The organism is Chitinophaga varians, assembly GCF_014529945.1.
In the GTDB taxonomy this organism is placed as follows: Bacteria; Bacteroidota; Bacteroidia; order Chitinophagales; family Chitinophagaceae; genus Chitinophaga; species Chitinophaga varians.
The window spans coordinates 288,358-519,043 of record NZ_JACVFB010000003.1 but is presented as its reverse complement, the minus strand read 5'-3'; the positions used below and the strand labels follow the sequence as shown (position 1 = coordinate 519,043).

At 50.8% G+C, this 230,686-nt stretch carries 186 protein-coding genes (1 of these 186 cut by a window edge); 106 read left to right on the top strand and 80 right to left on the bottom strand.

Annotation, left to right across the window (positions count from 1 at the left end; all coding sequences use genetic code 11):
• Positions 1-159 precede the first annotated feature (159 nt).
• The 15 genes from ICL55_RS16475 (at position 160) to ICL55_RS16405 (ending at position 12,227) form a co-directional block, all read left to right on the top strand.
• The gene (locus ICL55_RS16475; protein ID WP_188099198.1) at positions 160-429 is read left to right on the top strand and encodes a hypothetical protein; all 270 of its coding nucleotides are present in this window, start codon (positions 160-162) and stop codon (positions 427-429) included.
• Positions 430-615: 186 nt separating this feature from the next.
• The gene (gene ureA, locus ICL55_RS16470; protein WP_188099196.1) at positions 616-918 is read left to right on the top strand and encodes an urease subunit gamma; all 303 of its coding nucleotides are present in this window, start codon (positions 616-618) and stop codon (positions 916-918) included.
• Positions 919-936: 18 nt separating this feature from the next.
• Positions 937-1,311: an urease subunit beta gene (ureB, locus tag ICL55_RS16465; RefSeq protein ID WP_188099194.1), complete on the top strand. Its 375-nt coding sequence runs from the start codon at positions 937-939 to the stop codon at positions 1,309-1,311.
• Positions 1,308-3,029 carry an urease subunit alpha gene (gene ureC, locus ICL55_RS16460; RefSeq protein ID WP_188099192.1) on the top strand — a complete coding sequence of 574 codons (1,722 nt, stop codon included), beginning with the start codon at positions 1,308-1,310 and terminating at the stop codon, positions 3,027-3,029. Before ureB ends, ureC begins: the two co-directional genes overlap by 4 nt.
• Before the next feature lie 12 nt (positions 3,030-3,041).
• Complete coding sequence (ureE, locus tag ICL55_RS16455) at positions 3,042-3,554, top strand: urease accessory protein UreE (protein WP_188099190.1); 513 nt, start codon at positions 3,042-3,044, stop codon at positions 3,552-3,554.
• Entirely contained in the window at positions 3,535-4,248 is a 714-nt protein-coding gene (locus tag ICL55_RS16450) for an urease accessory protein UreF (protein WP_246496401.1), read from the top strand. Before ureE ends, ICL55_RS16450 begins: the two co-directional genes overlap by 20 nt.
• Positions 4,249-4,268: 20 nt before the next feature.
• Complete coding sequence (ureG, locus tag ICL55_RS16445; protein ID WP_188099188.1) at positions 4,269-4,907, top strand: urease accessory protein UreG; 639 nt, start codon at positions 4,269-4,271, stop codon at positions 4,905-4,907.
• 77 nt (positions 4,908-4,984) lie between these two features.
• Positions 4,985-5,806: an urease accessory protein UreD gene (locus ICL55_RS16440; protein ID WP_188099186.1), complete on the top strand. Its 822-nt coding sequence runs from the start codon at positions 4,985-4,987 to the stop codon at positions 5,804-5,806.
• A complete protein-coding gene (locus tag ICL55_RS16435; protein ID WP_188099183.1) occupies positions 5,803-6,504 on the top strand; it encodes a hypothetical protein in 702 nt (233 codons plus the stop codon). Before ICL55_RS16440 ends, ICL55_RS16435 begins: the two co-directional genes overlap by 4 nt.
• 51 nt (positions 6,505-6,555) lie before the next feature.
• A complete protein-coding gene (locus ICL55_RS16430) occupies positions 6,556-7,425 on the top strand; it encodes an urea transporter (RefSeq protein WP_343067803.1) in 870 nt (289 codons plus the stop codon).
• A gap of 3 nt (positions 7,426-7,428) precedes the next feature.
• A complete protein-coding gene (locus tag ICL55_RS16425) occupies positions 7,429-9,447 on the top strand; it encodes a TonB-dependent receptor (protein ID WP_188099179.1) in 2,019 nt (672 codons plus the stop codon).
• 164 nt (positions 9,448-9,611) lie between these two features.
• A complete protein-coding gene (locus tag ICL55_RS16420) occupies positions 9,612-10,301 on the top strand; it encodes an NUDIX hydrolase (RefSeq protein ID WP_188099176.1) in 690 nt (229 codons plus the stop codon).
• Positions 10,298-10,933 carry a DUF4291 domain-containing protein gene (locus tag ICL55_RS16415; RefSeq protein ID WP_188099174.1) on the top strand — a complete coding sequence of 212 codons (636 nt, stop codon included), beginning with the start codon at positions 10,298-10,300 and terminating at the stop codon, positions 10,931-10,933. Before ICL55_RS16420 ends, ICL55_RS16415 begins: the two co-directional genes overlap by 4 nt.
• An 11-nt stretch (positions 10,934-10,944) precedes the next feature.
• Positions 10,945-11,490, top strand: a complete 546-nt coding sequence (locus tag ICL55_RS16410; RefSeq protein ID WP_188099171.1) for a 2OG-Fe(II) oxygenase — start codon at positions 10,945-10,947, stop codon at positions 11,488-11,490.
• Positions 11,491-11,498: 8 nt separating this feature from the next.
• Positions 11,499-12,227 (top strand): metallophosphoesterase family protein, encoded by a 729-nt coding sequence (locus ICL55_RS16405; RefSeq protein ID WP_188099168.1) that lies wholly within the window; start codon positions 11,499-11,501, stop codon positions 12,225-12,227.
• Between the two features lie 55 nt (positions 12,228-12,282).
• Here ICL55_RS16405 and ICL55_RS16400 read toward each other — a convergent pair whose 3' ends face one another.
• On the bottom strand, positions 12,283-13,086 hold the full coding sequence (locus tag ICL55_RS16400) for a hypothetical protein (protein WP_188099165.1): 804 nt from the start codon (positions 13,084-13,086) through the stop codon (positions 12,283-12,285).
• An 11-nt stretch (positions 13,087-13,097) separates the two neighbouring features.
• Here ICL55_RS16400 and ICL55_RS16395 point away from each other — a divergent pair, with 11 nt between their 5' ends.
• Positions 13,098-13,280 (top strand): hypothetical protein, encoded by a 183-nt coding sequence (locus tag ICL55_RS16395; RefSeq protein WP_188099163.1) that lies wholly within the window; start codon positions 13,098-13,100, stop codon positions 13,278-13,280.
• A 21-nt stretch (positions 13,281-13,301) separates the two neighbouring features.
• On the opposite strand, the gene ICL55_RS16390 is transcribed toward ICL55_RS16395, so the two are convergent.
• The 5 genes from ICL55_RS16390 to ICL55_RS16370 form a co-directional block, all read right to left on the bottom strand.
• Positions 13,302-15,863 (bottom strand): outer membrane beta-barrel protein, encoded by a 2,562-nt coding sequence (locus ICL55_RS16390; RefSeq protein ID WP_188099161.1) that lies wholly within the window; start codon positions 15,861-15,863, stop codon positions 13,302-13,304.
• 121 nt (positions 15,864-15,984) lie between these two features.
• Positions 15,985-16,692: a LytR/AlgR family response regulator transcription factor gene (locus tag ICL55_RS16385; RefSeq protein WP_188099159.1), complete on the bottom strand. Its 708-nt coding sequence runs from the start codon at positions 16,690-16,692 to the stop codon at positions 15,985-15,987.
• A 22-nt stretch (positions 16,693-16,714) separates the two neighbouring features.
• Complete coding sequence (locus ICL55_RS16380) at positions 16,715-17,758, bottom strand: sensor histidine kinase (protein ID WP_188099157.1); 1,044 nt, start codon at positions 17,756-17,758, stop codon at positions 16,715-16,717.
• A gap of 212 nt (positions 17,759-17,970) precedes the next feature.
• The gene (locus ICL55_RS16375; RefSeq protein WP_188099155.1) at positions 17,971-19,278 is read right to left on the bottom strand and encodes an ABC1 kinase family protein; all 1,308 of its coding nucleotides are present in this window, start codon (positions 19,276-19,278) and stop codon (positions 17,971-17,973) included.
• Positions 19,279-19,283: 5 nt separating this feature from the next.
• On the bottom strand, positions 19,284-19,910 hold the full coding sequence (locus tag ICL55_RS16370; protein WP_188099153.1) for a TetR/AcrR family transcriptional regulator: 627 nt from the start codon (positions 19,908-19,910) through the stop codon (positions 19,284-19,286).
• A 619-nt stretch (positions 19,911-20,529) separates the two neighbouring features.
• Between ICL55_RS16370 and ICL55_RS16365 the strand changes: the two genes are divergently transcribed.
• Positions 20,530-21,930, top strand: coding sequence for an RtcB family protein (locus ICL55_RS16365; RefSeq protein WP_246496399.1), 1,401 nt, complete (start codon positions 20,530-20,532; stop codon positions 21,928-21,930).
• A gap of 118 nt (positions 21,931-22,048) precedes the next feature.
• Positions 22,049-23,140, top strand: a complete 1,092-nt coding sequence (locus tag ICL55_RS16360; protein ID WP_188099149.1) for an acyltransferase family protein — start codon at positions 22,049-22,051, stop codon at positions 23,138-23,140.
• A gap of 55 nt (positions 23,141-23,195) precedes the next feature.
• On the opposite strand, the gene ICL55_RS16355 is transcribed toward ICL55_RS16360, so the two are convergent.
• Both ICL55_RS16355 and ICL55_RS16350 read right to left on the bottom strand, forming a co-directional pair.
• Positions 23,196-24,398, bottom strand: coding sequence for an MFS transporter (locus ICL55_RS16355; protein WP_188099147.1), 1,203 nt, complete (start codon positions 24,396-24,398; stop codon positions 23,196-23,198).
• Between the two features lie 387 nt (positions 24,399-24,785).
• Positions 24,786-25,682 carry a cyclase family protein gene (locus tag ICL55_RS16350; RefSeq protein WP_188099145.1) on the bottom strand — a complete coding sequence of 299 codons (897 nt, stop codon included), beginning with the start codon at positions 25,680-25,682 and terminating at the stop codon, positions 24,786-24,788.
• A gap of 53 nt (positions 25,683-25,735) precedes the next feature.
• Between ICL55_RS16350 and ICL55_RS16345 the strand changes: the two genes are divergently transcribed.
• The gene (locus ICL55_RS16345; RefSeq protein WP_188099143.1) at positions 25,736-27,049 is read left to right on the top strand and encodes a polymer-forming cytoskeletal protein; all 1,314 of its coding nucleotides are present in this window, start codon (positions 25,736-25,738) and stop codon (positions 27,047-27,049) included.
• Here ICL55_RS16345 and ICL55_RS16340 read toward each other — a convergent pair.
• Complete coding sequence (locus tag ICL55_RS16340) at positions 27,033-28,034, bottom strand: quinone oxidoreductase family protein (RefSeq protein WP_188099141.1); 1,002 nt, start codon at positions 28,032-28,034, stop codon at positions 27,033-27,035. The two genes, ICL55_RS16345 and ICL55_RS16340, sit on opposite strands and share 17 nt — an antisense overlap.
• A 91-nt stretch (positions 28,035-28,125) precedes the next feature.
• Here ICL55_RS16340 and ICL55_RS16335 point away from each other — a divergent pair, with 91 nt between their 5' ends.
• Positions 28,126-28,470: a winged helix-turn-helix transcriptional regulator gene (locus tag ICL55_RS16335; RefSeq protein ID WP_188099139.1), complete on the top strand. Its 345-nt coding sequence runs from the start codon at positions 28,126-28,128 to the stop codon at positions 28,468-28,470.
• Here ICL55_RS16335 and ICL55_RS16330 read toward each other — a convergent pair.
• Positions 28,467-29,144 carry a Crp/Fnr family transcriptional regulator gene (locus ICL55_RS16330; RefSeq protein WP_188099137.1) on the bottom strand — a complete coding sequence of 226 codons (678 nt, stop codon included), beginning with the start codon at positions 29,142-29,144 and terminating at the stop codon, positions 28,467-28,469. The genes ICL55_RS16335 and ICL55_RS16330 overlap by 4 nt on opposite strands.
• A 110-nt stretch (positions 29,145-29,254) precedes the next feature.
• Between ICL55_RS16330 and ICL55_RS16325 the strand changes: the two genes are divergently transcribed.
• Both ICL55_RS16325 and ICL55_RS16320 read left to right on the top strand, forming a co-directional pair.
• A complete protein-coding gene (locus ICL55_RS16325; protein ID WP_188099134.1) occupies positions 29,255-31,051 on the top strand; it encodes a chloride channel protein in 1,797 nt (598 codons plus the stop codon).
• Between the two features lie 57 nt (positions 31,052-31,108).
• Positions 31,109-32,125, top strand: a complete 1,017-nt coding sequence (locus tag ICL55_RS16320) for an MBL fold metallo-hydrolase (RefSeq protein WP_246496397.1) — start codon at positions 31,109-31,111, stop codon at positions 32,123-32,125.
• 52 nt (positions 32,126-32,177) lie between these two features.
• Here the strand turns inward: ICL55_RS16320 and ICL55_RS16315 are convergent, their stop codons facing one another.
• Entirely contained in the window at positions 32,178-33,011 is an 834-nt protein-coding gene (locus ICL55_RS16315) for a class I SAM-dependent methyltransferase (RefSeq protein ID WP_188099132.1), read from the bottom strand.
• Between the two features lie 187 nt (positions 33,012-33,198).
• On the opposite strand from ICL55_RS16315, the gene acnA reads away from it, so the two are divergent.
• Positions 33,199-35,925 carry an aconitate hydratase AcnA gene (acnA, locus tag ICL55_RS16310; RefSeq protein ID WP_188099131.1) on the top strand — a complete coding sequence of 909 codons (2,727 nt, stop codon included), beginning with the start codon at positions 33,199-33,201 and terminating at the stop codon, positions 35,923-35,925.
• Between the two features lie 164 nt (positions 35,926-36,089).
• Here the strand turns inward: acnA and ICL55_RS16305 are convergent, their stop codons facing one another.
• The 3 genes from ICL55_RS16305 to ICL55_RS16295 form a co-directional block, all read right to left on the bottom strand.
• Positions 36,090-38,327: a monovalent cation:proton antiporter family protein gene (locus ICL55_RS16305; RefSeq protein WP_188099129.1), complete on the bottom strand. Its 2,238-nt coding sequence runs from the start codon at positions 38,325-38,327 to the stop codon at positions 36,090-36,092.
• A 262-nt stretch (positions 38,328-38,589) separates the two neighbouring features.
• Positions 38,590-39,363: a response regulator transcription factor gene (locus ICL55_RS16300; RefSeq protein ID WP_188099126.1), complete on the bottom strand. Its 774-nt coding sequence runs from the start codon at positions 39,361-39,363 to the stop codon at positions 38,590-38,592.
• The gene (locus ICL55_RS16295) at positions 39,345-42,509 is read right to left on the bottom strand and encodes a ligand-binding sensor domain-containing protein (RefSeq protein ID WP_188099124.1); all 3,165 of its coding nucleotides are present in this window, start codon (positions 42,507-42,509) and stop codon (positions 39,345-39,347) included. Before ICL55_RS16295 ends, ICL55_RS16300 begins: the two co-directional genes overlap by 19 nt.
• 187 nt (positions 42,510-42,696) lie before the next feature.
• On the opposite strand from ICL55_RS16295, the gene ICL55_RS16290 reads away from it, so the two are divergent.
• From ICL55_RS16290 to ICL55_RS16265, 6 genes are all read left to right on the top strand, one after another.
• On the top strand, positions 42,697-43,719 hold the full coding sequence (locus tag ICL55_RS16290) for a glycoside hydrolase family 43 protein (RefSeq protein ID WP_246496395.1): 1,023 nt from the start codon (positions 42,697-42,699) through the stop codon (positions 43,717-43,719).
• A gap of 119 nt (positions 43,720-43,838) precedes the next feature.
• On the top strand, positions 43,839-45,686 hold the full coding sequence (locus ICL55_RS16285; RefSeq protein WP_188099122.1) for a glycoside hydrolase family 2 protein: 1,848 nt from the start codon (positions 43,839-43,841) through the stop codon (positions 45,684-45,686).
• 3 nt (positions 45,687-45,689) lie between these two features.
• Positions 45,690-47,726 carry a beta-L-arabinofuranosidase domain-containing protein gene (locus tag ICL55_RS16280; protein WP_188099120.1) on the top strand — a complete coding sequence of 679 codons (2,037 nt, stop codon included), beginning with the start codon at positions 45,690-45,692 and terminating at the stop codon, positions 47,724-47,726.
• 112 nt (positions 47,727-47,838) lie between these two features.
• On the top strand, positions 47,839-50,979 hold the full coding sequence (locus ICL55_RS16275) for a SusC/RagA family TonB-linked outer membrane protein (RefSeq protein ID WP_188099118.1): 3,141 nt from the start codon (positions 47,839-47,841) through the stop codon (positions 50,977-50,979).
• A gap of 10 nt (positions 50,980-50,989) precedes the next feature.
• Positions 50,990-52,861: a RagB/SusD family nutrient uptake outer membrane protein gene (locus ICL55_RS16270; RefSeq protein WP_188099116.1), complete on the top strand. Its 1,872-nt coding sequence runs from the start codon at positions 50,990-50,992 to the stop codon at positions 52,859-52,861.
• Between the two features lie 12 nt (positions 52,862-52,873).
• Positions 52,874-53,563 (top strand): DUF3823 domain-containing protein, encoded by a 690-nt coding sequence (locus tag ICL55_RS16265; protein WP_188099114.1) that lies wholly within the window; start codon positions 52,874-52,876, stop codon positions 53,561-53,563.
• A gap of 82 nt (positions 53,564-53,645) precedes the next feature.
• On the opposite strand, the gene ICL55_RS16260 is transcribed toward ICL55_RS16265, so the two are convergent.
• Together ICL55_RS16260 and ICL55_RS16255 are read right to left on the bottom strand one after the other, a co-directional pair.
• Entirely contained in the window at positions 53,646-54,425 is a 780-nt protein-coding gene (locus ICL55_RS16260) for an alpha/beta hydrolase (protein WP_188099112.1), read from the bottom strand.
• A 94-nt stretch (positions 54,426-54,519) separates the two neighbouring features.
• On the bottom strand, positions 54,520-55,377 hold the full coding sequence (locus ICL55_RS16255; RefSeq protein WP_188099110.1) for a helix-turn-helix domain-containing protein: 858 nt from the start codon (positions 55,375-55,377) through the stop codon (positions 54,520-54,522).
• Between the two features lie 214 nt (positions 55,378-55,591).
• On the opposite strand from ICL55_RS16255, the gene ICL55_RS16250 reads away from it, so the two are divergent.
• From ICL55_RS16250 to ICL55_RS16230, 5 genes are all read left to right on the top strand, one after another.
• A complete protein-coding gene (locus ICL55_RS16250; protein WP_188099108.1) occupies positions 55,592-56,413 on the top strand; it encodes an alpha/beta fold hydrolase in 822 nt (273 codons plus the stop codon).
• 163 nt (positions 56,414-56,576) lie between these two features.
• Positions 56,577-57,299 carry a pirin family protein gene (locus ICL55_RS16245; RefSeq protein ID WP_188099105.1) on the top strand — a complete coding sequence of 241 codons (723 nt, stop codon included), beginning with the start codon at positions 56,577-56,579 and terminating at the stop codon, positions 57,297-57,299.
• Positions 57,300-57,310: 11 nt separating this feature from the next.
• On the top strand, positions 57,311-57,628 hold the full coding sequence (locus ICL55_RS16240; protein WP_188099103.1) for a response regulator: 318 nt from the start codon (positions 57,311-57,313) through the stop codon (positions 57,626-57,628).
• Positions 57,629-57,638: 10 nt separating this feature from the next.
• Positions 57,639-58,571, top strand: a complete 933-nt coding sequence (locus ICL55_RS16235) for a ring-cleaving dioxygenase (RefSeq protein ID WP_188099101.1) — start codon at positions 57,639-57,641, stop codon at positions 58,569-58,571.
• Positions 58,572-58,578: 7 nt separating this feature from the next.
• Positions 58,579-59,196: an alpha/beta hydrolase gene (locus ICL55_RS16230; RefSeq protein WP_188099099.1), complete on the top strand. Its 618-nt coding sequence runs from the start codon at positions 58,579-58,581 to the stop codon at positions 59,194-59,196.
• A 3-nt stretch (positions 59,197-59,199) separates the two neighbouring features.
• Here the strand turns inward: ICL55_RS16230 and ICL55_RS16225 are convergent, their stop codons facing one another.
• Complete coding sequence (locus ICL55_RS16225) at positions 59,200-59,781, bottom strand: Crp/Fnr family transcriptional regulator (protein WP_188099097.1); 582 nt, start codon at positions 59,779-59,781, stop codon at positions 59,200-59,202.
• Between the two features lie 185 nt (positions 59,782-59,966).
• On the opposite strand from ICL55_RS16225, the gene ICL55_RS16220 reads away from it, so the two are divergent.
• Positions 59,967-61,580, top strand: a complete 1,614-nt coding sequence (locus ICL55_RS16220; RefSeq protein ID WP_223151476.1) for a sigma 54-interacting transcriptional regulator — start codon at positions 59,967-59,969, stop codon at positions 61,578-61,580.
• Here ICL55_RS16220 and ICL55_RS16215 read toward each other — a convergent pair.
• From ICL55_RS16215 to ICL55_RS16150, 14 genes are all read right to left on the bottom strand, one after another.
• Positions 61,577-62,212 (bottom strand): TMEM175 family protein, encoded by a 636-nt coding sequence (locus ICL55_RS16215; protein WP_188099094.1) that lies wholly within the window; start codon positions 62,210-62,212, stop codon positions 61,577-61,579. The two genes, ICL55_RS16220 and ICL55_RS16215, sit on opposite strands and share 4 nt — an antisense overlap.
• An 8-nt stretch (positions 62,213-62,220) precedes the next feature.
• Positions 62,221-63,588 (bottom strand): sigma-54-dependent transcriptional regulator, encoded by a 1,368-nt coding sequence (locus ICL55_RS16210; protein WP_188099092.1) that lies wholly within the window; start codon positions 63,586-63,588, stop codon positions 62,221-62,223.
• Positions 63,589-63,592: 4 nt separating this feature from the next.
• Entirely contained in the window at positions 63,593-65,851 is a 2,259-nt protein-coding gene (locus tag ICL55_RS16205; protein WP_188099090.1) for a tetratricopeptide repeat-containing sensor histidine kinase, read from the bottom strand.
• A 3-nt stretch (positions 65,852-65,854) separates the two neighbouring features.
• Complete coding sequence (locus ICL55_RS16200) at positions 65,855-66,547, bottom strand: YoaK family protein (protein ID WP_188099088.1); 693 nt, start codon at positions 66,545-66,547, stop codon at positions 65,855-65,857.
• 26 nt (positions 66,548-66,573) lie between these two features.
• On the bottom strand, positions 66,574-67,047 hold the full coding sequence (locus ICL55_RS16195; RefSeq protein WP_188099086.1) for a Dps family protein: 474 nt from the start codon (positions 67,045-67,047) through the stop codon (positions 66,574-66,576).
• 11 nt (positions 67,048-67,058) lie between these two features.
• The gene (locus ICL55_RS16190; RefSeq protein WP_188099084.1) at positions 67,059-67,490 is read right to left on the bottom strand and encodes a DoxX family protein; all 432 of its coding nucleotides are present in this window, start codon (positions 67,488-67,490) and stop codon (positions 67,059-67,061) included.
• Between the two features lie 9 nt (positions 67,491-67,499).
• A complete protein-coding gene (locus ICL55_RS16185; protein ID WP_188099082.1) occupies positions 67,500-69,374 on the bottom strand; it encodes an amidohydrolase in 1,875 nt (624 codons plus the stop codon).
• 11 nt (positions 69,375-69,385) lie between these two features.
• Positions 69,386-70,135: a M17 family peptidase N-terminal domain-containing protein gene (locus ICL55_RS16180; protein ID WP_223151475.1), complete on the bottom strand. Its 750-nt coding sequence runs from the start codon at positions 70,133-70,135 to the stop codon at positions 69,386-69,388.
• Positions 70,136-70,154: 19 nt separating this feature from the next.
• The gene (locus tag ICL55_RS16175; RefSeq protein WP_223151474.1) at positions 70,155-71,546 is read right to left on the bottom strand and encodes an alginate export family protein; all 1,392 of its coding nucleotides are present in this window, start codon (positions 71,544-71,546) and stop codon (positions 70,155-70,157) included.
• A 25-nt stretch (positions 71,547-71,571) separates the two neighbouring features.
• Positions 71,572-72,204, bottom strand: coding sequence for a hydrolase (locus ICL55_RS16170; protein ID WP_188099080.1), 633 nt, complete (start codon positions 72,202-72,204; stop codon positions 71,572-71,574).
• A 197-nt stretch (positions 72,205-72,401) separates the two neighbouring features.
• Positions 72,402-73,115 (bottom strand): alpha/beta hydrolase, encoded by a 714-nt coding sequence (locus ICL55_RS16165; RefSeq protein ID WP_188099078.1) that lies wholly within the window; start codon positions 73,113-73,115, stop codon positions 72,402-72,404.
• Between the two features lie 180 nt (positions 73,116-73,295).
• Positions 73,296-73,832, bottom strand: coding sequence for a dihydrofolate reductase family protein (locus tag ICL55_RS16160; protein ID WP_188099076.1), 537 nt, complete (start codon positions 73,830-73,832; stop codon positions 73,296-73,298).
• A gap of 193 nt (positions 73,833-74,025) precedes the next feature.
• On the bottom strand, positions 74,026-74,847 hold the full coding sequence (locus ICL55_RS35575; RefSeq protein ID WP_188099074.1) for a helix-turn-helix domain-containing protein: 822 nt from the start codon (positions 74,845-74,847) through the stop codon (positions 74,026-74,028).
• Positions 74,844-75,890 (bottom strand): SGNH/GDSL hydrolase family protein, encoded by a 1,047-nt coding sequence (locus ICL55_RS16150; protein ID WP_223151472.1) that lies wholly within the window; start codon positions 75,888-75,890, stop codon positions 74,844-74,846. The genes ICL55_RS35575 and ICL55_RS16150 overlap by 4 nt, the downstream gene beginning before the upstream one ends.
• A gap of 90 nt (positions 75,891-75,980) precedes the next feature.
• Here ICL55_RS16150 and ICL55_RS16145 point away from each other — a divergent pair, with 90 nt between their 5' ends.
• The 3 genes from ICL55_RS16145 to ICL55_RS16135 all read left to right on the top strand — a co-directional run bounded on the left by ICL55_RS16145 (position 75,981) and on the right by ICL55_RS16135 (position 79,570).
• A complete protein-coding gene (locus ICL55_RS16145; RefSeq protein WP_188099070.1) occupies positions 75,981-76,910 on the top strand; it encodes a YihY/virulence factor BrkB family protein in 930 nt (309 codons plus the stop codon).
• Between the two features lie 102 nt (positions 76,911-77,012).
• Positions 77,013-78,392 carry an MFS transporter gene (locus ICL55_RS16140; protein WP_188099068.1) on the top strand — a complete coding sequence of 460 codons (1,380 nt, stop codon included), beginning with the start codon at positions 77,013-77,015 and terminating at the stop codon, positions 78,390-78,392.
• On the top strand, positions 78,392-79,570 hold the full coding sequence (locus tag ICL55_RS16135; protein WP_188099066.1) for an AGE family epimerase/isomerase: 1,179 nt from the start codon (positions 78,392-78,394) through the stop codon (positions 79,568-79,570). The genes ICL55_RS16140 and ICL55_RS16135 overlap by 1 nt, the downstream gene beginning before the upstream one ends.
• Positions 79,571-79,701: 131 nt before the next feature.
• On the opposite strand, the gene ICL55_RS16130 is transcribed toward ICL55_RS16135, so the two are convergent.
• Positions 79,702-81,798: a chondroitinase-B domain-containing protein gene (locus ICL55_RS16130; RefSeq protein WP_188099064.1), complete on the bottom strand. Its 2,097-nt coding sequence runs from the start codon at positions 81,796-81,798 to the stop codon at positions 79,702-79,704.
• Between the two features lie 198 nt (positions 81,799-81,996).
• Between ICL55_RS16130 and rpiA the strand changes: the two genes are divergently transcribed.
• Together rpiA and ICL55_RS16120 are read left to right on the top strand one after the other, a co-directional pair.
• Positions 81,997-82,692: a ribose 5-phosphate isomerase A gene (rpiA, locus tag ICL55_RS16125; protein ID WP_188099062.1), complete on the top strand. Its 696-nt coding sequence runs from the start codon at positions 81,997-81,999 to the stop codon at positions 82,690-82,692.
• 24 nt (positions 82,693-82,716) lie between these two features.
• Positions 82,717-83,259, top strand: coding sequence for a TetR/AcrR family transcriptional regulator (locus ICL55_RS16120; RefSeq protein ID WP_188099060.1), 543 nt, complete (start codon positions 82,717-82,719; stop codon positions 83,257-83,259).
• Here the strand turns inward: ICL55_RS16120 and ICL55_RS16115 are convergent.
• Both ICL55_RS16115 and ICL55_RS16110 read right to left on the bottom strand, forming a co-directional pair.
• The gene (locus ICL55_RS16115; RefSeq protein WP_188099058.1) at positions 83,256-84,140 is read right to left on the bottom strand and encodes a DUF6999 family protein; all 885 of its coding nucleotides are present in this window, start codon (positions 84,138-84,140) and stop codon (positions 83,256-83,258) included. The two genes, ICL55_RS16120 and ICL55_RS16115, sit on opposite strands and share 4 nt — an antisense overlap.
• 20 nt (positions 84,141-84,160) lie before the next feature.
• Positions 84,161-86,047, bottom strand: a complete 1,887-nt coding sequence (locus ICL55_RS16110; RefSeq protein ID WP_188099056.1) for a beta-ketoacyl-ACP synthase III — start codon at positions 86,045-86,047, stop codon at positions 84,161-84,163.
• A gap of 688 nt (positions 86,048-86,735) precedes the next feature.
• Between ICL55_RS16110 and ICL55_RS16105 the strand changes: the two genes are divergently transcribed.
• The 6 genes from ICL55_RS16105 to ICL55_RS16080 all read left to right on the top strand — a co-directional run bounded on the left by ICL55_RS16105 (position 86,736) and on the right by ICL55_RS16080 (position 92,998).
• A complete protein-coding gene (locus ICL55_RS16105; RefSeq protein WP_188099054.1) occupies positions 86,736-87,179 on the top strand; it encodes a nuclear transport factor 2 family protein in 444 nt (147 codons plus the stop codon).
• Positions 87,180-87,246: 67 nt separating this feature from the next.
• Positions 87,247-88,194: an MBL fold metallo-hydrolase gene (locus ICL55_RS16100; protein ID WP_223151471.1), complete on the top strand. Its 948-nt coding sequence runs from the start codon at positions 87,247-87,249 to the stop codon at positions 88,192-88,194.
• Between the two features lie 12 nt (positions 88,195-88,206).
• On the top strand, positions 88,207-90,240 hold the full coding sequence (gene ligD, locus ICL55_RS16095) for a DNA ligase D (RefSeq protein WP_246496393.1): 2,034 nt from the start codon (positions 88,207-88,209) through the stop codon (positions 90,238-90,240).
• Positions 90,241-90,284: 44 nt separating this feature from the next.
• A complete protein-coding gene (locus ICL55_RS16090; protein WP_188099052.1) occupies positions 90,285-91,160 on the top strand; it encodes a carbohydrate kinase family protein in 876 nt (291 codons plus the stop codon).
• Positions 91,161-91,178: 18 nt separating this feature from the next.
• Entirely contained in the window at positions 91,179-92,081 is a 903-nt protein-coding gene (locus tag ICL55_RS16085; protein WP_188099050.1) for a helix-turn-helix domain-containing protein, read from the top strand.
• Between the two features lie 83 nt (positions 92,082-92,164).
• A complete protein-coding gene (locus ICL55_RS16080; RefSeq protein ID WP_188099048.1) occupies positions 92,165-92,998 on the top strand; it encodes an oxidoreductase in 834 nt (277 codons plus the stop codon).
• 47 nt (positions 92,999-93,045) lie between these two features.
• Here ICL55_RS16080 and ICL55_RS16075 read toward each other — a convergent pair whose 3' ends face one another.
• Positions 93,046-95,121 (bottom strand): type IA DNA topoisomerase, encoded by a 2,076-nt coding sequence (locus ICL55_RS16075; protein ID WP_188099046.1) that lies wholly within the window; start codon positions 95,119-95,121, stop codon positions 93,046-93,048.
• A 207-nt stretch (positions 95,122-95,328) separates the two neighbouring features.
• Here ICL55_RS16075 and ICL55_RS16070 point away from each other — a divergent pair, with 207 nt between their 5' ends.
• Both ICL55_RS16070 and ICL55_RS16065 read left to right on the top strand, forming a co-directional pair.
• Positions 95,329-95,916, top strand: coding sequence for a TIGR04282 family arsenosugar biosynthesis glycosyltransferase (locus ICL55_RS16070; protein WP_188099044.1), 588 nt, complete (start codon positions 95,329-95,331; stop codon positions 95,914-95,916).
• A 94-nt stretch (positions 95,917-96,010) separates the two neighbouring features.
• Entirely contained in the window at positions 96,011-96,496 is a 486-nt protein-coding gene (locus tag ICL55_RS16065) for a hypothetical protein (RefSeq protein WP_188099042.1), read from the top strand.
• Positions 96,497-96,504: 8 nt separating this feature from the next.
• On the opposite strand, the gene ICL55_RS16060 is transcribed toward ICL55_RS16065, so the two are convergent.
• The 5 genes from ICL55_RS16060 to ICL55_RS16040 all read right to left on the bottom strand — a co-directional run bounded on the left by ICL55_RS16060 (position 96,505) and on the right by ICL55_RS16040 (position 102,743).
• Complete coding sequence (locus tag ICL55_RS16060) at positions 96,505-97,758, bottom strand: GNAT family N-acetyltransferase (RefSeq protein WP_188099040.1); 1,254 nt, start codon at positions 97,756-97,758, stop codon at positions 96,505-96,507.
• Between the two features lie 149 nt (positions 97,759-97,907).
• The gene (locus ICL55_RS16055) at positions 97,908-98,276 is read right to left on the bottom strand and encodes a hypothetical protein (RefSeq protein ID WP_188099037.1); all 369 of its coding nucleotides are present in this window, start codon (positions 98,274-98,276) and stop codon (positions 97,908-97,910) included.
• Position 98,277: 1 nt separating this feature from the next.
• On the bottom strand, positions 98,278-100,917 hold the full coding sequence (locus tag ICL55_RS16050) for a glycoside hydrolase family 2 protein (protein ID WP_188099035.1): 2,640 nt from the start codon (positions 100,915-100,917) through the stop codon (positions 98,278-98,280).
• A gap of 118 nt (positions 100,918-101,035) precedes the next feature.
• Positions 101,036-102,151 carry a FecR family protein gene (locus ICL55_RS16045; RefSeq protein WP_188099033.1) on the bottom strand — a complete coding sequence of 372 codons (1,116 nt, stop codon included), beginning with the start codon at positions 102,149-102,151 and terminating at the stop codon, positions 101,036-101,038.
• Between the two features lie 46 nt (positions 102,152-102,197).
• Positions 102,198-102,743: an RNA polymerase sigma-70 factor gene (locus tag ICL55_RS16040; protein ID WP_188099030.1), complete on the bottom strand. Its 546-nt coding sequence runs from the start codon at positions 102,741-102,743 to the stop codon at positions 102,198-102,200.
• A 416-nt stretch (positions 102,744-103,159) separates the two neighbouring features.
• Between ICL55_RS16040 and ICL55_RS16035 the strand changes: the two genes are divergently transcribed.
• The 9 genes from ICL55_RS16035 (at position 103,160) to ICL55_RS15995 (ending at position 109,812) form a co-directional block, all read left to right on the top strand.
• The gene (locus ICL55_RS16035) at positions 103,160-103,525 is read left to right on the top strand and encodes a hypothetical protein (RefSeq protein WP_188099028.1); all 366 of its coding nucleotides are present in this window, start codon (positions 103,160-103,162) and stop codon (positions 103,523-103,525) included.
• 63 nt (positions 103,526-103,588) lie between these two features.
• Positions 103,589-104,719 (top strand): NAD(P)/FAD-dependent oxidoreductase, encoded by a 1,131-nt coding sequence (locus tag ICL55_RS16030; RefSeq protein WP_246496391.1) that lies wholly within the window; start codon positions 103,589-103,591, stop codon positions 104,717-104,719.
• 69 nt (positions 104,720-104,788) lie between these two features.
• Complete coding sequence (locus tag ICL55_RS16025) at positions 104,789-105,493, top strand: methyltransferase domain-containing protein (protein ID WP_188099023.1); 705 nt, start codon at positions 104,789-104,791, stop codon at positions 105,491-105,493.
• Positions 105,490-106,542: a type III polyketide synthase gene (locus tag ICL55_RS16020; protein WP_188099021.1), complete on the top strand. Its 1,053-nt coding sequence runs from the start codon at positions 105,490-105,492 to the stop codon at positions 106,540-106,542. Before ICL55_RS16025 ends, ICL55_RS16020 begins: the two co-directional genes overlap by 4 nt.
• The gene (locus ICL55_RS16015) at positions 106,536-107,327 is read left to right on the top strand and encodes an SDR family oxidoreductase (protein WP_188099019.1); all 792 of its coding nucleotides are present in this window, start codon (positions 106,536-106,538) and stop codon (positions 107,325-107,327) included. Before ICL55_RS16020 ends, ICL55_RS16015 begins: the two co-directional genes overlap by 7 nt.
• Before the next feature lie 8 nt (positions 107,328-107,335).
• On the top strand, positions 107,336-107,776 hold the full coding sequence (locus ICL55_RS16010) for a 3-hydroxyacyl-ACP dehydratase FabZ family protein (protein WP_188099017.1): 441 nt from the start codon (positions 107,336-107,338) through the stop codon (positions 107,774-107,776).
• Between the two features lie 17 nt (positions 107,777-107,793).
• The gene (locus tag ICL55_RS16005; protein ID WP_188099015.1) at positions 107,794-109,065 is read left to right on the top strand and encodes a beta-ketoacyl-[acyl-carrier-protein] synthase family protein; all 1,272 of its coding nucleotides are present in this window, start codon (positions 107,794-107,796) and stop codon (positions 109,063-109,065) included.
• Between the two features lie 4 nt (positions 109,066-109,069).
• Positions 109,070-109,324, top strand: coding sequence for an acyl carrier protein (locus ICL55_RS16000; RefSeq protein ID WP_188099013.1), 255 nt, complete (start codon positions 109,070-109,072; stop codon positions 109,322-109,324).
• Complete coding sequence (locus ICL55_RS15995; RefSeq protein ID WP_188099011.1) at positions 109,321-109,812, top strand: 4'-phosphopantetheinyl transferase family protein; 492 nt, start codon at positions 109,321-109,323, stop codon at positions 109,810-109,812. The genes ICL55_RS16000 and ICL55_RS15995 overlap by 4 nt, the downstream gene beginning before the upstream one ends.
• Before the next feature lie 41 nt (positions 109,813-109,853).
• On the opposite strand, the gene ICL55_RS15990 is transcribed toward ICL55_RS15995, so the two are convergent.
• Both ICL55_RS15990 and ICL55_RS15985 read right to left on the bottom strand, forming a co-directional pair.
• Positions 109,854-110,150, bottom strand: coding sequence for a helix-turn-helix domain-containing protein (locus ICL55_RS15990; protein WP_188099009.1), 297 nt, complete (start codon positions 110,148-110,150; stop codon positions 109,854-109,856).
• Positions 110,151-110,293: 143 nt separating this feature from the next.
• Complete coding sequence (locus tag ICL55_RS15985) at positions 110,294-111,034, bottom strand: hypothetical protein (RefSeq protein ID WP_188099007.1); 741 nt, start codon at positions 111,032-111,034, stop codon at positions 110,294-110,296.
• Positions 111,035-111,314: 280 nt separating this feature from the next.
• On the opposite strand from ICL55_RS15985, the gene ICL55_RS15980 reads away from it, so the two are divergent.
• Genes ICL55_RS15980 through ICL55_RS15970 form a run of 3 tightly spaced genes read left to right on the top strand, consistent with a single transcriptional unit; the run spans position 111,315 to position 114,285 of the window.
• The gene (locus ICL55_RS15980) at positions 111,315-111,959 is read left to right on the top strand and encodes a PIG-L deacetylase family protein (RefSeq protein WP_188099005.1); all 645 of its coding nucleotides are present in this window, start codon (positions 111,315-111,317) and stop codon (positions 111,957-111,959) included.
• A complete protein-coding gene (locus ICL55_RS15975; RefSeq protein WP_188099003.1) occupies positions 111,956-113,098 on the top strand; it encodes a glycosyltransferase family 4 protein in 1,143 nt (380 codons plus the stop codon). Before ICL55_RS15980 ends, ICL55_RS15975 begins: the two co-directional genes overlap by 4 nt.
• Entirely contained in the window at positions 113,095-114,285 is a 1,191-nt protein-coding gene (locus ICL55_RS15970) for a glycoside hydrolase 100 family protein (protein WP_188099001.1), read from the top strand. The genes ICL55_RS15975 and ICL55_RS15970 overlap by 4 nt, the downstream gene beginning before the upstream one ends.
• A gap of 2 nt (positions 114,286-114,287) precedes the next feature.
• On the opposite strand, the gene ICL55_RS15965 is transcribed toward ICL55_RS15970, so the two are convergent.
• Genes ICL55_RS15965 through ICL55_RS15955 form a run of 3 tightly spaced genes read right to left on the bottom strand, consistent with a single transcriptional unit; the run spans position 114,288 to position 116,403 of the window.
• Positions 114,288-115,538, bottom strand: coding sequence for a serine aminopeptidase domain-containing protein (locus tag ICL55_RS15965; protein WP_188098999.1), 1,251 nt, complete (start codon positions 115,536-115,538; stop codon positions 114,288-114,290).
• 15 nt (positions 115,539-115,553) lie between these two features.
• Entirely contained in the window at positions 115,554-116,108 is a 555-nt protein-coding gene (locus ICL55_RS15960; protein ID WP_188098997.1) for a hypothetical protein, read from the bottom strand.
• 10 nt (positions 116,109-116,118) lie between these two features.
• A complete protein-coding gene (locus ICL55_RS15955) occupies positions 116,119-116,403 on the bottom strand; it encodes a DUF2089 domain-containing protein (protein WP_188098994.1) in 285 nt (94 codons plus the stop codon).
• A 146-nt stretch (positions 116,404-116,549) separates the two neighbouring features.
• On the opposite strand from ICL55_RS15955, the gene ICL55_RS15950 reads away from it, so the two are divergent.
• Together ICL55_RS15950 and ICL55_RS15945 are read left to right on the top strand one after the other, a co-directional pair.
• A complete protein-coding gene (locus ICL55_RS15950) occupies positions 116,550-117,581 on the top strand; it encodes a cyclic nucleotide-binding domain-containing protein (RefSeq protein WP_188098992.1) in 1,032 nt (343 codons plus the stop codon).
• A gap of 100 nt (positions 117,582-117,681) precedes the next feature.
• Positions 117,682-120,906: a S41 family peptidase gene (locus ICL55_RS15945; RefSeq protein ID WP_188098989.1), complete on the top strand. Its 3,225-nt coding sequence runs from the start codon at positions 117,682-117,684 to the stop codon at positions 120,904-120,906.
• Between the two features lie 56 nt (positions 120,907-120,962).
• On the opposite strand, the gene aspA is transcribed toward ICL55_RS15945, so the two are convergent.
• Positions 120,963-122,381 carry an aspartate ammonia-lyase gene (gene aspA / locus ICL55_RS15940; RefSeq protein ID WP_188098987.1) on the bottom strand — a complete coding sequence of 473 codons (1,419 nt, stop codon included), beginning with the start codon at positions 122,379-122,381 and terminating at the stop codon, positions 120,963-120,965.
• A gap of 161 nt (positions 122,382-122,542) precedes the next feature.
• Between aspA and tkt the strand changes: the two genes are divergently transcribed.
• The 3 genes from tkt (at position 122,543) to ICL55_RS15925 (ending at position 126,173) form a co-directional block, all read left to right on the top strand.
• A complete protein-coding gene (tkt, locus tag ICL55_RS15935) occupies positions 122,543-124,573 on the top strand; it encodes a transketolase (RefSeq protein WP_188098984.1) in 2,031 nt (676 codons plus the stop codon).
• Positions 124,551-125,297 (top strand): HAD-IIB family hydrolase, encoded by a 747-nt coding sequence (locus ICL55_RS15930; protein ID WP_188098981.1) that lies wholly within the window; start codon positions 124,551-124,553, stop codon positions 125,295-125,297. Before tkt ends, ICL55_RS15930 begins: the two co-directional genes overlap by 23 nt.
• A 99-nt stretch (positions 125,298-125,396) precedes the next feature.
• Positions 125,397-126,173: a porin family protein gene (locus ICL55_RS15925; RefSeq protein ID WP_188098978.1), complete on the top strand. Its 777-nt coding sequence runs from the start codon at positions 125,397-125,399 to the stop codon at positions 126,171-126,173.
• Between the two features lie 4 nt (positions 126,174-126,177).
• Here ICL55_RS15925 and ICL55_RS15920 read toward each other — a convergent pair whose 3' ends face one another.
• Entirely contained in the window at positions 126,178-126,483 is a 306-nt protein-coding gene (locus ICL55_RS15920) for a hypothetical protein (RefSeq protein ID WP_188098975.1), read from the bottom strand.
• 170 nt (positions 126,484-126,653) lie between these two features.
• Between ICL55_RS15920 and ICL55_RS15915 the strand changes: the two genes are divergently transcribed.
• Positions 126,654-129,038, top strand: coding sequence for a glycoside hydrolase family 95 protein (locus tag ICL55_RS15915; protein WP_188098972.1), 2,385 nt, complete (start codon positions 126,654-126,656; stop codon positions 129,036-129,038).
• A gap of 72 nt (positions 129,039-129,110) precedes the next feature.
• Here ICL55_RS15915 and ICL55_RS15910 read toward each other — a convergent pair whose 3' ends face one another.
• From ICL55_RS15910 to ICL55_RS15900, 3 genes are all read right to left on the bottom strand, one after another.
• Positions 129,111-130,262, bottom strand: a complete 1,152-nt coding sequence (locus ICL55_RS15910; protein WP_188098970.1) for an efflux RND transporter periplasmic adaptor subunit — start codon at positions 130,260-130,262, stop codon at positions 129,111-129,113.
• Between the two features lies 1 nt (position 130,263).
• A complete protein-coding gene (locus ICL55_RS15905) occupies positions 130,264-134,628 on the bottom strand; it encodes a CusA/CzcA family heavy metal efflux RND transporter (protein ID WP_188098967.1) in 4,365 nt (1,454 codons plus the stop codon).
• Positions 134,629-134,819: 191 nt separating this feature from the next.
• Positions 134,820-135,218, bottom strand: coding sequence for a hypothetical protein (locus ICL55_RS15900; RefSeq protein WP_188098965.1), 399 nt, complete (start codon positions 135,216-135,218; stop codon positions 134,820-134,822).
• A gap of 134 nt (positions 135,219-135,352) precedes the next feature.
• Between ICL55_RS15900 and ICL55_RS15895 the strand changes: the two genes are divergently transcribed.
• Entirely contained in the window at positions 135,353-136,042 is a 690-nt protein-coding gene (locus tag ICL55_RS15895; protein WP_188098962.1) for a VIT1/CCC1 transporter family protein, read from the top strand.
• Positions 136,043-136,044: 2 nt separating this feature from the next.
• Here ICL55_RS15895 and ICL55_RS15890 read toward each other — a convergent pair whose 3' ends face one another.
• Positions 136,045-137,550, bottom strand: coding sequence for an ADP-ribosylglycohydrolase family protein (locus ICL55_RS15890; protein ID WP_188098960.1), 1,506 nt, complete (start codon positions 137,548-137,550; stop codon positions 136,045-136,047).
• Positions 137,551-137,714: 164 nt separating this feature from the next.
• Between ICL55_RS15890 and zwf the strand changes: the two genes are divergently transcribed.
• The gene (gene zwf, locus ICL55_RS15885) at positions 137,715-139,235 is read left to right on the top strand and encodes a glucose-6-phosphate dehydrogenase (protein WP_188098958.1); all 1,521 of its coding nucleotides are present in this window, start codon (positions 137,715-137,717) and stop codon (positions 139,233-139,235) included.
• Positions 139,236-139,239: 4 nt separating this feature from the next.
• Here the strand turns inward: zwf and ICL55_RS15880 are convergent, their stop codons facing one another.
• Entirely contained in the window at positions 139,240-140,298 is a 1,059-nt protein-coding gene (locus ICL55_RS15880) for a serine hydrolase domain-containing protein (protein WP_188098956.1), read from the bottom strand.
• A 249-nt stretch (positions 140,299-140,547) separates the two neighbouring features.
• Here ICL55_RS15880 and ICL55_RS15875 point away from each other — a divergent pair, with 249 nt between their 5' ends.
• Together ICL55_RS15875 and ICL55_RS15870 are read left to right on the top strand one after the other, a co-directional pair.
• The gene (locus tag ICL55_RS15875; RefSeq protein ID WP_188098954.1) at positions 140,548-141,708 is read left to right on the top strand and encodes a peroxiredoxin family protein; all 1,161 of its coding nucleotides are present in this window, start codon (positions 140,548-140,550) and stop codon (positions 141,706-141,708) included.
• Positions 141,709-141,931: 223 nt separating this feature from the next.
• Positions 141,932-144,082 carry an Ig-like domain-containing protein gene (locus tag ICL55_RS15870; protein WP_188098952.1) on the top strand — a complete coding sequence of 717 codons (2,151 nt, stop codon included), beginning with the start codon at positions 141,932-141,934 and terminating at the stop codon, positions 144,080-144,082.
• A gap of 72 nt (positions 144,083-144,154) precedes the next feature.
• Here ICL55_RS15870 and ICL55_RS15865 read toward each other — a convergent pair whose 3' ends face one another.
• Together ICL55_RS15865 and ICL55_RS15860 are read right to left on the bottom strand one after the other, a co-directional pair.
• Complete coding sequence (locus ICL55_RS15865; RefSeq protein ID WP_188098950.1) at positions 144,155-145,000, bottom strand: heparin lyase I family protein; 846 nt, start codon at positions 144,998-145,000, stop codon at positions 144,155-144,157.
• A 157-nt stretch (positions 145,001-145,157) separates the two neighbouring features.
• Positions 145,158-146,765, bottom strand: a complete 1,608-nt coding sequence (locus tag ICL55_RS15860; protein ID WP_188098947.1) for a hypothetical protein — start codon at positions 146,763-146,765, stop codon at positions 145,158-145,160.
• A gap of 103 nt (positions 146,766-146,868) precedes the next feature.
• Here ICL55_RS15860 and uvrA point away from each other — a divergent pair, with 103 nt between their 5' ends.
• Entirely contained in the window at positions 146,869-149,397 is a 2,529-nt protein-coding gene (gene uvrA, locus ICL55_RS15855) for an excinuclease ABC subunit UvrA (RefSeq protein WP_188098945.1), read from the top strand.
• 59 nt (positions 149,398-149,456) lie between these two features.
• Complete coding sequence (locus ICL55_RS15850; protein WP_188098943.1) at positions 149,457-150,770, top strand: sulfatase-like hydrolase/transferase; 1,314 nt, start codon at positions 149,457-149,459, stop codon at positions 150,768-150,770.
• Between the two features lie 51 nt (positions 150,771-150,821).
• On the opposite strand, the gene ICL55_RS15845 is transcribed toward ICL55_RS15850, so the two are convergent.
• Complete coding sequence (locus ICL55_RS15845) at positions 150,822-151,484, bottom strand: Crp/Fnr family transcriptional regulator (protein ID WP_188098941.1); 663 nt, start codon at positions 151,482-151,484, stop codon at positions 150,822-150,824.
• A 55-nt stretch (positions 151,485-151,539) separates the two neighbouring features.
• On the opposite strand from ICL55_RS15845, the gene ICL55_RS15840 reads away from it, so the two are divergent.
• Positions 151,540-152,232 (top strand): HAD family hydrolase, encoded by a 693-nt coding sequence (locus ICL55_RS15840; RefSeq protein WP_188098938.1) that lies wholly within the window; start codon positions 151,540-151,542, stop codon positions 152,230-152,232.
• Positions 152,229-152,852, top strand: coding sequence for a chloramphenicol acetyltransferase (locus tag ICL55_RS15835; protein ID WP_188098936.1), 624 nt, complete (start codon positions 152,229-152,231; stop codon positions 152,850-152,852). Before ICL55_RS15840 ends, ICL55_RS15835 begins: the two co-directional genes overlap by 4 nt.
• Before the next feature lie 89 nt (positions 152,853-152,941).
• Here ICL55_RS15835 and ICL55_RS15830 read toward each other — a convergent pair whose 3' ends face one another.
• Entirely contained in the window at positions 152,942-153,322 is a 381-nt protein-coding gene (locus ICL55_RS15830) for a VOC family protein (protein WP_188098934.1), read from the bottom strand.
• A 1,128-nt stretch (positions 153,323-154,450) separates the two neighbouring features.
• On the opposite strand from ICL55_RS15830, the gene ICL55_RS15825 reads away from it, so the two are divergent.
• On the top strand, positions 154,451-157,399 hold the full coding sequence (locus ICL55_RS15825; protein WP_188098932.1) for an endopygalactorunase: 2,949 nt from the start codon (positions 154,451-154,453) through the stop codon (positions 157,397-157,399).
• Positions 157,400-157,404: 5 nt separating this feature from the next.
• Here ICL55_RS15825 and ICL55_RS15820 read toward each other — a convergent pair whose 3' ends face one another.
• Positions 157,405-157,788: a hypothetical protein gene (locus ICL55_RS15820; RefSeq protein ID WP_188098929.1), complete on the bottom strand. Its 384-nt coding sequence runs from the start codon at positions 157,786-157,788 to the stop codon at positions 157,405-157,407.
• Between the two features lie 129 nt (positions 157,789-157,917).
• Here ICL55_RS15820 and ICL55_RS15815 point away from each other — a divergent pair, with 129 nt between their 5' ends.
• Positions 157,918-159,687: an ATP-binding response regulator gene (locus ICL55_RS15815; RefSeq protein ID WP_188098927.1), complete on the top strand. Its 1,770-nt coding sequence runs from the start codon at positions 157,918-157,920 to the stop codon at positions 159,685-159,687.
• 21 nt (positions 159,688-159,708) lie between these two features.
• Here ICL55_RS15815 and ICL55_RS15810 read toward each other — a convergent pair whose 3' ends face one another.
• Positions 159,709-160,701 carry a terpene synthase family protein gene (locus ICL55_RS15810; protein WP_188098925.1) on the bottom strand — a complete coding sequence of 331 codons (993 nt, stop codon included), beginning with the start codon at positions 160,699-160,701 and terminating at the stop codon, positions 159,709-159,711.
• A gap of 411 nt (positions 160,702-161,112) precedes the next feature.
• Between ICL55_RS15810 and cas6 the strand changes: the two genes are divergently transcribed.
• Together cas6 and ICL55_RS35425 are read left to right on the top strand one after the other, a co-directional pair.
• On the top strand, positions 161,113-161,913 hold the full coding sequence (gene cas6 / locus ICL55_RS15805; protein ID WP_188098923.1) for a CRISPR-associated endoribonuclease Cas6: 801 nt from the start codon (positions 161,113-161,115) through the stop codon (positions 161,911-161,913).
• Between the two features lie 687 nt (positions 161,914-162,600).
• The gene (locus ICL55_RS35425; protein ID WP_281392547.1) at positions 162,601-162,729 is read left to right on the top strand and encodes a hypothetical protein; all 129 of its coding nucleotides are present in this window, start codon (positions 162,601-162,603) and stop codon (positions 162,727-162,729) included.
• Positions 162,730-162,780: 51 nt separating this feature from the next.
• Here ICL55_RS35425 and ICL55_RS15800 read toward each other — a convergent pair whose 3' ends face one another.
• Entirely contained in the window at positions 162,781-165,597 is a 2,817-nt protein-coding gene (locus ICL55_RS15800) for an FAD-binding and (Fe-S)-binding domain-containing protein (protein WP_188098921.1), read from the bottom strand.
• Between the two features lie 107 nt (positions 165,598-165,704).
• Here ICL55_RS15800 and ICL55_RS15795 point away from each other — a divergent pair, with 107 nt between their 5' ends.
• The 8 genes from ICL55_RS15795 to ICL55_RS15760 all read left to right on the top strand — a co-directional run bounded on the left by ICL55_RS15795 (position 165,705) and on the right by ICL55_RS15760 (position 175,145).
• Positions 165,705-167,927 carry an outer membrane beta-barrel protein gene (locus ICL55_RS15795; RefSeq protein ID WP_188098918.1) on the top strand — a complete coding sequence of 741 codons (2,223 nt, stop codon included), beginning with the start codon at positions 165,705-165,707 and terminating at the stop codon, positions 167,925-167,927.
• Positions 167,928-168,320: 393 nt separating this feature from the next.
• Positions 168,321-168,932 (top strand): TetR/AcrR family transcriptional regulator, encoded by a 612-nt coding sequence (locus ICL55_RS15790; protein WP_188098916.1) that lies wholly within the window; start codon positions 168,321-168,323, stop codon positions 168,930-168,932.
• A gap of 66 nt (positions 168,933-168,998) precedes the next feature.
• On the top strand, positions 168,999-170,270 hold the full coding sequence (locus tag ICL55_RS15785; RefSeq protein ID WP_246496389.1) for a TolC family protein: 1,272 nt from the start codon (positions 168,999-169,001) through the stop codon (positions 170,268-170,270).
• A 16-nt stretch (positions 170,271-170,286) separates the two neighbouring features.
• A complete protein-coding gene (locus ICL55_RS15780; RefSeq protein ID WP_188098914.1) occupies positions 170,287-171,234 on the top strand; it encodes an HlyD family secretion protein in 948 nt (315 codons plus the stop codon).
• A gap of 1 nt (position 171,235) precedes the next feature.
• Positions 171,236-172,171 (top strand): ABC transporter ATP-binding protein, encoded by a 936-nt coding sequence (locus ICL55_RS15775; RefSeq protein WP_188098912.1) that lies wholly within the window; start codon positions 171,236-171,238, stop codon positions 172,169-172,171.
• Entirely contained in the window at positions 172,168-172,914 is a 747-nt protein-coding gene (locus ICL55_RS15770; protein WP_188098910.1) for an ABC transporter ATP-binding protein, read from the top strand. The genes ICL55_RS15775 and ICL55_RS15770 overlap by 4 nt, the downstream gene beginning before the upstream one ends.
• Before the next feature lie 9 nt (positions 172,915-172,923).
• A complete protein-coding gene (locus ICL55_RS15765; protein WP_188098908.1) occupies positions 172,924-174,030 on the top strand; it encodes an ABC transporter permease in 1,107 nt (368 codons plus the stop codon).
• Positions 174,027-175,145: an ABC transporter permease gene (locus ICL55_RS15760; protein WP_188098906.1), complete on the top strand. Its 1,119-nt coding sequence runs from the start codon at positions 174,027-174,029 to the stop codon at positions 175,143-175,145. Before ICL55_RS15765 ends, ICL55_RS15760 begins: the two co-directional genes overlap by 4 nt.
• Here ICL55_RS15760 and ICL55_RS15755 read toward each other — a convergent pair.
• Together ICL55_RS15755 and ICL55_RS15750 are read right to left on the bottom strand one after the other, a co-directional pair.
• A complete protein-coding gene (locus ICL55_RS15755) occupies positions 175,142-175,405 on the bottom strand; it encodes an Ada metal-binding domain-containing protein (protein ID WP_188098904.1) in 264 nt (87 codons plus the stop codon). The genes ICL55_RS15760 and ICL55_RS15755 overlap by 4 nt on opposite strands.
• A 6-nt stretch (positions 175,406-175,411) precedes the next feature.
• Positions 175,412-176,125 carry a 2OG-Fe(II) oxygenase gene (locus ICL55_RS15750; RefSeq protein ID WP_188098902.1) on the bottom strand — a complete coding sequence of 238 codons (714 nt, stop codon included), beginning with the start codon at positions 176,123-176,125 and terminating at the stop codon, positions 175,412-175,414.
• A 187-nt stretch (positions 176,126-176,312) separates the two neighbouring features.
• On the opposite strand from ICL55_RS15750, the gene ICL55_RS15745 reads away from it, so the two are divergent.
• Genes ICL55_RS15745 through ICL55_RS15735 form a run of 3 tightly spaced genes read left to right on the top strand, consistent with a single transcriptional unit; the run spans position 176,313 to position 178,694 of the window.
• Positions 176,313-177,308 (top strand): c-type cytochrome, encoded by a 996-nt coding sequence (locus ICL55_RS15745; protein WP_188098900.1) that lies wholly within the window; start codon positions 176,313-176,315, stop codon positions 177,306-177,308.
• Between the two features lie 10 nt (positions 177,309-177,318).
• Positions 177,319-177,780 carry a DsrE family protein gene (locus ICL55_RS15740; RefSeq protein ID WP_188098898.1) on the top strand — a complete coding sequence of 154 codons (462 nt, stop codon included), beginning with the start codon at positions 177,319-177,321 and terminating at the stop codon, positions 177,778-177,780.
• A gap of 5 nt (positions 177,781-177,785) precedes the next feature.
• The gene (locus ICL55_RS15735; protein WP_188098896.1) at positions 177,786-178,694 is read left to right on the top strand and encodes a molybdate ABC transporter substrate-binding protein; all 909 of its coding nucleotides are present in this window, start codon (positions 177,786-177,788) and stop codon (positions 178,692-178,694) included.
• 80 nt (positions 178,695-178,774) lie between these two features.
• On the opposite strand, the gene ICL55_RS15730 is transcribed toward ICL55_RS15735, so the two are convergent.
• Positions 178,775-179,533 carry a class I SAM-dependent methyltransferase gene (locus ICL55_RS15730; RefSeq protein ID WP_188098894.1) on the bottom strand — a complete coding sequence of 253 codons (759 nt, stop codon included), beginning with the start codon at positions 179,531-179,533 and terminating at the stop codon, positions 178,775-178,777.
• Between the two features lie 62 nt (positions 179,534-179,595).
• The gene (locus ICL55_RS15725) at positions 179,596-180,471 is read right to left on the bottom strand and encodes an NAD(P)-dependent oxidoreductase (protein ID WP_188098892.1); all 876 of its coding nucleotides are present in this window, start codon (positions 180,469-180,471) and stop codon (positions 179,596-179,598) included.
• Between the two features lie 381 nt (positions 180,472-180,852).
• Between ICL55_RS15725 and ICL55_RS15720 the strand changes: the two genes are divergently transcribed.
• From ICL55_RS15720 to ICL55_RS15710, 3 genes are read left to right on the top strand one after another with little or no spacing between them, the layout of a single operon-like run.
• Positions 180,853-183,222 carry a TonB-dependent receptor gene (locus ICL55_RS15720; RefSeq protein WP_188098890.1) on the top strand — a complete coding sequence of 790 codons (2,370 nt, stop codon included), beginning with the start codon at positions 180,853-180,855 and terminating at the stop codon, positions 183,220-183,222.
• 26 nt (positions 183,223-183,248) lie between these two features.
• Positions 183,249-184,490: a DUF4374 domain-containing protein gene (locus ICL55_RS15715; protein ID WP_223151470.1), complete on the top strand. Its 1,242-nt coding sequence runs from the start codon at positions 183,249-183,251 to the stop codon at positions 184,488-184,490.
• Between the two features lie 9 nt (positions 184,491-184,499).
• Positions 184,500-185,666 carry a PepSY-associated TM helix domain-containing protein gene (locus ICL55_RS15710; protein WP_188098888.1) on the top strand — a complete coding sequence of 389 codons (1,167 nt, stop codon included), beginning with the start codon at positions 184,500-184,502 and terminating at the stop codon, positions 185,664-185,666.
• 169 nt (positions 185,667-185,835) lie between these two features.
• On the opposite strand, the gene ICL55_RS15705 is transcribed toward ICL55_RS15710, so the two are convergent.
• The 7 genes from ICL55_RS15705 to ICL55_RS15675 form a co-directional block, all read right to left on the bottom strand.
• Positions 185,836-186,960, bottom strand: a complete 1,125-nt coding sequence (locus ICL55_RS15705) for a DUF4855 domain-containing protein (RefSeq protein WP_188098886.1) — start codon at positions 186,958-186,960, stop codon at positions 185,836-185,838.
• Positions 186,961-187,014: 54 nt separating this feature from the next.
• Positions 187,015-187,692, bottom strand: a complete 678-nt coding sequence (locus tag ICL55_RS15700; RefSeq protein ID WP_188098884.1) for a DUF4998 domain-containing protein — start codon at positions 187,690-187,692, stop codon at positions 187,015-187,017.
• 18 nt (positions 187,693-187,710) lie between these two features.
• Entirely contained in the window at positions 187,711-188,916 is a 1,206-nt protein-coding gene (locus tag ICL55_RS15695; protein ID WP_188098882.1) for a DUF5000 domain-containing lipoprotein, read from the bottom strand.
• Between the two features lie 33 nt (positions 188,917-188,949).
• Positions 188,950-190,875, bottom strand: a complete 1,926-nt coding sequence (locus ICL55_RS15690) for a RagB/SusD family nutrient uptake outer membrane protein (RefSeq protein ID WP_188098880.1) — start codon at positions 190,873-190,875, stop codon at positions 188,950-188,952.
• A 17-nt stretch (positions 190,876-190,892) separates the two neighbouring features.
• Positions 190,893-194,303: a SusC/RagA family TonB-linked outer membrane protein gene (locus ICL55_RS15685; protein ID WP_246496386.1), complete on the bottom strand. Its 3,411-nt coding sequence runs from the start codon at positions 194,301-194,303 to the stop codon at positions 190,893-190,895.
• A 243-nt stretch (positions 194,304-194,546) separates the two neighbouring features.
• Positions 194,547-195,704, bottom strand: coding sequence for a FecR domain-containing protein (locus ICL55_RS15680; protein ID WP_188098875.1), 1,158 nt, complete (start codon positions 195,702-195,704; stop codon positions 194,547-194,549).
• Between the two features lie 185 nt (positions 195,705-195,889).
• The gene (locus ICL55_RS15675; RefSeq protein ID WP_188098873.1) at positions 195,890-196,489 is read right to left on the bottom strand and encodes an RNA polymerase sigma factor; all 600 of its coding nucleotides are present in this window, start codon (positions 196,487-196,489) and stop codon (positions 195,890-195,892) included.
• A gap of 151 nt (positions 196,490-196,640) precedes the next feature.
• Between ICL55_RS15675 and ICL55_RS15670 the strand changes: the two genes are divergently transcribed.
• Together ICL55_RS15670 and ICL55_RS15665 are read left to right on the top strand one after the other, a co-directional pair.
• Positions 196,641-197,801 (top strand): SGNH/GDSL hydrolase family protein, encoded by a 1,161-nt coding sequence (locus ICL55_RS15670; RefSeq protein ID WP_188098871.1) that lies wholly within the window; start codon positions 196,641-196,643, stop codon positions 197,799-197,801.
• 36 nt (positions 197,802-197,837) lie between these two features.
• Entirely contained in the window at positions 197,838-198,392 is a 555-nt protein-coding gene (locus tag ICL55_RS15665) for a sugar O-acetyltransferase (RefSeq protein ID WP_188098869.1), read from the top strand.
• Positions 198,393-198,462: 70 nt separating this feature from the next.
• Here ICL55_RS15665 and ICL55_RS15660 read toward each other — a convergent pair whose 3' ends face one another.
• The 6 genes from ICL55_RS15660 to ICL55_RS15635 all read right to left on the bottom strand — a co-directional run bounded on the left by ICL55_RS15660 (position 198,463) and on the right by ICL55_RS15635 (position 205,738).
• The gene (locus ICL55_RS15660; protein WP_188098867.1) at positions 198,463-199,275 is read right to left on the bottom strand and encodes a hypothetical protein; all 813 of its coding nucleotides are present in this window, start codon (positions 199,273-199,275) and stop codon (positions 198,463-198,465) included.
• A gap of 102 nt (positions 199,276-199,377) precedes the next feature.
• On the bottom strand, positions 199,378-200,190 hold the full coding sequence (locus ICL55_RS15655) for a hypothetical protein (RefSeq protein WP_188098865.1): 813 nt from the start codon (positions 200,188-200,190) through the stop codon (positions 199,378-199,380).
• 225 nt (positions 200,191-200,415) lie between these two features.
• On the bottom strand, positions 200,416-202,644 hold the full coding sequence (locus ICL55_RS15650) for a CocE/NonD family hydrolase (RefSeq protein WP_223151469.1): 2,229 nt from the start codon (positions 202,642-202,644) through the stop codon (positions 200,416-200,418).
• Between the two features lie 34 nt (positions 202,645-202,678).
• Positions 202,679-203,398, bottom strand: a complete 720-nt coding sequence (locus tag ICL55_RS15645) for a LytR/AlgR family response regulator transcription factor (protein WP_188098863.1) — start codon at positions 203,396-203,398, stop codon at positions 202,679-202,681.
• Between the two features lie 19 nt (positions 203,399-203,417).
• The gene (locus tag ICL55_RS15640; protein WP_188098861.1) at positions 203,418-204,464 is read right to left on the bottom strand and encodes a sensor histidine kinase; all 1,047 of its coding nucleotides are present in this window, start codon (positions 204,462-204,464) and stop codon (positions 203,418-203,420) included.
• Between the two features lie 74 nt (positions 204,465-204,538).
• Positions 204,539-205,738: a glycosyltransferase 87 family protein gene (locus ICL55_RS15635; protein WP_188098859.1), complete on the bottom strand. Its 1,200-nt coding sequence runs from the start codon at positions 205,736-205,738 to the stop codon at positions 204,539-204,541.
• A 213-nt stretch (positions 205,739-205,951) separates the two neighbouring features.
• Here ICL55_RS15635 and ICL55_RS15630 point away from each other — a divergent pair, with 213 nt between their 5' ends.
• The 12 genes from ICL55_RS15630 to eco all read left to right on the top strand — a co-directional run bounded on the left by ICL55_RS15630 (position 205,952) and on the right by eco (position 224,021).
• Entirely contained in the window at positions 205,952-206,521 is a 570-nt protein-coding gene (locus ICL55_RS15630) for an RNA polymerase sigma factor (RefSeq protein WP_188098857.1), read from the top strand.
• Positions 206,522-206,630: 109 nt separating this feature from the next.
• Complete coding sequence (locus tag ICL55_RS15625; RefSeq protein ID WP_188098855.1) at positions 206,631-207,596, top strand: FecR family protein; 966 nt, start codon at positions 206,631-206,633, stop codon at positions 207,594-207,596.
• A gap of 89 nt (positions 207,597-207,685) precedes the next feature.
• Positions 207,686-211,165 (top strand): TonB-dependent receptor domain-containing protein, encoded by a 3,480-nt coding sequence (locus tag ICL55_RS15620; protein WP_188098853.1) that lies wholly within the window; start codon positions 207,686-207,688, stop codon positions 211,163-211,165.
• 31 nt (positions 211,166-211,196) lie between these two features.
• Positions 211,197-212,912 carry a DUF4397 domain-containing protein gene (locus ICL55_RS15615; protein ID WP_188098851.1) on the top strand — a complete coding sequence of 572 codons (1,716 nt, stop codon included), beginning with the start codon at positions 211,197-211,199 and terminating at the stop codon, positions 212,910-212,912.
• Between the two features lies 1 nt (position 212,913).
• The gene (locus tag ICL55_RS15610; RefSeq protein ID WP_188098849.1) at positions 212,914-214,086 is read left to right on the top strand and encodes a hypothetical protein; all 1,173 of its coding nucleotides are present in this window, start codon (positions 212,914-212,916) and stop codon (positions 214,084-214,086) included.
• Positions 214,087-214,106: 20 nt separating this feature from the next.
• A complete protein-coding gene (locus ICL55_RS15605; protein ID WP_188098847.1) occupies positions 214,107-215,189 on the top strand; it encodes a fasciclin domain-containing protein in 1,083 nt (360 codons plus the stop codon).
• A gap of 27 nt (positions 215,190-215,216) precedes the next feature.
• Positions 215,217-216,443: a fasciclin domain-containing protein gene (locus tag ICL55_RS15600; RefSeq protein ID WP_188098845.1), complete on the top strand. Its 1,227-nt coding sequence runs from the start codon at positions 215,217-215,219 to the stop codon at positions 216,441-216,443.
• A gap of 28 nt (positions 216,444-216,471) precedes the next feature.
• Positions 216,472-217,449 carry a fasciclin domain-containing protein gene (locus tag ICL55_RS15595; RefSeq protein WP_188098843.1) on the top strand — a complete coding sequence of 326 codons (978 nt, stop codon included), beginning with the start codon at positions 216,472-216,474 and terminating at the stop codon, positions 217,447-217,449.
• 17 nt (positions 217,450-217,466) lie between these two features.
• On the top strand, positions 217,467-220,739 hold the full coding sequence (locus ICL55_RS15590; RefSeq protein WP_188098841.1) for a TonB-dependent receptor: 3,273 nt from the start codon (positions 217,467-217,469) through the stop codon (positions 220,737-220,739).
• Between the two features lie 11 nt (positions 220,740-220,750).
• Positions 220,751-222,931: an IPT/TIG domain-containing protein gene (locus ICL55_RS15585; protein WP_188098839.1), complete on the top strand. Its 2,181-nt coding sequence runs from the start codon at positions 220,751-220,753 to the stop codon at positions 222,929-222,931.
• Between the two features lie 374 nt (positions 222,932-223,305).
• Positions 223,306-223,503 carry a helix-turn-helix domain-containing protein gene (locus tag ICL55_RS15580; RefSeq protein WP_281392542.1) on the top strand — a complete coding sequence of 66 codons (198 nt, stop codon included), beginning with the start codon at positions 223,306-223,308 and terminating at the stop codon, positions 223,501-223,503.
• A 56-nt stretch (positions 223,504-223,559) separates the two neighbouring features.
• Positions 223,560-224,021 (top strand): serine protease inhibitor ecotin, encoded by a 462-nt coding sequence (gene eco / locus ICL55_RS15575; protein ID WP_188098837.1) that lies wholly within the window; start codon positions 223,560-223,562, stop codon positions 224,019-224,021.
• A gap of 103 nt (positions 224,022-224,124) precedes the next feature.
• On the opposite strand, the gene ICL55_RS15570 is transcribed toward eco, so the two are convergent.
• The 4 genes in view from ICL55_RS15570 to ICL55_RS15555 are tightly spaced (at most 19 nt apart) and all read right to left on the bottom strand, a layout consistent with a single transcriptional unit that may run on beyond the window.
• Positions 224,125-225,882, bottom strand: coding sequence for a family 43 glycosylhydrolase (locus ICL55_RS15570; protein ID WP_188098835.1), 1,758 nt, complete (start codon positions 225,880-225,882; stop codon positions 224,125-224,127).
• A gap of 6 nt (positions 225,883-225,888) precedes the next feature.
• Complete coding sequence (locus ICL55_RS15565; protein WP_188098834.1) at positions 225,889-227,232, bottom strand: glucoamylase family protein; 1,344 nt, start codon at positions 227,230-227,232, stop codon at positions 225,889-225,891.
• Between the two features lie 19 nt (positions 227,233-227,251).
• A complete protein-coding gene (locus tag ICL55_RS15560; RefSeq protein WP_223151467.1) occupies positions 227,252-228,736 on the bottom strand; it encodes a RagB/SusD family nutrient uptake outer membrane protein in 1,485 nt (494 codons plus the stop codon).
• Positions 228,737-228,753: 17 nt separating this feature from the next.
• On the bottom strand, positions 228,754-230,686 hold the 3' portion of the coding sequence (locus ICL55_RS15555) for a TonB-dependent receptor (RefSeq protein ID WP_188098830.1). The gene runs 1,361 nt beyond the window's last position; 1,933 of the gene's 3,294 nt are visible here — the last part of the coding sequence; its start codon lies beyond the right edge, outside the window — the gene reads right to left on this strand; the stop codon is at positions 228,754-228,756.

Sequence of the window (230,686 nt, the reverse complement as noted above, 5' to 3'; positions counted from 1 at the left end):
CATCTACCTTGCAACCAGTAAATGAAAGCCATCTCTAGGTACATATTATTACTGTTTTTCCTGATTGGGTTTACTTTCACAGGCCACAACAAAACTCCTTTATTGTCTGCCAGGGCCGGTCACCAATCCAATGAAGCGGGAAAAAATTGTTCGGATACCTTGTTGTCAACAAAAGACTGTCTCGATTTTTTGCAGCTGTTTTCTTTTGTGAATGACGAGACTTCCGACGATGAGAGCGATGTATTTCATTCCTCCCGTTTTCAACGTTTTACCACACTTTTTGCCGCTTATTACCAGGCGTTGTTCCTGACTACAGATAGTACCGTATTGACTGGCCAATGCCGTTTAGTGCATCCGGACAGCGCGGTGAAGCGGGTTCCCCGTTTTATACTGTTCCATACCCTTATTATTCCTTCTCATCAGGCATAATCTGCCACCTTTCTTTTTTCTTTTATTGATTTAAATGGCGCCGGTGTTGCCGGAAATGTGCGCCATACGGGCTTACAAATGCCGTAAATTAATATATGAAAAAGAGTTAGAATATTCTTATTTTTTCTTCTGTCAACTAAAATTTCTACTGAAAAACCTGAATTTAGTTATATTAAAATTAATTATATGCATTTAACACCGCGAGAAACGGAAAAGCTGTTGCTTCATCTGGCTGGGGAACTGGCTGCCAAACGCAAAGCACGTGGACTGAAACTCAATTACCCGGAAGCGATAGCGCTCATCAGCAGCGAACTGCTGGAAGCCGCACGGGATGGCAGATCAGTGGCTGAGCTGATGCAGTACGGCGCTACCATCCTCACCCGGGAAGATGTCATGGAAGGCATTCCCGAAATGATCCATGATGTACAGATAGAAGCCACCTTTCCCGATGGCACTAAACTCGTCACCGTTCACCATCCTATCCGCTAACCGTTAAAACCATTCAACATGATACCCGGAGAGTATTTTCTCGCCAACGGCGATATCCACTGCAACGAAGGCCGTCAAACCGTCACCATCAAAGTGATCAATACCGCCGACAGACCGGTGCAGATAGGTTCCCATTACCATTTCTTTGAAGTAAACCGTCAGATGAGCTTCGACAGAGCCCTGGCTTTCGGTAAAAGACTCAATATCCCCGCCGGCACCGCCGTACGTTTTGAGCCCGGAGAAGAAAAAGAAGTACAGCTGGTGGAACTGGGCGGCGCCCGCCGTGCCTTCGGCCTCAACCAGCTCGTTAACGGCGATACCGCCCTCGAATCCAGCAAGGAAAAAGCAATGGCCAAACTCGCAGCCTCCAACTTCAAAAACAAGCAATCATGAGCCTGATCATCAACAGAGAACAATATGTGAATATGTACGGTCCCACCACAGGCGACAAAGTTCGTTTAGGCGACACCGATATTATCATCGAAATAGAAAAAGACTTTAACCACTACGGTGATGAAAGTAAATTCGGCGGCGGCAAAACCGTTCGCGACGGCATGGCCCAATCCAGCACTGCTACCCGCGATCAGGGCGTACTGGACATGGTGATCACCAACGTGGTGCTGATCGACCACTGGGGCATCGTGAAAGGTGACCTCGGCATCAAAGACGGCAAAATCGTAGGTTTCGGTCAGGCCGGCAATCCTGACACCATGGACGGTGTAGAACGTAATATGGTGATCGGCGCTTCCACCGAAGTACACGGCGGCAACGGCCTCATTGCCACGGCCGGCGGTATCGACACGCACATTCACTTCATCAGCCCGCAACAGATAGAAACGGCGCTGTTCAGCGGCATCACCACCATGATCGGCGGCGGTACCGGTCCGGCTGACGGCACCAACGCCACCACCGTTACCCCCGGTAAATGGTACATCGCCAAAATGCTGCAGTCGGCCGACGACTTCCCGATGAACCTCGGCTTCTTCGGTAAAGGCAACTGCGCCACTGAAGCACCTATCGCTGAACAGGTGGAAGCCGGCGCCCTCGGCGTGAAAATACACGAAGACTGGGGCGCTACGCCTGCGGTAATTGACGCGGCGCTCAACGTAGCGGATAAATATGATGTGCAGGTAGCGATCCATACAGACACGCTCAACGAAGCAGGCTTCCTGGAAGACACCATCAACGCCATTAACGGCCGCGTGATCCACACCTTCCACACAGAAGGCGCCGGCGGCGGTCACGCACCCGATATCATCAAAGCGGCGATGTATCCCAATGTGCTCCCGGCTTCTACCAACCCTACCCGGCCTTATACCGTGAACACCATCGATGAACACCTCGATATGCTGATGGTATGCCACCACCTGAGCAAAAGCATCCCGGAAGACGTCGCCTTCGCCGACTCCCGTATCCGCCCGGAAACCATCGCCGCAGAAGATATCCTGCATGATATGGGCGTGTTCAGCATCATGAGCTCCGACTCACAGGCGATGGGACGTGTAGGCGAGGTCGTTACCCGCACCTGGCAAACCGCCGATAAAATGAAGAAACAACGCGGCTTCCTCGATGAAGATGCTACCGCGCAAAGCGACAACTTCCGCGCTAAACGTTACGTGGCTAAGTACACGATCAACCCGGCCATCGCACATGGCATCGATGAGTATGTAGGTTCCGTGGAACCCGGCAAGATCGCTGATATCGTGCTGTGGAAACCAGCCCTCTTCGGCGCTAAGCCGGAAATGATCATCAAAGGCGGTATGATCATCGCCGCTAAAATGGGCGATCCTAATGCATCCATTCCGACACCCCAACCGGTGATCCTGCGCACGATGTTCGGCGCTCACGGTCGCGCTATGCATCAGACCTGCGCCACCTTTGTATCTAAAGCATCCCTCGAAAAAGGTATCGTGGAAGAATATGGTCTGCAAAAAATGGTGCTGCCCGTATCCGGTTGCCGCAACATCTCCAAAAGAGATCTGATTCACAACGATAAAACACCGGAGATCACTGTCAACCCTGAAAACTACGAAGTAAGGGTAGATGGCGTGCATATCACCTGTGAACCGGTGGATACCGTGCCTTTAGCACAGCGGTACTTCCTGTTCTAAAAACAGTACATCATGATTATTGATAAAATCATCGGCAATACCGGCACCACCTCCCTGGAAGGCCGTACCACAGACCCTTTGCTGCTGGAGTGGTTTGAAACCACCAAACGCATTCAGCGTAAACACACGCAGGGGGGCATGGAGATAGCTATCCGTTTCCTGAAAGAAGGACAACGCCTGCGTATCGGCGATATCCTCTATATGGACGACAGCCGGGCGGTAGTGATAGATATTATTCCCAGCGACGCGATCGTGGTCACCCCACGGTCGCTGCCGGAAATGGGCAGCGTATGTTATGAGATCGGCAACAAACACCTGCCTGTTTTCATTCAGGACGATCAGGTGCTGCTGCCCTTTGAAGAGCCTATCTACCGCTGGCTGCTGGCAGCCGGGTATCAGACCGAAAAAGCACATACCAAACTAACCAACCTGCTGAATGCCAACGTGCAACCACATTCGCATGGCAGCAGCGGCGGCAGTTCCCTTTTCTCAAAAATTATGAGCCTTGCAGCAAAAGAACGATAACATCATGGCAGCCAACTTCCTGGGCAGCCTGCTGCACCTCAGCGATCCCACGCTGCCGATCGGCGGTTACTCCCATTCCAATGGGCTGGAAACCTACGTGCAAGCGGGCGTGGTAAACAATGTATCATCTGCGGAGATGTTTGTGCAACATATGCTCACCAACAATCTGCAATACAACGATGCGGCGTTCGTATGCCTCGCTTACCGCGCTGCGGCCGCTGATGATCTGACGGCATTGCTGGCACTGGATGAAGAGGCATCGGCACTCAAAATGCCGAGAGAGATACGGCAGGCCAGCCAGAAGTTAGGCGTGCGACTGATGAAAATATTCAGCCGGCAGCAGCGCTATACGCTGGCGCAGCAATACGAGGCGGCGACCGTCGCTAAAAAAGCGGAAGGCCACTACAGCATCGCCTACGGACTATATGCCTGCCTGATGGGCGTGCCGCTACCGGAAGCGTTGTATGCTTTTTATTACAACGCAGCCGTGGGGATGGTCACCAATGCCGTGAAGCTGGTGCCGCTGGGACAGCTGGACGGGCAGGACGTATTGTTTCGTATGCAGCCAGTCATCCAGTCTCTGGTAAACACCACCCTGGAGCTGGACCGTGACCTGGTAGGCGTGTGTAACATCGGCTTCGATATCCGCTGTATGCAGCATGAGCAGCTGTATTCCAGACTTTATATGTCTTAATTAACAAACAAATAATTACCATGAGCGATAGAAAATATGTGAAAATAGGGGTGGCCGGCCCGGTAGGTTCCGGTAAAACCGCGCTGATAGAACGGTTGTCCCGCGCACTGATGAACACCTACGACATGGGTGTGATCACCAACGATATTTATACCAAAGAAGATGCTGAATTCCTCACTAAAAACAGCCTGCTTCCCAAAGAACGCATCATCGGCGTGGAAACCGGCGGTTGCCCGCACACGGCCATCCGTGAAGATGCCAGCATGAACCTCGAAGCAGTGGATGAAATGGCGGCACGCTTCCCCAATATTGAACTGATCCTGATCGAAAGCGGTGGTGATAACCTCTCTGCTACATTCAGTCCCGATCTGGCAGATGTGACCATCTTCGTGATAGACGTAGCAGAAGGAGATAAGATACCCCGTAAAGGCGGTCCCGGTATCACCCGCTCCGACCTGTTGGTGATCAACAAAATAGACCTCGCACCTTATGTGCATGCAGACCTCGGCGTGATGGAGCGGGATGCCCGCAAAATGCGTGCAGGCAAACCGTTTGTATTTACCAACCTGATGTCATTGCAGGGGCTGGACACCGTGATTGGCTGGATTAAAAAATATGCCCTGCTGGAGGACACAGTAGAACCAGCATTGGTCAGGTAATTACAAAATCAATTACGAATTACGAATGGAGGATTCCCTGGTAATCGTAATTCGTAATGCGCAATTCGTAATTCAATATGAATAGACTTAGCTTAATAAGCGGATACAAAAACGGGCGTTCCTGGCTGAAAGACAGCTATTGCACACGGCCTTTCAAATTGGCCAATGTGGGCATCTACCGGCAGGACCCGGCTTTGTATCTGATGGTGATGAGTTCTTCGCCGGGCATTCTCGACGGAGACCATTACGACATCGATATCCGCACGGAATCGCACAGCAGGCTGCAATTGCAGTCGCAGTCCTATCAGCGGCTGTTTAATATGAAAAACGGTGCGCAGCAGCAACAACGTATCCACATGGAAGGGCAGAGCGTATTCAGCTATGTGCAGCATCCGGTGGTGCCGCATGAAAATGCGGTCTTTAAATCGCATACCATAGCGCATCTGGAAGATGACTGCCAGTTTACTTTCGGGGAGATCATCACCTGTGGCCGCAAACATTCCGGTGAAGTGTTCCGTTTTTCCCGACTGCACAACATCACCGAAATATATCACCGCGGGAAACTCATCCTGAAAGATAATCTGCTGCTGCAGCCGCAGCTGCTGCCGATGCAGGCCATCGGTCAGATGGAAGGATATACACACCAGGCGACATTGCTGCATATCAATACCGGTACGGCCGATATGGAAACGCAGCTGACAGCGTTGCGGCAGATGCTGGAAGAAGAGCAGGGTATTATAGGCGGTGTGTCGCTGCCGGATGCCCGTTGCCTCGTGGTACGTATACTGGGCAATGGCGGAGAGCAGCTGTACGACTGCCTGCGGAAAATGCAGCGGTATTACTGGCAACATACCGGCAATAACACTGTCAATGAAACAATTAAAACAGCTATCGCATGAATATAGGATTAACAACGCTGGTGGTATCTGCGGTAACGATCAGTTGTCTGCATACCGCCACCGGCCCGGACCATTACCTGCCGTTCATTGTGCTGTCCCGTTCCAAAAAGTGGACGATGTCTAAAACGGTGTTCTGGACGGTGCTTTGCGGCTTTGGACATATTCTCAGTTCCGTTGTTATCGGGTTGATAGGCGTATTGCTTGGCTGGCAGCTGTCGAAGCTGACCTGGTTCCAGGATGTCAGAGGTAATATGTCCGGCTGGTGCCTGCTGGGCTTTGGCGTGGTGTATTTATTATGGGGACTGCGCCAGGCTTATCTGAACAAGCCTCACAAACATTTTGACGTATATGAAGGTGGTGATATCTATGTGTATGAACATCGGCATGGAGATATCGTTTATCCGCAAAACCGCGTAAAGGTAACGCCCTGGATATTGTTCGCCATTTTTGTGATGGGGCCCAGTGAGCCGCTGGTGCCACTATTGTTCTATTCCGGTTCACATCGTTCTTCGCTGGAAGTAGTCGTGTTGATCAGCGTTTTCACGATCACGACCGTACTCACCATGCTGGCCATGGTGCTGATTGGCTGCTATGGTTATTCTTTTCTGAAAACAGATAAGCTCGAAAGATATGTACACGCCATCGGCGGCGCTGTAGTCACCATGTGTGGCATCGGCATGGTGTTTCTCGGGTGGTAAAAAATTAATTGTAACTAATCTTGTTCCTCGTTATCATCTAAACAAATAAAAGTGACACAACGGAAACCACTTATCCTCCCTCTCCTGAGGGGGGTAGGGCAAATCATGCTCCAAAACAACGCCTGGACAGGTGCGCTTTTTCTGGCAGGAATCTTCTATGACTCAGTCGTGATGGGTATTGCCGCTGTTGTGGCGGTTGTTACCGGCACGCTGACGGCTACACTGCTCCGTTACAACGAAGCCGATATTGAAGCCGGTTTGTATGGCTTCAGTGCCACATTGGTAGGCGTAGCGCTGACTTTCTACTTCAATCCTGTTCCGCTGGTGTGGCTGGCTGTGGTGCTGGGCGCAGCAGCAGCCACATGGCTACAGCATCAGCTCATTCGTCGTGGCTGGCCGGGATTTACGTTCCCTTTCATTCTCGTAACGTGGATATTGTTGTACCTGTTCCATCATGTATATACGCCGGGAGCCGCTGCCGCTGTGGCCAGCACCATGCCGGTAAGTGACGATTTTACCACGGCGACCAACGGTTTTGGAGAGGTGATTTTTCAGGGTAGCGTGATAGCCGGCATTATCTTTTTTATTGCCGTATTTATCAGTTCACCGATCGCCGCGCTGTATGGCGTATGTGCTTCCCTGTTAGGGGCCTTCATTTCGCTGGAATTCGCAGAGCCGGCCACTGATATCCATATGGGATTGTTCAGCTTCAACGCGGTGCTATGCGCCATCGCTTTTGCCGGCAATAAGCCCCGCGATGGTATCTGGGTATTGTTTTCCGTCGTGCTCTCTGTATTGTTGGATGTGGGGATGCTGCAGCAGCATATGGCTGTGTTAACCTTCCCATTTGTAGCCGCGTGCTGGATTACACTGGGCTTGCAGTATCTCCTGCAAAAGATAGGGATCAAAATAAAAGACTAACAGATGAAAAAAGTAGTATTCGCGATGGGACTGCTGCCTGTATGGCAACAGCTGCTGGCACAGCAACCAACAGACAGCGCTCATACGCAGCTGAAACAGATCGTTGTAAGTGCGCCCCGCATCGAAATAGCGATGATGCACGTTGACCTGAAGAAGATACCTGTGAATACCGCGCAGGACCTGCTTCGCAAAGTACCGGGATTGTTTATCTCACAACATGCCGGCGGAGGAAAGGCTGAACAGATCTTCCTTCGTGGTTTTGATTGTGATCATGGCACAGATGTTAATATTTCTGCTGATGGGATACCGGTGAATATTGTATCCCACGCGCATGGACAGGGCTATTCCGATCTGCACTTTCTCATACCGGAAACGGTGGAGAGTATTGACTTTGGGAAGGGTGCTTATTATCCCGAAAAAGGCGATTTTAACACAGCCGGTTATGTGAATTTTGCTACCTATGATCATCTGGACAACAGTATGATCAAAGTAGAAGGCGGATCTTTTAATACCATGCGACTGGCGGGTGTTTTTAACCTGCTGGCAGATAAAAGCGCGGCTAAACGTAACGCCTATGTTGCCACAGAGTATAACTATACCAATGGTCCGTTTGACGTGCAACAGCAGTTCAGCCGCTTTAACCTGTTTGGCAAATACAATCAGTGGCTGAATGACAAGGACTATATTTCCTTTCAGGCTTCCACGTTTACTTCCGGCTGGAACGCATCTGGTCAGATTCCGGAACGGGCAGTGGCAGAAGGACTGATCAGCCGCTGGGGCTCCATCGATCCAACGGAGGGTGGCAACACTTCCCGCACCAATGCCGCACTGACATACCGGCATCAGGCCAGCGCTGATGAATCGTGGCAGAGCTTTTTCTTTTATAGCCGTTACCAGTTCAACCTGTATTCCAACTTTACCTTTTTCCTGAAAGACCCTGTACATGGTGATGAGATACAGCAGAAAGATGACCGCAGCATCTACGGGTTTGAGCAACAGTATACACATGATTATACGATCGGCAACAGCCGGTTGACATGGCAATCCGGCGCCGGGCTGCGTCTCGATGATATCCAGGACCTTGAGCTGAATCATGTTTACCGCCGGGACACGTTGCTGAACAGGCTGGCCTGGGGCAGCGGCCGTGAAACTAACCTGGATGCCTATACGGGGCTCACCTGGCATACAGGTCACTGGCGGATCAATCCTGCTGTGCGGGTAGATCATTTTATTTTCAACTATCAGGATAAACTGAAGCCTGCCAATGGCGATCCGGGCGTGACCGCCACCCGGGTGAGCCCTAAGCTGAATTTTTCTTATTCCACCGGCAGTATAGCGCAGTGGTACCTGAAAACGGGTATGGGCTTTCATTCCAATGATATGCGGGTAGTAATGCAGCAGCACGGGAAGGATATCCTGCCCTTTTCTGCCGGCGCGGACCTGGGCGTGGTGCTGAAGCCAGTGCCTAACCTGTTGATACAGCCGGCGCTCTGGTACCTGTACCTGCAACAGGAATTTGTGTATGTAGGAGATGAAGCAGTGGTGGAGCCTTCCGGCAAAACACGGCGTTTAGGCGTGGACGTCAGTGTGCGGTACCAACCCGTGAAGTGGCTTTATCTCGACGCGGACGTGAACTACGCCCATGCAAGAGAGATCGGGCAGCCTAAAGGGGCCAACTATATTCCGCTGGCGCCGGTGCTGACCAGTACGGGCGGTATCGGTGTGAACCTCCCCATAGGCTTCTCTGCCAACCTGCGTTACCGTTATATGAAAGACCGGCCGGCGAATGAAGCCAACAGCCTGGTGGCCCAGGGGTATTTCGTGAACGATCTGATGCTGGCGTATACACATCGTCAGTTCCAGTTTACCGTACAGGCACAGAACCTGTTTAACGTCAACTGGAATGAGGCGCAGTTTGAAACAGAAACCCGTTTACAACATGAAACGGAATCTGTAACGGACATGTGTTTCACGCCCGGCACCCCGTTTTACCTCAAAGCAGGTGTTGCAATAAGATTTTAACCCTTTCTGTTGAGAATAGTTGTGCTTTTCAAAACATCCTGAATAATAGCTTAACCCCGGGCTCCAGCCCGGGGTTTTTTGTGTCCGGCCCTGAAAGATCTCCCCCAGTTTTTTGCCATCTCGCAAAAATTCATTTACTTCACGTTAAAATGACGCAAACGGGTATGGCGAAATTATTTCATGAATACAAAAATCCATCACTGGCGGTAGACCTTGTGATATTCGGCTATCACGATAATACACTTTCCGTGTTGTTACTCAACAGGAAGGAAGAGCCTTTTAAGGACTGCTGGACATTGCCCGGCGGCTTCCTGCAGATGGAGGAAACATTTCTGGGCACCTGTTACCGTATCCTGAAAACGAAGACAGGTATGGACGACGTGTTCCTGGAGCAATTGTATTCATTCGATAACCCCGGCAGAGACCCGCGTGGCCGCGTTATTGCCGTGGGGTATTATGCCCTTATCAATCCTGCCCGGTTCAATATCATCGCCGGTAGCATGGCCAATGATGTGAAGTGGTTTGATGTGCATAAGCTGCCGAAGCTCGGCTTTGATCACCACGATATTTTCCAGCTGGCGCTGCAGCGCCTGAAGTCGAAGATCCTGTATGATCCCGTGGGCTTTGAGCTGCTGGATGAATTGTTCACCATCACGGAGCTGCATGAGTTGTACGAATGTATTCTGGAAACTACCATCGACCGCCGCAATTTCCGCCGCAAAATTTTGGACGCTGAGTACGTGATCAATACCGGCACCAAAAGAGAGGGACTACAGAACCGTCACCCCGAGTTATATAAATTCAATAAAAAACTGAAAAAGAACAGTTTTCAGATCAATGTTAATGTCTCATGAAACTAAAGACCGTTTCCTGGAAAAAGTTGCAGGAAACTTTACCGTCCTCCGGTAAACAACTGATTGCCCAACAGACGGAAGATACACTGGTAGTGTATCAGGCCTTCAGGCCCGCTATCGCCAACTACGCCGTTGAACACCAGGCTTTCGGTGGTAATGCCTATAGTTACGACCGTATGTCGTGGATAAAACCCAATTTCCTGTGGATGATGTACCGTTGTGGCTGGGCGGCAAAGGAAGGACAGGAGCGGGTATTGGCGATCCATCTCCCTAAAACATTTTTTGAGAAAGTATTATCACAGGCGGTACCGTCTTCTTACAAACCCGGGCTTTTCCCGGAAATGGATGCCTGGCAGGCCGCGCTACAATCCAGCGATGTACGCCTGCAATGGGACCCCGACCATGGCCCCAACGATAATAAGCTGGAGAGAAGGGCCATCCAGCTGGGGCTGCGCGGCAGCATCCTAAAGGAATTTGGCCTGCGGCAGATCGTCGCCATGGAAGATATCACCGACTTTGTAAAGGAGCAGCACCGTGTATTACAGCGGGACCCGATGGCACTGCTGGTGCCGGAAGAAAGCGTATATCCGTTGGAAGATACTGTTATCCGCAATACCATTGATTTACGTTAAACCAATATGTCATGGAAAAACAGGTCATTACCCCGGAAATTTTTATATTGAAGAATTTTCTTACCGCTGAGGAATGCGGAGAACTGATAGCCCGTAGCGAGGCCATGGGCTATGAAGAAGCCACGGTAGACGTAGGCGGTGGGCAGCAGCGAATGATCAAAGGCGTGCGGAATAACGAAAGGGTGTTGCATAAAGATGCAGCTTATGCTACCTTTATATGGGAAAAGTTGCGTCCCTACGCCCCGGAAGGCACCGACGGCCGCACGGCCTGCGGCCTCAATGAGCTGTTCCGTTTCTACAAATATAGTCCGGGACAGCGCTTCAAAATGCATAAGGACGGCAGTTTCGTGCGGAACCGTTTTGAGGCCAGCCAGTACACCTTCCTGATTTATCTCAACGAAGGTTATACCGGTGGCAGCACCATTTTCAAAACAGGAGAGGAGGTGTTGCCGGAAACAGGGATGGCGCTTATTTTTTATCATCCGTTGCTGCATGAAGGTACGCTGCTGACAGCGGGTACCAAGTATGTGCTACGGTCGGACATTATGTATAAATAAAAGGAATCATGCCTGCCACATACGTTATTGGCGATATTCACGGCGCCCTGAAAGCACTGAAACAGTTGCTGGAAAGGATAGGGCCGGAAAAGGACGACCGGTTTATTTTTCTGGGAGATTATGTAGATGGCTGGTCTGAGTCTGCTGAACTGATCCAGTTCCTGATGGAACTGGCTGCACAGTATGCCTGTATCTTTATCAAAGGCAACCACGATGCCTGGTGTGAGATGTGGCTGGCCGGCGAACCGCCGGTGCCCAGCTGGTTGCAGCATGGCGGCAGGGCTACGGTGGCCAGCTACCATAAACTGTCCGACAAAGACAAACTGCATCACCTGGCTTTCTTTAACCGCATGCTGAATTTTTATGAAGAAAACGACCGGCTGTTTATCCATGCGGGTTTTGCTTCCATGCATGGTCCCGCCTACGAACGTTTTGAGGGCATGTGTTACTGGGACCGGACGTTGTGGGAGCTGGCGCTGTCGATGGATAGAAAGCTGAAAAAGAATGCGGTTAATTACCCCAAACGGTTACTGCTATACGAGGAAATATTTATCGGTCATACGCCTACGCTGAATTACGACGAAGAAATGCCCATGCATCGGGTGAACGTGTATAACGTGGATACCGGTGCAGCCTTTACCGGCAAGCTTTCAGCAATGAACATCGATACGAAGGAAGTGTGGCAGAGCGATCCTGCCTATCTGTTATACCCCGACGAAAAAGGCCGGAATCCATGATGATCCCGGCCCCACTTAAACCCTAACTGATTAAACCCTAACTGAACCTGAACCACTAGTATTCTGAAATAGGATAATTATTGCAATGCCCGTCACCATAGTTGATGCGGCTGAATTTACCCTCCGGCGTTTTGTTGAGCGTTATCCCGGATACCGGCAGGTATTGGCTTTCACCGTAACAAGACCATTTAAGCACCAGCGGATTCATGGCATTCACATCTACCGACATTAACCCCAGGTCCTGGATGGATAAATGATAGTAGGCGTCCTGTACTTCCAGCACATTGTCCAGATCATCATCCGGCGTTTGCTCACCTGCTTTCCATACGATGTCGCGATAGGCGTCGAAATTGATAAACCAGCTGCCTTCTTTTTTTAATGTACCATTGGTAATAACCAGATTACGCACCTTCCGGGCATTGCTGTAGCCGAAATTATAATTGCCCGCTACTTTTACGCCGTTCACCATGTAATTATTGAGCTGGATCATCAGGGCGCCGTTGGCCTCGTTGTAATCCAGTACCAGTTGTCCCTGACGGATATATTTGTCTGTGCAGGTTTTTGAGGGATGGAAGGAGAGGGTGATTTTACGATGGCCTTCGGGAGTGAGGCCGGTGGTAACATCGGCACAGGCGAGGCATTGGCTGCCATTCGGATATCCGTTGAGGTTACTCAGTACTTTTAATGCGATGTAATCCAGTTCATTGATGGCCGCCTCTACTTTCACGAGGGCTTTGCCATAAGCATCCAGCTTACTGGTTTTATCGTTGCCCTCCGGTGGTATGGGATGGGGGGTATCTCTTTTCCTGCAGGAGAGCAGCAGGCATAATATGAACAGATAGAAAATAGTCCTTTGCATATGGGGTTTTTATGATGACAGCAAAGGTAGAGAAGAGAGCAGGGTTTGGGATCGGTAGTAATATCGGAAGAAAAAAATCAGGGAAAACACGTAGTTACTTGGATATTTTGATATTTGGTCATTTAGATATTTTGTTTAAGGATAATAAGCTTCCGGTAGAGGAACAATTATCCTTAAACAAAATATCTAAATGACCCAATAATCAAATAACCCAATTACTGTACCACTTCCTGCATGCCTTGCATGCCGCCGGCCATGTTCTTACGTTTGAACAGGGTCATATCTACTTTACCGAAGCGGTAAGCGAAGTTGAGGCGGATCATCTGCGGGTCACGGAGACGGTTGTAGTATTGTGTGAAGTAAATGCTTTCAGAGTACTGGTCCATTTTGCGGCTTCTGAAGATATCGCTGACGCTCAGCGTTACGGAAGCAGCATTGTTTTTCAGGAAGCTCTTCTTGATAGCAGCATCTACTGCGTAGAAAGAGGCAATATAACCCTGTGAAGCGTTCTGTGACTGCTGCATAGAAGGGCCATCCTGTCGGCCTTTGTTGTCATTGACAGGCAGGTTGGATTTAGACTGGTACAAACCGGTCAGCTGTATTTCAAAATTGAGCGGCAGCTTGAAGGTGTTGTTCAGTTTGCCGAACCAGGCCCACCGGGCATCTTGTGAAGGTTGTCCGGTATTGTCGGTGTTGATCTTTGAATTATAGATATTGACGTTGGCAGACAACGACCACCACTTGTTGATGGTGTTCATAGACGTCAGTTCCGCACCCATCGCGTAGCTGGAATTGGCGTTGATGTAAGTGTTGACCAGCAGCTCGGCGCCATTGGCAGGATCGGTTTCCTTGGTGAGGAAGCGGGTGATCAGGCCGTTGGTATGCTTGTAGTACACGGTACCCATGAAGGTGTTATTACCTTTGAACGTTTTGAGGTAAGACAATTCCAGGGAGTTGGTGAACTCAGGCACCAGACCGGGATTACCTTTGGTGATGTTCAGTTTATCGGTAGAATCGGTAAACGGAATCAGCTGGAAGAAATTCGGTCTGTTGATGCGACGGGTATAGCTCACCTGTACTTCCTGCTCATGTTTCAGCTTTTGGCTGAGGAAGATGGATGGGAACAGGCTCACCGGATAACTATTTTTGAAGGTTTGTTTTACGTTGATCAGTTCGCCGTTGTACTCAGAGCTTTCTGCACGCAGGCCCGCTTTATAGCTGAAGTTTTTGATGGTGTGCGAAATGCTGGCGTATGCTGCATACACGTTGTCCGTGTTTTTGAAATGGTTGGACGCACCGGGGATCAGTTTGTATTCATTGGACGGGTGGTCGAACATAAAGTTGTCGAAATTCGTTTCGGTACGGCGGCTGGACATACGCAGACCTGTTTCCAGTTTCAGCGTTTTGGTGAAAGGTCTTACATAGTCTGTCTGGACCGTGATGAAAGAGATTTTACCATTACCAAGTATGCGTTGCATATCAGTGCGGTTGATGGCACTGCCGGCGCCGTTGGCGTAGAAATCGGTGACATAGTCAGCGTTGTTTTTGCTTTTGCCGCCGAAGTAGTTCGCATCTACGGTCAGTTCTTCACCTTCGCGGGGGAACAGGTGTTTCATGCCCAGTACCAACCCATTTGCGTCGAAAGCCATTTTGGAATGGGAGTTACGTTCGCTGAACATGTGGGTGATCTGGTCTTTTCCCCTGATGGTATCGGTGTTGATGCCGATGTTTTCCTCAGGTTTGAATTCACCGTGCACTTTGATACCAGAGATGGAGAGAGTAGTACGGTTGGTGGCAAACCAGTCTACGCCCACTTTTCCGAAGGCAAAGCCACCATTTTGGCGGTTGGCATTGGATTGGAGGATGTGGGTGTTGGGATTGTCGCCAAAGTTGAGGCGGTCCGTATTACCGTTGGTACGGCTTTTCATCTGGTTGCCCATAGCACTGGCGGAGAAGTTGATCTTGCCCTGGCGTACGTTGAAGTCTGCGCCCGCGTTGAGTGCGCCGCGTTTGTCCACACCGGCACGGAGGTTACCGTTGTAGCCGGTTTTGCGGTTTTTCTTCAGCACGATGTTGAGGATACCAGCGTTACCGCCGGAGGCATCGTATTTCGCGGAAGGGTTGGTGATCACTTCCACGCTTTCGATCGCGTCGGCAGGGATCTGTTCCAGGGTGAGGGTTGTGGGACGGCCGTCGATGAACAGCTGTGGTGAGCTGTTACGCAGGGTTACGTTACCATCTATGTCTACGTTAACAGAAGGTACGTTTTTCATCACGTCGAGGGCAGTACCGCCGGCGCTCGTGATATTTTTTTCCACGTTGAACACCTTTTTGTCGCCATCCATCTGCATAATAGGTTTAGAACCGGTGACGGTCACGCCCTGCAGCTGTGTGGTGCTGGATGCCATTTTGATGTTACCGAGGTCTTTATCGATCGGAGGAAACACCACAGGCTGGGTGTGGGTTTTGTAGCCGGTGCCGGATGCCTGTAGTTTGAGTGGTCCTCTGAGTGGCAGTTCGTCGAGGCTGAACTCACCATTGGCCTGGGTGAGCACACCTTTTACGAGCACGTCTTTCATCTTTTTGGTGGCCGTGTCCATACGGCCCTGCAGGATGATAACGGACGCATAACCCACAGGTTTGCCGTCGGCGTCAATTAACTTACCATATATATGTCCGATGTTACCCGGACCCTGACCTTTACCTGCCATGCCACCTGGAGGCATTTTTCCGCCCGGGGCCTGGGCGTGTGCTTGTGTCAGGAATAGCACGAACATGAAAAACAAGTAGATTTTTCGCATTTTATTAAAATTCTGAGTGTACAAAAGTAGAATTGCCAAATCGATTTTTCTGGCAAATGAGATGAGTGGTCGAAATCCTGATACAAAACCCGGTTTATCAGGGTTGATTTTTTCCGGCGATAGCATAAAGGGCGTCGCGGTAGGTATCGCCTACGGGTAGCTCGGTATCCTGTAAAAACACGCTGTTCTTCCGGATAGCCGTGATAGCGGCCACGGAAATGATGTATGATTTGTGGATACGGATAAACCGGGCCGGTGGCAGCTGTTCTTCCAGGCTCTTGATGCTCATGCGGGTGATGACCGGTTTGGTGGTGCTTTTCAGGTGGATTTTCACATAATCCTTTAGGCCTTCTATCCAGATAATATCAGAGAAAACAACTTTAAACAGGCTGTAATCCACATTAACGAAAAAGAAATCAGCCTGGTCCCGGGCGGCTTTGCCGGCGCTTCTGAGCTGATGGAGTTCGTTGGCTTTGTTGCAGGCTTTGACGAAACGTTCCAGCGACACTGGTTTTACCAGATAGTCGGTCACGTCGAGGTTGAACCCTTCCAGGGCATATTTCTCATAGGCAGTGATCAGTATTACGAGGGGTTTGCTGGCCATGGATTGCAGGAATTGCAGGCCGGTAAGGCCCGGCATCTGAATGTCGAGGAACATCAGGTCCACCTGTTGCGTCCGCAACACTTCCATGGCTTCAAAAGCGTTGTTACATTTAGCTACCAGTTGCAGATAAGGCACCATGCTGATGTTGTCTTCCAGCAAATCGAGCGCCAGCGGTTCGTCATCAATGGCAATACATCTCATGAAATATCGTTGATTTTGGCATTTAATGCAGGTCAAGCTGCAATGTTACGTAAAACCAGTCATCTTTGGAATTGATCTGCAGCACGTAATTATTTCCGTAAAGCAGGTTGAGCCGACGTTTCACGTTGACCAGCCCTATTCCGCTGGTTTTGTCTTTCACCTCTTCAGAAGAGGTGTTGTATTTATTCCTGACTGCAAAAAAGAGTTTATCGGCCGTGGTAAACAGGTTAATATCGATCTGTGCGTGCATAATGAAGCCGGTACCGTGTTTGAAGGCGTTTTCCACAAATGGTATCAGCAACATAGGTTCTATCTCGTAGTGATTATTAGGCACATTCATTTCCACATTGATCTCCACATTTTTGCCAAAACGCTGCCGCTGCAGGTCGATGTAACTTTGCAGATATTCCACCTCACGCTGAAGTGGCATTTTCTCTTCATCTGCTTCATAGAGCATATACCGCATCAGGGACGACAGCTTAATGAGAGAGGGTTCCAGCAGGTCAGATTTTTTACGTGCCAGCGACACCATATTATTCAGCACATTGAACATGAAGTGTGGGCTCACCTGTGAACGTAATAATGACAGCTCCGTTTTCAGGTTCTCATTTTCCCGGGCGCTGACTTTCCGGTCCATTAATATCCGTTCCCGGACCATCTGAAACGCAGTACTGGCCGATAAGATAAAGAGGAAAGCGAAAACAGTGAAAAGAATCAGCGGTTTCAGGTCTACCACGGCTTTTCCGAGATAAAGCCGCTCAAAGGCATACCGCATCTCGCAAAAAAACATAAAGGCCAGCAGCAAGGCAGCGGTGTATTCCATGGTCCGCTTTTGCTGCACCAGCTTGGGGATCAGATAAAACGCATTGGTATAGAAAAAGATGATCTGCGTGATATAAAATACCAGCAGAAAATAGAACCACGAGGACCGCTCAGCCATCTCTGCCGGAGAAACAGGTTTCTCATAGGTAGGACGTAGCAGGAAAGGGAGCGAGTACAACAATGTCCACACCAGCGCATGCGTCGCAACAATTGCCCATTTGCGGTTATACCATTCTTTTGCCATGCCGCAATTTAGGGATTAATGGCGATGCCACAGGATAACTTGCGACCAACAGCCATAATCCCACGATGTAGGGTTCACGCAAAGGCGCTAAGCAGCAAAGGCGCAAAGATGATATAGGCGAGCAGAGAAAGCAAAGGAGCGAAGATCACATTGATCTTCGCTCCTTTGCTTTCTCATAATTCTTAAAAACTTATTCTTTGCGTCTTTGCTGCTTAGCGCCTTTGCGTGAACCCAGCCGTGGTGATATTCGCTTTCAGCTCACTTAAGATGGAATACAGCCCGAAATAAGTACGGTTAATATAAAGACTATGCCGGGACCCTCTGGCTACTTTGGACTCCCTGACTTCCCTCATGTTATAAAGTTCGTCCATATAAGCATAGATCTCATTGAAATAGGCTTCATTGCCAAAGTCAAAATGATCTACCGTAAACGGAAGCGTGAGCAGGTCAATCATATGCTGGAAGAGCCCGGAGAAGAACTCCACCTCTTTGGGCGTATCGCTGGGATGGATCATTTCCAGATTGGTATATATTTCATGACGGCGTTGTTCATCTTTCAGCACTTCTTTGTCTGTCAGCAGGAAATAATTGTAATAGAAATCTTCCGGGATTTCTTTCACACAACCAAAATCGAAGATGCCCACGGTACCATCTGGCCGCATCAGGAAGTTACCGGGGTGTGGATCGGCATGTACCTGTTTGAGGTGATGCACCTGGAATTGATAGAAATCCCAGAGTGCCTGTCCTATTTTATTACGGGCATCCTGGGAAGGGTTGCTTTGCAGGAATTCTTTCAGATGTTGCCCGTCGAGCCAGTCCATGGTAATGATCCTTTCGGATGACAGTTCCGGATAATACTGCGGAAATAACAGATGAGGAATATGGGCACATTCACGGGAGAGTGCCATAGAGCGGGTCAGCTCCAGTTTATAATCTGTTTCTTCCAGCAGTTTACTTTCTATCTCCTGGAAATATTTGTCCATGTCTACTTCGTTCATGCCTACAATGCGGATCGCAAAGGGTTTCACGATGCGGAGGTCTGATTTTACGCTGTTGGCGACGCCGGGGTATTGTATTTTAACGGCCAGCGCTTTCCCATCTTTCCAGGCTTTGTGTACCTGGCCGATGGAGGCGGCGTTGGAGGCACGCATCTCAAATTTATCGTATAGCTGAGCGGGTGATTTGCCCAGTGTTTTCACAAACGTATTGACTACCAGCGGTCCGGAGAGTGGCGGCGCGCTGTATTGCGACATGGCGAATTTCTCCGTATAGGCTTTGGGCAGCATGCCTTTGTCCATACTGAGCATCTGGGCCACTTTCAGGGCACTGCCTTTCAGGCTGCTGAGAGTTTCGTAGATATCGGCGGCATTATCCTGGTGGAGCGTCTCTTTGGTAAGAGACGGGTCCACCAGTTTGCGGGTATAATGTTTAATATAATTGGTCCCTACTTTCAGTCCGGTGGTAACGAATTTTCCCGCCCTTTCCACTTTGGAGGTGGGAATATTGGATTGTTCTTTCATAAAGCCTATTTCCGCGTGAAGATGAATTTGCCAAAGTCGAGCAGCGAATCCAGGGTATTGGATTTTATCAGCTGGAAGCTGAGGTTGACTGCTTTTTCGATGGCGGCATCTGTCATTTCAAAATTGGCGCTGGTGTCATTCAGCCAGTATTTCAGTACGAAAAGGGCCTGTACCCAGAAGCCATGCACATATTGATCAGAAATGTATTTTCTTTCCCTGATTTCGTTGGAAGAGTAGCCTTCCTTAATCAGCTCCCTCACATATGCATAGAATGCACGTTTGAAGGTTTCCAGTTTATTGCGGTAAAGGTCTGGCAGCCTGAATTGCTCCCTTTGTTGCAGGAAGTAGCTGCGATCGTCCTTCAGTTTCTGTACCCAGAGAAAATAAAAGGCCAGCAGTTTTTCCTGTGCGGAATATTGCTGGTAGGTTTCGTCGTCGTGCAGCTGCACGAGGGTATCTTCGAAGACAGCCAGCCAGATATCTTTTTCAATGGCTTCCAGCGAAGCATAATTTTCGTAAAAAGAGCTTTCGCTGATGTCGAGCTGTTTGCAAAGGCTATATACAGAAACAGGTGCTTTACCGTTTTCCAGCCAGTAGATTTTGTAAGCGTTACGGATGAGTTGTTTGTCCATGTGCAAGGATTTACTATTGTTGTAATACCCCGCCCGGAGCGGCCCGGAGGTTATCATGTACGGGGAAAACCACTGTATACAAATTTACGCTTTAAGCGATTATCAACCTTAACTTTAACACCACCTTTGCATTTAGGCATTGGGTTATTTTTTCATTTAGTTATTGGATTTACGGATTTTGGAATTTTTTGATTTTGGAATTTTGGAATTTGTGATGAAGATCAACCTGGTATAGTATAACATGATCTTCGATTTATCTAAATCCCAAAATCAAAAAATTCCAAAATCCGTAAATCCAATAACTAAATGATTTAAATGATAAAATGTTAAAATATGCTATCTTTGCGGCGTTATTCGTTTTTCTCAGCTGTTAAAACGAACTACCCATGACAGAACATCTCCACATATCGCCCCTTGCAATTGTCGCCTAACAGGCGGCCTTACCGGTTATTTCCTGCTTTTTTAACATGGTATTGAATGCTAATGGTATGCCCTTTCAGGTCATATAGGCATGATTCCTTTGTTGCCACGCACAGCGTATTTTCGTCTGCTGCAATGGCTTTGCAGTGAGGTAGCCGTAAATAATAACCCAATATCAAAATATCTAAATAATTACGTTTTGTCTGGTATAAAAACGAAAGAACTGAGTAAAATCGGTTATACCGATGACCGGGCCAGGAGCCTGGTGATCAATATTATGGCGCGGCATTTTAAACATCATGATAAAGCCGCCATTATACAGCTGTTGACAGATATTAAAGATCGTCCGGCTGATTTTTTACAGGATGAAGTGCTGGGAAAGATAGCGGCTATTTTCGCTGACCAGCCGAAGGAGCGTCATTTTCAGGCGTTTGACCTGCTTGCCACAACAGGGCCGTTGAAGGTTTACGGTGGCAAAGAGATAGAACAGGCTGCCCGTCAACAGATGGACATGGCCATGTCGTTGCCGGTCACGGTACAGGGCGCGTTGATGCCTGATGCGCACATGGGCTACGGCCTTCCGGTAGGCGGCGTACTGGCTACCGAACAGGCGGTGATCCCTTACGCGGTAGGCGTGGATATCGGCTGCCGCATGGCGCTCACCCTGTTCGACGAAGGGGAGAGTTTCCTGAAGCGCTACAGTTATCAGTTGAAAGTGGCCATGAAAGAATACACCCATTTCGGAATGGAAGGCGGCCTGGAATTCCGCCAGGAGCATGCGGTACTGGACAGGCCTGAATTCCGCGATACCGCGCTGCTCAAAGGCTTGCATGGCAAGGCGGTGCGGCAGCTGGGATCATCCGGCAGCGGCAACCACTTCGTGGAGTTTGGGCTGCTGACGCTGGAGGAGAACAACTCGTTGTCATTACCGCCGAAGCAGTACCTCGCGTTGTTGTCGCACTCCGGCAGCCGCGGTTTAGGCGCTGCTATCGCTCAGCACTATACGAAAATAGCGATGGATACCTGCAAACTGCCGCGTTCCGCGCAGCAGCTGGCATGGCTGGACATGAACAGTGAAGCGGGGCAGGAGTATTGGCTGAGCATGAACCTGGCGGGCGATTACGCCCGTGCCTGCCATCAGCAGATCCATCGCCATCTGGCGAAGGCGGCCGGACTGAAAAGTCTGGCTACCATCGAAAACCACCACAATTTTGCGTGGGAGGAAACGCTGACGGATACACGGAAAGTGATCATTCATCGCAAAGGTGCTACCCCGGCGCATGCCGGCGAGCTGGGCATTATCCCTGGCAGCATGACCACGCCTGCCTATCTGGTGCGCGGCAAAGGGGTGGAGCAGGCGCTTTACTCCGCTGCGCACGGCGCCGGCAGAGCAATGAGCCGCTCTAAGGCCCGCGAGAAAATGACCGTATCGGCGCTGAATAAAATGGTGGCCAATGCAGGCGTGACCCTGATTGGCGGCAGTGTAGAGGAAAATCCGCTCGCCTATAAGGATATCGAACGGGTGATGGACGCACAGCATGAGCTGGTGAGTGTGGAAGGGCGTTTTATGCCTGTTATTGTGCGGATGAATAAAGAATAGCCGCTGACGTTAGGTCGGTGGAACGGGTCAGGGGCAGCATACCCTGACCCGTTCTTTTTCCCGGGGTACTGGTAAATATGAGAAAGAATATTTATTTTAATGGACTTATTGTCAACCTATGACCCAACGACTACAATCCCTCGATATGATGAGGGGAGTCATCATGCTTCTACTGGCAGCGGAAAGCGCACATCTGTACTGGTCACTTGACAGTCTGCCCTCCGACGGTTTATGGCATACGTTTATGCAACAGTTTTTCCATCATCCATGGAACGGGCTACGGGCGTGGGATCTGGTGCAGCCGGCTTTTATGACCATAGCCGGCACAGCCATGTATTTATCTTGGAAGGCCAAATCGGAAAAGGGTATCAGCTGGCAACAAAATTTTAAGCATATTGCGTGGCGTTGCGGGAAATTATTTATATTCGGTACTGCATTACATTGCGTATATGCGGGCAGGTTAGTCTGGGAGTTGTGGAATGTGCTCACGCAGTTGTCCGTAACCACGATCATTGCATATCTGATTATTCGCCGTTCTGTAGTATTTCAGCTGGTGGTCAGCCTGTTGCTGCTCCTTGCCACTGATAGTATGTATCGTTTTATTCTTTTACCTGGATTCGAGGATGCTTTTACACAAGGGCACAATTTCGGTGCCTACCTGGATACGGTCCTGATGGGAAAAATTAACCCGGATGGATGGGTCGCGGTTAATTGTATCCCTACGGCAGCCCACACCATTTGGGGGGTACTGGCAGGGAAACTGTTGACAGGTCCTAAAACACCGTTACAGAAGACGGGTGTATTGGCAATAGCCGGTGTGGTAGGACTGGTGGCTGGTTTTGGGCTGGACGCGGCGGGTATAACGCCGATCATTAAACGAATCAGCACCGCTTCTTTTGTGCTGGCATCCGGTGGCTGGGTAATGCTTATCATGGCATTGTTCTACTGGCTGGCCGACGTGCGGGGATATGTGCGTTACGCCTGGGTAGCTACTGTAGCGGGTATGAACGCCATCTTCATCTACCTGTTTTTTGAAACGGTCGGCGCCCAGTGGTTGAATCCCACCACAGGTGTTTTTGTAAAAGGGTTTACCTCTATGCTGGGCATGCCGGAAGAATACAGGGAAATCCTGTCTGCCCTCACGGTACTGGCATTGGAGTGGGGCCTGTGCTACTGGCTGTACAAGCGAAAGATATTTTTCAAATTATAAAGAGATCACCAACGATATAAAAAGATCGTAAAACGAATAGCTATCTGAGAAACCCCTATGAATCAGCCCCGGTATCGGTTACCGGGGCTTCTTTTTGGCTTTCGGGGAGACCCCTCACCATTAATATGATCAGCAACCCAAATAACGCGATGAGGCTAAAAGAAACCCTAAGATGGGTGGCCTGTGCTACAATGCCCACCAGTGGCGGCACTACCAGAAATCCCAGGTAACCAATGGTAGAAATGGAGGCCAGCGTCTGTCCACTGTTGGCATCACGGGATTTACCAGCGAGACTAAACACCAGCGGCACCACACACGAAACACCCAGTCCGGTGCAAACAAAGCCGATAGCGGTGATCACCGGATGTGGGAGGAAAATGGTCAGCACAAGGCCGCTCAAAATCAGCCATCCACTGTAAGACAGCATGTTTTTGATGCCCATCTCCGCCACGAGGCGGTCGCCCACAAAACGGCCGAGGGTCATAGCGGCCATGTATATCATGAAGGATGCGGTAGCTGCGGTGGCGGTACCACCGGCCACCTTATGGAAATAGATGCCGCTCCAGTCATACATGGTGTTTTCAGTGGCCATGCAGGCGAAACAGATAAAGGAAAAACGGAGGAGCGACTTACCGGGCAACGAAAACGCCGGTTTTTTTACGGGATCGGGCACCGGTTGATCAGGATAGGCACGTGGCCCGTAGTACAGCGTAAAGGCCAACAGCAGCACACTCACCATCAGCATATGCCATGAGGGGGCCACCTGCAGGGATACCATCAGGTAACCGATACCGGCGCCGGTGGAACCGGCGATACTCCAGATACCATGGAAGGTGGTCATGATGGATTTGGGATACATATGCTGCACCTGCACGGCCTGCGTATTCGTAGAGAGATTGAGCAGATTGCGGGACGAACCGAAACAGAACAGTGTAAGCGCCAGTTGCCATACGCTGGTGGTGAAACCCGGAAAGCTCAGCACCACGTTGAAAAACAGCGCCCCCATCACCATGATTTTACGGCTGCTGAAACTGCCCAGCAGTTTACCGGTAACGGGCATGGTCAACATCAGCCCGATGGGCAATGCCAGCAGCACCAGTCCCAGCTGCGCTTCGTTGAGGTGAAGCTGCTGTTGTACAGCAGGTATCCTGGATGCCCAGGTGGAATAACCCAGACCGGAGATAAAAAAGAAAACGGAAACGGCTGTCCGGTATTGTCGCGCGTTGGCTTCGCTAGCTTGCGGTATCTCTATGAACATCTGTGATCGTACACATCTCTTTGAAGAGCTATGAGGAATGTAAAATTAGATAAATCCGGGAGATGTTGGATGAATTCTGCGATATCCCGGAACGATAAAACGATAAAACCATAAAACCCAGGGCTCACGCCCTGGGCTACGTTGTTGTTCAGGCTTTTTTTTCGTCGGATATCTTTATAAATCTATGTATCCCCGAATTTCAAATGGTGAATCGCAGAACCTTCCGTCATACCGAAATTCATTCAGATGCTTCCACATAGAAGCAAACATCCCTATCCATAAAACATCATCGCTGTAAAGGAATTTGAATAACATCGTAGCCCAGGGCGTGAGCCCTGGGTTTATGAATTCAATGCGGGCAATCGCATCATCGATTTAACCGCCCCGTTATTCAATTGATTTTTTCAATTTCGCCATGGCGCGTACGGGGAACGTCCCTACGCCTTTGAATTTTGGTGGTACGGCGCTGAAGGTGAAACCTTGCTCCGGCAATAGTTCCAGGTGGCAGAGATGTTCTACGATGAGTATTTCGGCGCCCAGGAGGGTAGTGTGTACGGGTCTGCTGCGGCCTTGGGTATTGTCGATGTTGTGGGAGTCGATGCCGACCAGCTTCACGTCACAGTCGCGCAGGTATTCGGCTGCCTCGGCGGTGAGGTAGGGATGGTTTTCGTAGTAGGCGGGCGTGTTCCAGTGGGTGGCCCAGCCGGTGTGTACGAGGACGGCGCGATGGCGTATCTCGTGGTTACGCAGCCTGTCGGCGGTAACGGCGAGGCCCTGTTCGTGAGGCACGCGGATGACGATGGCTTCCAGGTCGACGAAACGTTCCAGTGGCATTTCCGACATGTCTTTTCCATCAGCGAAGCGGTGGAAGGGGCAGTCGATGTAAGTACCGGTATTGGTGACCATTTCTATTTTTCCGATCTGGAAGGTGGTATCGCCGTCATACAGGGCGGCGGAGGCTTCGCGGCTGAGGAAATCGCAGACTACGGGGGCAGGCAGCCCTTTATAGGTGACGAGCCCGTGTTCGATCGCGTGGCTCAGGTCTACGAGGTAGTTGGGGGCGTCGGAGCTGACTGGTTTTCGTTTATGCGGTTCCGTAAGGATTTCCTTGTTGAGGATACGGGTTTCGCCTACCATCAGCAGGCGCATGTCTGCTACGATATAGTCTGCCAGTTCTTTGTCGGAGATGTCGTCGCCGGCGATATCCAGCCGGAAATCTTCTCCTTTGATACCGCCGCCGTTGGTGAAGCGGATATCAAAATCAAATTTTACTCTTTTGTTCATCGGTTGATAATTTTCCCGTTTTGAGACGTTTATAAATGTACGATATTAGCACCATGCTTAGAGAATTTCAGATACTCACTGCTGAAGAGGCATTGAACCAGCATCAGATACAGATAAAAGTCCTTGAAAGTGAAGAAGCTTTTATGGATATGATTGGAACAGATGGTTATTTCTATGTGCATAAAGGTGATCTGCATTTGCCGGGCGACCTGATCATTGATATGGACCGACTGGATAATATGCCGGATGGCCGGCCTCCGCTGGGATTTGCCGTCATCGGTAACCTGACGGTGGATGGCGGTGTCCTCAACGAAACGGGCGATTATGGCTCGGTGTTGTATGTAGCCGGCAATCTCACCTGCCGCAATCTTATGGTGGGCGGCGCGCCCACCCGCGTGGAAGGCGATGTCCGTGTGGAAGAAGTGATCATGCTGCATTATAACCATGGCTGGATGAAGTGTGATGGCACTTTCATCGCTCCCATTATGATCGTGGACGACTATCACATCATGCCTTTCCGTAAAGAGATCAGCCAGTTTTATTATAATGACCGCGATGCTGAAAGCCCCGAAGCCAATGAATGCGGTGAGTCTGAAGACGGTGATCCGGTAATTTCGGAGAACCTGCGTGCGTTGCTCAACAATCCCCTGACGACTGATTTCGAGGAAATACGCCGCGATCTTGCAGCAGGGGAGAGTGTGATCGCGCCGGTGCAAAGAACGCTTGAATACTGGCGCAACAAAGTACGCCGCAACTACCAAGACCTGAAACGGGTGCCGATGGAAATGCGTACTGCCAATCTGTGCGACGAAGCGATGGCTTACAGTGTGGCAGCGCTGCAATATTTCCCGCCGGGCGCTATTACGCCGGAACTGGCCGCAGTTGCGGCGGAGCGGGATGGCAAAGCGTTGCGTTACCTGCCGCCGGAGCTGATCACCCGGGAGTTGTGTTACCTCGCGGCCAAACACGGCGCCATTCTGAAGTATGATATTCCGGAGCGGTTCTACGAGCATGCGCTGTTGTGTAATGTGATCAAAGTGTCTGACTGGCAGATGGAACATGTGCCCATCGTTTTTATGACGGAAGATATGTTGGTGTTGTACGTGAAGGCCGGTCGCGGTGCGTGGCTGGACAGGTACTGTCAGCAATCCGGCGTGTCCAAACAGAAAGTGCTGGAGCGCGTCATGGCTGATGATATCAAATACCTCGAAAATATTTTCAACTGGCATCTGTCAGCCGCTACCTATGCGTATGCGCGGCAGCGTTATGATAAGCCGGAATACGCAGAGGCGTGGAACGCTTTCAACGAACGTTTTGCCCGGAAAATATCCCGGCTGAATGGGAACCCGTCTACTCCATCGTCATGACGAGTTTGCGGCCATAGGTCTGGTTGTTTTCCATCATGCTATGTGCCTGCCGCACGGTGTCTTCACTGAAGCGGCCCACTACCTGCACCGCAGGCGGGGTGATGGCGCCATTATCGAGCAGGGCGGCCAGTTTCCGCAGGTTTTGGCCGTACCATGACAGTTGATTGGCCACGGCATAGGCATAGTTGGAGATGTTGAGCACATGTGCGCCTTTGTCGAACAACAGTTCCCGGGTGCGGGACGTTCCAAGAAAAGTGATGTCTGCATACCCTTTGTTAAGCCCTATTACCTCCGCTGCCGTTTCGGAGACGCTTCCTCCCACAATATCTACCGCCCAGTCGAAATGCCGTTGTCCGGTGGCCTCCAGCAATCTTTGTGTCAGGTTGGGCTGCCGGTAGTCCAGTATGTGTGCGGCCGGAAGGCCCAGTGTTTCCAGTGCGGCCCTGCTTTGTTCGTTGCCGGCAACGGTGAACAACTGATGGACGCCATGTGTTTTCAGCAGTTTGATCAGGAAGCTGCCTACAGCGCCGGCGCCGCCGGTGAGGAAAAGCAGCTCTTCCGGTTGGGCATGTATCCGCTTAAAGGTTTGCCAGGCGGTGAGCCCGGCCGACGGGATAGCCGTGGCCGTAGTAAAAGGCAATGCTGCCGGCAACGGCGCCACCATGTGGTAATTGAGCGCGATATGCGTAGCATAGGTGCCGTTAGATCCTTTGCTGCCGGCCGCAGCGATCACTTTATCCCCCGGAAGAAAGCCGGTTGTCTGTGCGCCTGCTGCCACCACTATGCCGGCCAGTTCCCGTCCCAGCACCGGAGAATGCATATGCTGACTTTCGCGGCGGCCCTGCCGCATCTGATAATCAATCGGATTAAAAGCAGCTGCTTTAATTTCGATCAGTAATTCATTTTCCTTATAAACGGGAGTAGGTAGTGCTGTTTGCCGGAACTGACCTACGTCTCCAAATCCGTTTAATACAATTGCCTGCATGTCCTTAATTTTGGGTAAAGCTAAGGGGCTGGGTCATGGTGACCAATAACCGGGATAATTGAGCGTTACTCACAAAAAAATGAGTGGTATTATGATTAAAGAAACATCCTCCAATGCAGCTAACCGGGAATTTCTGCGCAGTGTGTGCCGTATCACCGGGGCGCTGGAAATCCTTTCAGGTCGCTGGAAAGCGCTGGTGCTGATTCATATTTCAGAAGGGAAGAATCGTTTCAGTTTATTGAAACAGGTACTGCCGCCGGTGTCTGACCAGGTGCTGGGACGGCAGCTGCGGGAGCTGGAAGCAGAAGGATTGCTTACCAAGACCATCATCCCTGAAGTACCGGTGCGGGTGGATTACAGCCTCACGGATAAGGGAGCTGCGGTATTGCCTATTCTGGATGAGTTGGCGGAGTGGTATGATAAACGGGCGGACTAGGAGGCAGCTGTTAGCAGCTGTTGTAATTTTTTTTCCTGTAAAATAGTGATGGATTTCCCCTCCGCTTCAATCAGCCGTTGTTGGATAAAATCCTGTAGGATACGATAGATCGTTTCGTAGGTGGTGCCGGCGAGCGAAGCAAGGTCCTGCCGGTTGATCGTAAATTGTTTGTGCCCATATACCCGGCTTATTTCCAGCAGCGCATCTGCCAGTCTGCTTTTCACGTCCATGTGCACCAGGTTGCGCATTTTCTTTTCTGCCTCCTGTAATTCCGCGGCATAAAACTGCATGAGCCGGTAGGTGAGGGCGGGGTTTACTTTGAGAGAGGCTTCAAAAAAAGTATTGTCCACATAACAGAAAGTACCGTCTTCCAGGGCCGTGGCAGATACCGGATAGAGGCGTTGTTCGCTGCCAAAGCCGCGATGACCGAGAATGTCGCCTTTCTTTGCCAGCCGGATGATGAGTTCTTTTTCCGGTCCCCATTGTTTATGCACTTTCACTTTCCCTTCATATAAAAAATAGATGCCGGTGGCCGGATCTCCTTCGCGGAACAGTATTTCCCCCTTTTTAAACGACTGATGCTGCCGGTGGGCGGCCACCGCAGCCAACCATTCCGGAATAGCATGCTGGCATAAGAAACATGTCTTCAGATCGCAGGCCCTGTTTTTCTTCATGGTTGCAATAGTAATACTTTTTCGATGTTTTTAAAGAAAAAATGCTGTTTAATATGATTTGAATCATATTTTTGTGGTGATTTTTATTTCTGGTTATCATTTTTCATTTCATGGATCATATAAACAGGCCTGAAAAGGCCGGAAAAGTATCGAGAAGAGTATTTTACCTGAGCATGCAGGCTTTGCTCAACGCCATCCTGGTAGGCTTTGTGGCCAAGGGGCTGGTATTGCTGATCAGCCTGATCACCAATCTGTCGTTTTATGGTGAGTTTTCATTTGAAGAGAGGGGCCCGGCAGGCCATCATCTGGGCTGGGTGGTGATATTGGTGCCTGTTATGGGTAGCCTTATTGTGGGCGTCATGGCGCGTTTTGGCAGCAAAGCGATCCGTGGGCATGGTATTCCGGAGGCGATGGAGAACATCATTTTGAATGAAAGCCGGATACCGCCGGTGATCACCTTATTAAAACCGCTGTCAGCCGCTATTTCCATTGGTACGGGTGGCCCTTTTGGTGCGGAAGGCCCTATCATCGCTACCGGGGGCGCCATGGGATCGTTTACCGGCCAGGTGATCCATATTTCTGCTGCGGAGCGGAAAGTATTGCTGGCAGCGGGCGCTTGCGCCGGCATGTCTGCCATCTTCGGTAGTCCGCTGGCAGCTATTCTGCTGGCGATAGAGCTGCTGCTGTTTGAGTTTTCTCCCCGTTCGGTGATTCCGGTGGCTTTATCCTGTATCGCCGGCGCGGGCATGCATCTGTTGTTGTTTGGCAACGATCCGGTATTTGCGATGCCGCCTGTTCCGGTGGTATCGGACATGGCGCTGGTGACTTATGTGCTCATGGGCGCCGCCATTGGCCTAGTGGCCGCGCTGGTGTCCCGTTCTGTGTATTGGGTAGAGGATATGTTTGAGCATTTGCCTGTCCACTGGATGTGGTGGCCGGCGATGGGTGCTGTGGCCGTGGGGGTGATTGGTTATTTCGCGCCGCATACCATGGGGGTGGGGTATGATAATATCAAGACGTTGCTAACGGGAGATGTGACGGTAACACTGATGTTGTCCCTTTGTGTGTTGAAATATCTGTCGTGGGTGATCTCGCTGGGCAGCGGTACTTCCGGTGGTACGCTGGCGCCGTTGTTCACCATTGGCGGTGCTTTTGGCGCGCTGATGGGAGTAATCGTGCTACAGCTCTTTCCGGGCAGTGGCATTAATCTGGCTACGGCCGCATTGATCGGTATGGCGGCCATGTTTGCCGGTGCGTCGCGCGCATTGCTGACAGCGATTGTATTTGCGCTGGAAACGACCGGCCAGCCGCATGGACTGCTGCCGTTGATCGGCGCATGTACCACGGCTTACTTTGTCTCTTTCTTTTTGATGAAAGGCTCTATCATGACGGAGAAGATCCGCCGCCGGGGCGTTCATGCGCCGGAAGAATATATCCCCGATGTGATGCAGCAGATCAACGCTGCGATGGTAGCGGTGCAGCCGGAGATGATGGTGAAAGATACCTTCACCGTAGGACAGGTGAACATCCTGCTGGATAATCACGCTTATTATCAACAGCACTTGCTGGTGACCGATACAGATGGCCGTTTTGCCGGGTATCTCGACCGGCAGCAGTTGCTGGCGGCCAACGAAAATACGCTGATCACCCAACTGGTATCGCGTACAGCGCCGTTCCTGTTGCCCGGCGATGATATCAACATGGTGGCGCAGATGCTGGAGAAATATCAGCTGAGCGTATTGGCGGTGATAGAAGACAACCGGCTGAAGGGCATGGTGACAGCCGCGGCGATCATGCATACTTACAGTGAAAGACAACTGGCGTCCGCGAGATATCATTCTGCCTTCTTCGGCAATACCCGCCTGTTGCGGCTGATGGCACGCGGAAAACGCCTGCTTGTGAGATAACCGGCGCTCGTTTTTCATGTGCCTAAATATGGTACTTTTGCTGCGGAATTTACCACCATGCAGCAGAAACCATTGACTACCAGGGAGCGGATTTTACAATCCCGGAACTTTAAAAACGGAACGTTCCATAACCTGGCGCCTACTCCCATGAAATCGGAGGACATATCTTATTTCGGTATGCTAAAGCAGGCGTTTCGCCGGCCGGCCACTGTCCGTCCATCTAAGCCGCTGCCGGCTGTGAAAGTGCCGTTGGGGGCGGTGGCTGGCTTCAAGCCGGTCATCACCTGGTTTGGACATTCTTCTTACCTGATACAGATCAACGGCCTGAACATATTGGTAGATCCGGTCTTCAGCGGTCAGGCCTCACCGATGCCGTTTACCATCAAGGCATTCCCCGGCAGTAACGGCTATACCGCTGCTGATATGCCACCGATCGACATCCTGATCGTCACCCATAATCATTATGATCATCTCGATAAAAAAACGATCGCAGCCCTGCTGCCTTCCACCAAAGCAGTGTATACCGCGCTGGGCGTAGGGAAAGACCTGATGGCCTGTGGTAGCCCTGCCGATGGTAAAATTACAGAGATGGATTGGTGGGATACCATACATTTATCCGATGAGCTGTCACTAACGGCAACGCCTGCACGTCATTTTTCCGGTCGCGGCCTGAAAAGAGGCGGCAGCCTGTGGACTTCGTTCGTGTTTCACCTGTATGGATATACGTTGTTTCTGGGTGGAGATTCCGGTTATGGTGATCATTTTCGGGAGATAGGAAAAATACACGGGCCTTTTGACCTGGCTATCCTGGAATGCGGCCAGTATGATGATGCGTGGCCTTATATTCACATGACACCGGAAGAGGTGGTACAGGCAGCCATTGACCTGGACGCCAAGGTGCTGATGCCGGTACACTGGGCAAAGTTCGCATTAGCGAATCATCCGTGGAACGAGCCACCGGCAAGGGTAACGGCCGCCGCTGCGGTAGAAGGGCTGGCAGTCACCACCCCGATGATCGGTGAACAGGTGATCGTAGGAGAGAGTTATCCACATCTGCAATGGTGGCATCTCTGAACATTTAGTCATCTAATCATCTAATCATTTAGTCATTTAGTCATTGGGTTATTTATAAATTGAAGATGGCCATTTCCAGGATACCATGATCAGGCTGGTGAAAAAGACGATTTTCACCCATCAGCTTTTTCTCTATTTCGTGGAGTGGTTCTATTCTCTCCAGCCGGCCCATACGTGCCACCAGTTCCCGGATCTGTTGACGAGTGTTGCTATTATAAGTGGTATTAACGTAGCTTTCCAATACATTTAGCGCATTACGGTAGTAGACAAGATAACTGTCCGGTATTTCAGATCGCGCCAGCAGAAAATCGAAAATACACTGATGATGCTGTTGTGGGGTCATCAACAACTGCATGATTTGCACCCATTCTTCATTGCTCATATAAGGAAGCATACCTTCAAAGATAATGATGGCCGGCTCTTCGGCCACATATCCGTGTTGTTTCAACATTACCTCCAACTGCTTTAGATTATGCAGATCGCATTGCAGGAAATATAGCGGTCCTGTTATATGTAATATTTCTTCATAGATTTTTTTCTTCTCTTCGATATACCCGTTGTCTACTTCCAGTATACGGCTGATCCGGCCGGGATAGTGCTCCAACAGGTACAATGATAGCGGGTCCAGTCCTGCGCCCAGCAGCAGCACCTGTTGAACAGGAAATTGTTCCATACGGTGACGTATCGCTTCCCGGACGGCCCATTTACGGTAATAGAAGGTCTCTGCAGCCGGTGGATAGGAGCGGCTGAAATCACGGAAAAAACGGCTGGTTTCAGTGAAGTCAATTGCATCGATATAAGCTAGTTCCAGCGGACTGTCATAAACCTTGACCGCCAGTTCCAGCACTAGTCTGGAAGTATCCGGAACTTTTAACTTATGGGTCATCAGAATTGGTTATTTTTAATGAATATAAGGCTTACGTGCGCATTGAAGATGCAGTTAGAACAATTACGAATTACGGATGACGAATGGAGGGCTTACTATCAGGACGGTTACCAATTAAGCTCTCTATAAGCAGATCCTTCATTCGTCATCCGTCATTCGTCATTCGTAAATGATAAAAATATAGCATATGAAGGAACGCATAGCATCTCTCAGCAAACTGGAAAAGGACGGCAGGCAGATATCCCGTTTACCTTTCTCCATCAGGATCTTACTGGAAAACGTATTGCGTAACCACGACAATTTCGCTATCACCGATGAACATGTGGAAACGCTGGTCAACTGGCAGCCTACACCGCCTGACAAGGAAATTCCTTTTAAGCCGGCGCGTGTGCTGATGCAGGATTTTACCGGTGTGGCGGCCGTAGTGGATATTGCCTCGATCCGGGCGGAAGTCATCCGCAGAGGAAAAGACGGCGCTAAAATCAATCCGGCCATCCCGGTAGACCTGGTGGTGGACCACTCCGTACAGGTTGATTTTTTCGCTACAGACTACGCTTACACGAAAAATGTGGCTTACGAGTATGAGCGTAACAAAGAGCGGTATCAGCTGCTTAAATGGGCGCAACAGGCTTTCGATAATTTTACGGTCGTGCCACCAGGTATGGGCATCTGCCATCAGGTGAACCTGGAGTACCTGGCACATGGCGTGATCTCCCGCGATGGATGGATATTCCCCGATTCGCTCGTGGGCACCGACTCACATACCCCTATGGTGAATGGTATCGGCGTATTGGGCTGGGGCGTAGGTGGTATCGAAGCAGAAGCGGCCATCCTCGGGCAACCGATTTATTTCTCCTGTCCGCAGGTAATAGGCCTGAAACTAACGGGACAACTGAGTGAGGGCGTTACCGCTACGGATATGGTGTTAGCCATCACGCAGCTACTGCGCAAATATGGGGTGGTCGATAAATTTGTGGAAGTATTTGGCGATGGGCTGGACCATCTCTCGGTACCCGACAGGGCCACTATCTCCAATATGTCGCCGGAATTTGGTTGTACAGTGACCTATTTCCCTATCGATGAACAAACATTGCAATACATGCGGCGCACGAATCGCGCGGAAGAAGTGGTGGCCCATGTGGAACACTATTGCAAGGAAAATATGTTGTGGCGTCATGGTAATGAAAATATCACCTATTCTGACGTGATAGAGCTGGACCTCACCAGGGTACAGTCGGCCGTGGCCGGCCCTAAGCGGCCACAGGACCGGATTTTGGTGAAAGATCTGCATTCGGAGTTTGAGTCGCTGCTGAACAAAGAGTTCAAAAGGATGTACACGCCGGAAGGCAAACGTCGCGATACTGCCTGGCTGTATGAAGGCGGTTCCGGTACGGCCTTTACCTACGAGATTCAGAAGCATACCGAAGAAGTGGCGGTGGAAGTGGATTATCTGAAGTCGGTGCGCATCAAACTAAAAAATGAAGAATATGTACTGAGTGATGGTGCGATTGCTATTGCTGCCATCACCAGCTGTACCAATACCTCCAATCCAAGTGTGATGATCGGAGCGGGGCTGGTAGCCAAAAAAGCGATCAGCCGCGGCCTGTACGTGAAGCCATGGGTGAAAACCAGTCTGGCCCCGGGGTCCCGCGTAGTGACCGAATACCTGAAACGTTCCGGTTTGCTTTATGAACTGGAAGCGTTGCGTTTCCATGTGGTGGGATATGGTTGTACTTCGTGTATTGGTAACAGTGGCCCTTTGCCGCCACATATCGCGGAGGCGGTAGACAAAGGCAGTCTGATTGTAGCCTCCGTGTTGTCGGGCAACCGTAACTTTGAAGCACGTGTACATCCGCAGGTGAAGATGAACTTCCTGGCATCGCCGCTGCTGGTAGTGGCATATGCCATCACCGGCCGTGTAGATGTGGACCTGCTCAATGATCCGCTGGGTTATGATCCTAATGGCGAGCCGGTGTTCCTGCGGGACATATGGCCTACACAGGATGAAATCAACGAAGCCGTTGCCGGCGCGGTGAAACAGGAAGACTTCAGAAATACCTATTCGGTGATCTTTGAAGGCGATGACCAGTGGAAAGGATTGCTGGCGCCTACCGGTCAGGATTACCATTGGAGCAACGATTCTACCTATATCAAAGAAGCGCCTTTTTTCTACAATCTGCCAGACACGCCGTCTGCCGCGGAAGATATTGTTGATGCGCGTGTGCTGCTGATGCTGGGTGATTCCGTAACCACCGATCATATCTCACCTGCCGGTTCCTTCAAAGCGGACACCCCTGCCGGTAAATACCTGCTCGACAGAGGCATCGATCCCAAGATGTTCAACTCTTACGGTTCCCGCAGAGGTAATCATGAAGTGATGATCAGGGGAACGTTTGCCAACGTGCGTATCAAAAATGCGTTGTCGCCCAAAGAAGGCGGCTTCACCACCCTGATGCCACAGGGCATGGTGTTACCGGTATACGATGCGGCCATGCAATATGCCGCTGCGAAGGTGCCGTTGATCATCCTCGCCGGAAAAGAGTATGGCAGCGGTTCTTCGCGCGACTGGGCCGCCAAGGGCGCTAATCTGCTGGGCGTGAAAGCGGTGATAGCGGAAAGTTACGAACGTATCCATCGCAGTAATCTCGTGGGTATGGGCGTGCTGCCGCTGGAATATGTGAACGGCGAAACTGCCGCGTCGCTGGGCCTTTTCGGTACAGAGACCTATTCCATCAACGGCATCGCGGAAGACCTGACGCCCGGAAAAATTGTAACGGTAACGGCTACACCGGCGAGTGGACCGGCGGTTGTTTTCCAGGCTAAATGCCGCCTGAATGCTGCTATTGAAATAGAGTACTATAAAAACGGTGGTATCCTGCAATATGTGCTGAGAGCGTTTCTGAAGAAGGCATAGTGCTCGCTGGCTCTCGCAAAGGCGCAAAGCAGCAAAGAGCGCAAAGACAATATAAGAGAGCAGAGAAAGCAAAGGGGCGAAGATCAGATTTGATCTTCGCCCCTTTGCTTTCTTATTCTCAAAAAAAATCTTTGCGCTCTTTGCTGCTTTGCACCTTTGCGAGACTATTTCTTGACGAGTTCCGATATCTTCTTTCGATCGCCCACCAGCCATACTACATCTTCCCATTCAAAAGCCATATCGGAGGGCGGGTTCAGGATACGTTCGCTGCCGCGCGCAATACCTACTACCAGCGCATTGGTTCTTTCTCTGATGCCGGAGCTGCGGATGGTCTGTCCTTTCAGGCCATTGTGTTCGTCTACCACGATGCTGGTAAGGCCTACATTGTCATCTGCCATGTCGTCGCTCCTTTCCACCACGAGCGTGTTCACCACGCGGTTAAATTCTTCCAGCTGCGCTTCCGTGCCGATGGCCACGATCACATCATGGGGGAACAGCTTTTCCTGCCGGGTAGGCGCATAAATGGTGATATTACCTCTTTTGATAGCGCCTACGTTGATACCGTATTTCTCCCGCAGCTGGAGGTCTACCAGGGGCGTGTCGATCAGGGACGACCATGGATTGATTTCTATCTCAGACACCTGTGCATCCCAGGGGAGCAGGTCGGCAGCCGGTGTTTTCTTTGCTGCGGCATCTGCTTCCTCGCGGGCGTTGAGGTTGGAGAGGAAGCGGTGTTCAATGCGGCTGTAATATTTCTGTAGCTGTTGCCGTAATGCCAGCAGTACCACTGCCATTACGATCGAGGTGCCCAGTAACGCCTGCCAGAAGGGAAAGAACTGATTGAGCAGGAACCCTACCAGTAGCACGGCCACCACGTTGCGGATCACTTCCACTACCACGAGCGGACCGCGGTTATATTTGGAATCGAGCCAGAGCGCCTTGTAAGCGCTGCCCTGTACTTTTTTGATGGTGAGCGCGGAAATAAACGGGGCCATCATGGCGATGGCCAGTACAACGGCTATCAGCTTCGCCAGCAACTGGTTTTCCACGTATTTCGCAATGAAAGGTCCTACATAGTAAGTGTTGAGCAGAATGATGGCGATCAGTACCACGCTGTTGAGGATGATGACTTTCAGGTAAGCGTTGAGCACAATGCGCCAGTCGCTTTCCGCCTGAAGGGTTTGTGAGCTGGCAGAGTAGCGGTTGAGCGCCAGCAGCCATTTCTCCGGGATGATCTTCGACAGCCAGTTGTACATGGGCGTAGAGAAACGGATCATGTACGGCGTGGTAAACGTGGTGACCGCGGAAACGCCCACTGCCACCGGGAAGAGGAACTCGCTGGTCACACCGAGGGTGACGCCCAGCGTGGCGATGATAAAGGCAAACTCGCCTACCTGTGCCATACTCATGCCTACCTGCACGGCCTCTTTCAAGGGCCGGCCAGACAAGAGCGCGCCTACACCAGTGCTGATGAATTTGCCGAAAATAGTCAGCAAGGTAATCCACAGTACCGGCCAGCGATATTCGATGATCATCTCGGGGTTGATCAACATCCCCACGGATACAAAGAAAATAGCGCCGAACAGGTCTTTTACCGGCTGTATGAGATGTTCTACTTTTTCGGAAGAAGTGGTTTCCGCGATGATGGAGCCCATGATAAAGGCGCCCAGCTCTGCGGAGAAACCTACCTGTGTGGCCAGTATCACCATACCCAGGCAGAGTGCAATGCTGAGGATGAGCAGCGTTTCGCTGTTCATATATTTCTCCATTTTTTTCAGGAAAGTGGGTAGCAGGAAGATGCCTGCCAGGAACCATACCGCCAGGAAAAACAGGAGTTTGGCGATGGTGAACAACATCTGGGAGCCTTCAAACTGCTTGCTCACCGCCATGGTAGAAAGCAATACCATCAACAGGATCACCACAATATCTTCTATCACCAGCACCCCAAATACAATTTTGGTAAATGGTTTTTTCTTGATGCCCAGTTCTTCAAAAGCACGGATAATGATCGTGGTGGACGAGCTGGCGAGCAAACCGCCCAGGAACAGGCTGTCCATCGTGCTCCAGCCCATCAGTTGACCGGTGAAATACCCGGCCACAGTGATAAAGGCAATCTCTGTAAAGGCGGTAATCGCCGCCGTGCCTCCTACACGCATCAGCTTTTTAAAACTGAATTCCAGGCCGAGGGAAAATAACAAAAAGATAACGCCTATCTCAGACCATATCTTCACGCTCTCCCCGTCGCTGATGGAGGGAAAAAGGTGAAAATTAGGGCCCACGATGAAGCCGGCGATGATATAACCCAATACCATGGGCTGTTTCAGTCGCCTGAATAATAAAGTAATAATACCGGCCGCTCCAAGAATCAATGCCAGGTCAATAATCAATTTCGGTAGATGCATACAGTAAAAATCGATTTATAGATTGCGTAATGTACGGTTATGTCAGCGCGTATAAACGTGCCGGCATAATGTGTTAAAGCCAATTGTTGAATCGCTGAACTTCGCTAATATATTATTTTTTCAGGGGGTTGACAAGTGAAATGTTAAAGGGGAGATACAGGGTGGATGATAGTTAGGGGGTGATCTTTAAAAGATCAAAAATTGTCAGATTTTAAGGAGATAATCGAAAATATTCCTATTATCTCCTTGAAATCTGACAATATTATCGTTTCCCCAGATACTCCGAAGGCAGCATGCCAAACTGTTTCTGAAAATTGCGGCTGAAATTATTCAACGACGCAAAACCGGTCATTTCTGCGGCTTCGTTGACTTTATAATACCCGCTGTCGAGCAATGTGGCGGCTTTTTTCAGGCGGGTGAGGTTGATCAGTTCATGCGGGGTGAGGTCGGAGATGACCTTTATTTTACGGTACAGGGTAGGGCGACTCATATTCATTTTGTCGGCGAGTACCTCCACATCGAGGTTTACATCGGTGAGGTGTTGGAGGATGATCTCGTGCAGCTTGTCGAGGAAGGCTTCATCGGCGCGGGAGATGGCCATGCTGCGGATAGGTACGGCCGGTTCGGCGGCGAAGTGCTCACGTACCTTTTGCCGGTTGCGCAGCAGGCTGGCGATCTGGGCTTCGAGATGGGCAGGGGAAAAAGGTTTTTCGATATAGGCGTCAGCGCCCAGTTCGAGGCCTTCGATTTTGGCTTGCAGGGTGTTGCGGGCGGTGAGCAGTATCACGGGGATATGGCTGTATTCCACAGCGGATTTTATCTGGCGGCATAGTTCAAATCCGTCCATTTCCGGCATCATCACATCGCTGATGACCAGCTGGATGGCGCTGTCATGCAGTATCCGCAAGGCGGTGACGCCGTCTTTTGCGGTAACGATGTGGTATTTGTCCTGCAGGTCGTCAGCGATGAAATCAAGGATTTCCTGATTATCGTCTACCAGCAGCAGCTGTGGCCGGGTTATGAGATGCTTTTCCATTTGCTGAGATTAAATTCTATTTCCTGGTGTATAGGTAATGTCAGTACGAACAGGTTACGGCGATCGTCTGTGTATTGCAGTTCCAGCGTACCCTGATGCAGCTGTGCGAGCGACCGCGCGATGGACAGGCCCAGGCCCGTGCCCGGCTGATTGTCGGCGCCTTTGCCACGGAAAAAAGGTTCAAATATTTTCTCCTTCATCTCGGCGGGGATGAGGGTGCCATCGTTTTGAATACGCACGGTAAAATGGGTTGCCTCCGGGCCGACCGGCAGCAGTTCAATCAACACCTCGCTGACAGCGTATTTGATAGCATTGCTGACGAGGTTGCTGATGATTTTGTGAAACGCTTCCCTGTCGATGTAAGCAAAGAAATCATGTACGGGAAGGGTTATACGAAATTGCAGCTCTTTCTGTTCAGCGGCGGGAATGAACTGCAGGTGTATCTCTTGTAGCAGCGCCGCAATACCTGCTTTCACGAAATTGAGTTTGTAACCGTTGATTTCCGTACGACGGAAATCGAGCAGTTGATTGGTGAGATCGAGCAGACGGTTGGTGTTGCGTTCCATGATCTGCAGGTTTTTCTGTACCTGCGGCACTTCTCCGGAGCGTTGTATCACCTTTTCCATCGGGCCTTTGATGAGGGTCAGCGGTGTGCGTATCTCATGGGCGATATGCGTGAAGAATTCAATTTTAGCCTGATACAGTTCTTTTTCTTTTTCATGTTCCAGCAGCTCCATGCGGCGCTGCTGCTGCTGGCGATTGCGCTGCCGGTAGTGCCGGATGATAAACCAGGTAAGGCTGCACAGGCTCACGATATAGAGCGCATAAGCGGGATAGCTGGCCCAGAAAGGCGGTAGTATCCGGATGGTCAGCTGCCGTGGCGCGGTGGTCCACTGGCCGCTGTTATTGGCAGCTTTCACCAGGAAATGATAGGTGCCGGGCGCCAGTTTGGTGAAAACAGCTTTGCGGTTCGTTTCCAGGTAAGTCCAGTCTTTATCCAGCCCTTCCATCTTGTAGGCGTACGGTGTCATTTCGGGGGCACTGAAACGCAGCGCGGCAAAATCGATGCTGAAAGATGACTGGTCATAGGCGAGTGTAATCGTATCGGTGTAGTTGACGGCTTTCGGTAATGCAGGGCTGCCGGGCAGCAGGGGTTTGTTGTATACCTGAAAACCGGTGAGGTACACCGGCGGCATATAGCTGTCGGCAGGCAGACTGGCGGGATGGAAGCGTATCATCCCTTTTACGCTGCCGAAGTACATGGTGCCGCAACTGTCTTTATAGGCAGAGTTGTAGTTAAACTGATCGTTGAGCAGCCCGTTCGCTTTCGTATATACTTTGATGTTACCGGTGGGAGGATGGAGCCGGGCCAGCCCTTTGGAAGTCGTGATCCACAGATCGTGCTGGTCATCTTCCAACAGATTATAAGTCATATTGCTCAATAACCCGTTGTGGGTAGTATACCGTACAAAGCGGCTGGTGGCTTTGTCCAGCCGACACAGGCCTCCTTCGGTGGCGAACCACAGCTGATGACGGCTGTCTTCAAAGATATGGTCCACGCGGTTGTTAGGCAGACTGGTACTGTCGGTGTGGCTATAGCGGTATACGCCTTTCCGGCCGGTGCGGGGATGGAAGTGATGAAGTCCGTCGCGTGTAGTGCCCGCCCAGTAAGTGCCTTCGCTGTCCTGATACACGCAGGTGTAGAAAAAATAATCCGGCAATTCTTTGATAAGGGCAAAGCCGTCACGGTCAGGAAGGTAGCGGTAAAGCCCGCGCGAGGTACAGAACAGGATATCGCCTTTGCGGTCCTGCGTGATGCTGTAGATGAAATTGCTGCGCAGGTCGTAGGGACCGTTGCCGGCAGCATAGTGGCGAATGAATTTACCGTTGCGTACATCCATGAGATCGAGGCCGTGCTCGAAAGTGCCTATCCATAGCGTGTCTCCGGTAACGAAGAGGCCATGCAGGTTGGTGTGTGACAGTCCACCGCCGCCTGGCAGGGGTCTGATGCGGGTGATGTTACCGCTGCGTGTGTCCATGCTGTTTAGTCCGCCGTCTTCGGTGCCTATCCACAGCCGGCCATAGCGGTCGGCGCAAATTTCCCGCACTGCATTGCCGCCAAGGGCGTTTTCGCCGGTACGGGGAAAGAACTTTTCAAAAGCGGTATACGAGGCGGTGAAGTAATTGACCCCGCCGAAGTAGGTGCCTGCCCAGATACCGTTTTCGCGGTCGCGGTACAGCGTGTATACGGCGTTGTCGGAGATAGAGTAGGGGTCGTTGTATTTTTTTCGCAGGTTGATGTAACTGTTATCAGACGGATGGTAGATGTAGATACCACTCTCGGAGGCTATCCAGTATTCATCGGGGCCGCGGCGCAGAAAATCGCGTACATACGTGCCCGTGCCTTCTTCGGTGTGGGTGAGCAGGTCCTGATAGGTATGCAGCCGGGTATTGAACAGTTTGAGGCCCTGCGTGGTGGTGCCTATGAGCATCGTATCGGGGCCGGTGGCGGTCATCCGGGTAATCCAGGTGGACGTAGTTGGCGGCGAGTGGTCGAACAGGGGATAGGCCGTAAACCGGTCTGTTTGTTTGTCATACCTGGCTATTTGCCCTTCGGGCGATGTCAGCCAGATGTTACCATCCGTGGCCCTGCACAGATTGCTGGCCTGTGGATAATGCGCCGGGGCCGTCAGATCGCCGGTGCGGGGATGGTAGCGGTATAGTTTCAGGTCGTCGCTGAACCAGATATTGCCGTCGAGGTCTTTGTCGATGGCGAGGATAATGCCGGGTTGTGCTTTGATGGAAGTGAATTGTTCCGTAGCGGGGTTATAGGCGTACAATCCTTTGTCAGTGCCCACGTACAATAGCCCGTCATTGTCCTCCCATATCACCGAGATATAATTGCCGCCGATACTGCCAGGCTGCTGCGGGTCGTGGCGGAATACGCGGAACGTATAGCCGTCGAACCGGTTAAGCCCGTCCTTGGTGCCAAACCACATGAATCCCTGCCTGTCCTGCCAGGAGCAGATCACAGCATTGTTCGACAGCCCGTTCTCTACCTGATAATGTATAAAGTTCACAGACTGGCCCGGTGCCTGGAAGCCGGCAAGCAGCAATAGGAAAATGACAATACAACGCAACGGCAAAGAATCTAAGGTTTTTATAAAGATAATAATATCCATTCCGATTGAGGAATCAAGGTCTGCCTTCAAAAAATGAGACGATTTGTAAAAAGATTGAGACGAAAAGGCGTACTATCAAGCCGGGTATTCTTTTTCTTTGGAAAATAGTTTAAGTGTTTTTTGTACGCTTAAATCAATCAAAATCTATGTTATGAAAGGCGGATACCTGTTGCCCTTATATCTTTTACTGACGATGGCCGGCTTTTGTCAGCCAATAAAGCCGGACACAGCCGCAACCTTTACCAATCCGTTGCTGCCAAGTGGCCCCGATCCCTGGGTGATACAGGACAAGGGCGTGTATTACTACATGGCCACAACGGGGCATAACATTACTCTCCGTAAAACAAAGGCGATGTCGGCCTTAGCGGCCGCACCTGCCACCGTGGTATGGACACCGCCGGCCCAAGGCCCCGATGCGCGCGACATATGGGCGCCGGAGCTGCATCGCCTCGATGGTAAATGGTACCTTTATTACACCGCAGGGTCTTCTGACAGCATACATCCGCAACATACGTTCGTATTGGAGAACACAGCATCAGACCCAACTACTGGCACCTGGGTCAGCAAAGGACAGGTCCGCGATACTGCCGCCGACTACTTCGCCATCGACGGCACCATCTTTTCGTATAAGGGACAACGTTATTTTATCTGGAGCGGGCATAATGGGAAAGACAATGTGCAACGACTTTACATCGCACGCATGAAAAATCCGTGGACGCTGGCTTCCGGCCGCGTGGAAATTGCTGCGCCCCGGTATCCCTGGGAGAAAAACGGTATTAATGAAGGCCCGGAAATACTGGTCAACAAACAACAGGACGTATTCCTCGTATTCTCCGTGTGCGGCTGCTGGACCGACGACTACGCCCTCGGCCTGATGCGCCTTAAAAAGAATGCGGACCCGATGGTAGCGGCCAACTGGACCAAAATGCCGGAACCCATTCTCAAAGGCAAACCGGAAAACGGTGCTTTCGCTCCCGGCCATAATGGCTTCTTTAAATCGGCCAACGGCAAAGAAGACTGGATCATCTATCACGCTAACTCCCGCGCGGGACAAGGCTGCGGTGGTCAGCGCAATCCCCGGATGCAGCGCCTCACCTGGGACAGCAACGGGCTGCCGGTGATCGGTGAGCCGGTGAAAGCAGGTGAGCCACAACGTAAGCCCGCCGGCGAATAAAAAAATCAATGACGAATTACAAATGATGGATTACACATGCGAGGCTGTTTCTTCATCGGTAATTCATCATTGACATCGTAATTCGTATTCTGTCATCTGTAATTTTTTAAAAGTAAATCATGATTAGAAACAGCTTTTTAGTACTGGCTTTATCCCTCGGATTAATGTCCACGGCCTATGCGCAACAACCACAGTGGAAAATTGCAGGAGAAAAAATCACCTCTCCCTGGAGTGAAAAAGTGAACCCTGCGGAGGTATTGCCGGAATACCCGCGTCCGCAGCTGGTGCGTGGCAACTGGAAAAATCTCAACGGGTTATGGCAATATGCGGTACGTGAAAAAAATGCTGCCACGCCCACTTCCTGGGACGGAAAAATTCTCGTGCCATTTGCCATCGAGTCCGGCTTGTCCGGTGTTGGTCGTACAGTGGGCAAAGACAGTCTGCTGTGGTATCATACCAGCATTACGCTGCCAGCTACTATGAAAGGCAAAAAAGTACTGCTGCATTTCGGTGCGGTAGATTGGCGTACGACCGTATACGTTAACGGTAAAGAAGCGGGTAGCCATGAAGGCGGCTTCGATCCGTTCTCCTTCGATATCACTTCCCTCCTGAAAAAAGGAGCACAGGAAATCACCATCAGCGTGTGGGACCCTACCGACGAAGGCCCGCAGCCCAGAGGTAAACAGGTGAGGCAACCTAACGGTATCTGGTATACGCCGGTTACCGGTATCTGGCAAACCGTATGGGTGGAAGGCGTGTCCGATGCGTATATCGCCGGTACTACACAGACGCCGGATATCGATCGCGCGGAACTGACCGTGAACGCAGATATCCCCGGCCGTCAACCCGGCGATGTGGTGAAAGTAACCGCGTGGGACGGTAATACACAGGTGGCCGCCGGTGATCTGGAAGCACAACCCGTACAACTGAAGATCCCCTCTCCTAAGTTATGGTCTCCCGAATCTCCTTTTCTGTACGATCTCCGTTTTACCATTACCCGCAAAGGAAAGGTGATCGACGAAGTAAAGAGTTACTTCGCCATGCGTAAGTCTTCTATCGGAAAAGATAACAATGGTGTGCAACGTATGTTGCTCAACAACCGCTTCGTGTTTCAGTTTGGTCCGCTGGACCAGGGCTGGTGGCCTGACGGATTGTATACCGCGCCTACGGATGAAGCGCTGTTGTATGACATCGCACAAACCAAAGCCATGGGCTTTAATATGATCCGCAAACACATCAAGGTAGAACCGGCCAGATGGTACTACTACTGTGATAAACTGGGCATGCTGGTATGGCAGGATATGCCCAGCGGTGACCTCGGCAACGGCTGGGAAATGCGCCCCGGCATCATTGACAGGGCTACCGATAAAAAACGCTCGGCTGAATCTGAAGCCTACTACCGCAAAGAATGGAATGCGATCATCAATACCCTGTATAATTTCCCCTCCATCATCGTATGGACCCCGTTCAACGAAGCATGGGGACAGTTTAAGACCATGGACATCGCCGGATGGACTATACAGAAAGACCCGTCACGCCTCGTGAATACCGCCAGTGGTGGTAACTTCTACCCGATAGGGCCCATCATCGACCTGCACAATTATCCGGAACCGGCCATGCCGGATCCTGCGGTTTATGGCGACAAGCGCGCGATCGTGCTGGGAGAATATGGCGGCCTGGGACTGCCCGTGGAAGGGCATGTATGGCAACAGAAAGATAACTGGGGATACCAGACTTTCAAAAATGCCGACGACATGTTTAAACGTTATTCCACCTTCACTGACAGGCTGGAGGAGTTGATCAGACTGGGACTGTCGGCAGCGGTATACACCCAGACCACCGACGTGGAAGTGGAGATCAACGGTCTGATGACCTACGATCGCAAGGTACAGAAAGTACCGGCGGAGAAACTAAAAGCTGTTAGCCAGAAACTTTATAACCCTGCGTTGGTAACGCTCAAACCCTGATATATGCGCTTCTATTCCACGTTGTTCGCACTCACATCCATTATAGTTGGCTTTACACCGGCGAATGCTCATCATTCGCCGGTTCCTCCTGCTTTTAAAACACCGGCATATCAGGAATTACCGTTAGGTGCTGTGAAACCCCGCGGCTGGCTGCTGCATCAGTTGCAGATCATGCGTGATGGCAGCAGCGGCCATCTTGATGAAGTCCACAACAAAATAAAAAACGATAACGGCTGGCTGGGCGGGAAAGGTGATGGTTGGGAAGAGACGCCCTACTGGCTGGATGGCGCGGTACCGTTGGCTTATCTGCTGGATGATGCCGCGTTGAAACAAAAAGTGCTACGATATATTAACTGGACGCTGGATCACCAGCGTCCATCTGGTTATTTTGGCCCCCTCACCAAAGCGGAACGCGAAAAAAATATAGCCATCACCGTGAATAACCCCGAAGCAGGGGAAGACTGGTGGCCCAAAATGGTGATGCTGAAAGTACTGCAACAATACTATACCGCCACTGGCGACCGTCGCGTGGTCCCTTTCCTGAAAAAATATTTTCAATACCAGTTGCAGGTGCTGAAGAAATGCCCCCTCGGGCAATGGACCGAATGGGCCACTTCCCGCGGCGCAGACAATGCGCTGGTGGTACAATGGCTGTATCAGCAAACGAAAGACCCGTCCCTGTTGGAACTGGCGGCGCTGATACAGCGGCAGAGTTATCCGTGGACCACCTGGCTTGGTAACCGCAACTGGGTGATAGACGCTGCTACACAGCAGGACGACCACCAGTGGATGCACCGCCACGGCGTCAACGTGGGCATGGGGCTGAAAGACCCGGCCGTCAATTATCAGCGTACCGGCGACCGGCAATACCTCGATTCCCTGCACACCGGCTTCCACGACCTGATGACCCTGCATGGCCTGCCCATGGGCATTTTCTCGGCTGATGAAGATCTTCACGGCAACGCCCCTACGCAGGGCACTGAGTTGTGCGCCATCGTAGAATCCATGTTCTCCCTGGAAGAAATCATCGGTATCACCGGAGACGTCCGCTACATGGACGCCCTGGAACGCATGACCTTTAACGCACTCCCCGCACAAACAACAGACGACTATAACAATAAGCAATACTTCCAGATCGCCAATCAGGTGCAGGTAAAAAAAGGAGTGTTTAACTTCTCCCTGCCTTTTGAAAGAGGAATGAATAACGTGTACGGTCTGCGCAGTGGTTACACCTGTTGCACCTCCAATATGCATCAGGGATGGACCAAATTCGCCTCACACCTGTGGTATGGCGCGCCGGACCATGGTTTGGCAGCATTAAGCTACAGCCCCAATGAAGTCACCGCCAAAGTAGGCAAACAACAACAGACGGTTACTATCAGAGAAGAAACCGCCTACCCATTCGATGACCAGGTCAGCTTTACCTTCCAGACTTCCGGTACGGTGGAATTTCCGCTACAGCTGCGTATCCCTTCATGGTGCCGCGAAGCGGTGATCACGCTCAACGGCCAGCCGCTGCGCCGCGAGAAAGGCGGACAGATCATCACGCTGCAACGGCCGTGGAAAAACAGCGACCAGCTGGTACTGCAATTACCCATGGAGGTAACCGTATCCGCCTGGGGGCGTAACTCCCGCGCGGTGGAAAGAGGCCCGCTCGTATATGCGTTGAAGTTAAAAGAGCGTTGGGAGAAAGGGGTGGATGAGCAGGAGGGAGAATATTTCAGCATATTCCCGGAAGGTCCGTGGAACTTTGGGCTCTTGGAGAAAGCGGTGAAAGCACCTGCCCAGCACTTTACCGTTCACCGCGACAAGCCTGTCTCCAATGATTTCGTCTGGAACCTGGCGTATGCGCCGGTGAGCATTACCACTTCCGCTAAAAGAATACCAGCCTGGCAGCTGGTGGATGATGTGGCGCCGCAGCCTGTCACCACCCGAGAGGGCACTTACAAAGGTCAGACCGCCGTCGAAGAAGAAACCATCACCCTTGTGCCTTACGGATGTACCAAAGTAAGAGTCGTAGCATTTCCCGTAGTCAGATAGGATATAGACACCAGTATTTTTTACATGTGATGACAAAACCAAAACTTAACTAACAGCCACCCGTCGGGAAGGCCCGGGGTGGGAAACCAAAATCACCCAAACAACACTCGTTATGAAAACACCATTACCATTTCCGGGCTTTGCCCGGAACCTACCCCTTATTGCCTTTTGGTTATTACTGTTGACAGGCATTCCGGTACTCGCGGCGGATATCCCCGTCACCGGTAAAGTCACGGACGAAAAAGGCAGTCCGTTGCCCGGTGTCAGCGTGAGTGTGAAAGGCACCGCCAAAGGCGCCTCCACCAACGACCTCGGCGCCTTTTCCCTCAATGTGCCCGATGAACATGCCATACTCGTTTTTAGCTATGTAGGCTATCAGCGAAAAGAATTACCCGTTACGCCCGGCAAACCCATGATCGTGCAGCTGGAACCGGATAATAAAGGTCTCGGAGAAGTGATCGTGGTGGGCTACGGCACCCAACGTAAAGAGTCGGTGACCGGCGCGGTGTCCGCCATTACGGCCAAAGACATTGAGCGGGTACACGGCTCTACTGTCAGCGCTACACTGGCAGGCAAAATCCCCGGCGTGAGCTTCCGTATGCCCGACGGCAGGCCCGGCGCTTCTGCCAATATCCAAATCCGCAACATGGGCAACCCGCTGTATGTGATCGACGGAATTCAAAAAGATGCCGGTCAGTTTAATAATATTTCCCCTAACGACATTGAAAGCATCACTGTGCTCAAAGACGCTTCCGCAGCCATTTACGGCGTACGTGCAGCCAATGGCGTAGTGGTGGTGACGACCAAGCGTGGTCGCATGGGCAGCGGCAACCTGATTAACGTAGACGGATACACGGGATGGCAAAGTTGGTCACGCTTCCCCAAAACAGTAGGTGCTTATGAATGGATGCTGGGTAAGGCCGATGCAGAAATGAACCGTGAAAACCCCGGCACACAAATTACCCCGGCAGAGCTGGAGAAATGGAAAGCCGGTACGGAGAAAGGGTATCAGAGCTTCGACTGGTACGACTTCATTATCAAAAAGAACGCACCGCAGCAGTCTATCAACGTGAACGCCACCGGTGGTTCTGAAAACATCAACTACTATCTATCCGTTACCCGGCTCGATCAGAAATCTGTACTGGGCCGTGAGTTTGATTTTAACCGTACTAACATCCAGAGCAATGTGGATGCCCGTATCGCCAAACGCCTCAAAGTAGGCGTGCAGATCAATGGCCGTATAGAAGAACGGGACAACCCCGGTGTGCCGGGTGGCGACGACTACTGGGCGCCGCGGTTTGCGCTGTTCCGCAACCGCCCCACAGAGCGGCCCTACGCCAACGACAACCCGGCCTATCCCAATGACATCGGCCATAATACCGAAAACTGGGCCGTGCAGTCCAAAGCCATTTCCGGCTATTGGACGGAGACCTGGCGCGTATTGCAGACCAACCTGAACGCAGAATACAATACGCCCCTCAAGGGACTTACACTCAAAGGCATGTACTCCTACTACTTCGCTGACCGGCAGATGGATGGTCATGAGTACACCTATGACACTTACACCTTTTATCCGCAAGACAGTACCTACCGTCGCACAGGCGGTAGCTCCAATCCATGGCGGGAAAGAGGTACCCGTAAGATACTGGAACAGGTAACACAGGGACAGGCGAACTACGCCAACACTTTCGGCAGACATAGCATTGGCGCCACATTCGTGGCAGAACGTATTGTTCGCCGGGAGATAGATGTATGGCTGCACGCCGTTCCCAAAAATAATGTGCTGCCCCTGATACAGTTTGCCGATATGGACACTTATAACGATAACGATGATACGCAGGCAAGGATCGGTTATATCGGTCGCCTTAACTATAGTTTTGCAGATAAATACTTTCTGGAAGTGGCCGGCAGAAGCGATGCTTCCTGGAAGTTCGCGCCAGACCGGCGCTGGGGCTTCTTCCCTTCTGTATCCGCCGGCTGGCGTATCACAGAGGAAAATTTTTTCCGCAACCTCCTCGGGCGCAACAGCATCCTCACAGACCTGAAAATACGCGCTTCTTACGGTGAGCTGGGTGATGATGATATCGGCATCGGCGCTTATGATTATATGTCGGGCTACAAGTACAACGTCTCCAAAGTAATCCTCGATGGCCAGGTGGTGGTGGGTTCCGCTGACAAGGGCGTGCCGAACAACCGCCTGTCATGGTTTGTGTCCCGCATCACAGACATTGGTATTGACTACTCCCTGTGGAATGGTAAAGTGACCGGTGCGGTGGATTACTTCTACCGCAAGCGTACCGGCTTACGCGGCCCTAAGTATGATATCCTTGTGCCCAGCGAAATAGGCTATGCGCTGCCGGAAGAAAATGTGAACAGCGATGCACAGGTTGGTGGAGAGATATCTGCGGCTTATAACGGAAAAGTAGGGCAGGTGCAATTGATAGTAGGCGGTAATTTTTCGTATTCCCGTGGCCGTTTCCTGCAATCTTATAAGCCACTGTGGGGAAACTCGCTAGACCATTATATGAATTCACAGGAGAACCGCTGGAGCAATATTTACTGGGGATTTGAGGCAATAGGCCAGTTTAAATCACAGGAGGAAATCAACCACTATCCGGTAAACATCGACGGAAAAGGGAATAAGACCTTATTACCCGGTGATCTGATTTATAAAGATACCAATGGTGATGGTATGATCAATGGTGCCGACATGCGTCCGATCGGTTATCAGACTACCGGTAATCCCACCATCGGCATCGGCTTTAATCTCGGCGTGCGCTGGAAAGGGATCGATTTCTCGGCTGACTTCTCCGGAGGCTCTTTGTATTCTTTCTCGCAAAACTGGGAAATGCGCTGGCCTTATCAGAACAACGGCAACCTGCTGAAACAATTCTATGAAGACCGCTGGCACCGGCAAGATCCGTTTGATGTGAACAGCCAATGGATTCCCGGCAAGTACCCGGCATTACGTTTTAACGATGGCGGTCACAGTAACTACAACAAACCGTCTACCTTTTGGCTGACCAATGTACATTATATCCGTCTGCGGACCATGGAACTGGGATACACGCTGCCACAGCCGTGGCTGGACAGAGTAAAGCTGAAGAAAGTCCGGTTGTATGTCAATACCTACAACCTGTTCTCCATTGACAATGTGAGCCAGCTGGGCATTGAACCGGAAATCGCCGATGAGAACGGACTACAGTATCCACAGAACAAATTTATCAACGTTGGTTTCAATCTCACTTTCTAAAAGCTATTTTATGAGAACATATGGTTTTTATATACTGTTGATGTTGACCTTATTCGGGTGTGTGAAAAGTAATGACGATTTCCTGAACCGCGCGCCCAGCAATATCCTGCTGGACGAGCAGGTGTGGAAGGACGAGGTGCTGGTATTGTCCGTGATCGCGAATTTGTACGACCGGTATCCGGATTATCAGACTATCGAGAACTGGTCAGAGTTTGCCGCTTTTGATGAAGCGTTTGCTTCTGAGTCCGGACAATACGGCCGGCATAAGAACCAGCAATACAGCTATGGCGCCTGGGGCTTCTGGGACTACGGTTATATCCGGGAGCTGAACCTGTTCATCGAAAAATGTGGTAAAGCCAATCAGCTGAAGCCGGAGACCAGGGAGCGTTTCCTGGCAGAAGCCCGTTATCTGCGTGCGAATGTATATTTCGAACTGGTGAAACGTATGGGCGGTGTGCCGCTGGTGCTGGAGCCGCTGACATATGATTACAAAGGAGACCCGGGTGCGTTGCAACGCCCCCGTCAGAAAGAATCAGAGATCTATGATTTTGTGATAAAGGAGATGGATGCTGTTATGCCGGCCCTGCCCGATGACGCTAATATTAAAAGCAGGGCTACTAAAGGACTGGTGCTCGCCACCAAAGCACGTGCTGCGCTCTATGCCGCGTCTATAGCCAAATATGGCGCCACTACTCCGCAGGTGTCATTGCCTGGTGGCGAGGTAGGTATTCCTGCATCTATGGCAGACGGATATTACAAAGCCGCGCTGGCGGCAGCCCAACAACTGATCAACAGCGGCAGGTACGCGTTGTACAATAAAAAGCCGGATAATCTTTCAGAGAACTTCGCAGCGTTGTTTTATGACAAAGGCGGCAACTCCGAAGTCATTTTCGTCAAGGATTTTAAGTTGCAGAGTGGCAAAGTAGAGGAATGGACGCTGGTCAATCAGCCGCGCTCCCTCGCAGAGGAGCAGCAGGGCGGCCGGTTAAATCCCTCGCTGAACCTGGTACAGTCTTTTGAAAAGCTGGACAACACTTTTGCGCCGTATGCCACCAATGCCGCTGGCGGTGATTACATCTACTACGATAAACCGGAAGATATGTTCGCGGGTCGCGATGCTCGTTTGGCCGGCACCGTTATCCTTCCCGGTACGGAATTCAAAAGCAGGAAAGTCGATATCTGGGCCGGGTATATCCTCAAAGATGGCAGTATTGTTACAGCCAATAACTTCGGCGGACAAGCCGTGGTGGGTGGCAATCGTATACAGGTAGTGGGTTTCGACGGGCCGATCGATAACCTGGAGTTTAGCGCGCAGACAGGTTTCTATGTGCGTAAATACCAGGACCCTGCTGTGGGCTCCGGCCGCATTGGTACCAAGAGCGAAGTATGGTGGGTACGTTACCGTTATGCAGAAGTGCTGCTCAACGCGGCAGAAGCGGCTTTTGAGCTGGGCGATAAAAACACTGCGGCCGGTTATCTGAACCAGGTACGCGCCCGTGCGGGCCTTACCACTCCACTTGCGGCCGGTGAGGTTACTTTTGATCGCATCGTTCATGAGAGGAAAGTGGAACTGGCATTTGAAGGTCATCAGCTATGGGACATGAAACGCTGGCGCCTCGCGCATGTGGTATGGGACGGCCTGGCTGCCGACTTAACGACCCACCCGGAAAGCGCCCGGTCTGCCAGCACCCGCGTCTTTGGGCTGTTGCCTTACCGCATCTACAGCCCCGGCACCCCACAGGACGGTAAATGGGTGTTCAAAAAAGTAATTCCCAGTAATGTTACCAGTGCGCATCAGTTCAGGCTGGGCAATTATTATTCGTTTATCGGGGATGATATCCGGAACAACAATCCGTTGGTGATCAAAAATCCTAACCAGTAAAAATCCATTCACATGAGAAACAGCTTATTTATCATCATTATATTACTGGCCGCTTCCTGCAAAAAGGATAACTATGCGGCACCTGGTACCAGCTTCAAAGGCCGCATTACCTATCAGGGAGAAGCTGTGAATGTAAGCCACGGGGAAGTATTTTTTGAACTGTGGGAATCCGGATGGGGAAAACGTACCCCCATCAACGTTGCTGTGGCGCAGGACGGCTCTTTTTCTTCGTTGCTGTTTGACGGTACCTATCAGTTGGTACTGCCCAAAGGGCAGGGGCCTTACCTTACGCTGCCGGATGCTGCCAGCCACACCGATACTACCCTGCTACAACTGAAAGGCGACCGTAACATGGATATAGAAGTGTTACCTTATTATATGATCAGGAATGCGAAGGTGAGTGCTAATGGCCGCCAGGTAGCGGTTACCTGTAAACTGGAGAAGATCATCACCGACGCCCGCGCCAAAAACGTAGAGCGGATCATGTTATACGTCAACAGAACGCAGTTTGTAGACGGTATCAATAACATCGCCACGCAGAGCATGAATGGTGGCGATATTCAGGACCCGGGCAATATTGCGTTGCAGGTAAATGTGCCGGCCGTCAATCCGGTGCAGGCATCGGTGTTTGTTCGGGTAGGGGTGAAAATAGAAGGGGTGGAGGATATGATTTTCTCGCCGGTTATCGAACAAAAATTATAATAGACAGGGAACGACGATCAACAAAAAGAAAAACCGGGAAAATTTTTCCCGGTTTTCTTTTTATGGAAAATGTTGTCAGGGGTTATTTGCCCGATACTGCTTTCGCAGCTTCGATAATGACGTTGGCTACTTTTTGTGGCTGTGAAATATATACAGCATGGCTGCCTTTTATCTCAGTGACTTTCGTGTTGGAGCGCTTGTACATATTCCGTTGAATGTCGGGGTTGATGCTTTTGTCTTCGGTGGCTATGATACCGAAGGCCGGTTTGTGTCTCCAGGCGGCATCGGTAACAGGGGACACGAAACATTTACCATAAAACGCGCCCTGTGATGCATACATGAATGCAGCTTCTTCCTTGCTTACATCGCCGCAGAAACCCGCGTGGAATTTTGCTTTGTCATAGTAAACGATGCCTTTGTCATCTGCAGGCAACACGCCGTTTTCGGGAGCAGGAGGAGCAGTCTGGAACCATTTAAGGGCTGTTTCATTGTTGTCGGGCTGGAAGGCCGCAATGTATACCAGTCCGGCTACTTTGGGGTGATTGCCCGCTTCTGTGATAACGACGCCGCCCCATGAGTGGCCGGCGAGAATGGCTGGCCCGTCCTGTGCGTCCAGCGCCAGTTTGGTAGCGGTTACATCATCTTCGAGGGAGGTCAGCGGGTTTTGCACCACGGTGACATGGTACCCCTGTTTGGTCAGCGCTTCGTACACGCCTTTGTAGCCGGAGCCGTCAGCGAATGCGCCGTGTACCAGCACAACATTCTTTATGACCTGCGCACTGGCGGCAGTGAAAGTGAAAAGGGCGAGGGTGAGGGCCAGGATAGTACCTTTCAGGGTGTGGAGGAGTGTTTGCTTTTTCATATTTATAGTGTTGAAGTGTTTGTTTGAATCAACGATACAAAGATGCGACGAAAAGCAGGCCTGCCTGATGAGCACATTACCCGGTCTGTTGTAATTATTTCCCTTTTTCGGAAATCCCCTTGCTTCTGAAGTCAGAAGGTGACGTGCCGGTGTTCTTTTTGAAGAAATTGGAGAAATACGCTACGTCTTCAAATCCCAGCTCAAAAGTGATGTGTTTAACCGACTTGTCTGTGTAGGCCAGTAATCTCCTGGCTTCTACCACAATTCTGTCCTGAATGATCTGTGATGGGGTTTTCTGGTTATATAACGCAAAGAGGTTCGATAGTGTTTTGGGTGACTTGCACAATAGCCCTGCGTAAAAGCTAACGGAGTGTTCTGTTTTGAAGTTGGCTTCTACCAGCAGATTGAATTTCCGTATAATATGGAACCGCTCGTCTGGCAGCTTTTTGGAAGGTACATATCCGGATTTAGCGAGGCTGGTCACATAAATGATGAGGCGCTTTAATAATACCAGCAACATTTCATTCTGGATATGGTCTGAAGTGTTGAACTCTTCTATAAATACATCAGAGAGCAATTGCAGCTTTTGCTGTGCATGATCGGTCAGCTTTACAATGAGATGGTCGGTGCTGCTGAAGAGAAACCCCACGCAGCTTACCTCGCTATCGTGGTCGATGATACAATAGAATTCCCGGTTGAATTGCCACGCCACAATGCTTTCGGCATGTTCAAAACTGAAGGACTGATTGAACAGCAGTGTCAATAAAGTATTGGAAGGAAATTCATATTCCGTGCCGTCGATGGTGACAGTCTGGCTTTGCCCCGGGTTCCAGGCGATGGTGAAATATTTATTGAACCGGTCTTTGGTAAATACCTGTCTGTCGAAACCGGCTTCATTTTTAAAAAGGAGCAGTTCCCCGCCGGTATTGTCTTCTTTTAGTTTGAGCTTCATCTGGGATATTTAGCGATAAAATTACACATATCAGCTGTATCAATAATATACGTATAATTTCTATTATCTGCTGAATATTAAACTAGATTAAGATGGATTCTTAAGCTAGGTTATTGGGGGTAGGGTATTAGGTGAACGATTTTTGTGGTGCAATTATAAATGTTTTCCTGCTTTAAAAAACGCTCCTATTCATTAAACATCAAAACCTAAAGACATGAACAAGATTACAGTAAAAGACGGCACTGAGATTTATTACAAAGATTGGGGAACTGGTCAACCGCTGGTGTTCCACCATGGCTGGCCACTGTCAAGTGATGACTGGGATGCCCAGATGATTTTTTTCCTGAATCAGGGATTCCGGGTGATCGCTTTTGATCGCAGAGGTCACGGCAGGTCTAGTCAGACAGCTATCGGACATGATATGGATACCTATGCATCTGACGTAGCAGAGCTGGTTAAAGCCCTGGATTTGAAGAATGCGGTGCATATCGGCCACTCCACAGGTGGTGGAGAAGTGATCCGTTATGTAGCTAAATATGGACAGGGCCGCGTAGCGAAAGCCGTACTGGTAAGCGCGGTTACACCCATCATGGTAAAGAACGAAAACAACCCTGACGGTGTGCCGATGTCTGTGTTCGATGAAATACGTGTTAACACAGCCACTAACAGGCAACAGTTCTTTCAGGATTTCACCATTCCTTTCTATGGTTACAACAGAGAAGGCGCTAAAAAGTCCCAGGGCATTATGGACAACTGGTGGCGTCAGGGCATGATGGGCGCTATCAAGGCTCATTATGATTGTATCAAGGCATTTTCAGAAACTGATTTTACTGAAGACCTGAAAAGCGTGGATGTGCCGGTATTGGTGATGCATGGTGAAGACGATCAGATCGTTCCGATTGCGACCACTGGTGTGAAAGCCGCTGAACTCCTGAAGAATGGCAAGCTGATTTCCTATCCTGGTTTCCCGCACGGCATGCCTACCACTGAGGCTGCTACTATCAATGCGGACCTGCTGGCCTTTATCAAAGCATAAATTATAGGGAAGTTGCTTATGAGCGCAGTCCGGGAGTGCCCCGGACTGCTTTTCTATTGCCCTGACCCGCGAAATTCTTAATCTAGATTAAGTCGTTTTCTTAATCTGGTTCATAGGCCAGCCAGTGGGGATGATGGAACTTTGTAGTGTAAATATAAAGGCAATGGTACAGTACATTTTTCATAAAGCAGACAGCCGGGGGCATGACCACCACGATTGGCTGGACAGCCGGAAAACATTCAGTTTCGGCGACTATTACAATCCCCGGAGGATGGGCTTTGGCGCTCTGCGGGTATTGAATGACGATACCCTGCCGGCGGGTAAGGGATTCGGTCTCCATCCGCATGATAATATGGAGATTATCAGTATTCCGCTGAAAGGAAGCCTCCGGCATGAAGATTCGGCCGGTAACAAAGCCGTCGCCGCGGCAGGCACTATCCAGGTGATGCATGCCGGCAGCGGCCTGTTTCACAGCGAATACAATAACAGCGAGACGGAAGTGGCTGAGTTCCTGCAAATATGGGTTTATCCGGAAGAGCTGAACACACCACCACGATATACGCTGGGCGCGCTGCAACAGGATGCCGACAGGAACCGCCTGCATACATTCATCGCGCCGGACAAGGAGGATGGAATCTATATCCGCAAAGATGTATGGTTCAGCACCGGGTATTTTGATCATGGTACAGCGTTTACCTACCCGGTTCATCAGCCCGGCAACGGCGTATATGCGTTTGTGATAGAAGGCCGTTTCGCGGTGGATGGGAAAGAGCTGTCGGCCAGAGATGGACTGGGCATATCAGCCACTTCCGGTATTGAAGTGAAGACGCTGAGCGACGACGCCCGCTTGTTGATCATGGAAGTACCCATGAATATTCATCCTTAATCATGCACATCATGGACCATAACATATCATTAAAACTGCTCGCTATTGGCTACGATCCGGCTATCATGCAGGTGGTAGCGCGGCTGCTGAACAGTCATGCCGGATGGGAAGGCGTTACCGCTCTTACCAGCGAAGAGGGACTGGAGAAAATAAGCAGCGGAAAATACGATGCTGTATTGCTCTGCGTAGGCGTAAGTACGGCCGATGAAGGTATCTTCCGCCAGGCAGTGGCCACGCATCATCCATCCACCATCGTTATCAGACATTACGGAGGCGGCAGCGGTCTGCTCGAAAATGAACTGCGCGCTGCACTCGATCATCATCAATAAACCAAACACTATGGAAAATAAAATACTGGGCCTTCACCATATCACCGCTATCGCGGCTGACGCCCAACGCAACTACGATTTTTATACGAAAGTACTCGGATTGAGAATGGTTAAAAAGACCGTCAACTTTGACGATCCGGGAACGTACCACTTTTATTATGGCGACGAACACGGTACGCCCGGTACTATCCTGACCTTCTTCCCCTGGGAACATATTATGCCCGGTCGCGCCGGTACCGGTATGGCAACGGAAATCACCTATGCGGTGCCCGAAGGTAGCCTGGAAGCGTGGAGAGAACGGTTAGCACGGTTTAATGTTTCCTCCGAAATAAAAGAACACTTCGGTGAACCTTATCTTTCTTTCACAGATCCTGATGGCCTTCAGCTCAACCTGATCGTGCCTAAAACACCTGATACACGGGCACCATGGCAAACCGATGAGGTGAAAGCGGACATCGCCACCAGAGGTTTTCACAGTACCACTTTATCGCTGAAAGAGATAGATGCCACTGCCGGCGTACTCACAGACATTTTTGGTTATCGGCTGTTGGCACAGGAAGGGAACCGTTATCGTTTTATCACCGACGCGGTAGCCAATGCAGGCATCATCGATCTGCTGGCATTGCCCGACGGACAGCGCGGCCATACCGGCGCCGGTACCAATCACCATGTGGCCTTCAGGGTGGCTAATGATGCTATCCAGATGGAATTCCGGGAAAAGATATTGAGCAGCGGATTAGAGATCACGCCTAAAATAGACCGGGATTATTTCTTCTCCCTTTATTTCCGGGAACCGGGTGGCGTACTGTTTGAAATAGCGACGGACAACCCTGGTTTTACAGTAGATGAACCACTGGAAAAACTGGGCAGCAGCCTTAAACTGCCGAAACAGTACGAGCCAGCCAGAGGAGAGATAGAAAAAGTATTGCCGGTATTAAAATAAACGTCACATGCATAAGGAAGATATTATTACCGCCGGAAAGCCAATAGCCACTGCATCAAAGGCATTGATCATGGTACACGGAAGAGGAGCTTCCGCAGCAGATATCCTGTCACTGGCCAAGTGGCTGCCTGTCAGCGATTACGCGCTGCTGGCGCCACAGGCCACCAATCATACCTGGTATCCGCAGTCGTTCCTGGCGCCGCCCGCGCAGAATGAACCGTGGCTTTCCTCCGCGTTGGATTTGCTGAAGAAGATGACAGATGATTTGCAACAGCAAGGCATAGCGCGTGAACAGATTTATTTTCTGGGCTTTTCCCAGGGCGCTTGCCTCACGCTGGAATTCATTGCCAGAAATGCCGCGAGATATGGAGGCGCCGTCGCTTTTACCGGCGGATTGATCGGCGATAAAATTTATCCGGAAAACTATCACGGAACGTTTGATGGCATGCCTGTCTTCATCGGTAGCGCCAATCCAGATTTCCATGTTCCCGTGCCACGGGTACATGAGTCAACGGCCATCCTGCAAAAGATGGGAGCCAGCGTGACAGAGAAGATATACGACAATATGGGTCACACCATTATTGAAGATGAGATCAGGCAGGCCAGCGAACTGGTATTTGGCTAACCGCTATTTCTTTTTCTGAATGGTACTTCTCACCTTACTTAAAAATTCGGGAGATACTCCCAGGTAACGGGCGATCTGGTTCTGCGGTACACGTTGTACTACCTGGGGGTATTTTTCGATGAAAGCCAGATACCGTTGTTCCGCGGTTTGTGATACCAGGCTGTGAAAACGCCGCTGCAGCGCAAAGAGCGAGCGTTGTATCAGTAACCGGAAGAAGGTTTCGAACTTGGGTATTTTCTCATACAGCGTTGCTTTGCTTTTGTAGTCGATGATCAGCAACTCACAATCTTCCAGCGATTCGATGAACATATTGGAGGGCGCCTTCTCCGTAAAACTGTAGATGTCACTTACCCACCAGCCTTCTATGGCAAAGGAAAGAATCGTTTCTGTGCCGTCATCACTCAGATAATAGGTGCGGATACAACCTTTGACGATATACGCCTCAAAGTCGCAGACTTCACCTTCCTGCAACAGGTAAGTACGTTTCCTCACCCGCCTGAATTTAAGCAGGGAATGAAATAACTGCCGCTCTTCCGGCGTCAGAGAAATGATACGGTCTACGAATTGGTCAATCTGTTCGAACATAGTCTATTAAAGATAGGATATTAGATTATTCTGTTGCTTCCCCGCTTTTTCGTAAGGAAGTAACCCGTATGGCCAAACCATATACCGAATTGTATGTTGTTGATTATCAATTATAAATGAATTTTTAACGAAATGCCGTTTTACGATATATCGTAATTTTATGGGCGCTTTTGTATTATTGTATGATGAACACAGACATTTCCGGTAGAAAAGATGAATTTGAGACCCTGCTTTGTTTTTCCAAAGCAATCGCGGCTGCCCGGCATCGTGCCGACCTCTGGGAGATCGTAAACGAACAGCTATTGGAAAATATCGGTGCCAGTTATTACACCCTCTGCCTGATCAATGAAGATGCACACACGCATTCTCCGTTTCTGTACAGCGCTGAAAACAAAATAAAGACGGTTACCGGAGAAAATCCGGTGATGCACCGGCAACATCCCATGTATGACGGCATATTTGACAAGGCTATCGACACGGAAGAGCCGGTGGTATTTGATATGCAACAGCTCGTGCGTCGAAAGGACATGCCGACCTACGTGATACACTGGTATAACTCAGGCGTAAAAGAGATGATGCTGGTCAGGGTATGCAACGGAAAAGAGCCGAAGGGAGTATTATATCTCTATGCGAAGAAGACCGGCGTTTTTACAAAAGGCCGGTTCAGTTTTTTCACCGCTATCGCCGATCAGTTAGGTACAGGGATATCGAACATTCTCGCCAATGAAAAAATAGAATTACAGCTGGAGGAAATCCGGAAATATAAAACACAGCTGGAGCAGGAGAACAGCTATCTGAAGGAAGAAAGGAAAAAAGAAAAACACCTGACAGGCAATGCTGTGGGCAATTCTGCTGCCATCCGCAAAGTGTACGATCTTGTGTCAAAAGTAGCTGCTTCCGATGCTACGGTATTAATTCTGGGGGAAACAGGGACCGGAAAAGAGCTGATCGCGCATCAGGTGCATGACGCCTCCCCGCGGCGCGATAACCTTATGATCAAAGTAAACTGTGCGGCCATTCCTGCCAATCTGCTGGAAAGCGAGTTGTTTGGCCATGAGAAAGGCAGCTTCACCGGAGCGCTGGAGAAAAGGACGGGTAAGTTTGAACTGGCCAATAACAGCACATTGTTTCTGGATGAAATAGGAGAGCTGCCACTGGAGATGCAGGCGAAATTACTGAGGGCTTTACAGGAAAAAGAAATAGAAAGGATCGGTGGGAAATCAGTGATTAAAGTGAATGTGCGCATCGTGGCAGCGACCAACAAAAATCTGGAAGCAGAGATCGTGGCCGGCCGTTTCCGGAGCGACCTTTACTATCGACTGTGTGTGTTTCCCATTGCGCTGCCGCCACTGAGAGAACGTAAAGAGGACATACCGGAACTGGTTTCTTTTTTTATTGAAAAATATGCTGTCAGCAGTGGCAGGAAAATAAATGGTATTGCGCCTAAAGCATTGGAGAAATTAAAAGCATATGCCTGGCCGGGCAATATCCGCGAACTGGAACATTTGATAGAGAGGACCGTGCTGCTCACCTCTGCCGATAGCATTACGGAAGTGAGTCTGCCGGCCCGAAGTAAATTGTTGTTCGCCCGGCAGGATGCCGATACGGAGGTCCGTTCGCTGGCAGACGTGGAGCGGGAGCATATCCTGAAAATGGTGAAGTTATCAAAAGGCCGGATATCCGGCCCCCAGGGCGCAGCCGCTAAGTTGCAGCTGCCTTCTACCACGCTGATGTCAAAAATGCAGAAACTCGGTATCCGGAAAGAACATTTTATTGATACCGGGAAAAACAATGATTAAATTTTGCCCACCGTTTTTCCGGTAGATAAATCCAGTCTGCCGGACGTAAAAGCCCAATAGGTCCAAAGTACGGCGCACAGTATTAAAGCGCCCTCCGGCCAGCAAAAGGAAAGCAGGAATGCCGACAAATGTACGGGAATGCCATACTGGTAGTTTCGCCTGATTTTTCCGATGGCCGCGTTGCTGATCTCCGGTCGTAGCAGCTCTCTGTTCCGGCTGGCAATGCTCCACAATAAATTAAAGGCCAGGTTGATCAATACGAATAAACCGGTATACACCGCCACGGCCACTGTCAGGGAAGGGGTGCCATAGTACCTGGCCAGCAAAGCGGTAGGATAGGAGATACAGGTGGCTAAAAACAGCACCAGTCCGTTGGCAAACATCAGGGTGCTGTTGCGCCGGTAGATCTGTTTGAACATCTTGTGATGGTTGACCCACATAATAAAGATGCTGAAGAAAGACAGGCTGAAAGCCAGAAAGGACGGCCATTGCGCCAGCAGGCTGCTGGCCAGCGCCTGACGGTTGTTGTTACTATCGGCATCGGGTATACGTAATTCCAGCACCAGCAGCGTGATAGCGATCGCAAATACACCATCACTGAAGCCTTCTATTCTTGCGGTTTCTTTTTCCATCTGACAGCTTATTTGTAAGTGGTTTTTATGCCCAGTTTTTTCATCTTGGAATATAGTGTCTGTGCGGACATTTTGAGGACTTCGGCAGCGCCCATATCGCCCGATACGCGGCCGTTGCAGGCCTTCAGTACTTTCAGGATGTGTGCCCTTTCCATCTCTTCCATCGTTTCCAGTTTCTCTGTTGCCGGTATCTGCGGAAGCCGGGACATCGGTATTTCCATCGAATGGATTTGTTCTCCGTTGGTGAGGATAAACTGCCGTTCTATCAGGTGTTCCAGTTCGCGGATGTTGCCGGGCCAGTCGTGTTGTTCCAGTGTCTGTAGCGCTGATTCACTGATGCCGGATATTTTTTTGCCGGTGTTGTCGGAAAGTTTTTTCAGGAAATGAAGCGCCAGCGGGCGGATGTCTTCTTTGTGTTCACGCAGGGGCGGGAGCGCAATGGGAAATACGTTGAGCCGGTAATAGAGGTCCAGTCGGAATCTTCCTTCCGCCACTTCTTTTTCCAGGTTCCTGTTGGTAGCGGCAATTACGCGAACGTCCACTTTGGTGAGCGGACCGCCGCCCAGTTTTTCTATTTCTTTTTCCTGTAGTGTGCGCAGTAGTTTCACCTGTGCTTCCAGCGGAAGTTCGCCGATCTCGTCGAGGAAGAGGGTGCCGCCGTGTGCCTGTTCAAATTTACCGATGCGTTTCTGTATGGCTCCGGTGAAGGCGCCACGTTCGTGGCCAAACAACTCGGATTCCAATAGTGAAATCGGCAGCGCTGCACAGTTGACGGTAATAAAGGGTTTATGTTTCCGCCTTGAATTTTTATGGATGGCCTGAGCGAAACGTTCTTTACCGGTGCCGCTTTCGCCCAACAGCAACACGGATGTATTGGTGGGCGCCACGACCCCCGCCTGTTCCTGCGCTTTTTTCATAGCGCTGCTGCTGCCGATGATATCCGGGTCGAGGGTTGTTTCTACAGGTAAGGAAGGTGTTTCCTCCCGTATCATGCCGGTTTCCACGCCGTGGCGGTAGCGGGCAATGTCGAGCATCACAAAAAGATCGCGCTCGCGGAAGGGTTTTACCAGAAAGCCATAGGGCTGTGTGGCTTTGGCGGCTTCCAGTGTTTGCTGATTGGTATTGGCGGAAATATAAAGGAACGGTATCCGGAGCTGTTGTAGTTCTTTGGCCAGTTCAATACCGCTGGTGGGCGTTTTCAGGATAATGTCCAGCAGTACCCAGTGGGGCCGTTTTTCTGCGATCAGTGTTCTGGCCTGTTCCACGGAGGCGGCGATGCCGCATACATCATAGCCGCCTTTGACCAGTATCATTTTCAGGTCGTTGCCCACGATGAACTCATCTTCTACGATCAGTATTTTTTCTTTGTCAGCCATAGTTTTAGTTTACCTGATTGATCGATCTAACTAAAAAAAGCACCTGTATGGAAACACCATCCGGGCTGCTTTTGATGTGGAAAGTGCCTTCCAGCTGGTCGGCCAGTCCTTTCATGAGGCTCATGCCCAGTGAGGGCGATTCTTCGGGAACGAAGTCGCCCCGCAGCCCTACGCCGTCGTCTGTAATGGACAGCAGACAATATTGTGCACCATCTCTTTTGAAGGTGATGGCGACGGTGCCGCTACGATCGCCGGGGAAAGCGTATTTGATGGCGTTGCTTACTGCTTCATTCAGGATCAGCCCCAGTGGAACGGCCTGCACTACATCCAACAAAATCACTTCACTATCGATGCAGAAAGTGACCCTTGAACCGGTATCAAAACTCTCGTCCATAAAGCCGGCCAGTTCCCGGATATACCAGTGCATATCGATGGCGCCGAGGTTGTCGGTATGATACAGCCGCTGATGGATCAGCGACATGGCATACATGCGGTGCTGGCTGTTTTTGATGGCAGCGATGGCATCTGCGTTGTCGAGGTAGCGTGATTGGGTATTGAGCAGACTGATGATGATCTGGAGGTTGTTTTTCACGCGGTGGTGTATCTCCTTCAACAGCCACTCTTTTTCATCCACCAGTTTCTTCAGCAGCTCATTCTGTGCATTGATGGACTCCTGTTGTTTTTCGAGTTGCAGGGCGTTCTTTTTCTTCAGGCGGTATCTGTTGTATAGCAATGCCAGGATGAGTAGCAATGCGCAGACGCTACCGGTGATCACATTACGGAACACTCGTCCTTTCTGCAGGGAGATTTCCTGTAGTTTGCTTTTTTGGGTCAACAGCTCGATGTCTTTGTCTTTTCTTTCTGTTTCAAACTGTAACCGCAGTACGTCGAGTTGTTTGCTCTGGGTGGTGCTGGTAACCGAATCCGATAGCTGTTTATAATGCCGGAAATGGTTGATGGCCCCGGAAAAATTGCCCAGTGCGGAATCCGAACGGAATGCCAGCCATGCTGCTTCTGCCTGTCGCACCAGTCCGCCGGGGAATTCCCGGGCATGTTGCTGATAAACATTGACATAGGGGGCGGCATCGCTGAAACGACCTGTTTCCTGTAGATAGAGGATCAGCGCCAGCCGTACCACCTGTGTGAACACGGGGATTTCGTCGTCGGTCTCCAGGATTTTCTTTAATTCCTGATAGTGCGGGGCTGCTTTGGATAGTTGGTGTAGTGCTACATAATTTCTCAGGTAACCAATCTCAATTTGTATTATTTCGTGCTTTTCCAGGGCGGAGCGCAGTCTTTCCACGGAGTGTAGCGTATCCAGGCTGCTGTAATATTCTCCCCTGTTCCGCAGCGCATCCGCAATGTTTAACAATAAAGCTTTGATGGTGCTGGTATCATGGAGCTGTCTGGCATGGGCCAGCGCTTTGTCAAAATAGTCGACGGCCTGATCATAATATTGCACGCTGTAGTAGTTCAGGCCTACACGGTTGTAGATGGTGGTCATCAACGGCCCCTCTTCGTTGAGCTTCTCTGCTGTTTCCACTGCCAGGAGGTTGTAGCGGAGCGATTGTACAAAATTGTTGTTGCCCTGATAGGCCCCTCCGATCACCGAGTACAGCCCCTGTAATCGCTGGTAGCCTGTTGCTTTGTAGATGGACAAGGCTTCCTGCAGTACGCGCAGGGCACCGTCATAGTCTTTGTTCACCTGCAGGAGGTCCCCGATAAATTCTTTCAGCTGGGCGGCGGATTGTTTTTTGCCGTTTTTCAGGTAGATGTCTGCCCCTTGTTCATACAGTGCGATTTTACGGGGGAGGTCTTTGGGCTCATTGGAATAGGTGCCTCCCAATTCCACCACTGCCTGGGCTTTTTCCCATATGGTGCCATATTGCGTCAATAGTTGCAGGGCTTCTTCGCTGCTGGCTCTTCCTTGGTCGGCATGCCCCGATTCCCGGAAGGCCTTGGTCCGCAGCAATTTGCTCAGACCAAGGCCTCTTGGATAATTGATTTGCCGGCTGCGGGCCTCCATCTGGTCAGCCATCCGGTAGGCCATATTCATGTCTTCTTCCCGTGACTCGGGCTTATCGAGGAATGCTTCGCCCACGCGGAGCATGCGGCCAATGGTGGCCGTATCGGCCTTGCCATTCCGAAGCAGCTCGCGGGCCTTGCCCGTGTCAGTATCTGATTGAGCCTGTATATATGCCGGTATCAGGAGGTACAGCAGTAGCAGTACCTTCCGCCGGGATTGGATCATGAATGCATGCATAGGTTACCCTTCTTTTTGCGCGGACATTTCTCCCTGCAGGTAACATATCACGATGGCCACGCCGGGCAGGACGATGGCGCTTAGCCCCACCCATCGGGCCACTACGGCCCCGATGATACAGCCCGCCAGGAAACCGCCAATAGTGACGGTTTGCTTTTTAAGGCTGGATAGGGATAGCTCATTGCCCAGCTTACCTTTCCGGATCACATTACCCAGGTCCAGCGCAGCTTGTGTGACGTTGCCCGTCATCATCGTAGTAGGGCCATGCGTCTCTTTGGCAAAGAGCTTCCCGAAGGCGTTCTGTAAGCCCATAGCCAGTACAGTGATCATGACGATAAGATAGGTTACCGGTTTTTCTTCCAGAGATGTTAATATCGGCAGGAAAAAAGCAGTTATTCCGCAAGCCGTCAAAATTATGCCTTCTGCCAGTAAAATGCGGTATTTTTTTGCCGATTTTTCTGCCAGCCATCCGCCAGCCATCACTGCTGCCACAAATACGGGAAAAGTGAGCAGTTTGATCCACGCGGCAGCGCTGGTGCTGCCGGAAGACACCTGCGCCGCAAACACGATGAAGTTACCGGTAACATGCGCGGAAAAAATAGAGTCGCCGGACACGAAAGTGGCGGTATCGCAATATCCTGCTACCCATGCCAGCAGAAAGGTGACCCAGTTAATACTATGTTGTTGTTCTGTCATACCGGTGATCAATTTAAATGAACAATTTATTCCAGATGTGCCCTGAGCATCCAGGCCATTTTCTCATGTGTTTCCATCAGCCCCGTGATATAGTCGCTGCTGCCGGCATCATGCAGCGCGGTAGCATAACCATTGATGTTTTCCCGGAGGTGGACCAGGATACTCTCATGATCGTGCAACAGGTCTTTGATGAACCCGATGCCATCGTTTTTCTCCCTTGTCATTTCTGTAAGATGGGTGAGGGCAAGAAATTCTTTGAGCGTAGCAGGTGGAAAATGTCCCAGCGTACGGATACGTTCTGCCATATCATCGATGATCTCTTCCAGTTGCTGGTACTGACTTTCAAAGAACAGGTGTTTGCTGTGAAAGTCGGGCCCCGTCACACACCAGTGGGCTTTCCGTGTTTTGGTGTACAAAATGAATTCATCTGCCAGCATTTTGCCCAGTGAGTGGGACACGGTGGCCAGGTATTCTTGTTTGATGCCGATATTGGCTTGCATGTGATTAAAGTTTAAAAAAGATGAGATAAAAGTTGTACGTCGATGGAATAACGGCCTGGCCCCAGTATCAGCAGCAACAGCAGGGAGAGCGTGTACATGTAGGGCACGTCCCGTATTTCAGGGTTGTCTTTCCGGTGTACGACAAAATACCCGATGGCCGTCACGCCGATGGTGGGGAGAATGGCCAGCCGGGTAACGAGTCCCAGCGCCATCAGGAATGGCACAACGGTATCGGCGAAAGTGGCTACCAGTCCGTTCAGGGTTTCCGGCAGGTGCAACGGATTGGGCACGTGCTCTTTCTGGCCGTTTTCTACCCGGAATTTCTTCATGCCGTGCACCCGGAACAGTTCAAAAGCCAATAACAGCCGAAAGCCGAGCAATGCATAGTTGTTGACCGTACTCCCCGCGTCTGAATAGAGGAGATAGTGGATGATCTCTTTCATAAAAAATATTTAGAAAGCAAAACAGGAACATCCGAAAACGCCCCAGAATGCAGTGTAATTATTAACCGGAACAGGACTAAGTCTTGCCACGTTGTGATCATGGCCGTGGACGTCGCAGCTGCCTGCACAGCAGTGTACCTGGCTGGTCACTGCGGCTGTTGTATGGGCGACAGTGTTTTGGGCGGCGTAATAGCCACCGAATTGTTTTACCGGCGACCAGTCCGGCAGAACGGGAATGGGCGCAGGGGAGAAATGGGAGAACTCATTGCTGCTATACACAATTTTTCCGCCTACGATGGTCAGGATGGATTCGATATGTTTGATCGCTTCTTCGGGAACTTCAAAGTAGTCGGTGTCCAGTACGGCCAAATCGGCCATCTGCCCGGATTTGATGCTGCCCTTGCTGTCTTGCTCACTGGAGAACCATGCACTTCCTTTGGTATATAATTCCAGGGCTGTTTCCCTGCTTAATTTGGTGGTATCATCATATAATTGCTGACCGCCCACTGTTTTACCGGCAGAAAGCCAGTAGAGGGCTACCCATGGGTTGTAGCTGCTGACGCGGGTGGCATCGGTGCCGGCGCCTACCGGCACGCCTGCCTGCAGCATCCGTTTTACCGGTGGTGTATGTGCTGCCGCGGCTTTACCATAACGATCGGTAAAATATTCTCCCTGAAACGCCATCCTGCTCTGTACGGCAATACCGCCGCCCAGCGCCTTCACCCGGTCGATGTTACGTTCATCGATGGTTTCCGCATGGTCAAATATCCAGTGTAGTCCGTTGAAAGGAATGTCTCTGTTCACTTTTTCAAAGACGTCCAGGAAGCGGGTGATGCTTTCATTATAGGTGGCATGTAACCGGAACGGCCAGCGGTTTTCCACGAGGTGGCGTACCACTTTTTCCAGTTCGGCTTCCATCGTTTCCGGCAGGTCTGGCCGGGGTTGCAGGAAATCCTCAAAATCCGCTGCGGAGAATACCAGCATCTCACCGGCGCCGTTGTGCCGGTACATCTCGTCGCCCTGGTGAAGTTGTACGGTGCTGGTCCAGTTTTTAAAATCTTCCAGCTCCTGCTTCGGCCTTTGTGTAAAGAGATTGTATGCAATCCTTACGGTGAGTTGTTGTTTTTGGTGCAGTTCACTGATCACCTGATAGTCGTCGGGGAAGTTCTGGAACCCGCCACCGGCGTCGATCACACTGGTGATGCCAAATCTGTTCAGCTCTTTCATAAAGTGCCGGGTGGAGTTGACCTGATGATCATAAGACAACTTAGGCCCTTTGGCCAGTGTGGAATAAAGGATCATAGCATTAGGACTGGCGAGTAGCAGTCCTGTTGGTTCGCCTTTACTGTTTTTTTCAATGACGCCGCCGGGAGGCGCCGGGGTGTCTTTGGTGAACCCTACTGCACGAAGAGCGGCGCGGTTCAGCAAAGCCCGGTCGTACAGGTGCATGATAAACACCGGTGTATCTGGCGCAATCGCATTGATTTCTTCCAGCGTCGGCATTCTTTTTTCTGCAAACTGATGTTCGGTCCATCCGCCTACTACCCTTACCCACTGCGGAGAAGGGGTGATGGCCACCTGCTTTTTCAGCATGGCCAAAGCGTCGGAGAGAGAAGGAACGCCATCCCACCTCAGTTCGAGCGTATAATTCAGGCCACCGCGGATAAGGTGGATGTGAGAGTCGTTGAGGCCGGGGATTACCCTTTTTCCTTTCAGGTCTATCTGTGTTGTGGCTGCGGCGCCATATTCCTGGAGGATGGTGTTGTCATCTCCCACGGCCACGAACCGGCCATCGCTGATGGCGACGGCTGTCGCCCGCGGATGGGAAGGGTCTACTGTATGTATCTTCCCGTTGTATAAAACGAGATCAGCTTTTTTATTCATGGAAACTGCATTTAGTGTTGAAAGGATGCAATTGCTTCTTTGATGCCTTCGCCCGCGGTTTCAAAAAATGCGGGTCCGGCCAGTAAGGTGGCTTTGGTCATCGGTTTCGCAGGAGCGAGGTGTTGCTGTTGCAGGTAGCGTTGCGTGCGCCAGGCCTGAATGATTCCTTTGGTGACGTTGGCGGCCACTAAGGCAGTGGGGGAGTCGATGCCGGCATCTTTGATATTGCCGGCAAAGGCAAAGCCGGTCACGCCGAGGCGGGTGGCTTCACGAAGGGCTACGGCGCCCACGTTGGTCATCATGTCTGCGTTAAAATGATGCCGGTCTCCCAAACCAATCAACAGCAGTTTGGACGCTTTCATGGCGCCTTTGGGAGGGGTGATCAACAGCGTCTCCAGATAATGTCCTTCAAATTTTCCGCTTTTTCTCAGTTCGGTGATCTGTCCTTTGAGGGAGTGGTCGAGGTGTACCATGCCATTGAGCGCGGTTGGCAGCGCCGGCGGATTGAAGATGTCGCCTTCGGAATATTCAAATACGCAGGCTACCTGCAACGGCGCTACAGTAGCGGAAGGGCCTTGCACCAATCCGATAATGGAGATACCGTCTACTTTGCCCCATACTTTAGTAGTACCGACGGGAGTGGTTTTGGTGGTGCTGTCGGTATGTTGACCAACAACTGCCACGGCGTGCAGAAAAAGAAAGGAAACACTCATGGAAATGAGGAGTGCTCTGCGACAACGGGTAATGAATGTTTTGTTCATGGTTTATCGTTTTTGCATGCTAGAATTTTACACTGAGTCTGGTGTTGAAGAACAGGCCATCTTTGGGCGTAGGTGTCATGTCGCGGATAAAGGCGCCTGTTTTGAAATATTGAAAGCCGCAGTTCAGCGAGATGAATTTGTTCATACTGTACACGAAGCTGGCGAGATAAGCAGTGCCGATATGTCTTTCCAATGAAGTGGCGCCGGCGAGGTTGAATCCTCCGCTGGGCCTGTAAATACCGTCCTGAAGCGAATAGCGCCAGTTGAGCACCACATCCGCCTGTGCCAGTATCTTCTTTCCGATATTGACAGTGGCATAGGGGTGTAGGTCTATCAGGTTTACAGGGCCTATCTGTGGACTGAATCCGAAGTATCCTCCTTTGGGATAAAGGGGATTAAAAGACTGAAGGCTACCATCTCCTTTTTTTCTGTCTCCTGAGATATAGTCGTTACGCAGACTGATGGACGGTTTGCCGGGAAGGTCTTCAAATAAATAACCTGCTTCCACAGAGGCTGTCCAGGCATTGATACGGGCATCGCCGAAGGAACCGAACTGCCAGGCGCCTTCGAGGTTGTAAATAAATCCGCCGCCATATCGCCAGATCCGCGTGCCTAGGGTGTGGCGTAATTCTTTGTTGATGCCTTCTTCAAACAGGGAGCGGTCGCGTTTAATGCCGATGTAGTACAGATCGATGTTGGGAAAGGCAGGAAGAATCACCTTGCTGTATAGTCCCCAGAGGTTTACTGCCTTGCTGGATTTATTGTCGAACGTACCGGTGTTGATGGTATCGGCCATCATCACGAATCCGTCGATACTCCAGCGGTCAGTGTTGTACATCAGTTTGGCGCCGTCGAAATACAATCGGAGGTTGGGGCCTTCTCTGACAGAGATCAGCCGGCCACTTCCGTAATCGAGTTCCTGTCTGCCTGCACGAAGAATCAGTTGCTGCTCTTTTCTTTTGATGATAGCTGCGTCGATGAAGAGGTTCTGTATGTTTAGATGGTCTTCATCGATGGGGCGGGGACCATTGCTTCTCCCGCTTTCCCAGGCACTTCTGATTTGTGTGAAAATTCTGAAGCGGTCATGCAGATGGAGGTCGGCGTGCAGGTCATACCGTTGTAAAAGGAAGCCGTTGTGTCCAATGCCCAGCCTTCCCCAGTCTTCATTGTTAAAATCGACATATTCCATTCTGGCCGCACCGCCGAATGAAACATAAGCGCTGCCGTCTTTTGATAAGCTGGTGTATTTTATTTTCCGGTATACGTTGCGCGTAGAGTCTTTGAGGCCTGAATAATCTTCATCAAAGCGCATCAGCTTAAAGCTTTGCGCTGTTGTCCGGCTGACAGATGAAAGGCAGGCAATAACGATGACGATGTTACGAATGAGACGGGAAAGGTGTTTTGATGGCAATTGGAATAGGTTTTAAACGAACGGATTAGTGTTGCAGCATGTGGTGGGCGTAGTGGATACCGATACCATAAGCGCCACCGTATTTCTTCATCAGATCAGTAACAGCCACATAGGTTTCCTGGCGTGCCCAGTCGCGCTGCAGTTCCAGCAGGTACTGAATGGAGGTCATCGGTTTTACGCCGGCATGCACCATTCTTTGTACAGAGCGTTCATGTGCTTCGGCGCTCACATCGCCGCAGGCATCCGTGATCACAAATACGTCGTAACCTTCTTCCAGGGCCGACAGCGCCGGACCTACGATGCATACGCCTGTCCACAGACCGGCCAGGACCAGTTTCTTTTTGCCTTTACCCACAATGGCTTTATAGGCAGCTTCATCTTCCCAGGTGTTCATGGACGTACGATCAATGTAGCCGGAAGTGGCCTGCGGATAAAACTCTTCTATCTCAGGAAACACAGGGCCGGAAAAAGATTGTTCTGCTACAGTGGTCACTACAGTCGGCACGTTGAAGATTTTAGAGGCACCTGCAACGATGGCGGTATTGGTCCTGAGCTCACTCAGGGAAATGCTCTTGGTGGCAAAACCCATTTGGCCTTCAAAATCGATCAGGACCAGCGCATGATTGTCGGGAGACAGTAAGTTGGATGATGGTTTCATTTGTAAAATAGTTTGCGCCAGTGAGACAATTCAGATGCCTGTTTGTAAGTTGTTTATATACAATGTGTTATGCGTTTTTAGGTGGGTTTGGGCTTTACGATATTTCGTAGAATTATGAAAAGCAGCAAAAATCTGTTAATGAAAAAGCCCCATTTGCGAACAACCGCAAATGGGGCTTTTTCATTAACAGGAGATGATCAATTGTCTGATACCTGCTGTGCTGCTGCTGCAATAACGGCGGCTACTTTTTCCGGCTGAGACACGTAAACCGCGTGACTGCCTTTGATTTCAGTGACCTGCGTATTGGAACGCCGGTACATGTTGCGTTGGATATCGGGGTGGATGCTTTTATCTTCTGTGGCTACGATACCGAAGGTGGGTTTGTTTCTCCAGGCGGCTGCGGTGATGGGAGAAAGGAAACATTCACCATAGAACGCGCCTTGTGATGCGTACATGAATGCTGCTGTTTCCTGGCTCAGGTCTGCGCAGAAACCGGCGTGGTATTTAGCCTTGTCATAATACACGATACCTTTTTCATCGGGAGGCAGCACACCATTTTCAGGTGCCGGCGGAGCTGTCTGGAACCACTGCAAAGCGGTTTCATTGTTATCTGGCTGGAACGCGGCGATGTATACCAGTCCGGCTACCTTAGGGTGATGGCCTGCTTCTGTGATAACGGCGCCTCCCCATGAGTGCCCGGCGAGGATGGCCGGACCGTCCTGTGCATCCAGTGCCAGGTGGGTAGCAGTCACATCGTCTTTTAAAGAAGTCAGTGGATTTTGTACCACAGTCACCTGATAACCTTGTTGGGTAAGGGCTTCATAAACGCCTTTGTAGCCGGAGCCGTCTGCAAATGCGCCATGTACTAAAACGATGTTTTTTACTGCGGGGAGGGTGGATTGATTTTTCATGTTATTGGATTTTAGCGTTTTTGTTTTGTGTTAACGATACAAAGGTGCGGCAGAAAGCGGACCGCGTTCATGAGCAGATTGCCCGGTGTGTTGTAATTATTTCCCTTTCTGGAAAAGACGCTAAAACAAAAGGCTGTCCCCTATCAGCAGGACAGCCTTTACGTGTATTTTTTATCACACTTAATGCCGGTCAGGTAACATTACGGACTCAATAGCGCCGCTGGCGTATACTTTCGTCTGTACCACCTTAAACCGTTTTTCAAATGCTTTCCCGGAGAATAGAGGTCTGCCTTTACCCAGCGCCACCGGCATGATATGCAGGGTGATTTCATCGATCAGGTCGTGCTCCAGCATGACCGCGTTCAGTTCCCCGCCGCCTACGAGCCAGATATCTTTTCCGGACTGGCTTTTCAGTTGTTGTACAAAACCGGGGATATCTGCTCCCTGCACGAACGTCACATGCGGTGCTGCCGGTCTTTCGCTGCGGGTGAACACATAGTTGGTATGCTCAGGGTGTGGATAAGTCTCTGCCAGTTGCAGAATATGTTCATACGTTTTGTAACCCAGCAGGGTGGTATCGGTGGTGGCGATGAAATCCGCAAATCCGTAATCTGTTTTTTCAGGATTGGGAAATCCGGTCAGCCATTCAATCTGCCCGTTTTCGTCTGCAATATAGCCATCCAGGCTGATGGCGATGTATAGTTTCACTTTCCGCATACAGTTTATCTTTTCTTGCTGCAAAAATGTAACAATGGCCGCAGGGAAAATTGTATAAAATTTCCCGATCCGAAATGAAAAGGCTTACAGCCGCGAAAGCGACGGTAATAGGTTATGTACAGGGAAAATGTGTTATGAGGTAAAAATATGATGTCAGACGAAGCCCTTGCCTACTGGCGTTCCCGCGGCCTCTTTATATACGATGAATAGCATTGGGAAACGAAACCTCTACCCGTCCTGCCTGTACCGCTTTCTTATATTGCAGCGGCGTGATACCGGCAAAGGATTTAAACACCCGGATAAAATGCGCCTGATCGTAGAAGCCGTTATCATAAGCTACATCGGTGAGCGGCAAGTCAGGATGACGCGCTATCTGTGCCAGTGAGGCATTGATCAGTTGCAACTGGATATATCGTTTCGGCGTGCTGCCTACCACCTGTTGAAATTGTTGTATGTATTTTTTGGGAGACATCTGTTCTGCTTGTTGCAGCGACCGTATGTGGCCGCGCGAGAGACTCGTATGGTTGCTGATGTCGGTGACCGCTGTCGGTACCGAAAGGGGACGTGCCTGTGCCAGCAGAAAACGTTCCAGCGTTTTCAGTTTTTCCACCGGTGAGGGTTCATGCTCCAGTTGCTCCACCAGCTGGTCGGTGTAAGGCCCCCACAGCCGGTAGCCGGGCAAAGGACCTTCGTGCAGACTGGCAGCCGAAAGGCCGAACAACCGATACAGCCCAAAAGGTTTAAACAGAATACCGATGGCTTTGTAGTGACCGGATACCTGCGTTACCACGGGGCCGGAGAGGATGCCGGACACGCCACCGTCGCGGTCGTAGGCGTATGTGTCCCTGCCGTGAGGCGTGATGGTGAAATCCTCACCCAGATTGATCACCAGCTCCTGATGCAGAAAGGGAATGTTAAAGGCTGACTGTTGCAGGTCCGGCGTTTCATGGTACCAGTAGTAGTCAATCGCCTCCTTCAGTTCCGCACAGGGCTTCAGTACCGTTGCATTCGTCACCAGTGTTTCAGTTTTTTGATGTAGGCGGTCAGTTCATTGGCCATCAGCTGATGTTGAGCCAGATCGGGATGACCACCGCAACCACTTTGATATTTTCTGCTGTAAAAATATTTGCTCACCTTTTTGTCCTGTGCAGCAGCTACCACAGCGGTGATGTACCGTTGCAATATCGGGGAAAAAGCCGGATCTGCCATGGGGCTGTCGATACAGACGATGCTGGCCGCCGGATAGTACGTTCTCAGCCGTTTCAGGAAAGCCACATACGCCTGACAGAAAAGCGTGGAGTCCTGTGGACCGTCATTTTCGCCGAGGGTGACGGCTACCACATCGGGTTGGTAGTTGGCGAAGTCCCACATAAGGGAGTCGCGGTACATATTCACTTTATCAAATACCTTGGGCATCGTGTGCGGCATACCGCAGCAACTTTGGATAAGCCCGATACCGGACACGGAGCTGAGCTGCCACTGGGCATTCAGTTTGCGGGCCGTCAACGGGCCATAGCTTTTCCAGGCATTATGCTGATCGTACCACTGGCCCTGTCCGCAGGGAACGGAAGACTGGTCGCTGCCGGAACCGCAGGTGATGGAATTACCAATGAATTCAATTTTTCGTGTAGGCGATACCGGTAGAGGCAACAGTTCCTGGCAACGCAGGCCGGCGAATTCCAGATAACCGATGCCTGCCTCTGTATTTTTACAGATCACGATGGTATGTGCGCCATCGCCGAGCCCCTGATGCAAACGGATCGTATCGCTTTTGCCCAGCAGCTGTTTGCGGATAGGCGCTTTATTGTCGATGATAATGGACACATAGTTATGGTGGGTGCCGTACAACATTTCATCGTTCAGGACCACCTCACAGCGCGGACCTTTGAAACGGGCCGTCACATATACGCCCGGAGCCCAGAAACGGGGCGTGGCGGGAGCGGAGAAATCGATCCGCCCTACATACTGGAAATAGCCGTTGTCTGCGGGGTAGAAAGTATCAGCGTGACTGGTTTGCCACAGCAGGCAGCTCAGGAACAGGACAAGGATTTTATACACGGGCATTAAGTTTAGGGGATGCTTTATATTTGCGGTTGTGGTTACACGGTAAATTTAGCATTACCGGCCGAATTTTCAAACATGGGTGATATGACAACAACAAAAAGGCAGCCTTACTGGCGCCTCCTGCTATTGTCCTTTAAAGATGCCTATCAGTCTTTGCAGGCCAATGATCCGTTGCGGCTGGCAGGGGCTACTGCCTTTTTCACCACGTTTGCTTTACCGGCCATCCTTGTGATCCTGATACAGCTGCTACGCCTTATTTTCCGGATGGAACATCCGGGGCGCCGCCTGACGCAGCAGATGGAAGCGCTGTTTGGCATCGAAACGGCCGAAGCGATCGTACAAACGCTGCGGGCCTTCCGGAGCATCGCACAAAACTGGCTGATTGGCATCGCGGGATTTCTGTTCCTGCTGTTTGTGGCCACTACGCTGTTTAAGATCATCAAAGGTTCTATTAATGAACTGTGGAAGATAAAGCCCGTTCACCGGGCCAACTTCGGCCAGATCATGCTGTCACGGCTGAGAGGCGTGCTGGTGATCTTTTTTGCGGGACTGCTGTTCCTCATCGACGTGGTGGCGGAAGCAGCCCAGGCGTTTCTGGGGAAATACATCAGCATCTACCTGCCTGCGCTGGCATCTTACTATAACAGCACCCTTAACTATGTATTGTCGGTGCTGATCGTCACTATCTGGTTTTATCTCGTTTTCTATTTTATCCCCGACGGGCGGCCACGGCTGAAACCCGGGATAGTGGGCGCACTGGTGACCGGCATTCTTTTCAGTATCGGGAAGATCGTATTAAAAGTACTGCTCACCTACAGCAGCATCAATACGTTGTACGGCGCGTCGGCATCTACCGTGCTGTTGCTGTTGTTTATGTTTTACTCTTCTATTATCTTCTATTTCGGGGCTGCCTTTACCGACGCATGGTCAACGCATATCGGCATGCCTATCCGTACCTCGCAGCATGCTGCACATTATGAGCTGAAAACAGCCGAAGAGAAACCCTCTGTATAGCCGGATAACAAATTACCGTCATCAGATAAATAAGTATGACAGAAAATGTAATTTGGGGGAATAGTTTTGCCTGACGATAACAGCCAGCTTTACACCCACGTTATGGACAACCAAATTACGCTCAAAGAGAAAATCGGCTATGGTTTTGGCGATATGGCTTCCTCTATGTTCTGGAAGCTGTTCGGCATGTATCTGTTGTTTTTTTATACTGATGTGATGGGAATTACCGCGGCTGCCGCGGGTACTATGTTCCTGATTACCCGCATCTGGGACACTCTTTTTGATCCGGTAGCAGGCACTATGGCCGACCGGACTTCTTCCCGCTGGGGTAAGTTCCGCCCTTACCTGTTATATATGGCGATTCCGTTTGGTATCATCGGTGTACTCACTTTCACCACACCAGCGTATGGCGCTTCCGGCAAGTTGGTGTATGCTTATATCACCTATTCCGTTATGATGATGATCTATTCGCTGATCAATGTACCCTACGCCTCTTTGCTGGGCGTTATCACACCGGATGGGCATGAGCGGAATACGCTGGCTTCTTTCCGCATGGCGTTTGCCTTCGGCGGCAGTCTGCTGGCAGTGGCGCTGATAGAGCCGCTGGTGAGCATCTTCAGCGAAAATGATACGCCACAGCGCGGCTGGCAACTGGCCGTTGCCGTGATAGCGTTGATTTGCGTACAGCTGTTCCTGTTATGTTTTGCCTGGGTGAAAGAACGGGTACGCCCTGCCTTTGAACAATCGGCTTCGCTGAAGGATGATCTGCGCGACCTGTGGCAAAACCGCCCGTGGTGGATATTGCTCGGCGCCGGCGTGGCAGCGCTCATATTCAACTCTATCCGCGATGGCGCCACCCTGTACTACTTTAAATACTTCATTCAGCAGGATGCTGCTTTTCAGCTGGCCAATACCAAAGTGACTTATTCCACGCTGTATCTCCTGATAGGTCAGGGAGCCAATATACTGGGCGTCGTACTGGCGTCACCGGTAGGCAACCGTATCGGTAAAAAGAACACCTATCTGTTGGCGATGGTGGTTGCTTCGGTGGGCAGCATCGGATTTTATTGGCTGCGGAAAGAGCAGCTGGTGCTGATCTACGTATTGCAGCTGATCATCAGTGTTTGCGCAGGCATCGTTTTCCCGTTGTTATGGTCGATGTACGCTGACATTGCTGACTACTCCGAATGGCGAAATGGCCGCAGGGCTACAGGCCTCATTTTCTCCTCTTCTTCCATGTCGCAGAAATTTGGCTGGACGATCGGTGGGGCGCTTACCGGCTGGCTGCTGGGCTATTTCGGCTTTCAGGCCAACAGTATGCAGGAGCATGCCACGCAGCAGGGTATCGTGCTGATGTTAAGCTGGCTGCCGGCTGCCGGCGCGCTATTGTCTATTCTTTTTATCATTTTATATCCTTTGTCGGAAGACCGTACCGCCCTTATCAGCAAAGAACTGGCTGTCCGCAAACAACAACTCAACTGATGATACAGCAAGCCTTAAAACAGGAATTACAGACCGAACTACACCGCGTTCTGGACTATTGGGTGAAATACCTGCCGGATGAACAATATGGCGGATTTTACGGGAAGGTGGACAACCATAATAACATCGATAGGCTGGCCCCTAAAGGCGCCGTGCTGAATGCCCGTATCCTGTGGACTTTCTCCGCAGCGTATAACCTTACGGGTGATACCTCATGGCTGCCTATGGCGCGCCGGGCGGAAACCTGGTTCAGAGAGCACCTGCTGGATACGGAGCATGGTGGCGTATTCTGGACAGTGGACCATGAAGGCCGTCCACTGGAAACAAAAAAGCAGGCGTATGCCATCGCCTTCGCCATCTACGCCTACAGCGAGTATTACCGGGCCACGAAAGAAGAAGCGGTAAGGTCCATCGCGATCCGGTTGTATAATCATCTGCAGCGGTACAGTTATGATCCGCAGCATGGCGGTTATTTCGAAGCATTTACGCGTGACTGGAAGCCTTTGTCTGACCAACGTCTCAGCGAAAAGGACGCTAACGAAAAAAAGACCATGAACACACACCTGCATGTGCTGGAGGCTTACGCCAACCTCTACACGGTATGGCCCGAGAGTACGCTGAAAAAGAACATCCAGGACTTACTGCTGCTGTTCCGCGACCGTATCATTGACCGTAAAAGCGGGCATCTGCACCTGTTCTTCGACGAACAATGGAGGGTAAAAGGACAACTGGTGTCTTACGGGCATGATATAGAGGCCAGCTGGCTGCTGCCGGAAGCAGCCAGCATTATCCATGATCAGGAGCTGATACACACTTTTAAGTCGATAACGCTGAAAATGGCGCTGGCAACGGAAGAAGGCCTCGCCCGCGACGGCGGTCTGTGGTATGAATATGAGCCATCCACGCAACACACCGTCACCGAAAAACACTGGTGGGTACAGGCGGAAGCCATCGTGGGATTTGTTAACGCCTGGCAGCTGCAGCCGGCAGGCCGCTTCCTGCAAAGGGCCTATGATTGCTGGAAATTTACCGAAACACAACTGCTCGACAAAACGAACGGTGAGTGGTACTGGGGAATCAAAGAAGATGGCTCCGTCATGGAAGAAGATAAAGCGGGACTGTGGAAATGCCCGTATCACAATGCCCGGGCCTGCATGGAGATGATGAGACGTTTGTAACACTCATGGATTGAGGCAAAATAAGACACCTGAATAACATCGTAGCCCGGGGCGTGAGCCCCGGGGAACGCGAATGATGAATCGTGGGCCATGATCGTGGTCCACGATTCATCGATTCCATATTCCCGGTATCAATATTTAAACACGCTCCGTGTAGTCTGATACACGCCGTCGCTCACCTGTATGAAATACATGCCGCCCGGCATGGCGGTGAGATTAAAATTAGCTTCGAGCGTAGTAGCATCTGCGGGTAGTACGGTAGCTGCTACCTGATGCCCTTTGGCGTCGAGCACAATAAGACGATATGATTTATTCTTTTTATCGGTCAGTTTCACTTTGAAAGGCCCTGTGGTGGGGTTGGGATATACGTTGACCGGCACTTCTTTGGCGGTGGCGGCCATCATGCTGGTCTGCTGCTCAAACAGTTCCAGTTCTGCCAGCTGCGTACCCGTGTCACCGTTATTGGAGGTGATATTGAGGCGGTAGTAGCGGTAGGCGGTGGCGTTGGTGCAGGTATAAGCTTTTGTGAGTCCGCGGGTGGCGAAGGTTTCGTTGGAGCGGCTGTCGATGGTGGTCCAGGTGATGGTGTCATTAGACCCTTGCAGCGACCAGTTTTTGGGATCGCGGGCGGGCACGTCGTTGGCGGAAGTCAGCGTGTACTTGGTGACTTTAGCGGGTGCGGTCGATTTGTATTGTATCCACAGCGCTGTTCTGCCGCTGCGGAAATATTTGGTGGCGGTGTTGTTATCTATCAGGCTGGGGATATCTTCTGAGGGTTTGGTGGTGTTCGGGTATTGACCGGTAATTACGCCGCCATTGTCGGTGATGTCCACCAGCTGTGTAACGGGAGGGGTGGAGTTGGCGTTGTAGCCTACCATGGAAGGCTGGAGGATAACGGCTGTCACGGGAGCGGTAGACACCTGATCGGCGCCGGCGTCCAGCGGTGAGGTGCGGGACTGGCCGTCCATATCAAATTTCACATCCGGATAGGCCGTGGTAGCCGCGCCGATGGCCGGGCTGCCGGATTGCAGGTGGAAGGTGCCTGTTGTGTCGCGGGCTACCAGCGGGTTGGCGGTAACGTAACCACCGCTGGGGATAGCGCCGGCGCTGGTGTTATAGATGATGTTGCCTTTCCAGGTAGGATTGGTATACGGACCGGCGATAGAGGCGGCATTGCTGCCACCCTGAATGATATTATAGGCCACGTTGGTGTAGGTGGCGCCCAGGCCATTGGTACGGCCAGACTGTGTGATGTTGCTGGTATTGTTGACCAGGGTATTGAAGGCTACCAGTACGCGATCGGGGCGGTCGTGGCAGGTGAGCGGTGCGCCGTCGGCCACTTCGCCGTCGCCGTTGCCGATGTTGATAGCAGGATTGCAGCTTTCAAAGTGATTGCTGTAGATCACATGGTCGTCGCCAAAAATGCGGATGCCGGGCGTGTTGACGAAGTAGTTGCCATACACCTTGCATTTGTTGCCATGCCTTAAAGTGAACTGGGCGGCGCAGTCGCGGATGGTATTGTACCGTATTGTTACGGCGGATGATTTCACGGAGATCATTTCATTTTCGCCGGCGCATTGTTCGAAGAGGTTGTATTCCACGATGCTGTTGCTGGAAGACATGCTGTAGCCGCTCAGCCCAAATTGAAACGTTTCCGCACCGTTGCCGGTCTGCGGTTGCTGATCGAGGAAGTAGTTGTGGTGTATCCACAGGCTTTCTGCGATCTGGCTGCCGGAGCCGCGGATGGCCAGAAAGCGGCCCATTGCATTTTTATGCTGGAAGGTGTTGTAATCTACTTCGTGATTCTTGCCGGCGATGGTGAGGTTTTCTCCGTCACCCGGTGTTTCGAAGATGTTGCGGGTAAAGCGGCAGAAGGACGTGCCGCTGCCTGTTTTGGCCTTGCTGGCGCTGTGGGTGAACTTAAATCCCTGGACAATAATGTATTGGGCGGGACTGGCGATGTTGAACCCGCCGGTGCCGGCGATGGTAACACCTGCCACCGACTGCGCTTTGATGGTGATAGGCTGGGCTGCCGTTCCCTGTTGCGTGATGGAGATATCGGCCGAAGCGGTGTAGGTGCCGTTGGCCACGATGATCACATCACCGGGACTGGCATTGTTGATGGCGGTCTGCAAGGCAGAGAGGGACGTCACCGTTGTTTGCGCGGTGGATGCCTGTATGGCTGTCAGCCAGCAAAGTACAAGCAAAGGGAGTAGCTTTTTTCTCATGTGGAATGTTTAAAGTATGGTTGTAGGAAGTAACTGGGTTGAGTAAAGCCGGCCTAGAGGTCTTTCAGGATAACTAACGGTCTTCATTTATGCAATCGTTTGCATTGCAAGAAAAGAAAAAAACTCTGAATTAAAAAAACTGTTTTTTAAGTGCTTCCTGCTGAAGTATTTAGGTACTTTTAGGTGAAGTTATACAGCATGGAAACGATTGACTACAAACTGGAAGCAGCCAAAAAGGCTATGACGTATGTGCGGCAGGGAGATACAGTGGGACTAGGCGCTGGCAGCACCATCGCGCATCTGGTACGGGAACTGGCAGCAGTACCGGCACTACGGGAAAGCATCTCCGTGGCCACCGCCTCTTTTAATACCCGGCTGCTGTTGCAGGAACATGGGTTTACCATCAGGGAAACGGCTTCCGTTGCGCGACTGGACATCCACTTCGATGGGTGCGATCAATTCGACCGTGGCCTCAACGCCCTGAAAAGCGGAGGAGGCGTACACACCCTCGAAAAGCTGTTGGCCGCTATGGCGCAACGTTTTGTACTCATCGGCGACGGCTCCAAATATGTGGAAAAACTACTGCCTACGGTACCAGTAGTGATAGAACTGATCCCCGACGCGCTGTCGTTTGTGCAACAAGCGTTGCTACACCTCTACCCCGATGCGCGCCCCCAACTGCGGCTTAGCAATAAAAAAGACGGGGCGGTCATCACGGAAAGAGGCAACCTGCTGATCGATATCTGGTTCACGGCATTTCCCCCGGTTGCAGAAATTAATCCACAGTTAAAAGCCATCCCCGGGATATTGGAAACATCCCTGTTTTATCAGATGGCCCATGCCGCCATTATCGCTGGTAAAAACGGGGTGACGGAAGTATATCCGGAAAGATAGATCAGTCTGTCTTATCTTTGTGGTATGAAGCAGAAAAGCAGTGATCCCCGTCAGCGGTTGCTCGATACCGCTACCGATCTTTTTTACAGGCAAGGCTACCACGCTACCGGCATCAATCAGGTGCTGCAGGAGGCAGGCGTGGCACGCGCCAGCCTGTACCTGCATTTTGCTTCCAAAGAAGCATTGCTGGAAGCATTCCTGGAATACCGGCACAACTACTGGTTCGATGCCCTGAAAGCCTTTACGGAAAAGCCTTCCAGGCCCAGAGAGAAAATCCTCGCGGCATTTGATTTCCTGCTGGACATCAACGAAAAAGAAAAATACCGCGGATGTGCCTTTCTGAATATCCTCTCCGAAATCACAGAAAAAGATGGAGAAGCTCTCCGCATTATCCGCGATCACAAGAAAGACCTGCGCGCTTATTTCTCCGTTATCCTCAACAAAGAAAAACAACTCATACAGGACCACGTATACCTGCTGTTTGAATCTGCCATGGTAGAAAGCCAGCTATACGCCAATCAATGGCCGGTGCAGGAAGCCAGGAAGATGGTCGCTGAATTGCTCTAGTTCGCTGCTGCCTGTTTCAGCTTTTGTTCTACTAATAATGCATGCAGCACCTCGGTGGAAAGACCGTGCAACGTAAGCCTGAAGGCGGCGCCATAAGTAGGCAGCGGAATCATGGGATGTTTGTTGTTCAACGCCACCAATCGCTCAGGGCAGTCCATGATGGTGGCTGCATACAACCCGATCACTTCATCGAGCTGCAACGAATTGGAAGCCCGCCAAAAATCACTGTCGGTAAGAAAAAACTGATACACCGGTGTGAATATCTCAATAGCGGTAGACAAATCAATACAATTGCTCCACTTATCACGGAAAGGCTCAAAAGGCAAAGGACCGGTGCTGATGGCACTGAAATCCGGCTGCTCCACTTTGGTGATGGCCTTACCTTTTGCTTTGAGCGCATTGTTCAGGTTGATGATAAAATTGTAGAGATTAAGATCGTGCTTTAGAAAAAGATCATCCTTTACAGCATTGACAGACACCGGTTTCAACGGATTCATGGGGATATCTTCCACCTCTTTCACGTTGTCTTTGATGAAACGCAACACTTCCGATCCCAGGTAAAAGTGCCGCAGAATAAGGAAATTGGCTTCCGGCGTAATGCAATACTTCATGCCCCTGTACAACCAGCGGTGCAGCCGTTGTGGCGCATTGATAACATTCGGCGCAATAGCTTTGAATATCTGCAGCAGGATAATTCCTAACCGGGCAAACACTTTTACAAACGGATACAGGAATTGTTTGGTCCTGCGACTGGCATCATACAAAAACGCGGCCTTCGCATCCGGATTAAAAGGGATACTGTTGTCCAGAAACAAGGCATGCCAGTGGCTTGGGTCTCTGGGATTGTTCTCCAGCTTTTCAAAATAAGTACTGTCTTTCATACAGAGATGACGGGTTCAGGTCAGTAATTTCCAATTTGTTCCAGTTGAAGGCGGTACAAACGGCCTACTACCTTGGCGGTTTTCACAATTCTCTCTGCGAGGCTGGTAGTCAGGAGGCCCGACTGAATCGCATTTTCAAACCGCTCGAAATGATTCTCATTAGCGTCGCTGGTTTCATGATAGGTAAAAAACGAAACCTGCTCATCCCGCAGCTGCAGCTGTTGCTGAATAGCACGGCCCCAGTTACCGGACACTCTGTTACCCAGGCCTTCAATGATGAACATCCCGCCCAGCAGATCGAATGGGTCCGGCTGGCTCGCCCTTTGGAACATGTAAGCGCTCAACGCTTCGCTACCAATATTTTTCTCTCCTCGCTGCAATGCTTCCAGCGTACCGCCGCACTGAATATAGTTCTTTTCCAGTATCTGATAGTCCTGGTGTTCATCGCGGGAGTGGGAGATAAAAGAAGAACGGATATCGAAGTGCTCGATGCTGACGTTGGAAGCGGCACGGGCAATCCACTGCGAACCGTCGATTACCTGCTGCCGGAGGTTAAACAGCAAGGCTTTGTATTCTTCCAGCGTCAGTGTGCCGGAGAATATTTTTTTAACAATCGGTACTTGTCGCAGCGAACTTTCAAAATCAATCCACACGGTAGTCAGCTGACGTATCAACCATTCGAGGGTAGGATTGTCCTGCTGTATCCTGATTTCTGGTGCTTTGATCTCCGTCAGCAGTGAGGCCGGATCGAATGTTTGTGTAGCGGTAGGCGGTACTACCGTGAGCATCATGAAACCGGTGATAAAGCGACCGCTTTCCGGTACCATGCACAAAATTTTATCTCCTGCTTTCAACGGTTTGGTGCGCAACAATTCTTCCAGCAATACGAAAATGGAGGCGGTGCCTACATTGCCGACGGAGTACAGGTTGCTGAACCATTTTTCTTCCGGGATGGTCACGCCGCCCTTGGCGAGCAGCTGTATAATTTTTTCCTTGAAGTGATGAGAAGAGTAGTGGCATACCAGCCAGTCAAAGCCCGCGGCGTCGAACTTCCCGTCATCAATCAGTTCAAAGAAACGTTGCACGCCCAGCTTCACCATGTTGTCCACGAGGCGCAGATCTTGTTTCAGGTTGAGCGCACCGTCGCGGTCTGCTTCAGAGAAGCTGTCATAGTCCATCCAGGAGAGCGGTTGGCCGCCTGCTTCTCCTTTGTTCCTGCCGGCATACATGCACACTTCGTACAGATGTGCGTAAGACCGGAGGTCTATCCATTCTATTTGTAAACTGATGTGTTGCGCAGCAGGTTTGTTTTGTAGTAATAATGCTCCGGCGCCATCAGACAACATCCAGCGAAGGAAATCTGTTTCCAGTTCCAGGCCATGGCCGTCCTGAATACGTTGCTGTTGTTCAAATCGTTTGCCCTTGAACAGTCTGCTGGCCAGTTCTCCTGCACAGGCGATGGCTGTTTGGGCGGCGCCCGTCTGAATATTCGTATAGGCGTTTTTGATAGCCATCAGGCCGGCGGCACAAACGCTTTGGTGACTGGCTATTTCACAGGCGGGGTTGCCCAGATCGGCATGCACCATACTGGCGAAACCCGGTACGGGCAAGTCCGACTGTGTTGTAGCTGCTGATATAAAATGGATATCTTCTTTGCCCGTTCCGTTACGGTTCAGGCAATCTTCGATGGCCTTTGCGGTCATGCCGCTAACGGTATGGGTTGTACGCTGTTGCTGGTCCAACGCATAATATCTGGATTGAATACCATTTTGGGACAACATCCTCGTTTTACTGCGGGACGGTTTGCCGCCAATTAATCCAAGGTATTGTTCTATTTCATCGTTGTGAACAGGCTCGCCCGGGAGATATTTACCGGCGGCTGTGATGTAGACGTGCTCTAACTGCATATTGGGAGTATTATCAATGGTGGATGAAAAAAAATGTGTGGCTCAGGTCTATTAAAATTTAAATTAGTCGAAATTTTAGATATAGCAAGCTGAAGAGGAGATAAAGAGATGTTAAAACTGTCTGCGGGTATGTCACAGAATAAGTGCGCGAAAGGCCGTCTTTCTGTGTTTTGATGATTTCTTTTGTATGTTTTAAAGATGATCTTCCATCTTTTCGAGTACTATTTTTAATATTTAAAAGTGCCTGCACTCATGGTTTCCCGGTAGTTGGTGGAAGATCACTTTCTGTACCTTTCATCATTCCCTTCTAATATTATGCAGAACACTTTCTGTTCCTCCGACATTCCTTTCTAATATTATGAAGAGCACTTTCTGTTTCTCCGACGTTCCTTTTTAATATTATGCAGAACACTTGCTGTTCTTTCCATCGTTTCTTTTTAATAGTTATAAAGATCACCTGCTGTTGCGCTCATCATTTCCTTTTAATCTTTTGAAGATCATCGTACTGTTTTTCCGGTAGATGTTTGCTGATTGCCCTAAAACATTTATCTATCGTTTCGCATTAATACCCTAAAAGGTATTTTCCCATCTCTCAAAAAAATCCTTGGTCAAATAACAATAAATATTACCTTTACTTAAAAATAGACAGATCGGTCTGTCTGTATTTTCAAATCAAAAAACTTAAAACATGGAACAGAAACCTCCCTTTCCTCCCTTTACACACGAAACGGCCTTACAGAAAGTACAAATGGCTGAAGATGCCTGGAACAGCCGCAATCCGGAGAAAGTGTCCAAAGCATATACCATCAACACAGAATGGCGCAATCGCGACCAGTTTATCAACGGCCGGGAAGAAGTGGTCGCTTTCCTGACTAAAAAGTGGGAAAAAGAGCTGGATTATCGCCTGAAGAAAGAACTGTGGAGTTTTAACGACAACAAAATCGCGGTGAGGTTTGAATACGAATGGCATGACAAAGACGGGAACTGGTTTCGTTCCTATGGCAATGAGTTATGGGAATTTGACCCTCAGGGGCTGATGCAGCGTCGGTTTGCTTCTATCAACGACGTTCCCATCCAGCGCAGTGAAAGAAAATTCACGGATGAAGCGGGTCCGTTTGTACTGGCCTGTTGACACCTGACAGGCTCATGCTTTATTGCAGGAACGGGAATTGTGGTAACAACCTCCAAAAGTGCGTACTATGGAAAACATTACCAACATGGAGGAGCTGGCAGACAGGGCATGGTTTCAGGTAGCGCCGGGCGTATGGGGAATCCGGGATCTTTTTGTGAATATGTACCTGGTACAAAATGCCCGCACCCGTTCGTGGGTATTGGTAGACGCAGGGCTTCGTACATCGGCCTACAAAATCAAAAGGGCTGCCCGGCAATTGTTTGCCCCCCACTTTGCCCCATCGGCGATAGTGCTCACCCATGGCCATTTTGACCATGTGGGCGCTCTGCCGGCACTGCTGCGGGAATGGGAGGTGCCGGTATATGCACACTACCTGGAAGCGCCTTACCTGACCGGCCGCTCGGCCTATCCGCCACCAGACCCCTGTGCCGGCGGCGGCCTGATGACGATGATGTCCTGGACTTTCCCAACAGACCCTGTTGACCTTAACGGACACCTGCTGCTGCTGCCGGAAGATAAAACCATTCCGGGCCTGGATGGCTGGCGATATATCGAAACACCCGGCCATACGCCCGGCCACATCAGCCTTTTCCGGGAAGAAGATAAACTGCTGCTCGCCGGCGACGCTTTCGTCACCACCCGCGCAGAAGCCCTCAGCAGCACCATGATGCAGACGAAGCATGTTTCCGGTCCGCCGAAATATTTCACTACCGACTGGATATCCGCGGAAACGAGTGTGAAGAAACTGGCGGAACTGGAGCCGGAAGCCGCTGCCACCGGCCATGGCCGTCCGCTCTATGGCACCGCTATGCAGCATCGCCTGCAATGGATGGCCGATCACTTTAAGTCGGTGGCACGCCCCCGCTGCGGACGGTATGTCAAAGAAGCGGCCGTGGCAGGTGTCAACGGAGTGGAGTATATACCGGCGGCGCGCATCCCTAAATGGCTGATACTGGCCGGCGTAGTGACGTTGGTGGCTACCGGCGCACTGTTGTACAACCGGCGAAAGTCATAAACCCCGTTGCATATGTGCGCTCAGCAAACCTCCAAGAAACAAACGATGCCCACACCCGGCAATACCACACCCATGCTGGCCACCCTCGCCGCGGCCGCAACGGACGAACCGGGATGGCTATACGAAATAAAATGGGATGGCTATCGCGCCCTCGCCTTTCTGGATAAAGGGGAGGTAGCGCTGCGATCGCGCAACAATAAGTCCTTCGATGAAAAATATTATCCTGTCCACCAGGCTTTACAACAGTGGAAAGTCAATGCGGTCGTGGATGGCGAAATTGTAGTGATCGATGAAGAAGGATATACGCGCTTCAGCCAGTTGCAGGAGTGGCGTAGCGAAGCGGATGGACAACTGGTCTACTATCTCTTCGATATCCTGTGGCTCAATGGTAAAGATCTTGCCGGACTTCCACTGATGCAACGGAAAAAACTATTACAGCAACTCATGCCGGTAAACAATAACATCCTTCGCTTTAGTGAAGGTTTTGTTACTGACGGCACCGATTTCTTCGAACAAGCCAAAAAACTCAACCTGGAAGGCATCATGGCTAAAAAAACAGACAGCCGCTATCATCCGGGTGTCCGTACGCGCGAATGGCTCAAAATAAAAACCAGCAACCGGCAGGAAGTGGTCATCGGCGGATATACGAAAAACGAAGGGTCTTCCAAACCTTTCAGCTCCTTACTGGTAGGGGTATACGAAAATGGTACACTACAGTATACCGGAAAGATCGGTACCGGTTTCTCTGTCGCCCAGCAACAGGAAATGATGAAGCGGTTCTCCTCTCTGGAAATAAAAAAATCTCCGTTTGCCGTCATCCCCGATGTGAACAAACCTTCCCGCTTCCGGCCCAATCCTCCACAGGCTGAAGCAGTATGGCTGAAACCCAAACTTATCTGCGAAGTGAGTTTCCGCGAAATGACCACCGATGGTGTCATGCGGCATCCCTCTTTTGAAGGCATGCGGGAAGATAAAACACCCGCGCAGGTAACAGCCGAAAAACCGGTTAAAACAAAAGTTGCTAACGCTAAAGCACAAACGAAAAAATCGACCGACAAAAAAGCTACCCTGCAAAAAGCGCTGAAGCCCGCCGCTACCAAAGTGCGCCAGACACTGCTCAACCCCGGTGAAGAAACACAGGTGCGCACGATCAACAGTCATGCGCTCAAATTCACTAACCTCAGCAAAATTTACTGGCCCGGTGAAAAGATCACCAAAAGAGATATGATCAACTACTATTACCAGATGGCGCCTTATCTGGTGCCTTATATCAAAGACCGGCCACAGTCGCTCAACCGCTTTCCCAACGGCATCAACGGAGAGAGCTTCTACCAGAAAGATGTTTCCGGTAAAGCGCCCGACTGGGTGCCTACTTTTCCTTATCATAGCAGTGATGAGCCCCGGGAGAAAGAATACCTGGTAGGGGAGAACGAAGCTACGTTATTGTATATGGCATCGCTGGGATGCATTGAAATCAACCCCTGGAGCAGCCGGCTGAAGAAACCGGAAAACCCCGACTGGTGCATTATTGACCTCGATCCGGATAAGACCACGTTTGATCAGGTGATAGAAGCGGCACAGGTAACGCATGAAATACTGGACGCTGCCGGTATTCCCGGCTATTGTAAAACGTCCGGCTCTACCGGATTGCATATTTACATTCCGCTGGGCGCAAAATACACGTACGAACAATCCAAAGAATTTGGCCGCATCATTGCACGGCTGGTGCATGCCCGCCTGCCGGATACCACCAGTATAGAACGCGCCACCAACCGGCGTAAGCGGAAAATGTACATCGACTTTTTGCAGAACAGGCCACAGGCTACGGTGGCAGCGCCTTATTCGCTGCGTCCCAAACCTGGTGCCACGGTATCTATGCCACTGCATTGGGAGGAAGTAAAAAAGGGACTGACCATGAAAGATTTTACTATCCATAACGCTGTACAGCGCGTGCGGGAAGAAGGCGATATCTTCAAACCTTTGCTGGGCAAGGGCATCAACATGAAAGCAGCGCTTACAGGGCTGGAAAAACTGTTCCGCGAATAACAGAAAGATAGTATCTTCCCTATCCTTGCATTAAAACAATTCGCATGAAGCCTGTTACCGTATGCTTTGGAGAAATACTCTGGGATGTATTTTCCAATGGCGTCCGCAAGCCCGGCGGCGCCCCGTTCAATGTAGCCTATCATCTTTCCCGCCTCGGGATGGACAGCCATATTATCAGTCGCACCGGCGCCGATGAAGCCGGAGCAGCACTGCGGAAAATCCTTCGCCAGTGGCAGATTCCGGAGGAGTTACTACAGCTCGATACACAGCAGGCCACCGGCACTGTACTGGCCACGCAAGGCGACAATCATGAAATGCATTACGATATCCTGAAGCCGGTAGCCTGGGACTTTATCGCCTGGCAACCGGAACAGGAGGCACTGATACGCCGCTCCGGCGCTTTTGTGTTCGGCAGCCTGGCCATACGCAGCGAGGTGTCCTGCCATACCTTATGGAAACTGCTGGACGCAGCTCCTTATAAGGTGCTGGACATTAATATCCGTCCGCCTCACAGCGATATGAACACTATCCGCGAATTGTTGCGCCGGGTTAATCTGGTGAAGATGAATGAGGAAGAGCTGCAACTGGTGCTACAGGCTACCGGCGATACCTTTGATACGCCGGCCGATGGCGCCCGCACCGTGATGCATCGTTACGGCGTACCGCAGCTGATCGTTACCCGCGGCAGCAAAGGCGCGGTGTATGTAGACGAGCACGGACAATACGAACGTCCGGCCAAACAGGTGACGGTGAAAGATACCGTTGGCAGCGGTGATTCGTTTCTGGCTGCTTTCCTGTCGCAAATCCTGAAAGGACGCCCGGTGCCGGCGGCGCTGGACCTGGCCGTAGAGGTGAGCGGGTTCGTCACCACCTGCGAAGGCGCCAATCCGGAATACGACGGCAGCAGATTTGATGTTTGATTTTCGTAACTTAGCCCCATGGCAAAACCACAAACCATTACAGAATTCTATCATGAGAAAATGAACTGCATTCCCGATAACCTCCAGCAGGACATCGGGCATTTTAACGTTTTCCGGATGGAGGATTGTCAGCCTGCGAGCCCCAGCATGTCGTACAACCGCCGCGATTTCTATAAGATCAGCCTTTTGCGGGGGAAGTTCATCTACCATTATGCTGACAGAACGATACTGACGGAAGACGGCAATCTGTTGTTCTTTAATCCGCAGGTGCCCTATGCGTGGGAGCAACTATCGGAAGAACAGGCCTCCGGCTACTTCTGCATATTCCGCGAGTCCTTTCTCACGGAGATGGGCCGCCACACATTAAAAGACCTGCCTATGTTCCACCCGCAGGGAAAACCTTCCTACCAGCTTTCTCCGGAGCTCGAAAAAGAAGTGGAACGGCTGTTCATTAAAATGCTGGATGAAATCAGCAGTGACTACCGCGGGAAATATGACCTGATCCGCAATTATCTCATGGAGATGTTGCACCTGGTCATGAAAATGGAGCCGTCAGAGAAGCTTTACCAGCATCGCAATGCCAATGAAAGGATTACGGCGGTTTTCATGGAACTGCTGGAGCGACAATTCCCCATTGAGGCACCCGGGCGCATATTCCGGTTGCGTGCCGCCGGTGATTTTGCCGGCGAACTATCGGTGCATGTGAACCACCTGAACCGGGCCGTAAAGGAAATCACCGGTAAAACTACCACCAGCCTTATCTCCGAAAGAATTGTGACGGAGGCGAAAGCGCTGCTGCGCCATACCGATTGGAACATAGCGGAAATCAGCTATAGTCTTGGGTTTGAGGAGCCTTCTCACTTCAATAACTTCTTCCGGAAACACACCCAGCTAACACCGAGCGGATTTCGGGTTGTTTGATTTTTGCAATCATTCGTTTGTTTCGCGTAATAATAGAAATGCAGGCCTCCCCTAATTTTGTTGTCATAAAAATTGAAAATCTTATGAGCAACAAAAAAGTATGGTTTGTGACTGGCGCTTCTAAAGGATTAGGTCGCGATCTCGTTAAAAAACTGTTAGCCGGCGGTTACCGTGTGGCAGCTACTTCCCGCAATCTCGATGAACTAAGCAAAATAGCCACAGATGATAATTTCCTGCCCCTCTCCATGCAGGTGACTGACGAAGCCAGCGTGGCCAAAGCACTGGCAGATACCGTTGTACGCTTTGGACGTGTAGACGTGGTAGTGAATAACGCCGGCTACGGACTGGCTGGTGGCCTCGAGGAACTGTCCGACAGCGAAGCACGCGGTAACTTTGACATCAACGTTTTCGGTACACTCAATGTCATCCGTAAAGTGCTGCCTTATTTCCGCGCGCAAAAATCAGGACATATCTTCAACGTGTCTTCCATTGCCGGCTTCACGGGTAGCTTCCCCGGCTTCGGTATCTACTGCGCTACCAAATTCGCGGTGGACGGCCTTTCTGAATCTCTTGCCACAGAAGTAAAACCTTTCGGCATCCATGTCACCATCGTTTCTCCGGGTTATTTCCGGACTGACTTCCTCGCCAGCGGTTCTCTCGCAGTGCCTGCGAAGCCTATTGCTGATTACACGCTGGTAAGGGACCTGGTATCCCGTCACCAGAACGAAATCAATCACAATCAGGCAGGTGATCCTGAGAAAGCTGCTGCAGCCTTCATTGAGGTGAGCGAAGCGGAAAATCCACCGGTACACCTCTTCCTCGGTGAAGATGCGTATAACATGGTATATGCGAAAATCGATGCGATTAAAGAAGAAGTGGAAGCGTGGAAAACAACAACCGTAAGTACCGGTTATTAATCCATATGGTAGCCCCCGGGTTCATGGGCCGAAGCCCGGGGCTACTATTATTGTATCTCAAAAGTGGCTGTCAGGGAGAGCTTGCCGGCTTTCCCCTTTGTCACCAGGTCCTGTATCTGTTTGTCCGTCAGTTTTTTCCCGTTGACTTCAAACGGAATTTTAAAGCCGCATACTTTGAAATTGGCGCAGCCATAAGCGCTGTTGCCTTTTATCAGCTGGTGTTCCTTGCATTTAGGGCAATTGAGCACCGCCAGGTCAACCGGTTTCTTCTCTCTCGGCTTGCGTTCTTTTTTCGGCTTCTCTTCCTTGTCTGCTGACGGCGGTGGCGCATCCGGCACGATGGTAATGGTTTTGTAGCTCGCGGTTTTCACTTCTTTGGTGAGGTCTGCCACCATGGTGATCAGTTCATCTTTGAACGTGTCCATGGCATATTCCCCTTTCTCGATCAGGCGCAGCTTACGTTCCCACTGGCCGGTGAGCTCAGGGCTTTTGAGCAGCTCCGTCTGGATGGTATCAATCAGATCGATACCGGTTTGTGTAGCGAAGATGTTCTTTTTTCTTTTGTCGATGTATTTGCGGCGGAACAGTGTTTCGATGATATTGGCGCGGGTAGAAGGGCGGCCGATGCCGTTGTCTTTCAGCAGCTCGCGCATTTCTTCGTCGTCCACCTGTTTGCCGGCTGTTTCCATGGCCCGGAGCAAACTCGCTTCTGTAAAGGCTTTGGGCGGGGAGGTTTTACCCTGATGGATGCGGGGCGTATGTGGACCGCTTTCTCCGACTACAAAATCCGGAATAAATTTCTCTTCTTCCTCGCCTTCTTTTTTGATGCTGGTATCGTTGGCATACACCTCTTTCCAGCCCGGTTCAATGATTTGTTTACCAGTCACCTTAAACGGTACCTGTCCTACTTTCCCCAGTACGGTGGTATTGGATATTTTACATTCCGGATAGAACGCTGCGATGAAGCGGCGTGCGATGAGATCGTAAATCCGTTTCTCTTCCGGCGGCAGTCCGCTGCCGGGATGTACGCCTGTGGGGATGATGGCGTGGTGGTCCGTTACTTTTTTATCATCGAAAACTGTTTTCAGTTTCGGGATAGGATTGGCCAGCACCGGGGCCGTGAGCGCCGCGTAGGGCGTCATGTCCTGCAGGATGCCGGCTACTTTGGGATGCAGGTCTTCCGAGAGGTAGGTGGTATCTACGCGGGGGTAGGTGACCAGTTTTTTCTCGTAGAGGTTCTGCACATATTTGAGGGTATCGTCTGCCGAGTATGCATATTTTTTGTTGGCCGCCACCTGCAGCGAGGTGAGGTCAAACAGGCGGGGATTGCCTTCTTTACCATCTTTTTTCTCGAAAGAGGTCACTTCAAACGGATGTTCCTGTAAGTAGGCCAGTCCTTTCTGTGCTTTTTCCACACTGCCGAGACGGTCGATGGCGGCGGTGAATTCCGTATCACGGTACACCGTTTTCAGCTCCCAGTAATCTTCTGATACGAAGGCGTTGATTTCTTTCTGCCGCGCTACGATCATGGCGAGGGTAGGGGTTTGTACCCGCCCGATAGACAGGACCGTTTTACCGACTGCAAACTTTTTGGTAAAAAGACGGGTGGCGTTCATGCCCAGCAGCCAGTCGCCAATAGCGCGGGCGCTGCCGGCGGCATAGAGGTTGTCATACTGACCGGCATCCCGGAGTTGCTGAAAGCCATTACGTATAGCCTCTTCCGTGAGGGAGGAGATCCACAGTCTTTTAACAGGAGCGGCACATTTGGCCTTGAGTAGTACCCAGCGTTGTATCAGTTCACCTTCCTGGCCGGCATCACCACAGTTGATCACTTCATCACATTGTTGTACCAGCTGCTCGATAATTTTGAACTGCTTTTGTACACCATTATTTTCTATCAGTTTGATACCAAAACTGGGAGGGATCATGGGAAGATCTTCCAGCCGCCAGAACTTCCATTGTTCGTAATAATCGTGTGGTTCTTTCAGTGTACAAAAATGGCCGAAAGTCCAGGTTACCTGGTAGCCATTGCCTTCGTAGTAGCCATCTTTGCGTTGCTTCGCACCGATTACTTCTGCTATGTCCCTGGCTACACTTGGTTTTTCTGCAATGCAAACTTTCATAAAAAGTTGAAATAGGGTAACAAATATCGGACAATTTACTGTTTTTGCCGGATTTTAATAGGCTGCCGATATACATTAATCGCGGGTTATTATGAGAAGATTAACAATTATAACAAGGGGTAAATGTTCTTATTAACAATCTCGCGACAACCTTTCCCCCTGAAATCCCGTAAATTGTTAGTGCTAAATCCTTAAACCCTGGATTTTATGATAGCGTTTAATCAGGCTCTGATCGTCCTTGCAAGAGATAAGGAAGTCACCATTGCTCACACCCGTCTGAAAGACTCCGTCGGAGACTTCAAAACCCGTGAAATACTCCACCAGTTGCTGAATCATACACAGGAAACAGCATCCTACATCAATATGGACAAGTATGTGGTGCTGGAAGAAATGGCGGATTACGGCATGTGGGAGGAGTACATTATTTTCCCTAAACTGGGCAATGATGCCGGCGAATCGATGTCGCTGGCTTTTAACATGGTATTCGCTACCGGTTATCAGGAGGTGGTGATGGTGGGAATGGACTGTCCGCATCTGTCGCCCGAACTGCTGGAAGAAGCTTTCGCCGCATTGAAACATAATCAGGTGGTGATAGGTCCGGCGCAGCATGGCGGTTTTTATCTGCTGGGCATGCAACGTTTTTATCCTGAACTCTTCGACTTCGTGGATGCCGGCTCCGCACAATGGCTTCGTGGCCTGCTGACGGCCATCAATAAATTACAGCTGCGGTTTACCTTTCTGCCTACGCTGAACGTGGTACAGGAACTGGCGGATGTGCCGGAAGACTGGCTGTGACTGTGATGGCCATAATGAATGCTGATCTATTTGATACCTGTTACCCCCGAAGATTATATCGTTGTTTTTGGGCCTGAAGTTATATTTTTGAGCCATGACCAACCCCCATCCAACATATCAATCATCATTCGGACTACTACAGGCTGAAGCCGCCCCGGATGACCAATTCTTTTGGAAAGGTGACATAACCCTGCAGCATCCGTTATTCACCGGAACAGTGCCCGTTTATCTCATAACAAAAGAAGCACGTTTATCGCCGGATATGCTCCGCTTTACGGAACAGATTGTAGCCAATGTGGGGGAATATATTGAAAAATCACTGTTGTTTATTCAACAGACATTGGCCAATGACCCTGAAACATACAACATCACTGCCACAGAGCGTGCCTGGCTGGAGGTGGATATCAGCGAGTTCCCGCTGGAATTTCCGGAACTTACTTTTTATGAAGCCGAAGAATGGTTTATCCGCTTTGCCGGAGGCCGGTTTCAAATCTGTGATCCATACGGTATTGGGGTTACTTATCGTGCTACCGTTCCCGTGAATGTGAATAACCTGGAAGACAGTATGGATGCGGAATAAGCGGCCGCTTATATCGATCTATATGTTTTGATCATGTCCCCGATTTCATTCCTGTGGAGATATTCGGCCCAATCCAGCGGATTGCCGTCATGTATGGCGTCTTTGATCTCCAGGTTGGGTTGGGCGGATAATGCCAGCTGCGCCAGCGCGATGTCATTTTTTTCCACTGCTGCGTGCAACAACGTGTATTGAAAATCACCATACAGGCGGTCCACTTCTTCCTTGTTTTGTGCCAGTATGGCTGCGGCGCGGTCTTTCCAGCCGAGGTTCCAGGCATCCAGTGCTCCGCAGGAAACACCGTGGGCTATCAGCCATTCAGCAGCAGCCGGTTGCTGGCAGTGTACGGCCAGTTCCAGCAAACGCATGCCGTTGCAAAGGGGCGCATGCAGATCGGCGCCTGTAAGAGCTTGCAGCGCGGCGATATCTCCTTTGCCGATCGCCTCTGCCAGCGCTATCTGTTCCGCGCCAGGCGGACGGGTTTGCAGCCGGTCATCGGTGATCCACCAGGTGAGACCATCATTGATCCATTGAAAGCCTAATTGCTCGTATATAGGCCTTCCCATGTGATTGGCATTCAGCGTGGCGTAATGATATCCTTTTTCACGCGCCCGTATACAGGCGGCGTTAACAATCGCCTTGCCAATGCCCAGGCCCCTTGCTGCCGGCACTACGCCCACATTGTAAATGCCGGCCACGCCACCACCAAACAGCAGCAGCGTTTGTGCTACAATACAGCCATTCAGCGTAGCTACAAAACGCTGCACCACATCCGGGCTCTCATCCTGTAAGCCAACCGTTCCCCGGTTGTTGTTTTGCGCATAGGGCAACTCGCTGATGGTATGCAGTGGCGTGGTGTTGTCGGGCGTAATTTGCAGCCCTTCCGGCGATGCGTAGGCCGTGTTGATATGTTGGAGGTCCAGCGCCATCCAGCAAGGCTGCCACCCCGGTTGAAAACCCCGCGCCAGCAGCAATACATCCAGCTGCGGCGTGGCAGGCGGCTGGAGCGACCAGCAGCCGATATTACGGCTGGGGTGCGTTCGATAGTATTCCATCATCTCATTTAGCCCGGTGGTATCACCGGGCAGCGCCGGGAAGAGTACGGTGCCGCCGGCTTCTGCTTCGATGTAGGTCCAGCTGAGGTCCTGCGCTGCGTGTATAACGCCGTTTTTGATACGGGCATCGAGGAAAAACAAATCGCGATGGTTTTGCACGATAGCAGCTTCGAGCTGTGAAGCGGTGGCATGGCGTAAGATGGTATTCATGAAAACAAATTAAAGGACAAGTGGAATTTACGGATAGTTATTCGGAATATACTATTGTCTGTAAAAGCAGGAAATAAAAAAGAAGCCCGCATTGAATAAACAATGCAGGCTTCTTTCTCTATTAAAATCACCATACGAGAGACACGATGTTAATCAGCAGTTTCGGTCATACCCCAGTCCTTATACTGCGCCCTTATCTTGTTCAACACGGGACCTTCAAACGCAATACATCCACCGGCGAAAAAATCTGTCCAGGTGATATCGCTGTTGAAGTGGGCGAGGGTATACCCGTTTTCAAATGTCAGCAGGAGCTGATGTTTTTCGAGTATCACCTGAAAACGCCCGAGGGTGTTGAGCAGTAGCCTTCTGAGGGCGCCCTGCTCTATATAACCGGCCGCTGTTTCCTGGCATAATGGAAAAAGGGTGTGTACCATCACGTAGTCTGCCAGGAAGGGTTGGACATTAAAATGAGCAGCGGCGAGTAGTGACATCTCATAGTATGCCGCTGCTGGCTTCATTTTATTTCCATGTTTTTTCACCTTTTTTCATTTTATCCAGGATATCCTGATATGTCTTCTTATCGCCGGAAGGGGCTAGTTGAACGGCCTTTTCTTCATTAGCGATGGCGTCATCTTTTTTGCCGGCTTTATACAACACATTGGCGTAGGTGTCGATATAGGCCGGGTTGTTGTCCACTTTCAGCAGATGCTGGCACCAGTTGGCGGCATTGCTGAGATGGGTGGGGTCTGAGCTGTTTTCGAAGACAGTCCATGCGTAGCTGTTCAGTTCATTGGGGGAGATATAAGCGGCGCATTTACCAACATATTGATCGGCAGCGGTCGCGAAGTTGTCCCAGTCTTTCTGGTTCAGCAGGTGAATGGTTTTGGCACGCAGGAATATTTCTTCTCCCGGAGCGCCATATTGTTTGGTTTTCGCTTCTATTTTGTTCCAGTCGGGACGGGCAGCGGCATCCGGCACATAAGGTTTGATTTCTTCGCCGTAGATGATGGTCATCAGTCTGACGTCTGCCTGGCGCTGGCCGAGGGTTTTGTTGATCTGGTCACGATTGTCCATCAGGAGGGCGAAGCCTTTATCGCGGCTGCTGGTGGTGAATTTGTTGATAAACGCCATCTGGCTGCGTGTCAGTGGTGCTTTCATCTGTCCGATGTAGTCGTCGGATATTTTAGCGGCATTGGGCCTGTCATTGGCGCGGAGCGCCATTTGTGCCAGCTGTTGCAGGAAAGGGCCGTCTTTTTTGCCATTGTTGTAGGCATCGAGCAGGGCAGCATATTGGTTGTCCGGATTAGTGGTGTCGATATCTTTCACGATGAAGGCGGCGGCCACTTCGCTGGTGGGGGGCACTAATGCGCTGTGTATCTGCCGCAGTTGGCCCACCGGTACTTTGATCACTTCACGGTCATAGGAAATGAGGCCGTTTTCTTCTGTTTCCACGTCAAATGGTTCGGTATAGATAGAGCCGCTGAGGCCTTCTTCTTCGTATAGTTTCAGGTGTTTGTTCATGAAACTGTATTTGTGGGCGAAGGCGGCTGCGGGGATAGAGATATAGCCCCATCCGTCGGCTTCGTTCCATTGGTGGTTGGGCGTTTTCACCTGTACACCGCCCCATTCGCCGAGTACTCTGGCTTTGCCGGGGAGGGCAGGAGCAAGGCCCGGACCGGGATAATCATGTATGTCTGTCAGGTCGCTGCTTTTCCATTTTTCGTTGACGTCTTTGGGAGATTCCCGGTCATAGTTTTCACCGGTGTGACCGTTGATGATACGGGAAGGGTCCATCTGTTTCATCGCTTCGGTGAGGCGTTGCTGATCATAGCGCGCCCAGCCTTCGTTGAACAGCACCCAGCAAACGATAGAGGGTGAGTTGAAACACTGGGAAACGATGGCCGCATTTTCTTTTTCAAAATTCTTATGGGCCTGATCGCTGTTGTTAGGACAGGTAACCATGTCCTGCCATACGAGGATGCCTTCTTTATCGCAATGGTAGTACCAGCGGGGTGGTTCTACTTTTACGTGTTTGCGGATCGTATTAAAGCCCATGGACTTGATGGCGAGCACGTCAAATTTCAGCGCCTCATCAGTAGGGGCGGTGTACAGCCCGTCGGGCCAGAAACCCTGGTCCAGCACGCCGAGGTTGTAGGTGTATTTGCCGTTGAGGAAGATACGTTCCTGTCCGTTCTCGTCTTTTTTGATTTCTATTTTACGCATGCCGAAGTAAGAGCCAACGGTGTCGACTACTTTGTTGTTATACAGCAGCTTCACGGTAAGATTGTAGAGGAAAGGTTCGTTGGGCGACCAGAGGCGGGCATCCGGAACGGGCAGTTGTAAATCTGTATTGGGTTTGCCTTTGAGGGTACTGATGACAGACCCGTTGGAGGAGGCCACTGCTTCCACCGTATAGCCGGCAGCATTGCCGGCTGTGTTCACGCGGAGGTCCAGGCGTTGCTGATCTACCTGTGGGACCATTTTCAGTCCGTCGATATAAACAGCCGGCACTGTTTCCAGCCATACCGTTTGCCAGATGCCGCTGCTGCCGGTATACAGGATGTTGCGGGGTTGCAGTACCTGTTTACCGTGGGGGTTGTCACCGGCATCGGTAGGGTCGAGGACAGACACCACCAGTTCATTGTCTTTGTCTTTCAGCTGGTCGGTGATATCGAACTGGAAGCCGGTATAGCCGCCGGTATGGTTGCCTAGTTTTTTGCCGTTGAGGAAAACGGTCGCGTCGTAATCGACAGCGCCGAAGTGCAGCAGTACTCTGTCTTTTCCTTTAGTGGCAGGTTTATGGAAAGTTTTTTTATACCATAAGCGTTGATCGGGCTGTAAGGTTTTCTGTACGCCGGAGAGGGCTGATTCCAGGGGGAATGGAACGAGTATCTCGCCGTTAAAGGAGGTGGGCGGTGTCTGGTCGCCGGCGCCGGTGACAGCATATTGCCAGATGCCGTTGAGGTTTTCCCAATTGGGCCGTACCATTTGCGGCCGTGGATATTCGGGGAGGGTATTGGAGGGACTGACTTCTTTAGCCCATCTGGTTTGGAGGGGGGAAGGTTTCATTTTCCAGGATACCGCTGATTGGCCGGATGCCAGGATACTGAGGGTTGTGCATCCCACAACGAGGAATGCAACGCTGATTTGTCGTAACATGTTCAGGTCGGTTAATAATAACTAGATAATCGATGTCTATAATATACGTTATGCGGGTGCTTACAGGCCGCAGCCGTGTATTCTGGTTGGTTTTGGGGGACAGTTTTCTGTCAGGAGCCTATTCGAAATGGAGAACGCCTTGCTCGTCGTATCTGGATTTGATACCGTCAGCACGTTCCAGGTTGTGGAGGAAAGCCTGTAGGGGCTGGTTCCGGTCGATAATACCGAAGAAGCGCCTGCCGCTGACTCTTTGGTTGTCCAGGGCGATAGTAACGCCAAACCAACGCAGTATTACAGGAGCAAGTTCCTGGAGGGAGGCGTTTTCAAAGGTATATACCCCTGTGCGCCAGCCCAGCACTTTGTCCGCGTCGAAGGCTTCTTTGGAGATGCCGCTCCGGGTGCTGGTGATTTCGTAGCCGGGTTTAAGGAGGACGTCCTGTTTGCCGGTGGCTATTTTCACAGCGCCTTCCACGAGGGCTACTTTCACGAGGCCTGCATCATAGGTATTGATATTAAAGGCGGTGCCCAGTACGTTGACGGTATTGCCGGGCAGGTGCACGATAAAAGGTTGATCTGCTTTGGCGGCAATCTGGAAATAGGCTTCCCCGTTGATGGTCACTTCGCGGGTTTTGCCCGGGAAGGTGAACGGGAAACTAATGGTGGTGGCAGCATTCAGCTGTATCTGCGTGCCGTCTGCCAGTAACAGGTGATAATCTTTGCCGGCCGGAACGGTGAGGGTATTGATCCCGGTACCGCTTTGATGGCTGGCATCGAAGCTGAGCGTATGTTGTGTATTGTTTAATACGGCGTTGCCTACCCGGATGCCGGCCGAATCGTTGCTGAGGTCAATGACTTTACCTTCGGCGGTCACCAGGCGGATAGTTTGGGCGGTATTGTCCTGAACCGCTGCCAGCGGTTGTCTGGCCGTAGGTACAAACAGGTACCAGCTTCCCACGATGGCTATTACACAGGCGGCCGCCATGCTGCTGACTTTCATGACATAACGAAGCCTGGTCCTCTTGTGGAGGTCTGTCAATACCTCCTCAACAGGATGCTGATCATGGCTTTCGCTAGCATCAGCCAGTAGCCGGGAGCGTTCACGCTGGATGCCCTCCCAGATATTGCGTGCCTGGAGATCTTCCCTGATGGCGCTTTGCAGAAAGGCTTTGTCGTCCTCACTGATCATGCCAAGGAGCTCATCAAAAGATAGGTCTCTTATTTTGTCATAATCCATTTGAAATGGGATGTTATCCTATAAACGGCGTTCACGAGAAAAAGTACTATAGGTCACGGGAAGATTTTAGTTTTTTTCTCAAAATGCGAAGGGTAGTGCTCATTTGATTTTTCACCGTTTGAAGAGAGAGATTTTTTTCTGCAACAATTTCCCGTTGCGTTTTATCTTCCATATAGGACATCTCAAAGACGGCCCTTTGGGCCAATGGTAAAGCATTGATGGCGGTGGCCAGCTGAAGGGACAGCTCTTTTCGTTCCATAGGATTTACGCAGACCGTCAGTTCCTTCAGGCTCATATATTGATGTACATTACGTTCTTTTACCACACTACGCCGGATACGGTCCATACATTTGTTGCGAACACACGTGGCCAGATAGCTCTTCAGATGGAGATTGTCCACCAGCTTGTCGCGCCGGTTCCAGATCACGATCAGCACATCATGTACCACATCGGCGGCTTCTTCCGCATCCTTCAGAATGTAATTGGCTTCTATGTGCAGCCGTTTGTAATAACGGTTGTAAAGCTGGGTGAATGCCCACTCGCTGCCGATCTTCAGATCAGCTACCAATTGTGCATCAGTGTAAGGTTCCATCGTACTTTCCCCCTATTAGATAAAGTGATTTAGCATAACTTACCAGTCAATAAATGATATTCCCATGTATCTGCCAATGGTTATGTCCGGGAATGAAAATGCAAAAGGGGTCTTCAGAACAGTTACATGAATAATATTAACGCAGCGTTAATATACTGTTACCAAATTAAGATATTTGGATGTCCGGGAAACAACCGCCACCGTCACAGATTGTTAAGCATTTGTAAAGCATGATTTTATTACCAGAGACTTGTTAACGCCTGCCTGAATTTGTATCCGTCTATGGTACTTTTTATCATCCATTGCGTTTAGAGATATGTATTGTTTTTTGGCTTAATGAAAGACCTCTCTGAAACCCTTGCCCGGTATTACCCCTTTAGCTATTCACGATTTCAAACTTCCCTCTGTAATATATTATGAAGACACGTTTCCTGATCCTCTGGCTCCCGCTCTTCACCCTTTCACCCCACAGCGTGTCCAATCAGGCGGAGAAAATAAAAGTGAACGTCAGCGTCTGTAACGCCCCGCTACGGGAAGTCTTCAGGCAGATCAGTCAACAAACAGGCCTCCGCTTCTTCGGCAGTAACACCGCTCCCTATGATACCAAGGTATCCCTGCAACAGACCGGCACAGAACTTCGCAGCCTGCTCGATGAACTGCTGCTGCCGCTGCACTACTCCTGGGAAATATCCGGTAAGGTGATCATCATCAGCAAAAAAAATACCGCTACCACCGCCCCGGTCACCGACATCCTCTCCCGAAACGCTTCCCGCTCTCCCTGATCCCTGCTTCGCCCCACTGCGGCAAAACGGCAACTGCACTGTTAAATATGTCGTATATTGCTAATGTACATGGGCTTAGAGCATCATATTATCATTATCGGCGGCGGCCTTGCCGGCCTTACCAGCGCTATCCACCTCTCCAGGGCAGGACTGCGGGTGACGCTGATCGAAAAAAACACCTATCCCAGACATAAGGTCTGCGGCGAATATATTTCCAATGAGGTATTGCCATACCTGCAGTGGCTGCACGCCGATCCGGCAGAACTGGCGCCGGCAGCCATTTCCCGGCTGCTGCTGTCAGCGGCCAACGGGAAAACCATCTCCGCCCCGCTGCCGCTGGGCGGTTTCGGCGTCAGCCGCTATGCAATGGACGATTTCCTGCTACGAAAAGCACTGGCTGCCGGCACACAACTCATCACCGACACCGTGACCGACGTGCAATATCAGGACGACCACTGTGTGGTATATACGAAATCACAGGCCCCCCTCACCGGTACGGTCGTGCTGGGCGCCTTCGGCAAACGCTCCACCCTCGACCAGCGGCTGTCCCGCGCCTTCCTCCGCAAACCAGCCCCCTGGCTGGCTGTGAAAGGACATTATGAAGGGACATTCCCCGACGGACTGGTAGCGTTGCATAACTTCCCCGGCGGCTACTGCGGTGTCTCCAAAACGGAAACAGGTGCGCTCAATATCTGCTACCTCGTACAGATGGACAGCTTCCGCCGTTACGGAGATATCGATCAACACCGGGAAGCCGTGCTGTTCCGGAACCATCACCTGAAAACTATTTTTAATAATAGCCGTCCGCTGTTTGAACAACCACTGGCCATCAGCCAGATTTCTTTTGAACAAAAAACAAAAGTGGAACAACATATGCTGCTGACGGGAGATACTGCCGGCCTTATCCATCCTTTGTGTGGCAACGGAATGGCCATGGCTATTCACAGCGCCCGCATGGCAGCCACGGCTGTACTGCGCTTCTGCAACGATGCCACGTACGACCGCCACCGTATGGAAGCAGACTATGCAAAGGAATGGAGACAGGCATTTAATCACCGGATGAAAATGGGGCGGTTGCTCAACAACCTGTTCCTGAAAGACAGGCTGTCGACCTGGCTGGTGCAACAAATGGCTTCACTCCCGGCAGTGCTGCCGTTTATCATCAGACAAACACACGGAAATTCGATCATTTAATGATTTAGTCATTTAACTATTGAAATGCCCGACTCCAATATTTAAATGATTAGATAACAAAATATTAAAATGTTCAGAGAACGTATACTGGCACCAGAGATCATGGATGATTTTTCCATGGAAGGTGAGCAGTTGCAGCGGGCGCTGGAAAAGATCGCACAGATCAACCGGCGGCTGGGAGGCAACCGTATCACGGTAAAAGGCGTAGATATGCTGATGCGCCAGCTGCCTGCCGGCAGCGAAGTGCGCATCGTGGACATCGGTTGTGGCAACGGCGATATGCTGCGGGCACTGGCCGAACATGGCAGAAAAAAACAGTGGAAGCTACGGCTGGCAGGCATCGACGCCAATCCGTTCACCATCCGGCTGGCAGGAGAATTGTCCGCTGCCTGGCCGGAAATCAGCTACCACTGCCTCGATGTTACAAAGGGACCGTTTCCCGAAATGGAAGGCGACATCCTGCTGCTGACACTAACGCTGCATCATTTTACAGACCAGGAAATACTGGCGCTGATGCAGCGGTTCCGCCGTTGCGCGTCCGCCGGCATTGTAGTCAACGACCTGCATCGCAGCAGCATGGCCTACCGCCTGTTTCAGCTGTTATGCTATACGCTGCGCCTCGAAGAGATGACCCGTTATGATGGCCTTACCTCCATCATGCGCGGGTTCAAACGTTCGGAGCTGGTACAACTGTCACAAAAACTAAATATCAGGCGTCAAAGCCTCCGTTGGCGATGGGCTTTCCGTTACCAATGGGTTATATCTAATTTATGAGCGTAAAAATTCAATCAGTAGCCAAGGCATTGCCGCCATATACCAGGCCCACCAGCGAAATTATGCCGTACCTGGACTTATGGCTGGCCGGACAAGACGAAAGGTTTATCAGAAAGGTTAAAAAAATCTTTGAGAACGCGGCGGTTGATCAGCGGTATTCTATTATGAATGCAGAAGAAGTATTCCGCAGCACCTCCTTTGAAGAAAAAAACAATCTGTATATCCGCGAGGGAACAGCACTGGGCAAACGTTGTTTGCAGGGCGCGCTGGACAAGGCCGGTTTACAGGGCAGCGATATTGATTTTATCATCACCGTAAGCTGTACCGGTTTTATGATCCCATCTATGGACGCCTATCTGATCAATACACTGCAAATGCGGCAGGATATTGTGCGGCTGCCCGTTACCGAAATGGGTTGCGCGGCCGGTGTTTCCGGGATGATCTACGCCTACCAGTTTCTGAAGGCTAATCCGGGTAAACGGGCTGCCGTGGTGGCGGTGGAGTCACCCACGGCAACTTTCCAGCATGAAGACCTTTCCATGGCCAATATTGTCAGTGCTGCCATCTTTGGTGATGGCGCGGCCTGTGTGATATTGTCTTCACACGAAGAAGATCCGGGACCGGCGATCATGGGTACGGAGATGTACCATTTCTATGAAGCCACGCACCTGATGGGCTTCCATTTGTCCAACTCCGGATTGCAGATGGTGCTGGACATTGCGGTGCCGGAAGAGATCGCGTCGCACTTCGGGGATATTGTACATCCTTTTCTGGCGCGCCATGGTACGTCCATCGAAGAGGTGAACCAGCTGATCTTTCATCCGGGAGGAAGGAAAATTATTCAGACCGTAGAGGAACTGTTTGCCGGCTCCGGAAAAAACATTGACGATACCAAAGAAGTGCTGCGGCTATACGGTAACATGTCGAGTGCCACGGTGCTGTATGTGCTGGAGCGTATCCTCGACAGGGGCGTACCGGCAGGCGACAAAGGGCTGATGCTGAGTTTTGGTCCCGGATTTTCCGCACAAAGAATATTATTACAATGGTAAAAGCGTTTGCATCCAAACAATACTGGGCACTGGTGCTGGGCGGCAGCAGCGGATTGGGACTGGCGTCGGCCTATCGGCTGGCATCGCAGGGGATGCATTTGTGTATTGTGCATCGCAATGCGGGCGTGGAGATGGAGGCCGTGAATACCGCTTTTGAGGCCTTACGTGCCACCGGAGTGCAGGTGATCACCTTTAATATCAATGCGGCGCAGGCAGAGCGGCGTACATTGGTGTTAGAAGAGCTGCAGAAAAAGATGGGCCCGGAAGGGCGTGTCCGTTGCCTGTTGCACAGTGTGGCCAAAGGCACGCTGAAAGCGATGACTGACGCGCCTGCGCTGCAAACAGACGACCTGATGATCACGCTGGACCATATGGCGGTGAGTTTGTATGACTGGACACGGGCCGTATGGGAACAGGGGCTTTTCGCAGCAGACGCCCGTGTGTTGTCGTTTACCAGCGAAGGCAGCAGTCGCGCCTGGAAACACTATGCAGCCGTGTCTGCGGCCAAAGCGGCGCTGGAAGCTATCAGCCGCAGCATCGCGCTGGAGTTTGCACCGTACGGCATACGGGCCAATTGTATACAGGCAGGGGTAACAGACACCCGCTCGTTGCGGATGATACCCGGCCATGAGCAGCTGCTGGAGCATAGCATTGCCCGCAGCCCTTTCGGTCGGCTAACGACTGCCGATGATGTGGCGGATGTGGTGTACCTTTTATGTAAAGACGAAGCTGCCTGGATCAACGGCGCCGTTATTCCGGTTGACGGAGGCGCACATATACAGTAAATGGATTTATGACGATAACGACAATACTGGAGAAATTACCCTACGGGGAACCTTTTTTGTTTGTTGATACACTGGAATATATTGATGAACAAAAGGTGACAGGAAGTTTTACCTTCCGGCCGGAGATGGATTGTTACAAAGGACATTTTAAAGGATATCCGGTGACTCCCGGCGTGTTGCTGACGGAAGTGATGGCGCAGATCGGGCTGGTATGTCTGGGTATTTATCTCACCGGAGGCCCGGAGGGCATGTCTTTCGGACTTACCTCCACGCAGGTGGAGTTTATGCGGCCGGTGTTGCCGGGAGAAAAAGTAACCGTGACCGGCGAGAAAATATATTTCCGTTTTGGTAAACTGAAATGCCGGGTGATGATGACCAATGCAAAAGGTGAAGAAGTGAGCAGTGGCGAGATAGCAGGTATGATCGTCCAACCCGTTCGTAATTCCTAATTCGTAATTCGTAACTAATGAGGGTAGTGATAACGGGGCTGGGCGTAGTGGCCCCCAATGGAACAGGCGTTCCTGCTTTTACAGCCGCGGTGCGTGAGGGTGTGTCGGGCATCCGTTACGATCCACAGCTGGAGGCGCTGGATTTTTCCTGTCGCATAGCTGGTACGCCGGAGGTGACAGAAGCGATGAAGCTGCAATATTTTGATCCGCTGGAGCTGAAAGGCTTCAACAGCGGCGCTGTATTATATGGCGTCATGGCAGGCATGGAAGCCTGGCAGGACGCAGGTTTGCCCGCAGGGAATGCTATACAGCAGCCGGACTGGGACAGTGGGGCTATATTTGGCACCGGCTCTTCCGGCATCGACAAAATGCGGGAAGCCATTTATCGTATGGACGAGTTGCAGGTACGGCGTTTAGGCAGTACCGTAGTAGCGCAGACCATGGCCAGTGGCATCAGTGCCTGGCTGGGAGGTAAACTGGCGCTGGGCAATCAGGTGACCACCAACTCATCGGCCTGTACCACCGGCGCCGAGAGCGTGCTGATGGCCTATGATCGCATCCGTGCCGGCAAAGCCCGTCGGATACTGGCTGGCAGTACCACCGATGGCGGTCCTTACGTATGGGGCGGTTTCGATGCCATGAAAGTATGCACCTTCAAAAACAACGATCGCCCTGCCGCAGGGTCAAGGCCTATGAGCGCCACGGCTACCGGGTTTGTGCCCGGCGCAGGTGCAGGCGCGCTGGTGGTGGAGTCGCTGGAAAGCGCACTGGAAAGGAATGCCACCATCTACGCAGAGATCATCGGCGGACATGTGAACTCAGGTGGTCAACGCAATGAAGGCAGTATGACGGCCCCCAACAGCGAAGCGGTGCAGCGTTGTATCCGGGAAGCCGTGCGGGACGCCGGTATTCACCCGGATGAGATTGACGCTATCAACGGACATCTGACGGCCACCAGCAAAGATGCCGCGGAAGTGATCAACTGGAGCCAGGCACTCAACAGAAGCGGCGAGCACTTCCCCTATCTGAATGCCCTTAAATGTTTGGTGGGCCACTGTCTGAGCGCGTCCGGCAGTATAGAACTGGTGGCGGCGGTGCTGCAATTGCAGCAGGGTTTCCTGTTTCCCAATATCAACAGTGAAGACCTGCACCCGGAAATTGCGGCGATCGTGCCCCGGGAGAAGATACCACAGCAGCTGATACACCAGGATCTGCAGGTAATTGCCAAAGCCAGTTTCGGTTTTGGCGATGTGAATGCCTGTATCATTCTTAAAAAATACAAATTCTGATATCATGGATAAAGTAACGTTATTAGCCACTATCAAAGAAGTGGTGGCACCTTATACTAAAAATCCGGAAGCGTTGGCCACGCTGAATGAAGACACTGACTTCATCCGTGATCTCAAAATCAATTCGGCCAATCTGGTAGATGTAGTACTCGACGTGGAAGAGAAATTCAATATTGTGATCGACAATGACTCCATGGAAAAGATGATCAATGTGCGGTCGGCGATGGAGGTGGTGGAAAACAAGCTGGCGGCGCCATGATTGGCAATGATGTGATAGACCTGGAGCTGGCGGCGGTGGAGAGCAACTGGCGGAGACGGGGCTATCTGGATAAACTGTTCTCTCCGGCAGAACAGCAACTGATCACACAGGCCGCTGATCAGGACCGGATGGTGTGGCTGCTGTGGAGCGCCAAGGAAGCGGCTTATAAGATCATACACCGCGATACCCGGCAGCGGGCATATGCACCGCTGCAATATGAGGTGCGGCTTTCCGGAGCGGATGCCGGTTTCATACATTATAACGACAGGGTCTTTCCTTTTCGTACGGTAGTCAGCGGTAGTTGTCTGCATACGGTGGCGGTGGCGTCGGCCAACTGGTGGCCGCAGGTGGCTTACCGTTTGCAGCCGGCGGAGGTGTTACTGAAAGATGAGGACGGCGTGCCTTTTATTCAGGATACCGGACATGTGCGTCCGGCATCGGTCAGTCATCATGGCGTGTACCGGGAAACGGTCAGCCTGCAGATATAATATAAAAAAGGAGTAGCGCCCCGGCTACTCCTTTTTTGTTTTTATTTCGTTGAAATTAACGACCAGATGTCTTCCTCAAAGGTAGGGAACAGGTCATTAAACCGCTTTCTTGTCTTGGGTGGCAGGTCCTTGTCTGTTTCTATGGCGGCCATTACCAGCAATGCTTTCCGGGTATTAAACCGGGCAGCGATCCTGTCGAGGGTCGCGTCAGTAGGCGTTGTTTTCCCGCTTTCAATTAAAGAGAGGCTTGTTTGGCTGATGCCAATGTAATCAGCAAAATCGCGCTGATTCTGTTGCTTTTGCTCTCTCAGCGTTCTAATGACTTTTCCAAAGTTCATGGTCGTTGTTTCAATATGAAAATCCCAGATCGATCAGCACCTTCCACATAAAATCAAGCCATCGGTCGAGCGCTTCCTCCGAGTCCATTTCTGCGGCTCCGTCCCGTAGTATCAGTAGTACTTCCAGGATCTCGTTGTCTTCTTCACTTCGGTTTGGGCGTGCTTCCAGCCTGACGATGGCGTCGTTCGTGATTTTTATGATTTTTTGTTTTAACTGCATTAGTAGCGGTTTGCTGGTTAGTGAAATAATTCCTGATCACCGGAATATGATCCACGTCACCATCCTTACCGTCGTCGGGGTGTAGTTTCAAGGTACGAAATATAATGCGTATATGTAACACAATGTCGCGGACTAACGGGAGGTTAACGACCCTGTTCCGGCAATAGTTATGCTGTCGGGTTTTATTGAACCGGAAATCGACCGCCTGTGAAAAGGTAGACAGGCAGATCTGTATGTCGTTGGCCATATTGTCCCTGACATACCAGATGACGGCACCTTGCTTAATTTTCTGGACGAGAGGAACGATGGCATGTAAAGACAGCAGCTGTTCACATACCAATGAAAGCCAGCGGAGCATAGGGTCGCGGCCGGGAGAGACAGGCGGTCCGTCCTGCGCTGTAGGCAGCGATAAGCAGAACAGGGATGGGTCGGGCTCTTCCACGGGCAGGCAGCATGTCCCATCTTCCGGATTATCTGTTGCCGGCGCCTCGCTTACCGGGCTGAGTTGTGCCGCTGTCTGCGGATACCACTGGTCTGCGTCTTTCAGCGGCGCAGTGGTTAACTTATTAAGTGAGAAGGTGGTCAGGTCTCCCCGTCGAAGCATGTTGTCCAGCCTCTCATCCAGAAAGGCGGCTATGGCTGCATAACGTTGTAATTTTTCCATCAGTGGAAATTGGTTGGTTTTGGGTCATACAGTAAGGGTTGGACCACACTTTGGTTGATCTTTCGGTTTATGGTAGATATCCTAACTAAGTAAAATATCGCAGACAAATTTAAAATCATTATGATTAACACGTGGTTAATCAAATGTTATCGGGGAAAATCCCGGTGTGACTGCGTGTTAACATGATAGTTGTACGATCATGGGAGAACAATCATCTCTCCGTTGCGTTCGGGTACGTTTCTTGATGCCTCGTCACCGGTATACCACATCCTGATAAACCATGCGCTCCGCAATACAGAAAAAGGTGGCCGTAATAGTGGCCCATCCGGACGATGAAACATTATGGGCAGGCGGCACCTTGTTGAGCCACCCTGAATGGACGTGTTTTGTGGCCTGTATCTGCAGAGCCAATGATGCAGACAGGGCGCCTCGTTTCGCCGCGGTATTGCAGGCGCTGGGCGCCACCGGAGAGATGGCTGATATGGACGACGGCCCGGAGCAGACACCGCTGTCGATTCCGGTTGTGGCGGAACAGGTACTGCAACTGTTGCCATATACACAATTTGACCTGATCATTACCCACAATATCGCGGGAGAGTATACCAGGCACCGCCGGCATGAAGAAGTCAGCGAAGCCGTGTTTCAGTTGTGGCAGCAACAGCGGCTATCATCACCGGAGCTCTGGTGCTTCGCTTATGATGATGGCAGTCGCAGCCATTTTCCGCTGGCAGACCCACTGGCAGATATCTACCTGCCGTTGCCACCGGAGATCTACCAACAGAAAAAAAGCATCATCACCGATATATATGGATTTAGTCACGATAGCTGGGAAGCGAAGATCACCCCTTCCGCAGAAGCATTCCGGACGTTCAGCACGGTAGCGGAGGCGGCACAATGGCTGAGCAGAAACCGTATCCTGCCATGAAAGTACTTGTCTTATACGATTATCCGGCCGGGCCCGGAGGACTGGCCACGCAGGGCGACCTGCTATACAGGGGCCTGAAGGAATTAGGCGTAGATGTTTATGCTGTACATTATGAGTCCAACCAGGAAAAAGAGTGGTACTACCGCTGGTTTAAACCGGACGTGGTGACGGGTGTAGGCTACTGGGGCTATATCCCGCATCTGGTGCTGCATCCGCAGTATTTTGGTTGTACCGCTGTGCCCTGGCTGGTAGCCGATGGATATATCGCCAATTATCAAAACGTGCTTAATACGCTACCGCTGATATTGGTGACTTCCAATTGGGTAAAAGACATGTATATCCGCGACGGCATCAGCGGCCGCAACATCGAAGTGCTGCCCGTGGGTTGCGATACGGATGCTTTCCGTCCCTTTAGCGCCTCAGACCCTAAAGTGGCCGCCGTACGTGAATCGCTGGGCATCCGCGACAATGAGCTGATGATACTGACCATTGGCGGCGATGCCGCCTCGAAAGGCGCGCAGGAAGTAATGCATGCGCTGGCGCAGCTCAACGGGAAAATGCCGCCTTGGAAATATGTGTGTAAGGTGTGGCCGCAGGAACGCACCGACTACCAGAACGAAGCAGATATGCAGCTGGCGAAACAATTAGGCATAGATCAGCAGGTGATTTATACACAGTATAAAATCTCGCGCAACTTCATGCCGTATCTGATAGGCGCCTGTGATATCTATGCGGCGCCTTCCCGGTTGGAGGGTTTTGGTATGACGCAGGTGGAAGCCGGCGCCTGTAGTAAACCGGTGGTGAGCCTCCGCGCGATGGGGATGCTGGATACGCTGGTGCATGGGGAAACAGCGCTGCTGGCCGGTGTGGCCCGTGAGGTAGTATTAAAGGAGGTGGAAGTGGGCACCGAATCGGGCTTTGAAGGGCGGCGCACTGTGGTGTTTGATACGCCTCGTACCGTGGACTACCGCGCCAACGCCGCAGATATAGCCGTACATCTGGGCGAATTGCTGCTCAATAAAAACCTGCGGATACAAATGGGCGCTGCCGGCAGGGCACGTGTAAAACAACGCTTTGACTATCGTGTGGTGGCCAGTCGTTTTTTGCAGATCGTACACGAAAAACTGGGTATTGTATGAAAACGTATACCGTTACCGGAGAGGTGGAACAAGCCAGAAAAGCTGCGTTGGAAGTGTTGCATCACAACCGCCGCGGCCCTTTCGCCGGTTTGCCACGAACCGCTGGCTGGGCATATCCGGAGCCTTACACGCGGGACATGGTGTTTACCTTCTTTGGCATCGCCGTTTCCGGCGATGAACAACTGATCATGAGTATGCGCCGGGTATTGGACATGCTGGCCCATCATCAGACAGAACACGGGCATATCCCTTCGCTGGCACACGACCCGGAAAATCTGGGCGCCAGCGACACTACGCCATTGTTCCTGGTGGGCGTCAGTATATACCGGCAGCTTACGGGAGAAACCGATTTTTTACAGGAAGCGGCGGACAAAGCGCTCCGGTGGTTGTATTACCAGAGTCCTTCCGACCGGCTGCTGGTGGCACAGCTGCCTACCAGCGACTGGCGCGATGAGCAGTGGGTGCTGGGGTACGGATTGTATGTCAATACACTCGTGTATGCCGGGCTGCGCATGTTTGACCGGCATCAGCGTGCCGAGGCCTTTCTGCAGGAGATGCGGCATTTTACCATCACCTGCAACTTTATGCACAAGCATGTACATGAAGGTCTCACGGTAAAAAACAAACCCTACTATGCCTGCTGGTCTTACAAAATATACAGCAGCGAACGGTTTGATCTGTTGGGCAACAGTCTCGCTATCCTGACAGGTATTGCCTCACCGTCGAGAGCAGAACGTATGATCGCCTGGATTGAAACAGAGTGTAGTGTGATGCGGGAGAAAGGTGAGCTGGCGTCTGAATTACCGCCTAATTTTTTCCCTTATGTACAGCCCGGAGATCCGGACTGGCGCAAGCGTGACGAGGAATTTAATATGCCGGGCGATTATCACAATGGTGGCATATGGCCTTTTGTATGCGGCGTGTATATCGCTGCGTTAGTAGCGGCAGGAAAGTATCAGCTGGCGGAAAAGAAACTGCTGGCGTTGGCGCATGCGGTGAAGCCGTCGCACGCGCAGGCACTGGAGTATGGATTCAACGAGTGGCTGCGCGCGCAGGATGGCTTACCTAAAGGACAGAACTGGCAGTCGTGGTCTGCTGCTTTGTACCTCTATGCATTGAAGTGTGTAGAGGAGCGCAGGACGCCTTTTTTCGAGGAGATGCGTAAACGTAGTTCCCGGGAGAAATAACGTTATCTGCTTTTGATAAAACTTTCCACATCTTTCACCAACGCTGCACTCAATGGTTTGGTGGGATCTGCGTAGGTGATGTCGTTGATGCCGCCACTGGCGGGAGCCACTTTCAGCACATGGTTCATCTGATCGATTATTTTCAGTTGAGCAGCAGGAGCGCCCTGTTTCAGGTGTTGGGCATCGTTGACGCTGACCTGTGCATCGGTGTTGCCCTGTATGATCAGGATGGGTATTTTTAATTTACCGATTTCTTTCTCCGGATCATATTTTACCCATGACATGATATACGGTTGTACTGCGGGATAAAACAATCCCTGTAACGCAGGTTCTGTGTTGACGACCGTATGGCCCTGTTTGAGGCTGTCCAGCATGCTTTTCGCTTTCGCTGCCAGGGGAGGTGACTGTGCATTCAGTTGTCTTTCGAGGATGACATCAATCGGTTCTCCTGCGCCGGCGATGGAGATGAACTGATCGGCCGGGCTGCGTTGTATGGCCAGCATACCGATCATCGATCCTTCACTGTGGCCGGCAACGATGACACGGGAAAAGCGTTTGTCCGCTTTCAGCATGTTGATAAAACCGGCGGCATCGTTGACGGTGCCTTCGAATGAAATGTCTGTTTCGGGTTTGCCGGTGGCGCTGGCGCCTACGCCTCTTTTATCGTATCGCACGCAGGCGATGCCGGCAGCCTGGAGTGTTTCTGCCAGCATTTTGTAAACATTGGTTTTCAGGCCCATGTTATTGTTGCCGTCACGGTCGGTAGGGCCGGAGCCGGCGATGAGGAGTACAACCGGCACCGGGCCATTGCTTACCGGCAGCGTGAGCGTGCCATGAATCGTAGCATCGGCAGTCGTCAGGTTGTAGTTGTCGGCCGTGGTTTCGGTAGCTTTTTTCTCCTGATAGGGTACGAAGCGGAACCCTTCCATCTGATGGTTGGCATTCAGTGCGAGGATCATCGTCAGGGTGCCTTTGGCGAAATCGGCTTTCCATGTTTGATAGGTACCGTCGCCGCCGGTAGGGGTGAGTTGCATCATATTGCCCAGTTGATTTTGCAGCTGGGAAAGCATGGTCCGTGTCTGGTCCGGAGGCAGCATGGATTTGATGGTGTTGCCAAACATGCCATAGAGGCTGTCGGCTTGCTGCCGGTTGTAGTAACGTTGAACTTTTGCGGCAGCAGCGAGGTAATCAACCTGCGCTGTCATCTTCAGAAAAGGTAACAGCAGGGTTGTCAGTAAACAAATTTTTTTCATACTGTTTTTTTTAAATCAGGATGTCATGAGCGGAAAGGTAAAGTGCATCAATGCTTTGGAAAAGACTTCTGCTACTAACAGGGCAACGATAAAGATGATCACCGCTTTGTTGCCTTTCAGGTTGACCGAGACGCTGAATGCCTGATACATCAGTACCAGCATCCAGATGAAGATGGGGAGACAAATCAGCGCCAGCACGATGACCATGGGCGTAATAGCAGTGGGGTCTACTGTGGCCGGCATGGCAAAGTTAATCAGCGCGATGAGCAGGAGCGGGGCCCTGGCCAGGGCCAGCGTTCCGGCGATGTCGATGAGGCGGAAGGAGGTGCGCGCAAAGATGGCGGCAGCCGCATAGCAGGCCAACACCATAGATCCCCAGGCAATGAACGCTTCCAGGAGATAAATAAAATAAGGCATAAGCGTGGCGCCGACATGCGCGTCGATGGCGCCGTCGAAATGGGTTTTGCTGAAATACGCCACTACGGAGGTGATCAGCATTACGATCCATCCGGCCAGCAGGGCTTTGCTGCCGGCGATGTAGGTAAACGGACGTAGTAACCAGGTGTTCATGTGCGTGTTTTTATATTTTTTCAATCTTTTCTATGCTGGCGATAATATCATCGAGCCGGTTGCGTACCGTAGGGTAGCTCAATCCCAGCTGTTGTGCCATGAGCTTCAGGCTGCCACTGCTTTTTACGAAGTCGATCACAAATTGCAGGTCATCTGCCGACAAACGTGCCAGCAACGGTAGTTCAAAGCTGCCGGAAACAGTGGTGTCACAAGCCTCACAGGCCAGTGACGTTACCTTTAACGGTGAGGCACAGCTGGGGCAGGACAGGGGTAATGTTTTCTTTATCTGTTTCATTGTTGAACAAAGTTAAATCTATTTTTAATAAAATTGATTGTTTGTTTAATAAAATTTATTCGTGTTTAAACAAATAAAATGATAACGAACCCGTTTGGGGAAATTTTTGACATAACAATGCCGGGCATCCGTTGTTAAACAACAGTATGCATACCTTATTACTGATCTCGACCAAAAAAGCTGCGGCCACGGCTACACGCGAAATGCTGATGTTGCAGGGCTATGAAGTCCTGTCTGCCTCCGATGGGAAAAGCGGCATAGCTGCCGCCAGGCTGCACCTGCCCGACCTGATACTGTGTGAAATGGCCATGGACGGCACCGACGGGCTGGCGGTGCTGGAGCTGCTGCGGCAGGACCCGCGTTTTCAGCCGGTACCTTTTATTATGCTGGCCGACAAATACGAACCACACGCTTTCCGCACGGCCATGAACCAGGGCGCCGACGACTATATGGTGAAACCCTATACCAGCCACGATCTGGTACAGACGATTGCGAACCGGTTAAAACGAAAAGCGCTGCTGCATTCACCGCGGGAAACGGAGCGCGATTTTAAGTCGGTGATCACCCGCTTTCTGGAAGACCGTAATACCATCCGGGCCGCTGCACATGAGGAGATATACCGGGAAGGCGGTACGCCGCGATACCTGTATTACCTGCTGTCGGGTAAAGTGAAGACCATCAAAACCCATGAAGATGGAAAAGATCTGGTGATTGGTTTATACAATACAGGGGACTTTTTCGGTTACATTGCCCTGTTGGAAGAAGAGACGTACAAAGCCACTGCCGTGGTGATGGAAGACGCTGAGATAGCGTTGATACCCAAAGACGACGCCACCGCTTTGTTTGACCATAGTCCCCTGATCATACAGCGCTTCGTGCGCCTGCTGGCCCGTAACGTCACAGAGAAAGAAGAGCGGCTGTTGGGCATCGCCTATGACACGTTGCGCAAGAAAGTGGCCAGCGCGTTGATACACCTGCGTAATAAGTACCAGGTAGACCGCTCCGCCAATTATACCATTGATATTGCCCGTGATGAACTGGCTGCGCTGGCCGGCACCGCCACCGAATCGCTGATACGCACCCTGAGTGAATTCCGTAGTGAGAAGCTGATTGCCGTCAAAGGCAGCAGCATTACCTTGCAGCAGCCCGGCAGGCTGGAGGAAATAGCCTACCACTGACCATCACCCGAATGTGCCATTTATCATTAATTAGAGAGAACTCCCCCTGCTTTTTTTTATTTTGCTTTACTGACCAAACAACAAATCGCTTTTAAAGCTTATGAAGAAATTGCTATTCACCTGTGCAGCCTGGCTGATGGCCACTGTCACCTATGCCCAGGAGAACGCGCTTTGGCTGCGTTACCCTGCCATCTCCCCGGATGGGAAGACCATCGCCTTTGGGTACAAGGGAGATATCTACCGTGTAGACGCCAACGGCGGCGTTGCCGTTCCCCTTACCATTCATGAAGCACAGGACATGATGCCTGTCTGGAGCCATGACGGTAAATACATCGCTTTCGCGAGTGACCGTTACGGTAATTTCGACGTTTTTGTCATGCCTGCAGAAGGCGGTACGCCCGTAAGGCTTACCAGCAACAGCAGTGCGGATTATCCCTACGATTTCACGCCAGACAACAAACAGGTGCTTTTCGGCGCAGGACGTAATGCTCCCGCTGCCAGCATCCGGTTTAGCTATCGCTTGTTCGACAACCTGTACACCGTTCCGGTAACAGGCGGCCGCCCGATGCTGGTGAGCGCAGCAGGTGCTGAATTTGCCCGCTACAACAGCAAAGGCGATCAGATCATCTTCCAGGACCGCAAAGGGTATGAGGATGCCTGGCGTAAACACCACGTATCTTCCGTGACCCGCGATATCTGGGTGTATGACATCAACAAAAACAACTATCAGCAGGTGTCTACCTTCGAAGGGGAAGACCGTGAGCCGTTGTTTGGCAGTGATAACAGCATCTACTACCTGAGTGAAAAAGGTGGTATCTCCCAGAACCTCTTCAAATCTTCGCTGGCAGACAAAAATAAAATGGAACAGCTGACCCGTTTTGATAAACATCCGGTACGTCACCTGTCCCGCTCCACCAACAACACTTTCTGCTTCACCTATAACGGCGAGATATATACGCTGAAAGAAGGCGCTCAACCGCAAAAAATAAATGTGCGCATCTTTAATGATGGCCGTAACGGTATTCAGAAGCCACTGCCTGTAAACGGCAACGTGACTGAATTTGCCATGAGCCCCGATGGTAAACAGATGGCTTTCGTGGCCCGTGGTGAAGTGTTTGTGACCAGCGTGGAAGGCAATATGACCAAAAGAGTGACCAACACACCACAACAGGAAAGAATGGTGAAATGGTCTCCCGATGGCAAACGGCTTGTATATGCCGCTGAACGCAACGGCAACTGGGATATCTATCAAAGCACGATCGAACGGAAAGAAGAGCCTTATTTCTTCGCGGCCACCGTGCTGAAAGAAGAGCCGCTCATCGCTACTGCAGCGGAAGAATTCCAGCCATCGTTCTCCCCTGACGGAAAAGAAATTGCGTATGTGGAAGACCGTAACATCCTGAAAGTATTCAATATCGCTTCCGGCAAAAGCCGCGTGCTGCTGCCCAAAGGCCATAACCACTCCTATTCCGATGGTGACTGGACTTTCTCCTGGAGCCCCGACAGCAAATGGATCGTAGTGGAAGACCAGGGAGGCTATGCTTTCACCAGCAATGCCACTATCATCCCGGTTGATGGTAAAGGAGAATCTATCAGGCCGGTCAACAGCGGTTTCGGTGAGAATAATATCAAATGGAGCGCTGACGGTAAACTGATGACCTGGGAGAGCAGCCGCGAAGGCCGCAAATCACTGGCCCGTCAGGGAAGCCGTGAAACAGACGTATACGCTGTATTCTTCGATCAGGAAACTTTCGACAAATACAAACTGTCCAAAGATGAGTTTAATCTCCTGAAAGAACAGGAAGACAACGCTAAAAAAGGTGGTAAAGACACCGCTGCAAAGAAAGACACCACCGCAGCGAAAAAAGATTTCCGCCCGGATTTCAATAACCTGGACAACCGCCAGCAGCGCCTTACCATCAACAGCGCTTCCATCAGCGACTACGTGATGAGTAAAGACAACAGCAAGCTGTATTACACCGCTGCTTTTGAAAAAGGATACGATCTGTGGGTAACAGAACCCCGCACCGGCGATACCAAAATTCTTGCTAAACTGGGAGGTACGCCCGGTGGTATTGAACTCAGCAAAGATGGCAACTCCCTCTTTGTGAGCAACAGAGGCAGTGTAGTGAAAGTGGACGTTGCTTCCGGTAAGATCACGCCTATCAGCATCAGCTCTGAAATGTTGCTGGACCAGGCCGCAGAGCGTGCCTATATTCTGGACCACGCATGGAAACAGGTGAAAGAGAAATTCTACGATCCTACCATCCGTAACATGGACTGGAAAATGTACCGCGATGCTTATGCGCGTTTCCTCCCTCACATCAGCAATAACTACGACTTCCAGGAGCTGCTGAGCGAAATGCTGGGTGAACTGAACGGTTCCCACACCGGTGGCCGCTATACTGCTGTACGCCCTGATGGCGATGCGACTGCTTCCCTCGGTCTGCTGTTCGACGAACGTTTCACCAAAGATGGTCTGAAAGTAGATGAAATCATTGATGGTGGTCCGTTTGATAAGGCTGGCAGCAAAATGAAAGCCGGCGCGGTGATCGACAAAATTGACGGAGAAGCCGTGACGGCTAAAAGAGACTGGGCAGAACAGCTGAACCGCAAAGCGGGTCATAATGTCCTGATCAGCTTCACCGATGCAGACGGTAAACACTACGAAGAAACCGTGAAACCTATCAGCCGCGGCGAAGAAGGTACCCTGATGTACAAACGTTGGGTGAACAACATGCGTAAGATGGTAGATAAACTCAGTGGTGGCAAAGTAGGCTATGTACACGTACAAGGCATGAACGACGCCAGCTTCCGTTCCGTATACGATGAAGTAATGGGTAAAAACAGAGGCAAACAGGCACTCATCGTAGATACCCGCTTCAATGGCGGTGGATGGCTGCACGATGACCTGTACAATTTCCTCAGCGGTAAAAAATACCTGGACTTTGCGCCACAGGGCGACCTGCTGAAAGGCGGCGAACCACAAGGCCAATGGCAGGGCCCCAGCTGTGTGCTGATGAGCGAAGGCAACTACAGCGATGCCTTTATCTTCCCTTATGTATACAAACAAGGTAAGCTGGGTAAACTGATTGGTATGCCTGTTCCGGGTACCGGTACTGCCGTATGGTGGGAAACACAGATAGATCCTTCAATCGTATTTGGTATTCCAATGATTGCTACTATCGGTAAAGAAGGTCGCCCTACGGAAAACTTACAGGTGGAACCGGACATCCGTGTGCCGCTGCGCTATGAGGATTTCCTGGCCGGTAAAGATGATCAGCTGGAAACTGCTGTGAAAGAAATGCTGAAAGAGATCAAATAAGATCTGTCTATAAAAAAAGAAAACCCGGGAACAGTGACGTTCCCGGGTTTTCTTTTTTATGCTTTTGTGTAAATGCCGTGTGGATGGATCATGTTCTCGAAAGAATAGATATCATTCCACTGTTCTTCTGTGATATATCCTTTTTCTGCTACGACTATCTGATGAATGGTTTTACCGGTTTTTAATGCTTCTTTGGCAATGGCAGCACAGGTTTCATAACCCAGCAACGGGTTCAGTGCTGTCACGATGCCGATGCTGTTCATCACCATCGCTTTGGACACGTCTGCATTGGCGGTGATACCGTCCACACATTTGAGGCGGAGCGTATCAAAAGCGTGTTGCAGGTAAGTGATCATATTGAACAGGCTGAAAGCGATCACCGGCTCCATCACGTTGAGCTGCAGCTGGCCTGCTTCGGCGGCCATGGTAATGGTGAGGTCACTGCCGATCACATAGTAGGCGGTCTGGTTCACCACTTCCGGAATAACCGGATTCACCTTGCCCGGCATAATAGAAGAACCTGGTTGCAGTTGCGGCAGGTTGATTTCGTTTAGCCCTACCCGTGGTCCGGAAGAGAGCAGCCGGAGGTCGTTACATATCTTGGACACTTTCACCGCCGTGCGTTTCAGCATGCCGGACAAAAGTACCAATGCGCCGGTATCGGAAGTCGCTTCCACGAGGTCGGTGGCCAGTACAATAGGCAGTCCGGTGACTTCGCCGAGGTATTGGGTCACCAGCTCCGGATAGCCGGCCGGCGCATTGATGGTGGTACCGATGGCGGTAGCGCCCATGTTGACTTCTGTCAGCAGCGCCTGTATTTCGCGCAGTCGTTGTATGTCTTCCCGCAGGGTGGTGGCGAAGGCGTTGAATTCAGCGCCGAGGCTCATCGGCACCGCGTCCTGCAATTGTGTACGGCCCATTTTCAGCACGTTGGCAAATTCCTTCCCTTTTTTACCGAAAGACTTTTGCAGCAGGTCGATGGAAGTCAACAGATCATTGACTTTCAGGTACAGCGCAATACGCATGGCGGTGGGATAGGCGTCATTCGTGCTCTGGGAGCAGTTGACATGATTGTTGGGATGCAGGTATTCATAAGCGCCTTTGGGATGACCCATATATTCCAGTCCCGCGTTGGCGATGACTTCATTAGCGTTCATGTTTACAGAGGTCCCGGCGCCACCTTGTATCATATCGGTGGGGAACTGGTCTGTCAGTTCACCGGCGATGAGCCGGTCGCTCGCTTTCATAATGGCGTCGCCTGGTTCGCGGGGCAATACGCCCAGTTCCATATTGGCCATGGCGGCGGCTTTTTTAACATAGCCCAGTGCTTTGATGAATACCGGTTCGCGGGAAACGGGCACGCCGGTGATGTGGAAGTTCTCTATGGCCCTGAGGGTTTGGATACCATAATATACGGCGTCGTCTATTTTTCTTTCTCCGAGGAAGTCGTGTTCTTTTCTGAATGTCTGTTTCATCGCTGAATATTTTTAGTGGTTAGGATCATTGTTTTGACAACACAAAAGTACCGCGACCTCCAGGGGTGGTAAATGATACCAGTCAGCCGGCGGATGATTTACGTCAGTTGGTACCTTATTTGTGGCTTTGCTTACCTACTATCTCCACTAAAAAGCATATCATGAAAGCAATGACCATCGAAGAAAAGTGTATTGACACCATTCGTTGCCTCGCAATGGATGCGGTACAGAAAGCGAATTCAGGGCATCCGGGCACGCCGATGGCACTGGCGCCGGCGGCATTTGTACTGTGGACGGAGCATTTGCGGTATAATCCCCGAAAGCCGGACTGGTTTAACCGCGACCGGTTTGTGTTGTCCAATGGCCACGCTTCGATGCTACAATATGCGGTATTACATCTCACCGGTTATGATATTTCGCTGGATGATATCAAGGCGTTCCGGCAGTGGGGCAGTAATACGCCGGGGCATCCGGAATACCGCCTTACACCGGGCATAGAAACCACTACAGGGCCGTTGGGACAGGGTATTATGACCGCCGTGGGGATGGCCATGGCCGAAGCGCATCTGGCCGCTATTTTTAATAAAGATGATATAAAAATTATTGACCATCATACCTACGTTTTCTGTAGTGATGGCGACCTGATGGAAGGCGCTTCTCATGAAGCCGCTTCTGTGGCGGGGCATCTGGGTTTAGGTAAACTCATATGTTTGTATGATAATAATCATATCACGATAGAAGGTAATACATCGCTGACGTATTCCGATGATGTGGCCAAACGGTTTGAAGCATATCACTGGCATGTGCAGGACCTGGGCGACCAGGGGAACGACCTGAAAGCCATATCGGACGCCTTTGCCGCGGCCAAAGCCGTGACAGACAAGCCTTCTATGATCCTGTTGCGCACCCATATCGGATATGGCGCCCCACATAAGCAGGATACCCCCGAAGCGCATGGTTCTCCGCTGGGCGCTGATGAAATAAAGCTCACCAAAGAATTTTATGGCTGGCCGCCGGATGAGGACTTTCTGGTACCGGAAGACGTAAGGGTGTACATGAAGAAGGTGATTGAGCAAGGGAAGGATACCGAACAATCGTGGGATAAGCTGAAGGAAGCATATCAAAACAAGTATCCGGCAGAATATGCGCTGTTGCAGCAGTATGTTGCTCAGGAACTGCCCGATGGTTGGGATAAAGATGTACCGGTGTACAAACCCGAAGACGGCCCCAAAGCCACGCGGGAAATATCTTCCGCATTTCTCCATGCGGTGGCAGACAAGCTGCCATGGCTGCTGGGAGGCAGCGGTGACCTGGAACCGTCCACGCTTACGCTGATCAAATCATCCGGGTACTTTAGTAAGGAACATTATGAAAACCGCAATATTGCATGGGGCATCCGTGAACATGTGATGTGTGCCGCCAGCTCCGGCCTACAGCTGCACGGTGGGGTACGGGCATATGCCGCTACCTTCTTTATTTTCACGGATTATGCGCGGCCCGCCATCCGCCTGGCCTGCATCATGGAGCTGCCCGTTATTTACGTCATGACACATGACAGTATCGGGTTGGGAGAAGATGGCACCACACATCAGCCGGTGGAACACCTGGCTTCGCTGCGTGCCATGCCGCATCTGTGTGTGATACGGCCGGCAGATGCCAACGAAGCGGCATGGGCCTGGCATACAGCGATAGCCCGCGCGAAAGGACCGACCATGCTGGTATTGACGCGGCAGAAGCTGCCCATTGCGGACAGCAGCAAGACAGGATCTGCCCGTGGTTTGCAACAGGGCGCCTACATCCTGTCGAAGGAAAAAGGAGATAAGCCTGCCCTGATACTGATAGCCACCGGTTCAGAAGTGCAGCTGGCGCTGGAAGCCCAGCAAAAGCTGTGGGAGGAAGATATTGATGCCAGAGTGGTGAGCATGCCGAGCTGGGAATTGTTCCGCGAACAAACGGAGAACTACCGGCAACAGGTATTGCCGCCCGCCGTGAAAGCCCGTGTGGCCATTGAAGCCGGTTCACCGGAAGGATGGGAACAATGGATTGGTGAAAAAGGAGTCATGATCGGTCTCACTCATTTCGGGTCCAGTGCGCCGGCAAAAGAGTTGTTCAAACACTATGGGTTTACAGTAGACAACGTGTTGGAAAAATCGCGTAAACTGTTGCAGCATGAAAAAGTTGATCGTGTTTGATCTGGACGGGACCCTGGCGGTGAGCAAGTCGGCCATCGACGAAGGGATGGCCGGTCTGCTGTCGCGTCTGACGCAGATTACACAGGTAGCCATTATTTCCGGTGGCAAATGGGAACAGTTTGAAAAGCAGGTATTGCGGTTGTTACCACCGGCAGCGCGTTTGACAGCGCTGTACATATTGCCTACCTGTGGCACACAGTTTTATCATTATCAGCAATCGTGGCAGTTGTTGTATGCAGAAAATTTCACGGAGGAAGAGAAAGCAAAAATTATCCGGTCCCTGCAGTCGGCCGTCAGTGAAGCGGGGTATGCTGTAGAAAAAACCTGGGGGGAGCAGATCGAAGATCGTGGCAGCCAGATCACGTGGTCGGCGCTGGGACAGGAAGCGCCGGTAGACGCCAAAAAAAGCTGGGACCCCGATTTTACCAGACGAAAGAAGATCCAGCAGATACTTGATAAATTGATTCCCGGCTTTGCTGTCAATCTTGGTGGCATGACGTCTGTTGATATTACGAAAGAAGGTATAGACAAAGCATATGGTATCCGAAAGTTACGGGATACCCTACACGTAACCATTGAGGAGATGTTGTTTGTGGGAGATGCCCTGTTTGAAGGGGGCAACGACTATCCGGCGTTGCAGGCCGGCGTACGCTGTGTGGCGGTAAGAGACCCTGAAGGCACCCGGAGCGTAGTAGATGCCATGCTGGCTTGTCTGGGTGATTAACAAAAATATTGTTTGTATTTAATCGTATAGTCGTAGCTTTATATGATCAACCGGTATGGAATGCTACCGGGAAAACTATTCTTTTACAAACAAAACCTTATGAAAAAATTACGTTTAGTCGTTGCCGTAGTTGCAGTGACTGCGCTGTCTCCGTTCGTTGCAAAAGCACAAATCGATCTTGGTGCAAAGGCTGGTTTAAGTATCCCTAATCTGACTTCCGGCAGTTCTTCCAATCCTATTAATAGCGGCTGGAGCTCCAGACTGGGGCTGGACGCCGGCATACACGCAGAATTCCATCTCACCAAACGTTTTTCTATCCAGCCTGAAATCAGATATTCTGCACAGGGCGGTAAAAAAGACGGTAACCAGGGATTTACGCCGACGCCGGAAATGGCAGGGTTCTTCCAACAACAGGGGCAGCCTGTGCCTCAGTATTTGTACGCTACCTATGACAACAAGGCCAAATTCAATTACCTGATGATACCGGTACTGGCTAAATACCATTTCGGTTTCAGCCCTAAATGGGACCTGTATGTAGCTGCCGGTCCGTTTGTGAGCTTCCTGCTGGACGGTAAAAATGAAACCAGCGGTACAAGCCCGATTTTCCTGGATGACGCGCACACACAACCTATCATCCCGTCAGCGGACTTCAACCATACCGAGAATATCAAAGATGAGCTGAAAAAGGCCAACTTCGGTATCTCCGGTCACGTAGGTTTGGCCTACCACGTTAACAGCAGAAGCGCTGTCTTCATCGAAGGTGGTGGTAACTATGGTTTCGTGAAAATCCAGAAAGACGCCAAAAACGGTGAGAACAACACCGGTGCAGGCGTGGTAGTACTGGGTTACTCTTACCGTATTAAAGACAAAAAATAAGCTGTTAAGCCAGCAGATTAAATGAAACGATAATAATCGTTACACTGATGCATACCAAAGACAGGAGGAAGATGTAATCTGCAGCTTCCTCCAGTTTTTCACTCCTCCTTCGCTGTTTCGACCGCATCGACAGAAAAGATAAAATACAGCTGCCTGTCAGCAAAATAGCCGCGATCCCCGTACTATCATCGATAATCGTGATCTGATTAAAATGTGCCACCTTGATAGAGGTGAGCACTATCAGACAAAACCCCAACAGGTTACTGGATGTGTTGAGGATATGGGGTGATTTATTGTTCTCGTTTGCCATAACCCATCTTTTCTGATCATTAATTTAAATCATAGAATTGGCGCAAGAAAGTTAAAATACCGTTACTCCGGCATTAAAATACGATTAGTGACGTTAAGAACGCGTGACAGGTATACGGATAGCCGATAATATTATTATCTTTCGTCCATAGCATGTAAACTGCAGCGCATATGAAATACCTGATCACCTGCCTGCTGGCGGCTGCAACCACCGCCACAGGATTTGCACAGCAACGCTCCATGAAGCTGTGGTATACGTCCCCTGCCAGCGCTACCGCGAAAGACGGCACTTCTCCCTGGAAAGATGATCCGGCATGGCTACAGGCCCTGCCACTGGGCAACGGCAACATCGGCGCCATGGTATTCGGCGATGTTAACCAGGAACGGATACAACTAAACGAAAAGACATTGTGGAACGGCAGCAACGATGACAACGACAATCCCGAGGCAGCCAAATATCTGCCCCAAATCAGAAAGCTGCTGTTCGAAGGCAAGTTTAAAGAAGCGACGGCCCTCACGAATAAAACACAGATCTGCAAAGGCGCCGGCTCCGGCCATGGCAACGGCTCCAACGTGCCGTTTGGTACCTATCAGACCCTGGGCGACCTCCGGCTGGATTTCGGTAAAAGCACGCCTTATACCGGTTATCAGCGTAGTTTGCAGCTGGACGATGCCACCGTTCGTGTAAGCTACGAACAGGATGGCGTGCATTATACCCGCGAATACTTTGTCAGCGCGCCGGCTAATGTGCTGGCCGTAAGATTATCGGCCGACAAAAAAGGCGCTGTCAGCTTTTCCGCCACCATGGACCGCCCCGAACGGTTTACCACGAAAACAACGGGCAAAGAACTGGTGATGACCGGCGCCCTGAACAACGGCAAAGGCGGCGATGGCATGAAATACATGGCCCGTTTACAGGCCCGCAGCAAAGGCGGAGAGGTAGCGTATACCGGTAACCAGCTGACCGTAAAGCATGCTGACGAAGTCATATTGTACCTGTCAGCTTCCACTGATTATCTGCCTAACTACCCTGTTTATAAAGGACGTGATTTCAGCGGACTGACCGCCAAAGCCCTGCAAGCCGCTACGGCACTGCCTTACGCTCAACTGAAACAAGCCCACGTAAAAGACTACCAGCGCTTATTTAACCGCGTCGTGTTACAACTGGCCGATGATACCGCAGACGACGTGCCTACGGATGTACGGCTGCAACGGATCAAAGAAACAGGCAACGACAACCATCTGACCGAACTGTATTTTCAATATGGCCGTTACCTGCTCATCTCTTCTGCCCGGAAAAACACGCTGCCGGCCAATTTGCAGGGTATCTGGGCCAACAAGATACTTTCTCCGTGGAACGGCGACTATCATACTAACATCAACGTACAAATGAATTACTGGCCCGCAGAAGTGGCCAATCTGGGCGAGCTGCATTTGTCGCTCACCAATTTCATCCAGGGTATTGAAAAGCCGGCTACGCGGTCGGCGGCCGTCCAATTTGGCGGTACGGGCTGGTGCATCAATCCTATTGTGAACGTATGGGGTTTTACCTCACCCGGTGAAGAACCTTCCTGGGGCCTTACCACCGGCGCCAGCGGCTGGATCTGCGAACATCTCTGGGAGCACTTTGCGTTTACCCGCGACACCGCTTATCTGCGTAAAGTATATCCTACCCTGCGCGAAGCAGCCCGTTTTTATCTGGGCTGGCTGGTGAAAGATCCGGAGACCGGTAAACTGGTGTCTGGTCCGGCTTCTTCGCCGGAAAACGCTTTTGAGGCGCCTGATGGCAGCAATGGTACGATCAGCATGGGACCATCGCATGACCAGGAGGTGATACAGGAACTGTTCACCAACGTATTGCAGGCCGCCACGGTGTTGCAGCAGTCAGACCCCTTCCTGGACAAGCTGCGCCAGGCGAAAGACAACCTGTTGCAGCCGCAGATCGGAGAAGACGGTCGCGTGATGGAATGGGCCAAACCTTACCCGGAGAAAGAACCGGGCCACCGCCATATGTCGCATTTATATGCCTTGTATCCGGGATCTGCTTTCAATGAAGCCCAGACGCCGCAATATGTCAACGCCGCGCGTAAATCGCTCGAATACCGCCTGCAACACGGCGGGGCACAGACAGGCTGGAGCGCCGCCTGGGTAACCAATATGTGGGCGCGCCTGAAAAATGGCCCGGATGCCTTAAAAGCGCTTAATATCATCCTGGCACATAAATCAGCGGACAACCTGTTCAACCTGCATCCGCCGTTCCAGATAGATGGTAACTTCGGCGCTACCGCCGGTATCGCTGAAATGCTGCTGCAAAGCCATGAAAATATGGTGACACTGCTGCCGGCGCTGCCCGCAGAATGGAAAAACGGCACGGCCAACGGGCTTTGTGCCCGCGGTGGTTTTGTGGTGAATATGTCGTGGAAAGATGGCCGCCTGGCGGCTGCTACATTGCATGCCACCAAAAACGGCGGTTGCCAGGTGCGTTACCGCGATCAGATAGTGGTGCTCAATACAGAGGCAGGTAAGGATTATTCGCTGAATGCGCTGCTGCAATAAGATGTTGTCATTTAGTCATTTGATCACTTATGTATTAAGTAAATGATCAAATGACTAAATGATCGAATAAATTTACTCCTCTGCTCCTTCGCCGGTATTTTTCAGTTTACCTAACAACGAATACGCGCCTGTTGTCACGATCTTTTCATTGGTGAGGTCTTTTCCACCGGGCAGCAGCTGTACCATTTTACTTTCTTTCAGGCCGGTGTTAACGGGTGTCAGCGTGAAGCTGTTGCCATCTTTGGTGATGAACACATACTCTTTGCCCATATAACGTACCACTGCATCTTCCGGCACAGCGAGCGCCTGCTGGTTATCCATGTCAAAAGTGGCATTGAGGAACATACCGGGCAGCAGGTCGTGTCCGGGATTTTCAAAGTGGCAGTGTATCAGGCCGCTCCGGTTGTCGTTGATGTTCTTAGTGACAAGGATGGTTTCGATATCATATACTTTGTCGGGTCTGTCTACCAGTGTCACTTTGCCTTTCAGTTCTTTATGGAAGGCGGGTATATCTTTTTCAAACACCGTGATGGCCGCGTGGATATCTTCCGGGTTGACCAGCTCAAACATCACATCAGAAGGCATCACATACCGGCCAATATTGACATTCACTTTTGTCACGTAACCATTGATAGGAGAGAAGAGCGGGGCGGTACGGGAGATGCTGCCCACGGTGAGTTTATCCGGATTGATGTTGATGATCCGCAGTTTTTCGCCTACAGACTTCAACGTTACCTGCGCTGTTTTGTATTCATTGAGTACCTGTTGATATCGTTTTTTGCTGATGGCGTCCGCTTCGCTGAGGGTACGTTGTCTGTCCATATCGGCCGACAGGTATTCCATATTGGCTTTGGCGGTCAGGTATTCCTGTTGTAGCTGCACATAACTCTGGTCTTCCATCGTACCGATGGTTTCTCCTTTGGATACCTGGCTGCCAGGCAGCAGGCGGGTGCTTTTGAGGTAACCGCCCATGGGAAAACTGATGGAGATAAGGTTTTGCGGAGGCACGTCTACCGTGCCGGTGGCGCGGAGGGTGGCGTGCATGTTTACCATCCGTACGGTGTCGAGCACGATGCCTGCATTTTTTTTCTGGACACTGTCGAGGGTAACCGTGTTATTGTCTGGCGCCGGTTTGTTTTCGGCGGGTGTTTTTTCTGCTGCCGGTTTATTGTTACAGGCGTATAGGAAGCCGGTGATGGCGATGTATATGAATATCTTCCGCATGCTATTGCTGATTGAATTGTAATAAATACTCCAGTTCTGTTTTCCGGGTGTTCAGTTCCTTCAAAACATCGATATACTGGCTTTGCAGGGCGATGGCGTTGCTGATGAGGGTGCTCCATTCGATATACCCTATTTCGCCGTTTTTATAGCTGATGTTGGCCGTCTGGATGATGATATCAGATTGTTTCAGGGCTGACTCCTGATAGTAGCGGATCGCCTGCTGATATTTCTGATAGTCGTTCCAGTTTTGTTCCAGCTGCGTGCGCAGCTGTACGGTGGCCAGTTCGGTCGCAGTCGCAGCGCTGGCCTGCATTTGTTGCGCTGCTTTGATACGCGCTCTCTGCGCGGACGCGAAGATGGGAATGCCGATGCCTATCTGTGCGGCAGAGAACCGGTGCCCGCCTCCGTAATAACGTTCTACCTGGTTTTTATCAGACTGCCAGCCGATAAAGGACTGATTGGTGTAGCCCAGTGTCCAGTCGGGCAGCAGCTTTGCCTTTTCCAGTTGTGTTTTGCTGTTGGTGACTTCCTGTTGTTGCTGATAGGCGCGCAGGAAAGGGTGTTGTTGCAGGGTGGTGCTGTCAAACAGTACCACTGCGCTGCTGAGGCTATCCACCGGATCAATGTTGGCGGTGGTTTCATGCAGCAGCATGCCCAGCTGGGTGACCGCCGTTTTCTGATCGGTCTGTATCATATCCAGTTGTATGCGGGCTTGCTGGGACTGATTGTCGAGGGTGGCTTTTTCAAGGAGGTTGCTCTCGCCGTTGTCATAGCGGATTTTAGCCACTCTTGAGTAACTGGACAGGATGCTGTCTGTTTTCTGCAGCAGCGTTTTCTTGGCTTTCAGGTATTGCAGCTGGAGATAAGCCAGCTTCACCAGCCGTGCTATTTCTGCGTGTTGCAGTGCTGTCTGAAGTTTTGCCTGTTGCCATTCCCGTTCATATACCTGCCGTTGCCGTTTGTAGACAGCGGGGAAGGAGAAGCCCTGTGAGATGGTGAATTTATTATCGAACATGGCACTATTGACGCTTCCTAATTCCGCTGCCAGCGAGGTTTTAGGAAGATCGGTGCTGCTGCGGGCAATCGCTTCATAATATGCCGCCTGCTGCTGGTTGAGCTTCAGTTGCAGGTTTTGTTGCTGTGCCGTCTGAAGGGCCTGTTGTAAAGTCAGTGGCCGGGCATCCTGTGCTTTCAGCAAAGAAGGCGCTGCCACCAGTAGGAGTATCATCAAAGCAGCCGGTTTCGGTTTTTTCCATCCTTCTTCAAACAATAAAAAGAGGGCAGGGAGCACTACCAGGGTGAGCATGGTAGCGGTGATCAGTCCACCGATCACGACGGTGGCCAGCGGGCGTTGCACTTCTGCGCCGGCGCCGTTGCTGAGGGCCATGGGCAGGAAGCCCAGAGAGGCCACGGTGGCGGTCATCAGTACGGGCCTTAACCGGTCATGGGTGGCCTGTATGATGATCTGCCGGATGTTGGTCATACCACTGATTTTTAGTTGGTTCATTTCTCCGATTAATACGATACCGTTTAATACCGCGACGCCAAACAAGGCGATAAAACCGATGCCGGCAGAAATGCTGAACGGCATGCCGCGCAGCCACAGCGTGAATACGCCGCCGATGGCCGACAGCGGGATAGCGGAAAATATCAGCAGGCAGTATTTTAATTTGCGGAAAGCGAAAAACAGCATGAGGAATATTAACAGCAGGGCAACGGGCAAGGCTATACTCAGTCTTTTGGTGGCATGCTGCAGGTTCTCATATTGACCGCCATAGGTAATATAATAACCGGTAGGGAGTTTGATCTGTTTACCTACTTTGGCCTGCAATTCTTTTACGATGCTTTGCACATCGCGGCCGCGTACGTTGAAACCGACGGTAATTCTGCGACGGGCATCTTCCCGTTGTATCTGGTAAGGACCGTCCTGGATGCTGATATCGGCGAGTACATGCAGCGGTACCTGTTCTCCGTTAGGTAATCCTACCTGAAGATTATTGATTTCATCGAGGTCCTGTTTCTGCTCATCGTTCATGCGTACCACGAGATCGTACCGTCTGTCGTTTTCAAATACCAGTCCGGCAGAAGCGCCTGCATAGGCGGCCTGTATGGTGTTGTTGACATCACTGACAGAAGCGCCGTAGCGGGCGATGGCTTCGCGGTTGTAGTTGACTACCAGCTGCGGGATACCGGTCACTGTTTCCACGTACAGGTCTTTCGCTCCTTTTACAGTGCCAATCACGGCGCCGATCTTATCGGCATAGGCAGCCAATGAGTCGAGATCGTCTCCGAATATTTTACACACTACGTCCTGGCGGGCGCCGGTCATCAGCTCGTTGAAACGCATTTGTACCGGGAACTGGAAGCCGGTGGTGATACCCGGAACTTCTTCCAGCGCTTTACTCATTTTGCCGGCCAGTTCGGGGAAAGAGGAGGCGCTGGTCCACTGATGTTTGGGTTTGAGGATCACCATGAGGTCGGCGGCGTCCATCGGCATCGGGTCGGTGGGTATTTCGCCGGAACCTATTTTCACCACTACTTTCTCTACTTCAGGAAACTGCTTGCGTAGTACCTGTGCTGCCTGGCTGGTGCCTTTGATGGTGGTGGTGAGCGAGGAGCCGGTCAGCAGCCGGGTGTCTACCGCAAAATCACCTTCTTCCAGCTGCGGAATAAATTCTCCGCCCATACGGGAAAGGATAAACGCCGCTATGAGGAAGAGCACGACGGCCACCCCCACGATCATTTTAGGGATACCCAGTGTTTTCTGTAACAGTGGATCGTATATGCGTTTGATGCGCGTCATCATTTTATCCGCGAAACTTTCCTTATGGCTGAGTTTTTTGTTGAGGAAGAGCGCGCCCATCATCGGAACATAGGTGAGTGACAGCAGGCATGCGCCGAGGATGGCGAAGGATACGGTTTCTGCCATGGGGCGGAACATCTTGCCTTCGATGCCCTGCAATGAAAGGATCGGCAGGTATACGATGAGGATGATCACCTGGCCGAAGGCGGCGCTGTTCATCATGGTTTTGGCAGAGGATTCCACTTCCTCGTCCATCTGCTCCTGGGTGAGCTGTTTGACGCCGCTGAGGGTGGCGCCCCGCGTGAGCTTGTGCATCACCGCTTCGATGATGATCACCGCGCCGTCTACCAACAGGCCGAAGTCCAGCGCACCGAGGCTCATCAGGTTGCCGCTTACGCCGAACAGGTTCATCATAATCAGGGCAAACAACATGGCCAGCGGTATCACGGAAGCCACGATCAGGCCTGCCCGGATATTACCCATGAAGATCACCAGCACCAGGATCACGATGGCGGCGCCTTCCAGCAGGTTGCGCTCAACGGTGGAAATGGCGTTGTCCACCATTTTGGTCCGGTCGAGGAAAGCCTCGATGGCAACGCCTTCCGGCAGTGTTTTTTCGATGGCGGCGATCTTCTCTTTGATATTGCTGATGACTTTATTACTGTTTTCCCCTTTCAGCATCATCACCACCGCGCCGGACACCTCGCTTTCGCCGTTGAATACCATGGCGCCGTAACGGATGGCAGTACCTATTTTCACGGTGGCCACATCGCGGATGAGAACGGGAATACCGTTGTTGATCCTTTTTACGGCGATGTTACCAATGTCTTCCTGGCCCTGAACGAGGCCTTCACTGCGGATAAACAGCACGTTAGGGCCTTTTTCAATATAGGCGCCACCGGTATTCTGGTTGTTTGTCTGTAAGGCGCGGAAAACGTCGGAGATGGTGATCTGGTAACTTTTCAGTTTGTCGGGGTTGACGGCTACTTCGTATTGTTTGACCGTACCGCCGAAAGAGCTGACATCGGCCACGCCTTCTGTACTGAGGAGCTGGCGCCGCACGGTCCAGTCCTGTATATCGCGCAGGGTAGTGAGGTCGTATTTGCCTTCGTAGCCGGGTTTGGGTTTTACGACGTATTGGAATACTTCACCCAGGCCGGTGGTAACAGGCCCCAGTTCCGGTTCCGTGATGCCTGGTGGTATTTGCTGTCGCACCTGTATCAGTCGCTCGCTCACCTGTTGCCTGGCCCAGTAAACATCTGTCTGGTCGTTGAAGACGATGGTGACAAGGCTTAGTCCAAACCGGGAAAAGCTGCGTTGTTCGATGATACCGGGGATGTTGCGGGTCGCCTGTTCGATGGGCACGGTGATGAGCCGTTCCACATCGGGCGCACCCAGACTGGGCGCGGAGGAAATGACCAATACCTGGTTGTTGGTGATATCGGGCACCGCATCGATGGGCAGCTGCGTAACAGAATAGCTTCCCCATCCAATGAGTGCCAATATAAACAGGCCGATGACCAGCTTGTTTTTAATGGAAAAATGGATAATACTGTTTAACAAAACGTACACTTTAAGAAAATGATGAATGCAGAATGATACGTTTTCCCGCTACACCCGCAAAGCAGCACAACAGTGTTGTACGCCTGGTTTTTAAACCCGGGGAGGACGGAAAAAGTTCAGGCATCAGGAAAAAAGACCATACGGCGGCGTAAAACGCTGCCAGGTACAGTAGCCTGTATCATTCAGTTATATCAGGACAAGGACGCTGATAAGGATTTGGGAGGCTGTAAAATGACGTCCGGAAGCCGGAAGGGAGGAGGCCCGTCATTGATGATCAGGTAATCTTCCCGGGGCAGTTCTATCACAGGAGTAAACAGGGTGACCGGCGCCGGTGGGCCTACGGTAGGAAGTGTCATACAGATAATGTCCGGTGTTTTGAACGGCAGCTGCATGTCCTGCAGATAATCATCGTCAAAAGGCTGTTCATCCACATAATGCAATTTCAGGAACGTGAGCAGGGTCATATGAACATTCTCCTGCTTGTGTTTCTGAAAATGCTCCACCAGCAACGGGAACTTGAGCAACTGGCTGGCATCGGTACTGCCAAACAGGTACACCAATAAGAGAAATATTGCAGTGGCCTTTTTCATAAATGATCTATCGGGGCCAAAGATAAACATATTTGGAAATTGAGGCCCGATAAAAAATCAGATGGTAGCGGGATTATTGACAGAGACATTTTATTTTTGTCCTATATCTCCTTGTTTTCAAACAGCTTCATTTTATGACACATCAGGAAAAACATTTCACCGGCTCTGAGCTGTTACGCGACATCGTGATCGGCATGTCTGATGGCCTGACGGTCCCTTTTGCGCTGGCAGCAGGCCTGAGCGGCACCGTGAAGGACGTAAATCTCATCGTGATAGCCGGCCTGGCGGAAATAGCAGCAGGTTCCATTGCCATGGGGCTGGGAGGCTACCTGGCCGGTAAAACAGAACAGGACCATTACAACAGTGAACTGAAAAGGGAATATGAAGAAATTGAGGCTGTTCCGGAAAAGGAGCGGGAAGAGGTAGAGACATTCTTTGCGGAACTGGGCCTTAGCCGTGAATTACAGCAGAAAGCTGCTGCGGAGCTGATCACCGACAAAGACCGCTGGGCCGATTTTATGATGAAGTATGAACTGGGCCTGGAGAAGCCGGACGCACGCAGGGCCACTAAAAGTGCGCTTAATATTGGTGTCTCCTATATCATAGGCGGACTCATTCCGCTGATGCCTTATTTCTTTGTGAGCGATGGGCTGGAAGGGTTGAAGATATCAGCGGTGATCACTATTATCTGCCTCTTTGTTTTCGGCTATTTCAAAAGCCGCCTCACCGGGTTGAATCCCCTGCTCGGCGGCGTTCGTGTAGCCGTTATTGGTACTATCGCCGCGGGCTGCGCCTTTGCTATTGCCCGGCTGATTGGCGGATAAGATTATTTTCTGCGGAAGGTAACGTAATAGCCTGTACGGAGTTCATAATCCGGATGGGGATCCACAACCTGCACTTTGATGAGATGTTTGCCGGCGGGCAGGTCCAGCCGGTAACAGATTTCATCTTTGCGTATCTGATAGTTCGTCGGCATCCTGATGGTGTCTGTTACCTGCCCATCGATGCTGACAGTGGCAGTGATCACATGATCGGCCACCTCTCTCTTTTTTGCTGCATAACCACCTAATACAAAGCCGTTGCCTTCTATCGCGAGGGTGATCTCATTACCATTGACGTGAAAATCTTTTTTGTCGATAGGCGAGAGGCCGGGAAAACTTTCTTCAAATGCCACTGGTTCGGGTGTTTGTAGTGGAATGATCACGTTGTCGCCCTCGTCTTTCCCTCCGTTCCGTTTGATGTTTTCCAGTGCATGCCGATAGCTGATAGCATACGCTTTATTCAGGGAGATGCTGGTATATTTAAAGTCGACGTCTTCTGCTCCTGTCAGCCCGTCTTTCCATTGCTGCGGGATCTTATCATATCCTAACATCGTGCCCAGGATACCACCGGCGGTGGAAGGGTTACAGTCGGCGTCCTGGCCGGCGCGGGTGGCTATTTCCAGCGTTTTGGCATAGTCGCCGTTGCCATACAGCAATCCCATGATCACATAGGCGCAGTTGATGGTGGCATCGATGTTCACCGGGTTGAAGATGGCGTCGGGGCAGCTGACATCCGATGACCATTTCTTTTGCAGCTCAAACCAGGTACGGTGCCAGTCGTCCGGATACTGCCGATGCCAGCGGACCACATCTGACATACACTGATAGAACTTACTATGGGCCGGAATCACGCGCAGCGCATCGCGGACTATCTGTCTGATATCGTTGGAAACAAAAGCCTGCGCATACATGGCGCCCACATATACGCCACCGTACCAGCCGTTGCCATAGTTCATGATATGCCCTATTTTATGACTGATGCGGGACGCTGCGTTAGGCATGCCGGGGCTCATCAGTCCCGCGTAGTCGGCTTCGATCTGATAGTCGATACAATCCGCGTGCATATTATGCTGCCAGTGACCGGAAGCAGGTGGCCGGATGCCCTGAAGGATATTGTACCGGGCCGCCTGATTGGCATGCCACAGCACATAACCCGCATGGGCAAATGCCTGCGCGAAGGAGTCGGCCGGCGCATCGAGGCCATGGCGTTCCATGACGTCTACGAAGGTGAGGTCCATGTACAGGTCGTCGTATAAGCCCGGAAAACTGTCCATTACTTCTTTTACGTATCCCTTGTGCCATTCCAGTGGTTGGTAGTCCTGGATAAAAGTGCCATTGTACCGGAACTCATAGGGGCCACCGAAAGTGACGCCGATGGTTTGTCCTGCCCAGCCACCTTTGATCTTATCCTGTAGTGCTTTTTTGGACAGGGTAGTGGTTTTGGATGTTTGTGCAGTCAGGGGCAGGCAGCCCAGCAGATATGCCAATAACAGTAGAGCGTGAGTTTTCATGAGCGGTGGAAATTGTTATCGGGAGATGAATATAACATTTATAATTTATTTTTCTAAATAGACTTTTATTAGAAAAAAAATTATAAAATACGATCATAGCGTGGTTACCGGATAGACTGTAAAACTGTTGCAGGCGTTAACCGAAAATGGACTACTTTCAGGATATGAAACCTAAAAAAGCATATCCTGCCGCCATCACGATTTTCGGTGCCAAGGGAGACCTTACCCGTCGTAAGCTGATCCCTGCGCTGTATAATCTGTTTATAGAGAACCACCTGCCTGCTTTGTTTGAGATCTTCTGTGTCGATTTTCAGACCGTAGATGAAGCCGCGTTTAAAAACGACCTGCTGGCCGGTGTAAATGAATTCAGCCGCAACGGTAAGGCGGAACCGTCGAAATGGGCCGAGTTTGCCGCACGCATCAGCTATCTGCAAGGTGATTTCACCAAAAAGGAAACCTATATCTCGCTGAAATCAAAAGTGGAAGACTTTGAGAAAAGCAGCAAACAGCGAGGCAACCGTATGTTCTACTTCGCTGTAGCGCCACGTTTCATCGAGGTGATCGCAGAAGCGCTGTATACACGCAAGCTATGCAGCAATAAAGTCCATGACCGTATTGTGGTGGAAAAACCTTTCGGTACCGATCTGGATACCGCCCGGAAACTGAACCGCTTCCTCACCAAACGCTTTTCAGAGAAACAGATATACCGTATCGACCACTATCTGGGTAAGGAAACGGTGCAGAACATCATGGCCTTCCGTTTTGCCAACTTCGTATTTGAACCGTTGTGGAATAAAAATTATATCGATCATATACAGATCAGTGTAGCCGAGCAGGTGAGCGTGGGCAAACGCGGCGGCTACTATGACGCAGCCGGCGCCATGCGCGACATGATACAAAACCACCTGATGCAGCTGTTGTGTATCGTGGCCATGGAGTGCCCGGGCGCTTACAAGGCCGAAGCCATCCGCGATGCCAAAACCAAAGTGCTGAAAAACATCCGGCCGTTTACCACGCCGCAGGTATTTAAAAACGTGGTGCGTGCGCAGTACACCGCCGGAGAAGTGGACGATGTGCAGCGGATAGCGTACCGTCAGGAGGAGCAGGTAGCGCCGGAATCCAATACAGAAACGTTTGTGGCGCTGAAGATGATGATCGACAATCCACGCTGGGAGGGAGTGCCTTTTTTCCTGCGTACCGGTAAGTCCATGACGCGGCAGTCTTCCGTGATCGTGGTGCAGTTCAAAGATTCGCCGCATAAGATCTTCAAAGACGATATCGTTCCCAACAGGCTGATCATCAGTATACAGCCCGAGTTGGAAATCAGCCTGCTGTTTGAAAGCAAGGTGCCTGGCCTGCAAATGAAGCTGGTACCGGTGGAGATGGACTTTACTTACCAGGAAGCCTATACGGAATCGCTGCCGGAAGCTTATGAAGCGTTGCTGCTGGACGTACTCCAGGGCGATGCTACGCTGTTCATGCGCGCCGATCAGGTGGAAGCTGCCTGGAAGGTAGTGATGCCCATCCTCGACGCCTGGAAAAAATCACCTTCCAAACAATTACAGTTTTATGAATCCGGTACCTGGGGCCCGGCAGCAGCCAGCAATCTGCTGAAACCTTATGCCAAAGAATGGTACAGGCTTCCTTCCCGGGAAACCATTAAAAAACTGGCTGTTAGTAAGTAGCTATTTATGGAACGATATCTCTCACTGTGGTCTTCACCTTGATGTAGGTAGGGGCTGCAGTGAGATATCCGTCGTTGGTGATGTAGGTGAAGAGCATCGCCGTTATTTTCTTCGGATAGTTGATCCAGGGAGAGCTGCCGAAAGCGCCGGGGCTGCTGCTTTCGATGATCACGTCGCCTGGACCGGTATAATCGCGCCAGTTGCCGATACCGTAAAAATTAGGAGTGTTGAGCCATACCAGCGGATAGGGGCAATATCCTACTGTTGACCCGCCTATCTGGCCCTGTTCCATGGCGTTCACCGCTGCTTCGCTGAGCACCCGTGTACCGTTGGCGGCCACTCCTTTATTCGCCATCATATCCAGGAACTTCATATAGTCATTGGCGGTACTGCTTGCGCCGCCGGCCAGCAGAGGATTGGCAGTCAGGCCATAATCCGTGTTGTTCATCCCGCAGGGAATGAACAACTTCGCGGCAGCTAAATCCTTCCAGCTTTTACCGCTCACTACTTCGCAGATGCGCCCTGCTATCTGCATACCGATACGACCATAATAAAAGACCTTGCCGGGAGGCGTGACCAGCGCCACATTCTGCGCAATGGCGTTAACGGCTGCTTCCATCGTCAATGCCGGATTGGATTCATAGTCTTTCGTGGAAGTGCCGGGAAAACCGGAAGTATGGGAAAACAGTTGCGCGATGGTAATATTTCCTTTCCCGTTGGCCGTAAAGATCGGCAGGAATTTTCCTACGGTATCAGTCAGTTTCAGCTTCCCTTCATCTACCAAACTCATTACCACGGCGCCTGACAGCCATTTGGTGCAGGAGGCAATCAGCTGACGGGTGTTACCGTCGTAGCCGCCGTAGCTCCGGGTGTATACTTCCTGCCCGTTGACATGGACCACGGCGTAACACTTCCCGCCGAACCGTACGGGTACGGAATCGTCCAGTATTTTGTCCACAGCCTCATAGCCGGGAGTAGCTGGTTTGGTACCGGTCGACTCTTTCTTACAGGCCATGCCTGTAACACATACTATTAGCAGGATAAACAGGGATAAATCTCTCATAACAGTTGTTTGGTGATAACGCTGTAATATAAACAGGATAAGTTCAATCTTTATTATATGAACGTGTGACTTTTTTGTTATCATATGGGGGTACTGCTGTGGGGCTGCCCCGGAGGGCGCCGTATTCACCTGATGCCGGTATGTAGCAGGAGGCTTCTGAACACCGTTTGCCAACAATATCACAATTAACAGTTTATTGAGGCTTTCCCGTTAAGGGCGTCGATATCTTCACGGCCACAAAAAAATGATATGACTGTCCTTGCCCGAACATTAGCTTTTTTCCTGGTCTTGTTATCCTTGCAGAGTTTTGCTGTTCCCAAACGATTTAAGGCGACGATCATTGTACCTTACTCCGTTAGTACCCATCCGCATGACTTTAGCGTCAGCTATGACGATGGGAAGACCTATCAAACAATAAAACCTCATTTTACAGGTCTGCAGATGGAAATTTCCGGAACGTATTATGGCCGCTATGCTACGGTATTGATTGCATATCGGGAGTTTGGCGCGTACAGGTATTCGGTCAGCCGTAGTTGGGTCGCTGAGGAACCAGCCACTATTCATATTACCAATGATTGGGAGCATCCGGTACTGACCCAGGCCATTGATGTGAGTAAGGCCGGTGATAGCGCGTTTCACGCTTTCATTGCCGCAGCAGAAGAAGACAAGGACAATTATTGGAATGAGCATGAGCAAGCTATTCTGAAGCTGAACAGCCCGGAAAGGCAGGTCTTCTTTGAAAAGCTGAAGGTTATCGATCATCGTAAACTGGCTTTTCTGCAACAGGTTAAAGACAGTTATTATGGCTTGTGGCTTTTCCGGACGGCACTGGTAGACATGGGCAGTTCAGGGCCTTACGGATATCCCGGTGTTACGGCGGCACAACTGCGTAATCTCCTGGAAACAACTATCCCTAAGAAAAAGGAATATGCTTTTGAGCGGGATGTTGTTCTGCGTTGGCTGGCTGCCCGCGAAGTAGGGCCGGGAGCACAGGCGCCTCCTTTCACGGCAACGGATATACGGGGTAACAAAATTTCTCTGAACGACTACAAAGGAAAGTATGTGTTGCTAAATTTCTGGGCTTCGTGGTGTGAACCCTGTGTTGCGGAACTGCCGGCCATTAAAAAGATATACGACGGCTATCGCCGTGATCAGCTGGCAGTCATCGGTGTTTCAGCAGATAAGGACACTACCGCTTTTCAGCGTGCCGTGGAGAAATATCAGATTAGCTGGACAAAACTCAAATGGGATGAAACATTCACTGACAGATACGGTATTGCGGCGCTGCCTCGTTTGTTCCTCATAGACCCTACTGGAAAAATCGTGTATGAAAGGACGCAGGAACTACCGGATACGATTGACAGTTTGCCGTTATTGCAAAATATCCTGCGAGAGAAGTTAAACAAATAAATGAGTATAAAAAAGGAAGCATCTTGTTCACAAGATGCTTCCTTTTTATGTCAGATCTTTTAACGCTTTTATTGTTTTCTACTGCGACCCTGTTTGTGTTCATATTGGTTATATTTATTACCGAATAAGGACTATCCTGATGTAGCTAATCCTGTCCTGATAAAACCTGTATTTAATCGCGTACTTATAGAACCCTCTTATTAACCATTAACCCTCATTCGTTATGTTATCCAAATTTTACACTTTCAGCAGAATACTATGTCTGAGCCTCCTTTTTAGCTGTTTATGGTTACACAGCGCCCTCGCGCAGACATACGCCAACAGCCAGGCCAACGGTGTTACCGGCCTGTGTTTGTTATGTGGCGTCACTAACCCGGACAATGCGATTAACAGTAGTCTGAGTGACTATTCCACTTTCAATATCAGTGTGGGATTGTTAGGTGTTACGGTGTATCAGACGCTTATCTTTCCTTCCGGCGGTGCTGCCGGTTGTGATTCGTTGGTGATCGGTGTTGGCAGCAACAACCCCTTATTGTCGGTCAATCTGGTAGCGGGTGTTACCGTGCAAACCTTCAACGGGGCCGTGGCAAACAATGATGCCCATGTCGTTGATACCAGCAACTTCCGGTCCTGGGGCAACAACCGCGGCGAGATTATACTGAAGCCCGCAGCCTCCTTTGATCGGGTGAAAGTGACTTTGTCCAGCAGCCTTGTGGGACTGCTCAATACTTTGCAACTCTATTATGCCTACCGCAAACCTGCGTTGCCGCCGCCAGTCCTCCCTGACACCGTTCAGCTCTGTAAAGGTGATACGGCTGCGATGACCGCATCGGTGCCGGTTGGAACAACCGTGCATTGGTATAATGCGCCAACAGGCGGTACATTGCTTTACACCGGCGCCAGCTACAAAGTAAGTCCTGCTGTCACCACCACCTACTATGCAGATGCTGCATTGAACGGATGTACCAGTACCCGTAAAAGCGTAACGGTAAAGGTAAATCCGAAGCCTGCCAATCCTGAATTTTCTGTGACGCCCAGTATTATCTGTAGTTCCATCGGCATTGGTGTCTCTAATCATACGCCGGACGTGTATTATCATGTACGTACTGTGTACACCGGCATTGACGGATTATTGCTTGATTCATCGTTTATCGTGCCCACTGGCGATACGGTTCCTGTCCGGGACCTGGGCGCTTATCTGAATGTGACTGTCAATCTTTATATACAGGCTGTCAATAAGATAACCGGCTGCCGGTCTGATACGGTGATGCAGACGATGATATTCGGCGCGCACGGTACCTACGCTGATGTGGATATCAATAATGTGACCATTTGCAAAGGAGATAGTATCACTCTCCATGCATACGGTCACGGACAGGCCGGTAATACACTGCTGAATATACGCTGGTACAGCGTGCCTACCGGCGGTACGGAGCTGCACAGAGGACAGTATTTTACGGTAGCGCCGCCAGACACTACAAATTATTACGTGGTTCCTGGTTACTACTGCGAATATCCGGTGCGTACGAAGGTGACCGTGAATGTGCGTAAACTACCTGACCCTGTATACGCTGTTCCGCAGGGGATGGTATGTGGTGTCACCAAAATAAAAGTACAGAATTACCAACCTGGTTACAGCTATAACGTAAGGGTGAGGTTCCGGTATTCTCCGCAGATATTGCTCGATACTTCTTTTTTTGTTTCGCATGCAGATACTTTTTCCACACCATCCTTCCTGCCGCCGTTACCGGCTGCCGTGGACATATGGGTACAGGCGCTGGATTCGGTGACGGGATGCCGGTCGGACTCTGCTTACCGTCGCATGAACATGGACGGATATGCGCAAAAGCCTTCGGTGACTACAGACAGCGTGATTATCTGCAGAGGAGACAGCGTGGTGCTGCATGCATTTGCGCCGATCTATACACAATCCCGCATCCGTTGGTACGATGTGCCTACCGGAGGCAACAGGCTATATACGGGTGGTGACTACAAGGTAAGTCCGCCGCAAACGATGGTTTACTATGCGGCAGCCGGTTATGGCTGCGAGTTCCCGGAGCGTACGCCGGTGACGGTAATCGTCAACCCCTGTGTGCAGCGGCAGTCCGCGGGGCTGCAGCAGAATAAAACGTTAACGCATACACTGGAATTGTTTCCTAACCCAAGTTCCGGTGAAGTGAGACTGAATGCCAATAAAATGCCTGCGGGCAGTCTGATGATAGTGAGAAATATTCACGGTGTTGAAGTGCAGCGGAATATACTGACCGGCAACAGTCTGATGCTTCTGCCCCAACTGGCCAACGGTGTTTATTTCATTGAGATAAGGAGTGGCGTGAACGAAGTATACAGAGGGCGGGTGGTATTGAGAAGATAAAAGAAGAGAACAATATATCATCGATAAGAAGAGGATGTCTCAACAATAACGGAGACATCCTCTTCCTGTTTATCATAGCGCAATGATGCGGATGTTGTCGTGCCAGGCGATGCGTGTGGCAACAGAACCGTTGACGGTTGATTGGTCGGCGCGGTAAAGTCCCCATTTAATATAGCCGTATGCGCTGGTGGAGCTGTAGTTGGACTCATTGCTATATTGGGCTTTCAGCGTATAGTTTCCTCCCGGAAGACGGGTATATACGCTGTACGTGCCTGTGCCGTTATTGGACCATGACACATCCACCCGAAAATCTATCCATTGATTGATGTAGCTGGTGTAATCGGATACCAGGTTGTCCTGGGCTGATGCGCCATGTCTGAAAACGATAGCGTTCCTTTTGGCCGCGATAAAGAAAAACGGACCGCCACTTGTTGGTTTAGCCTGAAATAAGATATCTGCATCGGCGGGCATGGAAGAAGTCCATGTGGTCCAGTCTTTTAACAAAACGCTGAATTCGTAGCGTCTGGCGGTGCCAGGCTGAAACCTTGCATTGGTGATACCCAGGGCATCGCTTTCGCTTCGGGGCTGTCCGGCGGAGAGATAAGCGGTATCATCTAATACCACTTTATGGCCGATGCCATAGTTTCCGGTGCTGCCGGGGGAGACCATGTAAGCGGCATCAGGAGCGGAGGCTGTTGTGCTGCCAAGTCCGGTAATACCTGAGTTAAGTGTGCCGGATTCATAAGTGACGTTTAGCAGGGTGTCGCCGCTGGCGAGCGTTGTAAAATGGGCGGCGGCATCCATCTGCTGTATTGCAGCGATCGTGCGCTGTGGGTCTTTTTTACATGATGTAGAAAAAATGAGTGACGTAGTGGCTAAATAGATAACACCAGGGAAAAGCATAAGGGTCCTTTTCATGAAATTTGATATTTAAGTTAGTGAATAAATTGGCTTAATAAATCAAATTGAGGTACCCTGAAAATACGCAAATGCGCCGTCTCCCGGTGGGAATCCTGAAAATAAAAAGAGCTGCCTTTTTGAGGCAGCTCCAGGTTGTTTATAGCAGACTTGCTGCCTATTTTGAGTAATCTTCTGCGAGTTGAAGATATCCTTTCTCTGTTTTCAGGTCATAGCTGTTGCTGGCGAGTTTGCTTAATACAGCTGGCGAGTCTTTGAAGTACTCTTTCAGCATTTCCTCCTTTTTCTTTTCCCAGTCGCGGCCCTGATTGGCAACTTCTGTTTCACCGGGACGAATGAACAGGATCATGTTCGTAGGTTCGTCGCCGTAGTTTTCTTTCAGGATTTTGATTTTGGGAGAGTTGTAGATCACTTCCAGCGGATAACTTTTCGCTTTGAGCATATCGAAGCTCAGTGCTTTACTTTGCAGGAAGGTGGGCTTAAACTTATGTACTTCAAAGAGGCGGTTGAGGTAACCGAAAGACTTGATGTTATTGACCTTGTAGCTTTTTTCTACCTGTTTGCCTTTTTCGTTGGTGATTTCATATTTAATGTAGATGCCGGCATCGAGATTGAGGATGGAGCCTGCGAATTTCTCTTCGATGTGGCGACCTTTAATAGTGTCACCTTCTGTGAGCAGTATCCAGCCTTCTGCCAGTTTCTGGGTAGAGAACATTTTATCCCGGACCTGGCCGGTGGTGGAATCCAGCGGATATTTGCGGGCATTGGCGGAAGCATAGTAACCGGTAAGGGTTTTCAGGAGCGGCCCGCGGGCATCATAGTCTGTTCTGGCGCCAAGGAACTTGTAAGAATTCGCATACAGGGAATCCATGGTGATCTTCAGATTCACCGTATCGCTGGCGAGGTAATACAGGTATGCCAGCTGAGAATACGCGGTGACTTTGATCGGTTTAAGGTTGTAATCTTTCGGATATTCCTGCTGCAACATTTGCTGGTAAGTTTTCTCGTAAGGTTTTACCAGTGCTGTATAGTCTTTAGTGTCCTTTTTCTTCAGTTCATGGATGAGCGCTTCATTGAGTGAATCGATCGCTGCGAATTCGGGATATTTTTTCTTAGCCCGATAGATGATAGGAAGCGATATTTCTTCTTCGTAAAAATCATCTGCCAACACCTTCTTTCTTTCCAAAGCGATTTGTTTAACGCATTTCATCATCACCCGGTACATGTCCACAGCTTTATTGTTGGCCAGTACTTTGTTGAAAGGCGTCACGATGGCATCTGCTTCTGTGAGGGTAACGGTGCCCGGTAGTTTGATATTGCGCTGTACGTATGGTTCTCCGCTTCTGTTGAACACGTATTCCGTCACGTTGCCATTTACGGTGTAAGTGGTGCCGGTGTTAAAGCTGCCGAGGCCGGCGGCGCCCTGGTACGGGGTGATGTCGAGATCTCTTACCATGATGGCCACGCTCATATCGAGCGAGTCTTTTACGGTGCTGTATTTCAGTTTTTCAAATTCCTCTGCTGCCGCACGCTGGAAGATGGCTTGCGCAGAATCTTTTTTGATGGCAGAAGACACCATCTGGTTACAGAGGGCCGGATTGATGTCTGCCATGAAGAAGAGCTGACGGTGATGGCTAAAACGTTGATTAGTGGCATGTCTGAAAACGGGGGCTTTGTAGTTGACATAGGTGACAGTTTGTGACAGTCCTTGCCGGGAAACCAATGCCATGGCTCCTGCTGCCAACAGTACGAGTTGTTTTTTCATGGGATAAATAGTGCTTTTGCAGATTGAAAATATTAAAATTTTATTTATTATGTATTTTTTTGTTGGATGACTACAGCGGGCACAGTCTTTGTGCGCCCAAAGCATGCAACAAACAACAGGAAACCCTGCTTCACCGGAACAGAAAGGATTTTTGCGTGTACGCGGGGCACGCGAGCATAATCTCAAAAATGTAGACCTCGACATACCGAGAGATGCGCTGGTGGTGTTTACCGGTGTATCCGGCTCGGGGAAGTCATCGTTGGCATTTGGCACTTTGTATGCAGAAGCGCAGCGCCGTTATCTGGAATCGGTGTCGCCCTATGCGCGCCGCTTGTTTCACCAGATGTCGGTGCCGGAGGTAGATGAAATCACCGGGCTGCCACCGGCGGTAGCATTACAGCAGCAGCGGGGGCTTCCCACCACCCGGTCTTCTGTGGGCAGTGTGACTACTTTGTCCAACTTGTTGCGCATGCTCTATTCCCGTGCGGGGCATTATCCCAAAGGACAACCACACCTTGAAGCGGAGGCCTTTTCACCGAATACGCCGGCAGGCGCCTGTCCGCAATGCCATGGCCTCGGCAGAGTATATGAAGTAACGGAACGCTCTATGGTACCGGACGACACGCTCACCATCCGGGAGCGTGCTATCGCCTCCTGGCCCACCGCCTGGTATGGGCAGAACCTGCGTGATATCCTCATCACCCTGGGGTATGACGTGGACAAGCCCTGGAGGGAGCTACCCAAAAAAGACCGCGACTGGATTTTGTTTACAGAAGACCAGCCGGTGGTGCCGGTGTATCCCGGTTTCTCACATGCAGAAGTGAAGCGGGCCATCAAACAGAAAGTAGAACCTTCCTATATGGGCACCTTTTCCGGCGCCCGTCGTTATGTGCTGCACACGTTTGCCAATACGGAGAGCGCGTCCATGAAAAAGCGGGTGTCGCAGTATATGGAGAGCACGGCGTGCCCCACCTGTCAGGGCAAACGGCTGCAGCCTGCCTCGCTGTCCGTCACATTCGCAGGCATGGACATCGGGGAAATAGCCCGGCTGCCGCTGTCCCGTCTTACAGAACTGATGCGTCCATACGGGGAAGGGAAAGTCAATAACAATACAGACCATCCGGAGCGGGCCATTGTGGCGCAGCGCATTGCGGCCGATCTGGTAGGCCGGCTGGAAGTGCTGCTGGACCTGGGCCTGGGGTATCTCCTCCTGGAACGCAGCACACCTACCTTATCACCGGGAGAACTGCAACGTTTAAGACTGGCCACCCAGGTGCGTTCCAATCTCTTCGGCGTGGTATATGTGCTGGACGAGCCTTCTGCCGGTCTGCATCCGGCGGACACCGCCGCGCTGCTGCGGGCGCTCGAAAGGCTGAAGGCTTCGGGCAATTCTCTCTTTGTAGTGGAACATGACCTCGATGTGATCCGACATGCGGACTGGATCGTGGATGTTGGCCCCGCTGCGGGCGAGCACGGCGGGCATATCCTGTACAGCGGCCCTACTGCCGGACTGGCAGCGGTGAAAGCTTCCCGTACCCGCGAATATCTCTTCATGGAAGAAAAGCCGGCCGCCCGTCAGGTCCGCAAACCAACGGAATGGCTGCAACTGCAGGGAGTGACGCGTAATAATCTCCACGAGCTCGATGCAGCTTTTCCGCTCGGCTGTATGACTACCGTGACCGGCATCTCCGGCTCCGGCAAATCCAGCCTCGTCAGCCAGGTGCTGGTGGAACTGGTAGCCACGCAGCTGGGCATGGAGCTACAGGCAGAAACGGAAGAGGGAGAGGGGCTGGACCAGCCGGCGCCTGTTACCCTGGGTGGTCATATCACCGCCGGAATGGAGCACATCAGGCGCCTCGTGCAGGTGGACCAGAAGCCGATTGGCCGTACGCCACGCTCTAATCTGGCCACTTATACCGGATTGTTTGATCATGTCCGGAAACTGTTTGCCGATACCAAGGCGGCCCGTGCGTGTAAATATGATGCCGGCAGATTTTCATTCAACGTCGCCAAAGGACGCTGTGAGACCTGTCAGGGAGAAGGTTTTGTGATGGTGGAACTGCTGTTTCTGCCCAGCGTATATGCGCCTTGTCCTACCTGCCACGGCGCCCGGTACAATGCGCAGACACTGGAGATCACTTATAAAAACAAGCACATCGCGGAAGTGCTGGAGCTGACAGTAGATGCAGCTTACGAGTTCTTTGCCGATGACCCGAAAATACATCGTTCGCTCAGTGTGTTGCGGGAAGTGGGGCTGGGGTATCTGCGTCTCGGCCAGCCGGCCACGCAGCTGTCGGGTGGCGAAGCACAGCGTATCAAACTGGCCACAGAACTACAACGCATGGGGCGTGGCGATACGTTGTATGTGCTCGACGAACCCACTACCGGCCTGCATCCGTCTGATACGGAAAAACTCGTGGCCCAGCTGGAAGGGCTGGTCGATGCCGGCAATACCGTGATCGTCGTAGAGCATGATATGCGGGTAGTTGCTGCCAGCGACTGGGTGATAGATATCGGTCCGGGTGCAGGTGAAGAAGGCGGTCACATTGTCGCCGCCGGTACACCGGCCACCGTGGCCAAGGCCAAAGGCAGTCGTACCGCCCCTTATCTGGCCAGTTTCCTCCGTGGATAATTTCCACAGAAATTCCCTGATAAAATTTGTAATTCGCAGTACGAAAACAGTCTACAACAATGAAGAAAACGCTTTTATGGCTGCTGCCGGCCCTGATGGCCTTACAGCTCTCCGCCCAGCAGCGCAGGCCTAATGTGATCTTTATCCTGGCCGATGATATGGGATATGGTGATGCCAGTTGCTATGGCAGCCCGTTGATCCGCACACCACAGCTGGACCGCCTGGCCAAGGAAGGCTTCCGCAGCACCGGCTTTATGGTGTCTGCCCCATCGTGTACACCCAGCAGGGCGTCCCTGTTGACCGGCCGCTATCCTGATAAAGTGAACATGCCTTATGCTGTGGCGCCCGGCGACAGTCACGCGCTGGCAGACAGCATTTTCACCCTTGCCAAAATGTTTAAGGCCAACCACTACCAGACCATGATGATCGGTAAATGGCACCTGGGCGATAAGGCCAATAGCCGGCCACTGTCGCATGGCTTCGATCATTTCTTTGGGATGCTGTACAGCCACGATTATCAGTCGCCTTTTGTGAACACCGACACTACACTGGCCGTCTTCCATGATAATACCCGTGTCATCGAAAAACCGGACTACAGTAAACTGATGGGCTGGTACACCGATAGTGCACTGGCATATATCCACCGTGCCAGCAAAAGCAGCCAGCCGTTTTTCCTGTACCTGCCTTTCCCCATGCCGCATGCGCCGCTGGCCGTTCCCCGTGAATGGGCCGGTAAGTCACGCGCAGGGCTATACGGAGATGTGATCGAGCAGCAGGATGCCTGCATCGGAAAAATCATTGCCTTACTACGGGAGCTGAAGCTCGATAAAAATACCATCGTGATGTTCACCAGCGACAACGGTCCATGGAATGCCATGCCCGACCGCATGTTGCAGCGCGATATCGTAAAACCATGGGACCACGGCTCCACCGGCCCTTTCCGCGGTGGTAAAGCCAACACCTACGAAGGCGGCCATCGTGAACCGTTCATTGCCTGGGCCCCCGGCCGTATCCCTGCGGGCACCGAAGGAGATCAGCCTTTTATCATCAACGACATGCTGCCAACGCTGGCTACCGCTACCGGCTATACGCAGCCGCTGCCTGCCAATCTGGATGGTATCAATTGCTGGGGACATATTACCGGCCGCCAGTCGAAGCTGCCGGAAAGACCGCTCTTTTATCTGAGCGCTGTTGGTAAACTGGAAGCTGTACGGGTGGGTGACTGGAAACTGCGCATCGCCACAGTGGAAAAAGGCAAAACGCCGGAAGTGGAGCTGTATAACCTCACACTGGACAACAGCGAAAAACATAACGTGGCAGCGAAGTACCCTGACAAGGTATCATCCATGAAACAGCTGCTGGATAAATACTAAGTCGCCAGTATAATATCATTGTAATGCCCCGGCTGACAAGCCGGGGTTTTTTTATTCTCCATATTCCCGCATCAGTCGTTCAAATACATCCCGCTCGATGTACAGATCGAAACTATCCGGGTGAACGATGCTTCTTTCCCGCAGCTGTTTGAGAGAACGGTTAAAACTTCTCACCGATACGCCCAGATAGTCGGCCAGGTCTTTTTTAGCGAAGCTGGTTTGCTGCGTAGCGAGGACAGACAATAATTTTAACATGGCGTACTCAGCGGGGTAGACCTGCTGGTAGGAGGCACGTGCAGAGGTCTGGTTCAGCCGGTGCGCGAGAGACAGCAACAACAGTCTGTTCAGCTCTGCGTTATGGGTGATCAGGTAAGCAAAATAATCGGTGGTGATACACCAGGCGGTTACTGCGGTGAGGGCAGTCACCGTGGTGAGGTTCGGTGTTTTTTGGATCACTTCAATTTCTCCCAGCAGTTCCCCTTCTCCCAAAAACTGAACGATAAAATCCTTCCCGTTATCTTCTGTGATGTGTACTTTGGAAAGCCCTGTCTGTTGCACAAACACGTACTTGTTGCCCTGCCCCTGCTTCAGCAGATGGCTGCCGGCAGGCCAGGACTGCAGGAACACCCGGTCCTTTTTCTCGGCTTCCGTGAGCTGGTTTTCAATGAAGTTTAAAAATGCGCGATTGGTATGTATCATGGTCAGCTGGGACAAATGTCCCGTTTTTTCGCAGTTGAAGCTATTAATTTTACAGAAATTTTAAGAATTTATGAAAGGCATACAAACCATCGCCTTCGATGCCGACGATACATTATGGGTGAATGAGCCCTATTTCCGGGAAGTAGAAAACAAATTCTGCGGCCTGCTGGAAGACTACCTGCCCCATCATACTGTGGCGCAGGAACTATTTAAAACAGAGATGCAGAACCTCTCGCTGTATGGCTACGGCGTAAAAGGGTTCATGCTGGCCATGATAGAAACAATTCTGCGCGTAACGGAGAACACCGCCAGTCCGGTGCTGATCGCCAAAGTGCTGGAATATGGTAAAGAGCAGCTGAACAAAGACATCGAATTGCTGGACGGCGTAAAGGAAGCGCTCGAAGCCCTCAAAGGCAAATACCGCCTCGTGGTAGCCACCAAAGGCGACCTGCTTGATCAGGAAAGAAAGCTCAATAAATCCGGTCTCGCTCACTATTTCCATCACATTGAGATCATGAGCGACAAACAGGAGAAAGACTATCGCAAACTGCTGCGTCACCTGGATTGCCCGCCGGAAGCTTTCCTCATGATCGGCAATTCCATCAAATCAGATGTGATGCCGGTACTGGCCATCGGCGGACATGCCATCCATATCCCTTACCATACCGTATGGGCACACGAAGTAGTGGAAGAGGAAGTGAAAGAAGAAAGATTTTATTCATTTGAAAACATTACGGCCATATTGCCGAAACTATTGTCATGAAACAACAACTGGACATCAACACCTGGGCCAGAAAAGACCATTATCATTTTTTTACGCAGTTCGAGGAGCCCTTCTTTGGGGTATGCGTAAACGTGGACTGCACCCGCGCGTATTTTGTATCAAAAGCATACGGGTACTCCTTTTTCCTGTACTACCTGCATAAAGCCATGGTAGCGATGAACCTTATAGAACCGTTCCGTTACCGTATCATCGATAAGGAAGTATGGGTATACGATCACATCGATCCTTCCCCTACCATCAACAGGCCGGACGGAACATTCGGTTTTGCTTACTTTCCGTATCATGCCGACTTTAAGACGTTTGCCACTACCGCAGGCGAAGCATCAGAGCGGGTACGGAACAGTACCGGGCTTATACCTGCCGTATCCGGAGAAAACGTAGTACACTGCTCTTCCATGCCATGGATTGAATTCACCTCCCTGTCTCATGCCCGCAGTTTTTCTTTTAAAGACAGTTGCCCTAAAATATCTTTCGGTAAGATGACCGATAAAGAAGGGAAGAAGATCATGCCGGTGTCTGTACATGTGCACCATGCACTGATGGATGGGTACCATGTAGGGCTGTTCCTGGAAGAGTTCCAGAGAAATTTGGATATTTAGTTATTTTGAAATTGGGTGATTGGGAGATGCTTCTATTCATCAATAGCCATGTATTTTAGGCGGCGTATAATAATCAAATTTGAAAATGATTAAATATAGTTGCTTACTTCAATAAGATTCCCGTCCGGGTCCCGGAAGTAAATAGAGATAATAGGGCCGTTGGCACCGGTTCTCTGTACTTCTGATTCCAGGAGGGGAATGTTTTTACCGATCAGTTCCTCTTTTACTTCGCGTATAGGTGTTTCCGTTATAAAGCAGAGGTCCGCCGAGCCGGGTGTTGGGTGCGTAGCCTTCGGTTCAAACTCTTGTCCTTTTTGATGCAGATTGATTTTTTGTTGGCCGAATTTGAGGGCCTTGCGGTTGTTGGCGAAGGTTTGGAGTTCCATGCCTAACACTTCCTGGTAGAAGCGGCAGGTGGTGTCTATGTCAGCGACAGTGAGGACGAGGTGGTCGAGGTGTAAGATTTTCATGAAGGAGGATTGGGTGTTGGATGGATTCGGGTGTAAGATACGGAATTTTGAAGTTTTGTTTGTCGTGAATCATTTCAATTCCTCCATGGTACAATTAAACCGTTTGGGATATACACCCGTTTCATTGTTTCAGGCTATTTCAATTACATCAAGGATAATTAAACCTTTCATTAGATCATCTTTTACCCTGCAAAAAAAATAAGTTTCCATTCCATCATGGTGCAATTTAAACGAACTATCCATCATAGTCCAATTAAGCCCATCAACCGCATTACGTATCATCATGTACTTTCAATTCCTTTATGCTCAATTAAAGCCAGCTTGACAGTAAAATAATCAGCCACGAACAATGCTTTCAATTCCTCTAGGGTTCAATTAAAACTGTGATTGATACTTGCCGTTGCGACTATGATCTGATATTTCAATTCCATCATGGTCCGATTAATACTTCATTGGGGTATTGGGAGATATAGCAGGTAACGCTTTTCAATTCCTCTATTGTTCGATTAATACCCAAAATTTGATTGATTGTGAACTAGACCTCCTGGACTTTCAATTCCTTTATGACCCAATTAAAACAGTTAAATGCTATCGGATATATGCAGCCCTGAATAAATTTCAATTCCTCCATGGTCCAATTAAAAGTGGACATTTTCCAAATGATTCCGATGACTGTTGTTCGGTTTCAATTCCTTCATGGTCTAATTAAACATATTGCCTTTGCAATTGGTGATAAGAAGCTGTTCCACTTTCAATTCCTTTATGGTTCAATTAAAGCTGAATTACCACGCAATATGATGTTCTTCGCCCTAACCTTTCAATTCCTCAATAGTCCAGTTAAAACGGCGAGTTTTCACAAACTCATTGCTCGCAAAACATAGTTTCAATTCCTCTATAGTCCAACTAAACCTTCTAAATAAGAAATCATCTTCCCATAATAGGCTTTTCAAGTCATCAACGGTTCTATTTCCTAAGTTGGAATCGTCAGCATCTAATTTATAGGATTTTCTCCAGACCGCCGACTGGTGAGAATAAATCTCCAGACTAAGACAGCGTTTTACCTCACCTCAAAACTTGGTTATAAAAATTTCAATCGATTGCGTAACTTAACCCCAATTCCCTTTCGTTATGAAAAACATCTTCTTCCTGATCAGCATAGGTATACTAGCCGCAACGGCCACCACGGCGGCAGAGAACCCGGTCCCGGTAAAGCGCGGCGTCCTTGGAGCTGCCATCCCGCTGCCCCTGCCGCGTGCTGAGGCCAAATCAGTCTCCCCGCACATCGCCGCCATTTCTGCGGACACGATAAAAGTAGTCACCGGCAGTACCTACGCTTACACTGTGGATACGAAAGAAAACGAAGGCCTGGTCAGCACCGCTGCTACGGTCGAACAGCTTTTAGCAGAACTGCAAACCAACGTCGCTATCTATAACCGGCAGGTTACTACATCCGATGGAAAACCGAAGGAGTCTGGCATCATCAAAGCGGGCGACAAATTGACGTTCACTAACGCCAGAGGCAGTACGACTTACTACCTGCTCCCGCAACAATACGCGCTCACCGGTCGATTGGAACTGCAACGCCCAACCATAACGGCACAGGTGAAAAATACCATCACGCTCCATTACACCGCCGGCCAGCGAAGCCCCGATGCCACGGTAGTGATAAGGTTCCCGGCAGGCATCCATATTACGGAAGAGAATACTGCCATCAACGTGATAGGCCGCGGCGCCGTGCTGCTCAAAGACCTGCCCACACAGTCTATTGGCCGCACCGGTACCCGCTATTCCTACAAACGTGTAGGCGACGCCGTGATATCAGCAGGGGGTACCACCCTCACGCTCCGTCACCTGGACCTGCGCCCGGCAAACGGGCCGGATATCGTCCTAACTATACAGGATGTAACACCAACGAGCATCGGACAGTATTTCATCAGTGCTACCTGCACCACGTCACAACCTGCTGTGTTGACCAGCTCCGGCCTGGCAAGAGAAACAACAACGCTCTGGGTAACAAAAAACATCTCCGATTTCAAAAGGGTACTGATAAAAGACAAACCTTACCATGAACTGTCCAACGACTATACGCAGGCGCAATTTCGCTGGACGCCGGTAGCCGCTGGCAGGGTGTCCATGGAACTATCAACGGACACCGGCCGCCATTGGTCGGCTGCCAAAGCCGCGATAGATGCGGAGCACGGCACTGCTACGGTCACCAATTTACGCAGGGATAAACTGTATCACTTCCGGCTGATATTCAAAGGCGGCGGTTCCAACATCGCCAGTTGTTATACCGGCCTGCTGGACGTCCGAAATTTCGGCGTACACGCCAACGACACCACCGACCATACCGACCGCATCAACGCAGCGATCGACTTTGTCCATAATATCGGCGGCGGTACGCTGCTCTTCAGCGAAGGCACCTTCAACGTGCGTACGGTACACCTGCAAAGCAACGTGTACCTCTACATCGGCAAACAGGCCACCATCCGGGCGTTGAAAGGCGCTGACGCGCCGGAAACCACCTGGTTCAGCGACCGGGCCTACCGCGCCGGCCTTTCGCCTACAGATACCGGTCCGTACGAAGACCCGGAAAACTACCTCACCAAACAGGACGTAGGGCATCATTATTTCCACAATGCCATGTTCTTCGGCGAACGGCTGGACAATATCAAAATCATCGGCAACGGCCTTATCACGGGAAATGGTAACCTCGTCACCAGCGACAAAGTGATGAACAATGCACCCGACAAACGCGCGGATAAAATGTTCTCGCTGAAACTATGCACTAACGTGGAAATAGGTGGTATCCACCAGGATCATGACCTGTGGTATGATGCTGCCAAAGACGCGCCTTACTACGTGGGACAAGACAGCTTTGATGACAGCAACATGTTACAGATAGACCGCGCCGGCCACTTCGTACTATTGGCCACCGGCACAGACACGCTCCTGGTGCATGATACCTACTTTGGCAAAATGAACCAGACCAACGTACGGGACATCTATGATTTTATGGCCTGTAACCAGGTAACGGTGCGGAATATTTATTCCCGTGTCAGTTCAGATGATATCGTGAAACCCGGTTCTGACTGCTCCCTCGGATTTACCCGTCCGGCGCGGCATTACCGGGTGCGCAATGTGATTGGCGATACGAACTGCAACCTCTTCCAGGTAGGCTCTGAAACGGTGGATGATATCATGGATATCTGTGTGGACAATATCTATGTGCTGGGCGCCAATAAAGCCGGGTTTTCCATTTCTACCAATGATGGGGGCCATGTGAAGGATATTCATCTTAACTGTGGACATACCGGGCCTGTGAACCAGCGTTCCCGCATGATGCGCACGACGGCGCCGTTTTTCATCTCTATCTCCAACCGGGGGAGGGTCATCGGCGCTACGGTGGGCAGGTATACCTTCCGGGAGGAAGACCGGAAACGCACGGAATTGCTGGTGCAAAACGTCAGCATCGGACAGGTAGAAAACATCCTCATCAACAACATCGATATCACAGAGGTGTACAGCGGGAGCTCTTTCGGCAATAACATCCGCTGGAAGCCGTTCGATGGCTCACAGGGACGAGCAACTTCCATCATCGCCGGTTACGGCCTGCCGGCGCCCGCTGATGTGGAAGGCGGACTGGATTTCACCCTGCCGGATGGTCGTCATACCGGCTATGTCCGGAATGTTGTTTTTAATGATGTGCACATTACCGACAAAGGAGGTCGTCTGCTGGCAGATACGGCCAACCGGCCACCGGAGCTGGGCGTGGGGCAGTACAATGTGTCCAATCTGAAGATACAGCCTTCATACGGGCTGTGGGCACGCCATGTGGAGGGGCTGACGATCAGGGAAAGTTCGTTCAGTTACGAGAAGCGGGACAGCCGCTATGCGCTGTTCTTCGATGATGTGCGGGGCGCCGAGCTTTCCGGCATTAAGACTGTCAGGGCCGCTGATGCCACGGAATGGCTCCGTTGTATCCGCTCTGCCGGTGTCCGCTGGAAAAACATCCTGTTTTATCAGGATGAATGGGGCAAATCGCCGGTATCGCCGGATGGTATCAGCAGCCGCTAATAGGTTTACTGGGCCCTGGTAGCCTTGTCGATCCAGATCACCAGCTTTTTGGCGTCGATTTCTTTCAACGGAATTTCTTTGTCATTATCAAGACCACGGGTGAAATATACCGTGGTTTTTAACGTTTGACCCTTGTCCAGCCCGTCTTCAAAGAGGGCTACGCCGTACAGTTCTTTGTCAGCCGTAGATTCCGCGGCAATACGCAGGATGCCAATATTGTACTGGCCGTTGTTCTTCACCGTGATGACACCGTTCTGATACGTGTAACTGATACCTTTAACGGTACCCAGAAATGTTTTGTTGGTGCTTGTCGGGGCCTTGTAAGTTTGGCATTTCGCTATCTGCGGAGCAAGTGCTAAAAAGAGAGAAAAAATCAGTAATTTATTCATCGAAAGATAAAAATATATTGCAAAAATACATTTTATCTTTATACGGCGATTTGTGATTAATTTCGTAACAGAATAAATCAAGGATGTGATGTTCACCGTGGAGAATGTGCTCAGCAAACCGATATCCCAATGACCTATTTTAGATTGTTCCACCCCGTGCTGCTCGCACGGGAAATCATACATACCGGGACTGCCCAGCTGGAAGGAGAGGAGAAAAAACGAGTCAGTATCATCAACACCCTCAGTCTTGCGTCTATTGCACTTTGTTTGATCTTCGGCTCTGTTATCTACTATCTTACCAGTAATCTGGAGATCCTGATACCCGCTTACGCAGAAGCCCTTTTGTTTGTGGTGGTGCTAATGCTCAACCATTTCCGGTGGCATAACGCGGCAGCCATCCTGACCGCTTTTGTGCATAATGTTTCCATCGTTTATTTCAGCGCCTTGCTGGGCATGGTAACGGAAGTATACCTGCTTTTCTTCTTTCTCTTAGGCGCTGCATTGATGATATTTCATGGAAAGCCGCTGCTGGTAAAGTTCAGTATAGCCATTTCCGTGATATGTCTGGTATTGTGCGAACTGAATTACTACTACTATTTTATTGAGCCGCTGCCGCTTTCTCATGATGATCAGTTCCTGATCCGTTGGGTGACCATCCCGGCCATTCTGGTGCTGGATGTGATCACCTTTGCGTTGTATGTGCGTACGTTGCGCCGTAAAAATGCACAGCTGGAGCGGAAAGCCACCGCGCTGGAAATGGCGGACAAAGCCACCAGACGCCAGGCGATGGAGACCTCCCATGAAATGAGGAATCCTTTTAACGCGGTGTATGGTATCTCCCAGGACTTGTTGATGCAGGTGCAAAAGAGCGACCTGTATCCGGCTGAACTGAAATCGTCCATCGAGCATTTGTATTCCGCTTCGCATAATGTGTTGCAGATCCTCAATAACAACCTGGAACATTTCCGCCAGCAGGAAGGCGTGGCGCCACAACTGGAAACGGGCGTGTTTAACGTGCGCGACTGGGCGGAGGAAGCCACCGCTATCTACCAGTACATCGCCAATGTAAGGGATGTCAGTATTGCGCTGGAGATAGACCCACAGATGCCTGCGCGGGTGGAGGGAGATAAAATCAAACTCACCCAGATACTGAATAACCTGCTGTTTAATGCGATCAAATTCACCCATGCAGACAGTACGGTCACCGTACAGATCAGGCCCAACGGAAAGCAGTGGCAGTTGCTGGTGCGGGACAGTGGCGAAGGTATCCCGCCGGAGCGCCTGTCGACTATTTTCTCTCCTTATGTGTCTGAGCAGCATGCTTTTGGTGGTACCGGGCTGGGACTGCCGATCGTGCAGCGTTTTGTGGAGCTGATGGGCGGTACTATCACCGTAGCCAGTAAAGCGGGCGAAGGGTCGGTATTTACCGTGAATCTTCCGCTGGTAGTGGTGGAAGAGACACCTGCGCCGGCTGCTCCGGTGAACAGGAATATCACGCTCCGTGCTTTCCCCGGTGTGAAAGCGCTCGTGATAGATGATAACCAGATGAGCAATATGATCCTGAGCCGTTTCCTGGACAGGATGGAATGCCAGACCTCCGCGGCCTATAGCGGTGAAGAAGGGCTGGAGAAGGCCATTGAAACACGTCCGGCAATCATCTTTCTGGATTCCCATATGCCGGGAATGGATGGTAAAGCCACGCTGGCAGCGCTGCAGGACAACCCTGCAACGCGTGATGCCATCGTGATTATTGTTTCCGGCGATGCGGCCGAAGCATCCATCGCAGAGATGCTTACAGCCGGCGCCGATGATTTTATGACCAAACCTATCGATCTGAAAACCCTCAATGAGTTAATGATCAGATTTGAAGCCCGTCTTACAAACCCCACCAACCAGTAGGTTTGCCGTCTGTAAAACAGCTCACAATTCGTAATTCGTAATGCGTAATTCGTAATTGGTCTGAGCGATGCCATAACGGCTGGTATCGCGTGTGCTCCAGGAGATATTCCCTTCCATCATATGTTCCAGCATAAGGATATAACGGTCCAGCAGCGGATAATCCTGTCCGGAGCTGAGCGACAGTACTACTTCGGCGGTATGGAGGAACTGCCTGATTTCATCGTCGTGAATGGCTGCCGCTTCGCTGACAGCCTGCTCCAGTGATACCTTTTTTTTGTTTTTGATCATCATCACGAGGTTCAGCTCATCACCCTGTTCCAGTTCTTTGGTATAGGAAAACAGGTCGTTGGCCCAGCAGATGGTCCTGCTGGTGAGCAGGCCGAGGTCTTTGATCAGTGAGTCAGCATACCAGGAGGCGGGCAGGAACACATCTTCCATGATTTCTGCGAGGTCGAGGAAGAAGTTGGCGCCGCCGATACCGGGGCGATGCAGCATGTAATCTGCCAGGGTGATATCATCGGTGCTGGTCACGTGTTGCATCCGCCAGCTGTTGGACATAAAAGCAGCGTGGAGGCTGGTGGTGAACCGCTGTTGCCAATCGGCCGGCCCTATCTGTATCATCCGCAGCCAGATGTCCTGCATGGCGAGCAACAGGGGCGGGTCTTGCTGTGGCGCCGCCTGGTATTTGCCTTTCAGCACCCCGATCATTTTACCGGCGAGGGCTTCAAAGCCGCCGGGGTTGTTGAGGGTGATACGGTCTATCTCATCGTCCCAGAGGAAGAGCAGGGTGTTGAAATCGGCCGCAATGGAGAGCCTGAACAGATCGGCGTTGGGGAACATGCGGGCCACCATCCAGGAGAATTTCTGCTCCTGATATAGCTGCCACTGGCCATTGCCGTTGTCGAGTCCGAATTTCCTGACCCATGCCGCAGTGTGACGGTCAGCTTTCTCTACTAAAGGATTGAGTTTTCCCGGGAAGGGGCAGTACAGCCCCGGAAGTGTCGTTGTTTCCATAAAACTGAATATTTAAATGTTTAAAAAGCGGAGGTGGACGCGTACTTTGGGTGCTTTGATAACCTGTACCGGTGGTAAATAGTCTTCACGGATCAATCTGCTCGTTCGTTGGCTCGAATAAAGGCCGGGATAGCTGGCAGGGCAAAACAGGACGCACCTAAAATTAATACTGTGACGTTAATTAGCCGCGGCAATTCCGCAGTTAAATGAGGGCACGGGGATAATACGGGGTTGCGATCTGCCCGTCAGGGGGGCGAAAAACCGGTATGGGAGTGGTGGGATTGCTCAATACCCATATTTTTTTTGTTGGCTGATAGTACTTATTTGGCTCAATGGCAGTTAGTAGTTCAGAAATCTGATTGTATTGTTCGTGTTGTTGTCCGCAACAGCCATCATTTATTCATTTAAAACATGCGTTTCAGAATTAAACTAAAAGCCACTCAACCAGCAGCCGTCATTCCAATTAACTACCCTTATTCGTTATCGGCAGTGATTTTTAAGATATTGCACCAGGCGGATGAAGCTTATGCAGCTTTCCTCCATGACAGAGGATATTCCCGGCCTGGGTCCCTCAAAGTATTTAAACTGTTTTCATTTTCAGAGATCCGTACTGCCTTTCGTATTGAAGGAGACCGTTTCCGTTTTCTTACCGACGAGGCGATGTTTATGATCTCTTTTCATCTGCCACAAGCTGCCGAAAGTTTTATCAGGGGACTGTTTCTCGATGAAACCATCGAAATTGGCGACCGTCGCAGCCAGGCGGCGTTTGTTGTTACAGAAGTACACCCCACTCCAACGCCGCTGGAAAATATTCCGGACAAAGAAGTCCGGGAGATCATGCTGCAACCCTTTTCACCACTGGTCTGCGGCACCAAAAACGACCGGGGATATTACGATTTCCTCTCGCCACAGCACCCCGATTTTGTGACGCAGCTGGTACATAACTGGCGGGAGAAATTTATCACCATGTACGGCGAAGATCAGGCAGACGCTGTGTTTGACCCGGTCAGCGTGGAAGTGGTGATGATGGAAAAACCTCCCAAATCCAGGCTGGTGACCATCAAAGCAGATACGCCACAGGAGACGAAGATTCGTGGATACACGAACTTCCGGCTCAGGGTGAAAGGCGCCGGGAAGGCGCTGAAGCTACTGGCAGATGCCGGTGCAGGCGTATATAACAGCTCGGGGATGGGGAGCCTGCATATTTTATGAAGTTATATTTTCCCTTTTAATACTTTTAATACGTGTACACCGCCTGCTTGCTTGTTGAGTCTATTTTAAGCAGAAGCATCTATTCACTTCACATATCTCGGTTTTAGTTTAGTTAGTGGTAGTGAAATAGAAAATGTAACAAAGTCGTCGATCGCCGGGTCAATTTTTTGACTGGCGGTTGGCGACTTTTAATTGTGGAGAAGGTAATGTTTTGAAAATGCCTGTTGCGGGGTGAGCTGAGTTCGATACGTAAGGGGTTTATTTATACCATGAGGGAATTGAAAATCTTTAGATTCGCCTTTAAAATTGCTTAGAAGCTTGTTTTTAAATTGAACTGTATTGGAATTGAAAACCTTTTTTGTGTATGAGTGCTGCTACTACGGCATGTTTAATCGGACTGTAAACGAATTGAAAATAATGCCCGCATTCGGAATCGGGGTATGGTGGGTCGTTATAATGGTACCATTAAGGAATTAAAAGTGAGTTTCAACCCCGTGACCATATTGTGCTGACCGGTTAATTGGACTATAAGAGGAATTGAAATTTGTTTCCCATTGTTACATCGCCGAGCATGCGGAAGATTTTAGTTGGACCATAGGAATTGAAATATTTCATAGAATGTATTGCCCGACGGAGCAGGGACATTAAAAATGATCTGTATCTTTAACCTGATTCGAAAATAAAACTATGTGGTCTCCCCTTTATTGGTACTATGAGATAAGAGGTGATATCGCTGAAAAACTAAACTGGGAGCTGATATCGGAAGAAGATGATGACGGTAATACAGCTATTGTACTGAGAGAAAAAATATCATGATATGGAAAAGGCTTGCATCACTGCAAGCCTTTTTAATAAATAGTAATATTTCTACAAGCCTTCATCCACCAGATACAGCACAGACTCATAATTTTTCTTCACCGCGGCAGACATCGCAATCTCACATGTTTTGGTAGAAGAATAATATCCATCATGTTCATGGCATTTTACTTCCATCGACTCCGGACGTGTAGCCGATGCGGTTAGTTCCGGGAATAAGAATCCGCGGTCACCGGCCATGCCACAGCAGCCTGCATTTTTCGGCACAGTTACCTCTTCCGCAAAAAACTGCGCTACCCGAACAAATTTATGCCCGGTCTTCATTTTCTCTAATGAGCATACCGGATGCAGCGCGATGCTTTTTTTCTTATTCACGGCGGTGACTTTGGGTAACACGAAGTCATGCAGGAAATCCACCGCGTCGAGGATCTGAAGCTGATCGAATTTCTGTTTGTTGGCATCGCTGAGCGTGGGACGTATATGATGTAGCGTGTAAGCGCAGGAGCTCACATCGATCACTACCGGCAGCGCCCCCTGGCGGGTATCGTTCCACAGCTTCTCGATGATATGATTAGCGGTATGTTGATAGGCATCTTTATATCCTTTGGAAGAAAAGATCTGGCTGCAGCAGGTGCCGCTGAGGTTATCGGGCACGACTACACTGATGTGAGCCTTCTCACATACGCTGAGGAAGGTCTCCATCAGATTTTTGGATTTCCCTTCGTAGGTGCCCAGCATCCGGGAGATACAGGCCGGGAAGTATACGATGGAAGCATCGGCAGGCTGTCGCGGTTGGAGGATATTCAGCTTAGGCGCAGGTTGCAGCTGCTCCGACCATAACGGCATGGCAGGGACAATGCTCCGGATACCTTTGGTGAGATGGGTCATCGCCTTTTTGCCAAATACCTGGTTGACGCTGGTGCCGACCTGTATCGCCGTCCTGGCCGCCCATTCCACGGTCCTGAAATGTTTGGCTACCTGCAGCGCGAGCTTGTTGGCCGAAGCAGCGTGGTTCTCCCGACGGAGCCGTTTTACCAGATCGCCGGTATTGATGTCTACGGGGCAGGCGGTGGCACAAAGGCCATCTACCGCACAGGTTTCCAGGACATCATACTGATATTGGTCCAGGAGGACTTTATAGTTGGCTTTGTCGCCATTTTTCTGCAATTGTTTGAGTGCTCTCCGGATAACGATCCTTCGGCGTGGGGTGGTGGTGATATCGCGGCTCGGGCATTTATGTTCGCAGTAGCCGCATTCGATACAGCGGTCCACCTCCTCTTCCACGGTAGGCAGCTCTTTCAGGTTTTTGAGGTGGGCGCGGGCATCGGGATTGATGATCACACCGGGATTGAGCAGGTTGTGAGGATCGGCGGCTTCTTTGACTTTTTTCATGATCTCGTAGGCATCGCCGCCCCATTCTGTTTCCACGAACGGCGCCATATTGCGGCCGGTGCCGTGTTCTGCTTTGAGGGTGCCATCATATTTGTTGACAACGAGGGCCACTACGTCCTGCATGAAAAGTTCGTAGCGGGTCACTTCATCGGGCGTGTTGAACGATTGGGTGACCACGAAGTGGATATTGCCATCTTTCGCATGACCGAAGATGATGGCGTTGAGGTAATTGTATTGTGCGAAAAGTTTTTGCAGATCGAGGATGGCATCGCCAAGTTGAGCTACGGGGAAGGCGATGTCTTCCAGGATGACCGTGGTGCCGCTGGCGCGAACCGCTCCCACGGCGGGAAACAGCCCCTTACGGACTTTCCAGAAGAAGGCCTGCTCGGCCGGATTGGTGGTGAATACCGGCGCTTCAGACATGTCGAGGCTGGTGGCAGAAGCTATGAAACCGTTGACACGGGCATCGAGGGCTGCCTGGCTTTCTTCCTGGAATTCTATCAGCAGCGCGGCGGCTGTTTCCGGCAACGTCTTCACAATAGCGGGCATACCGTCCATATCTTCTACGGCACGCAGCGATGCACGGTCCATCAGTTCCACCATCAGGGCGCCGGCATTGGTGAGCGGCACGATAGCCTGACAGGCAGCATAGATGGTCGGGAAATACAGCAGTGCCGTGGATTTGTAGGCATAGTCCGGTACCGTGTCCATCACGGCTTCGGCGATGAATGCCAGCGTGCCCTCTGCGCCTATCAACAGATGGGCCATGATGTCCAGCGGATGACGATAGTCGATGAAGGCGTTCAGCGCATAGCCTACGGTATTTTTGGTCTGGTATTTATAACGGATACGATCGTGTAAGGCCCGGTCGGCGGCTATCTGATCGCGGAAATCAGCGAGGCTCACGAACAGCGGTGCACATTCCATCTCAAAACGGGCATAGTCATTTTTATGTTCCGTGCTGAAAGTGTTACCATCAGGCAGAATAAATTTGATGTATCGTGTAGTGTGGTAGGAGTTGAGCGCTACGCCGCAACACATGCCGCTGGAGTTGTTGGACAGGATACCGCCCATCATGGCGGAGTTGATGCTGGAGGGATCAGGTCCTATTTTACGGGCATGTTTTTTCAGGTAAGTATTCACCATCGCGCCGGTAATGCCCGGCTGCACACGCACGGCCTGCCCGTTTTCTTCTATCTGTATTTTATTCCAGAACCGGCTGAGGTCTACCAGAATACCATCGGTGATAGACTGCCCGGAGAGGCTTGTGCCGCCGGTACGGAATACCAGCGGAATCCGGTGCTGTTGCGAGAAACGGAACAAGGCCACGATCTCCGCTTCACCAATCGGCTGCACAACGGCCTGCGGTACCAGATGGTAGAAGCCTGCGTCAGAGGCATATGAGATAAGATCTATATACCTGGACTTGATACGATTATCAGGTAAAATGTTTTTGAGTTCGTGTGCAATGTTCATGGCGACTTTCCTTATTCCTTGACTGGTTGAATTTCACGTTATGGGTAGCAAGTTATATAACTTTTATATCTTTAGCCACCGCTTTTCTTAATAACCACTATTCAACCATGCGCAGAACTAAAGACCTATTGCCCGTTTTTCTATTGGCCCATCTTTTCCTGATAAAACCTGTAGTAGCCCACGCACAACAACCCGCGAAGGACACGGTGCCTCCTCCGAAAGTACGGCAGCTGTCTGAAATCTCTGTGGTGCAGCAGAAAGCGCTGGTGGAGCGGAAAACAGACCGCGTGATCTACAATGTGACCAGCAGCGTAAGTGCTGCCGGCGCCAATGGACTGGAAGTAATGGCCCGCGTACCGGGATTACGGGTGACAGACAACCTGATCGCCATTGCCGGCAGAGGCGCGGTGAAGGTGATGGTCAATGGCCGGATAGTCCCGCTGGCTGGGGAAGACCTGCAGCGGTACCTGAAGTCCATGTCAGCCGGGGAGATCGCCCGTGTGGAAGTGATCTCCAACCCGTCGGCAGCTTATGATGCAGACGGCAATGCCGGCCTGATCAATATAGTAACGCGCCGCGACAGAAATCAGGGCTTCAGTGGGGAAATTCAGGCCAGTGGTAAACTGTCTGACTATGGCTTCAAGCCGTTATATGGTGTGTCTAACTACGGGACTGTGGCGGCCGGAGGCAACTTCAGCTACAATACCAATAAGTGGTCGCTCTATGGTAATCTCAACTACGAACATGGCCGCTTTCTGGAAGGCTTCGGCATAGATCTGCAATACCCGAATCAGTTTTGGTCGCAGACGGATACCGGCAACTATAAAATCCGTAACCTGAATCTGGTGCTGGGAACGGACTACAAGATAAGTAACCGCACTACCATCGGATTTAATTATAGCGGCGCCCGTACGGCCTACATCGGTGACGATCATGTGAACAACCCGGTATACAACATCCGCGGCCAGCTCGATTCCTTATTAAGGACCTTCGCTACTTATCAACCGGTGGCATGGAGCACAGGGCTGAACCTGCACCTGGTGACAAAGCTGGATTCCGCAGGGAGACAGCTGTCGGTAGATGCGGATTACTTCAATTACTACCGTACCGATCAATCAGATTTCATCAGCCAACGCTATGATGGAAAAGGAGACGCCATCGCCAACGGTACCACCAAATATTTTGATACCAACAAACAGGCGATCAACATCTACACCCTGAAAGCGGATTTACAATGGCCTACCACTTTTGCGAACTACGCCTTCGGCGGAAAGCTGAGCTTTATCGATAACTACAGCAATGTATTTTATTACAGGAATCTTCATGGTGAAATGGAGTATGACAAAAACCTGAGTAACGAATACGACTATACGGAAAATACACAGGCGGTATATGCTACCGCCTCTAAAGAAGCCGGTAAGTGGAAACTCAATGCTGGTCTGCGTATGGAAGCCACACAAACAAAAGGTGTTTCCCATGTACAGGATAAGACCATGAGCAATAACTATGTGAAACTGTTCCCGTCTTTCTCTGCTGCCTGGAATTACAATGATAATAACCATCTGGCTTTTACGTTCGGTAAACGGATTAACCGGCCGGTGTTTTGGGACCTGAATCCCTATAAGTCGCTGACCACCGCCTATAGCTATCTGGAAGGCAACCCTTATCTGCAACCGGAATATAACAGCAACTTTGAATTATCGCACCACTGGCGCGAACGCTTTACTGCCGCAGCTTTCCTGAATATCACCAACAATGGCTTTAACCGTATTACGCTGGCCATGCCGGATGATCACACCGTATATACCACACCGTTAAACTTCCTGAAGATATACCGCTATGGCTTGTCTGTCAGCGCCACGCTGCAACCGCTGCCATGGCTGGAAAGCATCAATCAGGTGAGCGGCTACCATACCGATGCGCGCAGCGCCCTGCCCAATATTCCCAACATCGACGGGATGAGCGTGTACCTGGCTACCAATAACAACATCGCCCTCAATAAAGGCAAAACCCTGATGGCGGCACTCAACTTCTGGTGCCAGTTCCCGGAAGTGGACCATAACGGAAAATCCAACACGTACTACAATATGGACCTTGGGATTAAAGCCCTCTGCCTGCAAAACCGCATGAGCATTGCGCTCAACGGGGCAGACCTGTTCCGGTCCAGCGCCAGCATCGTTCGCTCAGAGGTGAACTACATCCCGCAAACGTTTACCCATTTTCAGGTGAACAGGCATATACGCCTCTCCGTTAGTTATAAACTGGGGCAGTCTACCCGCAAGCGGGAGATACGCGGTACCGGTAATGAAGAAGAGAGGAAACGGACGTAGTCGTCACGGGGATGCCCGCAATGCGATTGACGATGTCGATTCCGGCGGTTGATTATTCCGGAGCCCCGGGCTGGAAGCCCGGGGCTAAGATGTTATTCAGGCTGTTTCCCGGAAAGAGCAAAACAATGTTCATTGTTTTCTTTCGAGGTCTCTGCCATGGCTTCTTTTTTTCTGAAAACCGGAACAATCAATCACAGGAATGGCCTATTAAGTAGAAAGTCCTGCATATAATGCCAGGAATCAACCATACCCCATTTTTATTTTCCGATAAACAGCCTGAATAACCATCTTAGCCCAGGGCTTCAGCCCTGGGGAACCGAAATTTGAACAATTGTTTAAAAAAGTTGTTCAATTTTCAGAATAATATTTTAGCTTTGGATTAAAATCAGGCATATGGCAGGAAAAAAGGAACAGGACGCCAGCACAGAAGAAAGGATACTGGCAGCAGCACGGATCGTATTTACCCGCAAGGGATTTGCGGCTACCAAGGTGCGTGACATCGCTGCTGAGGCAGATATTAACCTGTCGCTGGTCAATTACTATTTCCGCAGCAAAGAGAAACTGTTTGAAGTGGTGATGGCGGAGGCGGTGCAGAAGCTGGTGTTTGAGATCAGTACCATTTTTAATGACAAAGAGCTGAGCATCCTGGAGAAGAGCGCCAAGGCGGTCAATTATTACATTGATCTGTTGCTGGAAAACCCGGATTTTCCGTTGTTTCTGGTCAACGAGATCATTACAGGAGATGATATGTTCACCCGCTATGCGCAGCAGAATACGTTGTTTCAGTCGGACATGATCAAACAATTGTTTGCGCTGAAAGAGGAAGGCAAACTATCTGTTCACCCCGTGCATATCATGATGAATGTGATAGGACTGGTGGTGATGCCTTTTCTGGCCCGGCCCATTCTGGAACGCAATGAGCTGGTGAAGGATCAGGAGTTCGTAACGTTGATGAATGAACGGAGAAAGCTGATTCCGTTATGGCTGAAAGGCATGTTGGGGTAATGCCCCTTTTTTTGCTGATGAATTGAACAGTTTTTTAAAACAATAATTCAAACTGAATCATGCATCATGAAAGTATGTAAACTGCTGGGCTGTATCATGATGTTGGCGGGGCTGACGGCGCAGGCGCAGCAACAGGCGCTGACGCTCGAAACATGTTACGCCCTCGCCAGACAGAACTATCCGCTCATCAAACAGTACGATCTGATAGCCCGTACCAGCCGCTATACTGTGGCCAATGCCGGCAAGCTCTATCTGCCGCAGCTGACGGTGTCCGGACAGGCCTCGTATCAATCGGAGGTGGTGAACTTCGCGGCAGTGCTGCCGCCTATCCCCGGCCTGAATCCCCCGCAGCTCAGTAAAGACCAGTATCGCCTGCAGGCGGAGCTATCGCAACAAATCTACGATGGCGGCGTAACCCGCTATCAGCAGGAAGCCAGTCGCGCCAACGAAAAAGTACAGCAACAGAACCTGGAAGTAAGCCTTTATACCATCCGCGAAAGGGTCACCCAGCTGTACTTCGCCGTACTGCTGATGGATGCGCAGCTCCGGCAAAACGCCCTGCGGCGCAATAATCTGCAAAGCACGACCGATAAAATGAAAGCCGCACTGGCTAACGGTGTCGCCTATAGGAGCAACGTAGCGGAGCTACAGGCGGAAATCGTCAACAGCGACATGGCCACGACCGAATTCCGCGCTAACCGCAAAGCCTATCTGACAATGCTGGCCACCTTCATTCATCAGCCACTGAGCGATAGCACCGTGCTGGCATATCCGGACGCGGCCCGCCCATCGGAAGGCATCCATCGCCCCGAACTGACGTTGTACGACTTTCAGCAGAAAACCTACGACGTGCAGGAACGGCAGCTGAAATCGGCCTATCTCCCCAAACTGAATGCTTTTCTGCAAGGTGGCTACGGAAGGCCTACGCTCAATATCGTCAGCAACGATTTCGGTACCTGGTGGATGGGCGGCCTGCGGCTCAACTGGTCGCTCGGTAGCCTCTACTCCCTGAAAAACAACCGCCGCCTGCTCAATATCAACCGACACATGGTAGATATTAACCGGGAGACATTCCTGCTCAATACCACGCTCACCATGCAGCAGCAACAACAGGACGTGGATAAGTACGCCGCCCTCATAGACCAGGACGATGAAGCGATCCGCCTCCGTTCAGCGGTGCTGCAATCTGCCCGGGCACAGCTGGACAACGGCGTCATCACGGTACATGAATACATCTCACAGGTGAACGCGGAAAATCTGGCCAAACAGACGCGTATCCTGCACGAAATACAATTGCTACAGGCACAATACAACTATAAAAACACTTCCGGGAACTGATTAAATTTCCAGTAACATGAAATACCATCTCATTTGGATAGCAACCGCCGTGATGATGACAAGTGCCTGCGGGGACGGTAAACCGGCCTATGACGCCTCCGGCAACTTCGAGGCCGATGAAGTGATCGTATCTGCTCAACAGAACGGGGAAATACTGTCGTTTCCCGTCCAGGAGGGCGACAAACTCAACGCGGGACAGGTCACAGGCCAGATCGATGTGACGATTCCTGCGCTGCAACAACAACAGGTGCAGGCCTCCATACAAGCGCTCCGCGAGAAAACCAACAACCCGCAGCCACAGGCCCAGCTGGTGGAACGGCAGCTGATCGTGCAGGAAGCACAGCTGCAGCAGCTGTATCATGAAAGAAAAAGAACGGAGAACCTCGTTAAAAGCGACGCTGCCACCCAGAAGCAACTGGACGATATGAACGCGCAGGTGGACCAGCTGGAGAAACAACTGAACGTTACACGGCAGCAGCGCCACCTCTATAATTCAAATATCGCCACACAAAACCGCTCCATCCTGAGTGAACAGGCGCCTCTGGAAAAATCGATGGCGCAGTTTTCCGAGCAGGTGCGCAGAGGCCAGATCATCAATCCTGTGGCCGGTGTGGTGCTCTCCCGGTATGCGCTGAAAGGAGAAATGGCCGCCGTAGGGAAGCCGCTGTATAAAATCGCCAACATCGATACACTGTTCCTGAAAGCCTACGTGACGGGCGTAACGCTGCCGAAAATCAAGCTGGGACAGGAAGTGCAGGTGCGTATTGATCAGGGGAAAAAAGAATACAAGTCGTATCCGGGAATGATCACCTGGATTTCGGATAAATCGGAGTTCACCCCCAAGACCATCCAGACGAAAAATGAAAGAGCCAATCTCGTTTATGCGATCAAGGTGCGGGTGAAAAATGACGGCTATCTGAAAATAGGCATGTACGGGGAAATGCTGATCCATCAACAGCCATAATATGAACGCAGTCGTACTGGACCATATTACTAAAACGTATGAAGCCGGCAAGGTGCTGGCAGTGGACGACGTGTCGCTGGAAGTGGCTGCCGGAGAGTTGTTTGGACTGATTGGCCCGGATGGCGCCGGCAAGACTTCCATCTTCCGCATCCTGACCACGTTGCTGTTGCCGGACAAAGGCACTGCATCTGTCAATGGAAGGGATTGTGTGAAAGACTACAAAGCCATTCGTCGCAGCGTAGGGTATATGCCGGGCCGGTTTTCCCTGTATCAGGACCTGACCGTAGCCGAAAACCTGCATTTCTTCGCTACGCTCTTTGGCACTACCATCGACGCCAACTACGACCTTATCCGGGATATCTACGAACAGATCAAGCCATTCAGCGACCGCCGTGCCGGTAAATTATCCGGTGGCATGAAACAGAAGCTGGCCCTGTGTTGCGCGCTGGTGCATAAGCCGGAAGTGTTGTTTCTCGACGAGCCTACCACAGGCGTAGATGCCGTGTCCCGCAAAGAGTTCTGGGAAATGTTGCGTACCCTGAAGCAACAGGGCATCACCATCGTGGTGTCTACACCTTACATGGATGAAGCGGTACTGTGTGAGCGCATTGCACTGATACAGGGCGGCAAAATCATGTCGGTGGACACACCTGCCAGCGTGATCGCCACGTTCCCGGTGCAGCTCTACGCGGTAAAGGCCGCCAATATCTACCGCCTGCTCACATCGCTGCGGGAAGATACCGCCATCGACAGCTGTTATGCTTTCGGGGAATACGTGCACGTGACTTTCCGGCATGATACAGACCAGGATTTACCGCAGTGGCAGCAGAAGCTTGCTGCACAAGGACATGAACAGGTAGACGTAAAAAAAATCAGTCCATCGATAGAAGACAGCTTTATCCGGCTCATGAATGAAAAACAAAATGTACAGCCATGAATGATGACAAAGTGATCGTATGCGAGGAGCTGACGAAACAATTCGGCGATTTTGTGGCCGTGAACCATATATCCTTTGACGTGAGGAAAGGGGAGATATTCGGTTTCCTCGGCGCCAACGGCGCTGGTAAAACCACCGCTATGCGTATCCTGTGCGGACTATCATACCCTTCGTCCGGGAAAGCCACCGTGGCTGGTTTTGATGTTTACAAACAACAGGAGTCCATCAAAAAGAATATTGGTTATATGAGCCAGAAGTTCTCCCTGTATGAAAACCTTACCGTTACGGAGAATATTGAATTTTTTGGTGGCGTATATGGTTTGTCGCGGCCGGAGATACGCAAACGTAGCGACCGGCTGGTGAGCAAGCTGGGACTGACACAGGAGGCGAAGAAACTCGTGGGCTCGTTGCCGTTAGGCTGGAAGCAGAAGCTGGCTTTTTCGGTGGCCATCTTTCATGACCCGCAGATCGTTTTTCTGGACGAGCCTACCGGAGGCGTAGACCCTATCACCCGGCGGCAGTTCTGGGACATGATCTACGAAGCTGCTGCCACCGGCATCACGGTATTTGTAACCACCCACTATATGGATGAAGCGGAGTATTGTAATCGTATTACGGTGATGGTAGACGGGAAAGTAGAAGCGCTGGATACGCCGGGTAACCTGAAAGCCAGGTACCAGGCGGCTTCCATGGACGAAGTATTTTATCAACTGGCCCGCGGTGCTAAAAGGTCGGCCGATTAAAATGATGATATGAAACAGTTGTTGGTATTCATCAGAAAAGAATTTTTTCACGTGTTCCGGGACAAACGGACGCTGCTGATCATGTTTGGCCTGCCGGTCGTGCAGATCGTGCTGTTCGGTTTTGCCCTTACCAGCGAGGTAAAAAATATAACCCTGACCGTTATCGACCAGGCGCGGGACGTGAATTCCACCCAGATCATCAACAAGATAAAATCATCTTCCTATTTTATTGTCGATGAATCGGCGATCAACTATGACGCTGTCAGTACCGCCTTTAAAAAAGGTACTGCCAGGTGCGCGTTGATTTTTCCTGCCGGCTTTGGCAACGACCTGCAAGATGCCGGCCAGGCACAGGTGCAGATCCTGACAGACGGCTCCGATCCTAATATGGCCAAAACGGTGATCAACTACCTCACAGCTATCCTCACGGCCTATCAGCAGGAGATCAGTCCCGGTGCGCAGTTGCCTTATCGCATCATCCCTGAGCAACGGATGCTGTACAACGAAGAAGGAAACGGTTCCCTGAATTTTATTCCCGGCGTGATGGCGTTGGTACTGATGCTGGTATGTACGGCGCTCACCTCAGTAGCGGTGGTACGCGAGAAAGAACTGGGCACCATGGAAATATTGCTGGTGTCGCCTTTTAAACCACTGCTGGTGTTGCTGGCGAAAGCGGTGCCATATCTGGTGCTGTCGCTGGCCAACTTCACGCTGATACTGGTGCTGGCTGTTTTTGTATTGCATGTGGAAGTAAAAGGAAGCATCCTGTTACTCTTTCTGGTGAGTACGTTGTTTATCATCGCTTGTTTGTCTATCGGGTTGATGATCTCCAATACCACCAATTCTCAACAAACGGCCCTGTTGCTGTCGATGATGGGCATGATGATACCGACACTGATATTTACCGGGTTTATGTTTCCGCTGGAGAACATGCCCTGGATATTTCAGATGATTTCTTATGTGGTGCCTGCACGGTGGTACTTTCTGGTCATTAAGGCGGTGATGCTGAAGGGACTTGGGTTCTCTTATATCTGGAAGGAAACGGCGGTATTGCTGGGCATGACCGTGGTGGCGCTTTCTATCGCATTAAAGAACTTCAAAATCCGTTTGTCATGAGGGTGCTGCGTTTCATTCTGAAAAAGGAGTTCCGGCAGATTTTCCGTGACAAGACCATCCTGGCCATGATGCTGGTGATGCCAACGGTGCAGCTGATCATCCTTCCGCTGGCCATGAATTTTGATGTGAAGAACGTCAACGTGGCCGTAGTGGATAACGACCACAGTACCTGGTCGCAGCAGCTGATCAACAAAATAGGCGCTTCGGGGTATTTCCGGATCATCGCGGCAGCGCCTTCTTTCCGTGAGGCGCTGGGATACATTGAAAGGGAGCAGGCCGATGTGGTGCTGGAGATCCCGCCGGGATTTGAGCGTAACCTGGTGCGGGAAAACGAACAGCATATAGGCGTGTCCGTGGATGCGATCAATGGTACCAAAGCCGCGCTGGGTGGGAGCTATCTGTTGGCCGTCATCGCTGACTTCAACCAGCATATCCGATTAAATGAACACGGAAAATATGTTCCCGGCAAGGGCGTAAATATCGGTATTACCTATTCCAACTGGTATAATCCGCTGGCCGAATACCGCTTCTACGTGGTGCCTGCGGTGATGGTGCTGCTGCTGACATTGATCGCAGGATTTTTGTCTGCCTTGAATATTGTCCGCGAAAAAGAGATGGGCACTATTGAGCAGATCAATGTCACGCCGATTAAGAAGTGGCAGTTTATCCTGGGCAAACTAATCCCTTTCTGGGTGGTAGGTATGGTGGTCTTTACGCTGGCGCTCACCGTAGCGCGGGTGGTGTATGGCATATGGCCGGTAGGTAGTTTCGCGTTGCTGTACCTGTTTGCCGCGGTATACCTCGTGGCGCTGCTGGGATTTGGCCTGCTGGTATCTACCTATACCGACAGTCAGTTGCAGGCCATGTTTGTGGCTTTCTTTTTTGTGATGATTTTTATGCTGATGAGCGGGCTGTTTACCGCGGTGGACAGTATGCCCGGCTGGGCGCAGGATATCGCTGCGCTGACGCCGGTGACACACTTTGTGAAGGTGGTGCGGATGGTGGTGCTCAAGGGCAGCACATTTGCGGATGTGCAGAAAGAATTCTGTTATCTCGTAGCATTTGCTGTGGTGCTCAATAGCTGGGCCATCTGGAACTACCGGAAAACCAGTTAACCCTGCTGTGTTTTCCAGCGGCGGTAAGCTTCCGGCATACAATGCCCGCAGGGCCGGTATCCGTGGGCCTCTGCTTCGGCTTCTCCCGAAAAAAATACCCTGTTGGTGGCCAGCATCCTCTTGCCGGAACGGCAGGAGAGCCATCCATATATCTTCAACCGGTGGTTGCCGCCCAGTGTCAGCAGTCCTTCCCGCCGGAGCCGGCATATCTGCCGGTTGCGCGCCATGGCGCTTTCTCCCATTGCTGCATGATAAAACATAAGCTGTTAACTTAACGCGTCGTGGAAAATGATGCCCAGCGTATGCCTGTTACCGTTATAGACCGGACTGACGCCATGTTTCATATTCACCCGGTAGTATCCCTTGCTGCCTTTGACAGGCCTGAAGTTGGTGGTGAAAATAAGCATGCTGCCTTGCCGGGGTTGTAGAACATTGGCCTTGGATTGCGCCCGGGGGATTTGTTCGGTGAGCACAAACTCGCCGCCGGTATAGTCTTTTCCCGGTTCGTTCAGGAACAGCACGATTTGTAACGGGAAATAGATATCGCCGTAGAGGTCCTGGTGCAACGTATTAAAGCCACCGGCGCCATATTTCAGGATTAATACCGTGGGCTTGTCCTGCCCCGCGGCCCTGCACTGTTGCAACAGCTCCTCATGGGTGTCAGGGAAAGTTTTCCCTGTTTGCAGTACTTCCATCCATTTATTGGCCACCGGCGCAATATGTGTGTATACCGTTTGCCGCATAGCGGTGATCAGGGAGGACAGCGGGTATTTAAAGTACTTGTATTCCCCGCTGCCAAAGCGATAGCGCTCCATGACGATCGTTTTGCGGTAAAGGTCCGCATCGGTATAATTCCTGATCAGCTGGTTGCATTCTTCTGTAGTCAATACGTTATCTGCCACACAGTATCCTTTGTCGTGCAGCGTTTCGGTGATGCCGGACCAGTCCTGTGTTTCCAGCCGGCGGATGATGTTGTTCATATGTTGTAATTATCTCTCTGCAAAAGTAGGATGACTACCATCCATCAGAAACCCGTTTCTTGCGGTTTTGAAATGTGTTATCGGTTTTATAACTTTCGGTTATGGATGATAATTAATTGTGATGATAACAACTCTGAGGCTGCTATTATCTTTGAGCTATTGAATTGTGTTCGGAAACTATAGTACAATGAAAAAAGACTGGATTCCCGTTTTGCTTTTTGCCACTACCGGCCTCGTAGTAGCAAAAGAATGCATCAGCGCCTACCGTCAAAAGAAAAAAGATGACGAGGCTTTCGCCGCCTGGCTTAAGACCCACCAGCCGGAAAATGTTTGGAATGGCGCCGCGAGCAGCCAGATACCCAATTCCACGGAGCGTGGCCGCCTGATACAGTATGGCCATGATCTGATCGCCAACACCGCGCAATACCTGGGACCGCAGGGCGCCGTTGCTCAGATCTCCAACGGCATGAACTGCCAGAACTGCCATCTGCAGGCCGGTACGGTCCCTTATGGCAACAACTTCGGCAAGGTATATGCCACGTATCCTTTGTTCCGCGCCCGTAACAATGGTGTGCAGACTATCTACGACCGTGTGAAGGACTGCTTCGAGCGAAGCCTCAACGGTCACGCGCCGGATACCAACAGCCGGGAGATGCAGGCTATCTATGCCTATATTCAATGGTTGGGTGAAAATGTGCCGAAAGGCACCAAACCGCCCGGCACGAGCATCATGAAACTGCCGTATCTCGACCGGGGCGCCAATCCTTCTGCCGGTATGCTGGTATACAAAGAGAAATGCAGCAGCTGCCATGGTAAAGAAGGAGAGGGGCAACCCAGTCCGGTGGGGCCTGGGTATAGTTACCCGCCGTTATGGGGGCCACATAGTTATAACGATGGCGCCGGACTTTACCGTTTAAGTAATTTTGCCGGCTTCGTGTATAACAACATGCCGCTGGGGACCAACTATCATCAGCCGCAGCTCTCAGAAGAAGAGGCATGGGATGTGGCGGCGTTTGTCAACAGCCGGCCCCGGCCGCATCTCAATCAGGACAACGATTGGAAAATAGTCGCGAAGAAGCCGGTGGATTTTCCTTTCAAACCATACACAGACACTTTTTCGGAGGAGCAACATAAATTTGGTCCGTACCAACCGATAAAGGAAGCACAACAACGCACAAAATAAAAACCCAGATATGAAGAAATTCCTTGTAGTTCCACTGATGATGATGATGTATACCGGTTACGCACAAACGACCGATGCGCAGCTGCGTAAAAACCGCGAGTATACCGGCGCAGTAGCCAAACAGAAACAATACCATGCCATCTATCAGCTGGACAAGAATGATCCTAAAGTAATTCAGAAGGCGATCCGCAATATCAATAATGCACTGAATGATCCCCGCCTTAAAGGTAAGTTGGAAATAGAGCTGGTGGCTTTCTCCGCCGGTACAGACGCTTATCTCAAAGGCAGTGAATATGAAGAGGCGCTGCGGGCGCTGGTAGGCCGCGGCGTGATTGTGGCACAGTGCCAGAACACGCTGGAGGAAAGAAAGATTCCGAAAGAACAACTCTACGACTTCATCGCGCTGGTGCCCAGCGGTAATGGAGAATTGATCATCCGTCAGGCCGAAGGCTGGTCTGTAGTTAAACCGTAACGCCGATGAAACGATTGTTTTTCCCTGTCCTGCTGCTGGCAGGACTGACCCATAGCGCCTATGCGCAGGACCACCGTTTTGATCCGCCCTGGAATACGCCGCCGGAAAGCAAGGTGATGTTTACCGTGCCGGGCGTGGACAATGTGCCCGATCTGTATGGTGATATCAACGATCCGCAGCTGGTGGTGTTCTTTGCCGGTAACCAGTTTATGTGCATCGATGAGCTGCTGGCGGCTTTTAAGCAACAATATCCTGCTTACCAGCGTGTGTTTGCGGAGACGCTGCCACCGGGCATCCTGGCGCAACAGATAGAAGGCGGCTCGCTGACGCTGGGCAATATGCGCATTACGCTGAAGCCCGATGTGTACACCGCCGGTAAAACGCGTATCAACGCCATGGCTCATCATTTCAGCCGCACGGAAGTATATGCCTATAATAAACTGGCGCTGATGGTGCCTAAAGGTAACCCGGCGAAAGTGAACAGCCTGAGCGACCTGGCGAAGCCCGGTGTACGCGTGGCCATGCCCAATCCCGCCTGGGAAGGCATCGGCAAAAGAATAGAAGAAGCCTATGTGAAAGCAGGCGGTGAACAGCTGAAGCAGCAGATCATGGACAGGAAAGTAAAAGACAGCACCACTTTCCTGACGCAGATCCACCACCGGCAGTCACCCATGCGGATACTATACCGCCAGAGCGACGCTGCGCCGGTATGGTATTCTGAAGCCTGGTATCAGGAGATGATCGGTCACCCGGTGTCGTTGGTCACTATTCCGGATAAACATAATATAACGGCCACGTATATGGCGGGACAGCTGAAAAACGCGCCACACCAGCAGGCGGCGGCCGATTTTATGGATTTTCTGGTGAGTGACAAAGCGAAGGCTATTTACCGTAAGTACGGCTTTGATATTTAGTTATTTTGATATTTGGTTATTTTGATATTGAAAAGATGCATTAACTCCTTCAATATCAAAATAACCAAATATCAAAATAGCTAAATGAGTAGTCCCCAGTACATCCGCGTCGTATAATGGATGGTAATATGACCATCTTCCTGAAACTGGTCGAACAGCTGTTTTAGATCAGCTGCCAGCGCAGGGTAACGGTCATCCTCCCGGGATGGCATATACGAAGAAGACAGCAGACGGCCTTCCAGCCCGTTGTAGTCAAATACCTGCTTATTGGCAAACTCGGTGAGTGTTACCGACGACGGATGGTAGAATTGTTCTATGACAGCGATATCAATATTTCGGTGATTGAGTTCCTTGTATTCATTGCCGTGGCGTTCTATCAGCTGCTCATAGGCCTTTTCAAAAGGAGAACCGGTCATCCTTTCATTCCAGACCAGCACCACATATCCCGTTGATTTTAATATGCGCTGAAATTCCGCGCGGGTAGTTTCGGGATTAAACCAGTGAAATGCCTGCCCTGCAATGATCACATCGATGCAGTGTTTTTCGAGCGTGGTGTGTTCTGCGGTACCGTCTACCGCATTGAAAGCGGGGTAATCTTTCAGCAGTGCTTCACTTTTCTCCCTCATCTCTTTGTTGGGTTCCACTCCCAGCACGGTGTATCCTTTTTGCAGGAACAGTTCAGCGGAAATACCGGTGCCGGAGCCTATATCGGCCAGTAGCATGCCGGGTTGCAGTACAGACTGTTGTTCCAGGTAGGAGATCATTTCTATCGGATAGTGCGGCCTGTATTTTACATAATCTTCCACACGGTTACTAAAGCGACTGGTATTGTTTTGCATACTTACAATATTAACAATATTTTGTCGCTTTGGGAAACGTGTGGAAGACGATGTTTCGGGGCTTAGTAGGTTTTGTAGGCTGCTGCCACGTGTTCGTTGCCATAGCCTGCATCCTGGGCGCGCTTGAAGATACCTTTGATAAAGGTGGGTACTTCGGCGGAGATGTTGGCGTCTTTAGCATGTTGGATGAACATGTCCATGGAGCCGCTGCAGAGGTTCAGCGAGCTGTGGTTGGCGCTGTAGTTACCTGTTCCGATAATATCGGCCTGTTGTTTGAGCATTTCGCCCAGCGCCGGCGCCAGCTGGAATATCATGTTTCCCAATGCGGTGGCTGTCAGTCCTTCCGACTCGAAAAGTTTAATGCCGTGGAAGAACCCGCCCATGGCGCTGAAGAGAACAGAGAGGAATCCCATGTCCCAGGTGGAGGCAGCGCCCGGATCTGTTCCCATATACTGGAGCCCACCGGCAACGGATTTTATGGTAGCTTCACTTTGCGTATAGGCGTCATGGTTACCGGACATGAAAAATACGGTATCCGGGCGGCCAATCTGATCAGGTACCGCCATAATGGCGCCGTCGATGTAGGTGATGCCTTCTTTGCCGGCCCAGGCGTCAAATTCACGGGCCTCCTGCGGCGTGCCGGAAGAGAGCTGTACAAATAATTTTCCTTTTAACGCGGCTGTTGCCCCTGCTGTTTCCAGCAGTGAACGGCTCACCGTGTAGTCGGTCACGCAGAAAATAACGACCTCGCCTGCGGCGATGGCTTCCGTCACATTACCGGCTACAACGGCTCCCAGCTGCTGTAAAGGTACGGCCCTGGCGGCACTGCGGTTCCACACGGTTACGGCATGTCCCTGCTGAAGAAATGAACGAACGAGTGCTGCACCCATATCGCCTAATCCTATTACGCTAACGTTTTTCTTTGCGGCTGTTGTCATCGATGTATGTTTTTAGAATGATGACACAAATGTCAAATGAATCAGAATGCTGAACAATACGGGCAAAAATGTTCAGATACGGACATTTTTTTCCGGGTACCTCTTCTGTTATACGCAATGCGGAAAAAAAACGGACGATAATTTTTCCTGATATCGAAAATGATTTCATTTTTCGTGAGATACTTTTGCACCCGGTCGATTACCTATAACACCTTGTACATTCTTTCCGGATATGTAGCTCCGGACACTGACCAGACAATCATGTATCGTTAAAAATGGTGGGGATTCCTGCCCGGTATTGTATTGTTAAACATGGCGGGAATGCCCGCCCGGCATCGTATTGCCTATACCCAACGGAAACGAACTAACAATATATAAACAATGCACATCAAAAAGATTCTACTGACAGGCATTTTAAGTATTTTATCCCTATTCCTGTATGCGCAGAGCAGTATCAGCGGACAGTTGAAAGATGCGTCCGGTGCGCCTGTCCCGGGCGTGTCCATCAAAGTGCAGCATGGCACTGCCTATGCTGTTTCCGATGCTGAAGGTTATTATCATATTAAAAATATCCGCCCGGGCAAACATACCCTGTTGATATCTGCCGTAGGCTTCAAAAGCCGGAAAAAAGAACTGACGGTGAAAGACGGTGAGCAGTTACAATTACATATCAATCTGGAAAATTCCATTAGTGAAATCAATGCCATATCGGTGATTGGTCGCTCTGCCAGCCAGGAAGTAAACCGGCAGGCATTCAACGTGACCGCCATCGATGCGAAGAAACTGTACAACTCCACGCTCGACCTGTCGCACGCGCTGGACCGTGTGTCCGGCGTAAGGGTACGGGAAACCGGCGGCCTCGGCTCCCGGATGAATTTCTCCCTCAACGGCTTCACCGGCCGCCAGGTGAAATTCTTCCTCGATGGGGTACCCATGGATAACTTCGGCTCTTCTTTCCAACTCAATAATATTCCCATCAACCTGGCGGAAAGAGTGGAAGTATATAAAGGCGTAGTGCCTATCTGGCTGGGGGCCGACGCATTGGGCGGCGCTATTAACATCGTCACCAACACCCATCGTAATACCTACGTAGATGTATCCTATTCCTTTGGATCTTTTAATACCCACCGCGCTACTCTGAATGCCGGTTATACCTCCAAAACCGGTTTCACAGTGCAGCTCAACGCTTTTCAGAATTACTCCGATAATAATTACAAAGTATGGGTAAACGTAGCCGATATCAATACCGGCGATTATTATCCTAAACAGCATATTAAGCGGTTCCATGACACCTATCATAATGAAACCGTGATCGCCAATGTGGGCGTGACAGGCAAAAAATGGGCTGACAAACTTCTGGTGGGCATCACCCTGGGAAAAAACTACTCAGAGATACAGACAGGCGCCCGCATGGTCAGCGTGTTCGGCGACTGGCATCGTAGAGGCGACATCGTTATGCCCAGCATCAAATACCAGGTGAAGGACATGTTCGTAAAGGGCCTGAACTTCAGTCTTACCGGTAACTACAATCTTGGTTATGAACAGAATATTGACACCATGTACCGCCGGTACAACTGGTTTCAGCAATACAAACAGTACAACGGGAAAGGCAGCGAGCGGGAACGCTCTATGTATAAATTCCGTAACAACAATGGGCTGGCCACTGCCAACCTCAGTTATCAGCTGAGCCCGCGCCACTCCTTTATCCTGAACGATGTATTCAGCACGTTTAGCCGTTCGGGTAAGGACGAACTGTTCCCCAATGATGAAAAATACGATCAGCCTAAGAAAGTACGCAAGAACATACTCGGCCTTGGCTACAAGTTCGACTACAGTGAAAAATGGAATACCTCTGTTTTTGTAAAGAACTATGCCCAGCGCAACAGCTATTCCCAAAGCTATAATCCTTCCGGCAACTGGGGTGATGTGGCATACAGAAAACAGGAAAGCAGCTTCAATAAAGTAGGCTACGGCATTGCCTCTACCTACTTTATCAAACCTACCTTGCAGGTAAAAGGCTCTTATGAGAAAAGCTACCGCCTTCCTGAAACAGAAGAATTATTTGGCGACCTGATCAACCTGGAAGGTAACGTGAACCTGAAGCCGGAAAGCAGCAACAACTATAACCTGGGCATCAGCTACCAGCTGCAGATCCAGACAGATCACCGGCTGAGCTTCGATGGCAACCTGCTGTACCGCGATGCGAAGGACTTCATCCGTCCCATGCTCAACCCTAACCAGACCAAACAAACGAACGGTAATCTGGCCGATGTGACCAATCTGGGCGTGGATGGCGAAGTGCGTTACGCTTACAAACAGCTCTTTACCGCCGGGGTGAACATGACGTATCAGAACCTGCGCAACAATACCCGTTTTGAAGATGGCCAGAAGGAACAAAGTCCGTTGTACCGTGACCGTATTCCCAATATGCCTTACCTCTTCGGCAACGCCGATGCCTCCCTTTTCTTCCATAATGTGCTGAAGAAAGGCAATACACTGACGCTGGGTTATAATTTCCTGTATGTGCATGCTTACTATCTCTCATGGCCCAGCCAGGGTGATGAGAAGCTGGAGATCCCCCGTCAGTTTTGTCAGGATGTGAACCTGGTATACAGCCTCGCCGGGGGTAAATATAACATTGCCCTGGAGTGCAAGAACCTGGCTGATAACCGGTTGTACGACAACTTCACCTTACAGAAGCCAGGACGCGCATTCTACGCCAAGGTGAGATACTTTTTCAATAAAAACTAATAAGGATAGCGGTTAAATAAACAGTCATGAAGAAAATCAGCAAATATTTGTTTCTGGCGGCAGGCATTGTGTTTTTTATGTCCGCCTGTGATAAGGAGGATACCTTAAGTACGGAAGATTTTAAGGAATACGAGCCACAGGGCCGTACCAAATATATTATAACGGCCACGCCTGTAGGGACCACGGGTATCGCCGATTATCTGCTGACCGCAGATAACATAAGCAGTGGTACTATTTCCACCAGCGGCAATGGTAAAGAGCAGGATGGTTCTTACCGCTACTACCTCACGCATAAAGGACGTTTCTTTAGTCTGCTGTATGGACAAGGCAATCCCGGTGACGTGACCACCTACCGCCTTACCCAGGAAGGCAAGCTGGTGATGACCCGCTTCTTTCAGGCAGAAACGGTACAGGTATTAGCCAGGGTGCAGGACGAGCTGCTGCTGATGAAAGTACCACGCTCCGGTAACGAAAATGCGTCTTTCTATCGGATCGATGCGCTGAAATCACGCGTGAATGGTGAGAAGCAGGTGAACATTGTACAGCTGGCTGCCAACGGTGAACGTGCGCATTTCACCTGGGCCACGCAGGTCGGTAATAAAGTGTTTGCGCCATATATGAGCATCAAAGGCTGCTGCGGCGATGCTTTCGGTACCGCTTACCCCGACAGCAGCTGGATCGCGGTATTCTCTTATCCGGACCTGAATCTGGAGAAAGTAATCCGTGATAACCGCACCAGCTTTATCGGCAACTATTTCAACAACGGACTGGCGGTAACAGAAAAAGGGGACGTGTATGCTTATTCACCGGCGTCTGCGAAGAACGGTTCTACATATACTTCTACCAAACCTTCTGCTATTGTTCGTGTACTGAACGGCACTACAGTATTTGATCAGTCTTATTTCTTTAATGTACGGGAGAAGTCAGGCGGCCACAATATCTCTTCTCAGATATATCTGGCCAACAATAAAATGTTGCTGATGATGTATGACAAACCCGGCGCCTTCAGCGGTAACCTGAAACTGGCCGTGGTGGATCTGGTGGGCCAGACCTTTGATTGGGTGAAAGGTGCACCGGAAAGTGTGATCAGCACTTCTGCGCCTTATAACAACAATACGCTGTCTGATGATGGTAAGACCGCTTTCATCGGGCTGAATACACCGTCGGGCAACTGGATTTATAAGATAGACATCGCATCAGGAACGTTTACGCCGGGCATGAAAGTGGAAGGTGGCACCATCACAGCGATCACTAAAATGATCTATTAATCCGCCATCATGAAAAAGACACCGAAAAAGAAAACCAACAAGTCTTTGTTTTACCGGATCTCTGCCTGGCTGCATCTCTGGCTGGGCCTTATCTCCGGTATTATCATGGTCATCGTTTGCGTGACGGGCTGTATCTGGGTTTTCAACGAAGAGATTACCGGATGGCTGCAGCCGGAAACGAAGATTGCGCGGCAGGATGCGCCGGTGATACAGCCGTCGCGTATGCTGGAGATAGCTGCCCGTGAGTATCCGGGTAAGGCTGCCAGTTACGCTATCTATCGTGAAGACCGGGTGATAGAAGTCAATGTGGGCGGTCGCCGTAGCGGTTCCACCCTCAAATTGAATCCTTACACCGGCGAAATAGTCAGCAAAGTGACCCGTAAAGAGGGGGAAGTGGATTTTTTCCGCTGGATATTGAACGGGCATCGTTTTCTGTGGATGCCTTACAAGATAGGCCGGCCTATTGTGAACTACAGCACCCTGGTGTTTGTGATCACGCTGGTGACAGGGATGGTGCTTTGGTGGCCTAAAAAATGGACGAAAGCGACACGGCAGCAGAGCTTTAAAATCAAATGGGGGGCCAGTTTTAAGCGGGTCAATTACGATCTGCACAATGTACTGGGATTTTATGCGCTGCTGCTTTTGTTTGCCATAGGCGTTACCGGTATGGTCTGGGGGTTGGAATGGTTCAGCAAAGGACTATACTGGGTAACTGCCGGTGGAAAACCGTTACCGGAGTATACGGAGCTAAAGTCGGATACCACGAAAGTGGCTGATAGCCGCCTCCCTTTACCACAGGCAATGGATCAGGTCTGGTATCAGGTGGCTGCTAAAAATCCCCGCGCCACCGGATTTTATATAGGTTTTCCCGATACCGCCAAGGCGGCATCTACCATTTCCATGATCGTATACCCCAGCAAGGGACAGTATTATAACAACATCCGATATGCGTTTGACCGTTACACGCTGACGGAGATAAAAGATAACAGCGTATATGCGCAACCGTATGAAGAAGCTGGTTTCGGCACTAAGCTGCGGCGCATGAACTATGATATTCACGTGGGCAGCATCATGGGACTGCCAGGTAAGTTCCTGGCCTTCTTCGCGAGCCTTATTGGTGCTACGTTGCCCATTACCGGTTTCCTGATCTGGTGGGGACGGAAGAAAAAGAGGTAGGGATTTTTAGATTTGCGATTTTTTGATTTACGATTTTTTGATTTCTGGAATCATCAGATCGAATAGAAGAAGATCGGAGCGAATAAATATTTCGCTCCGATCTTCTTTTTTCTCCATTTAGGTAATCGCCAAATATCTAAATACCTAAATACCAAAATATCGAAATGTTTTAATTGCCTGCTGCTTTTTGTCTGACAACAATTGTATCGGACAGTCTTTTTACCAGCCCCATTATTTCCGGATCTGTGCTGTTGCACATTTTCAGCCAGGCGCCGCCTCCTTCGTAATAGGCCACGGGCAAGTTTTTCCAGGCGCCGCTCTTACCGAATTCGTTCATGTAATCCGTATATTTCTGGCGATAACCGGCCTGGGTCATCAGGCGGTCATCGAATTCCATTTCCAGCGCCATCTTGTTGGTTTTGGCGAAGTTGATCGCACCGGTGAGGATAGAATAGGGAGATGACAGATCGAAGAAATAATTGGGCTGTTGATAGGCAATATCGAAGCCCATGGTTTGCCAGTTGGCCGCACCTGCTGCGCCATAGTAAGGTATCCAGTAAAAACGTTGTTGTTTGTTATGCAGCATGGTGGCCACAGTGGGCAATATCTCCACGGCGCCGGTGTTCTGTTCTGCTACCCAGTAAAAGCCCGACAGTTCAAGGTGTTTGAAATTAGCGGCCTGCCACATGGTCATCGCCGTTTCCACGTACCATTTACAGGCGGCCACTCTGTCGGCGCTGTCGGCGAAGTTGAGGTTTTTGCCATTGAGGTCGCCCCAGTTGCTCAGGCTACGGATCGGCTCGGGTAGCGTCAGCACCACTCTTCTTTTTCGTACAGGCTTGATGTTTAGTAGCGCGAGACTGTCCAGCTCATCATCGAGGGCGTGCAGCGCTTTGCCGCTTTCGAAGTTACGGTCCAGCAGCCATTGCCATTCCGTTTTGCCGGCGGGTGTGGGCTCATAGCCTTCTGCGTACTCATGGCCCATGCCATCGGTGAATTCGATGAACAGGAAGCCGTCGAACAGCCACTCTACGGCGCCGCTGCCGGTAGTCCGGAAAACGTAAGGCTTAAGCTGGTCTTTGGTCCAGGGCAGGCGGTGGATACCGCCCTGATAGATCAGCGCCAGGTCGGAAATATAGAAGACGGGCGCAGGTTGAGGCTTCGGCTTGGCCGTGATGGTATTTTTTTCTTCCTCCGGAGATGCCACCATTTGCACCTTCTGGCAAGAGGTAGTAACAGAAGCCGTAGACACCGTAAGGGCCAGGCTTGTCAACAGAAATGATAGTTTTAACATGATATACCGGTTTAAAAAATAACAAAATATCCAAATGGTTAAATGACTAAATAATTACTGTGGTGTCCGGGTGACGGCGGTGGTATAGAAGGTATCTATGCAAAGCGTATCAGGACGGAATAACGTGCGGTAAGAGAAACTGCTGCCGGGCTGATAGTCTTTCAGCGTAGTGCTGTTGGCGGTGCGTGGCTCTTTTACGGTGACCGTGCTGCCGGCATTGTTGGTGTAGGTCACCTCCATTCCGGTGACGGTTTCTTCTACCAGTCCCCAGCTGAGTACCGCGTTGCCATCACTGATGATGGCGTTGGTGAGTGCGCGGTTCAGCAGGCTGTTTTTATAGATGCTGCCATAGGAGCGACCTGTAATGTAAGCGGGCACGGAGCGGGAGCCGGTATTGTTCCAGGTGTATACTTCAAAACTGTAGGTGCCTTCGGGCATGTTGCTAAACAGGTGGTACATGGAATCTACGCCTGCTGTTCTTTTGACGGGCAGTATCACAGAATCTCTTTTGCTGTTGTAGTAGATGGTGATGCCGGTGATCTTGGGATCGGAAATAAGCAGCCAGGTGAGTTCCAGCCGGCCATCGCCGGGCAATATCTTCAACGAGTCTACCCGGCCGGTGTAGGAGATTTCCTGCCTGCCGGAGATATCGAGGTAGGCGTCCATTTTAGAGCAGCTGGCGAAGATCATCATCCCCCAGAACAGATATAATAAGACGGATTGATTTTTCATGTGGTATAATTTTGATCGTTATTGGGTGTCTCCCCAGAAAGTGATTTCGGAAAACGACATGTTACCATTGCCCATCCAGTTTTCCAGGCATTTGATGCGGATGTAACGGAAGGCTGGCAACCCATCGGGGAAGTTGGCCATATCGCCGCGCAGCCATACTTCTGCATCTGCGTCGTTGTACTGTTCGCCCTGCAAGCCGGAAGGCTTCACCTGTTCGTAGTACAGAATTTTGGTCCAGCTGTCCCAACTGCCATCGGCAGCGGGATTGTTGCTGCCCCACAGTTCATACTTGCGCATGGCTTTATTAATGAAGCGGTAATAGTTATTGAGGCGGAAACGACTGATGTGCGCCGTCTGTCCCAGATCGATGGTGATATGAATAGGCGTGCCGTCTGTGGTGCCGTTGGTGGAGAGATTGAGCCAGTTGTTGCCGTTGCCGTCGTAGGGACTGTTGAAGGTGGAAGAGTATTTGCCATCCCAGATAAAAGGATAGGCGATGTTCCACTCCGTAGTATACACGGGGCCGTCGCCGGGGAATTTGATTTCCCTGAATTTTGACTTGTCGAGCATTTTTTCGAACAGGGGTATCAGCTGCTGAAACAGCGTATCAGATGTATTTCCCCATTTGTCGCGGATGAAGACGCCGAAGCGGGCTTTGATGGCTGGCAGACCGCGGAACGTATGATTGCCCTCTTTGGCGGCAGAGAAATAGGTGTCCAGCAACACGGTATTTTTGGTGATGGAATCCGGACCGCAGAAACCTATTTCCAGCTCAGAGCCGGAAGGGTTATTGAACTTCAGGTTCACACCGCCGAAATCAGCGATCATGGTGAAAGATTTGAACACGTCGGTGAATGGCGGTTCCAGCGGGTGTATGGTGACCGACACCGGTGTGGAACGCACCTCGCTTTTGTTAACGGAATAGAGCTTCACTTCATACGCGTCGGTATCGCCCAGCCCTTCTATTTGCAGACTATTAGTATAGTAGGAAGCCTTGAACTGACGCACCACGCCCTGTTTGGTGGCAACTTCCGCCAGCACATACAGCAGGTTGTTGCTGGAGGGTAGTACATATGTGAGTTTGGCGCCGCCCGGTATAGGCGTCTCCGTTACCTTCGTCACATGCTCCGGTGGGGTGGAGTCGTCAAACTTTGGCTTCATGATTTCTTCCTTGCAGGCGGAAAGCCAACAGGCAGCGAGCATTAAATAGATATATCGTTTCATAAGTTGCATGTATTGACAGAAAATGAAAATGGTTTACCAGCCAGGATTCTGTACCAGATTGCTGTTTACGGTGAGATCGTATTCGCGGAGCGGCCAGAGATAGTCGCGCGGTGCTACGAACGTTTGTTGGAAAAGGGTGCGTGGCCGGTAGTATTCGCTGGCTACACGCTGGTTCACGTCCCATCCCAGTACGGGTTTGTTTTCGTATATCACGGCTTTTTTCCATCTTCTCAGGTCCCAGTTGCGGGAGCCTTCAAAGCACAGTTCTATCATACGTTCCTGATGGATAATGTCTCGCAGCCCTTCTTTGGTGGTGAATTTCGCCGGACTGGTGGAGTAGTTGGTCCATGAGTTGACAACGCCGTCGAGGCCGGCGCGTGAACGGATTTTGTCAAGCCAGGTGATGGCATCGGTGCTTTTGCCTGTTTCGTTCAGCGCTTCAGCATAGAGCAGGTACAGATCGGCGAGGCGCATCTCGGGCCAGGGATAACTTTCGGTGGTGTAGCTGTTATTGGTCTGCGTAAATTTCCAGTTCACCAGCTTTTTAGGCCAGTAGCCGGTTTCAGAATAAAACTGGTCCTCTACTTTGCCTTGCGGCTGCCCGAATTTAGCCTTGATGCTCCAGGCGTTTTCGTCGGAAGCGTTGCTCTGCATAAACCAGCGGCCGCCATCGAAACCGAGGCTGGCGTAGAAGCGGTTTTCCCGGTCGAAGTTGAGCCGTGCCGTGGTATAACCTTGTTGTATGTTCAGCCTGTCTTCGTATGTGCCTGTACGTAGTTCATAGCGCCGGCTATAGTCCCACGTTTTGTCTTCGTTGATCGGCACGCCATGATTACTGTAGAATGTCTCCGCCATCTTCATCGTAGGCGCCATATAGGAGCTGAGATAAGTAGGGTTAGGAAAAGTAGGATCTATGCGATTGGCCATGGAATAGGTTTGCAGCACATTGTCCACGCGGCCGGAGAGCGCCCAGATCGTTTCCGTGTTCCACCGTTCGGTGACGCTGCCGCGTATACTCATTTGCGTAGCCGTAGCGGGAGATACTTTCACGAAAGGATCGGTGAATTCATACAGGCGGATACCTACACCTGCGCAGGTTTGTATGGCCACCTCGCAGGCGGCGGCAGCTTTTTCCCATTTGGTGGCGTCGTAGCCGGGACTGAACAGCAGTTGACCATCTTTGTCTTTGAAAGAGGCATAGTCGGGGTTACCGTTGAACAGCGGGCTGGCGGCCAGCACGAGCAGCCTGGCTTTCAGCATCTGGGCCGCGGGTTTGGTGACGCGGCCCAGTTCGGTACCGCGGTTGGTGATCTCGGCAGGCAGCTCCGGGATGGCTTCGTCCAGCAGCCTGGTGATGTAGTCCACCACTTTGTCCACCGGATCGCGCTTAACTTTTACCTGTTCCGGTGTGGCGGAAACAGGCAGACTTTTATCCGTGATGGGAATAGGTCCGTACATGCGTAACAGGTAGAAGTGGTAGTAGGCTTTGAGGAACTTCACTTCAGCGATCCAGCGTTTCTGCATATCGGGGCTGAGGTAGGAGATATGCCGGTAAGACTCGCCCTCCATCATATTTTCGAGGAAGATATTGCAGTCGCGGATCGCTTTGAAATAGGGTTTGGCGTGATTGTTACCGTTCCAGAAATCCACCCATGGATTCACGATATTCTGCTCGCCGCGGGCTATCTTCCAGGGCGACTGATAGGAGTAGTTGTTTTCATAGTAGGTCCACATGTCATCAGCGCCGAAAAACAGGATGTTGGAAACAGGTCCAGCATCGGGCAGATAACCATAACAGGTGTACAGGTATTTCTCCGCCTCTGTTTTATTGGAGAACGCGTTTTTGAGCGTGACCACATTGTCCGGAACAATATCGAGGAAAGGTTTTTTACAGGCGGTGGTGAACAGGCCCGCGAAGAGGACTATTCCGTATATGCTGTGTAGAAAAGTTTTTTTCATGTGACAAATATTTAGCGTTAGAATCCGAGGTTCACCCCTACGTTGAACACCCGTTGCACCGGATAGCCGAGACCGTTACCTCCCATTTCCACATCCCACAGTTTAAAATTGCTGAAGCTGAGCAGGTTGAAACCATTGGCATAGAGGCGCAGCTGGGAGAGGCCATAACGTTTCAGTCCGCGTGGCGGGAGGGTATATCCCAGCTCCACGGTTTTGAGCCGCAGGAAGGCGCCGTTGCGCATCCACCAGGTGGAGGTCTGGAGGTTGTTGTTCTGGTAGCTGTAACTGAGGCGTGGCCAGAAAGCGTACAGGTCACGGTTGTTTTCAGACCAGTGGTTATCTGCGATTACCTGCAGCAGGCCATGCTGATCGACGGTGGGCGACACTTCGCCATCAGGATAGACATAGTGGCCGGTGATGAAAGGCGCCATAGCACCGGGGTTGATGAAGATGGATGAACGGCCGGACCCCTGGAAGAACGCGCTGATATCGAATGCGCCGTAACCGAAGGTGAAACCGAAGCCGTAGTTGAGTTCAGGAGTGGTAGGGTAGCCTATCGGCACCCGGTCAAGGTCGGTAATCTGGCCGTCGCCGTTGATGTCTTTGTATTTAATATCGCCGGCCATATACTTGCCGTAATTCTGGCGCGGAGAGTTCAGCACTTCATGCTCATCGATGAAGTAACGTTCTGCCACGAGGCCCCAGGTCTGCGCAATAGGATAGCCTACACGCGAGAGGTACCTGTTTTGCTCGGGATACAGCGGTTCTTCGTTGACCAATATTTTGCTGGTGGCATAGGTGAAGGTACCACGTACCTGCAGCCAGGTCTTTTTGCCGAAGTTGCGTTTGTATTCCATGGTCATGTCCACACCACGGCCTTCCGCGATACCGACGTTGGCTTGTGGTATGCCATACAGTCCCATCGTAGTGGGGATATAGGCGCGGGACATCAGGATGTTGGTACGGCGCTCATGGAAGAAATCCGTTTCCAGATGCAGATTTTTAAATAGCTCCAGTTCAAAGCCCAGATTGGTTTTGTAAGCTTTCTCCCAGGTGATGTTTTTGTTTTCATACCGGTTGATACGTACCCCCGCTTTGCCTTCTGTGAAATTCTCGCCAAACGTATAGCCGTTGCCGCCACCCAGGTCTATGTCTGACAGATAGAAGAAACGGTCGTCGTTGTTGCCGATCTGGTCATTACCTACCAGGCCATAAGTGGCGCGCAGTTTCAGCCGGGACACGACCGGCAGCAGTCCCGAAAAAAACGCTTCATTGCTGACAGTCCAGCCGCCGCCGATAGAAGGAAAGAAGCCCCAGCGGTGATTTCTGTCGAATCTTTCGGAGCCGTTGTAGCCGAAGTTAAATTCCATCATGTAACGATCGTCGTAGGCGTAGGTGAACCTGCCGGAGACGCCCTGGTTGCGGCGCGGCAGTGAAGCGATGAGCGAGCCTGCATTGGCGCTCAGCTGGTTGTTGAGGATGGTGATGAGCATACCATTGATCGCATGGCGGTCGTTGATCACCTTGTCATAGTTAACGGCTGCTTCCATATAGGTGAACGTGGTCACCTGTTTGCTGCCGGGGCTGTAGTTCAGGTATTCCGTGCCCTGCGTTTCGTTGAGCAGCGTGAGCCCGCGGAGGCCTTCTTCAGGGTCCATGCTGACGCTATAGTAGAACGGGTTGAATTTCCGGCTCATATTGAAGAAGGAGTACCGTTTGGTATAGGCCATCATTCGGGCAGACAAGCCTTTGGTGATGAAGTTGAAATTCTGCTTCAGTTCCAACTGTGCAATCAGCGTGGACGATGTTTCCTGCTGGAAGCCAGACACCGCGCTGGCGAAAGGGTTGGTGTAGAAAGTGCCGTCGTCGGCTTTCATATTACCGAAGAGGGGATGTTTCTCATCGGGTGCGAGGCTGGCCGGAAAGTAAGCGGGGAAGCGCACCGGCGTGGCGCTCATGGCCTGCCGGAATATTTCCCCGCCGCCTCTGATAGGTCCGTTGTATTCGGAGAACCTGCCGGAGGTGCGCACCACGGCATCCGTGGTAGGCGTAAGTTTTATGTTGATGTTGGAGCGTATCTCGTAGTTGCGTGTCTTCACATTGCTGTTGAAGTTGTTATCATTGATGGTGCGTAGCACGCCGTTATCGATGTTGTAGGTGGCGCCGATATAATATTGCGCTCTTTCCACGCCGCCATTGAGATTGAGGTTGTAGCGCTGGTTGTTGGTGGTGCTTTTCACCAGTTCATTGATCCAGTTGTTGTTGGGATATACGTAGGGATCGTCACCGGCGGCGGTATGGGCTATCTGGCTTTGTGTGTACGGCCTGTTGGTCAGCGGTTCCCGGGTGATGACTGCTTCATTGGCCAGTTTCATATAGGTGATGTTGTCTGCCAGTTTGAAGTTGCGGGTATTGGAGGAGGTGGAGTTTTCAACGCGTACGTTAAACCTTGTCTTGCCCAGCTGGCCGGATTTGGTGGTAACGAGGATCACGCCGTTGGCTCCTCTGGCGCCGTATAACGAAGAAGCGGTGGCATCTTTGAGGATAGAGAAACCGGCGATATCGTCGGGCTGGATGCGGGCCAGATCGTTAGGAGTCATTTCCATGCCATCGATGAGGATGAGCGGGTCTACCTTGCCGCTGCCGAAGGAGGTGATGCCGCGGATAAAGAACTCGGCGTTGTCACGGCCGGGTTCCCCGCTGCGCTGGAAGGAGATGACACCTGCCAGTCTGCCTGCCATCATGGTGGTAAGGTTGCTGGTGGGGCCTTTCAGCTCTTTGGGATTGATGGTGGTGACAGCGCCCACCATGCTGTTTTTTTTCTGGGTGCCGTAAGCCACTACGGCCACTTCATTCAGCTTGCTGTCTATCGGTTGCAGTACGGCGGTGATCATACCGCTGCGGGCCACCGGCATTTCTTTCCTGTCGAAGCCGATGTAGGTGAAGATGAGCACATCTTTGGTGGTCATGCGCATGGTGAAGTTACCGCCGGCATCTGTCTGCACGCCCTTTTTGGGGTCCGACTTCAGGGTGACGGACACGCCGGGCAGGGACAAGCCGCTGCTATCGGTCACTTTTCCGCGGATGACGATGGAGGAGTCGGTAACTGCCGGATTACGTATAGGCGCCGGCGTTTCCTTTTCCCGGATAATAATGGTGGAGCCTACCACCGACCAGGTAAGGGGCAGATCTTTCATACAGGCTTTCAGCGCCTCTTCCAGAGAGGCATTGGATACGGCGATGTCGATACCCTGGGTGCGCTGCAGCATCTGGCGGTCGCCGATAAAGCTGCATCCGGTTTGTTTGCGGATAGACTTCAGCACTTCCAGGAGGGACGCGTTTTTCTGGTGAAGTGTCACCTGCTGGCCGAAAGCGCCGGCGGTAGCCTGTAGGGTAGCTGCGATCATCAAGACGAGCGTGAGTTTCATAAACAGCAGAATTGTAGGGGGCAAGCCTCCGGCCTGCCTACCCCGTTTGACCTTTTGTTTAAAAAGCATAAATTGGGTACGCTTGGTTTAATGTGTTAAGAATTCATTCAGTCCACTGATGAAGGAAAACAACCGGGCAATACTTACCCGGACGCGTTGCGACCGCGTCTGGGTTTTTCTTCGGTTATCCTGTTCCGATGGAATTACATGTTGTTAATTTTGGTTGATACGATATGCTGTTTTTTACGGTGATACGATAATCTTTCTGTTAACGGCCTTAAAGTGTATTTTTCCTGTGAGCTCCAGTATTTTCAGTACTTCGCTCAGGTTTTCATTCCGTGAAATATCTCCTATAAATGCCTGATTACTGATATTGCCTTCATATTCCACCTGTATATCATACCAGCGTTCCAGCTGTGGCATGATGTCGCGGATGTTGCCATTGAAAATAAATCGTCCGTCTTTCCAGGCCATTTCCTGGTCGGTGTCTACTGTGCGGACAGTCAGGGCCTCGCTGCCTCTGGGCAGTACCGACTGCTGGCCGGGTGACAGCTGCAGGGTGTTACCGCCGGCGCTAACGGCTACTTTGCCTGCTGAGAGGGTAGTACGTATCTGTGTTTCCTCCGGATAGGCGCTGACGGTAAAGTGGGTGCCCAGTACGTTGACCTGCATGGCGCCTGCTTTCACGACGAAGGGTTTGTTCACTTGCGGGGCTACTTCAAAATAAGCTTCACCGCTGATTTCCACCGTACGGTCGTTACCGTTAAACGCCACCGGGAAACGGATGGAGGAAGCAGCGTTTAGCCATACCCGTGTGCCATCCTGAAGCAGCAGCTGGTACTGCCCGCCCCGCGGGGTGGAAAGGGTATTGTATACGGTGGTGGCGGTTTCCCGCTGTGGATTGTATTGCAACAACCCGGCTGCTATTTTCAGTACATGGCTGGGTTTTGTTGTGCCTGTGGCGCCGGTGCTGTCCAGCTCAATGGTGGTGCCATCGGCCAGTTGCAGCGTGGCGCGACTGCTGCCGGCGGGTATGTTGGTCGCCGCAGCGCGCGGCACCTGTTTATGGAAGGCCGTCTGTTGCCACAGCGCATAGCCTGTAGCGGCGAGTAGAAGCGCCACGCCTGCCGCGAGGGTACGTGTTCTTTTCCACCAGGGCAACGGGATGATCCGGGCCGGTTGCTGGCGGTCCAGCTCCCGCAGCATACGGTCCAGCAGCTCCGGATCGGCCGGCAGCCATACAGGGTGCTGTTCCAGCAGCAGGGTGTATTCGTCCAGCAGACTTTGTACTTCCTGTAGCGGTTGTTCGTGGACCCATTGCGCAAAGGCCGCGTGTTCTTCAGGGGTGGCGGTCCCGGCAGCGTATCTTTTTACGAAGAGGCCTGCTTCTTCATTGTTCATAAAGTGACATTTTGGTTGCACAGCTATTAGTAAGACACGCGTATCCCAAAATAAGACAGGTCGGTTAGAAAAAAAATTTTTTAATTATTGGGGAGATACTTAAATCATATTTTAAGTAGGAATACAAGATAAGTATAAGAAAAAGGGAAATCTTATCATGATCTGTGCCCGTAGAGGCGTCACCGTTATAAGCAGTTATCGAAGAGTGTCAGGAAAACCAGCAGGGAAGCGGTGATATCTCCATGTTTCTGCAGATAGTCGCGGATAAAATCGGAAGCGGCATAGAGGTGCTGTTTTACGGCAGAAGAAGAGATATGCAGCTGGTCGGCGATCTCGTGCGTATTCAGACCGCTTTCATGGCTCAGGCGAAATACCTCCTGGCGGCGCTTGGGTAACTTATTGATGGCATCTTTGGCCAGCTCATAGTATTGTTTGTATTGCAACAGTTCACCGGCATCGGCGTTCTCTGGCGCGTCTTCGGCGGCCATTATTTGCTGCACCCGCATCTTTACCTTGGCGCTCCGGAAATAATTAAGTACCTGATTGCGCGTAACGCGAAAAAGAAAACTACGCATGGAACGAATTTCTCCCAGCGTTTCCCGTTTCATCCAGATGCGCGTGAAGACATTCTGCAGGATATCTTCGGCATCTTCGCGGGAACGGATAAAAAGATAGATATAACGATACAACTCGCCGGCATGCTGCTCATACAGCAGTACAAAAGACGCTCTGTCGCCCTGGCACAGGCCGGTCATCATAGCAGCATCATCAGGCAAGTTATTCATATCAGGTCCATGAAATTACACCATCGCTGTTGGCAGCATTAGCAGCTTTAAGATAGCTAAATCAGCTTAATAATCAAATTCCCGGGGCGGAAGCCCCGGGACTGGAATGTTTACAGGTTGTTGTTTATCTTGGGGGATAGAATGTTCCGTTATGAAAAAACTACTTCCGGTATGGTTATTATTACTGGCCACGTTTCCTGCGTTGGCGCAACTGAAAAGCGAAACTTTTATTACCCGTTATGGCAATCTGAATAACGCCTGGTATCAGATCAGTGCCCGCAAAAAGGCTACGGTCGCCTTTCTGGGCGGTTCCATTACCAATATGGAGGGCTGGCGCGGCAAGGTGGACGATTATCTCACCCGCACCTATCCGGCCACGGCTTTCACGCTGCTGAATGCCGGGATCCCTTCGCTGGGCAGCCTGCCACATGCTTTCCGGTTGCAGCAGGATGTGCTGGACAAAGGCCAGGTGGACCTGCTATTGGTGGAAGCGGCCGTGAATGATAAAGTGAACGGTACGGCTGCCACGGTGCAGCGCCGCGCGCTGGAAGGCATTATCCGGCACACGCTGACTGCCAATCCGCAGATGAATATTATACTGATGGCTTTTGTGGATGAAGATAAAATGGCGGATTACCGTGCCGGGAAAATACCGGCGGAAGTAGCGCTGCATGAGGAGATGGCACGCCGTTATCAGCTGCCGTTTGTGAATCTGGCGAAGGAAGTCACTACCCGCATCGATGCGGGAGAGTTCTCCTGGAAGGATGATTTTAAAGATCTGCATCCGTCGCCATTCGGACAGGAAATTTACTTCCACACCATCCGGCAGCTGCTGGACAGCGCGTTCAACCGGGCGGCGCCACGGAAGATGGTGGCGGCAAAACTACCAGCCGCAACAGATCCATTTAATTATGTGAACGGTCACTACGTGGACGTACACACGGCGGATCACCTACAGGGATTTACGGTAGCGGAGTCCTGGAAGCCGTCAGACAAAGTACATACCCGTCCGGGATTTGTGGACGTGCCTATGCTGGTATCGGGCACTACGGAAGCCTCCTTCGAACTGCCTTTCACCGGCCGCACGGTAGGCGTGGCATTGCTGTCGGGGCCGGATGCGGGCGTTATCCGTTACAGGATAGACAACAAACCGGAGCAACAGATGGATACCCGGACACAATGGAGCCGCAGCCTCTATCTGCCGTGGTACCTGATACTGGGCGATGAACTGACTACGGGTACCCATACACTGAAAATCACCACTACACCCGGCAGCGTCTGCCGTATTGTTCATTTTCTGGTGAACCGATGAAAATTTATATTTTCAGGATAACACAACGGACATCTTATGAAAAGCGAAAAAGAAAAAATGATAGCGGGAGAGCTGTATGATGCATCAGACCCACAGCTGCACGCTGACAGAACAAAGGCCAAAAAACTATTGCATCGCCTGAATGTAACAGAATACCTAGTTACTGACAGCGCGCGGGAAGTATTAAAAGAGCTGATTCCTAATACAGCAGGACGTCTGTACATTGAACCCCCGTTTCATTGCGACTATGGTTACAATATTTTCTGTGGCAACCAGGTGTATTTTAATGTCAACTGTGTGGTGCTGGACATTTGTCCGGTGAGGATCGGTAACAATGTGATGTTTGGACCGGCAGCACAGATATATGCAGCTACACATCCGCTGGACAAAGTGCATCGTCGCAGCGAAGAATATGGAAAGCCGGTCGTGATTGGTGATGACTGCTGGATTGGCGGCGGTGCCATTATCTGCCCGGGCGTTACAATTGGCAGCGGTTCAGTCGTTGCCGCGGGTGCGGTAGTAACCAAAGACGTACCTGAAAACGTACTGGTAGCGGGCAACCCCGCGAGAGTGGTCCGGGAACTGGCCTGAGTGTGATGATATACCGGTGAAAAAAGCCATGGCGTTATGCCACGGCTTTTTTCATGGATAACGGTAACGGCTATTGATAATATTCAAAAACAGTTACTTCTGTACGAGGGGATACGATAAACTGATAGGTAACAGTAGACTTGGTGACTTTGTTCTGGGCATTGTATTCATACACATAGGTATTGGTGAGGACAGGTTGCCCGGGCTCTGTTCTTACCACTGTCAGGACATTATTAGCATTCATGGCTGTTGGTATAAATCTGTCACTGATGGTACCAAACCCCAATGGCGCTTCCCAGTTAGGTTTGCTGTCAAAGGTGTAGGTGTCTGTGTAGGCGGCATAGACAGATTCAACCCCGTGACTGATAGTGTATTTTTTGTAAAAAACCTGGGTAATGTTATTGCCTGTCCATACCAGGGAGTCTGTTTCCCTCAATTGCCCGGCGCCGGGAAGACCGCTGTAGGTGAATACTTTCTCTATTTTTCCATTGGCGTTGTAACGCGCTGAATCATAGGCGGGGTATTTCATATGAACGATCTTCTGAAGTTTGTTGCTGGCATACACCAGTTTTAGGTTTAACATGCTGGGGCTGAATATTTGCGATTCATCATAATCGCTTTGCCAGACTTCCGATAACACACCATTGGCGTATTTCATCGTGTCAATGCCGCCGCCTACGTCAGTACCGTCTATCCATCCGTAAGTTACTTTGGATACGGTTTGATCATTGTTGTACGCGATGCGGGAGGTGTCTGTCACGCTGTAGAAGCCTTTCAGCAGGCCGGAAGATGTGGTGAGGCCTGCTTGCAGGGGCGTGTTTGTTTTGGAGCAGGCAGCAAACAATAGCGCCATTCCGGCTAATGCTAATAATTGTTTTTTCATGGGTTGTTAATTTTATTATATGGATGTTTATCAAGCGGATTTTCGGGGGGTACAAAAAAGCCGTAGACTGATGCTACGGCTTTTTGTGAATAGTGATCTCAATTATTTATAGTATTCAAAGACTGTTACTTCTACGCCGGGACGTTGATCGAACACGTAGGTGGCTGTTCTTTTGATGACTTTGTTTTTCTCGTATTCATATACATACGAATTCGTACGGTCGGCCTGACCTTCCTGAGACCTTGTTTGTGTCAGGATGTTATTGGCATTATATGCTTCCGGGGCAAAGCCGCCATCCATGGTAGCAGCTCCCAGTGGCGACTGCCAGCTTGCTTTATCATCAAACGTATAGGTGTCTGTGTAGGTGTAGCTGACTTTTTCAACGCCGTTATCCGTGTAAAAACCTTCGTGTACTACTTTAGTAATGTTGTTACCAGTCCATACAATAGAGTCTGTGCCGCTTTTGGTGATATTAGGTTTCTGACCACCGAAACGGAATATTTTCTCGATTTTGCCGCTGGCATTGTAGCGGGCAGAATCATAGTACAGATAATCAGTTTTTCCGGGATTGATGATCTTCTGGATTCTGTTGTCTACATATACAAATTGCGCTGTCAGCTCATTGGGACCGAATACTTTTGATTCGGCGTATTCGCTTCCCCAGATTTCAGATACCCTGCTGTCAGCGTATTTCACGGTGGTGATACCGCCGCCAATGTCTGTACCGTCTATCCAGCCGTAGGTTATCTTTGATACGGTCTTGTCGTTGTTGTACTCAATGCGGGTGGTGTCTGTAATGCTGTACATGCCTTTCAGCAGGCCGGCAGTAGGGTTTTCAGATGGTGCGTCGTCCTTTTTGGAACAGGCAGCAAACAATACGGCGATGCCCGCCAGTGCGAGTAGTTGTTTCTTCATAGGTTGTTATGTGTGATTTAATATTTCAAGGGTATACACCCGTTGCTACGGGTGACTGTTCTTTCATAGGTTGTTATGTGTAATGTACTATTTCAATGGTATTACTATGGTATACAAACTTGGGCCTGTTACTGTCGGTTGCTAAAATATAATTTATTTTACTTATATCAAAGTCTTTGTAAATAAAAAAATTACAATGAATATATTCTTATCAAGTAATCTTTTCTAGTGCGCTATGCCAATTTTGATGTAGCTGTCGTTTCTCCAGCGCAGCTTTACCGGTTCGCGTGCATCGGTGATCGTTTCTTCACTGACATCTTTTCCTGTACCATAGTTGATTTGTTCAAATGGATTTTGATTGATGTTGATCACCACCACCAGCCGGCTTCCTTTTGACAGCCGTTTGCTGATCATACGGGTATTACTAAACGAAACGGGGTTGACACTGTTCGGTATCAGTAGCCGGCGTTCTTCGAGGCTGGCGGCATAGCTCGCCCGCCCGAGAAAATAGGAAAGCTGAAAATACCGCCCATCGGATGTTTGCTCATAGAGATCGATACCAAGATCTACATCTTTTTTATTGGGGATGACCTGTAGCAGGCCATGGAACGACCCATTCACCGCAATATCCGCCGGCAGGGGTTCACTCACAAATACCAGTCCGTTGGCCGTATTGATGGTGGTATCGATCAGATCAGGAAGAATATAATTACCGGTAAAGTCACCGTTCCTGTCGGCGAGGTCTGCCTGTTGCAACAGGAAGTCTGTATCTGTTGGTGGCTGTTGCAACAGTTGCCGGGGCGCAAGATAGAACGTCAGCGTGTCGTTATTCATCTGCTGCAGGGACGGTGCATGTTTCCATTGATTGGCACTCATTACCTGATAGTTGACACGGTCTTTCAGCAGCGCGGGTTTGGGGCCGCCTTTCAGGATATGATCAAACCACTGATAAATCAATTGATGGATACTGATACGGGCCACACTGTCCAGCGTATAGCCGTTGAGGTAAGGAGCCGGCACATGCTGGCAGCCAAGATGATCATACGGCCCTATAACCAGATAATGTGCTGCGTTGGGGCGGTACCGTAAGTGTTCCCGGAAATAATACATGGCGCCGATCTGTGCGCCATCGAAATAGCCGGTGGTGCTGAGTATGGGGATGTTGATCCGGGAGAAATCTTCCTGATAGGCTGTCATATTTTGCCAGTAGGCATCATAGGCAGGATGGGAAAGCCAGCGGCGGAAAATGGGATTGGGCGTGCCGTCCAGGCTATCCAGTGTTTGCCAGGCAGCGCCACTGTTGTACCAGTTGAACTGCATATAACGCCAGCGTGCCCGATCGTTGTACGTCACGTTGTCCAGAAATTTGTTGTTGGTGACATAAGGTATCCACGGATATACGAAACCCATGAACACATTGTTTTCCTTGGGGACGTCGTAACCCGGTACCACAGCGGCGGAGGGCACGATGGTTTTCAGCGCAGGCGGTACGCCGTTTTTAACGGCGGCCCATTGCGTGAAGCCCACGTAGCTGCCTCCATACATACCGATGCTGCCATTGCACCAGGGCTGGCTACTGATCCAGTCGATCACATCACGGGCGTCATTGCCGTCATGCTCATACGGCTCTGTAGCATCAGGACTAAGCCGTTTGCCTCTGGTGTTGGCCACCACGCCTACATAACCTTTATCGGCCGCTTCTTTGGCGATGGTAAGGTTAGCCCCTTCGGTATAGATGGTGAAAAAAAAGATAACGGGCAACGGTTCCTGCTGCTGCCTGGGCCGCACAACGATCGCGGATACGCTGGCGCCATCGCGGGTACGTATCAACAGGCTGTCGCGGATAAGGTACTGCTGCTGGTTCACCTGTTGCAGCAACGGCGCTGCCATGGCGGTGATACGGGGCATCAACTGCCACGTGGCATACCGCCGGCATAGCTGTATGGCGTCTGCCAGGGAGATACTGTCCTGCGTGACCAGCGAGGCCAGCTGCCGTTGCAGATCGGCCTTGAGCGCAGCGCTGTCGGCAGTATACCAGTTGTCGAGATCGTAACGGCTGCCTGCGTGCAGCCGTGCCAGTGATGCCCGGAATGCTTCCGGGAAAGCCTTGCCTATAGGCTGTTTATATTGCGTGGCATGGATATAGGTCTCATATTGAATGAACCTTACCGCCGCTTTTTCCGGATCGCTCTGTGCATATGCAGCGCGGTATTGCTGAATGGTGTGCAGCGCTGCTTCATATTGCCGGGCCGCTAATTGTACCATCAGCAGCTGTTGCAGATAGCCCCATGTGTCCGGGCCGGGATGAAGCTGCGGCAGCACTTTTGCCGCTAAGGCAGGGAGCTCACGTTCCATTATTTCAGGATGCGTGGCGGCTTCGCGGGAAAATATAAATGACTGGGCAAGGGCGTTGCCGTGCAGGCATAACAAGGCCCACAAGAGCATAAGTCTCATGAAAATCATCTTACAAAATATTAAAGGGAGAAGATTACATTTTATTCCACTGTTTGAAACGAACGGCCTGCCTGCCGGACACGATAACGGAAACATCCCCACGAATGGTCAGCTGTAACCGGCCGCCATCGATGGTAATGATATCGGTGATATAACGGGCATGGACCAACTGATTTCGATTGGCCCGGAAAAAGCAGGTGGGATCGAGGCGTTCCTCCAGCTGATTCAGCGAGGTTTTGATCAGGGCCAGCCTGTCGGCTGTCCGGATGCGGGCGTAATTATTCACCGACTCTACGAGATAAATATCGTTTTGTTGCACAAAAAAACACTGATCGCCGTCTTTGATGAACAGCTGCTTGTCGGGCACCATGCTGCCGGACAACGCGGCGCGCTCCCGCACTTTGGTCCGGTGTTTCTCCATGGCCTGTGCAAACCGCTCGGCGCGAAAAGGTTTCAGCAGATAGTCCAGCGCATTGTTGTCGAAAGCCTGCACGGCATATGTATCATAGGCTGTGGTGAAAATAACGTCGGGCACAGCTGAGAGGCTGGCCAGCAGCTCAAAACCATTGGCGCCAGGCATCTGCACATCCAGAAACAGCAGGCCGGGGGAGGTATCCCTTATGAGCGTCAGCGCGTCGGGCACATGGCGTGCTTCTCCTGCTACCTCATAATCGGTGTAAGGCAACAGCGCCCGTTTGATTTCTTCCCGGGCGGCACGCTCATCATCTATGATCACTACCTGTATCTTTTGCATACTGTATGGTTAGTCGCCGCTACGCAGCAGGAATCGAAATAACGGACAATACCTGTTCTTCCGGCAACGCTGTTATCTGAAAAGAGGCCCGTCCCTGGAACTGCAGCTGTAGCCGCTCTTGCAGATTACGAATGCCCAGTCCTCCCGAAGCAGATGGTTGTAAGATGCCCGGATTTTGTACCGACAAACGGATATGCCCGCCGTCACTCACGACGTTGATGGTGATACGACCACCTGTTATACTATGGGCAATGCCATGTTTGATGGCATTCTCCACCAGTGTCTGCATGCCGAGCGGCGGAACGGAAATGCCCGTCAGCGCCGGGTCTACGCGGATGTCTATTTGCAGCCTGTCTTCAAAGCGTAACTTCTCCAGTTCCAGGTAGTCGCTGACCAGTTGCATTTCTTCACGGAGCGTCACCAGTTGGTCGGACCGCTTGTACAACGCATTGCGCAGCAGGTCGGAAAGCAGGTCGATAGCCCTGCGGGCCAGCACCGGGTTTTCCAGCACCAGCGATTTGATATTGTTCAGGGAATTAAAAAAGAAATGCGGATTGAGTTGAGCGGTGAGATTGTCGAGCTGCACTTCCTTTGCCAGCAGCTGTAGCCGTGCGTTTTCGCGGGCAGCGGCATTTTGTTGCTGTGCATAGTGGTACAGATGCCACGCCAATACCCATACGGCCATGGTGCGGATGCCTGTCATAAACGGTACCTGGCTGTTGTTGTGCAGGTATTGGAAGAAGGTCTGCCCGTGATACCCCCACCAGTAGAAACGCAGCGTTACCGCCAGGGTGAAACAAACGGCCAGTATCACAATGGCCGGGATGATACGCAACATCAGCGGTCTGGGGCGCAGCAGGTGCCAGCCTTGTCGCAATGCAAACAGCCGGTAGGCGTGCGTGAGCAGTAGGTTCACGCCGATATCCGCCACGAAATTGAGCGTGGCGAAGGCGTAGCTGAAAGTCGGGCTACGGACAAAAGCGTCCACCTCCCAATAAAGGGCGGCGGTTGTCCAGCCGGACAGCTGGCATTGCCAGTAGGGTGATAGAAGCGCCTGCTTTTTCATACCGGACAAAGTAAACCGTTCCGCCGGACATAAAAAAGTAAAGTACAGGAGCGCTGTAAAACGGGGATGAACGCCTATGCCGCCAGCTGTTCCCGTGGTGTATTACCTGGTGAGGCAAAACACAGGTAATACTGGAAATACAACAGCACCAACAGGCAGGGCAGCGCTTTCAGCTGATAGTTCACCGCGACCTTGTTGATAAACGAAGGCACGAGGTCAGTAGGACAGAGGGAGGTGATTATCACCAGCAGCCCCAGCAGGACGACAGACAGCGGCTTTTCGGGCAGCATCATCAATCCGGCCACGGCGCCGGTTACAGCCATGATATAGGTAGGTGATTCGGTACTCTGATTAAACAATACTACCCAGAGCAACAGGTAACCTGCAACGATCCAGTGATAGTGCTGTGGCCTGTTTTTCCAGGCAAAATAAAGGGCAGACAGGAGGCCGGTCAACCCCAACACGGTAATGGTTTTCCCGATGATGCCACCGGGTTGTTGTGGCAGATGCAGCATCGCATAGATCATACCGCGTACGGAACCATCTTCCAGAATAACAGGACTCGTGATCAGCTTAAACCAATCGTGATAAGCCTGTATCAGCTCTGCCGGCGATATCACCACCAGGGGCAACAGTGTGCCGATAATGCCAAACAACGCGCAGTAACTGAGGTAGGTGAGCTTCCGGTCGTAGAAAAGAAACACCAGGCCGGTAATGGCGCCATATCCTTTGATGAAAAAACAAAGGCAGGTGAAAAGCGCGGCCAGCATCGGTTTGCTGCGGTCCAGGTTAATCACCGTCAGCAACATCAGCGCTGTCATTATGGGGTTGGTCTGTGAGGACTGAATGGCGTTGAGCAGCTCCAGGATCAGCAACCAGCTGATGATATAGCGCTTGTTGGCAGCAACCGGCAACTGACGCAGGGCGTACAGAAAAAGACCGGCGCTGCCCATCAGCCAGATAAGAAGCCCCACCGTAACCGGTAAAATGGCCAGTGGTGCAAACAGGATAGGGAAAGTAGGGTGGTATAAAAAGTAGTCGAAATAGGTATCCGGATAAAGTTGATACAACGGCATATGATGCAGCATATGGTCCCATGAGCTGCGGAAAATAATAAAGTTATTATATCGCTGCGTAGCCAGTGACTGAATAAACAATACCAGCGTACCAATGAAATACAATACTGTCACCGTCAGCGGTCGTTGAAACCACGATGGCAGACGATTGTTGACAGTCAGCGAGAATACAGGCGTAGGTAAGTGTTGCTTTGGCACAATAAATCAATTAACTCTCTTCTAACATAAACGCAGGTATTGATAACCCCCTCCATCAGCCGACTGAAAAAATATCACATTGTTTTTAATTGTATTTAAAAACGACAGAGTTACAGCATCGCTTGATAAAAATAATTGATAACATTAAATTAAAATAACCCCGAAAACGGATTGCTTTACTTTGCAGGGCATTGTCAAAAAAAGCAGTTGCTCATGCAAACCCGTGAAGATTTCGAGTTGCTCCACCAGATCAAGGCTGGCGATAAAAAGGCTTTTGAAACCTGTTTCAATAAGCACTGGCAGCTATTGTACGCATTAGCAGCGCGGATACTCAAATCGGATGACGATGCCAAAGACGTGGTGCAAATGGTGTACATCTCCCTGTGGGGAAGAAGGGAACAACTGGAGATCACCGGCTCCCTGCAACATTATTTATTACAGGCAGTACGGTTCCAATCGCTGAAAAGGCTGAAAGAAATACTGGGCAGCCCCGAACATCTGGACCGCATACACGAACATTACCTGCCGGTGCTCAACAGCATCTGGCATAAACTACACGAGTCGGATCTTTTTAATGAGATCGCATCCCGGCTGGAAACGCTGCCTCCCCGTACCCGCGAGATGTTCCTGCTGAGCCGTCGCCAACAATTGTCTATTGCCGAAATAGCCCAGCGGATGGGCGTGTCCGAAAAAACTGTCCGCAACCAGCTGCACATCGCGCTGAAGACACTCCGCCACCACATTGCTGTTGCCCTCATTTTTGCAGACCTGTTTGTTTGTTAATAATTCCTTAACCTGACCACAAGGGACAATGTCCCCTTTTCCGGGAACATATAGATAGAGAAGTTCAGTTTTTTACCCGAAGGCATAGAACGCCGGATATATGGTCATTATGAATGTAGCACAACTAAAACGAATCATCAACAGGTACCTGGCAGGAAATGCTTCGGGTAAGGAAACTGCGCTGATAGAAACGTGGTATGAAACAGCGTTGGATGAAGCCCGGCAAATGCCTGCCAGTCCGAAAAGCGAAGCCTACCGCCAGGAAGTGCTGGAACGCCTGCGCCTCGAAATGCGTGAGGAATCAACGGGAAGGATTATACGTTTTTCAAGAGCCCGTAATATCGCCGCGGCCTGCATCGTACTGCTCGGCGGCGCCTCCCTCAGCTGGAAATACCAGTACGATATTCTCGATGCTATAGATCCGGTGCCACTTGAAACAGTGACTGCACACAGTTTCCAGGTAAAACAAGTGGTGCTGCCCGACAGCTCCGTAGTAGTACTCAATGCCGGCAGTGAAATCAGCTATCCCCGCCACTTCCGTGGAAAAAAGCGCCAGGTGCGCCTCAACGGGGAAGCCTTCTTTACGGTCACGCACCATCCTTCTGCGGCTTTCACCATTACAGCGCCACACCTGCAGGTACAGGTACTGGGCACCTCTTTTGTGATGACCGACAGCAGCCATATACAGGCGGCCAGGGTAAGCGTGAAAACAGGCCGCGTAGCCGTTTCTGCAGAAACGAAAGGCTTCCCGGTTACACAACTGACGGCCAACCAGGAACTGTTGTACGATGAAGCCGGCGGTATCGTGAACATCAACCGTCATCATGAAGTAGACCTGGGGTGGACCAGCAAGCAGCTGGTCTTTAACAACGCGTCGTTGTCGGAAGTCTTCCGCGAAATCGAAAACCTGTTCAATGTGAAAATACATGTCAGCGATACCAGCATCCAACAGCTGAAATTTACCGGTGCCTTCGATGCCGGTGATCCCTTACCGGACATGCTGAAAGTGATTGCTATGTCTTACCGGCTGACCATTCAAAAACATAAAGACGGAACAATTAACATCAGCAACTAACAGCTAAAACTAAAACACTAAAACCTGTTTACACCACCGCGCAAGCGGTGGTAATAGGGGATCTTTTTTCAAAAAAACAATCAAAACGAATGAAGGAAAAAATTTTACCGGGATTAAAACAGACAGGGTGGAGATGGGTGTGCAGCCTGGCGCTGGTGTTGTGTTTCCTGACAACAGCAGTAGCACAGGACAACACGCTGGCCAAAAAGATCAGTGTCAGCTTTAAAAATGAAGGGCTGGTCCGCTGCCTCGAAATGGTGCAACAACGCGGCGGTGTCACTTTCTTCTACAATCCTGCTGAAGTGAATGCCACCGGAAAAAAATACAATACCGGCTTCGATAACAAAAGCGTACAGGAAATAGTCGTGTACCTGTTGCAGGGCACGGGGCTGGAGTTTGAGATGGCCGACAACAAAAAGATCGTCATCCGCAAAGCACAGCCTAAAACGGAAGCGTCCCGCAAATGGCGCACCGTCAGCGGTGTGGTGAGAGATGCTAAAAAAAACATGCCCATTGGCGGTGCAGAGATACTGGTGCAGAGCAACGGTAATCATCTCACCGCCGATGCCGGCGGCCGCTTTACCGTAGAAGTGAAAGACACCGTTGATGTGCTGGTGGTATACTTCGTGGGCTATGCTACTAAAATGGTGAAAGTAGGCGCCAGCAAAGCGTTGGACATCCATATACAGCCCGACAGCAAAACACTGGGCGGCGTAACGGTAGAAGCCCGCCGCCGTACCAATACGGAAGCCGCTCTGCTCAACGATCGTAAAAATGCGGCCGTGATATCTGATGGTATCTCTGCCCAAAATATTGAAAGAACAGCCAGCATCACTACTACGCAGGCATTGCAGCGGGTGTCCGGTGTAACGATCACCGATGAGAAATACGTGGCTATCCGCGGCCTCGGTGACCGTAGTGTGATCGGTCAGCTCAACGGTGTACGCCTCGCTTCCTCCGATCCGGACCGCAGCGCTATCCCGCTAGATCTGGTGCCTTCCAGCCTGCTGGACAATATCACCGTGTATAAAAGCAGCACCCCCGACAAACCGGCAGATGCTTCCGCCGGTATCGTGGAACTGAAGACAAAATCCATCCCCGACCGCGAAACCTTCAATATCACGATTCAAAGTGGTTTCAACACACAGGTGGGCTTCGGCGGGAAAATGAACAGTTTCTATAACAGCGAGAGTGGTTTCCTCGGTGGAAAAATCAAAAACAAAGGACTGAGCGATGAATTCCAGGCGCTCGCCAAACAATATCCCAACGGCCTGCGTGAGATACAGGACAAAATCGCGTTCAGCCGCAACGACCCTGCTATGCAGGCCGAAGCTGCTCGTATCAACCGTATCATGCACCAGTTTGATCCGGTGCTGACTACCCAGTATAAATCTGCGCCGCTCAATCAGCAGTATGCACTGACCTATGGCAATAACTTCAAAATATTTAAGAAACACCAGGTAGGTATCATCGCCGGCGCCAACTACTACAGCCGCGTAACAGATACCCACGGCGGAGAGCTGAACCAGTGGAGCATCTACCAGGGGGTACTCACGGGCAGCAACGATGTATACAGCCCGCGGATCATCCCCAACTACATTACCCCTAACAATATTCACCTGGGAAAATATCTCACGTATAAAGAGAACACCGGTATACAAACCCTGAACTACGGCTTTCTGGGAGGGCTGGCTTACCGCTTCAACCCACAACATGAAATCAGCATGCAGTACCTGGGCAGCCATGGGGCAGAAACCAAAGCCACCAACCTCTATGGCGCGTATGAGTATACCGGTTTGCCAGGCACAGTCTCCAATATTATTTACTCGCTCAAACAGAGCTACCGTACACTCAATACCTTCAACCTGCAAGGTGAGCACAAGTTCCTCAAAGGGGAATACAGCCCGCGTTTGAGTTACAACCTGGCTACTTCTTCTTCCAGCCAGGATGACCCGGACTATCGTTTTGTGAATCTTGCGGACTATAAGCCCGTTGGTGGTAGCGCTTATCAGAAGCCTTCAAACGCGCCGGGCGGTTCTTTTGACTGGGTATACACCCCCGACCTGTACTCCCTGGTATCCGGCTATGTGAACGGTTACGGTCCTTACGGTATCATTCAGGCCGACCCTAACGGCCGCCGTTTCCGTAAGCTGCATGAAACGAACTATAACTATAAGGCTGATCTCACCATTCCTTTCCAGGTGGCCGGTTTAAGGCAGGAATTTAAAACAGGTGTCAACTATCTGCACCGTAAGCGCGAATTCACAGAGAACGTATTGTTCCTTCCCGGCTCCAATTACTCTGCCAACAAGGCTTTGCCGCTGTATGAAGTAAATGGTGACCTCAACCGCCTGGTGGGCTATGACCGTATCGGTATTCGTCCGCCTTCCGCTTACAATCCGGAAGGGCAGCCTATGGTGGGTGGCTTTCTGTATAATATCCAGAAATCTCCCAACAACTATAAAGGTTTCTATGAAACCCGTGCCTTCTACGGTATGCTGGACCTGCACCTGACAGATAACCTGCGCCTCACGGGTGGCGTGCGTTTCGAGCTGACAGACATCCAGGCCGCGGTAGATACTTCCGGCGTGTTCCTCGATCCTTCCATCAGCACGCCCGATAAGGACGGCAACAAAGTGAACCTGGTATATACCGAGCCCAACTCCATCTACAAAACAGATTACAAACCTTATTACTCTGCGAACCTCACCTATACACTGAATAAGAAAATGAATTTCCGCCTGGGCTACAGCAATTCCCTGGCGCGTCCTGAACTACGGGAACTGACCAACGTTTTTGACTTCGATCCGTTCCAGTTCGCGCTGGTAGTGGGTAACCCGAAACTGAAAAATCAGCTGACCACCAACTACGATTTCCGCTGGGAATGGTTCCCTTCTGCCGGTGAGGTGTTGTCTGCTTCTGTTTTTTATAAAGAGATCGATAACCAGCTGACGAAAGTATACAAGCAACAGACCTCCGGTCTGGGTGCACGTTTTCCGGAGTTTCCCGCTATTGAGTTCCAGAACGATCCTAATAAAGGACGTGTATATGGGTTAGAGCTGGAAGCGGTAAAGAATTTAGGCACCCTGGTGCCGGCGCTCAATCACTTTAACCTGGGCGCCAACCTTTTGCTTGCGCAAAGCGAAATTAAGAAGACCGCGGAAAGGATGCAGGCCTCGCAGGCGCTGGACCGCCGCGCACCGTCCAACAGTCCGTTGTTTGAACAGGCTCCTTATTCCATCAATGTGTTCCTCAATTATTTCAACAGCAAGACGGGCACTGATATGACGACCACGTTCAACATGGTAGGAGAGCGGTTGATACAGGTGAACCTCGATGGTACGCCTGATCTGTACACCCGCCCTAATCCGGTGCTGGACTTCGTATTGAGCCAGCGTATCTACAAACGCCTGATGTTTAAAGGGTATGCTAAAAACATCCTGGACCGTCCGTTGCAGGAAGTGTATGCCAATCCTAATACCGGTGGCAAATACTACGGAAAAGAGTATATCCGTCGCAGTTATAAACGTGGTACCGAGATCATGCTGGGACTGAGCTACACCCTGTAAATACTAACTGAAACAAGCTAATCTGAATACAATGAAAAGATGCTTACACACGGTGATGTTGTACCTGTTGAGTGCCGGCGTACTAACGTCCTGCACTAAAAAGGAGGACTTTACATACGACAACCGCGTTAATCCGCAGGCTGATGCAGCTTCCAGTGTCCGTATTGTGAACCTGCGCGGTGCTACGGAGCTGATGGTGAATGGAAAGCAGCTGTCTGCTTTTATGTTGCCCAATTGGGAAGGTTATTACGACCAGAATACTACGAAGGGGACGCCCTTTTTCCCGGAAACGGGCCGGATGGGACTCACTTACACTATCCCCCAGCAGTTTGTGAGTGCTGATGGAACGGTAAAGGATATACGTTTCGCTTCCTTTGCGCGTAGTTATGCTTTGATGCTGACCAGAGGTTTCACAGCAAAGGATGACTTTAACCACCCACTCGATTATTACTTCACCTTTTTTGGCCCTAATACCGGACAACTAACAGATTCTTTGTTTGCCATCCCGCGTTCTGTATCACCGCCGGCTAATCCGGAGCATTGCAAAGTGCGGCTGTTGAACCTCTCTTCTTCCACCTCCGCTTTTGGTGGTGACATGCGGGTGGTTTGGGCCGATGGTACAGCGATAGCGGGACTGGAAAATATTGGTGTAGGACAGTACTCTGATTATGTGGAGCTGCCTTATGGCAGCTATCAGTTGAAAGTGATGACCATGGCCGGGCAAATGGTGCCGGGTGTAGGCGGTGGCGGACAGGCGCTGAATGTGATCAACCCACAGACAGGTACCATCCTGCTGCCCGGTGGGCAATCCAAGCCCCGGGTAAATGGCTTGGTGGACAGCAAACTTACCTTCGCGCCGCTGAAAACTTACCAGCCAGGTGGCGTGTATACCATTGTGGTAGCCGACCAGCCAGAGTTCCGGAATTGGAACGGCGGCGATAACGGCGAAACCTATTCCACAAAAAACAATGGTTTCCGTATCATCACCGACGCAGAGCCGCAAAACAATACCTATGCCCGCTTGCAGGCTATCAATGTGCTGCCGGGCAAATCCATCAACGTAACATTGGATGGGAATCCACTGGGCAACACGCTCGCCTTCTCCGCAGCTTCGGCTTTTAAGCCCTGTATAACAGGCAGGCATATGCTGAAAGTAACAGATGCTTCCGGTGCGGCGCTGACAGACAGTATCTTCTCCCTGCAGCCCGGCGATAACAGTACAGTATGGATATACGAAAATAAGGACGGCAGAGCGGCTGTTAGCATAGTGGCCAATAACCTGAGCAACAGCTTTTATACCGGCGCTACCGAAGATGGCAGCTACGCCGTGCGCAAAATTGAGTTCCCCAGCTGGATACGCTTTATGAACTTCTGTCCTGATCTGCCGGAAGCCACTTTCACCACAGACGATGGTCAGCTGTTCAGTAACGGTAGTGATCTGGGTGCTTCCCAGCGGTTGCAGTTGGGCATTCCGTATACAAGAAACCCGTACGTGATGCTGGAAGCCAATTTCTATAACAGTATCATGGTCTATGCTTCGAAACAAAACGTCATACCGGGCAACTGGCTGCGTGAAGTGACCACTGTACACAGCAAGGATTTCATCGCCCGTCCGGAACTGTATCCTTCAGGATGGTCACCTATCAGCGAAAGCGGCGTATACACCGTGGCGTTGGTCGGCAATCTCAATACCAGCAAGCCGGGGAGTGAAAAAGCCCGGATGGTCATCATCAAACACAATCAGTAACATGAATAACAGAATTATTCTTTTGCTCTTATTATGGATAGCTGTAGGCACGGCCTGCCGGAAAACGGAATATACCACCATTGCGGAACCGGCCTACCTGCGGATATTCAATAACCTGGATTATAACATTACTGTCGATAATAAAGAGGCGCCGCAGCCATTCCTTACGTACCTCATGGACCCTGAGCTGGATGCTGACGGTATCCCCGTATCGGCTAAAGCCACCGGTGATTTCCTCGATAAACGTGCTACCTGGGCAAGGCCTTATCCGGATGCGGTGAATACCACGCTGTATCAGACAGAGTATCCCGGTAGCGCCAAAGTACTGGCAGGACCGGTGCTCAACGGCTACGACCTGTCCAGCTGGGCGCAGATGCCCGCCGGCAAACACCGTATCATGTTTGTAAGCCGCCCGCTTAGCCCGGTGCCTTTCTTTCAGCTGCCTAAAGACCTGCGCAGCCAGATCATCATTGATACCGTGATGGATTTTGGCAGCAGGGAAGTATATACCATGCATGTGCTGGAAAAAGACTGGAATACCAAACAACCGGGTATCTACGTACGAAAAGAAACCTTCATCCATCAGCCTTTTTCAGACTCATTGGTATATGTCAACTTTTACAACCTTAGCTCCGGCGGTTTCTTTGAGAAGGGCGTGGTACGTGGCTCCGATGCAACTTTTAACCTGAAGATACGCGACACCATGAACGTGTATTACTCGCTGAGTAAAGTCAACAACAGTAACCTGATGCAGCCTGTTGCCGGCCACACCGGGGTGTTAATGGCTGCTGTAGTACGCTCTCATGAGCCGGCAGTACATCCGTATTATTCGTTTCCGTTGTTCCCGGACACGGCTGCCAGTAGAATCTATACCGGCAGGGCAGCGCAGACATTCACCTTCCTGTCGCCCGCTTATACTTATGAGAACAATCCCTTTGTACAGTACATGACAGAATCCAATGGCCGCTTCACGGAATTGCGCGTCGGCCCGGCCAATATCAATGGCTTTGCCGCATTCCCCCTGGTAGCGGATTTCCTTACCGGTATGGTAGTGACCATCCGCTCCGGTGTTTATTTCAACCGGTCATTTGCTACTGTCAACACGGTTGAATATGTCAATGGCAAATTTTATTTAATGACCATTCAGCGTAAGTACGAACCACCTGTTTATTAACAGACCTAAAAAAGATGACTATGCGATATTATACTTTGTCCTGTCTGTTTTTCTTTTTCCTGTTGATGATCACAGGATGTAAGAAGGACGACCTGACACCACCGAGGGATACTGCTCCCGCCCGCGCTTTGGGTGACTTTATCCGCAATAACTACGACCTTAGCCTGTTTGCCGCCGCCCTGCAGAAAGCCGGGCTGCTGGACAGCCTGAACCAGACCGGCCCTTTCACCTGTTTCGCCCCGGACAACAAAGCCTTCAATGATATCGGTATTACGAGTCCGCGTGATTTCGATGCGATGAACCCGGAGAGCCTGCGCCTGCTGGTGAAATACCACATCTTCAAAGACCGTAAGTATGTCTCTGAATTTCCCTTGCAGATGGGTAATAAATATGCTACCCTGGCAGGCCCCGAGCTGTATGTTTCCGTATCCAACCTGCCTTATGCAGACCATACGCCACCGGACCAGCGCGATCTGTTTGTGAATGGGTCTCTGCTGCAGCCCGCCCCTAAAAGGAATGTGGCCCTGTCTAACGGCGTAATACATGTTGTCCGCAAGCCGCTCAATTTTAATATGCCTACTATCCAGGATTATCTGCAGGCCGATACCAGCCTTTCCATTTTTGTGACAGTGATGAAACGTTGCAAGCTGTGGGACGGACTGAAAGAAAAAGGCCCGTTCACCGTATTTGTGCCGGACAACGAAGTCTTCCGCAGGTACAGTATCACGGCAGACAGCGCAGCACGCCTGGACCCGGAAAAATATGAAGCTGTCGCTTTTAACATATATCCGTTGGCGTTAAAATCCAAACGTATTTTTTCTACTGACTGGGTACAGATTTCCGGCACCTATGGTCCGATATCTTCCATGATCAATGTAGGGAATTTCGCTATCAAGCTGGTTTATGATTATAACTGGAATATGGGCCTGGAAAATGTCTATCTCAATGTGCTGGATGTTACTACGGGCCAACTTAGTACCAACGGCCCATCGACATTGCATTACAGGAATGGGTTTACCACCGGTGCAGACCGGGTGACCAGCAACGGACTGGTACACGTCATCGACGATCTGTTACTGGACCCTGCCACTTTACGCAAATAGCATCAACTGTTTTAAAGCCAATTGAAAATGAATTTTTTTACCGCTGTTAATATATCAGGCAGGCTGTTCAAATGCTGCTTACCTGCCCTGCTGTTGCTCGCTATGGCTTGCCGCAAGCAGGACATAGAACCGGAGCCGGTCGGAGAGCCGGTACCTTATACCGGACCAGTGCTGAGTTTGAAAGAGACGTTGGAGAAATCTCCCTATACCTATCTTAAAGCAGCATGGAAGCGGTCTAATATAGACGACCGCCTGAATAAGGCTGCCATCACATCCTTTACCATTTTTGCGCCAACAGACAAAGCATTTGAGCAGGCCGGATGGACAATGGACAAAATCAGCCAGGCTTCTCCTGAGCAACTGGATACGCTGTTGTCTTTCCATATCAGCGGCAACCAGGTGCATGCAGCTTCGCTGGTACAGGTTACCGGCAATCTCACTTTGGCCACACTGCTGAAGTCTGCAGACCTGCCCGGATACGAAGGTTTTCCTCCCTATCAGTATGTATTGTACGCCGGCGTAAATCACGACAGCCTGTATGTAAACGGTCAGCCGGTGAGCAAATGGGGCCAGGCCCTGGAAGCGACTACTGCCACTATTTACCCGACGGACAAAGTATTGCAGCAGCCGGTACAGGATATGTTGTCCTTCCTTCAGTCAGACGAACGTTTCAGTTTTTACCTCGAGGCCTGCCGGATCAACGACAGCCTTTACCTGGACAAAAATCCCTGGGAAACAGGATTGTTGAATATGACCGTGCTTTCTGCCACCGGATCTTCCGGAGGTCAGTTTACCCTCATTGTGCCCACCAATGAAGCATTTAAGAAAAGTGGTTTTAATACGGTAGAGGATATACGTCAATACAACTACCGGTCATTGCCCATTGGCGATGCCGGTTATGATGATCACTGGTACTACGTTTACCCTACTACCGCGATGGACTCCCTGCTGTATCCCAACCGTATGTCATATGTAGGTCCCAGGGCCGCTTACAATGGTACAAAGAATATCTACCAGGTGTATTTCCTCAATGAGCTGATGGTCAACAAAAGCATATCCGGCATGTTGCTGAAGCCCGGCTCCATATATAATCTTCCTCCCATGCTCTATCAACTGGATTTTGTAGCCGGTAACAACGGAATAGGCGTAAAAAGACTAGGTTCTTCCCAGGCAAGGCTGCCGCTGGCAGAAACCAATGTCTGCCTGCTGAACGGCGTAATACATGTTGTAAACGAGGGATTGTTCATGCCGTAATCATCCATCTCCCTAAAAACAAACAATCATGAAAAGAATTTTTTATACAGGCATACTGCTGTTAATGATGGCAGCATGTAAAAAAGATGAAAAGGCATCGCCTGACCAGCAGCTGAGCAATCGTATCACTTACGTGATCGCTGATAACATGTTTAACTTCTCCAGCTTCAATGCGGTGATCGAGCGTACCGGTTATGGTCCCAAACTGGCCGGGGAAGGACCGCTTACCGTACTGGTGCCGGATAACGGCGCTTTCGCCAAGGCCGGTTATGGCAATACCTCCATTGTATTACAGGAGAGAGCATCGGTACTGAACAACCTTATGTCTTACCATGTGCTGAGCGGTACCTGGGAACTGAATAAACTGCCGTTCGCTTTTAACCAGGAACTGGTCACCGCTGCCGGCGCTAAGATGTATGCCACACGCTGGGTAAAAGGCAAAGACACTGTACTGACCATTAACGGCACACCTATTATTTCTTATAACCTGCCTGCCAGCAACGGCCTGATACAGGTGATGAGCGAGGTGTTGCAACCACTGGTGAATCAAACCCTGTCCGATGCCATCGCCGCAGATACCGCGCTTACTTTCCTGAATACGGCACTGCAACAGGCCGGTATGAAAGAGCTGGTGGCCACCAAAGCTACCTATACTTTCTTCGCTCCATCCAACAGCGCATTCCGCAGCAAAGGCTTCCCCACTGTCGACAGTGTGGGACAAACAGATCCGGCCGTGCTGAAACGGATGCTGGGTTATACCTTTTTCCCCGGCCGCCGCTTTATATATGACTACGTACTGACTACCGATGCCACAGATAAAAGTGAACAAGCCATGTATAACGGCAATAACATCACGGTGCAGCTGCTGAAGAATGGCGTGAGATATACCGGCATCACCGTACAAGGGGCCGGTAACACTTCTCCGATCAACATCCTTAAAAGCAACGTGCTGGCAGGAAACGGCGTGTTGCATATCACTGACAACGTGCTGAGTGAAAACCAATAAATCCAACAAAGCGTAACATGAAGCAGGTACTCTACACTATACTCTTACTCCCTTTGCTGCTGATGATGGCACTGCGAGGATACGCACAGGAAACCAACGGCTCCTGGAGCGGACGGATCACCAACGGTAAACAGGAGCAGCTGCCCGGTGTTACCGTACTGGCGGTGCATCTGCCTTCCGGTACTAAATACGGCACCGTTACCGGCGCCGACGGACGGTATTATCTACCCGGTCTTCGTATAGGCGGCCCGTATAGTATCACCGTTAGTATGATGGGCATGGAAACACAGTCCCGCGACGGTTTTACGATCCGCCTCGGTGAGCCGCTACAACTTAATTTTGTGCTTGCAGACAAAGGCAAACAACTCTCCGAAGTAGAAGTGAAAGCCACCCGCGCAGGGGCCAAAGCCAATACCTTCGGCGCAGGACAACATATCAGCCGCTTACAGGTGGCCAATATGCCCACTATCTCCCGCAGCATCACAGACATTACCAAAATGGTTCCGCAAGGGTCTAAAGACAACTCTTTCGCCGGCACCAACTTCCGCTATAACAACGTCACCATCGACGGCGCCATCAATAATGATGCAATCGGCTTCAGTCCTTCCATGGGCGGTATTACCGGCAGCTCCGGTATGCCCGGCTCCAGCACCCGCAGCAACGCGGTGTCTATGGATGCTATTGAAGATATGCAGGTATACCTGGCGCCCTTCGATGTGAAGATCGGTAACTTCACCGGCGGTAGCATCAACGCCGTTACCCGCAGCGGTACCAATAAAGTAACAGGCAGCATCTACGGCTTCGGCCGCAACGCCGCCATCACCGGGAAAGACAAGGTGGGCCATCTCGGTAAAATGAACAATGATTTTTACGACTATCAGGCAGGTGTACGCGTAGGTTTTCCTATCATCAAAAACAAACTGTTCTTCTTTACCAACGAAGAAATCACCCATCGCCAGGACCCTGCGCAGCTGCTGGTGGGCAGCCCGGAGACAGCACACATCCTGAGCACCAAAGATGCAGAAGATATTCGGAATGCCACCATCGCACGTTATGGTAAAGACGTAGACCCAGGTACTGCCGGCGCTTACAACGCATGGTCAAAATCGGTGAAGTTCTTCAACCGCCTCGACTGGAACATCAACGACCAGAACCAGCTGTCTGTCCGCAATAATACCATCCGGTCTTCTGCGATGAACATGGACCGCGATCAGCAGGATTTCCGTTTCAGCAGCATGGCTTACGAACAGACCAATAACCAGACGTCTACGGTAGCAGAGCTGAAAACGCGCTTCAATAATCGCCTCTCCAACAGCCTGATCGCAGGGTATACCACCGTGCACGACAAACGTGATCCTACGGCCAACCCTGCACTGCCGCAAGTGCAGATCATGGGCCGCGCACCCGGTACTACTATCTACTGGGGCACCGACAGGGAAGCGTCTATCTTCAATATGAAACAGCGCACCGTCGAGGTAACCGACAACCTCACCCTGCGGAAAGGTAAGCATACCCTGCTCTTCGGTACACACAATGAATTCTATCATATCGATTACGGCTTTGTGAACAGCTGGAACGGCCGTGTGGATTATCTCAGCATCGATGATTATCTGAATAACGTTCCTTACCGTGTACGTGGCAGTTATAACTTCACCAACAACAGCCGCGATTATATCCTGTCCAATCCGGAAGCGCGTTTCAATGTAAACATGCTCAGCGCCTATGTACAGGACGAAATCCAACTGACAGAAAAACTGAAACTGATTCCCGGCGTACGGGCAGACTATACCATGCTGCCCAATGCACCTGCGTTGAGCGAACAAACATGTAATGCCTATACCGATGATTACTTTGGTACCACCTACGCCTATACGCCGCTGAACCGCATCACCAACAATTATCTGAATAAAGTACAGATCTCTCCGCGTTTGGGATTCCGGTATGACTGGCTGGGCAATCAACAGCTGGTGCTGCGTGGCGGTACAGGCCTGTTTACCGGCCGTATTCCTTTCGCATGGCTGGCTTATGCTTATTATAACAACGGCATCAACTACGGCTCTTTCGATCAGAAAGCGGATGCAAAAGTTTTTGTGCCTGGCACTGATGCGGTGAAGCCCGGTCAGCATGGTATTGCCGACTTCATCGCCGGTAATGGCACGGTTATCAATAACCGCATGGCCGGTAAAACACAGGTGGACGTGATTGATAATAACTTCGTGATGCCGCAGGTATGGCGTACCAGCCTGGCGGTGGACTACACCACAGCGAACGGCTATAAATTCACCGTAGAAGGTATTGTTACCAAAACGCTGAAAGATGTGATGTTCCAACAGATCAACATCAAAGATAATCCCCGCTATTACGGTTACGACAGTACGAAACAGCAACCTGTTTTCAACGGCACGGTAGATCCTCATTTTTCCAACGCCTACCAGTTGAGCAATACCCGTAAAGGCTACCGCTACAGCCTTACCGGCAGCGTTAACCGTAACTTTCCTTTCGGATTGTATGCATCCCTGGCATACACCTATGGACAGTCGAAAGATGTATCCAACGGTATCCGCAACTCCATGGAGAGCAACTGGCAGCTGAACCAGGCACTGAACCCCAACAATCCGGGACTGGCTTATTCCAACTTTGATATCCGTCATCGCCTGGTGCTGAACCTGCAATATGTACGCCGCTGGAATGTCAGCTGGGTGAGCACTTTGAACCTGTTCGCCACCGCGCAGTCAGGCAGTCCGTTTACCTATGGTATTGTGAACAACAGCATCCAGGGACTACCGCAGCAGGTGAGCCTCGTGTATATTCCTGCTGCAGCGGATGCCGTGAAGTTCTTCCAGGACTATACCAATAAAGCCGGAGAGACGATCACTGCTGCTTCACAGGCCGCCGCTTTCAACGATTATATCGAGGGCGACAAATACCTGCGAACCCGTCGCGGTCAGTATACAGAACGTAATGCCGGTCGCACGCCCTGGAACGTTCAGGCCGATCTGCACTTCGCACAGGAGTTCCATTTCTCGAAAGATCCCAATGGCCAGTTTATCACTTTTTCTGTTGATGTGATGAACTTCACCAACCTGTTGAACAAAAACTGGGGCGGGGCTTATTTTTCGCCAAATACTTTCAACTCTACCGCCAGTGTGGGCCTGACACCTGCTTTTCCCGCAAAACAAAATCCGGGTAACTATCCTGTATACCTGTACGAAAATCCGGGCAAGCCTTACGCGATCGACTTTTTTAACTCCCGCGCGCAGGTACAGCTCGGGATGAGATATTCATTCTAAAAATGATGACCATGAAATCATTGCTATATTTTTTATGCGGGCTGCTGTTATTGACAGCCTGTAAAAGAAACCGGGATGAAGGGATGGAGATACCGCCTTCCATCAGTTCTTTCTGGCCTAACAGCGGAAAAGCCGGCACGATCGTTACCATCAACGGCGCAGGTTTTAAACGGAAAGACAATGAAGTGACTTTTAACGGAACGGCAGCGACCGTGCTGGACGCAAATGATACGGTGATGACGGTGCTCGCGCCAGCTGGCGGCAGCAGCGGCAAGGTGTCTGTCAAAACCAACGGCAAGGAACTGGAGGCCGGTACTTATACCTATCAGAACCTGAGTATGCGCAGTGCCAGCCCGCTCAATGGTCCTGCCGGTACCAACCTGCTGATCCTCGGAGAAGGCTTTAGTAGTCTCAATGCCCCGGCTAAAGTGCTGGTCAACGGTAAAGAAGCGACCATTACTACCGTGAATGACACTACGCTGATCGCTTCCGTGCCGGTATCTGCCGGCAGCGGCGCTATCAGGGTAGTAGTGGATGGAAAAGAGGTGACAGGCCCCGGGTTCCTGTTTCAGGACATCAGCAAAATCAAACCGCTGAAAGGTGGCAAAGGTACACAGGTGACCATTACCGGCGAGGGTTTCAATACCGTAGCAGCCAACAACGCCATCGCGTTTAATGGAAAAGCGGGTACCGTGATCAGTGCCACCACTACGCAGCTGGTAGTAGCGACACCGGATGATGTGGCTACTGGTCCGCTGACCGTTACCATTAACGGGCAAAAAACAGTCGGTCCTGTATTTACCGTAATTCCGCCTCCGGTACTGGCTACTGTAGCGCCATTGAGCGGTCCTGGCGGTAAGGATGTGACCATCACCGGTGCTAACTTCAGTGTTGAAGCGGATGAAAATAATGTGACTTTTAATGGTGTTTCCGGTATAGTAAAACAAGCTTCAGATAGGGAGCTGGTGGTGACTATCCCGGTGGGTGCCGGTACAGGTAATATGAAAGTGTGGGTCAACGGGCAGGAAACCGGTGGACCTCAGTTCAGGGAACAGAACCTGGGCGTGGCCAGTCTGGCGCCTGACAACGGGCTTGCTGGTACAGCCGTTACCGTTACAGGCATAGGCTTCAGTACCAATCCTGCAGACAACATCGTTACGTTTAATGGCGTGCCTGCCACCGTGTTGAGTGCCACTGCTACGACGCTTGAAGTGACAGCCCCGGTGGCTGTTACCACCGGTACGGTTAATGTGAAGGTGAGCAGCCTGGATGCTATCGGGCCGGTATTTAAACGCGCCGGTGTGATGACATTCGCTGGTGGTCCTGGTACGGGCTTGTTTGCCAATGCTACCGGATTGACAGGTGACAGAAATGGCAACCTGTATTTCCTGCAGGGGCAACAGGTAATGAAATTATCACCCGATGGCACGGTGAGCGTCTATGGCGGCGGTACTAACGCCGGCCATGCGGACGGCCCGCTGTCCACAGCACTCTTCCAGAACCCAAGGACTATCACCGTGGATATCTATGATAACCTGTATGTATTGGATGGCGCCGGTGTGCGGAACTACGTCCGTAAAATTACACCAGCCGGTGATGTAAGCACCGCCATGACGGTCCTGGATAACATGGCTGGCGCGCTGGCAGTAGATAACAATGGGGTCATATATGTGAGCAAACCCAATCAGGGAGTATTTAAAAGCGAAAGCAACGGCTCACTGACCAGAATGAACGTTGAGTCTTTCACTCCTTCCAATAAAATGGCGCTGGATGCATTGGGCAATCTGTACTTCTCTGGTGGAGATTATTACAATCCGTTTATTGTGTTAGTACCCACATCAGCACGCGGCGGTATCCTTACCGGAAGCCGTATCAGTGAAGGTTTTGTGGACGGTGATCCCAGTGTGGCCCGCATCGGCAGTCCGTTTTGCGTAACAATTGATCCTACCAGCGGCAATATCTTTTTTGTGGACAACATGAATATGTGTGTGCGATATACGACGCCTTCCGGTACCGTGAAAACAGTAACCGGCGCAGGCGGTACCTTTGAATCGTTCAAATCAGGATATAAAGACGGTACGCTGCCAGAAGCCCTGTTCAAGAGTATGAATGGTATCCACATCGACAGAAGCGGTAACATTTATGTGCTGGACCAGTTCAATAATGCAGTCAGAAAAATATTTATGAAGTAAAAGGGGGTGTGAAGCATGAGCGCCCTGTTGCCGTGGTGGCAGCAGGGCTTTTTGATTTATTGTCAAGATTGGACGTGTCAAAGCTTTTTGTATATTCAACCCCATTTTAACGAAAGAATACAATTGTACTGTCTAGCCTAACCTTATGTCATCTAGGGAGAAGATAAGGTGGGGTGAGTTAGGTTATGACAGACATAATAAACTGATACCGAAGAAAGGAGGAGATTTGATAATATCATTTGAAGACCTATAAAACAAATCAGTTATGGAAAAAAGAAGTCACATATTTGACAGGGTCAGTAAAAATACACCCCCTGAGCTTAAACGAAAAATAGCTCATTCTTTTGCTGTAAAGCGAGCGGATTCTGGATATATTGGAGTACAGAGGTATTTCGCAGGCGGAATTAGCCAGAATGCTGAGTAAGTCAGCATCTGAAATCAGTAAATGGATGTCTGGTGTGCATAACTTCACCACTGAAACGATTGCCAAAATAGAAGTGGCCCTTGACGAAGATATACTAACCATTGCACAGGGATTCAGACACAAGCCACTTGCAGTGAAGAAGAAGTGATATTTCCTCAAACAATTCCGCTTCCCGGCTGTTAACATAGCATAAAACGTTACTGTATGAAACACATCATTCTCCTGTTGCTGCTATGGAGTGCCGGCATGACGGCCGCTTATTCACAGGAAAAAGAGCTGAAACCTTTTCCTAAAGCCTGGAAAGGGGTGGAGCGCTTTGTGATACAATTGCCCGCCAAAGATGCGGAAGACAACTACCAGGTGGAAATTATGGCTGGTAAAACCATGAAAGTGGATTGCAACCACCATGGACTGATCGGCAGCTGGGCTGCCAAAGATGTTAAAGGTTGGGGCTACACGTACTATCAGTACACCTCCGCCGGTAAGATAAGATCTACCCTGATGGCTTGCCCGGATAAAACATTGCAGGACAAATTTATTGCCGATACCAAGCTGGTACGCTACAACAGTAAATTGCCGATTGTAGTGTACGTGCCTAAAGGGTTCTCTGTAAAGTATAAAATCTGGGAAAGAGGCAATCAGGAAATGGATGCTGAAATTAAGTAGATTTTGATATTTAGTTATTTTGATATTTAAAAATGCAGCGGAGATCATATGGTATGATCTCCGCTGCATTTTTAAATATCAAAATATCAAAATAATCAAATGACTAAATTTTAATGGGCGCTGTACGCACAGATACCCCGTTCTCATTAATCGCCTCAATGCTATAGTAGTACGGCAGTTCTTTGTCCATTCCTTTGAAGAAATAGTCATTGGCATTATGTACCATGATGCAGTTGTACAGTTTATCCGGCGCAATACCGAAGTAGATATTGTACGCATAGGCATTATCGACAGGTTGCCATTTGATCCACGCGCTGCGTTTATCCTTTTCCGTGCGAAGCACCATAAACGATTTTACGGAATCAGGTGTGGGACCGTTGCCTTTACCGAATACGCGCAATCCACTGATGGCAAATTTACCACCAGGCATATGAACGTTGACCAGCTTGATGTACCGGGCTTTTACCGGATGAGGAAGTGCTACGTAGTCGTGAGGCACATCGGTGTGGTTGTTGCTTTTATCCACAAGTACCTGCCACTTTTTTCCATCGGATGAATAATAAAGCAGGTATTGGTGATAGATGTCGGTCTGCTTGCCCAGAAAGGGGGCATCCTGATCGGCGTAGTTGATTTGTACGGCGTGTACGGTGGAGAGCTCCCCAAGATCACTTTGCAGCCATTCTCCTTTGTTGCCGGTAGCGGCGCTCCAATAGGTTTTGATGTTTTCATCTACCGCGTTGTTGGGGAGATATCCGCCGAGCGTAGAGGAAACCGTCACCGGTTTGTTATAGTTCAACAGCATCCATCCGGTGAAGGAACGGCTGTCGGCTTCAAAGGAATTGGTGTTGCTGCCTCTGTTGAGATAATGCGGATAGTCGCCGAAGGCGGTATTACAATATAACACATCATCTTTATCAAATCCCGCAGGCCAGAAACCGATCCTTCTTTCAAAACTGTTTTTTACAGAGATGACCATGGTGGAAACATGCCACCAGTTGCCTTTGTTGTCCTGAAAAGTGCTGCCATGGCCTGCGCCACGGGCAAAGCCGCCTGGTTTGAAAGAGAATGGGTTGTGGGCCTGTGGGGTAAAAGGCCCTAACGGATCATCGGCTACCACCACGCCGTCGGCATAGCCGCTGAACTCAGTGCCCGGTGCGCCGTATTGCAGGTAATATTTCCCGTGATGTTTGGTCATCCAGGCGCCTTCAATAAACGGATCGAGGAAAGTGTTGTCCATATATTCCCCGAAACGCTGCCAGCCATAGCGCTCATCTTCGAGCAGATACAGCTCCTTCCGTGCGCCTTTCAGTTGTAATGTTTTACGATCTACTTCACCGCCGTATACCGGGTAACGGTTGCTGCTACCATTGTACTGGTACAACCTGCCATCATCATCCTGAAAAAAAGCGGGGTCCCAGCCACCGGCCTGAAAAGAATCTACGGCTTCTTTCCACTGGTTGCCTTTGGGATCGGTGCTCATCCAGATGGGGAAATTGCTGCTATAGGTAGAGCCGAATACCATCATGGTGTCGCCCATCACCCATACGGCCGGTGCGCACAGTTCATCATATACTTTATGCCAGGGCTTCAGGAACTTACGCGATACAAAATGCCACTGGCTCAGGTCCGGGCTCCACCAGTAGCCCCACTGGTTGGTGGAAAAGAGGTAAAAGTCCCCTTTGTAGTTGACGATCACCGGATCGGCAGTAGCCCTGTGTTTGCCCCATTCGGTAAAATTAGGGATGGGGCAATAGCCATAGTCTACATTAACAGGATTGCAATAGGTGCTTTGTTGAGCGTAGGTCGACTGTAATAACAGGCATGACAGCAGCACCGTCAGTATACGTGGTAAATTCAGCATGACTGGTTATTTCAGATGCGGACTGGTGAAGTCCAGTTTCTTTAATCCTGATTGCACTTCCGGGCAACTCATAAACAGCTTCCATAATAATCCGCTGCGATAGTTCTCTATCATTACTACGATAGGTCCCTGATCGATGGCGAGATGAGAGGTGGCGTACCATTGTTGCGTTTCATTGAAAGCATCGGTAAAGCCGTATTCGCTCCAGATTTTATGGCCCAGCTGATAGTAGAAATGTTTGAGTGCCTGCATGGAATATTCCGGCGTATAAGGGAACGCGGACAAAGCAGCGGTAGGGGTGATGGTGCCGTGATCATTCTCCGGAGAATGCGCATCGTAGCCGTTGTACGTGTCGCTGGCGGTAAGGCCCCAGGTGTTGGCGCCGTAGCCTTTGAAGCCTTTTGGGTTCTGCACACAATATTCACGGTTGATGAGCGTGTGATTTTTATTCTGTTCCCAATAATCGGCATAACGGTCTTTTAATCCATGCGGATCGAGGCCCATGAAAGAGTAGTGCGTGAAGAACAGCGGCCCGCCGTAATCCATTCCCAGCGGCAGTTTGATACCGAAATAAGTACGGTCGTTGCGGAAATAGTAGTTGTTGGCCCATCCGTGATGATATACAGACGCCGGTATGGCATAGGTGGGAGAGGAGGCAGACAGGATGTAGGTGATCAGGCATTCGTTGTATCCTCTGATTTCATGGTTCATGCTCCAGCCGTTGTTGGGGCTCCAGTGCCAGTACAGCACGTTGCGGCCGTCCTGGGTATACCAGTTCCATTCTGCTTCCCGCCAGGTCCAGTTGATTTTGTTGCGTAGTTCTTCTTCTTTGGGCGTATTGCGGTTGAAATACTGACGGGCGGTGAGCAGCCCTTCAAAGAGGAAAGATGTTTCCACAATATCACCGCCATCATCTTTGCGGCTGAAAGGAATTGTTTTTCCGGTGGCGCCGTTGAGCCAGTGGGGGAAGATGCCGTGGTAATGATCTGCTTTCCGGAGGAAGTCGATCATTTTGAGTAACCGCTCCACGGCTGCATCGCGGGTGATCCAGCCTCTTTCGGTAGCTACCACAATGGCCATGACGCCAAAGCCGGTGCCACCGGTGGTCACTACCTCATCGCCGTAATCGAATGATTTGTTGCTGCGTTCGCGTGCCATTCCGGAAACCGGATGGGCAAAGTCCCAGAAATAACGGAAGGTCTGTTTTTGAACGAGGTCCAGCAGGGCGCTGTCGCTCAGGTTTTGCCGGATCTGCAGATCGGCTTTAAGGGACGGTTGTTTTACCTGTGCCTGCCCGCCAAAGGCGAGCAGGCATATCAGGCATATGATCGTTGATGTGATCTGTTTCATGGCATGGTTTCTCTAACGATTAGTAACCCGGGTTCTGCGTCAGTTTGTTGGAACTGAGATCAATCTCTACCTGCGGGATCGGCATCAGTTCATTTTTACCCGCTTTGAAGCCTAGTGGGCCAAACACCTGCGCACCTCTGCCCTGACGGATCACGTCAAAGAAACGGTCACGTTCCATCGCCAGTTCTATCTGTCTTTCGTGATAGATGGCGAGGCGGAGCTGTGCCTGGTCGGTGGTGGTCACATCAGGCAGGATGGTGTTGTTGCCGCCGCGTGCACGGGCTCTCACGGCGTTGAGGGAGCTGAGTGCCTGACCGCTGTTGCCCAGTTCGTTGGCTGCTTCGGCGTTCATCAGCAGTACTTCTGCATAACGGATCACGCGTACGTTCTGATCGGCGCCTTCGTTGTAGCCGTCGCGGAACAGTCCAAACGGTACATACGATTTGTAATTGAAACGACGGTTGATGCCGATATTTTTGATACTGTCGCCTTCTGCGTTGATAGTGCCTCTGAACAGGATGGTGGCGTTTTTACGGGGATCGCCCGGCTCATAGGCATCTACCAGTGCCTGTGTGGGGGTATTGAAGCCCCATCCGCCGCCTTGCTGGCTTTTTACGCCCTGTATCTGAGAGTACTGGGAGTTGGAAGCGTCGCGGTTACCCAGGATGATCTGGCATTGTATTTCAAAGACTGACTCCACGGAATTTTCGTTGGCGATACGGAACAGCTTTTCGTAGTCCGGGAAGAGGCTGTAGCCCAGGCCCATTACCTGATTGGTAAAGGTGAACACATCTTGCCATTTCTTTTGGTACATGGCCACTTTAGCATGCAGGGCCAACGCAGCGCCTTTGGTGGCGCGCCCTGCGTCTTTGGCCGGATAGGTGGCCGGCAGTACGGCGGTGGCTTCGGTCAGGTCTTTTTCGATGGCTGCCCATACTTCCGCTTTTGGGGTACGTGGCAGGTTATATTCTTCCGGGCCTTTCGGCGTATGCAGTCGCAGTGGGATATCGCCGTAGGCGCGCACCAAACGGAAGTAGGCGTAGGCGCGGACAAATTTGGCTTCTGCCAGGTAGCGGTTTTTCAGCGCATCGTCCATCTGTATTTTCGGTACGCTGTCCAGCACCTGATTACAGAGATTCACTTCCTGGTACTGTCCTTTCCAGAAGTCGGCCACCTGGCCATCGGAAGCGGTCACGGTGAAGTTGTCGAAATTGCTCAGGAAGCTGGCATCGTTAGGGTCGCTGCCTTTCTCTGTTTCTTCGGAGCCCAGGTCTTCCACTGCCAGCGCCGCAAAGGCTACCTGACGCCATTCGTGCAGATTGGCATAGATGGCGTTGACAGCTTTGGTCGCATCGGCTTCTGTTTTCCAGAATTCTTCTGCGGGTTGTTGTCCCTGTGGGGGCACATCGAGAAAACTTTTTCCGCAGCCGGCGGTGATGGCCAGCAGCACCGGCAGTGCATAGCTGGCAATACGTTTTATAGGTAGTGTGTGGTTTCTTTTCATGGTCATCATCGTTTAAATTAGAAGGTCACGTTTACACCGAAATTGTAGGTAGCATACAGGGGATAGATACTCTTATCGACACCCTGGCTGGTAGGTATACCGCCGATTTCAGGTGAGAAACCACGGTAGCGGAAGAAATTGAATGCGTTTTGCGCGCTGGCGAAGAAACGCAGGTTCTGCATGCCCCAGCGGTTAGCGATGGCTTTAGCCATGGTATAACCCAGTTGTATGTTCCGGATACGGAAGTAGGAACCGCTTTCTACGAAGAACGTGTTAGGCAGGTAGTTCTGTCCGCCGCCTACGTTGGCAGAAGGATAGGTGTTGGAAGTGCCTTCACCATGCCAGCGGTTATCAAAAAATTCTTTAGTGAAGTTTTCGTTACCGTAACGTAACGCGATGTTGGCATTATATACGTCGATGCCCGCTACGCCCTGGAATTCTACTGCCAGATCAAAGTTTTTATAGTTGAAGCTGGTGTTGATGCCATAAGTGTATTTAGGGTTTGGATTGCCGATGGGAACACGGTCTTTGGCATCTATGGTACCGTCGTTGTTGATATCGCGGTATCTGAAATCGCCCGGTTTGGCGCTTTTCTGTGCAGATGCTGCTACTTCTGCTGCATTCTGGAACACACCGTCTACCTGATAGCCGAAGTACTGACCAATGGGTTGACCGACAATGGTGCGGGTAAGCAGGCCGCCGCCGGTAGAAGCATCACCACCGCCATAGATGGGGTAGTCTGTGTTGCTGACTTCTAACACTTTATTGTTGTTGATGCTGAAGTTGCCACCAATGGAATAACCAAAGCCGCTTGCTGTCTGATCTTTCCAGTTAGCTGCAAACTCCCATCCCTGGTTCCGGAAAGTGGCCTGGTTGGCGGTCATCTTCGAATCCTGGGTACCGAGCGACATGAGCACGGGTACATCGAAAATAGCGGACAGTGTTTTCTTGTTATAGAAACCAGCTTCTATATACAATCTGTTTTTTAACACACTGGCTTCGATGGCCGCATCAATACCTTCTGATTTTTCCCAGAACAGTGCCGGGGGCACCAGTGAGGTAACACTCGCACCGGTATAAACGCCACCACCGAAGATGGCGGTCAGATAAGGGGATTGGTTGATCCTCTGAACAGAGAGCGATGGCGGAACGGAAGCGTTGCCCACCTGGCCCCAGCTACCGCGCAGTTTCAGGTTATCGAAGATACCGGTGTTTTTGATGAAAGGTTCTTCACTAAGTACCCAGCCCAAACCTACAGAGGGGAAATAACCCCACTGGTCTCCGGGGGAGAACTGGGAGGCGCCGTCTGCACGGATGGAGGCTGTCAGCAGGTATTTGTCTTTATACGCATAGTTGACGCGGCCAAAGTAAGAAGCGATGTTGATGAGTTCACCTTCATCAGTTACGGAACGGCCATCGGTATTGCCCAGTCGCAGGTACCTGGTACCTTCATTATTGTTGGGCACATTGTCTGCGCTGGCAATCAGTTTGTAGAACCGGCGCTGTTGTGCTGCCTGGCCCAGCAATACTTTCAGGTTATGATCTCCGAATTTGTTGTCATAGGTGAGGGTATTTTCCACGATCCAGTTCTGCCGGCTGGCGGTAGTGCGGGTCAGTTTGCTGACTTTGTTGAACTGGTTGGTGGTAGCCTGGTATTGTGGGGTGTAGTTGCGGATGATACTATCACCATATTCACCCCCTACGCTGCTATGGAAAACAAAATGTTTGGCAAAACGCAGGTCTGCATATACGTTACCGGTGATCATGCGGCGTTTGGAGGTCTGGTCATAGAAGTCCAGGGATACCTGCGGGTTTTTACCGGCGCCGGTGCCGAGGTTCAGTTTGTCCGGGTCTCCGTAGGAGCCATCAGGATTAAATACCGGTACTATGGGTGCAGAAGTGTAGAGCTGCAGGAAGTAAGCATCCGGAATATCGTGACTGTTATAGGCA

Coding starts and splice junctions, on each gene's coding strand:
- ureA (WP_188099196.1), top strand. CDS start 616: ATGCATTTAACACCGCGAGAAACGGAAAAGCTGTTGCTTCATCTGGCT.
- ureB (WP_188099194.1), top strand. CDS start 937: ATGATACCCGGAGAGTATTTTCTCGCCAACGGCGATATCCACTGCAAC.
- ureC (WP_188099192.1), top strand. CDS start 1,308: ATGAGCCTGATCATCAACAGAGAACAATATGTGAATATGTACGGTCCC.
- ureE (WP_188099190.1), top strand. CDS start 3,042: ATGATTATTGATAAAATCATCGGCAATACCGGCACCACCTCCCTGGAA.
- ureG (WP_188099188.1), top strand. CDS start 4,269: ATGAGCGATAGAAAATATGTGAAAATAGGGGTGGCCGGCCCGGTAGGT.
- ICL55_RS16440 (WP_188099186.1), top strand. CDS start 4,985: ATGAATAGACTTAGCTTAATAAGCGGATACAAAAACGGGCGTTCCTGG.
- ICL55_RS16435 (WP_188099183.1), top strand. CDS start 5,803: ATGAATATAGGATTAACAACGCTGGTGGTATCTGCGGTAACGATCAGT.
- ICL55_RS16425 (WP_188099179.1), top strand. CDS start 7,429: ATGAAAAAAGTAGTATTCGCGATGGGACTGCTGCCTGTATGGCAACAG.
- ICL55_RS16420 (WP_188099176.1), top strand. CDS start 9,612: ATGGCGAAATTATTTCATGAATACAAAAATCCATCACTGGCGGTAGAC.
- ICL55_RS16415 (WP_188099174.1), top strand. CDS start 10,298: ATGAAACTAAAGACCGTTTCCTGGAAAAAGTTGCAGGAAACTTTACCG.
- ICL55_RS16410 (WP_188099171.1), top strand. CDS start 10,945: ATGGAAAAACAGGTCATTACCCCGGAAATTTTTATATTGAAGAATTTT.
- ICL55_RS16405 (WP_188099168.1), top strand. CDS start 11,499: ATGCCTGCCACATACGTTATTGGCGATATTCACGGCGCCCTGAAAGCA.
- ICL55_RS16400 (WP_188099165.1), bottom strand. CDS start 13,086: ATGCAAAGGACTATTTTCTATCTGTTCATATTATGCCTGCTGCTCTCC.
- ICL55_RS16395 (WP_188099163.1), top strand. CDS start 13,098: ATGATGACAGCAAAGGTAGAGAAGAGAGCAGGGTTTGGGATCGGTAGT.
- ICL55_RS16390 (WP_188099161.1), bottom strand. CDS start 15,863: ATGTTCGTGCTATTCCTGACACAAGCACACGCCCAGGCCCCGGGCGGA.
- ICL55_RS16385 (WP_188099159.1), bottom strand. CDS start 16,692: ATGAGATGTATTGCCATTGATGACGAACCGCTGGCGCTCGATTTGCTG.
- ICL55_RS16380 (WP_188099157.1), bottom strand. CDS start 17,758: ATGGCAAAAGAATGGTATAACCGCAAATGGGCAATTGTTGCGACGCAT.
- ICL55_RS16375 (WP_188099155.1), bottom strand. CDS start 19,278: ATGAAAGAACAATCCAATATTCCCACCTCCAAAGTGGAAAGGGCGGGA.
- ICL55_RS16370 (WP_188099153.1), bottom strand. CDS start 19,910: ATGGACAAACAACTCATCCGTAACGCTTACAAAATCTACTGGCTGGAA.
- ICL55_RS16360 (WP_188099149.1), top strand. CDS start 22,049: ATGACCCAACGACTACAATCCCTCGATATGATGAGGGGAGTCATCATG.
- ICL55_RS16355 (WP_188099147.1), bottom strand. CDS start 24,398: ATGTTCATAGAGATACCGCAAGCTAGCGAAGCCAACGCGCGACAATAC.
- ICL55_RS16350 (WP_188099145.1), bottom strand. CDS start 25,682: ATGAACAAAAGAGTAAAATTTGATTTTGATATCCGCTTCACCAACGGC.
- ICL55_RS16345 (WP_188099143.1), top strand. CDS start 25,736: ATGCTTAGAGAATTTCAGATACTCACTGCTGAAGAGGCATTGAACCAG.
- ICL55_RS16340 (WP_188099141.1), bottom strand. CDS start 28,034: ATGCAGGCAATTGTATTAAACGGATTTGGAGACGTAGGTCAGTTCCGG.
- ICL55_RS16335 (WP_188099139.1), top strand. CDS start 28,126: ATGATTAAAGAAACATCCTCCAATGCAGCTAACCGGGAATTTCTGCGC.
- ICL55_RS16330 (WP_188099137.1), bottom strand. CDS start 29,144: ATGAAGAAAAACAGGGCCTGCGATCTGAAGACATGTTTCTTATGCCAG.
- ICL55_RS16325 (WP_188099134.1), top strand. CDS start 29,255: ATGGATCATATAAACAGGCCTGAAAAGGCCGGAAAAGTATCGAGAAGA.
- ICL55_RS16320 (WP_246496397.1), top strand. CDS start 31,109: ATGCAGCAGAAACCATTGACTACCAGGGAGCGGATTTTACAATCCCGG.
- ICL55_RS16315 (WP_188099132.1), bottom strand. CDS start 33,011: ATGACCCATAAGTTAAAAGTTCCGGATACTTCCAGACTAGTGCTGGAA.
- acnA (WP_188099131.1), top strand. CDS start 33,199: ATGAAGGAACGCATAGCATCTCTCAGCAAACTGGAAAAGGACGGCAGG.
- ICL55_RS16305 (WP_188099129.1), bottom strand. CDS start 38,327: ATGCATCTACCGAAATTGATTATTGACCTGGCATTGATTCTTGGAGCG.
- ICL55_RS16300 (WP_188099126.1), bottom strand. CDS start 39,363: ATGGAAAAGCATCTCATAACCCGGCCACAGCTGCTGCTGGTAGACGAT.
- ICL55_RS16290 (WP_246496395.1), top strand. CDS start 42,697: ATGAAAGGCGGATACCTGTTGCCCTTATATCTTTTACTGACGATGGCC.
- ICL55_RS16285 (WP_188099122.1), top strand. CDS start 43,839: ATGATTAGAAACAGCTTTTTAGTACTGGCTTTATCCCTCGGATTAATG.
- ICL55_RS16280 (WP_188099120.1), top strand. CDS start 45,690: ATGCGCTTCTATTCCACGTTGTTCGCACTCACATCCATTATAGTTGGC.
- ICL55_RS16275 (WP_188099118.1), top strand. CDS start 47,839: ATGAAAACACCATTACCATTTCCGGGCTTTGCCCGGAACCTACCCCTT.
- ICL55_RS16270 (WP_188099116.1), top strand. CDS start 50,990: ATGAGAACATATGGTTTTTATATACTGTTGATGTTGACCTTATTCGGG.
- ICL55_RS16265 (WP_188099114.1), top strand. CDS start 52,874: ATGAGAAACAGCTTATTTATCATCATTATATTACTGGCCGCTTCCTGC.
- ICL55_RS16260 (WP_188099112.1), bottom strand. CDS start 54,425: ATGAAAAAGCAAACACTCCTCCACACCCTGAAAGGTACTATCCTGGCC.
- ICL55_RS16255 (WP_188099110.1), bottom strand. CDS start 55,377: ATGAAGCTCAAACTAAAAGAAGACAATACCGGCGGGGAACTGCTCCTT.
- ICL55_RS16250 (WP_188099108.1), top strand. CDS start 55,592: ATGAACAAGATTACAGTAAAAGACGGCACTGAGATTTATTACAAAGAT.
- ICL55_RS16245 (WP_188099105.1), top strand. CDS start 56,577: ATGGTACAGTACATTTTTCATAAAGCAGACAGCCGGGGGCATGACCAC.
- ICL55_RS16240 (WP_188099103.1), top strand. CDS start 57,311: ATGGACCATAACATATCATTAAAACTGCTCGCTATTGGCTACGATCCG.
- ICL55_RS16235 (WP_188099101.1), top strand. CDS start 57,639: ATGGAAAATAAAATACTGGGCCTTCACCATATCACCGCTATCGCGGCT.
- ICL55_RS16230 (WP_188099099.1), top strand. CDS start 58,579: ATGCATAAGGAAGATATTATTACCGCCGGAAAGCCAATAGCCACTGCA.
- ICL55_RS16225 (WP_188099097.1), bottom strand. CDS start 59,781: ATGTTCGAACAGATTGACCAATTCGTAGACCGTATCATTTCTCTGACG.
- ICL55_RS16220 (WP_223151476.1), top strand. CDS start 59,967: ATGAACACAGACATTTCCGGTAGAAAAGATGAATTTGAGACCCTGCTT.
- ICL55_RS16215 (WP_188099094.1), bottom strand. CDS start 62,212: ATGGAAAAAGAAACCGCAAGAATAGAAGGCTTCAGTGATGGTGTATTT.
- ICL55_RS16210 (WP_188099092.1), bottom strand. CDS start 63,588: ATGGCTGACAAAGAAAAAATACTGATCGTAGAAGATGAGTTCATCGTG.
- ICL55_RS16205 (WP_188099090.1), bottom strand. CDS start 65,851: ATGCATGCATTCATGATCCAATCCCGGCGGAAGGTACTGCTACTGCTG.
- ICL55_RS16200 (WP_188099088.1), bottom strand. CDS start 66,547: ATGACAGAACAACAACATAGTATTAACTGGGTCACCTTTCTGCTGGCA.
- ICL55_RS16195 (WP_188099086.1), bottom strand. CDS start 67,047: ATGCAAGCCAATATCGGCATCAAACAAGAATACCTGGCCACCGTGTCC.
- ICL55_RS16190 (WP_188099084.1), bottom strand. CDS start 67,490: ATGAAAGAGATCATCCACTATCTCCTCTATTCAGACGCGGGGAGTACG.
- ICL55_RS16185 (WP_188099082.1), bottom strand. CDS start 69,374: ATGAATAAAAAAGCTGATCTCGTTTTATACAACGGGAAGATACATACA.
- ICL55_RS16180 (WP_223151475.1), bottom strand. CDS start 70,135: ATGAACAAAACATTCATTACCCGTTGTCGCAGAGCACTCCTCATTTCC.
- ICL55_RS16170 (WP_188099080.1), bottom strand. CDS start 72,204: ATGAAACCATCATCCAACTTACTGTCTCCCGACAATCATGCGCTGGTC.
- ICL55_RS16165 (WP_188099078.1), bottom strand. CDS start 73,115: ATGAAAAATCAATCCACCCTCCCCGCAGTAAAAAACATCGTTTTAGTA.
- ICL55_RS16160 (WP_188099076.1), bottom strand. CDS start 73,832: ATGCGGAAAGTGAAACTATACATCGCCATCAGCCTGGATGGCTATATT.
- ICL55_RS16145 (WP_188099070.1), top strand. CDS start 75,981: ATGACAACAACAAAAAGGCAGCCTTACTGGCGCCTCCTGCTATTGTCC.
- ICL55_RS16140 (WP_188099068.1), top strand. CDS start 77,013: ATGGACAACCAAATTACGCTCAAAGAGAAAATCGGCTATGGTTTTGGC.
- ICL55_RS16135 (WP_188099066.1), top strand. CDS start 78,392: ATGATACAGCAAGCCTTAAAACAGGAATTACAGACCGAACTACACCGC.
- ICL55_RS16130 (WP_188099064.1), bottom strand. CDS start 81,798: ATGAGAAAAAAGCTACTCCCTTTGCTTGTACTTTGCTGGCTGACAGCC.
- rpiA (WP_188099062.1), top strand. CDS start 81,997: ATGGAAACGATTGACTACAAACTGGAAGCAGCCAAAAAGGCTATGACG.
- ICL55_RS16120 (WP_188099060.1), top strand. CDS start 82,717: ATGAAGCAGAAAAGCAGTGATCCCCGTCAGCGGTTGCTCGATACCGCT.
- ICL55_RS16115 (WP_188099058.1), bottom strand. CDS start 84,140: ATGAAAGACAGTACTTATTTTGAAAAGCTGGAGAACAATCCCAGAGAC.
- ICL55_RS16110 (WP_188099056.1), bottom strand. CDS start 86,047: ATGCAGTTAGAGCACGTCTACATCACAGCCGCCGGTAAATATCTCCCG.
- ICL55_RS16105 (WP_188099054.1), top strand. CDS start 86,736: ATGGAACAGAAACCTCCCTTTCCTCCCTTTACACACGAAACGGCCTTA.
- ICL55_RS16100 (WP_223151471.1), top strand. CDS start 87,247: ATGGAAAACATTACCAACATGGAGGAGCTGGCAGACAGGGCATGGTTT.
- ligD (WP_246496393.1), top strand. CDS start 88,207: ATGTGCGCTCAGCAAACCTCCAAGAAACAAACGATGCCCACACCCGGC.
- ICL55_RS16090 (WP_188099052.1), top strand. CDS start 90,285: ATGAAGCCTGTTACCGTATGCTTTGGAGAAATACTCTGGGATGTATTT.
- ICL55_RS16085 (WP_188099050.1), top strand. CDS start 91,179: ATGGCAAAACCACAAACCATTACAGAATTCTATCATGAGAAAATGAAC.
- ICL55_RS16080 (WP_188099048.1), top strand. CDS start 92,165: ATGAGCAACAAAAAAGTATGGTTTGTGACTGGCGCTTCTAAAGGATTA.
- ICL55_RS16075 (WP_188099046.1), bottom strand. CDS start 95,121: ATGAAAGTTTGCATTGCAGAAAAACCAAGTGTAGCCAGGGACATAGCA.
- ICL55_RS16070 (WP_188099044.1), top strand. CDS start 95,329: ATGATAGCGTTTAATCAGGCTCTGATCGTCCTTGCAAGAGATAAGGAA.
- ICL55_RS16065 (WP_188099042.1), top strand. CDS start 96,011: ATGACCAACCCCCATCCAACATATCAATCATCATTCGGACTACTACAG.
- ICL55_RS16060 (WP_188099040.1), bottom strand. CDS start 97,758: ATGAATACCATCTTACGCCATGCCACCGCTTCACAGCTCGAAGCTGCT.
- ICL55_RS16055 (WP_188099037.1), bottom strand. CDS start 98,276: ATGAAGCCAGCAGCGGCATACTATGAGATGTCACTACTCGCCGCTGCT.
- ICL55_RS16050 (WP_188099035.1), bottom strand. CDS start 100,917: ATGTTACGACAAATCAGCGTTGCATTCCTCGTTGTGGGATGCACAACC.
- ICL55_RS16045 (WP_188099033.1), bottom strand. CDS start 102,151: ATGGATTATGACAAAATAAGAGACCTATCTTTTGATGAGCTCCTTGGC.
- ICL55_RS16040 (WP_188099030.1), bottom strand. CDS start 102,743: ATGGAACCTTACACTGATGCACAATTGGTAGCTGATCTGAAGATCGGC.
- ICL55_RS16035 (WP_188099028.1), top strand. CDS start 103,160: ATGAAGACACGTTTCCTGATCCTCTGGCTCCCGCTCTTCACCCTTTCA.
- ICL55_RS16030 (WP_246496391.1), top strand. CDS start 103,589: ATGTACATGGGCTTAGAGCATCATATTATCATTATCGGCGGCGGCCTT.
- ICL55_RS16025 (WP_188099023.1), top strand. CDS start 104,789: ATGTTCAGAGAACGTATACTGGCACCAGAGATCATGGATGATTTTTCC.
- ICL55_RS16020 (WP_188099021.1), top strand. CDS start 105,490: ATGAGCGTAAAAATTCAATCAGTAGCCAAGGCATTGCCGCCATATACC.
- ICL55_RS16015 (WP_188099019.1), top strand. CDS start 106,536: ATGGTAAAAGCGTTTGCATCCAAACAATACTGGGCACTGGTGCTGGGC.
- ICL55_RS16010 (WP_188099017.1), top strand. CDS start 107,336: ATGACGATAACGACAATACTGGAGAAATTACCCTACGGGGAACCTTTT.
- ICL55_RS16005 (WP_188099015.1), top strand. CDS start 107,794: ATGAGGGTAGTGATAACGGGGCTGGGCGTAGTGGCCCCCAATGGAACA.
- ICL55_RS16000 (WP_188099013.1), top strand. CDS start 109,070: ATGGATAAAGTAACGTTATTAGCCACTATCAAAGAAGTGGTGGCACCT.
- ICL55_RS15995 (WP_188099011.1), top strand. CDS start 109,321: ATGATTGGCAATGATGTGATAGACCTGGAGCTGGCGGCGGTGGAGAGC.
- ICL55_RS15990 (WP_188099009.1), bottom strand. CDS start 110,150: ATGAACTTTGGAAAAGTCATTAGAACGCTGAGAGAGCAAAAGCAACAG.
- ICL55_RS15985 (WP_188099007.1), bottom strand. CDS start 111,034: ATGGAAAAATTACAACGTTATGCAGCCATAGCCGCCTTTCTGGATGAG.
- ICL55_RS15980 (WP_188099005.1), top strand. CDS start 111,315: ATGCGCTCCGCAATACAGAAAAAGGTGGCCGTAATAGTGGCCCATCCG.
- ICL55_RS15975 (WP_188099003.1), top strand. CDS start 111,956: ATGAAAGTACTTGTCTTATACGATTATCCGGCCGGGCCCGGAGGACTG.
- ICL55_RS15970 (WP_188099001.1), top strand. CDS start 113,095: ATGAAAACGTATACCGTTACCGGAGAGGTGGAACAAGCCAGAAAAGCT.
- ICL55_RS15965 (WP_188098999.1), bottom strand. CDS start 115,538: ATGAAAAAAATTTGTTTACTGACAACCCTGCTGTTACCTTTTCTGAAG.
- ICL55_RS15960 (WP_188098997.1), bottom strand. CDS start 116,108: ATGAACACCTGGTTACTACGTCCGTTTACCTACATCGCCGGCAGCAAA.
- ICL55_RS15955 (WP_188098994.1), bottom strand. CDS start 116,403: ATGAAACAGATAAAGAAAACATTACCCCTGTCCTGCCCCAGCTGTGCC.
- ICL55_RS15950 (WP_188098992.1), top strand. CDS start 116,550: ATGCATACCTTATTACTGATCTCGACCAAAAAAGCTGCGGCCACGGCT.
- ICL55_RS15945 (WP_188098989.1), top strand. CDS start 117,682: ATGAAGAAATTGCTATTCACCTGTGCAGCCTGGCTGATGGCCACTGTC.
- aspA (WP_188098987.1), bottom strand. CDS start 122,381: ATGAAACAGACATTCAGAAAAGAACACGACTTCCTCGGAGAAAGAAAA.
- tkt (WP_188098984.1), top strand. CDS start 122,543: ATGAAAGCAATGACCATCGAAGAAAAGTGTATTGACACCATTCGTTGC.
- ICL55_RS15930 (WP_188098981.1), top strand. CDS start 124,551: ATGAAAAAGTTGATCGTGTTTGATCTGGACGGGACCCTGGCGGTGAGC.
- ICL55_RS15925 (WP_188098978.1), top strand. CDS start 125,397: ATGAAAAAATTACGTTTAGTCGTTGCCGTAGTTGCAGTGACTGCGCTG.
- ICL55_RS15920 (WP_188098975.1), bottom strand. CDS start 126,483: ATGGCAAACGAGAACAATAAATCACCCCATATCCTCAACACATCCAGT.
- ICL55_RS15915 (WP_188098972.1), top strand. CDS start 126,654: ATGAAATACCTGATCACCTGCCTGCTGGCGGCTGCAACCACCGCCACA.
- ICL55_RS15910 (WP_188098970.1), bottom strand. CDS start 130,262: ATGCGGAAGATATTCATATACATCGCCATCACCGGCTTCCTATACGCC.
- ICL55_RS15900 (WP_188098965.1), bottom strand. CDS start 135,218: ATGAAAAAGGCCACTGCAATATTTCTCTTATTGGTGTACCTGTTTGGC.
- ICL55_RS15895 (WP_188098962.1), top strand. CDS start 135,353: ATGACACATCAGGAAAAACATTTCACCGGCTCTGAGCTGTTACGCGAC.
- ICL55_RS15890 (WP_188098960.1), bottom strand. CDS start 137,550: ATGAAAACTCACGCTCTACTGTTATTGGCATATCTGCTGGGCTGCCTG.
- zwf (WP_188098958.1), top strand. CDS start 137,715: ATGAAACCTAAAAAAGCATATCCTGCCGCCATCACGATTTTCGGTGCC.
- ICL55_RS15880 (WP_188098956.1), bottom strand. CDS start 140,298: ATGAGAGATTTATCCCTGTTTATCCTGCTAATAGTATGTGTTACAGGC.
- ICL55_RS15875 (WP_188098954.1), top strand. CDS start 140,548: ATGACTGTCCTTGCCCGAACATTAGCTTTTTTCCTGGTCTTGTTATCC.
- ICL55_RS15870 (WP_188098952.1), top strand. CDS start 141,932: ATGTTATCCAAATTTTACACTTTCAGCAGAATACTATGTCTGAGCCTC.
- ICL55_RS15865 (WP_188098950.1), bottom strand. CDS start 145,000: ATGAAAAGGACCCTTATGCTTTTCCCTGGTGTTATCTATTTAGCCACT.
- ICL55_RS15860 (WP_188098947.1), bottom strand. CDS start 146,765: ATGAAAAAACAACTCGTACTGTTGGCAGCAGGAGCCATGGCATTGGTT.
- uvrA (WP_188098945.1), top strand. CDS start 146,869: ATGCAACAAACAACAGGAAACCCTGCTTCACCGGAACAGAAAGGATTT.
- ICL55_RS15850 (WP_188098943.1), top strand. CDS start 149,457: ATGAAGAAAACGCTTTTATGGCTGCTGCCGGCCCTGATGGCCTTACAG.
- ICL55_RS15840 (WP_188098938.1), top strand. CDS start 151,540: ATGAAAGGCATACAAACCATCGCCTTCGATGCCGACGATACATTATGG.
- ICL55_RS15835 (WP_188098936.1), top strand. CDS start 152,229: ATGAAACAACAACTGGACATCAACACCTGGGCCAGAAAAGACCATTAT.
- ICL55_RS15830 (WP_188098934.1), bottom strand. CDS start 153,322: ATGAAAATCTTACACCTCGACCACCTCGTCCTCACTGTCGCTGACATA.
- ICL55_RS15825 (WP_188098932.1), top strand. CDS start 154,451: ATGAAAAACATCTTCTTCCTGATCAGCATAGGTATACTAGCCGCAACG.
- ICL55_RS15820 (WP_188098929.1), bottom strand. CDS start 157,788: ATGAATAAATTACTGATTTTTTCTCTCTTTTTAGCACTTGCTCCGCAG.
- ICL55_RS15815 (WP_188098927.1), top strand. CDS start 157,918: ATGACCTATTTTAGATTGTTCCACCCCGTGCTGCTCGCACGGGAAATC.
- ICL55_RS15810 (WP_188098925.1), bottom strand. CDS start 160,701: ATGGAAACAACGACACTTCCGGGGCTGTACTGCCCCTTCCCGGGAAAA.
- cas6 (WP_188098923.1), top strand. CDS start 161,113: ATGCGTTTCAGAATTAAACTAAAAGCCACTCAACCAGCAGCCGTCATT.
- ICL55_RS35425 (WP_281392547.1), top strand. CDS start 162,601: ATGTGGTCTCCCCTTTATTGGTACTATGAGATAAGAGGTGATATCGCT.
- ICL55_RS15800 (WP_188098921.1), bottom strand. CDS start 165,597: ATGAACATTGCACACGAACTCAAAAACATTTTACCTGATAATCGTATC.
- ICL55_RS15795 (WP_188098918.1), top strand. CDS start 165,705: ATGCGCAGAACTAAAGACCTATTGCCCGTTTTTCTATTGGCCCATCTT.
- ICL55_RS15790 (WP_188098916.1), top strand. CDS start 168,321: ATGGCAGGAAAAAAGGAACAGGACGCCAGCACAGAAGAAAGGATACTG.
- ICL55_RS15785 (WP_246496389.1), top strand. CDS start 168,999: ATGAAAGTATGTAAACTGCTGGGCTGTATCATGATGTTGGCGGGGCTG.
- ICL55_RS15780 (WP_188098914.1), top strand. CDS start 170,287: ATGAAATACCATCTCATTTGGATAGCAACCGCCGTGATGATGACAAGT.
- ICL55_RS15775 (WP_188098912.1), top strand. CDS start 171,236: ATGAACGCAGTCGTACTGGACCATATTACTAAAACGTATGAAGCCGGC.
- ICL55_RS15770 (WP_188098910.1), top strand. CDS start 172,168: ATGAATGATGACAAAGTGATCGTATGCGAGGAGCTGACGAAACAATTC.
- ICL55_RS15765 (WP_188098908.1), top strand. CDS start 172,924: ATGAAACAGTTGTTGGTATTCATCAGAAAAGAATTTTTTCACGTGTTC.
- ICL55_RS15760 (WP_188098906.1), top strand. CDS start 174,027: ATGAGGGTGCTGCGTTTCATTCTGAAAAAGGAGTTCCGGCAGATTTTC.
- ICL55_RS15755 (WP_188098904.1), bottom strand. CDS start 175,405: ATGTTTTATCATGCAGCAATGGGAGAAAGCGCCATGGCGCGCAACCGG.
- ICL55_RS15750 (WP_188098902.1), bottom strand. CDS start 176,125: ATGAACAACATCATCCGCCGGCTGGAAACACAGGACTGGTCCGGCATC.
- ICL55_RS15745 (WP_188098900.1), top strand. CDS start 176,313: ATGAAAAAAGACTGGATTCCCGTTTTGCTTTTTGCCACTACCGGCCTC.
- ICL55_RS15740 (WP_188098898.1), top strand. CDS start 177,319: ATGAAGAAATTCCTTGTAGTTCCACTGATGATGATGATGTATACCGGT.
- ICL55_RS15735 (WP_188098896.1), top strand. CDS start 177,786: ATGAAACGATTGTTTTTCCCTGTCCTGCTGCTGGCAGGACTGACCCAT.
- ICL55_RS15730 (WP_188098894.1), bottom strand. CDS start 179,533: ATGCAAAACAATACCAGTCGCTTTAGTAACCGTGTGGAAGATTATGTA.
- ICL55_RS15725 (WP_188098892.1), bottom strand. CDS start 180,471: ATGACAACAGCCGCAAAGAAAAACGTTAGCGTAATAGGATTAGGCGAT.
- ICL55_RS15720 (WP_188098890.1), top strand. CDS start 180,853: ATGCACATCAAAAAGATTCTACTGACAGGCATTTTAAGTATTTTATCC.
- ICL55_RS15715 (WP_223151470.1), top strand. CDS start 183,249: ATGAAGAAAATCAGCAAATATTTGTTTCTGGCGGCAGGCATTGTGTTT.
- ICL55_RS15710 (WP_188098888.1), top strand. CDS start 184,500: ATGAAAAAGACACCGAAAAAGAAAACCAACAAGTCTTTGTTTTACCGG.
- ICL55_RS15705 (WP_188098886.1), bottom strand. CDS start 186,960: ATGTTAAAACTATCATTTCTGTTGACAAGCCTGGCCCTTACGGTGTCT.
- ICL55_RS15700 (WP_188098884.1), bottom strand. CDS start 187,692: ATGAAAAATCAATCCGTCTTATTATATCTGTTCTGGGGGATGATGATC.
- ICL55_RS15695 (WP_188098882.1), bottom strand. CDS start 188,916: ATGAAACGATATATCTATTTAATGCTCGCTGCCTGTTGGCTTTCCGCC.
- ICL55_RS15690 (WP_188098880.1), bottom strand. CDS start 190,875: ATGAAAAAAACTTTTCTACACAGCATATACGGAATAGTCCTCTTCGCG.
- ICL55_RS15685 (WP_246496386.1), bottom strand. CDS start 194,303: ATGAAACTCACGCTCGTCTTGATGATCGCAGCTACCCTACAGGCTACC.
- ICL55_RS15680 (WP_188098875.1), bottom strand. CDS start 195,704: ATGAACAATGAAGAAGCAGGCCTCTTCGTAAAAAGATACGCTGCCGGG.
- ICL55_RS15675 (WP_188098873.1), bottom strand. CDS start 196,489: ATGAATAACTTGCCTGATGATGCTGCTATGATGACCGGCCTGTGCCAG.
- ICL55_RS15670 (WP_188098871.1), top strand. CDS start 196,641: ATGAAAAAACTACTTCCGGTATGGTTATTATTACTGGCCACGTTTCCT.
- ICL55_RS15665 (WP_188098869.1), top strand. CDS start 197,838: ATGAAAAGCGAAAAAGAAAAAATGATAGCGGGAGAGCTGTATGATGCA.
- ICL55_RS15660 (WP_188098867.1), bottom strand. CDS start 199,275: ATGAAAAAACAATTATTAGCATTAGCCGGAATGGCGCTATTGTTTGCT.
- ICL55_RS15655 (WP_188098865.1), bottom strand. CDS start 200,190: ATGAAGAAACAACTACTCGCACTGGCGGGCATCGCCGTATTGTTTGCT.
- ICL55_RS15650 (WP_223151469.1), bottom strand. CDS start 202,644: ATGAGACTTATGCTCTTGTGGGCCTTGTTATGCCTGCACGGCAACGCC.
- ICL55_RS15645 (WP_188098863.1), bottom strand. CDS start 203,398: ATGCAAAAGATACAGGTAGTGATCATAGATGATGAGCGTGCCGCCCGG.
- ICL55_RS15640 (WP_188098861.1), bottom strand. CDS start 204,464: ATGAAAAAGCAGGCGCTTCTATCACCCTACTGGCAATGCCAGCTGTCC.
- ICL55_RS15630 (WP_188098857.1), top strand. CDS start 205,952: ATGCAAACCCGTGAAGATTTCGAGTTGCTCCACCAGATCAAGGCTGGC.
- ICL55_RS15625 (WP_188098855.1), top strand. CDS start 206,631: ATGAATGTAGCACAACTAAAACGAATCATCAACAGGTACCTGGCAGGA.
- ICL55_RS15620 (WP_188098853.1), top strand. CDS start 207,686: ATGAAGGAAAAAATTTTACCGGGATTAAAACAGACAGGGTGGAGATGG.
- ICL55_RS15615 (WP_188098851.1), top strand. CDS start 211,197: ATGAAAAGATGCTTACACACGGTGATGTTGTACCTGTTGAGTGCCGGC.
- ICL55_RS15610 (WP_188098849.1), top strand. CDS start 212,914: ATGAATAACAGAATTATTCTTTTGCTCTTATTATGGATAGCTGTAGGC.
- ICL55_RS15605 (WP_188098847.1), top strand. CDS start 214,107: ATGCGATATTATACTTTGTCCTGTCTGTTTTTCTTTTTCCTGTTGATG.
- ICL55_RS15600 (WP_188098845.1), top strand. CDS start 215,217: ATGAATTTTTTTACCGCTGTTAATATATCAGGCAGGCTGTTCAAATGC.
- ICL55_RS15595 (WP_188098843.1), top strand. CDS start 216,472: ATGAAAAGAATTTTTTATACAGGCATACTGCTGTTAATGATGGCAGCA.
- ICL55_RS15590 (WP_188098841.1), top strand. CDS start 217,467: ATGAAGCAGGTACTCTACACTATACTCTTACTCCCTTTGCTGCTGATG.
- ICL55_RS15585 (WP_188098839.1), top strand. CDS start 220,751: ATGAAATCATTGCTATATTTTTTATGCGGGCTGCTGTTATTGACAGCC.
- eco (WP_188098837.1), top strand. CDS start 223,560: ATGAAACACATCATTCTCCTGTTGCTGCTATGGAGTGCCGGCATGACG.
- ICL55_RS15570 (WP_188098835.1), bottom strand. CDS start 225,882: ATGCTGAATTTACCACGTATACTGACGGTGCTGCTGTCATGCCTGTTA.
- ICL55_RS15565 (WP_188098834.1), bottom strand. CDS start 227,232: ATGAAACAGATCACATCAACGATCATATGCCTGATATGCCTGCTCGCC.
- ICL55_RS15560 (WP_223151467.1), bottom strand. CDS start 228,736: ATGAAAAGAAACCACACACTACCTATAAAACGTATTGCCAGCTATGCA.